The sequence below is a fragment of the Rossellomorea aquimaris genome (assembly GCF_008180865.1).
Taxonomy (GTDB): domain Bacteria; phylum Bacillota; class Bacilli; order Bacillales; family Bacillaceae_B; genus Rossellomorea; species Rossellomorea yichunensis.
This window is the reverse complement of sequence record NZ_VTEX01000002.1, coordinates 802,738-1,033,423: the sequence shown is the minus strand read 5'-3', so window position 1 is coordinate 1,033,423 and position 230,686 is coordinate 802,738. Positions and strand designations below refer to the sequence as shown.

The 230,686-nt window shown below is 43.2% G+C and carries 217 protein-coding genes, 1 pseudogene, 1 riboswitch and 2 other annotated features (1 of these 221 cut by a window edge); of the genes and pseudogenes, 157 read left to right on the top strand and 61 right to left on the bottom strand.

Features of this window, described 5'->3' with window-relative positions:
• The 5 genes from FZC88_RS12595 to FZC88_RS12575 form a co-directional block, all read left to right on the top strand.
• Positions 1-801, top strand: partial view of an acetylornithine transaminase gene (locus tag FZC88_RS12595; protein WP_148995100.1) — the 3' portion only. Its footprint begins 360 nt before the window's first position; 801 of the gene's 1,161 nt are visible here — the last part of the coding sequence; its start codon lies beyond the left edge, outside the window; the stop codon is at positions 799-801.
• A 75-nt stretch (positions 802-876) separates the two neighbouring features.
• Positions 877-1,941 (top strand): carbamoyl phosphate synthase small subunit, encoded by a 1,065-nt coding sequence (locus FZC88_RS12590; RefSeq protein ID WP_148995099.1) that lies wholly within the window; start codon positions 877-879, stop codon positions 1,939-1,941.
• Positions 1,934-5,011, top strand: coding sequence for a carbamoyl phosphate synthase large subunit (locus FZC88_RS12585; protein ID WP_148995098.1), 3,078 nt, complete (start codon positions 1,934-1,936; stop codon positions 5,009-5,011). The genes FZC88_RS12590 and FZC88_RS12585 overlap by 8 nt, the downstream gene beginning before the upstream one ends.
• Entirely contained in the window at positions 5,011-5,961 is a 951-nt protein-coding gene (gene argF, locus FZC88_RS12580) for an ornithine carbamoyltransferase (RefSeq protein ID WP_148995186.1), read from the top strand. Before FZC88_RS12585 ends, argF begins: the two co-directional genes overlap by 1 nt.
• Before the next feature lie 151 nt (positions 5,962-6,112).
• Positions 6,113-6,562 carry a YueI family protein gene (locus FZC88_RS12575; RefSeq protein WP_148967216.1) on the top strand — a complete coding sequence of 150 codons (450 nt, stop codon included), beginning with the start codon at positions 6,113-6,115 and terminating at the stop codon, positions 6,560-6,562.
• Here the strand turns inward: FZC88_RS12575 and FZC88_RS12570 are convergent.
• A complete protein-coding gene (locus FZC88_RS12570; protein WP_148995097.1) occupies positions 6,559-7,626 on the bottom strand; it encodes an AbrB family transcriptional regulator in 1,068 nt (355 codons plus the stop codon). The genes FZC88_RS12575 and FZC88_RS12570 overlap by 4 nt on opposite strands.
• 291 nt (positions 7,627-7,917) lie before the next feature.
• On the opposite strand from FZC88_RS12570, the gene gatC reads away from it, so the two are divergent.
• The 4 genes from gatC to FZC88_RS12550 all read left to right on the top strand — a co-directional run bounded on the left by gatC (position 7,918) and on the right by FZC88_RS12550 (position 13,067).
• Positions 7,918-8,208 (top strand): Asp-tRNA(Asn)/Glu-tRNA(Gln) amidotransferase subunit GatC, encoded by a 291-nt coding sequence (gene gatC / locus FZC88_RS12565; RefSeq protein WP_113968770.1) that lies wholly within the window; start codon positions 7,918-7,920, stop codon positions 8,206-8,208.
• A 12-nt stretch (positions 8,209-8,220) separates the two neighbouring features.
• Positions 8,221-9,681 (top strand): Asp-tRNA(Asn)/Glu-tRNA(Gln) amidotransferase subunit GatA, encoded by a 1,461-nt coding sequence (gene gatA, locus FZC88_RS12560; protein ID WP_148967218.1) that lies wholly within the window; start codon positions 8,221-8,223, stop codon positions 9,679-9,681.
• A gap of 12 nt (positions 9,682-9,693) precedes the next feature.
• Positions 9,694-11,124, top strand: a complete 1,431-nt coding sequence (gene gatB / locus FZC88_RS12555) for an Asp-tRNA(Asn)/Glu-tRNA(Gln) amidotransferase subunit GatB (RefSeq protein WP_148967219.1) — start codon at positions 9,694-9,696, stop codon at positions 11,122-11,124.
• A gap of 317 nt (positions 11,125-11,441) precedes the next feature.
• The gene (locus tag FZC88_RS12550; protein ID WP_148995185.1) at positions 11,442-13,067 is read left to right on the top strand and encodes a M4 family metallopeptidase; all 1,626 of its coding nucleotides are present in this window, start codon (positions 11,442-11,444) and stop codon (positions 13,065-13,067) included.
• Positions 13,068-13,200: 133 nt separating this feature from the next.
• On the opposite strand, the gene FZC88_RS24050 is transcribed toward FZC88_RS12550, so the two are convergent.
• Positions 13,201-13,356: a hypothetical protein gene (locus FZC88_RS24050; RefSeq protein ID WP_187443599.1), complete on the bottom strand. Its 156-nt coding sequence runs from the start codon at positions 13,354-13,356 to the stop codon at positions 13,201-13,203.
• 101 nt (positions 13,357-13,457) lie between these two features.
• Here FZC88_RS24050 and FZC88_RS12545 point away from each other — a divergent pair, with 101 nt between their 5' ends.
• The 6 genes from FZC88_RS12545 to FZC88_RS12525 all read left to right on the top strand — a co-directional run bounded on the left by FZC88_RS12545 (position 13,458) and on the right by FZC88_RS12525 (position 17,523).
• On the top strand, positions 13,458-13,886 hold the full coding sequence (locus FZC88_RS12545; RefSeq protein WP_148967220.1) for a DUF4257 domain-containing protein: 429 nt from the start codon (positions 13,458-13,460) through the stop codon (positions 13,884-13,886).
• Complete coding sequence (locus tag FZC88_RS24045; RefSeq protein WP_187443184.1) at positions 13,852-14,016, top strand: hypothetical protein; 165 nt, start codon at positions 13,852-13,854, stop codon at positions 14,014-14,016. Before FZC88_RS12545 ends, FZC88_RS24045 begins: the two co-directional genes overlap by 35 nt.
• A 430-nt stretch (positions 14,017-14,446) precedes the next feature.
• The gene (locus FZC88_RS12540; RefSeq protein WP_148995096.1) at positions 14,447-15,013 is read left to right on the top strand and encodes a thioredoxin family protein; all 567 of its coding nucleotides are present in this window, start codon (positions 14,447-14,449) and stop codon (positions 15,011-15,013) included.
• A gap of 182 nt (positions 15,014-15,195) precedes the next feature.
• Positions 15,196-15,576, top strand: a complete 381-nt coding sequence (locus FZC88_RS12535) for a helix-turn-helix domain-containing protein (RefSeq protein ID WP_148967222.1) — start codon at positions 15,196-15,198, stop codon at positions 15,574-15,576.
• Positions 15,577-15,931: 355 nt separating this feature from the next.
• Entirely contained in the window at positions 15,932-16,711 is a 780-nt protein-coding gene (locus FZC88_RS12530) for a class I SAM-dependent methyltransferase (protein WP_148967223.1), read from the top strand.
• 14 nt (positions 16,712-16,725) lie between these two features.
• Positions 16,726-17,523 carry an arylamine N-acetyltransferase gene (locus FZC88_RS12525; protein ID WP_262371845.1) on the top strand — a complete coding sequence of 266 codons (798 nt, stop codon included), beginning with the start codon at positions 16,726-16,728 and terminating at the stop codon, positions 17,521-17,523.
• A 78-nt stretch (positions 17,524-17,601) separates the two neighbouring features.
• Here FZC88_RS12525 and FZC88_RS12520 read toward each other — a convergent pair whose 3' ends face one another.
• Positions 17,602-18,057, bottom strand: a complete 456-nt coding sequence (locus FZC88_RS12520) for a DUF2269 family protein (protein ID WP_148995095.1) — start codon at positions 18,055-18,057, stop codon at positions 17,602-17,604.
• Between the two features lie 277 nt (positions 18,058-18,334).
• Here FZC88_RS12520 and FZC88_RS12515 point away from each other — a divergent pair, with 277 nt between their 5' ends.
• From FZC88_RS12515 to FZC88_RS12490, 6 genes are all read left to right on the top strand, one after another.
• Positions 18,335-19,249, top strand: a complete 915-nt coding sequence (locus tag FZC88_RS12515) for a diacylglycerol kinase (RefSeq protein ID WP_148967225.1) — start codon at positions 18,335-18,337, stop codon at positions 19,247-19,249.
• A 657-nt stretch (positions 19,250-19,906) separates the two neighbouring features.
• The gene (locus FZC88_RS12510) at positions 19,907-20,212 is read left to right on the top strand and encodes an antibiotic biosynthesis monooxygenase family protein (RefSeq protein ID WP_148995094.1); all 306 of its coding nucleotides are present in this window, start codon (positions 19,907-19,909) and stop codon (positions 20,210-20,212) included.
• A complete protein-coding gene (locus FZC88_RS12505; RefSeq protein WP_148995093.1) occupies positions 20,212-20,583 on the top strand; it encodes a hypothetical protein in 372 nt (123 codons plus the stop codon). The genes FZC88_RS12510 and FZC88_RS12505 overlap by 1 nt, the downstream gene beginning before the upstream one ends.
• 136 nt (positions 20,584-20,719) lie before the next feature.
• The gene (gene rlmD, locus FZC88_RS12500) at positions 20,720-22,096 is read left to right on the top strand and encodes a 23S rRNA (uracil(1939)-C(5))-methyltransferase RlmD (RefSeq protein ID WP_148995092.1); all 1,377 of its coding nucleotides are present in this window, start codon (positions 20,720-20,722) and stop codon (positions 22,094-22,096) included.
• A gap of 16 nt (positions 22,097-22,112) precedes the next feature.
• Entirely contained in the window at positions 22,113-22,343 is a 231-nt protein-coding gene (locus FZC88_RS12495; RefSeq protein WP_148967229.1) for a helix-turn-helix domain-containing protein, read from the top strand.
• Positions 22,344-22,379: 36 nt separating this feature from the next.
• On the top strand, positions 22,380-22,574 hold the full coding sequence (locus FZC88_RS12490) for a YwbE family protein (RefSeq protein WP_148995091.1): 195 nt from the start codon (positions 22,380-22,382) through the stop codon (positions 22,572-22,574).
• A gap of 133 nt (positions 22,575-22,707) precedes the next feature.
• Here the strand turns inward: FZC88_RS12490 and FZC88_RS12485 are convergent, their stop codons facing one another.
• Genes FZC88_RS12485 through pxpB form a run of 3 tightly spaced genes read right to left on the bottom strand, consistent with a single transcriptional unit; the run spans position 22,708 to position 25,651 of the window.
• On the bottom strand, positions 22,708-23,898 hold the full coding sequence (locus FZC88_RS12485; RefSeq protein ID WP_148995090.1) for an NRAMP family divalent metal transporter: 1,191 nt from the start codon (positions 23,896-23,898) through the stop codon (positions 22,708-22,710).
• 35 nt (positions 23,899-23,933) lie between these two features.
• A complete protein-coding gene (locus FZC88_RS12480) occupies positions 23,934-24,935 on the bottom strand; it encodes a 5-oxoprolinase subunit C family protein (protein ID WP_148995089.1) in 1,002 nt (333 codons plus the stop codon).
• Positions 24,932-25,651 (bottom strand): 5-oxoprolinase subunit PxpB, encoded by a 720-nt coding sequence (gene pxpB, locus FZC88_RS12475; RefSeq protein ID WP_148995088.1) that lies wholly within the window; start codon positions 25,649-25,651, stop codon positions 24,932-24,934. Before pxpB ends, FZC88_RS12480 begins: the two co-directional genes overlap by 4 nt.
• Positions 25,652-26,205: 554 nt before the next feature.
• On the opposite strand from pxpB, the gene FZC88_RS12470 reads away from it, so the two are divergent.
• Together FZC88_RS12470 and FZC88_RS12465 are read left to right on the top strand one after the other, a co-directional pair.
• Positions 26,206-27,399 (top strand): MFS transporter, encoded by a 1,194-nt coding sequence (locus FZC88_RS12470; protein ID WP_262371844.1) that lies wholly within the window; start codon positions 26,206-26,208, stop codon positions 27,397-27,399.
• A gap of 247 nt (positions 27,400-27,646) precedes the next feature.
• On the top strand, positions 27,647-30,391 hold the full coding sequence (locus FZC88_RS12465) for a GTP-binding protein (protein ID WP_148995087.1): 2,745 nt from the start codon (positions 27,647-27,649) through the stop codon (positions 30,389-30,391).
• Positions 30,392-30,976: 585 nt separating this feature from the next.
• Here the strand turns inward: FZC88_RS12465 and FZC88_RS24660 are convergent.
• A complete protein-coding gene (locus FZC88_RS24660) occupies positions 30,977-31,840 on the bottom strand; it encodes an STAS domain-containing protein (protein WP_148995086.1) in 864 nt (287 codons plus the stop codon).
• Positions 31,841-32,097: 257 nt separating this feature from the next.
• Between FZC88_RS24660 and FZC88_RS12455 the strand changes: the two genes are divergently transcribed.
• The 3 genes and pseudogenes from FZC88_RS12455 to FZC88_RS12445 all read left to right on the top strand — a co-directional run bounded on the left by FZC88_RS12455 (position 32,098) and on the right by FZC88_RS12445 (position 34,435).
• Positions 32,098-32,907 (top strand): basic amino acid ABC transporter substrate-binding protein, encoded by an 810-nt coding sequence (locus FZC88_RS12455; protein WP_148995085.1) that lies wholly within the window; start codon positions 32,098-32,100, stop codon positions 32,905-32,907.
• Positions 32,908-33,065: 158 nt separating this feature from the next.
• Positions 33,066-33,716 (top strand): annotated as a pseudogene (locus tag FZC88_RS12450) (amino acid ABC transporter permease).
• Entirely contained in the window at positions 33,713-34,435 is a 723-nt protein-coding gene (locus FZC88_RS12445) for an amino acid ABC transporter ATP-binding protein (protein WP_148995084.1), read from the top strand. The pseudogene FZC88_RS12450 and the gene FZC88_RS12445 overlap by 4 nt, the downstream one beginning before the upstream one ends.
• Before the next feature lie 43 nt (positions 34,436-34,478).
• Here FZC88_RS12445 and FZC88_RS12440 read toward each other — a convergent pair whose 3' ends face one another.
• The 4 genes from FZC88_RS12440 to FZC88_RS12425 are packed head-to-tail and all read right to left on the bottom strand — an operon-like array spanning position 34,479 to position 38,264.
• Positions 34,479-35,012 carry an RNA polymerase sigma factor gene (locus FZC88_RS12440; RefSeq protein ID WP_148995083.1) on the bottom strand — a complete coding sequence of 178 codons (534 nt, stop codon included), beginning with the start codon at positions 35,010-35,012 and terminating at the stop codon, positions 34,479-34,481.
• Positions 35,013-35,037: 25 nt separating this feature from the next.
• The gene (locus FZC88_RS12435) at positions 35,038-37,008 is read right to left on the bottom strand and encodes a DUF6449 domain-containing protein (protein WP_148995082.1); all 1,971 of its coding nucleotides are present in this window, start codon (positions 37,006-37,008) and stop codon (positions 35,038-35,040) included.
• Positions 36,980-37,882, bottom strand: coding sequence for an ABC transporter ATP-binding protein (locus FZC88_RS12430; RefSeq protein ID WP_148995081.1), 903 nt, complete (start codon positions 37,880-37,882; stop codon positions 36,980-36,982). The genes FZC88_RS12435 and FZC88_RS12430 overlap by 29 nt, the downstream gene beginning before the upstream one ends.
• Positions 37,869-38,264: a GntR family transcriptional regulator gene (locus FZC88_RS12425; RefSeq protein ID WP_148967241.1), complete on the bottom strand. Its 396-nt coding sequence runs from the start codon at positions 38,262-38,264 to the stop codon at positions 37,869-37,871. The genes FZC88_RS12430 and FZC88_RS12425 overlap by 14 nt, the downstream gene beginning before the upstream one ends.
• A gap of 646 nt (positions 38,265-38,910) precedes the next feature.
• Between FZC88_RS12425 and FZC88_RS12420 the strand changes: the two genes are divergently transcribed.
• Together FZC88_RS12420 and FZC88_RS12415 are read left to right on the top strand one after the other, a co-directional pair.
• Positions 38,911-39,726, top strand: coding sequence for a ZIP family metal transporter (locus FZC88_RS12420; RefSeq protein ID WP_148967242.1), 816 nt, complete (start codon positions 38,911-38,913; stop codon positions 39,724-39,726).
• A gap of 79 nt (positions 39,727-39,805) precedes the next feature.
• Positions 39,806-40,348, top strand: coding sequence for a histidine phosphatase family protein (locus FZC88_RS12415; RefSeq protein ID WP_148995080.1), 543 nt, complete (start codon positions 39,806-39,808; stop codon positions 40,346-40,348).
• A gap of 36 nt (positions 40,349-40,384) precedes the next feature.
• Here the strand turns inward: FZC88_RS12415 and FZC88_RS12410 are convergent, their stop codons facing one another.
• Complete coding sequence (locus FZC88_RS12410) at positions 40,385-40,708, bottom strand: YflT domain-containing protein (RefSeq protein WP_148967244.1); 324 nt, start codon at positions 40,706-40,708, stop codon at positions 40,385-40,387.
• Positions 40,709-40,836: 128 nt separating this feature from the next.
• Between FZC88_RS12410 and FZC88_RS12405 the strand changes: the two genes are divergently transcribed.
• The 9 genes from FZC88_RS12405 to FZC88_RS12365 all read left to right on the top strand — a co-directional run bounded on the left by FZC88_RS12405 (position 40,837) and on the right by FZC88_RS12365 (position 51,986).
• On the top strand, positions 40,837-41,163 hold the full coding sequence (locus tag FZC88_RS12405; protein ID WP_148967245.1) for a thioredoxin family protein: 327 nt from the start codon (positions 40,837-40,839) through the stop codon (positions 41,161-41,163).
• A 468-nt stretch (positions 41,164-41,631) separates the two neighbouring features.
• A complete protein-coding gene (locus FZC88_RS12400) occupies positions 41,632-41,931 on the top strand; it encodes a hypothetical protein (protein WP_148995079.1) in 300 nt (99 codons plus the stop codon).
• A gap of 271 nt (positions 41,932-42,202) precedes the next feature.
• On the top strand, positions 42,203-42,808 hold the full coding sequence (locus FZC88_RS12395; protein WP_187443598.1) for a DedA family protein: 606 nt from the start codon (positions 42,203-42,205) through the stop codon (positions 42,806-42,808).
• A 156-nt stretch (positions 42,809-42,964) separates the two neighbouring features.
• Entirely contained in the window at positions 42,965-43,726 is a 762-nt protein-coding gene (locus FZC88_RS12390; RefSeq protein WP_148967249.1) for a threonine/serine exporter family protein, read from the top strand.
• Between the two features lie 46 nt (positions 43,727-43,772).
• Positions 43,773-44,228, top strand: a complete 456-nt coding sequence (locus FZC88_RS12385; protein WP_044339076.1) for a threonine/serine exporter family protein — start codon at positions 43,773-43,775, stop codon at positions 44,226-44,228.
• A gap of 163 nt (positions 44,229-44,391) precedes the next feature.
• Positions 44,392-46,575: a beta-propeller domain-containing protein gene (locus FZC88_RS12380; protein WP_148995077.1), complete on the top strand. Its 2,184-nt coding sequence runs from the start codon at positions 44,392-44,394 to the stop codon at positions 46,573-46,575.
• A 159-nt stretch (positions 46,576-46,734) separates the two neighbouring features.
• A complete protein-coding gene (locus FZC88_RS12375) occupies positions 46,735-48,303 on the top strand; it encodes a mechanosensitive ion channel (RefSeq protein ID WP_148995076.1) in 1,569 nt (522 codons plus the stop codon).
• Between the two features lie 151 nt (positions 48,304-48,454).
• On the top strand, positions 48,455-50,212 hold the full coding sequence (locus FZC88_RS12370) for an ABC transporter ATP-binding protein (protein WP_148995075.1): 1,758 nt from the start codon (positions 48,455-48,457) through the stop codon (positions 50,210-50,212).
• Positions 50,205-51,986: an ABC transporter ATP-binding protein gene (locus tag FZC88_RS12365; RefSeq protein WP_262371842.1), complete on the top strand. Its 1,782-nt coding sequence runs from the start codon at positions 50,205-50,207 to the stop codon at positions 51,984-51,986. The genes FZC88_RS12370 and FZC88_RS12365 overlap by 8 nt, the downstream gene beginning before the upstream one ends.
• Positions 51,987-52,400: 414 nt before the next feature.
• Here the strand turns inward: FZC88_RS12365 and FZC88_RS12360 are convergent, their stop codons facing one another.
• Entirely contained in the window at positions 52,401-52,823 is a 423-nt protein-coding gene (locus FZC88_RS12360) for a pyridoxamine 5'-phosphate oxidase family protein (protein WP_148995074.1), read from the bottom strand.
• A gap of 127 nt (positions 52,824-52,950) precedes the next feature.
• Here FZC88_RS12360 and FZC88_RS12355 point away from each other — a divergent pair, with 127 nt between their 5' ends.
• Positions 52,951-53,598: a uracil-DNA glycosylase gene (locus FZC88_RS12355; protein WP_148995182.1), complete on the top strand. Its 648-nt coding sequence runs from the start codon at positions 52,951-52,953 to the stop codon at positions 53,596-53,598.
• 43 nt (positions 53,599-53,641) lie between these two features.
• Here FZC88_RS12355 and FZC88_RS12350 read toward each other — a convergent pair whose 3' ends face one another.
• On the bottom strand, positions 53,642-53,890 hold the full coding sequence (locus FZC88_RS12350) for an alpha/beta-type small acid-soluble spore protein (RefSeq protein ID WP_148967255.1): 249 nt from the start codon (positions 53,888-53,890) through the stop codon (positions 53,642-53,644).
• 226 nt (positions 53,891-54,116) lie between these two features.
• On the opposite strand from FZC88_RS12350, the gene FZC88_RS12345 reads away from it, so the two are divergent.
• Positions 54,117-55,526, top strand: a complete 1,410-nt coding sequence (locus FZC88_RS12345; protein ID WP_148995181.1) for an alanine/glycine:cation symporter family protein — start codon at positions 54,117-54,119, stop codon at positions 55,524-55,526.
• Between the two features lie 46 nt (positions 55,527-55,572).
• Here the strand turns inward: FZC88_RS12345 and FZC88_RS12340 are convergent, their stop codons facing one another.
• Positions 55,573-56,076 (bottom strand): hypothetical protein, encoded by a 504-nt coding sequence (locus tag FZC88_RS12340; RefSeq protein ID WP_187443597.1) that lies wholly within the window; start codon positions 56,074-56,076, stop codon positions 55,573-55,575.
• 192 nt (positions 56,077-56,268) lie between these two features.
• Between FZC88_RS12340 and FZC88_RS12335 the strand changes: the two genes are divergently transcribed.
• Positions 56,269-57,435 carry an acyl-CoA dehydrogenase family protein gene (locus tag FZC88_RS12335; protein ID WP_148995073.1) on the top strand — a complete coding sequence of 389 codons (1,167 nt, stop codon included), beginning with the start codon at positions 56,269-56,271 and terminating at the stop codon, positions 57,433-57,435.
• Between the two features lie 51 nt (positions 57,436-57,486).
• On the opposite strand, the gene FZC88_RS12330 is transcribed toward FZC88_RS12335, so the two are convergent.
• Both FZC88_RS12330 and FZC88_RS12325 read right to left on the bottom strand, forming a co-directional pair.
• A complete protein-coding gene (locus FZC88_RS12330; protein ID WP_148995072.1) occupies positions 57,487-58,557 on the bottom strand; it encodes an aromatic acid exporter family protein in 1,071 nt (356 codons plus the stop codon).
• A gap of 117 nt (positions 58,558-58,674) precedes the next feature.
• Complete coding sequence (locus FZC88_RS12325; protein WP_148995071.1) at positions 58,675-59,001, bottom strand: cyclic-phosphate processing receiver domain-containing protein; 327 nt, start codon at positions 58,999-59,001, stop codon at positions 58,675-58,677.
• A 298-nt stretch (positions 59,002-59,299) separates the two neighbouring features.
• On the opposite strand from FZC88_RS12325, the gene FZC88_RS12320 reads away from it, so the two are divergent.
• Positions 59,300-60,349, top strand: a complete 1,050-nt coding sequence (locus FZC88_RS12320) for an ATP synthase beta subunit C-terminal domain-containing protein (protein ID WP_148995070.1) — start codon at positions 59,300-59,302, stop codon at positions 60,347-60,349.
• 205 nt (positions 60,350-60,554) lie between these two features.
• Positions 60,555-61,811, top strand: a complete 1,257-nt coding sequence (locus FZC88_RS12315) for an ATP-binding protein (protein ID WP_397541191.1) — start codon at positions 60,555-60,557, stop codon at positions 61,809-61,811.
• A gap of 49 nt (positions 61,812-61,860) precedes the next feature.
• On the opposite strand, the gene FZC88_RS12310 is transcribed toward FZC88_RS12315, so the two are convergent.
• The gene (locus FZC88_RS12310) at positions 61,861-62,460 is read right to left on the bottom strand and encodes a YczE/YyaS/YitT family protein (protein WP_148995068.1); all 600 of its coding nucleotides are present in this window, start codon (positions 62,458-62,460) and stop codon (positions 61,861-61,863) included.
• 100 nt (positions 62,461-62,560) lie between these two features.
• Between FZC88_RS12310 and FZC88_RS12305 the strand changes: the two genes are divergently transcribed.
• Positions 62,561-64,822 carry an ATP-dependent DNA helicase gene (locus tag FZC88_RS12305; RefSeq protein ID WP_148995067.1) on the top strand — a complete coding sequence of 754 codons (2,262 nt, stop codon included), beginning with the start codon at positions 62,561-62,563 and terminating at the stop codon, positions 64,820-64,822.
• 36 nt (positions 64,823-64,858) lie between these two features.
• Here the strand turns inward: FZC88_RS12305 and FZC88_RS12300 are convergent, their stop codons facing one another.
• Positions 64,859-65,296: a ferritin-like domain-containing protein gene (locus tag FZC88_RS12300; RefSeq protein WP_148967263.1), complete on the bottom strand. Its 438-nt coding sequence runs from the start codon at positions 65,294-65,296 to the stop codon at positions 64,859-64,861.
• Positions 65,297-65,445: 149 nt separating this feature from the next.
• On the opposite strand from FZC88_RS12300, the gene FZC88_RS24040 reads away from it, so the two are divergent.
• The gene (locus FZC88_RS24040; protein ID WP_187443187.1) at positions 65,446-65,601 is read left to right on the top strand and encodes a hypothetical protein; all 156 of its coding nucleotides are present in this window, start codon (positions 65,446-65,448) and stop codon (positions 65,599-65,601) included.
• Between the two features lie 61 nt (positions 65,602-65,662).
• A complete protein-coding gene (locus tag FZC88_RS12295; protein WP_113968558.1) occupies positions 65,663-65,902 on the top strand; it encodes a YkuS family protein in 240 nt (79 codons plus the stop codon).
• 237 nt (positions 65,903-66,139) lie between these two features.
• Here the strand turns inward: FZC88_RS12295 and FZC88_RS12290 are convergent, their stop codons facing one another.
• Positions 66,140-67,102, bottom strand: coding sequence for a S8 family peptidase (locus FZC88_RS12290; RefSeq protein WP_148995066.1), 963 nt, complete (start codon positions 67,100-67,102; stop codon positions 66,140-66,142).
• 383 nt (positions 67,103-67,485) lie between these two features.
• Between FZC88_RS12290 and FZC88_RS12285 the strand changes: the two genes are divergently transcribed.
• Positions 67,486-68,007 (top strand): superoxide dismutase family protein, encoded by a 522-nt coding sequence (locus FZC88_RS12285; protein WP_397541186.1) that lies wholly within the window; start codon positions 67,486-67,488, stop codon positions 68,005-68,007.
• A gap of 49 nt (positions 68,008-68,056) precedes the next feature.
• Here FZC88_RS12285 and FZC88_RS12280 read toward each other — a convergent pair whose 3' ends face one another.
• On the bottom strand, positions 68,057-69,400 hold the full coding sequence (locus tag FZC88_RS12280) for a sodium-dependent transporter (RefSeq protein WP_148995065.1): 1,344 nt from the start codon (positions 69,398-69,400) through the stop codon (positions 68,057-68,059).
• Positions 69,401-69,481: 81 nt separating this feature from the next.
• Positions 69,482-69,693 (bottom strand) — a binding site (T-box leader).
• 249 nt (positions 69,694-69,942) lie between these two features.
• Between FZC88_RS12280 and FZC88_RS12275 the strand changes: the two genes are divergently transcribed.
• On the top strand, positions 69,943-71,058 hold the full coding sequence (locus tag FZC88_RS12275) for an NAD(P)/FAD-dependent oxidoreductase (protein WP_148967266.1): 1,116 nt from the start codon (positions 69,943-69,945) through the stop codon (positions 71,056-71,058).
• Positions 71,059-71,161: 103 nt separating this feature from the next.
• Positions 71,162-72,718 (top strand): ABC-F family ATP-binding cassette domain-containing protein, encoded by a 1,557-nt coding sequence (locus FZC88_RS12270; RefSeq protein WP_148995064.1) that lies wholly within the window; start codon positions 71,162-71,164, stop codon positions 72,716-72,718.
• Positions 72,719-72,773: 55 nt separating this feature from the next.
• Here the strand turns inward: FZC88_RS12270 and FZC88_RS12265 are convergent, their stop codons facing one another.
• On the bottom strand, positions 72,774-73,457 hold the full coding sequence (locus FZC88_RS12265) for a GntR family transcriptional regulator (protein ID WP_187443596.1): 684 nt from the start codon (positions 73,455-73,457) through the stop codon (positions 72,774-72,776).
• 334 nt (positions 73,458-73,791) lie between these two features.
• Here FZC88_RS12265 and FZC88_RS12260 point away from each other — a divergent pair, with 334 nt between their 5' ends.
• Entirely contained in the window at positions 73,792-74,250 is a 459-nt protein-coding gene (locus tag FZC88_RS12260) for a MarR family winged helix-turn-helix transcriptional regulator (protein WP_148995062.1), read from the top strand.
• Between the two features lie 15 nt (positions 74,251-74,265).
• Positions 74,266-75,864 (top strand): MDR family MFS transporter, encoded by a 1,599-nt coding sequence (locus FZC88_RS12255; protein ID WP_148995061.1) that lies wholly within the window; start codon positions 74,266-74,268, stop codon positions 75,862-75,864.
• A gap of 39 nt (positions 75,865-75,903) precedes the next feature.
• On the opposite strand, the gene FZC88_RS12250 is transcribed toward FZC88_RS12255, so the two are convergent.
• A complete protein-coding gene (locus FZC88_RS12250; RefSeq protein WP_148995060.1) occupies positions 75,904-76,812 on the bottom strand; it encodes a DUF899 family protein in 909 nt (302 codons plus the stop codon).
• Between the two features lie 564 nt (positions 76,813-77,376).
• Between FZC88_RS12250 and FZC88_RS12245 the strand changes: the two genes are divergently transcribed.
• From FZC88_RS12245 to paaX, 13 genes are all read left to right on the top strand, one after another.
• A complete protein-coding gene (locus FZC88_RS12245; RefSeq protein WP_148995059.1) occupies positions 77,377-78,702 on the top strand; it encodes a phenylacetate--CoA ligase family protein in 1,326 nt (441 codons plus the stop codon).
• Between the two features lie 118 nt (positions 78,703-78,820).
• A complete protein-coding gene (gene paaA, locus FZC88_RS12240) occupies positions 78,821-79,744 on the top strand; it encodes a 1,2-phenylacetyl-CoA epoxidase subunit PaaA (protein ID WP_397541190.1) in 924 nt (307 codons plus the stop codon).
• 15 nt (positions 79,745-79,759) lie between these two features.
• Complete coding sequence (gene paaB / locus FZC88_RS12235; RefSeq protein WP_148995057.1) at positions 79,760-80,116, top strand: 1,2-phenylacetyl-CoA epoxidase subunit PaaB; 357 nt, start codon at positions 79,760-79,762, stop codon at positions 80,114-80,116.
• Positions 80,113-80,931, top strand: coding sequence for a 1,2-phenylacetyl-CoA epoxidase subunit PaaC (paaC, locus tag FZC88_RS12230; protein WP_148967275.1), 819 nt, complete (start codon positions 80,113-80,115; stop codon positions 80,929-80,931). Before paaB ends, paaC begins: the two co-directional genes overlap by 4 nt.
• 13 nt (positions 80,932-80,944) lie before the next feature.
• Complete coding sequence (gene paaD, locus FZC88_RS12225) at positions 80,945-81,424, top strand: 1,2-phenylacetyl-CoA epoxidase subunit PaaD (protein ID WP_148995056.1); 480 nt, start codon at positions 80,945-80,947, stop codon at positions 81,422-81,424.
• Positions 81,425-81,665: 241 nt separating this feature from the next.
• A complete protein-coding gene (locus FZC88_RS12220; protein ID WP_113968569.1) occupies positions 81,666-81,974 on the top strand; it encodes an EthD family reductase in 309 nt (102 codons plus the stop codon).
• On the top strand, positions 81,967-82,746 hold the full coding sequence (locus FZC88_RS12215) for an enoyl-CoA hydratase/isomerase family protein (RefSeq protein WP_148995055.1): 780 nt from the start codon (positions 81,967-81,969) through the stop codon (positions 82,744-82,746). The genes FZC88_RS12220 and FZC88_RS12215 overlap by 8 nt, the downstream gene beginning before the upstream one ends.
• Before the next feature lie 12 nt (positions 82,747-82,758).
• Positions 82,759-83,532, top strand: a complete 774-nt coding sequence (locus tag FZC88_RS12210; protein ID WP_148995054.1) for an enoyl-CoA hydratase-related protein — start codon at positions 82,759-82,761, stop codon at positions 83,530-83,532.
• A gap of 24 nt (positions 83,533-83,556) precedes the next feature.
• On the top strand, positions 83,557-85,074 hold the full coding sequence (locus FZC88_RS12205) for an aldehyde dehydrogenase family protein (RefSeq protein ID WP_148995053.1): 1,518 nt from the start codon (positions 83,557-83,559) through the stop codon (positions 85,072-85,074).
• A gap of 70 nt (positions 85,075-85,144) precedes the next feature.
• Entirely contained in the window at positions 85,145-86,020 is an 876-nt protein-coding gene (locus FZC88_RS12200) for a 3-hydroxyacyl-CoA dehydrogenase (protein WP_148995052.1), read from the top strand.
• The gene (locus FZC88_RS12195; RefSeq protein ID WP_148995051.1) at positions 86,017-87,222 is read left to right on the top strand and encodes a thiolase family protein; all 1,206 of its coding nucleotides are present in this window, start codon (positions 86,017-86,019) and stop codon (positions 87,220-87,222) included. The genes FZC88_RS12200 and FZC88_RS12195 overlap by 4 nt, the downstream gene beginning before the upstream one ends.
• A gap of 82 nt (positions 87,223-87,304) precedes the next feature.
• Entirely contained in the window at positions 87,305-87,526 is a 222-nt protein-coding gene (locus FZC88_RS12190) for a hypothetical protein (RefSeq protein ID WP_148995050.1), read from the top strand.
• A 166-nt stretch (positions 87,527-87,692) separates the two neighbouring features.
• Positions 87,693-88,568, top strand: coding sequence for a phenylacetic acid degradation operon negative regulatory protein PaaX (paaX, locus tag FZC88_RS12185; RefSeq protein ID WP_148995049.1), 876 nt, complete (start codon positions 87,693-87,695; stop codon positions 88,566-88,568).
• A gap of 49 nt (positions 88,569-88,617) precedes the next feature.
• Here the strand turns inward: paaX and FZC88_RS12180 are convergent, their stop codons facing one another.
• Positions 88,618-89,283, bottom strand: coding sequence for a DUF1129 domain-containing protein (locus FZC88_RS12180; protein ID WP_262371841.1), 666 nt, complete (start codon positions 89,281-89,283; stop codon positions 88,618-88,620).
• On the bottom strand, positions 89,276-89,611 hold the full coding sequence (locus FZC88_RS12175; protein ID WP_148995048.1) for a PadR family transcriptional regulator: 336 nt from the start codon (positions 89,609-89,611) through the stop codon (positions 89,276-89,278). The genes FZC88_RS12180 and FZC88_RS12175 overlap by 8 nt, the downstream gene beginning before the upstream one ends.
• 200 nt (positions 89,612-89,811) lie before the next feature.
• Between FZC88_RS12175 and FZC88_RS12170 the strand changes: the two genes are divergently transcribed.
• The 31 genes from FZC88_RS12170 to FZC88_RS12020 all read left to right on the top strand — a co-directional run bounded on the left by FZC88_RS12170 (position 89,812) and on the right by FZC88_RS12020 (position 127,068).
• On the top strand, positions 89,812-90,768 hold the full coding sequence (locus tag FZC88_RS12170; protein ID WP_148995047.1) for an NAD(P)H-dependent flavin oxidoreductase: 957 nt from the start codon (positions 89,812-89,814) through the stop codon (positions 90,766-90,768).
• A gap of 561 nt (positions 90,769-91,329) precedes the next feature.
• Positions 91,330-92,301 (top strand): ABC transporter substrate-binding protein, encoded by a 972-nt coding sequence (locus tag FZC88_RS12165; protein ID WP_148995178.1) that lies wholly within the window; start codon positions 91,330-91,332, stop codon positions 92,299-92,301.
• Between the two features lie 16 nt (positions 92,302-92,317).
• Complete coding sequence (locus FZC88_RS12160) at positions 92,318-93,337, top strand: ABC transporter permease (protein WP_148967286.1); 1,020 nt, start codon at positions 92,318-92,320, stop codon at positions 93,335-93,337.
• On the top strand, positions 93,321-94,115 hold the full coding sequence (locus FZC88_RS12155) for an ABC transporter ATP-binding protein (RefSeq protein WP_148967287.1): 795 nt from the start codon (positions 93,321-93,323) through the stop codon (positions 94,113-94,115). The genes FZC88_RS12160 and FZC88_RS12155 overlap by 17 nt, the downstream gene beginning before the upstream one ends.
• Positions 94,116-94,641: 526 nt before the next feature.
• Entirely contained in the window at positions 94,642-95,037 is a 396-nt protein-coding gene (locus FZC88_RS12150) for a thioesterase family protein (protein ID WP_148995046.1), read from the top strand.
• 108 nt (positions 95,038-95,145) lie between these two features.
• Positions 95,146-96,252 carry a Leu/Phe/Val dehydrogenase gene (locus FZC88_RS12145; RefSeq protein ID WP_148968139.1) on the top strand — a complete coding sequence of 369 codons (1,107 nt, stop codon included), beginning with the start codon at positions 95,146-95,148 and terminating at the stop codon, positions 96,250-96,252.
• A 46-nt stretch (positions 96,253-96,298) separates the two neighbouring features.
• Positions 96,299-97,363, top strand: coding sequence for a pyruvate dehydrogenase (acetyl-transferring) E1 component subunit alpha (gene pdhA, locus FZC88_RS12140; RefSeq protein ID WP_148995045.1), 1,065 nt, complete (start codon positions 96,299-96,301; stop codon positions 97,361-97,363).
• Between the two features lies 1 nt (position 97,364).
• Entirely contained in the window at positions 97,365-98,360 is a 996-nt protein-coding gene (locus FZC88_RS12135; RefSeq protein WP_148995044.1) for an alpha-ketoacid dehydrogenase subunit beta, read from the top strand.
• Positions 98,361-98,375: 15 nt separating this feature from the next.
• Complete coding sequence (locus FZC88_RS12130) at positions 98,376-99,560, top strand: dihydrolipoamide acetyltransferase family protein (protein WP_148995043.1); 1,185 nt, start codon at positions 98,376-98,378, stop codon at positions 99,558-99,560.
• Positions 99,561-100,988, top strand: coding sequence for a dihydrolipoyl dehydrogenase (gene lpdA / locus FZC88_RS12125; RefSeq protein ID WP_148995042.1), 1,428 nt, complete (start codon positions 99,561-99,563; stop codon positions 100,986-100,988). It abuts the gene before it with no gap.
• Positions 100,989-101,108: 120 nt separating this feature from the next.
• Positions 101,109-102,224 carry a 4-hydroxyphenylpyruvate dioxygenase gene (hppD, locus tag FZC88_RS12120; protein WP_148967293.1) on the top strand — a complete coding sequence of 372 codons (1,116 nt, stop codon included), beginning with the start codon at positions 101,109-101,111 and terminating at the stop codon, positions 102,222-102,224.
• Positions 102,225-102,411: 187 nt separating this feature from the next.
• Positions 102,412-103,521 carry a histidinol-phosphate transaminase gene (hisC, locus tag FZC88_RS12115; RefSeq protein WP_148995041.1) on the top strand — a complete coding sequence of 370 codons (1,110 nt, stop codon included), beginning with the start codon at positions 102,412-102,414 and terminating at the stop codon, positions 103,519-103,521.
• Positions 103,522-104,133, top strand: coding sequence for a flavin reductase family protein (locus tag FZC88_RS12110; RefSeq protein ID WP_148967295.1), 612 nt, complete (start codon positions 103,522-103,524; stop codon positions 104,131-104,133).
• Positions 104,134-104,139: 6 nt separating this feature from the next.
• Positions 104,140-105,123, top strand: coding sequence for a fumarylacetoacetate hydrolase family protein (locus FZC88_RS12105; protein ID WP_148995040.1), 984 nt, complete (start codon positions 104,140-104,142; stop codon positions 105,121-105,123).
• A complete protein-coding gene (locus tag FZC88_RS12100; protein WP_148995039.1) occupies positions 105,071-106,216 on the top strand; it encodes a homogentisate 1,2-dioxygenase in 1,146 nt (381 codons plus the stop codon). The genes FZC88_RS12105 and FZC88_RS12100 overlap by 53 nt, the downstream gene beginning before the upstream one ends.
• 706 nt (positions 106,217-106,922) lie before the next feature.
• A complete protein-coding gene (gene ilvE, locus FZC88_RS12095; RefSeq protein WP_148967298.1) occupies positions 106,923-107,822 on the top strand; it encodes a branched-chain-amino-acid transaminase in 900 nt (299 codons plus the stop codon).
• Between the two features lie 15 nt (positions 107,823-107,837).
• Complete coding sequence (ilvD, locus tag FZC88_RS12090) at positions 107,838-109,505, top strand: dihydroxy-acid dehydratase (RefSeq protein ID WP_148967299.1); 1,668 nt, start codon at positions 107,838-107,840, stop codon at positions 109,503-109,505.
• Positions 109,506-109,765, top strand: a binding site (T-box leader).
• 368 nt (positions 109,766-110,133) lie between these two features.
• Positions 110,134-111,855, top strand: coding sequence for an acetolactate synthase large subunit (gene ilvB, locus FZC88_RS12085; RefSeq protein WP_148995038.1), 1,722 nt, complete (start codon positions 110,134-110,136; stop codon positions 111,853-111,855).
• Complete coding sequence (ilvN, locus tag FZC88_RS12080; RefSeq protein ID WP_034761039.1) at positions 111,852-112,376, top strand: acetolactate synthase small subunit; 525 nt, start codon at positions 111,852-111,854, stop codon at positions 112,374-112,376. The genes ilvB and ilvN overlap by 4 nt, the downstream gene beginning before the upstream one ends.
• Before the next feature lie 61 nt (positions 112,377-112,437).
• A complete protein-coding gene (gene ilvC / locus FZC88_RS12075) occupies positions 112,438-113,469 on the top strand; it encodes a ketol-acid reductoisomerase (RefSeq protein ID WP_148967301.1) in 1,032 nt (343 codons plus the stop codon).
• Positions 113,456-115,009: a 2-isopropylmalate synthase gene (locus tag FZC88_RS12070; RefSeq protein WP_148995037.1), complete on the top strand. Its 1,554-nt coding sequence runs from the start codon at positions 113,456-113,458 to the stop codon at positions 115,007-115,009. Before ilvC ends, FZC88_RS12070 begins: the two co-directional genes overlap by 14 nt.
• Positions 115,010-115,071: 62 nt before the next feature.
• Positions 115,072-116,184 carry a 3-isopropylmalate dehydrogenase gene (leuB, locus tag FZC88_RS12065; protein ID WP_148967303.1) on the top strand — a complete coding sequence of 371 codons (1,113 nt, stop codon included), beginning with the start codon at positions 115,072-115,074 and terminating at the stop codon, positions 116,182-116,184.
• 105 nt (positions 116,185-116,289) lie between these two features.
• Positions 116,290-117,705 carry a 3-isopropylmalate dehydratase large subunit gene (gene leuC, locus FZC88_RS12060; protein ID WP_148995036.1) on the top strand — a complete coding sequence of 472 codons (1,416 nt, stop codon included), beginning with the start codon at positions 116,290-116,292 and terminating at the stop codon, positions 117,703-117,705.
• 11 nt (positions 117,706-117,716) lie between these two features.
• Entirely contained in the window at positions 117,717-118,322 is a 606-nt protein-coding gene (gene leuD / locus FZC88_RS12055) for a 3-isopropylmalate dehydratase small subunit (protein WP_148967305.1), read from the top strand.
• Entirely contained in the window at positions 118,322-119,305 is a 984-nt protein-coding gene (gene ilvA / locus FZC88_RS12050) for a threonine ammonia-lyase (RefSeq protein ID WP_262371840.1), read from the top strand. The genes leuD and ilvA overlap by 1 nt, the downstream gene beginning before the upstream one ends.
• 219 nt (positions 119,306-119,524) lie before the next feature.
• Complete coding sequence (locus tag FZC88_RS12045; protein WP_148967306.1) at positions 119,525-120,823, top strand: homoserine dehydrogenase; 1,299 nt, start codon at positions 119,525-119,527, stop codon at positions 120,821-120,823.
• Complete coding sequence (gene thrC, locus FZC88_RS12040; protein ID WP_148967307.1) at positions 120,820-121,881, top strand: threonine synthase; 1,062 nt, start codon at positions 120,820-120,822, stop codon at positions 121,879-121,881. The genes FZC88_RS12045 and thrC overlap by 4 nt, the downstream gene beginning before the upstream one ends.
• Positions 121,878-122,813, top strand: a complete 936-nt coding sequence (gene thrB, locus FZC88_RS12035; protein WP_148967308.1) for a homoserine kinase — start codon at positions 121,878-121,880, stop codon at positions 122,811-122,813. The genes thrC and thrB overlap by 4 nt, the downstream gene beginning before the upstream one ends.
• 538 nt (positions 122,814-123,351) lie before the next feature.
• Positions 123,352-124,512, top strand: coding sequence for a cation:proton antiporter (locus FZC88_RS12030; RefSeq protein ID WP_316247233.1), 1,161 nt, complete (start codon positions 123,352-123,354; stop codon positions 124,510-124,512).
• Between the two features lie 84 nt (positions 124,513-124,596).
• The gene (locus FZC88_RS12025) at positions 124,597-125,919 is read left to right on the top strand and encodes an ATP-binding protein (protein WP_148995035.1); all 1,323 of its coding nucleotides are present in this window, start codon (positions 124,597-124,599) and stop codon (positions 125,917-125,919) included.
• 15 nt (positions 125,920-125,934) lie between these two features.
• A complete protein-coding gene (locus FZC88_RS12020; protein WP_148995034.1) occupies positions 125,935-127,068 on the top strand; it encodes a DEAD/DEAH box helicase in 1,134 nt (377 codons plus the stop codon).
• A gap of 94 nt (positions 127,069-127,162) precedes the next feature.
• On the opposite strand, the gene FZC88_RS12015 is transcribed toward FZC88_RS12020, so the two are convergent.
• Positions 127,163-128,773, bottom strand: a complete 1,611-nt coding sequence (locus FZC88_RS12015) for an amidohydrolase (RefSeq protein WP_148995033.1) — start codon at positions 128,771-128,773, stop codon at positions 127,163-127,165.
• 627 nt (positions 128,774-129,400) lie between these two features.
• Here FZC88_RS12015 and FZC88_RS12010 point away from each other — a divergent pair.
• Positions 129,401-129,946 (top strand): GNAT family N-acetyltransferase, encoded by a 546-nt coding sequence (locus FZC88_RS12010; protein WP_262371839.1) that lies wholly within the window; start codon positions 129,401-129,403, stop codon positions 129,944-129,946.
• An 834-nt stretch (positions 129,947-130,780) separates the two neighbouring features.
• On the opposite strand, the gene FZC88_RS12005 is transcribed toward FZC88_RS12010, so the two are convergent.
• Entirely contained in the window at positions 130,781-131,014 is a 234-nt protein-coding gene (locus FZC88_RS12005) for a hypothetical protein (protein ID WP_148967314.1), read from the bottom strand.
• A gap of 258 nt (positions 131,015-131,272) precedes the next feature.
• Here FZC88_RS12005 and FZC88_RS12000 point away from each other — a divergent pair, with 258 nt between their 5' ends.
• Positions 131,273-133,525, top strand: coding sequence for a UvrD-helicase domain-containing protein (locus FZC88_RS12000; RefSeq protein WP_148995032.1), 2,253 nt, complete (start codon positions 131,273-131,275; stop codon positions 133,523-133,525).
• A gap of 221 nt (positions 133,526-133,746) precedes the next feature.
• Here the strand turns inward: FZC88_RS12000 and FZC88_RS24035 are convergent, their stop codons facing one another.
• A complete protein-coding gene (locus FZC88_RS24035) occupies positions 133,747-133,887 on the bottom strand; it encodes a hypothetical protein (RefSeq protein WP_187443595.1) in 141 nt (46 codons plus the stop codon).
• A gap of 263 nt (positions 133,888-134,150) precedes the next feature.
• Between FZC88_RS24035 and FZC88_RS24250 the strand changes: the two genes are divergently transcribed.
• Positions 134,151-134,243: a putative holin-like toxin gene (locus tag FZC88_RS24250; protein WP_220154057.1), complete on the top strand. Its 93-nt coding sequence runs from the start codon at positions 134,151-134,153 to the stop codon at positions 134,241-134,243.
• Positions 134,244-134,416: 173 nt separating this feature from the next.
• Here the strand turns inward: FZC88_RS24250 and kynB are convergent, their stop codons facing one another.
• Together kynB and kynU are read right to left on the bottom strand one after the other, a co-directional pair.
• The gene (gene kynB, locus FZC88_RS11995) at positions 134,417-135,040 is read right to left on the bottom strand and encodes an arylformamidase (protein WP_148995031.1); all 624 of its coding nucleotides are present in this window, start codon (positions 135,038-135,040) and stop codon (positions 134,417-134,419) included.
• 25 nt (positions 135,041-135,065) lie between these two features.
• Positions 135,066-136,349: a kynureninase gene (gene kynU / locus FZC88_RS11990; RefSeq protein ID WP_148995030.1), complete on the bottom strand. Its 1,284-nt coding sequence runs from the start codon at positions 136,347-136,349 to the stop codon at positions 135,066-135,068.
• A 222-nt stretch (positions 136,350-136,571) separates the two neighbouring features.
• On the opposite strand from kynU, the gene FZC88_RS11985 reads away from it, so the two are divergent.
• From FZC88_RS11985 to FZC88_RS11975, 3 genes are all read left to right on the top strand, one after another.
• A complete protein-coding gene (locus FZC88_RS11985) occupies positions 136,572-137,951 on the top strand; it encodes a sigma-54 interaction domain-containing protein (RefSeq protein WP_148967318.1) in 1,380 nt (459 codons plus the stop codon).
• A 130-nt stretch (positions 137,952-138,081) separates the two neighbouring features.
• Complete coding sequence (locus tag FZC88_RS11980; protein ID WP_148995029.1) at positions 138,082-139,467, top strand: YjiH family protein; 1,386 nt, start codon at positions 138,082-138,084, stop codon at positions 139,465-139,467.
• 51 nt (positions 139,468-139,518) lie between these two features.
• Positions 139,519-140,841, top strand: coding sequence for an aspartate aminotransferase family protein (locus FZC88_RS11975; protein ID WP_148967320.1), 1,323 nt, complete (start codon positions 139,519-139,521; stop codon positions 140,839-140,841).
• Between the two features lie 62 nt (positions 140,842-140,903).
• Here FZC88_RS11975 and FZC88_RS11970 read toward each other — a convergent pair whose 3' ends face one another.
• Positions 140,904-142,313 (bottom strand): sodium:solute symporter family protein, encoded by a 1,410-nt coding sequence (locus FZC88_RS11970; RefSeq protein ID WP_148967321.1) that lies wholly within the window; start codon positions 142,311-142,313, stop codon positions 140,904-140,906.
• Positions 142,314-142,863: 550 nt separating this feature from the next.
• Complete coding sequence (locus FZC88_RS11965; protein WP_148967322.1) at positions 142,864-143,715, bottom strand: MurR/RpiR family transcriptional regulator; 852 nt, start codon at positions 143,713-143,715, stop codon at positions 142,864-142,866.
• A gap of 308 nt (positions 143,716-144,023) precedes the next feature.
• Here FZC88_RS11965 and FZC88_RS11960 point away from each other — a divergent pair, with 308 nt between their 5' ends.
• The 10 genes from FZC88_RS11960 to FZC88_RS11920 all read left to right on the top strand — a co-directional run bounded on the left by FZC88_RS11960 (position 144,024) and on the right by FZC88_RS11920 (position 153,203).
• Positions 144,024-145,367 carry a GntP family permease gene (locus tag FZC88_RS11960; protein ID WP_148967323.1) on the top strand — a complete coding sequence of 448 codons (1,344 nt, stop codon included), beginning with the start codon at positions 144,024-144,026 and terminating at the stop codon, positions 145,365-145,367.
• Between the two features lie 89 nt (positions 145,368-145,456).
• Complete coding sequence (gntK, locus tag FZC88_RS11955; protein WP_148968142.1) at positions 145,457-146,968, top strand: gluconokinase; 1,512 nt, start codon at positions 145,457-145,459, stop codon at positions 146,966-146,968.
• 142 nt (positions 146,969-147,110) lie between these two features.
• Entirely contained in the window at positions 147,111-147,830 is a 720-nt protein-coding gene (locus FZC88_RS11950) for a YebC/PmpR family DNA-binding transcriptional regulator (protein ID WP_044339151.1), read from the top strand.
• Between the two features lie 190 nt (positions 147,831-148,020).
• Entirely contained in the window at positions 148,021-149,292 is a 1,272-nt protein-coding gene (locus FZC88_RS11945; RefSeq protein ID WP_148967324.1) for an ATP-grasp domain-containing protein, read from the top strand.
• Positions 149,293-149,335: 43 nt separating this feature from the next.
• Entirely contained in the window at positions 149,336-151,300 is a 1,965-nt protein-coding gene (locus tag FZC88_RS11940) for a hypothetical protein (protein WP_148995028.1), read from the top strand.
• Positions 151,301-151,410: 110 nt separating this feature from the next.
• Complete coding sequence (locus tag FZC88_RS11935; protein ID WP_148995027.1) at positions 151,411-151,605, top strand: hypothetical protein; 195 nt, start codon at positions 151,411-151,413, stop codon at positions 151,603-151,605.
• 16 nt (positions 151,606-151,621) lie between these two features.
• Positions 151,622-151,771, top strand: coding sequence for a hypothetical protein (locus FZC88_RS24030; RefSeq protein WP_187443615.1), 150 nt, complete (start codon positions 151,622-151,624; stop codon positions 151,769-151,771).
• Positions 151,755-151,973, top strand: coding sequence for a hypothetical protein (locus tag FZC88_RS11930; protein WP_148967327.1), 219 nt, complete (start codon positions 151,755-151,757; stop codon positions 151,971-151,973). Before FZC88_RS24030 ends, FZC88_RS11930 begins: the two co-directional genes overlap by 17 nt.
• A gap of 136 nt (positions 151,974-152,109) precedes the next feature.
• Positions 152,110-152,763 (top strand): NAD-dependent epimerase/dehydratase family protein, encoded by a 654-nt coding sequence (locus tag FZC88_RS11925; RefSeq protein ID WP_148995026.1) that lies wholly within the window; start codon positions 152,110-152,112, stop codon positions 152,761-152,763.
• Between the two features lie 14 nt (positions 152,764-152,777).
• Positions 152,778-153,203, top strand: a complete 426-nt coding sequence (locus FZC88_RS11920; RefSeq protein WP_148995025.1) for a DUF1284 domain-containing protein — start codon at positions 152,778-152,780, stop codon at positions 153,201-153,203.
• Positions 153,204-153,249: 46 nt separating this feature from the next.
• Here the strand turns inward: FZC88_RS11920 and FZC88_RS11915 are convergent, their stop codons facing one another.
• Positions 153,250-154,104 carry a TetR/AcrR family transcriptional regulator gene (locus FZC88_RS11915; protein WP_148995024.1) on the bottom strand — a complete coding sequence of 285 codons (855 nt, stop codon included), beginning with the start codon at positions 154,102-154,104 and terminating at the stop codon, positions 153,250-153,252.
• A gap of 164 nt (positions 154,105-154,268) precedes the next feature.
• On the opposite strand from FZC88_RS11915, the gene FZC88_RS11910 reads away from it, so the two are divergent.
• The 9 genes from FZC88_RS11910 to FZC88_RS11870 all read left to right on the top strand — a co-directional run bounded on the left by FZC88_RS11910 (position 154,269) and on the right by FZC88_RS11870 (position 168,315).
• A complete protein-coding gene (locus FZC88_RS11910; protein ID WP_148995023.1) occupies positions 154,269-157,427 on the top strand; it encodes an efflux RND transporter permease subunit in 3,159 nt (1,052 codons plus the stop codon).
• A gap of 146 nt (positions 157,428-157,573) precedes the next feature.
• A complete protein-coding gene (locus FZC88_RS11905; protein ID WP_148995022.1) occupies positions 157,574-158,599 on the top strand; it encodes a LacI family DNA-binding transcriptional regulator in 1,026 nt (341 codons plus the stop codon).
• A gap of 104 nt (positions 158,600-158,703) precedes the next feature.
• On the top strand, positions 158,704-160,017 hold the full coding sequence (locus FZC88_RS11900) for an ABC transporter substrate-binding protein (RefSeq protein ID WP_148995021.1): 1,314 nt from the start codon (positions 158,704-158,706) through the stop codon (positions 160,015-160,017).
• Positions 160,018-160,093: 76 nt separating this feature from the next.
• Positions 160,094-160,993 (top strand): carbohydrate ABC transporter permease, encoded by a 900-nt coding sequence (locus FZC88_RS11895; protein WP_148995020.1) that lies wholly within the window; start codon positions 160,094-160,096, stop codon positions 160,991-160,993.
• A 144-nt stretch (positions 160,994-161,137) separates the two neighbouring features.
• Positions 161,138-161,914, top strand: a complete 777-nt coding sequence (locus FZC88_RS11890) for a carbohydrate ABC transporter permease (protein WP_262371858.1) — start codon at positions 161,138-161,140, stop codon at positions 161,912-161,914.
• 15 nt (positions 161,915-161,929) lie between these two features.
• Positions 161,930-163,297 carry a GH1 family beta-glucosidase gene (locus FZC88_RS11885; RefSeq protein WP_148995019.1) on the top strand — a complete coding sequence of 456 codons (1,368 nt, stop codon included), beginning with the start codon at positions 161,930-161,932 and terminating at the stop codon, positions 163,295-163,297.
• A complete protein-coding gene (locus tag FZC88_RS11880; RefSeq protein WP_148995018.1) occupies positions 163,294-164,637 on the top strand; it encodes a glycoside hydrolase family 30 protein in 1,344 nt (447 codons plus the stop codon). The genes FZC88_RS11885 and FZC88_RS11880 overlap by 4 nt, the downstream gene beginning before the upstream one ends.
• A gap of 340 nt (positions 164,638-164,977) precedes the next feature.
• Positions 164,978-166,294 carry an oligosaccharide flippase family protein gene (locus tag FZC88_RS11875; RefSeq protein ID WP_148995017.1) on the top strand — a complete coding sequence of 439 codons (1,317 nt, stop codon included), beginning with the start codon at positions 164,978-164,980 and terminating at the stop codon, positions 166,292-166,294.
• A 134-nt stretch (positions 166,295-166,428) separates the two neighbouring features.
• Entirely contained in the window at positions 166,429-168,315 is a 1,887-nt protein-coding gene (locus FZC88_RS11870) for a cation:proton antiporter (protein WP_187443594.1), read from the top strand.
• A 23-nt stretch (positions 168,316-168,338) separates the two neighbouring features.
• Here the strand turns inward: FZC88_RS11870 and FZC88_RS24480 are convergent, their stop codons facing one another.
• Together FZC88_RS24480 and FZC88_RS11865 are read right to left on the bottom strand one after the other, a co-directional pair.
• Positions 168,339-168,473, bottom strand: a complete 135-nt coding sequence (locus tag FZC88_RS24480; protein ID WP_262371838.1) for a hypothetical protein — start codon at positions 168,471-168,473, stop codon at positions 168,339-168,341.
• An 87-nt stretch (positions 168,474-168,560) separates the two neighbouring features.
• Entirely contained in the window at positions 168,561-169,283 is a 723-nt protein-coding gene (locus tag FZC88_RS11865; protein WP_148995016.1) for a TspO/MBR family protein, read from the bottom strand.
• A gap of 637 nt (positions 169,284-169,920) precedes the next feature.
• On the opposite strand from FZC88_RS11865, the gene FZC88_RS11860 reads away from it, so the two are divergent.
• The 11 genes from FZC88_RS11860 (at position 169,921) to FZC88_RS11810 (ending at position 180,978) form a co-directional block, all read left to right on the top strand.
• Entirely contained in the window at positions 169,921-171,708 is a 1,788-nt protein-coding gene (locus tag FZC88_RS11860) for a M3 family oligoendopeptidase (protein ID WP_148995015.1), read from the top strand.
• Between the two features lie 328 nt (positions 171,709-172,036).
• Positions 172,037-172,381, top strand: coding sequence for a lmo0954 family membrane protein (locus FZC88_RS11855; protein WP_148967341.1), 345 nt, complete (start codon positions 172,037-172,039; stop codon positions 172,379-172,381).
• A gap of 15 nt (positions 172,382-172,396) precedes the next feature.
• The gene (locus FZC88_RS11850; protein ID WP_148967342.1) at positions 172,397-173,050 is read left to right on the top strand and encodes a PspA/IM30 family protein; all 654 of its coding nucleotides are present in this window, start codon (positions 172,397-172,399) and stop codon (positions 173,048-173,050) included.
• Positions 173,051-173,277: 227 nt separating this feature from the next.
• A complete protein-coding gene (liaF, locus tag FZC88_RS11845; protein WP_148995014.1) occupies positions 173,278-174,009 on the top strand; it encodes a cell wall-active antibiotics response protein LiaF in 732 nt (243 codons plus the stop codon).
• Positions 174,006-175,055, top strand: coding sequence for a sensor histidine kinase (locus tag FZC88_RS11840; protein WP_148967344.1), 1,050 nt, complete (start codon positions 174,006-174,008; stop codon positions 175,053-175,055). The genes liaF and FZC88_RS11840 overlap by 4 nt, the downstream gene beginning before the upstream one ends.
• The gene (locus tag FZC88_RS11835; protein WP_148967345.1) at positions 175,048-175,680 is read left to right on the top strand and encodes a response regulator transcription factor; all 633 of its coding nucleotides are present in this window, start codon (positions 175,048-175,050) and stop codon (positions 175,678-175,680) included. The genes FZC88_RS11840 and FZC88_RS11835 overlap by 8 nt, the downstream gene beginning before the upstream one ends.
• Positions 175,681-175,934: 254 nt before the next feature.
• Positions 175,935-176,864, top strand: coding sequence for a hypothetical protein (locus tag FZC88_RS11830; protein WP_148967346.1), 930 nt, complete (start codon positions 175,935-175,937; stop codon positions 176,862-176,864).
• A gap of 83 nt (positions 176,865-176,947) precedes the next feature.
• Positions 176,948-177,592, top strand: coding sequence for a DUF4129 domain-containing protein (locus FZC88_RS11825; protein WP_148995013.1), 645 nt, complete (start codon positions 176,948-176,950; stop codon positions 177,590-177,592).
• Between the two features lie 23 nt (positions 177,593-177,615).
• Positions 177,616-178,746, top strand: a complete 1,131-nt coding sequence (locus FZC88_RS11820) for a DUF4350 domain-containing protein (protein WP_148995012.1) — start codon at positions 177,616-177,618, stop codon at positions 178,744-178,746.
• Entirely contained in the window at positions 178,743-179,669 is a 927-nt protein-coding gene (locus tag FZC88_RS11815; RefSeq protein WP_148967349.1) for an AAA family ATPase, read from the top strand. The genes FZC88_RS11820 and FZC88_RS11815 overlap by 4 nt, the downstream gene beginning before the upstream one ends.
• A complete protein-coding gene (locus FZC88_RS11810) occupies positions 179,620-180,978 on the top strand; it encodes a DUF58 domain-containing protein (protein WP_262371837.1) in 1,359 nt (452 codons plus the stop codon). Before FZC88_RS11815 ends, FZC88_RS11810 begins: the two co-directional genes overlap by 50 nt.
• Here the strand turns inward: FZC88_RS11810 and FZC88_RS11805 are convergent.
• Entirely contained in the window at positions 180,970-181,929 is a 960-nt protein-coding gene (locus FZC88_RS11805) for a stage II sporulation protein M (protein WP_148967350.1), read from the bottom strand. The two genes, FZC88_RS11810 and FZC88_RS11805, sit on opposite strands and share 9 nt — an antisense overlap.
• Before the next feature lie 104 nt (positions 181,930-182,033).
• Here FZC88_RS11805 and FZC88_RS11800 point away from each other — a divergent pair, with 104 nt between their 5' ends.
• A complete protein-coding gene (locus FZC88_RS11800; protein ID WP_148995011.1) occupies positions 182,034-182,837 on the top strand; it encodes an RDD family protein in 804 nt (267 codons plus the stop codon).
• Positions 182,838-183,019: 182 nt separating this feature from the next.
• On the opposite strand, the gene FZC88_RS11795 is transcribed toward FZC88_RS11800, so the two are convergent.
• Positions 183,020-183,307, bottom strand: coding sequence for a hypothetical protein (locus tag FZC88_RS11795; RefSeq protein WP_044339178.1), 288 nt, complete (start codon positions 183,305-183,307; stop codon positions 183,020-183,022).
• 180 nt (positions 183,308-183,487) lie between these two features.
• Positions 183,488-184,288 (bottom strand): VLRF1 family aeRF1-type release factor, encoded by an 801-nt coding sequence (locus FZC88_RS11790; protein WP_148967352.1) that lies wholly within the window; start codon positions 184,286-184,288, stop codon positions 183,488-183,490.
• Between the two features lie 132 nt (positions 184,289-184,420).
• Here FZC88_RS11790 and FZC88_RS11785 point away from each other — a divergent pair, with 132 nt between their 5' ends.
• The 3 genes from FZC88_RS11785 (at position 184,421) to FZC88_RS24475 (ending at position 185,350) form a co-directional block, all read left to right on the top strand.
• The gene (locus FZC88_RS11785; RefSeq protein ID WP_148967353.1) at positions 184,421-184,837 is read left to right on the top strand and encodes a GNAT family N-acetyltransferase; all 417 of its coding nucleotides are present in this window, start codon (positions 184,421-184,423) and stop codon (positions 184,835-184,837) included.
• Positions 184,838-185,000: 163 nt separating this feature from the next.
• On the top strand, positions 185,001-185,234 hold the full coding sequence (locus FZC88_RS11780; RefSeq protein ID WP_148995010.1) for a hypothetical protein: 234 nt from the start codon (positions 185,001-185,003) through the stop codon (positions 185,232-185,234).
• Positions 185,228-185,350 carry a hypothetical protein gene (locus FZC88_RS24475; protein WP_262371836.1) on the top strand — a complete coding sequence of 41 codons (123 nt, stop codon included), beginning with the start codon at positions 185,228-185,230 and terminating at the stop codon, positions 185,348-185,350. The genes FZC88_RS11780 and FZC88_RS24475 overlap by 7 nt, the downstream gene beginning before the upstream one ends.
• A gap of 125 nt (positions 185,351-185,475) precedes the next feature.
• On the opposite strand, the gene aldA is transcribed toward FZC88_RS24475, so the two are convergent.
• Both aldA and FZC88_RS11770 read right to left on the bottom strand, forming a co-directional pair.
• On the bottom strand, positions 185,476-186,924 hold the full coding sequence (aldA, locus tag FZC88_RS11775) for an aldehyde dehydrogenase (RefSeq protein ID WP_148995009.1): 1,449 nt from the start codon (positions 186,922-186,924) through the stop codon (positions 185,476-185,478).
• A 270-nt stretch (positions 186,925-187,194) separates the two neighbouring features.
• Positions 187,195-188,220, bottom strand: coding sequence for an NADP-dependent oxidoreductase (locus tag FZC88_RS11770; RefSeq protein WP_397541185.1), 1,026 nt, complete (start codon positions 188,218-188,220; stop codon positions 187,195-187,197).
• 107 nt (positions 188,221-188,327) lie between these two features.
• Between FZC88_RS11770 and FZC88_RS11765 the strand changes: the two genes are divergently transcribed.
• Positions 188,328-189,260 carry a phosphotransferase gene (locus tag FZC88_RS11765; protein WP_148995008.1) on the top strand — a complete coding sequence of 311 codons (933 nt, stop codon included), beginning with the start codon at positions 188,328-188,330 and terminating at the stop codon, positions 189,258-189,260.
• 25 nt (positions 189,261-189,285) lie between these two features.
• Here the strand turns inward: FZC88_RS11765 and FZC88_RS11760 are convergent, their stop codons facing one another.
• The gene (locus FZC88_RS11760) at positions 189,286-189,789 is read right to left on the bottom strand and encodes a peroxiredoxin family protein (protein ID WP_148995007.1); all 504 of its coding nucleotides are present in this window, start codon (positions 189,787-189,789) and stop codon (positions 189,286-189,288) included.
• A gap of 170 nt (positions 189,790-189,959) precedes the next feature.
• Between FZC88_RS11760 and FZC88_RS11755 the strand changes: the two genes are divergently transcribed.
• The 3 genes from FZC88_RS11755 (at position 189,960) to FZC88_RS11740 (ending at position 192,727) form a co-directional block, all read left to right on the top strand.
• Entirely contained in the window at positions 189,960-190,262 is a 303-nt protein-coding gene (locus FZC88_RS11755; RefSeq protein WP_262371835.1) for a phospholipase, read from the top strand.
• A gap of 356 nt (positions 190,263-190,618) precedes the next feature.
• Positions 190,619-191,725 carry an acyltransferase gene (locus tag FZC88_RS11750; RefSeq protein WP_148995005.1) on the top strand — a complete coding sequence of 369 codons (1,107 nt, stop codon included), beginning with the start codon at positions 190,619-190,621 and terminating at the stop codon, positions 191,723-191,725.
• A 279-nt stretch (positions 191,726-192,004) separates the two neighbouring features.
• On the top strand, positions 192,005-192,727 hold the full coding sequence (locus FZC88_RS11740; protein ID WP_148995004.1) for a 5-formyltetrahydrofolate cyclo-ligase: 723 nt from the start codon (positions 192,005-192,007) through the stop codon (positions 192,725-192,727).
• A 274-nt stretch (positions 192,728-193,001) separates the two neighbouring features.
• On the opposite strand, the gene FZC88_RS11735 is transcribed toward FZC88_RS11740, so the two are convergent.
• From FZC88_RS11735 to FZC88_RS11725, 3 genes are all read right to left on the bottom strand, one after another.
• Positions 193,002-193,559: a beta-class carbonic anhydrase gene (locus tag FZC88_RS11735; protein WP_148967360.1), complete on the bottom strand. Its 558-nt coding sequence runs from the start codon at positions 193,557-193,559 to the stop codon at positions 193,002-193,004.
• Between the two features lie 26 nt (positions 193,560-193,585).
• Positions 193,586-194,119 (bottom strand): hypothetical protein, encoded by a 534-nt coding sequence (locus tag FZC88_RS11730; protein WP_148995003.1) that lies wholly within the window; start codon positions 194,117-194,119, stop codon positions 193,586-193,588.
• A gap of 86 nt (positions 194,120-194,205) precedes the next feature.
• Entirely contained in the window at positions 194,206-194,856 is a 651-nt protein-coding gene (locus tag FZC88_RS11725; RefSeq protein ID WP_148995002.1) for a cobalamin B12-binding domain-containing protein, read from the bottom strand.
• 347 nt (positions 194,857-195,203) lie between these two features.
• Here FZC88_RS11725 and queF point away from each other — a divergent pair, with 347 nt between their 5' ends.
• The 6 genes from queF to FZC88_RS24655 all read left to right on the top strand — a co-directional run bounded on the left by queF (position 195,204) and on the right by FZC88_RS24655 (position 200,497).
• Entirely contained in the window at positions 195,204-195,701 is a 498-nt protein-coding gene (queF, locus tag FZC88_RS11720; protein WP_148995001.1) for a preQ(1) synthase, read from the top strand.
• Between the two features lie 127 nt (positions 195,702-195,828).
• A complete protein-coding gene (locus FZC88_RS11715) occupies positions 195,829-196,728 on the top strand; it encodes an EamA family transporter (protein WP_148995000.1) in 900 nt (299 codons plus the stop codon).
• The gene (locus FZC88_RS11710; protein WP_148994999.1) at positions 196,725-196,958 is read left to right on the top strand and encodes a hypothetical protein; all 234 of its coding nucleotides are present in this window, start codon (positions 196,725-196,727) and stop codon (positions 196,956-196,958) included. Before FZC88_RS11715 ends, FZC88_RS11710 begins: the two co-directional genes overlap by 4 nt.
• A 29-nt stretch (positions 196,959-196,987) precedes the next feature.
• A complete protein-coding gene (locus tag FZC88_RS11705) occupies positions 196,988-197,836 on the top strand; it encodes a YitT family protein (protein ID WP_148967364.1) in 849 nt (282 codons plus the stop codon).
• Between the two features lie 830 nt (positions 197,837-198,666).
• Positions 198,667-200,304 carry a DUF2339 domain-containing protein gene (locus FZC88_RS11700; RefSeq protein ID WP_148994998.1) on the top strand — a complete coding sequence of 546 codons (1,638 nt, stop codon included), beginning with the start codon at positions 198,667-198,669 and terminating at the stop codon, positions 200,302-200,304.
• A gap of 79 nt (positions 200,305-200,383) precedes the next feature.
• Positions 200,384-200,497: an RAxF-45 family protein gene (locus FZC88_RS24655; protein WP_282137584.1), complete on the top strand. Its 114-nt coding sequence runs from the start codon at positions 200,384-200,386 to the stop codon at positions 200,495-200,497.
• Positions 200,498-200,533: 36 nt separating this feature from the next.
• Here FZC88_RS24655 and FZC88_RS24025 read toward each other — a convergent pair whose 3' ends face one another.
• On the bottom strand, positions 200,534-200,674 hold the full coding sequence (locus FZC88_RS24025; RefSeq protein WP_187443192.1) for a hypothetical protein: 141 nt from the start codon (positions 200,672-200,674) through the stop codon (positions 200,534-200,536).
• A 46-nt stretch (positions 200,675-200,720) separates the two neighbouring features.
• Between FZC88_RS24025 and abc-f the strand changes: the two genes are divergently transcribed.
• From abc-f to FZC88_RS11680, 4 genes are all read left to right on the top strand, one after another.
• The gene (gene abc-f, locus FZC88_RS11695; RefSeq protein ID WP_148994997.1) at positions 200,721-202,598 is read left to right on the top strand and encodes a ribosomal protection-like ABC-F family protein; all 1,878 of its coding nucleotides are present in this window, start codon (positions 200,721-200,723) and stop codon (positions 202,596-202,598) included.
• An 88-nt stretch (positions 202,599-202,686) separates the two neighbouring features.
• Positions 202,687-203,667 (top strand): NAD(P)/FAD-dependent oxidoreductase, encoded by a 981-nt coding sequence (locus FZC88_RS11690; protein ID WP_148994996.1) that lies wholly within the window; start codon positions 202,687-202,689, stop codon positions 203,665-203,667.
• A gap of 97 nt (positions 203,668-203,764) precedes the next feature.
• The gene (locus FZC88_RS11685) at positions 203,765-204,280 is read left to right on the top strand and encodes a GNAT family N-acetyltransferase (protein ID WP_148994995.1); all 516 of its coding nucleotides are present in this window, start codon (positions 203,765-203,767) and stop codon (positions 204,278-204,280) included.
• A gap of 102 nt (positions 204,281-204,382) precedes the next feature.
• Positions 204,383-205,462 carry a nitric oxide synthase oxygenase gene (locus FZC88_RS11680; RefSeq protein WP_148994994.1) on the top strand — a complete coding sequence of 360 codons (1,080 nt, stop codon included), beginning with the start codon at positions 204,383-204,385 and terminating at the stop codon, positions 205,460-205,462.
• Positions 205,463-205,501: 39 nt separating this feature from the next.
• Here FZC88_RS11680 and FZC88_RS11675 read toward each other — a convergent pair whose 3' ends face one another.
• From FZC88_RS11675 to mreBH, 5 genes are all read right to left on the bottom strand, one after another.
• Positions 205,502-205,729 carry a hypothetical protein gene (locus FZC88_RS11675; RefSeq protein ID WP_148995174.1) on the bottom strand — a complete coding sequence of 76 codons (228 nt, stop codon included), beginning with the start codon at positions 205,727-205,729 and terminating at the stop codon, positions 205,502-205,504.
• 331 nt (positions 205,730-206,060) lie between these two features.
• A complete protein-coding gene (locus FZC88_RS11670; RefSeq protein WP_148994993.1) occupies positions 206,061-207,413 on the bottom strand; it encodes a copper amine oxidase in 1,353 nt (450 codons plus the stop codon).
• A gap of 351 nt (positions 207,414-207,764) precedes the next feature.
• A complete protein-coding gene (locus FZC88_RS11665; RefSeq protein ID WP_148995173.1) occupies positions 207,765-208,481 on the bottom strand; it encodes an anti-sigma factor in 717 nt (238 codons plus the stop codon).
• On the bottom strand, positions 208,478-209,041 hold the full coding sequence (locus FZC88_RS11660) for an RNA polymerase sigma factor (RefSeq protein ID WP_148994992.1): 564 nt from the start codon (positions 209,039-209,041) through the stop codon (positions 208,478-208,480). The genes FZC88_RS11665 and FZC88_RS11660 overlap by 4 nt, the downstream gene beginning before the upstream one ends.
• Positions 209,042-209,230: 189 nt before the next feature.
• A complete protein-coding gene (gene mreBH, locus FZC88_RS11655) occupies positions 209,231-210,235 on the bottom strand; it encodes a rod-share determining protein MreBH (protein ID WP_034761217.1) in 1,005 nt (334 codons plus the stop codon).
• Between the two features lie 293 nt (positions 210,236-210,528).
• Here mreBH and FZC88_RS11650 point away from each other — a divergent pair, with 293 nt between their 5' ends.
• Positions 210,529-210,717 carry a hypothetical protein gene (locus FZC88_RS11650; RefSeq protein WP_148994991.1) on the top strand — a complete coding sequence of 63 codons (189 nt, stop codon included), beginning with the start codon at positions 210,529-210,531 and terminating at the stop codon, positions 210,715-210,717.
• A gap of 284 nt (positions 210,718-211,001) precedes the next feature.
• Here FZC88_RS11650 and FZC88_RS11645 read toward each other — a convergent pair whose 3' ends face one another.
• Both FZC88_RS11645 and FZC88_RS11640 read right to left on the bottom strand, forming a co-directional pair.
• A complete protein-coding gene (locus FZC88_RS11645) occupies positions 211,002-212,660 on the bottom strand; it encodes a methyl-accepting chemotaxis protein (protein ID WP_148994990.1) in 1,659 nt (552 codons plus the stop codon).
• 22 nt (positions 212,661-212,682) lie between these two features.
• Positions 212,683-213,660 carry a BMP family ABC transporter substrate-binding protein gene (locus FZC88_RS11640; RefSeq protein WP_148994989.1) on the bottom strand — a complete coding sequence of 326 codons (978 nt, stop codon included), beginning with the start codon at positions 213,658-213,660 and terminating at the stop codon, positions 212,683-212,685.
• 279 nt (positions 213,661-213,939) lie between these two features.
• Between FZC88_RS11640 and FZC88_RS24020 the strand changes: the two genes are divergently transcribed.
• A complete protein-coding gene (locus FZC88_RS24020) occupies positions 213,940-214,086 on the top strand; it encodes a hypothetical protein (RefSeq protein ID WP_187443593.1) in 147 nt (48 codons plus the stop codon).
• An 88-nt stretch (positions 214,087-214,174) separates the two neighbouring features.
• Here FZC88_RS24020 and FZC88_RS11635 read toward each other — a convergent pair whose 3' ends face one another.
• Together FZC88_RS11635 and FZC88_RS11630 are read right to left on the bottom strand one after the other, a co-directional pair.
• Positions 214,175-214,678, bottom strand: coding sequence for an acyl-CoA thioesterase (locus tag FZC88_RS11635; RefSeq protein ID WP_113968670.1), 504 nt, complete (start codon positions 214,676-214,678; stop codon positions 214,175-214,177).
• Between the two features lie 92 nt (positions 214,679-214,770).
• Complete coding sequence (locus FZC88_RS11630) at positions 214,771-215,964, bottom strand: NupC/NupG family nucleoside CNT transporter (protein ID WP_148994988.1); 1,194 nt, start codon at positions 215,962-215,964, stop codon at positions 214,771-214,773.
• Between the two features lie 136 nt (positions 215,965-216,100).
• A riboswitch (purine riboswitch) is annotated at positions 216,101-216,202 on the bottom strand.
• A 191-nt stretch (positions 216,203-216,393) separates the two neighbouring features.
• Here FZC88_RS11630 and FZC88_RS11625 point away from each other — a divergent pair.
• Positions 216,394-218,220 carry a solute:sodium symporter family transporter gene (locus FZC88_RS11625; protein WP_148994987.1) on the top strand — a complete coding sequence of 609 codons (1,827 nt, stop codon included), beginning with the start codon at positions 216,394-216,396 and terminating at the stop codon, positions 218,218-218,220.
• Positions 218,221-218,291: 71 nt separating this feature from the next.
• Here the strand turns inward: FZC88_RS11625 and FZC88_RS11620 are convergent, their stop codons facing one another.
• The gene (locus tag FZC88_RS11620; RefSeq protein WP_079530789.1) at positions 218,292-218,420 is read right to left on the bottom strand and encodes a YflJ family protein; all 129 of its coding nucleotides are present in this window, start codon (positions 218,418-218,420) and stop codon (positions 218,292-218,294) included.
• A gap of 394 nt (positions 218,421-218,814) precedes the next feature.
• Between FZC88_RS11620 and FZC88_RS11615 the strand changes: the two genes are divergently transcribed.
• Complete coding sequence (locus FZC88_RS11615; protein WP_148994986.1) at positions 218,815-220,026, top strand: hypothetical protein; 1,212 nt, start codon at positions 218,815-218,817, stop codon at positions 220,024-220,026.
• 1 nt (position 220,027) lies between these two features.
• A complete protein-coding gene (locus FZC88_RS11610) occupies positions 220,028-221,611 on the top strand; it encodes a hypothetical protein (protein WP_148994985.1) in 1,584 nt (527 codons plus the stop codon).
• A gap of 39 nt (positions 221,612-221,650) precedes the next feature.
• Here FZC88_RS11610 and FZC88_RS11605 read toward each other — a convergent pair whose 3' ends face one another.
• Entirely contained in the window at positions 221,651-222,940 is a 1,290-nt protein-coding gene (locus FZC88_RS11605) for an MDR family MFS transporter (RefSeq protein ID WP_148994984.1), read from the bottom strand.
• Positions 222,941-223,128: 188 nt separating this feature from the next.
• Between FZC88_RS11605 and FZC88_RS11600 the strand changes: the two genes are divergently transcribed.
• Complete coding sequence (locus FZC88_RS11600; protein WP_148994983.1) at positions 223,129-223,710, top strand: DUF6944 family repetitive protein; 582 nt, start codon at positions 223,129-223,131, stop codon at positions 223,708-223,710.
• A 344-nt stretch (positions 223,711-224,054) separates the two neighbouring features.
• Here FZC88_RS11600 and FZC88_RS11595 read toward each other — a convergent pair whose 3' ends face one another.
• Entirely contained in the window at positions 224,055-225,287 is a 1,233-nt protein-coding gene (locus FZC88_RS11595) for an aminopeptidase (protein ID WP_148994982.1), read from the bottom strand.
• 234 nt (positions 225,288-225,521) lie between these two features.
• Here FZC88_RS11595 and FZC88_RS11590 point away from each other — a divergent pair, with 234 nt between their 5' ends.
• A complete protein-coding gene (locus tag FZC88_RS11590; RefSeq protein ID WP_397541184.1) occupies positions 225,522-225,914 on the top strand; it encodes a hypothetical protein in 393 nt (130 codons plus the stop codon).
• 149 nt (positions 225,915-226,063) lie between these two features.
• On the opposite strand, the gene FZC88_RS11585 is transcribed toward FZC88_RS11590, so the two are convergent.
• Entirely contained in the window at positions 226,064-226,522 is a 459-nt protein-coding gene (locus FZC88_RS11585; RefSeq protein ID WP_148967382.1) for an RrF2 family transcriptional regulator, read from the bottom strand.
• Positions 226,523-226,683: 161 nt separating this feature from the next.
• Here FZC88_RS11585 and hmpA point away from each other — a divergent pair, with 161 nt between their 5' ends.
• Positions 226,684-227,898, top strand: coding sequence for an NO-inducible flavohemoprotein (gene hmpA, locus FZC88_RS11580; protein WP_148994981.1), 1,215 nt, complete (start codon positions 226,684-226,686; stop codon positions 227,896-227,898).
• Between the two features lie 153 nt (positions 227,899-228,051).
• Here hmpA and FZC88_RS24015 read toward each other — a convergent pair whose 3' ends face one another.
• On the bottom strand, positions 228,052-228,222 hold the full coding sequence (locus FZC88_RS24015) for a hypothetical protein (RefSeq protein ID WP_187443193.1): 171 nt from the start codon (positions 228,220-228,222) through the stop codon (positions 228,052-228,054).
• Between the two features lie 201 nt (positions 228,223-228,423).
• Between FZC88_RS24015 and FZC88_RS11575 the strand changes: the two genes are divergently transcribed.
• A complete protein-coding gene (locus FZC88_RS11575) occupies positions 228,424-228,801 on the top strand; it encodes a DnaJ family domain-containing protein (protein ID WP_148994980.1) in 378 nt (125 codons plus the stop codon).
• Positions 228,802-228,838: 37 nt separating this feature from the next.
• Here FZC88_RS11575 and FZC88_RS11570 read toward each other — a convergent pair whose 3' ends face one another.
• Positions 228,839-229,024: a histidine kinase gene (locus tag FZC88_RS11570; protein ID WP_148994979.1), complete on the bottom strand. Its 186-nt coding sequence runs from the start codon at positions 229,022-229,024 to the stop codon at positions 228,839-228,841.
• A gap of 48 nt (positions 229,025-229,072) precedes the next feature.
• Positions 229,073-230,539 carry a methyl-accepting chemotaxis protein gene (locus FZC88_RS11565; RefSeq protein WP_148994978.1) on the bottom strand — a complete coding sequence of 489 codons (1,467 nt, stop codon included), beginning with the start codon at positions 230,537-230,539 and terminating at the stop codon, positions 229,073-229,075.
• Positions 230,540-230,686: the final 147 nt, after the last annotated feature.

Here is a 230,686-nt window from a genome sequence, read left to right as displayed (position 1 = left end):
TCATTTCATGGCCGGACCTTTGCGACCATGAGCGCAACGGGGCAGGAAAAGATTCATAGCGGCTTCGGTCCGTTGGTTCCAACCTTTGACTATCTTCCTTATAACGATGAACAGGCTCTATCGAACGTGGAAGGAAAAGACGTTGCGGCCATCATGGTGGAAGTGATTCAAGGGGAAGGAGGGGTGAACCCTGCTACTCTTTCCTTTTTACAGGCAGTAGAAACGTTGTGCAAGGAGATGGATGCTTTACTCATTGTCGATGAAGTCCAAACAGGGATCGGTCGTACGGGAGCTCCATTTGCTTATCAGCATTATTCCCTGCAACCGGATATCGTCACGACGGCTAAAGGACTGGGAAGTGGTTTCCCCGTAGGTGCGATGATTGGTAAAAAAAATCTTGTTTCCTCCTTTTCGCCAGGAACTCACGGGTCGACATTCGGAGGTAATCCATTAGCGATGGCAGCAGTGAAAGCGACTCTTGAAACGATTTTCGATAAAGTGTTCCTGCAAGAAGTGCAAAGTAAATCTGAGTACTTTATGCAGAAGCTGAAGAATCAACTACAGGAATGCCGGAGCGTAAAAGAGGTAAAAGGGATCGGATTTATGATAGGCATCCAATTGGATATGGAAGTAAAAGAAATCATCGATGAGCTGCGGAACAATGGATTATTGACTCTTCCGGCAGGTTCTCAAGTGATCCGTCTATTACCACCTTTAACGGTCACCTATGAAGAGCTGGATCAGGCACTTCACATACTGGGGGAAACGCTAAAACAACATCAATCAGCCCGTGTCTACTAATCTATTTTTCTTTTAGGAATGAATGTATAAAAATACCTTAATATAAATAAAAATTCAATTGTAGGAGGCGATCTCATGACAGGTTACTTATGTTTAGGAAACGGAAAGACCTTTATAGGTGAAATCACAATGGATGAAGAAGATCCCGTTCAGGGTGAGATTGTGTTTTTCACGGGAATGACGGGATACCAGGAAGTGCTGACCGATCCTTCCTACAAAGATCAAATCGTTGTTTTCACGTATCCGCTCATCGGTCAATATGGCGTGAACGAGGATGACTTCGAGAGCTCACAGCCGCAGGTGAAAGGAGTCATCATGCTCCAATCACCGGCGCTGTATTCCCATTATCATGCCTCTTCTTCCCTTAAAGACTATCTCCAAAAGTGGAAGATCCCATTCATGACAGGTGTGGATACGAGGCAGGTAGTGAAGGCGATCCGAGATGTTGGAACTCAAAATGCGTGTATCTCTTATACAGAAGTGCTTCCTTCGAAAGAAAAGCTTACAGGTCAAATCGAAAAGGTAGCCTTTTCTCAGATCCGCAAGATGGGTAGTGGAAACAAGCACATAGCCGTCGTCGATTTCGGTGTGAAGAAATCGATTGTATCCAGTCTGGTAAAGATGGATTGTCTTGTTACCGTCATTCCCTATCATCAGCTTGAGCTTCTGGATCAAATGAATGTTGACGGAATGGTGCTGTCGAACGGCCCGGGAGATCCAAAAGAATTGATGAGTCTTTTACCTAAACTGAAGGAGAAAATCATGGAGCTTCCGACCCTTGGAATTTGTTTAGGGCATCAATTAATCGCTCTGGCACTCGGAGGAAATACCGAACGATTATTATTCGGTCATAGAGGAGCGAATCATCCTGTCATAGACAACCAAACCGGAGAGGTGTTTATCACATCACAAAATCATAATTACGTCGTGAACGGGGCCAGTTTAACAGGAACCGGGTTGGAACCGCGTTTTATGAACGTCAATGACGGTTCCCTTGAAGGGCTTCAACATATAAGCAAGCCTATCCTTTCAGTTCAATTTCACCCTGAAGCGCGTCCGGGTCCGGAAGATGCTTCGTGGATATTCCAACAATTCTATCAAACGATTAAACAACCAGGGAGAGAGAAGATGTATGCCTAAAGATTTCAGTATTCAAAAAATCCTCATAATCGGATCAGGGCCCATCATCATCGGGCAAGCGGCAGAGTTTGATTACTCAGGTACACAAGGGTGCCTTGCCCTGAAAGATGAAGGGTATGAAGTGATTCTCGTGAACCATAACCCGGCGACGATCATGACAGATACGACCTACGCCGACAAAGTGTACTGCGAGCCCTTAACGGTCAAAACATTAACTGCGATTATCGCTAGTGAACGTCCTGATGGAATCGTCGCAAATCTTGGAGGTCAAACCGCTCTGAATCTTGCAGTGGAGCTGGATGAAAGAGGGGTTCTTGAGAAGTATGGAGTGACACTGCTTGGGACCTCTGTGGATTCGATTCAAAAAGGGGAAGACAGAGAGAAATTTCGAACCTTGATGAACACATTGGGACATCCAACGGCAGAAAGTGCTATCGTACACGATCTTCAAGGGGCTATCCTTTTTTCTGAAAAGATTTCCTTCCCGATCATTGTGCGCCCGGCTTATACATTGGGGGGAAGAGGCGGCGGCATAGCTTCTACCATGGAGGAATATAGTAAACTCGTTCAAACCGGATTAAACGCGAGCCCGATTCATCAAGTACTGGTGGAAAAAAGCATCGCCGGGTTCAAAGAGATTGAGTATGAAGTCATGAGAGATTCGAAAGGAAATTGTATATCCGTCTGTAATATGGAAAATTTCGACCCTGTTGGTGTCCATACGGGTGACTCCATCGTCGTCGCTCCGTCTCAAACTCTGACAGATCAAGAGTTTCATATGCTGCGTACAGCGGCGTTTAATATTATCAGTGCGCTGGAAGTGGTGGGAGGATGCAATATACAATTTGCTTTAGACCCTAACAGTAACCAATACTATGTGATTGAAGTGAACCCAAGGGTAAGCAGGTCTTCTGCTTTGGCATCGAAGGCAACAGGCTATCCCATCGCCAAAATAGCGGTTAAGCTTGCTGTTGGCTATACGTTGAACGAAATTATCAATCCGCTGACGAGAACTACTTTTGCAAGCTTTGAACCGGCTCTTGATTACGTTGTGGTCAAGTTTCCAAGATGGCCATTCGATAAATTTCCAGAGGCGAATCGGGTGCTCGGAACGAAGATGAAAGCAACGGGTGAAGTGATGGCGATTGAGCGTTCGTTAGAGGCTGCTTTTCATAAAGCTCTTCAGTCGTTGGATCTGTCCTTAGAAAACATATATAACGAACTGGCCGGCTTATCTCATGAAGAGCTGGAAAAAAGGATTGGAATACCAACGGATCTTCGCTTTTTTGAACTGCTGGAATTGTTGAAACGAGGCCATTCTATTTACACACTTCATGAAAAGACAGGAATCGATAAGCTGTTCTTGTCTATCATGAATAACTTAGTTTTTATGGAAAATAAGCTGAGAACATCCGACTTCACTTCTGATCTTTTGAAAGAAGCAAAGCAATTCCGGTTTGAGGATAAAACCATTGCCGGATTAATGGGGAAACCGGAAGCGTCAATAGAAAAAATGAGAATGGAGGAAGGGATTGTGCCCGCCTTTAAAATGGTGGATACATGTGCAGGTGAATTCGAAGCGATCACCAATTATGCCTACTCTACTTATTATGGAGACAATGAGATTCAACCGTTACAAGGAGAGAAGAAGGTCCTGATTGTTGGAGCGGGACCGATTCGAATCGGTCAGGGAGTCGAGTTCGACTACAGTTCCGTTAAGGCGATCCACCGATTGAAAGAGCATGGATACACGACCATCATGGTGAATAATAACCCCGAAACTGTGAGCACGGATTATGAGACGGCAGATCGATTGTACTTTGAACCTATTACGGAAGAATCGGTTCTTTCCATTATCCAGCACGAGAAAGTCGATACCGTACTCGTTCAATTCGGCGGACAAACGGCCTTAAACCTGGCTTCTTTTTTAGAGAAGAAGGGCATCCAATTATTTGGTACATCTTCAGATACCATTGACCGTGTAGAGGATCGCGAACGTTTTTATCAACTGCTGGATGAACTGGAGATACCACGTGTGAAGGGGGATATCTGCCACAGTAAGGAGGAAGCTTTACAAGTAGCACAGCATTTAACCTTTCCACTTCTTTGCCGTCCATCCTATGTAATTGGAGGGAAAGGGATGGTGAAAGTAACGACACAACCCGAAATGCAGAAGTTCATACAGGAAGCGGATGCAGAGTACTTTCCTATTTTAATGGATGAATTCAAAGAAGGTCAGGAAATCGAAGTTGACTTGGTGGGTGACGGGGATGGAGTGTACGTTCCCGGAGTCATGGAACATGTTGAACGGGCAGGTGTCCATTCAGGGGACAGCATGTCTATTTTCCCTTCTGAATCCCTGTCAGATGAAATCAAGAGAAAGATTGAAGGATACGCAGGGGAAATTGTGTCTTCCCTACATTACAAAGGGATCATAAATATTCAATTTTTGGTGCAGGATGAAGAAGTATTCATGTTGGAAGTGAACCCGAGAGCAAGCCGGACGGTTCCGGTGGTCAGCAAGGTTCTTGGATACTCATTAATCGATATGGCCACAGACATCATGTGCGATGAGACGTTGAAGATAGACGCCTTTAGCCCTCCTTCAGAAATAGACGTTGTAGGAGTGAAATATCCTGTATTTTCATCACATGCCCTGCCGGAGATCGATCAAACACTCGGGGCCAATATGAAATCAACGGGAGAAGGATTATGTCTTGGTAAGACGGTTGAAGAAGCCCTGTATAAAGTATTTGAAGGGCTGCATGAAGCTGTAGAAACTGGTGGGACGGTTTATATCGATAGTGACCAGAAAGAATTAAAACAGTATCAAACTTCTACGGAATCGTCGTTTAGTGACTGGATTAAAACAAGCGATGCTTCTGTATATTTCAGTCATGAAGAAACGGACGAAATGAAGAATAGAAGAATTGCTGCTTTAGAAGCAGGGATCACCGTTTTAACAGAAGCAGAGACCCTGTTGGCTTTTATTCGAAGTATGAAAGTGAATAAAGTGAACCCCATTCCATTGACACAATCAAAATCCGTACAGGGAGTGAGCAGAGTATGATGAATTCAATTGTTTCGACGTCGCCGGTAAAGGTTTCCTTGAAAGGGAGAGATCTTGTCACGTGGTTGGATTACTCAACGGAAGAAGTACATGAGCTTTTATCACTTGCTCAGTACTTGAAGAAAAATCCTTATTCAAAGGTGTTGGAAGGAAAGACACTTGGGATGATTTTTGAAAAGTCGTCCACAAGAACGCGGGTCTCATTTGAAGCGGGAATGCTCCAGATGGGAGGTCATGCCATCTACTTGAATGCACGTGATATACAACTGGGAAGAGGAGAGTCGATCGCAGATACGGCACGGGTCCTTTCTTCTTATGTGGATGGAATCATGATCCGTACGTTTGAAACTGAGAAGGTTACAGAACTTGCCAAGTACGCGAGTGTGCCAGTGATCAACGGGCTTTGCGATACGTACCATCCTTGTCAGGCATTGGCGGATGTTCTCACAATTTTGGAGCTTGCGGGAACGCTAAAAGGATTGAAGGTTGTGTATACAGGGGACGGGAATAATGTGGCACACTCCTTTATGATTCTATGTGCGAAGCTTGGTATGGATGTTGTCGTTTCTTGTCCTGAAGGATATGAACCCGATAAAGAAATTGTCGGGAAGACGGTGGAGCTTGCCGGAATGAACGGCGGAAGCTTTACTCTTTATTACGATCCGGTTGAAGCGGTTAAGAACGCGGATATCGTATATACCGATGTATGGGCAAGTATGGGGCAGGAGGAAGAAGCGGTTAAGCGTCTTAAAGACTTCAAACCATATCAAGTGAATGAACAGTTGCTTCACCATGCTGCACCACAAGTGAAATTTCTCCATTGTCTTCCGGCACATCGTGAAGAAGAGGTGACAGCGGCTGTCATTGACGGACCATGTTCTGCCGTTTTTCAGCAAGCGGAAAATCGACTACATGTACAGAAGGCTATATTGCAATCACTGTTTGTATAAAGTTAAAAAGGTCCGCTTCTGGATGGAGGCGGACCTTTTAGTTGCCTGAAAGCATTTCCATAAGAGAAAATAAGACTGAACCAAACAAACACATGTAAACATATAGTGTAGGAGAAACTGTAATTAGACCGTTTTGGAGGTGCTTGTGGTTTTGAGTAAACCAACGATTGATGATTACCTGGATAATGGAATATATGGCCAGAAGCAAACGAAGCCTGATGAAAGAAGAAAGTTTCTAGGGAGCCTGCGGGAACGAATCGTCATTGCCCTGACTCAGAGTCAGGTAAGGGAAAAGGGAGTATACAAGGAAGTTCAGGAATGTCTGAAGAAGCATCCTGAGGCGAAGCTTTTATTAAATGGTAATATGAGCTATTCCTTTTTATCTAAATACATCAAGCTCGCTGATACGTATCATGTCTCGTTTTCAATGGTGACAAATAAGGAGATCGAAACCGATATAGGCCTCGTCCTCGCTTATGATCATGCCATTGATAAAGAGGAAATCTATGTGAAGAAAAAAAATGAAAAGAACTCTGAAGCCAAAACGAAACAAAAGCCAAAGAAAAGCCTATTTTCATCAATTAAAAACAAGCTTTTTTAATACTGTGCGCCTTTTTTGAAAAATGAGAGTTTGAACAGCCCTTTCAAAATCGCTGGGATGATAAACAGAATAAATAATATCCGAAATAAGTGATATCCGGTAATGATGGAAAGGTCCGCGTTGACGGCTTGTCCCACTAAGGCCATTTCAGCCATTCCCCCGGGAGCCAAGCTAATAAAGGCAGTAAGAAATGTTATGTCATGCCAGCGACTTAATACAAAGCTCAGGCCTGCGCAGCATAATAGCAGGCAGACGGAAGTAAACAAAGACCAAAGGATGAACTTGGACAACTCTCTAGATGAAGAGAAATTCATCATGAAACTAAAGTAGATTCCGAGGGATAATTGAGCAAGAATTATTAACGGATCGGGCATTTGGGGTACAGAAAACCCAGCCACCATGAAGCCGCCAATGACTAAAATCGGTCCCAGCATTGCAGGGGTGGGTAAATGGATTCTTTTAGCCACAATCCCAGATAGAAGGGCAATGATGAGGAATAAAATAAAGACCCACTGGAATGGGGGTGTTTCGAATGGTAGTGAAGCATTCCCGGAACTGGATCCACCACCGCCTTTTAAAAGGGGACTGAACACAAGAAACGGTACAACGAAGATGACCGATAATAAGCGTATCACCTGCAGGACTGTCACAACCGTTAAGTCTATATTCTTCATTTCTTCTCCAAGAGCCACCATTTGCGAAAGTCCGCCCGGTATACTCCCTGTAATGGTTGAGGAAAGACCGATCCCCGTCATTTTCGATGTGATATAGGCGAGCACCATGCTAAAGATAATGATGGCTATTGTCATCGTCAGCATGGACGGGAGCTGATTGAAGATTTCAATCATAGTTTCCTGACTAAAGGTTTGGCCAATGGCATAGCCAACAATGATCAATCCAAGATCTCTGAAATAAGAGGGCCATGCTAAATCGAGCTTCGTCCATTTATTGATGAAGAAGACTGAAGTCATAGAACCGAGAAGCCAGGACAGGGGGAGGTGTAGAAGTGTAAATACTCCACCGCCGGCAACTCCAACGACAAAGGCTAATAAAATAGGGTGCATTCTAAAAATCCTCTCATTATAAGTACTCTACTTAAAGGTAATCAATTGGAGGAGAGGAAGCAAATGGAATGCGTTAACTATAATTTGACCACGTGATACCCCCACCCAAGGTCCGTCCCTCATAAAATGGCACATCCTAGCCCTAATTCGTGGTAGAATGAATGGAGGTATGGACAAGAATCAGCCATACTCCTAACAATCGTTATCTCTTATCATAGTTGCTTTAATGAAGCGAATTTTGGTATTATCAATAGTATTGTGAGTGTTCGAACATATACGGAGGTGAAGAAGATGACTAGAATTTCTGAAGAGCAAGTAAAGCATGTTGCCCACCTTGCACGACTAGCCATCACAGAGGATGAAGCGAAAAAGTTTACAACTCAATTAGATGCGATCATCGGGTTTGCCGAGCAGCTGAATGAATTGGATACTTCAAATGTGGAAGCGACGAGTCATGTGTTGGATATGAAGAACGTTATGCGTGAAGATAAGCCTGTTGAAGGACTGCCACGTGAAGAAGTATTAAAGAACGCACCAGACAAACAAGATGGACAAGTACGCGTTCCATCGATCTTGGACTAAGGAGGGGACCTCATGTCATTATTTGACCATAAATTATCAGAGCTTCATGAGCTTTTACATAAGAAAGAAGTATCTGTCACAGATCTAGTCGACGAATCATACAAACGTATTGATGCGGTTGAAGATAAAGTAAAGGCATTCTTAACATTAGATGAAGAAAATGCCCGCAATAAAGCTAAAGAAATGGATGCAAAGCTTGGTACAGACGAAAGCAAAGGTCTTCTTTTCGGAATGCCGATCGGGATTAAAGATAATATCGTCACAAAAGGACTCCGTACAACATGTGCCAGTAAAATCCTTGAAAACTTCAATCCGATTTATGATGCTACGGTTATCAATAAATTACATAGTGCCGATACGATTACGATCGGAAAACTGAATATGGATGAGTTCGCAATGGGTTCATCTACTGAGAACTCCGGTTTCCAAAAGACGAGCAATCCATGGAATCTGGAAACGGTTCCGGGTGGATCTTCAGGTGGTTCAGCAGCATCTGTTGCAGCTGGAGAAGTACCTTTCTCACTTGGTTCAGATACAGGCGGATCGATTCGCCAGCCAGCAGCATTCACCGGTACTGTCGGTTTAAAACCTACGTACGGACGGGTATCCCGTTTCGGTCTTGTAGCATTCGCTTCTTCACTGGATCAAATCGGACCGATCACTCGTAACGTAGAAGATAATGCATACTTACTGCAAGCGATCGCTGGTCTTGATCCGAATGATTCCACTTCAGCGAATGTTGAGGTTCCGAACTACGCGGCAGCTCTGACAGGTGATGTGAAAGGCTTAAAGATTGCTGTGCCAAAAGAATATTTAGGTGAAGGTGTCGGGGAGGAAGCTCGGCAAGCAGTGCTCGCTTCATTGAAAGTATTGGAAGGCATGGGAGCTACATGGGAAGAAGTTTCTCTCCCTCACTCTAAATTTGGTGTTTCAACGTACTACCTATTAGCATCGTCTGAAGCATCTGCCAACCTTGCACGTTTCGATGGTGTCCGTTACGGTTACCGCACTCCGAACGCAGAGAACCTTCTTGATCTTTACAAGAAAACCCGTGCAGAAGGATTCGGGGACGAAGTGAAGCGTCGTATTATGCTTGGAACATTTGCGTTAAGTTCTGGATACTATGATGCCTACTACAAAAAAGCACAACAGGCCCGAACACTGATCAAAAAAGACTTTGAAGATGTGTTTGCGAAGTATGATGTCATTATTGGGCCAACAACACCAACTCCGGCTTTCAAAATCGGAGAGAAAATTGATGATCCATTAACGATGTATGCAAACGATATTTTAACGATCCCAGTAAACCTTGCAGGTGTGCCGGGAATCTCTGTACCTTGTGGATTCTCTTCAACAGGATTGCCGCTTGGATTGCAAATCATCGGGAAGCATTTTGACGAAAGTACGATTTATCGCGTAGCGCATGCGTATGAGCAAGCTACAGACTTCCATACAAAAAGACCACAACTGTAAGGGGTGAAATCAATGAACTTTGAACCAGTAATCGGACTAGAAGTCCACGTAGAATTAAAAACGGACAGTAAGATGTTTTCTCCGGCACCGAACCATTTCGGAGCAGAGCCAAACACAAACACGAACGTAATCGACCTTGGGTATCCTGGTGTACTTCCAGTGGTGAACAAGCGTGCCATTGAATTCGGTATGAAAGCTGCGATCGCATTGAACTGTGAAATCGCAACGGATACGAAGTTTGACCGTAAAAACTATTTCTATCCGGATAACCCGAAAGCGTACCAGATTTCTCAATTTGACAAGCCGATCGGTGAAAACGGGTGGATCGAAATTGAAGTTAATGGTGAGAAGAAACGCATCGGAATCACTCGCCTTCACCTGGAAGAAGATGCTGGAAAGCTGACGCACTCAGGCGACGGTTATTCACTTGTCGACTATAACCGCCAAGGTACTCCTCTTATTGAGATTGTATCTGAGCCGGACATCCGCACACCGGAAGAAGCGTATGCGTATCTTGAGAAACTGAAATCCATCATTCAATATACGGGGGTTTCTGATTGTAAGATGGAAGAAGGGTCGCTTCGTTGTGACGCTAACATTTCCCTACGTCCAATCGGCCAGGAAAAGTTCGGAACGAAAGCTGAACTTAAAAACCTGAACTCCTTTAATTTTGTTAAAAAAGGATTGGAGTATGAAATCGTCCGTCAGGAGAAGGTTCTCTTATCCGGAGGAATGATCCAACAGGAAACGCTTCGTTTCGATGAATCAACAGGTAAAACGATTCTCATGCGTGTAAAAGAGGGATCAGATGATTACCGCTACTTCCCTGAACCTGATTTATTAAACCTTCACATCGATCAAGAGTGGATGGACCGCATCCGTGCAGAGATTCCTGAACTTCCGGATGAGCGAAAAAAGCGCTATGTAGAAGATCTAGGCTTACCTGCGTACGATGCCATGGTTCTGACATTAACGAAAGAAATGTCTGATTTCTTCCAGGAAACCGTTGAGGCTGGAGCGGATGCGAAGCTAGCATCAAACTGGCTGATGGGGGAAGTTTCAGCTTACTTAAATGCAGGGCAAAAAGAACTTGAAGATGTTAAATTGACTCCTCAAGGACTGGCAGGCATGATCGAGTTAATCGAAAAAGGAACGATTTCTTCCAAGATTGCGAAGAAAGTGTTCAAAGAACTAGTGGAAAACGGTGGAGATCCGGAACAAATCGTAAAAGATAAGGGTCTTGTTCAAATTTCTGACGAAGGTGCCTTACTCAAGATTGTGACGGAGACGCTGGATGCCAATCCACAATCCATCGAAGATTACAAAAACGGGAAAGACCGTGCCATCGGCTTCCTGGTTGGTCAAATCATGAAAGCAACAAAAGGACAGGCTAACCCGCCGCTTGTTAACAAGCTGCTGCTTCAAGAAATTCAAAAACGTTAATAAAAAAAGCATAGCCCCTGGGAACCTTATATTCCCAGGGGCTATTTTTATATGCAAGAGGGACGGACCTTATACTAAATTCAAGGTCCGTCCCTCTTTTTAGTTCAAGTTTTCCTGAAGAGTATGCTTTCCCTGTGTTTTGTGTAGGTATTTTAACCTGATGTTGAAAAAGAAAAGATGCAGGTCTATTAACTCATTCGTTGTGGATAGGGCTTGTACTATAGTGAATCTAATGTTTTTAATAGTTAGAAAATTCTTATAAAGAGGTGTTGTAATTGAAGAAAAAAGTCGTTGCATTAGGGTTAACAGCAGGATTAATGATGAGTCCGGTATTTTCTCCTGAAGCATTGGGTGCTCCGAATGTGAGTGAAAAGGTAAACTTCAGTGAGAAGACGGGGACTCCTCAGTTTATATCGGGGAAATTAACCAAAGCATCCACCAATGACCCGGAAACGATTGTGTACGATTACTTAATGGAAAAACAAAAAGCGTTCAAGTTCAAAGGAGACTCAAAGCTTTCCTTCAAAGTCACAGAAAAACGTAAAGATGATTTAGGATTTACATATCTCCGTATCCAGCAGGTGTATAAAGGAACGCCTGTATACGGAGCTGTTCTAACAGCGCATGTGAATAAGGAGGGTGTCCTGACTGCATTATCTGGAGCACCGGCTACGAACCTGGATCAAAAACGAAATCTGAAACAAACAAAAAAATTATCCAAAAAAGAAGCAGTTTCGGCAGGGGAAAAGGACTTAGTGGCACATGTAGGCAGCCAGCCCGACTATGAATATGCACCGAAATCCGATTCAGTGATCTATATGAAGGATGGGGAAGGACATTACGCTTATCTCGTAAACTATAATTTCCTTGCTCCGGAACCAGGAAACTGGAATTATTTCGTTGATGCTGTGACAGGTGACATACTGGGAAAAGTAAATGAGCTTCATGAAGCGAAAGGTGGAAAGCCTGGCGGCGGTGGAGGTCCGGGAAGTGGTGGAACCGATGCAGTCGGATCGGGAACAGGAGTACTGGGAGACACGAAATCGTTAAATACCTACCTCTCATCGTCTACGTATTATCTACAAGACCGTACAAGAGGCGGTGGAGTCTTCACCTATGACGCAGGGAATCGTACCCGTCTGCCAGGTTCACTGTGGGCAGACAGCGATAATCTATTCAATGCAAGCTATGATGCAGCTGCGGTAGATGCCCACTATTATGCAGGCCAAACTTATGATTATTACGCCGATACACATAATCGAAACAGTTATGATGGAAATGGCGCAGCTCTCAATTCAACGGTTCACTATGGACGAAACTACAATAATGCATTCTGGAATGGCCAGCAAATGGTATACGGTGATGGGGACGGCTCAACATTTGTTGCTCTTTCAGGAGGATTGGATGTTGTAGCACATGAGCTTACACATGCCGTAACTGATACAACAGCTGATCTGATTTACCAAAATGAGTCCGGGGCTATCAACGAATCCATGTCGGATATCTTTGGAACATTGGTAGAATACGATACAAATAATAATCCGGATTGGGAGATCGGGGAAGACATCTACACACCTAATCAAGGCGGAGACGCTCTTCGCTCCATGTCAGATCCTGCAAAATACGGGGATCCGGATCACTATTCTGTAAGATACACAGGGACGCAGGACAACGGTGGGGTTCATATCAATAGTGGAATAGGAAATAAAGCGGCCTATCTGCTAAGTCAGGGTGGTACTCACTATGGTGTGAAGGTGACGGGAATCGGTACAGATAAAACCGGGGCGATCTATTACCGTGCGTTAACTCAATACTTGACACCATCTTCAAACTTTAGCCAGCTTCGTTCAGCAGCGGTTCAATCGGCTACAGATCTATACGGTGCAGGAAGTGCCGAGGTGGCGAGTGTAAACGCGGCGTACAATGCAGTAGGAGTCAATTAAATAGACTGATTGAATAGAAGGGCTGTAATGGCTCTTCTTTTCGTTGTTATATAAAAGTTGTCTGATCCTTATTTTAGGTACAGTGGGACGTGCATGAACAGAAGGCATTTTTTCGGCACTCCCGCATTGAAAGCTACATTTGTTTCTTCTTTGCTCTCTCCAAAATCTGTTTGGCCAGGCGGTAATACGTATCCGCTTCTACTTTTGATTCAGCTCTCTTAAGCTGCATCATATAGTTTTGGAATCGAAGTTTGTCGACTGACGAGACTTTCATCACAATTTTCCTCATTTTGGCACTCCTTTAGTGGACAAAATTGCGTCCAATTATCTATTCTGAATTTTCTGTAAATAATGTATAATAATAGTAAATGATTCCAGAGGGTGGATAGAATGTCCTTATTCGAAGTGATCTTGTTGCCAATGTTAATGGGTGGTATTGGAGGCTTAGGACATATTCTGGTTTTCAAAAATGGTCATTTCACTTTTCCGCGAAAATTTATCGATGACCAAGGTGAGAAGCACTATCTTTTTGGCTCAACAAAGGATATTATCATAGGCATTCTAGCAGGGTATCTGTCAGTATTACCGGTTGTTGAAACGGTCCCGATCTGGTATGTCATCTATATTAGTTTATTATCAGGTATCGGGGGAAGTTCCGTCATCACACGAAAAATCGAACAAAATTTAGCAAGCACCAAAGCGTCTTATATCCAAGAGCTATCTCATTATCAGCTCGAACCGACCTCTAAGGGAGGATCTCCAAACCATAATGAGGTGAAACCTGTTGGCGAAGTGGAAGAAAAAAAGAATCAAGGTTGAACTGCCACCAGAAGACTATGAAAAAGCAAATCAGTATCTAAAAAGACTGAAGGAGGCAGATAGCCTAGTCGAGCTGAACTACTACTATAATAAAGTGGCAAAAATAATTGAGAAATCACAAGATGTTTAAGATGAGTCAATTGAAGAGTAGTCCTATACCTATCTAATTTAACCAAAAAGTGTAAGGATGAAACTGACAATTGAGTCAGCTTTTTTTCTGTAAAGGAAAGATGTATGAAAGATACTTCTCTTCGCATACTTATTTGTTTTCCATCCCCCTCTGGAAAAATAATAGTCCGGGAGTAGCAGTATGCTATTCCTTTTTTTAGATTAAAGGATAAAAACAAAAGGAAGTTCATAAGAACCTGTAAACCTGTCCATTACGGTGCTTTTCTTATATTATATTCCTACAGGCATAATCGTACAATTGAAATTTTGAATAGAATGAAAAGTATATTTTCCTTGTGGAATACGACAAACATGAATATGCTATAAAGAGAATTTAAGAGAAAAGTTGTTTGTGCTTCACTGGAATGTGTGGCGCTGGAGGAGGAAGAAATATGAACTTGGAACAATGGTTCACTAAAGGGATGACACCTGAAGATTACTTGGAATATATGAGTGTACATAAAGAAAATACGGAAGCAATCAAGAGAAACTTTACGATCCCACAGGATGACATAGAGGTATTGAATAAACTTGGAGACCACTCTTTACGGGTAATTGCCATCACGGAGGATTGGTGTGGAGACGCAATGCTGAATATCCCCATTCTGTTAAAAGTCGCAAAATCCGCTGGCATGGACGTTCGCATGATTTTACGGGATGAAAACCTTGATCTGATGGATCAATACTTAACGAATGGTATATCGAGAGCGATTCCCATTTTCATTTTCATCGATCGTGATGGGAATGAAAAGCTGGTATGGGGGCCAAGAGCTCCAATGGTAAAGAAGATCGTGGACGACGAACGGGCGAAGCTGCCACCGAAGGATCATGAGCTTTTCCCGGAAAAGCAGAAGGAAATGATACAACGCTTAACCTCTCAATATACGACAGATAAAGAAATATGGCAGGAAGTGTATGAAAGCTTGAAAACGAGTCTTGTCCAGAATGTACTGATGTAAAACGAAACGAATAGTAGAAGACATCCGGTCGGTTACTGGAGTCTTCTTTTCTTTAGGGCATGATGGCTTCTTACTCACTCAAAATTGAATGGTAAAAAGTACCCGTGGGCATGGGATTTTTTGCCGGTTCACGAATGACGGAATTCGCGTTAATATGGTATAGGATGAGGAGTTGAAGCATCATGATTCACCAAAAGACAAATACAATTGTTATAGAAGCGCTAAATAAATTTCCCCATAAAATTCACATTAAACTGGGAGAAATCCTGCGTGAACGAGGATTGACACAAGGCGATCTTCATCGCTTAACCGGGCTAAGAGTGGCTACGATCAATGAGCTAGTGAATTTCAAGAAGAAATCCTTAACGGTGGCTCATCTTGTTTCCATTATGATCGCCCTTAGAATTACAGACATTCGTGATCTCATCGAAATAGAATTTGATCAAGAAGTTCAAGACTATTTCAATGAAGAAAACCAACGAATGAAAAATGGATTTACTCCAGACCTGACAAAAACCGCTGAAACAAACGTAAAGCGAATCGCAGCTGGAGCAAACAACTAAACACCATTCCACCTCAAACGGTCATTCCTGATGACCGTTTTTTTTAGGTTAGGGACGGACCTCTATTTCTTATCCATATTCCCCTATCAAATGTTAGAAATATAATATAAACTCAAGGTTTACAACGAGGCAAAACAGGATAATTCCATAAAGTAAGAGTTTATTTAGAAGATTTTTAATTATTACGATATAAAAATCGTCAAGGTCCGTCCCTGCAGTGTCCCTGGCAGGAGTTTTGGCAGAGGGTACAGAATGTAGTAGGTATGGTGTTGTTGGCAGGGTTTTGTGATGGAGTTGACATGAAATCGTAATGCTCATTTGAGGGAAATTCAATTATGATAGGGGAAGAGAGTAAATGGAAGTTAATTTTGGTCATGTGACCTCTCGTTATGCTGCGTCTTGTGATGATATTCCGCATCAATTTTTTGATACGTTAAAGGTTAGGGGAATTGTGTGGGAGGGAAGAAAAGTAGCTGAAATTGGTTCGGGTACCGGTGCTTTGACACGAAAGCTGCACAAGCGTGGGGCAGAAGTGATCGGGGTCGAGCCGTCCATTGAGCTTAGGAAAGCTGCGAAGGCATTAGAGAGTAAGCAATACTTGGACATCCCATATCTTACAGGTACAGCTGAATCTACGAATCTGCCAGATCAGTACTATGATATCACGATGATTCACAGAAGCTGGCATTTATTCGACCGTCCAAAAGCGATCAGTGAAATGAAGCGGATATTGAAGGAAAAAGGGACGTTCATTGTGAGTGATTCAAGCTTCGTTCCTGATCATGAAGTGGCAAAGGATACGATGACGTTTATAAATGAATATATAGATATGACCCCACCGGGATTAAAAGCCGATTCAGAGAATCAATTGAATGGAATTCCTGTGGAATGGCTGTTAGAATGGCAGGAAGCTGACTTTAACTTGAAAGATTTTTACACATTTTATTATGCAGTCGACTTTACGTTACAGTCCTGGTGTGAGCGAGTAGGTTCCTTGTCCTGGCTCACTCATTTAGAAGATAGTGAGAAAGAGGGACTACTGCAATCATTACATACGTTCCTGTCCGGGCGTTACGATGCTCTTCATGAGTTTACTCTTCAGCACCAGTTTACAGTCTGCCTGATGAAAAAGTAGAAAGAGTGATCGGATTGGAAGCAGTAAAAAAATATGTAAACTATTTAAATATGGATATAGAGCCGCCTACATTAAACTATTTGCAACGACTTATCGGGCAGCACTTGATCAGGATCCCGTATGAGACCTTTAGTAAATTCTATTACTTTTCTCAAGGTGATTCCTTTGTGCCTTCCTTGTACACTTTCGCAGAAAACCTCCACTCTAAAGGGTGGGGAGGCACCTGTTTCACATTAAACATCAACTTTGGAAGACTGCTGAAACAGTTAGGCTTCCATTGTCAGTTTGTCAGAGTGCAACCGGGTCATCTTGGTTTAATGATTACCATTGATAATCGTAAGCTTTATGTGGATGTTGGATATGGATCCCCGATCATGAAGCCTGTTGAGCTTGAGGCGAGGCAGAAGCACCTTCTTCACGGTTTCGGGGAAGAAATCATTTTTACCCAGAAAGACATTCGTGAATTTGAAGTGGATCGACGTTCAAATGGCAAATCCTTTGTAAAAAAAACCATAGAGTGGATCCCGTTAGAGGAAGAAGAATTAGAGTCCGATATAGAAGCATCTTACTTGGATTCTGATGACAACATTACAATGAGAAGAATCACGGCAGTCCGCTTCCAGGGCAATCAATGCTACTTCCTCCGCAATCGGACCTTGAAAGTGATGACCTACCGAAACATCCGTGAATATCAAATGAAAGATTTTGATAAGTGGAAAGATATCGTCGGGGAAGTTTACCACTTTGATGCGACATCCCTGCAGGAGTCCATCCGGTTTTTACAACAACGGAATATCAAGCTGTTCCCATAGGCCGTCTGGAATATCGTGTTGATATTCTGGATGGGTTTTTTTGTATATACGTGAAATCATTCATTCGGACTACTTTATTTAAGGCTTCATGATCATAAAAATAAATAAGAGCACACCTAAAGAGGATGCAAGATAAAAGTAACGATCCATGGTCACCAGATGTCGTTGGATTTCTTCAGGGGGGGCTCCTGTGAGATGTTCATTTTCCGGTAAGGATATCCATTCGTTGATTTTTTTAGAGACAGGTGTGATGAAGCCGATGAAAATGATTTGAATGAAAATATAAAGTAGGACAGACCCCAGAATCCACAACTGTGAAAAGCTGCCATAGTCCCCTGTATAAAAAAGGATTAACCCCGTTAACACGGCAATGCTTCCGCCGATTTTAGGGAAGTATTCCAATCGTTTATTCAATTCCGTCGTAACCTTTAATTGTTCAATGCTTTTGTCAGGCCTGTTCAAAACATGAGCAAAGAAAGTAGGCCCAACCCCAATAATGGCAGACAGCACATGTAAAAGAATCAACCATTCCATCTGAGCACCTCCATGATGAGTAATCTATAAAGATTACGAAGGGGAGTGCCGATTTATGTATTATTTATAACAACAATACGAGGGATGTGCTTGACAATTTTCATTTTTCATTAGATTTTTCCAGCGAAAAGAGTTATGATATTGACCGGTAGACGCTTTATAATAAATAACCTGCAGAATAAAAATTGCATGAATAAAAATAATAAGTATATGATGTTAAAAGATGGAATATAAAAGGACGAGTCTTTGGAATTAATACAGATTAGGATGATGGGGTATGAAACGAGCAAGAATTATTTATAATCCTACTTCTGGTCGAGAGCTATTCAAAAAGCACCTTGCAGAAGTATTAATCAGATTAGAACAAGCGGGATATGAAACCTCCGTTCACGCAACCATTTGCGAAGGAGATGCAACAGAAGCGGCACGGATTGCTGTAGAACGTAAATACGATATCGTTGTCGCTGCTGGTGGAGATGGTACGTTAAATGAGGTAGTCAACGGATTAGCCGAACAGGATTACCGACCTAAGCTTGGAATCGTTCCAATGGGGACAACGAATGACTTCGCACGGGCGCTTCATATTCCAAAGGATATTGGATCAGCCATTGATGTCATCACAAAGGGTGAATCCATTCCTGTCGATATCGGGCGCATGAATGAACGATACTTCATTAACATTGCCGGTGGAGGAAGAATAACCGAATTAACCTATGAAGTGCCAAGCAAGCTAAAAACGATGATGGGGCAGCTTGCCTACTATTTAAAAGGAATTGAAATGCTTCCATCCATCAAGCCGACGGACGTTTCCATCGAGTATGATGGAAAGCTGTTTGAAGGGGAAGCAATGCTATTCCTGATCGGTTTAACCAACTCAGTTGGAGGATTTGAAAGGCTGGCTCCGGATGCCTCAATTAATGATGGCTTATTCTCGCTTTTAATTTTAAAGAAAACAAATTTGGCCGAGTTTATCCGCATTGCGACATTGGCCGTTCGAGGTGAGCATGTAAATGATCCCAACGTCATTTACACACAGGCCAATCGAATCAAAATCAAAGCAAAAGAAAAGGTACAACTGAATGTAGATGGTGAGCTGGGAGGAGTCCTTCCTGCAGAATTCGAAAACCTTTACCGTCATTTGCAGGTCTTTGTCCCTCTTGATAAGATTCGCCCTGAAGATAAAGCTGAATAATGATAAAAAGGAATGCCGTGGTGGCATTCCTTTTTGTATATTTGATTCTCTAGTTAACTAACAAATACACACTAAAAGTCAATGGGAAACCAATTAGAAAACCCCATCCGATCTGTTGTTTATGACGGAAAGGAACTTTTCTCACAATCCAGGACAGGATGTGGGCCACAATCACAAAAATAAAGACCCAGATGAGTTGTCCCACCACAAACACAAATAAATAAGCTAGGATGGATTCTTTATTTAGTAAGAGGGAAATCCCAAAACCAAAGGTCAAGGTTAAAAAAGTGACTGCAATAAAGATGTAGGGTAGCCACCACCTTCTTGACTTGAGAGCGAATAACACTCCAAGAAAAACATTTCCTACGAGGATAAGGTTTACTAAGAAGTCTGGGTTCATATTTATCTACCTTCTCTTTCTAGATTTGTTGCACATACCATTGTACCCTTTGTTCATCGTCTGAAACGAGGTAAGTTTTAACAACCCACCTATAAAATATATAATATTCATATAAATGGGTTGGGAGAGAATCGCTTAGAAAATAATGCAGGGAAGTATCCCCCTGTTAAATTTTGTATTCCCCACCATTCCACGACTATGATACAGTGGATAAAAAGCATGTCGGACAAACAGTGCCACTGGAAGGGTGAATTCAAGTGTATATCGTACATTCAACATTTGTAGTTCCTGATGAGAAGGCTGATGAAGTGATTTCAATCTACCATTCCCGTTCAGGAATAGTCGACAAGGCGGAAGGGTTTCAACGATTCCTCCTCTTGCAAAATGAGAAAAAGCCGGGAGAAATCACTGTTCATATGGAATGGGATTCGAAGGAGTACTTCATGACATGGGTGCAAGGTGACGACTATAAACGGATTCACGAACTTGAGAAGAAATATCCGGACCAGGAGCTCGCATCCATTATTCCATCAATTGATCGCTTTAAGGTGGTGGCTTACTGATGGAAAATAAGTATAAGAGTGTCATAGATGAAGCAGTTGAAAGATTGTACGAACGATACCCTGAATTAGATGTTAAGTACGGTGAGGCCGGACGAAAGAAATGCTATGAAGACAATGTTCACCACTTTAGCTATCTGGAATCGGCATCTGATGTCAGGGAATCAAACGTTTTTTCCGACTATGCCCTTTGGTTGAACAGCGTGTTGGTGAGCAGAGGCATGAAATCAGATCACCTCATTGATAATTTCAGATGTATCATCGAATCTCTTGAAATGAGCGGTGTTGAAAAGGGTGAAGACTTCAAACTTTACCTGAATGAAGCAATCGAGTCCATTCAAAAGGCAGATCGGGAAAACATGCCGTCAAACTAAACGTCAAAGCATCGATCCACAGGGGGCGATGCTTTTTTATATAGAGAGGGACGGACCTCCAGTCATTTCATTCTCCACCTCCATTTATGGTACAATCAGTAGAGTCTTAAAAAGGAATTCGTAAAGGAAGATATACGTGAGTAAAAAAGCACCAGTTCAAAAAAATGATTATATAGATGAAGCAGTATTTGAAGACTTAACCCATGATGGGAATGGCGTGATGAAGGTTGATGGTTATCCGTTATTCGTCCCCAATGCCCTACCTGGTGAGGAAGGGAAGGTTAAAGTCGTGAAACCGGGTAAAGGCTATGGATTTGGTCGTCTGACAGAGCGAACCAAGGAAAGCCCGTTTCGCCAGGAGCCTCCATGCCCGATCTACAAAGAATGCGGTGGCTGCCAAATTCAGCACATGACCTATGAAGGACAGCTGCAGGCAAAAGAAAAAAATGTCCATGATGTCTTGCAACGCATCGGAAAGCTCCATGACGTAAGCGTTCACCCGGTTCTCGGAATGGAAGAACCATGGCGCTACCGCAACAAAGCCCAAGTGCCTGTAGGGGAAAAGGACGGACGCTTTGTAGCTGGCTTCTATCAAAAACGAAGCCATGAAATCATCGATATGGATAAATGTATCATCCAGTATGAAAAAAATGATGAAGTGATTCAGCATGTGAAGGATATATGCGAGAAACTGGAGGTCCGTCCCTATGATGAGAAAAATCATAAGGGGACTCTTCGTCATATTATGACCCGGACGGCGTATACGACGGGAGAAGTGATGGTCGTATTGGTCACTCGTACGCCGGAACTTCCTCATAAGAATGCAATCACCGAAGCGCTTGTCGAGAATATTGAAGGATTAAAATCGATTGTTCATAACGTGAATCCTAAAAAAACAAATGTCATCATGGGAGATTCTACACGCGTCCTGTGGGGGGAAGAAGTGATCCATGACTATATCGGGGACGTGAAGTTTGCGATTTCGGCAAGATCCTTCTATCAGGTTAACCCTGAGCAGACGAAGGTACTTTATGAAAAAGCTTTGGAGTATGCCGATTTACAAGGAGAAGAAACGGTCATTGATGCGTATTGCGGGATTGGAACGATATCCTTATTCCTTGCCCAAAAGGCTAAGAAGGTATATGGAGTTGAAATCGTCCCACAGGCGATTGAAGATGCGAAGAAGAATGCCGAGTTAAATGACATGACCAATGTAGAGTTTGAAGCAGGACCTGCAGAAGTCGTCATTCCCACATGGTATAAAGATGGAATCAGAGCCGACGTCCTGGTAGTGGATCCTCCACGAAAGGGCTGCGATGAAGCGCTTCTGAATACCATACTGGCAATGAAACCAAAACGGGTGGTTTATGTATCCTGTAACCCTGCAACACTTGCCCGTGATCTTAGAATTTTAGAGGATGGCGGGTACAAGACAATCGAGGTCCAGCCTGTTGATATGTTTCCGCAAACGATGCACTGTGAAGCCGTTGCGAAGATTGAGTTAGTAGAATAAGCGAGGAAGAAAGCCGATGTATCTCACAATTAAAGAAACAGCCGAATATCTGTCACTGCCGGAATCGTATATTGAAAGCCTCATTCAGCAAAATAGAATACGGGCGGTCCACGACGGAGATCAATATTTAATATACCGGGACCAATTCAATCAGCATCTGGAGCAAATGGAAAAAATGAAGCGTCAGCTTGCTGAATACTTAAGTGAACCGATTCCGGAAGATATAGATGTGAAGGATGAAGACTAGCCTTCCGGAAAACACCTAATGAAACGGGGAAATACAATGAGCGGACAACAACGATCCAATATCAAACAGGGTCTTGAAGTGGATATCGTCCTGAAAAAAGACCAAAGAACAAACAAGCTTACACGTGGGATTGTTAAAGAGATTTTAACCAATTCACCGAATCATCCCCACGGCATCAAAGTCCGGTTAGAAGATGGACAAGTTGGGCGAGTGAAGAATATTATTCAGTAGTGTAAGGAGAGAGGCCTTTTGGGGTCTCTTTTTTTATTTAGTTTTCTATTGATGGAGGTACAAAGGGCGTATCCACAACATGGGTTAAGAAAGAGACCTCGACCCAAAACGGATCGAGGTCCTTCCTTTACACTTAACTAAACAATTGTGGAATGCCTTTAATTAATGAGTATACACCCATGTAAGACATGGCCATGACAATCAATCCACCGAAAATGGTCATCCAGATCGGGTGCTTGTAATCACCGACGATTTTGGTTTTATGAGCGGCGATAAGCATAACTCCTAGTGCTATTGGCAAAATCAATCCATTGAGTGCACCCACAAGGATTAAAATCGCAACAGGCTTACCTACAATGACGAATACTAGTGTTGAAACGGTAATGAACCCCACAATTAGCCACTTATGATATTTCTCCAATAGTGGGCTGAACGTTCGAATGAAGGATACCGATGTATATGCAGCGCCCACAACGGATGAAACAGCAGCTGACCACATGACAATCCCGAACATCTTGTACCCTATATCACCTGCAGCCAGTTGGAATACAGAGGCTGGCGGGTTGGAAGAGTCCAATTGCAGACCTTGTGACACAATTCCTAAAGCAGCAAGGAAAAGGAAGATACGCATGATGGATGCGATACCGATGGCGGATACTGAGCTTTTCGTGATCTCAGGAAGTGCCTGTTTCCCTGTTATTCCGGCTTCTAGTAACCGGTGACCACCGGCGAATGTGATATATCCACCAACGGTTCCGCCTACGAGCGTAATGATGGCTAGAAAATCAATGGTGTCTGGTGCAAATGTTTTCGTAACAGCTTCTCCTACAGGAGGATTTGCTGTAAACATCACGTACACTGTAAGGATAATCATGAGTAACCCGAGGATCTGGGCGAACTTGTCCATTAATCTACCGGCTTCTTTCACCAGGAAGATTCCTACTGCGACAATTCCACTGAATAATGCGCCCATTTCAGGTGAAATACCAAACAGGACATTCGTACCTAGTCCAGCTCCGGCAATATTTCCAATATTAAAGGCCAATCCGCCCAGCACAATTAGGATGGCAAGGAAGTAGCCTAATCCCGGCAAGACATCGTTGGCAATATCCTGAGCCCTTTTTTCAGAAATGGCAATGATGCGCCATATATTAAGCTGGGCACCAATGTCAATGAGGATTGAAACAAGAATGACGAAACCAAAGCTTGCCGCCAGGGTTTGGGTAAATACGGTTGTTTGAGTCAGGAAGCCTGGACCGATGGCGGATGTAGCCATTAAGAACGCAGCTCCCAACAATACGCTGAAATTTGATTTTTTCTTCAAGAAATTCGCTCCTTTGCTGTCATGTGAATTGCTGCTTAGTTGAATTTCAAGGCGATCCCTTGATTTAAATGCCTTAGTTGCCGTTCGCGATCTATGTAGAGTTCCTGGGCTTTTTCATGAGAAATCATCGTAAAGGTCAACTCTTCTCCAGGCTTTGCCTGAGCAATCAAAGGAAGATCCACTGACGCAATCTGACCGATTCTTGGGTAGCCTCCAGTCGTTTGCCGATCCGCTAACAGAACAATCGGCTTCCCATTCGAAGGAACCTGAATCGTCCCAAAGGCAACCGCCTCTGAAATCATATCAAAATCCTTCTCAAGATGGAGGGACGGACCTTCCAAACGGTAGCCCATGCGATCTGATTGAGCAGACACTTTAAAGGGTTCATTGAAAAAGTGTTCCCGGCTTTCTGCTGAAAATGAATCGTACTCGGACCCGGTCATCACTCGAATCGTTTTCTTCTGTTGATAAGCCGAGATGAATTCAGAAGAAATCGACCAATCAATTTCCGTGAAATCATTGTTCTCTAAATAGGGAAGTAAATAGTCGATCATATTTTCAGATTCCTTCGAAAGCCTTCCGGATTTCAGTTTGTCACCTTCTTTTAAAGAACGACCATTCAATCCTCCAATCCCTGCTCTTACGTAAGTTGACTTGCTGTTCATCACCGTTGCTACATTGAATCCACCTGCAATTGCAAGGTAACTGCGGCAGCCGCTCTTGCATGCCCCGAATTTAAGAATGCTTCCAGCTTTGATCAATAGTGATCTCCTTAAAGGAACCGGCTTCCCGTCTATGGTTGGGGATAAGTCCCCTCCACAAATCGATATAAGGCAGGTTTCCTGGAACTCAAGCATTGGACCCATAAGTGTCATTTCAAGAGTGGCATCGTTTTCATCATTCCCTACCAGCAGGTTAGAGATTTTATGGGCAAGTGGATCCATACTTCCACTCACGATGACGCCATATTTTTGATAGCCATACCTTCCAAGGTCCTGAATCGTTGAAAGGAGGCCCGGTTTCATTACATTAATCATTGTTCCTCCTCCAATGCTTTATATTCTTCAAATGAAATGGGAGTGAAACGAATTCGATCACCTGCTTTTAGTAAGCTTGGTGAGTCGTCATTATTTGGTTTGAATAATTTTAAGGGGGTTCGACCAATCAGCTGCCACCCTCCTGGTGTTTCAATCGGGTATACGCCTGTTTGTTCTCCGGCAATTCCAACTGAGCCAGCCGGGATCTTGAGGCGGGGTGATTCCCTTCTCGGTGTCGCAATATCCGGGGACATGCCTCCGATATAAGGGAACCCCGGGGCGAATCCAATCATGTATACGAGGTAGTCACCATTGGAATGTTTCGCGATGACTTCTTCGATAGACATGTGATTGTGGTTCGCGACATCTTCAAGGTCTGGTCCGAATTCTCCACCGTAGCAGACGGGAATGTCGACGATTCGGGAATCTGATTGTTCTAAGGTTGTAAGTTGGGAAAGTATATGTTCAATTTCTGAACAGACAATTTTGTACGGTAATGTACTCTGAAAAGGTTTGTAAGATTCTATGATTCTGATTGGGTCGTAATAAAGTGTGACGGTTGTAAATGCCGGTATGTATTCAACAAGCCAGTCGATTGTCCGGGTTTCAAAAAAGGTGGTGACTGCTTTAACCTTTTCGTGTGTTTCTTGCTGAATTGAATTTCCTAATTGTATAACGACGGCATGATCGCCCAATGGTCGTAACGTATAATTCAAAGAACTACCTCCATTCGTCTTGTATGATTATAAAAAATAAAAAATAATTATGTATGAGTAGGCGTGCAAATAAGATTATTCAGAAATTTAAGCCATGTTGTTATTATAGTATAATTCTTTGTCTTTTCAATAAAAGGTTGGGAATTAGATGGTTATTCCAAGAATTATGGTGTGTGGGGGACTGGTTATTCTGCATTTGTTTTTTTGGCTCGTTCGAGTGAAACGTTCGTTTCACTCGCCTTTCAGCGGACGCTGAAAGGCCGGATAGAGAAGGACAGGCGCTAGGAGCAAATGAATTTGCTCTATCGCCTGTCCTTCTCTACCCGGAATGAGCCAAAAAAACAGTCAGTATTACTTTCCCTATATTCACTTAAATTCAATCATAAGAAAATCACGCGTTACATTGTGCAATATTTGTAAAAAACTAGCATGTTTTCACGGGTTGTAAATCGTATCGCAATTGTGTTTTATGTGCTATTATTTAGTAATGCGAAATATTATCCTCCTTAATGTATTGGGAGGATTATTGATAGATGGTGAAAGGGGGTTTTCTTATGGATAAGGTAAAGGATCCTTTATGGACGAGGTCTTTTATTATGTTGATGGTAGGAAACTTGTTTGTGTTTATGTCGTTTCAAATGCTGATACCGACGCTTCCGCCTTATATAAAGTCGATCGGGGCTTCAGGTTTGGAAATTGGATTAGTGACGACGTTATTTTCGATAGGTGCAGTGTTAAGCAGGCCGTTCATTGGGTTTATGCTTGAATACAGGGACAGGAAACCTCTTGTATTAATAGGTGGAATCTCGTTATTATTGATCACGGTGATTTATCCATTGTCCAGTGTGGTATTCATCTTTCTTTTATTCAGGTTTGTACACGGGTTGGCATGGGGATGGTCTACAACGGTGAATGGGACGGCAGCCGTGGATGTGGTGCCGAAATCACGTTTAGGTGAAGGAATGGGATATTACGGATTGTCGATTACGATTGGAATGATTATAGCTCCAAGTCTCGGGATATATTTATTCCAGGTAACGACCTTCACAAACCTGATCATTACTTCCAGTGCACTGGGTGTTATCGCGGTTATCTTGTTAGGTGTCGTTCATTACCGTACACCTCAAGTCGTCAAAGAAACGAAAAAGGAAGACTTGAAGTTTTCCTATCTGGGTTCATTAGTTGAAAAATCCAGCTGGTTTCCAGCGTTCATTACGATCATGGTGACCTTTGGTTACGGGTCGATCGTTACCTTTATCGTCATCTTTGGGGAAGAACGTGGAATCCAGCATATCTTCTTATTCTATTTATGTAATGCAATCATGGCGTCCCTATCACGACCGATTGCCGGGAAATGGTTTGATGAACGCGGACCTAAGGGGCTTGTTCTCTTTTGTATCGTGATTACCTTTATCGGTATGTGGGTATTATCCTATGCTCATTCTGATTTCCTCATCATCGTATCAGGTATTTTGTTTGGAGTTGGATTTGGATCTCTTATTCCAACACTCCAATCCTGGACTTTGTCATTAACTCCTGACAATAGAAGGGGAGTGGCCAATGGGATGTTCTTCTCGTCCATTGATCTTGGAATCGGCTTAAGCGGCTTAGTATTCGGAGTGCTTGCACAATATGTTGAGACGGGTGTTTTATTCCAGATCTCAAGCTTATTCCTGCTCATTGCTTTAGTTGTAGCGATACTGGAAGGACGCAAACAAAAAAAGTTTGTTCACCAGACATCCGCCTAGTTTGATGGCTGAACAATGGTGGTAAGTAAAAAGGACTATCTGTTTTTGAGGGCGCATGCCGCCTTTAGTAACGGGTAGTCCTTTCTTCTGTAACGGAAGTGATCCCTAAGCATCACGGCAGAAAGTATCAATCGGAAATTGAAAAGGAAATGAAATTTTATCCCAAGGAAATTCTGTTAGAATGATAGAAATAGACTAGTCTGTGAGGTTCCTTGAACAGGGGGATCCACATATAACGGAGGACATTATGACAGAAGAAAAATTACTAATGGAAAAGTCATTCTATGGAACTTTTTTAGTAGACTATGACACGAACCGTCATCCAATTGAAGTGCTTGGTCAAGCTTTTGTAGAAGAGCAGCAAAATGAACCGTATGATTTAACGTTCATTCGCTATGCACAGGGTGAGGTCTATTTTCATAGCAAGGACTATGAAGCGGCTATTTTCAAATGGGAAAGCATCCAGAACGAATTAGAACCTTGGGCAAAGAAGAATATCGCGGATTCTTACTATGAGCTTGGGTTGTTATCGTCAGCTGAGGATGTCTATACAGCTATCCAAACGGAAAGCACGATTTTAACGCTGGAAGTATCCCTGCAGCTATTCTCTCTTTATATCGAACGAAATAAGATCCAGTCAGCATATCGTACCATCGACAAAGCATTGACGATCGATCCGGACTATCCCAACGTAACTGAACTCGCCCGGACTTTTTATGAAGAACAAGAGGACTGGAATAAAGCCGTGGAACTGGCGGTTCAGGAATCGATCCGGACCCAGGATCCCGCTTGGTTCAAGATTCTGAGGGAATACGGGGATCAAGGTTACACAACATCCTTTGCGCCTACCTATTTCTACGATTTATTGATTGCGGTTTATGAAAAGGATCGTAAACAATTCAAGGATCTCGTGTCTTCTCTATGGACAAGTTACAGAAGCAATCCGGTCGCCCATATTGAATGGATGCTGACGGTAAATACAATCTTTGAATATGTAGAAATACTCCCGAACGAATCATGGGAGGACATCCTATCCCAATTCCAGGAAGCATACGTAGGATTCCTTGAAGGCAACTACTTAGTGAAAGACCTGGAAGGCTTTATGCCAAGCATGCTGAGCAATTGGCTCAAAGTGAGCAGGGATCATCAACCACTTTTCCCGGCAGCTGCCGTTTTAGCCTGGAACGATGTCTTTTCGTACAGCATTGAACAGATGGTGACGGATGAAGCGGAAATGATCCTGCTTGAAGGAGATTCCTATCAAGCCCGCTTTGAAGACATTATCCTGTTCTTAAATAAAATTATTGATTGGTCAGAACGAAATGATGCTTCTGTAGGGTATAAAACAAAATGGATTGCGGAGCAGTTAATGGATCTGAGTGAACACCATTTATTAATCGCAGGGAGTGGCTCAAGCGGAAAGTCTTCCTTCGTTCAATCCGTTTTAGGTGAGAGCGTCGGTGAGGCTGAAGACTCCACCATCATTTATAGCTATCATGATCAGCAGGTAGAAGTGAAGGAGATTCACGATCATGGAGTTCACAAAGTAGAGAGCATCGCTGATTTTGAAGAACTGATGCAAAGAGAAGCATTCGTGGAATATAAACTCCCGTCTGAGTTCCTTAAGAAAAACAGAAGTGCCATCATTGACGTTCAAACCGGCCAAAGGCATCTGGATGATCTGACAGCCTTTTATCCTGTAGCTGATGGATTACTGTATGTATTGAATGCCGATGCCCCGTTTAATACAGAGGACAGACAAACCTTAAGAAAATTAACGGAGATCGGACAGCCTGTGAACGTACATTTCTTATTAAATAAGATGGACAAGGTATCTCACTCTGACCGTACAGAAGAGATTATTGAATCAGCACGAAACAAAGCCCGGGAATGGTTCCCGGACGCAGAGGTGCTACCATATTCATCCCTGGAAGCCGTTCATTTGCAGCGACAGGATGTTCAGTCCTTCCTGAAGAAACAGTATATGGTGAATGGAAACGTGCTCAAAGGGGAACGTGGGGCCAAGTTATTTTATCTGGTCAGAAAAACTTTAAGAGATCTTTACTCAAAACGTAAGAATCGTGAAAATGAACTGAAAGAGACTATAGAGAAGAATGAAGATATCCTGACACGTTTGAACGGCTTTGAAAACTACTTAAGTGACATGCAAAGCGATAAGGTATCAGTCATTAAGGATTCTTTCCATAAGAAGAAAGAAGCGATGAAGAAGGAAATCTCTGAGAAAATCCCCGGTATCCTTAGCGGCTGTTCTGATCTGATCAGTGAAGAAAGTGATTTCAAACAGATCCATACAGAGTTAAATGAAGCGATGAATACGCGGATTCAAGGGTATATCCAAGATGATCTCATGCCCCGTTATGTCAAATCCCTTGAGGAGTGGCTTGGCTTTTCAAAGCAGGAGCTTCAAGACAGTCAGAACTATTTAAATGAGATGAGTGAAACCTTCAACGAGTTATTCGGGAAGGATAAAGTCATTTTACAATGTGATTTCCAAGTAATGGACGACTGGCGCCGGGATGTAAACCGAATGGGAACGAGAGCCCAGATTGATAAAGAGAATATTCTCTTGCGCTTTAAACCGGCTCAGTTCCTATTAAAAAGTGCCGGAAAGCTCTTAGGTGTATTGCCTCAGAATAAGTCGTTACTCTACAATCAATACAAGCGCTACCTGGAGAACGAAGATTACCAGGATATCACGGCATCTGTCGTCAATAAATTTTTCCTTCAGTTTGATTTGTTCGAAAAATCACTGCAGCAGGATGTTCACTCTTTCTTCGCAGAGCCATTTAAACAATTGGGCGTCACGATTAAAGATACAGAAACAGATATTGCAAGCGACAAAGAAACGTTAAAGAAAATGAAAGCAAATCCGGAGCGATATTTCGACCCGATCACTTTATTCGAAGTGAAACTGCTTCAACATGAATATATGGTGAAAGCGAGTTATAAAGCTTCACATCATTATTCATAATAAAAAAAGACTGATTCTGAAGGGGGTGCCCTGCGAGAATCAGTCTTTTTATATTGCCCTTTTCGCAATGATTGTTGTTTTTTAACATAAGCTCTGCAAGGCTCTGTCTATTAGTGTGTGCTCGATGGTGAGGGGAACTGCTCCGCTTGCAGCTAGCGTTCGGCCGAGCCTCCTCAGCTTAGCCGAACGGGGTCTCGGCACGCCCAAAATCCGCCGGAGTCTGCGCAGTTCCCCTCACCATATTTAACCGAATTTCTTGACAGAGCTTCGAGGTGTGCAAGAAAACAAAGAAGCCAAAAAAATTCTTCTTTCTTAAAAGGTAAATCAATCTCTACTTACCTTAAATGAGATTGTTTGCTAAAATTCTTGTTTTTATTGTTTTCCATTAAGGATACATGCTCAGAAAGTTGATTGGAGCGGAAGGAGGCTCGACTCCTGCGGGAATAGCTGGACAGGTGAGACCCCGGAGGCTCACCGCCAGCCCCGCGGAAAGCGAGCATCCTGTAGCGGAAATCAACTATTACTTTCTCTTCTACAATAGCAACATACATTATGAAATGAGCCTTTTATTTTGCGTCCACCTTCCTACACATGCAAAAATTCGCTATTTTCCTGAATTACATCTGCAATGATTCGCTCGAGGGAATTTTCAGTATGGATATTGGAAAAATCCAATCCTAAATGGATGGCTGTCTGAGCTACTTCCGGATGAATCCCGGTGATGACGCTCTTCACTCCAAGTAGATTTAAGGCATCGATGAGATGGAAGATTTGCTGGGCGACCATGGTATCAACCAATACCACTCCGGATAAGTCGATGATCAACATGGATAAATGGGCATCGGCACTTTGTTGAAGGGTTGATTCTAATATCGTACGGGCACGTGTCGTATCAATATCTCCAATGATAGGCAGAAGTCCTACCTCTGAAGTTAAAGAAATGACCGGTGTACTTAATTCCTTAATCAGGGTAGACTGTGCCTGGAGTCGATTCATTAATATGTTCAAGAACGTGGAAGTGAACGTTTCTAACACATAATCCAATGCGAAATTGATCTTTCGTTCCCACTCAAATACTTCTTTCAACGGGATGTTTACGTTCGAGTCTTCCACAAACTTTTCGACATACGTCCAATACACTCTTCTGAACACACCAGAGTTACGAACAACCTCATCCAAGGACGTATTGGATTTACTGCGATGGGCAGCGGTTTCCCGGGTCCAGTTATAGATCACTTCCTTTGATTCTTCTTGAGAAAGTAACAGACACTTGGCGATGATCTTCACATAATTAGAGTTTTGTTCTTTTATTTTGTTGAGTACCTCTGTCGGAGAATCAGGAGAATAGTGAGATCCGGATTTTAAATTCTGGAACTTCAACCAGTCTTCAGTGAAATCTAAGGCATGATCAACTAAGTATTTATATAAATCAGACGAATGTGTATCCATAAACTCTCCCTTTAAACTTGGCTTATACTCTTATTTTGAAACCTATAGTGGAGACTGTCAATGTTAAAGATAGAAATGACAAAAAAACATATAAATTAAATACTTCTTTTGATATGCAAAAAATACACAAAAAAATCGTTACTAGTAGATAATGATTAGTCTGAATACTGTAAATCTTCTAAAATTCATTGGTTTTCTAGTAAAATATATGTATAATTATAATTATCAGAAAATAAAAACTATTTTAGGGGCCAAGGATGAAGAAGAAAGTAAGAGGATTATTTCTAGTATTAATGATTGGATTGGCAGCAATCATGACTGCCTGTGGAAGTGAAGAAGCAAGCGGAGATAAAAAAGAAAAGCTTGTAGTGGGCACCGATGCAGCCTTTGCTCCATTTGAATATATGGATAAAGGGGAAATCGTCGGTTTTGATATCGACTTTTTAGAGGCCGTCATGAAAGAAGCCGGCTTTGAGTACGAAGTAAAGAACATTGGATGGGATCCGTTATTTGCAGCAGTTCAAGGTGGAAAGGAAGTCGATATGGGGATTTCCGGGATCACCATCAATGATGACCGCAAAGAAACGTTTGATTTTTCCAATCCTTACTTTGAATCCACTCACATGATCATGTTTGGTGAAGGTGTGGATATCAAAAGTGCAGAGGACCTGAAAGGGCTGAAAATCGGGGTTCAAAATGGAACGACCGGTCAAGCGGCAGCAGAGAAAATAGTTGGGCAGAGCAGCCCTGATATCTCTAAATGCGAAAACAATGTAGTTGCCATTACAGCATTGAAGCAAGGTCAAGTCGATGCCGTTGTAACGGATAATACGGTTGTAAATGAATATGTGAAAAATAATCCGGATGACAATTTCAATACAGTTGAAGATCCTGAAAACTTCGAATCTGAATTTTATGGCTTAATGTTCCCTAAAGACAGTGAGCTGAAAGCTGATTTCGATAAAGCGGTTAAAGAAGTGATTGAAAATGGTACTTATGCTGGGATTTACAAAGAATGGTTTGGTACAGAACCGAACACTGACGCTTTATTAGAGCAAGCAGAATAAGGGAACAAGGGGCGTAGTGAAAGTTTGGATGATCTTCTTTATCGATTTTAAAGAGGATGGTTCATTCTTCTCCTGCCCCTTTTATATGAGTCTATTTACTACTATTGAGAAGGGAAGCGGCCTCACGCCGTTACCGGGACAAAAGGAGTCGTGATATGCTGAATTTCAGATGGGACATTATTGGGGAATACTTACCTTTTTTTCTGAAGGGAGCACTATTAACAATCGGTTTATCGGTGGGAGCCATCTTTTTAGGCTTAATCTTCGGACTGCTGATGGGGATATTCAGAATTTCCCCTTACCTTCTCGTTCGAACACCTTTCATTTGGACATAAACTTTTTTAGAGGTACGCCATTATTCGTACAGATCCTGCTCATTCACTTTGGTGTGATGCCAATGCTCATGTCGGAAATTAATCCGGCTGTGTCTGCATTAGTGGCTCTATCGTTGAATGCCACTGCGTATATCGCCGAAATCTTCCGTGGGGGCATTCAATCCATTGACCGGGGGCAGATGGAAGCAGCCAGATCTTTGGGGATGACCAATATCCAGGCTATGAGGTACATCATCATCCCTCAGGCATTTAAGCGAATGATCCCACGGAAATGAATTTATCGTGTTATTGAAAGACTCTTCCCTGGCAGCGGTCATTGCCGCTCCAGAGTTAATGTACTGGGGACGGGCCATGCAGGGGCAATATTATCGTGTATGGGAACCGTACCTGGCAGTCGCTATCATCTACTTAATCCTTACTCTATCTCTTACGTATCTACTAAACTATATTGAGCTGAGGATGGCAACCGAATGATTAAAGCAGTGAATCTTAAGAAGTCCTTTGGAGAATTAGAAGTATTGAAAGATATTAACGTCAATATCGAACCTCAAGAAGTAGTTGTAGTAATAGGGCCATCGGGTTCAGGGAAATCAACGTTTCTGCGTTGCTTGAACCTTTTAGAATCGATTACCGATGGTCATGTCTATATTAAAGACCGGGATATAACGGCCAAACAAACAGATATCAATAAAGTAAGAACGCATGTGGAAATGGTTTTTCAACAATTTAACCTTTTCCCTCATAAAACCGTGATCCAGAACATTATGCTATCACCGATGAAGGTAAGAAAGTGGCAAAAGGAAAAGGCGGAGATGAAGGCATTAGAGTTACTTGATAAGGTGGGACTCAAAGAAAAAGCGTACGTGTACCCTGACTCCTTATCAGGCGGGCAGAAGCAGCGCGTCGCCATTGCAAGGGCACTTGCCATGGAGCCTGAAATCATGCTCTTCGATGAGCCGACTTCAGCCCTGGATCCCGAAATGGTGGGAGAGGTGCTGGAAGTAATGAAACAACTGGCGAAGGAAGGCATGACCATGGTGGTCGTAACCCATGAAATGGGATTCGCCAGAGAAGTCGGGGACCGGGTCATCTTTATGGACGGCGGATATATCGTGGAGGAGAACAGACCGTCTGAGCTTTTTGGTAATCCAAAACATGAACGAACCCAGGCGTTTTTAAGTAAGGTACTATAATAGGTGAACAATTAAAGGAGCCTCTTAATCAAGGCTCCTTTTCCTATGCGGTATGTTTTGCATAAACGATCGAGTACAACTGCTTTCTTGCCCGGTGAAAACGGGTTTTGACGGTAGAAGGAGAGAGGTTCAGCTTTAAAGCAATCTCCCCATCACTAAGATCCTGTGCCACTTTCAATGACATGACTTCCTGCTGAGAAAGTGGTAGCCTCTTAATATTTTCCTGGATGCTGCTCTTAAGAAACTGTGCCTCAATTTCCATTTCCAGAGGGTTATCGCCCTGTATGGAATGAACCTGTTCATCATCTTCCATGCAGACTTCATTGCGTTTCGATTCTTTTCGGATAAAATCGATTGCTGTACATCTTGCGATTGAAGTTAGCCAGGGCTTCGTTTTCGTCACATCGAGTAAAGTATCCATCTTGATGTAGGCCTTAAGAAAGGTTTCTTGAACGATATCCTGTGATAGGTGAGCGTCCTTTGTAATCGTATAAGCGATATGATAGATCAGTGTATGAAATTGTTCATACATCTCCTCTAATGTGAGAGGAGATGATTGCATTTTTAATGTGTCCATATGGCTTCACCTCGACTTTCCATTGTCAATTTTTCGTTTTACTCTTCAGGAATGAAGGGGTATCTTCAGACTTTAACCCTCGCACTTCGACATTTCCGTGGGTTTTATACTTGATGAGCACCATATATTCATTGGTCATCTGGTTGTATACGAGTTGATCCATGATGGCTTCAACGTGTGTGGGATCCTCTATTTCAATTCCTTTGTTTTCTTTCTTTAACTCCAGGGCTTCGGTATCTGGATCCATGACGTTGAACAGACGGTTACGGTAACGCTCTTGATCGATCACGTACATCCACTCAACATCAGATGCAGCCATCCTTATATCTTCCAGGTAACCATTCTCCTGTAGCCAGGATTCGAATTTCTTATCGTTATTACGTACCCCGACATGGATCCATTGATTCTCTGAAAGAAGTAATTCAACGTTATAGAGGTTCACTCTGTCACGGTCATCAAACGTATCATTATAGGTTTCTTCTTTTAAAATCCCGATGGCTTCATTGATTTGTTCCGGATCGACAATGCTAATACTCTGTCTATTTCCCATATCAGAATATATCGATAGTTTGTCTACCTTGCTTGAATTAACTGAGAAGATCTGCTCCGTCGTTTCTTTATAATTTTTCATTTCATAAAGTGAAGCATACTGGGGTTTGAATTTGTCTATATTCACTTGATAGTTCCTCACCAGCTTACTGCCATCTTTCATTTTGTAATAGAAAAAGATTTGCTCGCTATCCTCAGGAGTTGCTTTGTTCTGATCTTGGTTGTTAACGATTTCTTCATGAAGATTCAGAACCGCTTCAATTGTTTTAGGTTTGCTTATAAATGGTTCTTCAATGAGTGATTCTGGATTGTCCGTCAAGGAATAATAGCTTGGGCTCACATGAACTTTTCCTATATCTTCCAATTCAGGAATCTTCTTTTCATATTGAAATAAATCGAACTGAATGAATAAACCGATAAGAGAGATGGCCACGGCAAACCCGGCAAAGCCCTTCCAATGGCGGAACACTCTCCAATGTTTTTGTAAAACCATTTCTGCAAGATAATAGCCAATGAATGATCCTATAAAATAGCCGAATATGGTCCATCCCGTCTCTTGATAGATTCCATTAAAGTACATGCCGCCGACCAGCATGAAACAGAAAGCGACTCCATATTTGAACAGGGGGCGGAGGACAGGAAATACAATGGCAAGTGACGCTGCTTCTACTTTTCTCGTTTTATACAATACATACGATAAAACATAGAGTAGGAGAGTGATAGCTATGAACAGTGTCACATCTAATCCGGCAAAGATTTTATTCTCAAGATATACGGCCTTGATGACAGGGGAATATTGTTCAATTTTGATATTGAAAAAATAATCCTCTGGAAAACCGTATAAAAGATTTTTCAGGCTAAAGCATACGAGCATAAACATTCCAGCTGGTAATAAGAGCAGGATGTAAGTCATAGCTCCCTGTACAGCTGTCAGTCCTGTTATCATGGCTACAAAGGTAGCGGCTGTGAACAGAAGGATGTTCATTAGGATCGTGATGCCGCACCAGATGAAAATATCTTGAACATCAATAAATTGCTGAAGATCCGTAAATGAATAAAGGGAAAGTAAAATCGCTGTATTCAGTACAATTGGCAGGATGAGAATGACGAATCCTGTAACGGTAAAATGAAAAAATAATTTGCTGCGTGTCAGTGGAAGGCTATGCATGAAGTCTGCAGCCTGCTTTACATGTAAATATCGGAAAAGGAAAAGAGATAGAATGACTGGAACGAACAGCATCAAACCCATTTGTATCGGGTATTGCATTTTAAACAGGTTTTCATAAATGGCAACCGGATAGGGCTGATTGTCGTTAGATAGTTTACCGATAACGTCAACTGGCAAAGAAAAGAGAAGTCCGATAAAGTAAACGATCCCTACCCACCCAACATTCCGAAGGCTTTGAATGATGACTTCCTTATTGATCCATGATGTTTTGGATGGCATATCCGACGTCCTCCATTTCATAAACAAATATTTCCTCAAGGGTCAATGGTAACATATCGAAAATCACCGGATGATAAGGCTGGATCATGCTTCTCACATGTTGTTCGTCACCTCTTACGATGCAGAGGGACACGCTTCCCCTGGTCTCTTCGTGCAGAAGGTCAAGCTCAGTAAAGATCTTTTGAGGCATCTCGCCTTTGAAGGCCAACTGAATCTTATGAATCCCGGATTTCAAATCATCAAGCTCTTTCTCCAGTAAAAATCTTCCTTGATGCAAAATTCCGATATGATCACAAATATCTTCCACTTCACGCAGGTTATGAGAGGAGATAAGTAAAGTCATCTCCCGGTTTGCAACTTCTGTGATCAGTACGCTTTTTACCTTCTTACGAACGACAGGGTCTAATCCGTCTAGGGGTTCGTCCATAATGAGCACATCCGGCTGAGTTGATAATGCAAGAATGAAAGCTGCTTGACGTTGGACGCCTTTCGAAAATTTATGCAGCTTTTTGTGAGGATCTACCCCAAATAGGCCGGTTAGTGATTTATATTGATGCTCATCCCAACGGCTATAGGAGTTTTGATAAAATTTTGCCATTTGATTTAAGGTATAGTGAGCAAAGAAAAATGGTTGATCAGGAATGAATACCAAGGTTTCTTTCGTTGGGACATTCTCAAAGACCGGTTGATCTTTTAAATAAATGTCACCGCTTTCGGGCTTGAGAACCCCGGAAATGGATTTGAGTAGTGTCGTTTTTCCTGCACCATTCGATCCGAGCAATCCATAGATTGATCCTTTTTGAACAGAGAAGGAAACGTCATGAATGATTTTAGTACCTTCAAAGGATTTACTTAATGATTTAATCTCTATCATCAGCTTGATTCCCTCCTACCGATGCCTCGATGTCAGCAATCATCTGCTTTAAATCTTCAGGCGTGATTCCTAAATACAGTGCTTCAGACAATAGTTTAGACAACTCTTCTTTTACTTTCATGATTTTCTCCGCGTTTCGAATGTGACTTGATGGATTAACAAAGCTCCCCCGTCCTTTCACAGAATAAATGTACCCTTGGGTTTCAAGTTCCCTATAAGCTTTTTGGATTGTGTTTGGATTTATGGTCAGCTGCTGAGCCAAGGCACGAACGGAAGGCAATTGTTCGTCAGGCTTCAACACCTCATTAATGATTAACTCTTTTAATTTCTCGACTAATTGTTCATAAATGGGCTTTCGACTTCTTAAATCAAGCTCAAACATATCCACCCTCCCAACTGTATACAGTGTACTATGTGTCTTAATACAGTTAAAGTATATAACAACTTCTGGCAATTTGGGAAGAGGGGAAATGAAAAATATTTGATATGGGATGCAGTGCAAAAATTAAGATAAATGGCCAAGAAGGCAAAGGGCGCCTTCCAGGCCCATCCATCTTATGCTTGTCGGGGCTGAACGAGCCGCCTCCGCTTTTGGGTTCATCCAGCTCCGGCGGCTAGCCCCTCGAGGTCATAAGATAAATGGACCAAGAAGGCAAAGGGCGCCTTCCAGGCCCATCCATCTTATGCTTGTCGGGGCTGAACGAGCCGCCTCCGCTTTTGGGTTCATCCAGCTCCGGCGGCTAGCCCCTCGAGGTCATAAGATAAATGGACCAAGAAGGCAAAGGCCGCCTTCCAGGCCCATTCACCTTATGCTTGTCGGGGCTGAACGAGCCGCCTCCGCTTTTGGGTATACCCTGTATGGAAGTTTGGAAGTATAAATGATGAATACACAATTTGATATGAATGACATATATATAGAAAAATGATGGGCTATGATAATAGGTAGTATGACATTTCCTTTGACAAAGAAAGTTTCCTTGATGCAAGATGGTAGTATTCAAAATTGTTGATCGGAGGAGAGGGTTTGCATGTTCATAGATTGGTTAAGTGGATTCAATCCAGCTGTGCAGGCACTGTTTGGAGGTACGCTAACCTGGGGGTTAACCGCGCTGGGGGCGGCATCGGTTTTTTTCTTTACCAAAATTGAAAAACATACATTGAATATGATGCTCGGGTTTGCCGCAGGTGTCATGATAGCGGCATCGTTTTGGTCACTTCTTGCTCCTTCTATAGAGTTCAGTGAGCAAAATGGTCAGATTCCTTGGCTCGCCCCTGCTATCGGCTTTTTACTTGGCGGCCTTTTTATTAGACTGCTGGATTTTGTAGTACCTCATTTGCATCTCGGGAACTCAGCGGAAAAAGCCGAGGGACCTCCTACTAAATTTAAAAAATCAACCCTACTATTTCTTGCAATCACCCTTCATAACATTCCTGAAGGTTTAGCCATCGGTGTGGCTTTTGGGGCTGCGTCTATGGGACTTGGTGACGCAACATTGGTAGGGGCGATCGGGCTTGCAATCGGAATTGGAATTCAGAACATGCCTGAAGGGGCAGCACTGTCCATTCCATTGCGCGGAGAAGGAATGTCACGTCTGAGGTCCTTCAACTATGGTCAGCTTTCTGCCATCGTTGAACCCATTGCTGCCGTAATTGGTGCAGCTGCTGTCCTATTAGTGCAGCCGTTGCTTCCTTACGCACTGGCATTTGCTGCAGGTGCCATGATTTTCGTGGTAGTAGAAGAGCTGATCCCGGAGTCTCAATCCTCTGGAAGTACAGACTTGGCCACACTGGGACTCATGCTTGGATTTGTAGTGATGATGATTCTGGACGTATCTTTAGGTTAATAAAAGTGAGCATGCGGCTTAGATCGCATGCTTTTTTTATTTCCAAAAATAGTATAATGGTAGTGAAGGGGGCGAAAGTGTGAAGATTGGGCTTGTGAGACACTTTAAAGTAACAAGAGGATATCCTGATAGATTTGTGACATCCGAAGAATTAATGAAGTGGGTAGAAGAGTACGATGAGTCTGATGTAGAAGAGAACGAGGTGGATCTTCATGATATTGAATGGAAGAAGTGCTATGCAAGTGACTTAGCCAGGGCAGAAGTAACCGCACGAGAAGTCTATGCAGGGGATATCGTATCGTTGAAGGAACTGCGTGAAATCAGGCTATCTCCCTTATTCAGTTCCAGGAGAAAGCTTCCACTGTTTTTACATTTATTTATGATCAGAGTAGCCTGTTGGTTTAATCATCGTTCTCAGCCTGAAAGTAAGAAAGAGATCCTTAAAAGAATCAACGCGATTGTCGATGCGATCATACAAGAGGGTGAGGACGTTCTCATTGTAGGCCATGGCGGGATTATGATATTTATGAGAAAAGAGCTTATAAAACGTGGGTTTAGAGGCCCTAAGTTTAGAAGACCTTCAAACGGGAAGCTATATGTATTTCAAGACAGAAAAGGATGATTCCTGGGAATCATCCTAAGTCATTTCTCTATCAGGTCAGTTTTTAACAATCAATAAAATCTTTCCTTCATCGAGCTTTTCTTCGTACTGATCCGCTTCTTCGTGAGAAAATCCAACTTCCATCAGCTTGTTTCGGAGTTCGTCACCTTTTTTCAGGATCATGTTCCCTACTGCAGTCCCTATCCCTGTTTCCTTTACACCAATTTCATTGGCGTCAGCGCGATCAGCTACTCTGTCCGTCCGGTCATCATCATGGGATAATACATAAAGATTATGTTTATCGATACCTTGAGAAGAAAGCTTTTCAACTTCTGTAATTAATTCCTTATCGTCATAAAATTCCTTAACAGTCGGTTTCAATTCAGGTCTCCTCCATCATTTAAATTGTACTGTCGTTTATCTTTTCCCATGGATTAGCAATGGTAAACCTGTGGAGATGTGGGTATACCTATTAGTAATGTGTAATCCAAGAAAGGAGATCTCAAGATATGGAAGAAGTTCATTCTTTAGAATCCATCAATGCTACACTTGCTGCAGAAAAGCTGAGTTTACTATACATTTCAAGACCCAATTGCTCTGTTTGTCACTCTCTTTTGCCACAAGTGAAAGGAGTATTGGAAGAGTTTCAAGATGTGAGGTCCATTCATGCGGATGCAGAAGAAATACCGGAAATAGCAGGTGAATTCTCCATCTTCACTGTCCCGGTCGTCATCGTTTTTGTAGATGGTAAAGAAATGTTCAGGAAGGCCAGGTTCGTTCCAATTGACGAGTTACATAGCCAGTTGTCCCGTCTGGTGAAGATGTTAGACAACTAAACAAACGTTTGATTAAGAGAGAAAGTTGTTGGTCTGACAAGGTAGAAAGGGTTAAACGGTTGTTTAAGACCGTAATATTACGTCATGTGGTGAAACACATAAAATTAAGGGCTGTTTTGAAACGGCACTTTTTTTAATAGTGAAATTGAAACCATTTGAGTTAGTGAAACGACTAATATTTACAGTTAAGGGGGGGGGACGGGGAAATCGGGCAATCAAGCTGTTATAAAGAGTAATTAGGACATTTCGTTGTAGGTGCGGTATTTTTTATGAATGTAGAAAATGGATTTGAATATTTCACTCATCCCTAATGGAATGCCTATTCAGTAGTCCAATTCACCTGAAAGAGAATAGCAATAAAAAGAGCTGCTAAAAAAAGTAGATCTTTTGTCATGGTTCAGGGAATAGGTATATAATAGAGAGTATACGAGTATAGTAGTGATGAAGAAATAAAAGGGGGCTTGATGAATGATCAGAGTGTCCAGGACAAAGAAAGTCATGTTACTTGGTTTAGCAATCATCCTCATAATAGTAGCCAACCGGATTTCCAGTGTACAACACCTGACCGCAAGAATCGCCGCCAACCTGTATGTTAGCCTTAAGTATCAGGATCTTGACCTCGAATACCAAAACGTCGAATTCTCACCTCAGTTTGGAGATTATTCTGTAGCGTATAAGGACAAGGATGGAAGAGTCTATGGTTTCATGGTTACCCCTAAGTCAATGCCCGTCATCATACTTCACGATCCTCTTAATGAGTCACCATAATCAAATCTGAAAGAGTAATCTTCTTATCTATCTAAATCTCTCTTCTATGTAAAATAAAACATTAAATGAATTAAAGTATGCACATAAAGGTCAGAATGGGCTGAATCAAATCTTGAGATTATTAGGACCCGTCTCCTATAAAGAGGCTGGTCTTTTTATCATGGGAAGAAAATACACCCCAGGTCTTAGAAGCATTTACTTCTACGGCTTCTGTTTGCATGATGGCGATTTTTTTATACTTAAGGTATTCGTTCATATAGGAGTGACCTTGATGGAAGAAATCATGGCAAATTATTCCGCTGAGTGGGGGATATGGGGTGTATTGCTTTCTTTATTTATTGAAGGAAGTGCTTTCCCTTTTGTGGGCACTTTTTTTATCGTAACAATGGGATTTATTCTAGAATTAACGTGGATGGAGATAGGAGTCATTTCTCTATTAGGAAGCTTTCTTTATACAGCTGGGAGCTATATTCCTTATTTTATCAGCTTTAAATTAGGTGAGAGGCTTGAGGCAAAGCTCAACCCCGAAAAACGGAAGAAGCTAAAAGAAGCTAAGGAAAAGTTCAGCCGCTACGGAATCTGGAGCGTAGCGATTGCAAGTCCCCTTCATTTAGGAAACGTCATTCCCTTCATGGCCGGCATGGCAAAAATGAATCTGAAAGTGTATTCTCTCCTTACTATGCTGGGGATTGCTCCGTCTACCTTTTTATTCTTAAGTATAGGCAAATTCTATGAGGGTGATAGAGAAGTAATCCTCGGGATGGTGGAAGAATACCAACTGCTGGTCCTGACGGGGTTTGTGCTGGTCACTGTTTTATATTTTCTTTTTAAAAGGAAGAGAGAAAAGGGAGTAGGAGGAAGAGCAGGAAAGATTTGAAGACTGGAAAGTTTACGGCAAGTTACTCAAAACTTCAACACTAAAACCCTCTACACAGATTAAATCTACGTAAAATCATCCGGTTCCTCATTGCTTACCCCCCTTTTTTTCTATAAACTAGACCTATTCAAAAAATAGCACGTGTGGAGAGATTGTATGGAAGCAAAAATGATAAGAAGATATGACATTATGGAGGTCAGCTTGCTGGCGGGTAAGATCATGCTGCAAAGTGGTGCAGAGACGTATCGCGTCGAGGATACGATGATGCGTATCGCAGCTTCTTATGGGATATCAGAATCTCACAGTTATGTGACGCCTACCGGGATCATCTTTTCGATTGAAACGTCTGAACCGACGAAAACGAAGCTGATTCGAATCAACGAGCGGTCTACTGATCTTGAAAAAGTAACACTCGTGAATAGTATTTCAAGGCAAATAAGCAAGGGGCATCTTACCCTTGAAGAAGCCTACAATGCCCTGGAGAAACTGGATCAATCAGATTTATCATACTCCTTTGTGATTCAGGTATTGGCAGCTTCGATTGCCAGTGGCTGCTTTCTCATCATGTTCCAGGGAATGTGGATGGACTTCATTCCGGCACTGATCACGGGCGGAGTCGGATTTACGAGCCTGATTTATTTTCATCGCCTCGTTCCGATCAAATTCTTTGCTGAGTTTCTTGCTTCCTTTATTATCGGAATGCTGTCGTATGGATTCGTCCAGCTTGGAGTCGGACAGGAACTGGATAAGATAATCATTGGATCTGTGATGCCCCTTGTTCCTGGTCTTCTCATTACGAATGCGGTTCGGGATTTGATGGCAGGTCATTTGGTGTCTGGTTTATCGAAGGGAGCAGAAGCCTTTTTAACGGCGTTTGCCATCGGGACGGGAATTGCCGTAGTTTTTACTCTGACATAGGGTGCATTTGATTAGTATCAAGAATAAAGATTGAGGTGAAAAGGGAATGCTCATCATCGAACAATTAGTGACAAGCTTCATATCCGCTGCTGCATTCGGGATTATCTTCAACGCTCCAAAGCAGTCCCTTTTCAAATGCGGAATTGTTGGAATGTTAGGCTGGATCATCTACATAGGAATGAGTTTAAATGACGCGGATGCGGTGCTTGCGACGTTACTTGCATCCTTTGTCGTTGCTGTGATCAGTCAGGTATTTGCGAAAATGTATAGAACCCCGGTCATCATCTTCTCTGTAGCCGGAATTATCCCTCTTGTACCTGGAGGGCTGGCGTACGATGCCATGAGAAACTTCGTGCAGAACGATTACAATGCTGCCATCAACCTTGCGGCAAAAGCCTTCATGATCTCAGGCTCCATCGCCATCGGACTCATCTTCTCGGAAGTCATCAACCAAGTCATCCGAAACGCACGGCTGAATGTAAGTGCAAGACGAATGAGATAGGGACGGACCTTACTTTTGTGGGGTCTTTTTTTATTGGCTTCAGCAGAGCATAGAAACGAAACAAAGTTGGACGAAATGATCAAACTGCAGACTCCGTGCACATGTAACATTTTCTCCCTCCCAACGTCTAATCAACAAATAGAACATAGAGGAGGGTCAAAGTATGAGTAAGAAATCTTATCTGCTCATTATTGCCGGTATTGTGTTGCTGGTGGCACTTGGAACGTTTGTGTATAGTCAAAGACCTGTTGTGAAGGCCGAGGGGAAGATGGAGGGCGACCTTCTCGTGATGGAGAATAACTCATGGAATCTGCAATTTTCAACAGCCCTGAATAAGGAAACGGTGACGCCCCAGAACATTTATGTAGAAGACTCCAATGGAGAGAGGATCAATGTCTCCATGAAGTTGGATGAAAATCGAAAGACCCTGCAGATTCAAGCACCGCCAGAAGGATATCCTTCTGATCCACACAAGTATACACTTCATATTTCTCCTAAAGTGAAAACCAAATGGGGTTTTTCTTATGATGGAGATACAGAAATACCCTTTTCTGTCACCTCTAAACTACCCAGTATTCAATCCAAGGAAGAACTAACGAACTATTTTAAACAAATTTTAAAGAAAAATAAGGAAGATACGGAGTTTTCTCTGTTCGGTAGAGAAGGGAATATGGAATCCAAATCATCTGAAGATAGTGCAGCTGGAGAATCGCCTCAATCGGAATCCAATTTTTCTGAAACGAATAATCAGGTTCAAGGAGTTGACGAGGGGGATATAGTGAAGACTGATGGAAGCTATATTTACCAATTAACAGACCGTAGACTGCTAATTACAAAGGCAAATCCTGTGAAAGAAATGAAAGTGGTATCCACTACCAGCTATAAAGAAAATATGCAGCCGCAACATCTGTTTTTACAGAAGGATAAGCTGCTCGTCATCGGGAATAGCTGGTCGCATGCAAATTTTCAAGAGAATAAACAAGAATCAATTGCTTCCACTATGCCTGTAGACGGGTCGACCGTTGCGCTTCTGTATGATATTTCGGACAAAGCAAAACCATCTCTTCTCAGGCATGTTGAGCTTGAAGGTCAATATGTAACGTCGAGGAAGGTTGATTCCACTGTATATTTGATTTCGAATCTGTATCCAAACTACTGGATGCTTGAACAAGGGGGAAATCCTGATCTGAGACCCCGGGTGAAAGATAGTTTAACAGGTAATGAAACGACACCACTTCCAATAGAAGATATTAAGTATTTTCCACAGTCCCATTCCCCCAACTATACCTTACTGACGGGAATGGATATGGAAGATCCCAAGGCTTCTCTAAGCGTTCAATCCTATCTTGGAAGCGGTGATAAAGTGTATATGTCTAAAAACAACCTTTATGTGGCTGTGGAAAAATACAATGAAGATGCTATGAAAAGTTGGACCTCTTCAAACACGGAGATTTATAAATTTTCCGTAAGTAATGGAAAGGTTGAATATGCTTCCTCAGGTCAGGTAGAAGGAAGGGCGTTAAATCAATTTTCCATGGATGAACATAAAGGTTACTTTCGGATTGGAACGACAAAAGGGGAGGTGTGGAACAGTGATTCCCCTTCAACCAATGCTCTCTATATATTGGATGAGAACATGAAGAATGTTGGGGAAGTAACGGATTTAGCCAGGGGAGAACAAATCTATTCTGTCAGGTTTATGGGGGATAAGGCATATATGGTGACCTTTAAACAAGTCGATCCCCTTTTTGTCATCGATACGGCAGATCCGAAAGCTCCAAAGGTTCTGGGGGAGCTGAAGATTCCAGGTTTCAGCACCTATCTTCACCCCATTGACGAACATCACCTCATCGGGTTTGGGTTTGATACAAAAGTGGTGAATGATAATAAAACAAACAATGAGGAACCCAGAATCATTCGACAAGGAATGAAGATTTCATTATTCGATATTACAGATTTTCAGCATCCAAAGGAAACGGACACTGAAATAATAGGTGGGCAGGGTACTCACTCTTATTTGTTGGACGATCACAAAGCACTGCTTCATGAACCTTCACGAAATCTATATGGCTTTCCCATTTCTGTTTATCATGAAAAAGAGGGAAGCCGGCATGAACTGGATTTTGACTATCAAGGCGCACTCCTGTATGAAATCACACCTGAAAAAGGAATCGTTTTAAAGTCTCAGCTCACAGAAGAAGAAAACAAAGAATATTACGAACAGTGGGAAGACCAGATTCAAAGACTCCTATATATTGATGATCAGCTTTATACAGTATCACATAATAGAGTGACTGCTTACTCATTAGATGATTTTAAAAAAGAAAACGCAATTGATCTCCCATGATGAAAACCCTTAAGGTGCTTTGCCTTAAGGGTTTTCTATTACTTAAGACTCCCCGATGAATCATTTAGACTATCTTTTTTTGTCAGGTTTTGAAAAAAAATCTGTGGGTAGATAAGTATTAGCATTATACAATTTCCATAATAGAAGGGAGAACATCGAATGAACAATGATATAACGCAAGAATGGTACGGGTACTTAGGGAAGCTTCCTGATCTGTTATTGGCTTTATTGGTGTTATTAATCGGCTGGATCATTGCAAAGGCTGTTGAAAAAGCCGTTTACGGAATTTTAAAACGGGTGAAGATCGATGACAATCTTTATTTTGGCAGCAGGAACGGAGAACGGAAATGGACATCGGAGAAAGTCATTAGTAAAATTGTGTACTTTATTCTGCTTGTGTTCGTGTTTATTGCCTTCTTCAATATGCTGGACTTGAACTTTATTGCTTCACCATTGGTCGGTATGTTGAGTACGATGGCAGCAGCGATTCCGAACGTATTAAAGGCGGCACTTATTCTATTATTTGCATGGATAGTTGCTTCTATACTGAAGGTATTGATAGAGAAACTGGGTACGAGACCAGCAGTTAAAAGCACGCTGGTAAGATCTAAATTAGCGAAAGATGAGAACGATGTACATCGCTATGTCTATACCGGTGCTAGAATTGTATTCTATCTAGTGCTTCTCATATTCTTACCGGGAGTGTTAGCAGCTCTTAATATCACAGGGGTTTCAGGGCCATTCACGGAAATGCTCCAAAACTTCCTAGGGTTTATTCCTAAATTGTTTGCTGCAGCTATCATTCTCCTCGTTGGCTGGTTTGTAGCAAAAATTGTCCGGGATATCGTCACGAACTTTTTACAGGCGATTGGAACAGAGAGAGTCGCTGAACGATTCGGCATTGGCAAGCTCTTTCAAGGAACAACGGTTTCATCGGTCATTGGTACGATTGTATTCGTGCTCATCATGATTCCGGTTACGATTTCTGCATTAGATCAGCTGGATATTCGGGGGATTTCAGAGCCGGCGATTAACATGCTCAATCAAGTCCTGATTATGCTTCCGAATATTGCGATTGCGATTCTGCTCATCCTTGCAGGAATCTGGGTCGGCAAATGGGTTGGAGCCATGGTTGCACGATTACTGAACCGGGTAGGATTCAATTCTCTATTACGTAATATGGGGATTGGACGGATGAATACTAATAAGAATCCGTATGAACCCACTGGCTCAACTTATATGAATCTATCGGGACTTGTAGGTAGAGTTGTTCAAATCATCATTGTTTTCCTCTTTGTAGTAGAAGCATTGGAAATTGTAAGATTGGAATTCCTGGTTGCTCTGGCAACAGGCATCCTTGCGTATTTACCACATGTATTGGCAGCCATCGTCATTCTTGGGGCAGGCTTATACTTAGGTAACTTAGTGAAGAGCATCATATCCAACGTACTGAGTGATCACTTCCAAGTACTTTCGACCATCACGAAATATGCAATCATTGCCTTAAGCTTCTTTATGGCCTTGGATCAATTAAAAGTGGCTGATTCCATCGTCAATATTGCCTTCATGCTGATTCTGGGTGGACTGGCACTAGCCTTCGGTTTGGCATTTGGCCTGGGTGGGAAGGACTTTGCGCAAAAATATCTTTCTAAACTGGATCGGAAAATTGAAGAAGAAAAGAGCAGGCCAAATAATGGCGGAACGGATACACCTCCTCTCGATCAATAAGAGTAAAAACCACACGGTCCTATTAGATCGTGTGGTTTTTTGTTAAGGAATATTCAATAATTCTTACAAGAATGACCTACAGCTTCTGCATGAACACTTCCAACTACCACCCGGCATAAAAAAACGTTATGATGATACATATATATACATAATGGAAGTTTTATGTAAGAGGGGTGTTCATTTGAAAGTCATACGTTTTTTAAAGCCTTACCGTATTGCCATGGCGGTTGCCTGGAGTTTAATGCTGGTAGAGCTTGCTGTAGAACTATTAAATCCGCTGTTTATGGCACGGATTATTGATGAAGGAATTATGAATGGAGACTTAAACGTGGTGTTGAAATGGGGCTTCATTATGGTGGGGATGTCTCTTCTTGCGTTTATTTCAGGCGTGACGAATTCATTTTTCGCCGCTCATACGAGTCAGGGATTTGGCTATGATGTGCGGGAAAGCTTATATAAAAAGGTTCAGTCGTTTTCCTTTGCAAGCTTTCACAAACTCCCGACCTCATCCTTGATCACCAGGATGACAAATGACGTAAGGCAGCTGCAGAATACGATTTTCATGAGCTTGCGCATTATGCTGAGAGCCCCCCTGCTTGTTGTCGGATCAACGATCATGGCACTTATCGTGAATGTCCGTCTGGCCCTTATTTTATTTATCGTGATTCCAGTATTATGGGTGTTCTTATTATGGGTCCTGAAGCGGGGATGGAGCTTTTTTGAAAGAGTTCAATCCCGTCTGGACAAAGTAAACGAGGTCATGAAGGAAAACCTCTCCGGGATGAGGTTAATCAAGGCTTATACTCGAAGCAAGTATGAAGAAGGCCGATTTCATGGAGCAAATGAAGATTTGAAGGATCGGACTGTCCGTGCTCTTCGTTTTATGGAAATCATCATGCCACTTCTGATGCTCGTGATGAATCTGGCCCTCCTATCCGTTTTGTGGTTCGGAAGTATAGATGTTGCCTCAGGTGGGGCGAGTGTTGGAGAAGTCGTAGCGATCGTCACATATGTTACGAGAATCTCTTCCGTTTTTTCAATTTTCTCATTTATCATTACGAGCTTCTCAAGAGCAAGAGCTTCCGCCGGGAGGGTAGAAGAAGTTCTCCAGACAGAGGTAGATCTAAAAGACGGAGAAGAAGCCCGGCAGGAAAACACAGTGGTGAACGGAGAGATTGCATTCAGAGATGTGTCGTTTCAATACCCTTCAACCCGTGGGAAGGTGCTGGAAGGTGTATCGTTTAAAGTGGAGGCAGGCGAAACGGTTTCGATCCTGGGAGCAACCGGATCCGGCAAAACATCACTATTCCAGCTCATTCCCCGCCTTTATGATGCGACGGAAGGATCTGTTGAACTGGACGGTCAATGCATACGGTCCATACCTTTGAATCATGTAAGGAAAAATATTGGGTACGTGCCCCAGGAAGCGGTCCTGTTTTCCGGGTCAGTATCAGAAAACCTACAATGGGGAAAAGAAGATGCCACCAGGGAAGAGATGATCCAGGCAGCAAAGGATGCCCAAATCCATGAAACCATTATGAATCTATCCAATGGGTATGATACAGTACTAGGTCAAAAAGGTGTCAATCTTTCAGGAGGACAGAAACAGCGTCTGTCGATTGCGAGAGCACTCATTCGAAAACCCAAGATTTTATTACTGGACGATAGCACGAGTGCTTTGGATTTAAAAACAGAATCGAAATTGCTCCAAGCTCTGAAGCAATACGAATGTACGACGATGATCATTACACAAAAAATAAGTACCGCAATGGAATCTGATACAATTCTGCTTCTTGAAGATGGAGTGTTAATCGGAGAAGGGACACATACATCCCTATTAGAAGATTCCACCCTCTATCAGCGGATTTTTCAATCTCAATTCGGAGAGGAGGAAATACATCGTGTCTAGGCATGTGGGAAAGAAACTGGGGAAAAACGATAAAGCGAAAGATGCAAGAGGGACGCTGCGTCGACTATGGAACTACCTTTCCGAAATGAAAGTGATCCTGTATCTCGTCATTCTAATGGTGTTCATCAGTTCGGCAGCTTCTTTACTGGGACCTTTCCTAGTGGGAAAAGCGATTGATGAATACATTGTAACGAAAGAGACTTCCGGATTGATTGGGCTTGTTTTAGGTTTAATTGCAGTGTACATCTTCCATTCCCTCTCCGTTTGGTTCCAAAATTATTGGATGATCGGTGTGGCTCAAGATACGGTCTATCGCTTGCGGAAGGACCTTTTTCATCAATTGCATCAGCTATCGATCCCTTTCTTTGATAAACGAAAGCATGGGGAGTTAATGAGCAGGGTCACAAATGATATTGATAATGTAAGTGCCACGTTGAATAGCTCGTTCATACAAATCATATCCAGTGTCCTGACGTTAGTAGGGACCGTCACGATCATGCTCTGGCTCAGTCCGTTGCTTACATTGATCACATTGACCATCGTACCACTCATGGCTCTCGGTATGAAGTGGATTACGAATCGGACAGGACGTTTGTTTAAACAATATCAACAAAATATAGGAGAGCTAAACGGCTATATTGAAGAGACGATTTCGGGGCATAGCATCATCAAAACCTTTTCCCGTGAGGATACTGCCATAAAGGATTTTGGAGAAAAAAATCAGAGATTGCGAACGGCTGCTTATTGGGCGGATACCTATTCCGGGTTTATCCCGAAGCTTATGAATGTGTTGAACAATTTAAGTTTTGCCGTCATTGCCGGAGTGGGAGGGATCTTTGCATTAAATGGCATGATAACCATCGGAGTCATTGTGATATTTGCTGAGTATGCCCGTCAGTTCACCCGTCCGTTGAATGAGCTCGCGAACCAATATAACACGTTGTTATCAGCCATTGCCGGTGCTGAGCGTGTCTTTCAAATTTTAGATGAAGAGGAAGAAGCGAAGGATGAGGCGGATGCCGTGGAAATCGATTCCGTTGAAGGGAAAGTGGAATTCCGTCATGTATCCTTTTCCTATGAAAAAGGGGATCAAACTCTTCAGGATGTATCCTTCACCATTACGCCGGGTGAGACCGTTGCATTGGTCGGACCGACAGGAGCAGGTAAAACTACGATTACCAATCTGCTCTCTCGTTTCTATGAACTGAATGAAGGAACCATTGAGATTGACGATCAGAATATACAAACCATTAAACGGAAGAGTCTTCGTCAGCAAATGGGATTTGTCCTGCAGGATAGCTTCCTGTTTCAAGGAACGATTGCAGACAATATCCGTTACGGCAGGCTCGATGCGGACGATGAAGAAGTAAGGGAAGCGGCTAAATTGGCCAATGCCCATTCCTTCATAAAGAAAATGCCTGAGGGCTACGAGACGTTATTAAGGCATGATGGCAGTGGGATCAGTCAGGGACAGAAACAACTACTATCCATTGCACGAGCGATCCTTTCAAATCCGTCCATCCTTATTCTTGATGAAGCCACGAGCAGCATCGATACGATTACAGAGCTGAAGATTCAGGAAGCCCTCAAACGATTGATGAAGGGGAGAACCAGTGTAGTGGTGGCCCACCGTCTTAACACCATCCGCCAGGCCGATCAAATACTGGTCCTTGATCAAGGAAAGATCATTGAACGGGGATCTCATGATGAGCTTTTGAAGCAGAAAGGGTTTTATCATGGGTTGTATCATAGTCAGTTGAGGGAGAGCGGTTGATGGGATGTATGAATTTTCAAAATACAAAAAAACACCTCAAAAGTCAGCACTTTTGAGGTGTTTTTGTCTTTAAGGGGCTAATCATCCCGTTAGCGATCCCTTTGGTGTTGCCTTAATCGGATAAAGACAACTCTGTAACTTGCAACATCACAAGTAATATATTTATATCTTGAACGTTGTTTGCAGATAATAAACAGCCGCGGGCAATTCCTTGAGTCGTTTGATATACCTAAACGACGTAAGCCCTACCTCTCTTACATCCTAACGGCTCCGAAGCCGATCCAGTGTGAATAAGTTGTTAAATCAAAACAGAATAGAATTACGAATTATCTTCTCTATCGTTTTAATGTATGTTACAAGATTACAATAACTAAATATAACATCAATATTAAAACATGTCAAGGTAATTATTGATTATAATTCAAGTGACTGCGGCGAATCCTCATCATCGTTCATTAATCGGATGCTGACGGGTTGAATTTTCAAGACGATGTATTCAGGATCCTCTGGACCTTCAAACCATTTTTTCATATGGTCATTCCATAGTTTTTCCTTATAATGAGAAGACTCTTCAATGGTGGCGCGACCTTCGATTTCGACGAAGGTATCTCCATACCCCTCTCCTTCGTAACCAAGAAGGATATGTACATTAGGATTGTCCTCAATTTCATCTGTCTTATGGGTTTCCTTGTTTGTTGGCGTATATAGAGTCAGCTCATCATGTGAGAACGTCATATAACGGGAATGGGGTTTATTATTTTTTACCGTTGCCAGTGTCCCTACTTTGCTTTCATCGAGCACTTTTAAGATTTGTTGTTTCAGTTCAGCTTGTGACACACAATCCATCTCCTTTAAAGGTTCATTTATATCCATACTATTCCTTTTATTAAGGTGAAATAAACATGGGAATGTGTATTTGGGGTGCTGGCCGGGAATAACGGAAATAATAAAGAAACAAAGGATGATGAGCGTGATACCGGAAGAATTAGTCGATATCTGTAAGAAAAGGATGGAGCCTTATCCCTGTGAGGGGTTTGTATACGGGCGCGGCCCGGAGCAACCGACGATCATGATTGTCGGGGAAGCTCCAGGTGAAACCGAGATTCATAATGGAATGCCGTTTAGTGGACGGGCAGGAAAAGTGCTGGATGAGTTCTTTCAGTATCTGGGGGTTTCAAGGGAAGACATATATTTTACCTCAACTGTCAGAAGCAGACCTTATAAAATTGTCCCTAAGAAAGTAGGGGACCATGAGATCGTGGAGAAGAAGTATAACAGGGCACCGAATCGTAAAGAACAGCTGGCACATGCCCCGATCCTGGATTATGAGCTGCAGCATATTAAGCCAAAACAGCTTGTAACCTTGGGGAATATCGGGTTACAAAGACTATTGGGGAATAAGTACACGATATCACAAATGCATGGACGGCTGATTCATGCTAAAGTCAGGCGGTTAAAAGATCTTGATTCAAATGAATGGATCATGAGCGATGATAGCTACTCCATTTTTCCGACCTTTCATCCTGCATCGATTTTCTACAATCGCTCTTTAGAAAAAGAAATATACAAAGACCTGGATAAGTTGAAAGAAATACTGGGGGAAATCTATTAAAAAGGAGGCTGACATTTCTGGTGTGTCAGCCTCAAACTTTACGCTAATTCTTGTTTAAATTCTCCTGAGCCATTCTCACAAGTTCCTTCACCATGTTACCGCCAATCCTTCCGCCAACTTTTCCCGCTTGCTCAGACGTTAACTTTCCATTATATCCTCGTTGAAGAGGAATACCTTGTTCCTTGGCGATCTCATATTTCGCTTCTTTGGGATCTTGTGTACCCGAAACTTTCGCTTTTAATTGATCCATCGCAGCCCGGGATTCAGGTACAAGAAGTTTTCTTCTCGACATATTATCACCCCTTTTTTAGATTGCCCAAATATTTTTTTATGAGTATAGAGTCTTGTCATATAAGGGTTTTCCCACGTTTAAGAAATTTTCGTCACAAAAAAAGATTGTCTAATTTGTGTCAAATAAAATATAATTCTTAATAGTAAGAACATTTTTACAAAGAAAAGGGGGAAATGCCGTGGAAGAATTAGTTGGCAAGTTGGTAGGAATACTTTGGTCTCCGGTCATGATTTACTTCTGTTTGGGTGTAGGGTTATTATTTTCTATTTTAACGAAGTTTTTACAAGTCCGGTTGATTAAAGATATGGTGGTTCAAATGTTTAAGGGTGGTAGCTCCAAAGCTGGTGTGTCTTCATTCCAGGCGTTGGCGCTGTCGTTATCAGGACGTGTCGGGACGGGTAACATCGCCGGTACTGCAACAGCCATAGCTTTTGGTGGTCCAGGGGCGGTATTCTGGATGTGGACGATTGCATTTATCGGTGCAAGCAGTGCCTTCATCGAATCCACACTTGCTCAAATTTACAAAGTGAAGCAAAATGGGGAATACCGTGGAGGACCAGCCTATTATATTGAAAAAGGGATTGGCTGGAAATGGTATGCCGTGCTATTCTCACTTGCTACATTGCTTGCAATGAGTATTTTAATGCCTGGAATTCAATCAAATTCCATTGCATTAGGGCTTGAAAATGCATTTGGTCTTAGTACAACAGTAACTGGTATTGGTCTTGTCGTGTTAATCGGAGTCATCATTTTTGGTGGGGTCAAACGTATCGCTGGAGTAGCTTCTTACGTAGTCCCATTTATGGCGATTGCCTATATTCTTCTATCTCTTATCATTGTAGGAATGAATATCACTGAAATCCCGGCAGTTTTTGCTCTTATCTTCAAGAGTGCATTCGGCTTTGATTCAGCATTCGGTGGAATCATCGGGATGGCCGTGTCTTGGGGAGTGAAACGTGGAATCTATTCCAACGAAGCAGGTCAAGGTACAGGACCACATGCTGCAGCGGCAGCTGAAGTGTCCCACCCTGCTAAACAAGGGCTGGTTCAAGCGTTCTCCGTTTACATCGATACTCTTCTGGTTTGTTCGGCTACAGCATTCATGATCTTGTTTACTGGATCCTTCAACACAGAAGCTCCTGATGGAACAATGCTTGCGAACAATTTAGAAGGAATCGAAGCGGGACCTGGTTATACACAGGCAGCGATTGAATCAGTCATCCCTGGATTCGGAGCATCATTTGTCGCGATCGCATTATTCTTCTTTGCTTTTACAACTATTATGGCTTACTACTACATGGCGGAAACGAATGTTGCCTACCTGATGAGAGGGAAGAATTCAAAAGTGGCGATGACCATCTTAAAGTTTGTTCTGCTTGCTGCTACATTCTACGGAGCAGTAAGAGAAGCCGCTTTAGCATGGGCGTTAGGTGATATCGGTCTTGGAATCATGGTATGGCTGAATTTAATCGCCATCCTTATCCTTGCCAAACCTGCTTTAAAAGCACTCAAGGATTACGAAGAGCAGAAGAAGCAAGGTCTTGATCCAGTCTTCAACTCTACAAAGCTCGGCATCAAAAATGCAGAATTCTGGGAGCAGGAATATAAAGTAGAAGACAAGGAAAATGCATCTTAACCCATAAAAAGAACCTGTTGCCTAACTGGGCAGCAGGTTTTTTCGGTTAATACAGACCTTGTTGTTTAGAAGCAGGTCTTTCATTTTTCGAATAAAGCCGGTCACCGATAAACTTCTGAAACGCATACATTAGTAATGATTTAACAAAGAACAGAAGTGATAGCTGATACTGCCTTAAGCGGATTAGCTTCCACACACCGAGTTTTTTGAAAAGGGAGTAGAAAGGGTATGTAAAGAACGTATCGACAAGGAAATTGACCAATACATAAAGATAAATGTTTTTATAGGTGAATTTAAGAATCCAAACAGAACCGCTCAAAAAAACCCCAATCACAAAAGGCATAATGCCATTCACATTCGGGAAAAGCCTGGTAGTGATGGTCCACCATTTCACTCTTTCTGCGAAAACATTTTCTGAATAAACGAGGAATGACATAAACATAGAGGCAGGTAAATACTTTTTTAAGCTCTCTTTTCCTGCTAGTAAGAGGAATACCCAAGAAACGAGCATCAGAATGAGTATATAAAGTTTGTTTTTTTTATGACTCACGGTGAATCCCTCCTAAAAGGATGACGAGATATCTTACTCTTAGATTGGTTTAATGAAAATAGATTTATACGGATAACAGAAAATATTTAATTCCTATCGGTTTAGTAAACAATATCTTTGAGTTAGACATGTGAATTGATTATGATGAATAGAAGAAGTAAAACGTGATATTTATCAGGAGGAGCTGTTTTAATGGACTTATATGAACCGTATATACAGAATGATCGCCAAAGGAATTTGGTTGATTTAGCTGGTGAGCTTGCTGATGTGTTTTCTGAACGAGGGGAAGCGTATGACAGGGAAGATGAATTTCCTTATGAGAATTTCAACGACCTGAAGAAAAAGGGATATGGAACATTATCTCTTCCTAAAGAGTACGGCGGGGAAGAAATCAGCCTATATGAGCTGGTGATGATTCAAGAAAGGCTTGCTACTGGGGACGCGGCAACGGCTTTGTCCATTGGCTGGCATCTCGGGGGATTGATGGAATTGACGGAAACCCGGACGTGGGATGAAGGAGTGTTCAAAGAACTTTGTGAAGAGGTTGTAGCAAACAATGCTCTAATTAACAGGGCAGCATCGGAACCGGCAACGGGAAGCCCCACTCGTGGAGGACTTCCCGAAACCAAAGCAGTGAAAACGGAAGAGGGATGGAAAGTAAGCGGCAGGAAATCCTTTACTTCTATGGCGAGAATCCTGAACTATTCTTTAGTATCAGCAACAATCGGAGACACGGAAGAGAAAGGATTCTTCTTGGTGAATCATGACCTGGAAGGAGTAAGCATCGAAGAAACGTGGGAAACGATTTCCATGAAAGGAACGGGCAGTGATGATCTCGTTCTCACGGATGTACATCTCCCGTCTTCTGCCTTGGTCGAACGTGATAGTGTAAATCCGAGAGGAAAGAATGATCTTCCTAAAGCATGGCTCCTGCACATACCCGCATGCTATATAGGTGTTGCGATCGCCGCACGCAACTATGCCATCCAATTTGCAAAGGACTATTCACCAAACAGTCTGCCGGGACCCATCAAGGATGTACCTGAAGTTCAACGGAAAATTGGTGAAATAGAATTGGAACTATTCAAGGCCAGGCAAATTCTCTATTCAGTAGCCGATAAGTGGGTGAGTGAGCCTGAAAAACGGATACACATGGGGTCAGAGCTTGCTTCTGTAAAACATATCGTGACGAACAGCGCCTTTCACATTGTAGACATCGCCATGAGAATTGTTGGAGCAAAAAGTCTTTTCCGCTCGAACCCGATGCAACGTTATTATCGTGATGTAAGGGCTGGTCTTCACAATCCGCCGATGGATGATATGGTGATAGCAATGCTAGCGAATAACGCTTTGAAATAAGATTTCACTAGTAAAGGTATAGACACGATTTGTCTATACCTTTACTAGTATCTATGGGTGTAACGTTTTCTCCAGGACGGTTTGATGCTGGGCTTCTAACACATGTATTTCACTGAGCTCCTCTAAAAGGTCGTGAATGGATAGTAATTCGTACAGCATGACCGTTTCACAGGAAAAGTGATGCTTCATGGACTGAAAGGGTTTTGTATGTAGTCCTTCATGATCGTCCCAGAATTCCTCGAGTAAATCTTTCATTAGAGTAAAATGTTGTTCAGGTATGTGAAACGATGGATGATGCATGATGCCTTTCAATGATTGGGTCGCATGTAAGATACGATCTTTCTCTTCCTCACTGAATGAATACTGAACAGGTAAGTAAATTAGGTTCCCAATATGAAAAAGGATCTGCCTTAAGAGGTTAAGTTTTTTGTACTCATAATGGAAATAACGCAATTCCTCACGACTGGAGCGGTGAAGCTTCCATTCTTCCTTTTGATATTCGCATAGGGTGTCCGTAGATTCTATGTCTCTCAAAATATCATTGAAGATCAATTTTGTATCCCGGTGAAGAGAGTGATTCTGAAGAACTTCAGAGCCTCTTTTTTCTAATAAATTGCCCGTTTTGAAATAGAGATTATGAATCTTGGCCGTAATCGTTTTCGAGTATTTTGGTGGAAGGATCCACAAGTTCACTAATGTAGACACAATCAGCCCGATGGTGGTCGTGCCCAGGCGAATGAAAAAGGTAGCTACATAGTGATCGTGTATGGTGGGGATCATGGCAATCCCAGTTAACGTAGCGACCAGGATGCCTGCCCCTAAATGAAGCTTGTGGCAGGTAATGATTGTGAGCAGCGCGACCAACGCATAAGTGATGGGGTGATCCCCGAACGTGGAAGCAATGATTACCGCAAATAGTGCTCCTATCGCTGAAGCGGGAAAACGAATGAATGCTTTCTTGATTGAATTTGCGGCTGTGGGCTCGATGGTGACTATGGCTGTAATGACGGCAAAGGTCGCTGGCCAATTTAAAAGCTCACACACAAGAGCCGTTAAAAAAACGGCAATACCGGTTTTGGCTATTCTGCCTCCGACAAATTGAAATTTTTTCAGAAAATCCATAATTTAACCCTCTTTTTTAAATTACTGTCGCCTTCATTATAAAGTAAGAAAAACCCAATTGAAATGAATGGACAAAAAAAGAACTGTTCGGGGAACAGTTCTTTTTTATATGATAACTCATCTGAGAGGTAAAGGACGTAACATAATCTTGATTGATTTAGGCATCTTGTGTTCACTCTGAGCCTCTTTTAAATACTTGAACATTTGTTTGCCTGCAACAGAGTTGGCGGAATGAATCGTGATGCGTTCTGCAAATAGCTGCTTTTCTACCATATAGTGTACGAGCATTAATCCATTACGGGTCTTGCTTTCTAAGTCATGATCCAATGAAAGATGAGCGATAGAAAAATTCAGAAGCAGGTCAATACATTCATCGATGTCTTTCGCGAGAATGTACCCTTGAGGACAGTGGCGGTAATCGTCTAAAAATACATTTACTGTCATATTAATTCTTCTTTCGTCATTTGACTTAATTTAAGCCTAACAGACATTGACAAATACTTATATAGGTCAATAGTATGATAATTACAAATATAATTGTATTTTTTTTGTTGGATTATGGAGGTTAATCTTTATGGAATTCTAAACGATAGAGGGAAATGACTATTTTTTGGAAAAGCTTTTATCCACCTTTCATCTTTAAATTACTTCTAAAGGTAAAGAAATTACGTTTAGATGATAAAAACAATTGCTTTTAGGAGTAAAATGTATTACTTTATAAAGTAAGGAGGGGATATTTACCATGAAAGAGAATTTAAGGTTGAATGTTTCATTGCTGCGGCGACGTGTACCCAATTTAACATCAGCTGCCAAAACAGTAGGGTTAAGACCTGCAACGGTATCCAATCTATGTACCGGCAAGATTTCTGTAGGACGTGCCGAAGTGAAAACGATAGTTACATTAGCAAATCTGGCTAACTGCACGCTGGATGAATTAATTATTCAAGGAGGGAAATTAACTATGATTGAAACGGGAATCAAACCACTCGATTTGTTTGCGCCGATTGTCCAAGGTGGAACGAATGGGTTCGTGGCGAGAGCACAGGTTGGTCAATTTGTTGTTTTAGCGGAAATGACAAAAGTGCTGAAAGAAAAAGGATATCAATCGATCTTATTGACGCCGGATAAAACCTATCCTGGTTTGAGTGATCTTGAAGGGTTTGTTGATGCGAAATGCAACTCGATTGATGAAGCCTTTGCAGAAGTCAGCCTTATTGAGGATAAAGACAGAATTCTCCTGTATGTTGACCGTTCCTATATTGTGTCAGGGGAATTATATGAATTGAGAGAGCGATTCGAAGGAGAGAGCTATCCGGAAATCACTACTGTTTTATTTGATCCCACCGGTGAAGCAGTGGATGAAGAGGACCCGTTCGGTCCACTCGATACTTTATGTTACTTCGATATTGATCTCTCTACCCGGGGGGTGTACCCGGCCATCCACCCAGTGCAGTCTACATCGATTTTACTTGAAGACGACGCCCTGGATTCAAGCCACACGACTATTCACAAGAAAGCCAAGAAGCTGCTAAGACGCTACAAAGAAATTCGTGTCCTCATGAATACAATCGGTAAAGATAAAATACCTGAAGCGGATCTCGATCTATTTCATATAGGAGAGCGACTGGAAGCCTACTTGAGCCAGCCATTCTACGTGGCAGAAGAATTCACCAAAATAAAAGGGCAAACCGTCGGAATCCAACAGACCATCCAAGACATTCAACAAATACTCCAAGGACAATACAACCACCTAGAACCAAAAGAACTCACCTACAAAGGTAAACTGATTTAGAATTTCACATAGGGACGGACCTCGACAGCAACGTTCGAGGTCCGTCCCTTTTCCGTTACTTTTTTCTTAATTTTGTGGGAGATGAAAGAGGAATTACGAGAATTTTGTCGTATGTGTAAAGTAATGACTATTTATAATGGGAGACAATTCGATGATTATCGAGAAATTATTATTACATGTATTGATTATATTGGCTCCTGTTCTCATTCAAACTTCACTCCTTGAAAACCATAGGCTCGGAAAATCACCTGTTTTCATAGGTGTATTACATGGGATTGCCGCGTTTATGTGTTTAATATTCGCTTATGAAAGTTTCGGGTTGTATTGGGATTTCCGCTATATACCATTGGTTCTATCAATGCTGTATGGAGGGAGAAAAGCCGGGGTCATTGTTCTTATATTCATTTTAACCGCAAGAATCATCAACGGCGGTGATGCCATCATTTTCGGATTTGTAAGTGCATTTCTTGCGGGAACCCTTCCGTTCCTGATTTCAAATCGGTTCTGGACATTCCCACCAAAGAAACGGGTAACATTTGCCGTGTTACTTGGATTTTGGCCAGCGTTAGTGATGCTTGGGATTCTTCTTTCATTTGCATTCATTGCAGGAGTTCCAGTTTCAGGTAATAAAGAAATGGGGGTCTACGTCCTGATATTCGGGGGCATCCAGGTGTTGGGGGTCGGTGTAGCTGCACAACTCAATGAGTGGATGATCGAGAAGCGTTTGCTCCGTGAAGAGATCCTGAAATCTGAGAAACTTAATACACTGGGAGAGCTTGCTGCTTCCATTGCTCATGAAGTACGTAATCCTCTAACAGTCGTCAAGGGATTTCTTCAATTAATGAAGAAGCAAGTTACGGGGACTCATGAGGAATATTTGAAAATCGTATTGAGCGAGTTAGGAAGGGCAGAGGAAATCATTAATGATTATTTGAATTTTGCCAAGCCAGAGTTCGAAAAAATTGAAAAAATCAATGTGAAAGAGGTCCTCTCGGATGTTACCGTGCTTCTGAATGCGTATGCCCTTAAAGAGGGGGTTTACCTTGAAGCGAACCTCAAAGAAGATGGATTTCTATTGACAGACCGAAATAAGTTGAAGCAAGCCTTCGTCAATATCATCAAGAATGCCATTGAAGCGACTCCTTCTCAAGGAAATGTAAGCGTGAATTTAGAAATCACCCATACCCAAGCCATCGTCACGGTAGAAGACACAGGCAAAGGGATGACTAAAGATCAAATCGCACGACTTGGGACATTGTTTTTTACAACAAAGGTCCAAGGTACTGGATTAGGTACTTCGGTGTCCTTGCGCATCATTGAAGCCATGGGTGGTCATATCCATTATTCAAGCATTGTTAATAAAGGAACAGTCGTCACAATCGATCTTCCGTTGAATAGTGAAAAGGTTGCGAAATTTGATTCCAATCTCCCCAATACATATATGAAAAACCAAAACGCTTAGGAATCACTAAGTGTTTTTTTATGGACAACAAGACAAAATAAAAACTCAATCAACTCCATTTCCCGTACATACGTTCCATGATAGGATAGAAGATATGAATAATAAATCCAAGCGAACAGGCGACAATCACCGTTCCGACACCAACCGCTCCATGAAACACCATGGCTAACGTAATGGCAATCGCCTCGTTCAATAAACGGGAATTTCGTAAATTTAAGCCGAACCGTCTATGAATCGCCACCATAAATGTATCCATGGGGCTTGAAGGCAGCTTGGCTTGAAGATAAATGGAGATTCCGATGCCGAGTAGCAATATACCTGTCAGCACAAGAGACAATTGTTGAATAAATCCGACCGGTTGAAGCGTTTCAAGACCGATCGTGATCCAATAATCAACCATCATCCCGATGACGAAGATGGAGAGAGCAGCTAACCATTGGATGGCCTCCTTTAATAAAAGAGCGTTTATACAGATGAGGATACATCCATTGATGAAGATGCATGTCCCGATTGAAAGGTTGAACAGAGTAGATTCACCAACGGCCAGTGCATCCCATGGAGCCGCCCCCAAATCCCCTTTAATAATAAGAGAAACACCTAATGACAATGCTAGTAATCCTATACAATAAAAAATGAATCGTGCCTTCATTCCCCGAATCCTCCGTTCGAAAAAGCTTGTCTAATATATATGTTCACTGAAAAAAAATAGAATGATAATTTATGTGGGAAAGAAAGGGGTGAGACGTCACATGAAGAAAACGGTCAAGATTTCGATAAGGGAATTAGTAGAGTTCGTTTATAAAGAAGGAAGCATAGATGTAAGGTTTCAAGCCCGCTCTTCCATGACCATCGGAACAAAGCTTCATCAAAAACTACAGAAAGAATACAAAGAAGGTGATGAGAAAGAAGTCTTCCTAAAAGGAGAAAGATTGGTGGAGGATATTGTGTATCAACTTGAAGGCCGCTGTGATGGGATCCATTATGAATACGGGGAAGTAATCGTAGAAGAAATTAAATCAACGGCAAGACCTGTAGCACAAATCGAAGAAGGTGCCCGGGTCCACTGGGCTCAAGGTGAATGCTACGCTTACTTATTGGCAAAAGAAAAGCAGCTGAAGAATATTGGCGTGCAGCTCACGTATATAGAGGTAGAATCTGAAAAAACGAAGTCTTTCACCCGTACTTATACGATGGAAGAGCTTCAACACATCGTTGATGAGACACTGCTTGCCTATACTCCATTTGCTACCCTTTTACTCACCAACCAGGAAAACCGGATAAAGAGTATTCCAGACCTTGGATTTCCTTATCCAACTTATCGAAAAGGGCAGAAAAAGCTTGCTGGTGCCGTTTATAAGACGGTCGCCGAATCCAGGTCTTTGTATGCGAATGCCCCGACGGGAACAGGGAAAACCATTTCAACCTTATTTCCTGCGATCAAAGCGATGGATGGGAAATGGTTTTATGTGACTGCCAAGACGATTACCCGGACTGTCGCAGAGGAGGCGCTGCTTCTTTTAGAACGTGAAGGATTGTCACACAGGACGATTACCATTACGGCAAAAGACAAAATCTGCTTTCAGGAAGAAACTATTTGTCAGAAAGAGTATTGTGAATTTGCGAATGGCTATTATGATCGAATTAACGGTGCGCTCATTGATATTTTAACGCACGAAACCATCATCACCCGCCCGATTGTTGAAACATACGCCAGGAAGCACCGGGTATGCCCGTTTGAATTTTCAATCGACCTCTCCTATTTAGTCGACGGTGTCATCTGTGATTATAACTACATTTTCGACCCAAAAGTTTCATTAAAAAGAATGAGCGATGAAGGAAAGAAGAATACGACTCTACTCATTGATGAAGCACATAACCTTGTTGGCAGGGGCAGGGAAATGTATTCAGCCACCCTGAGGAAGTCCGATTTTTTAGAAATCAAAAGAAAGTATCCGGAATATGAGGCCTTGAAGCAAAGCATTGGCGCGGTTAATAAGCAATTCCTCCGTTTGAAAAAAGAACAAGGGGACGATGTGCGTAATGAGATGGATGCAGAATTAGTTGATGAGGTGGAAAGCTTTGTTGAGATAGCAGAAAAACATTTGGGAGAAGCGGAAGGAGATTGGTCTGAGGAGTTTCTTCAATTGTACTTTGATGCATTAAATTTTGTGAGGATCACAAACCTCTTTTCCGCTGAACATCGCTTTGTGATCGATCAAACGCCTAAAGATGTAGAAGTGAAACTATTTTGCATTGATCCTTCAAAGCTTATCAAACAAATAACGAAGTCGTTTCGATCATCAGTATTTTTCTCAGCTACGCTTCACCCCTTTACGTACTATTTTCAGCAACTGGGTGGGTGTGAAGAGGATTATCGGTTTCTGATTCCTTCGCCATTTGAAAAAGAACAATGGCAGGTTGGGATCCATCCGATTTCAACCCGGTTTAAGGACAGAAAAAGAACACTTTCCTCGATTACACGTTCCATTACAGAAGCGTTCAATGAGTATAAAGGAAATTATCTGGTCTTTTTTTCATCTTACGCTTATATGGGGGAAGCCTTTGAGGAAATGAATAAGGATGCAATGGATGCAGAATTCATCATCCAGGAGCCTAATATGAAAGAAGTAGACAGAGAGAAATTTTTAAAGGAGTATCAAAGCGACAGAGATCGTCCGGTTATTGGATTTGCCGTATTGGGAGGCATCTTTTCAGAGGGTATCGATCTGAAAGGAGATCGATTAAAGGGTGTAATTGTTGTTGGAGTAGGGCTTCCTCAGCCAAGCAGGGATCATGAAATCATTAAGGACTATTTTAATGAACGGGGGTTAAATGGATTCAATCATGCCTATGTCTACCCGGGGTTAAATAAAGTATTTCAATCAGGGGGGAGGCTCATCCGTTCTGAGGAGGATACGGGAGTCCTCAGACTGATCGACGATCGTTATCTGTCACCGAAATATCAGTCATTACTGCTTGAAGAATGGAAGGATTATCAAATCATCACATGAAAAAAGACCGCTGATATAGCGGTCTTCTTTCGTATATTAGTTAAAAGAAGGATCCTTTAGTAAGCGATCGAATTCTTCAAGGTGATGGGTTTCATCTGCAATCATGTCATCTAGCTTGATGCTAAGCTCGACGAGACCCAATTCCTCAGCCTGCTCTTTACGAATTTTATAACGTTCGATTGTATCAGCTTCAGCTTTACGGCCTTCCTCTAACATTTCCTTCACATTATCTGTTTGTTTCACGGCAGCCGGAGTAGTCGTTGGATCTCCGCCCAATGTTTTAATTTTTTCGGCTAAATATAAAGCATGCCCCTGTTCATCAGGGATTTCCTCTTCGAAGAAAGGCTTTAAGATTTGACGGTATAAGCCGCTCACGACAGCAGCGTAGTTTGTGTAAAGTATAACTGCAGCATATTCATTCGCTAAATCTTCATTTAATCCATCGATTAATTCTTTTAATTTTGCGTCATCCATTTGAATACCACCCTTTTATTTATTGTTATATATAGGGTATTTACCCGGCATAGTGAAAAATAAACATGCTGAAAGTAATCGAATGCCCTTCAAATATTTTGCCTTGAAATGGGGATTCTAATTCTATAAAAGTCAGAGGAGGGATGAGAATGTCTAAACAGGGAAAGAAGAGTATGGACCAAACATCAGAACAGTTGGCAAAGCAAAAGGCTAAGAATGATGTAGAATTCGGATCTGATATTCAGGTGGGGAATTCAAAAGGCCAAAGCCAGAAAAAAAGTGGCAAACAAGTAAATAAAAAATAAATGACGAATATCTTTTTCCCCGAAAGAAAAACCTATATGTAGAAACAGGAGGTGTAAAGGCATGAGAATTGGTGTTGAACAATCCTTACAAAACGTCGTGCAAGCCTTACGTGAAAAGGGGCATGACGTCGTTGAATTAAAACAGGAAACAGATGCAAACGGCTGTGACTGCTGCGTAGTGACAGGGATGGATTCCAATGTAATGGGGATTCAAAACGTAGCTACTCAAGGATCCGTGATTGAAGCAAGTGGTCTAAGTGCTGATGAAGTATGTCAGCAAGTTGAGAGCAGATTACAATAGTAGAAAAAAAGTGTAGCTCAAAAAGAACAGTCATTGATGGCTGTTCTTTTTCAGTAGCATAGTAATAAGAAGGGTGAATGCACGATTTTTGGCTCATTCGAGTGAAACGGACGTTTCACTCGCCTTTCAGCAAAGCTGAAAGGTCGCCTGAATGAAAAGACCCCCCGGCATAAATGCATTTAAGCAGGGGGGTTCTTTTCATTCAGGCGGAAATGAGCCAAAAATCAACTAGTTCCGTCATCCAATCTGTGCAAGCGGCTGGTTTCTCAAGTGCTCCTTCAATAGGTCAGGTGCTGTGATAAACAACAGACCATTTCCTTCCAAAGTTTTTGGGAATCCGAGTGGAACGGTTCGTTTAATGAGTTGTGCATACACTTCGGTTTCTGAAAGCTTACGGTCAAAAGATACTTGCTCGAATTCTTTAATGAGGGCTAATGCTCCTGACACGTGTGGAGCCGACATGGAGGTTCCGCTGAGCTTAGCGTATTTTTCACCAGGAATGGTAGATAAAATTTGTTCACCCGGTGCCACCAAGTCGACTTCATTATTGGAATTCGTAAAGTAAGAAGATTTTCTTTGAAGGTCGATGGCTCCTACAGAAATCACTTCATTGTAACAAGCGGGAAAAGAAAACTCATCGGTGCTGCTGTTGGAGTCACCTTCGTTACCTGCTGCACAAACAACTGATATATTTGCATCCACCGCTTTTTGAATCGCTTCGTGCAGAGGCTTGTGGTCAGTGGGACCTCCCAATGACATGGAGATGATGTCCACTTTTTGTTCGATGGCATACAGAATGCCGTTTACAATCCAATCGTATTTGCCACTCCCACGGCTACCTGCCAGTACTTTAATGACCAATAAATCGGCCAGTGGCGCAACCCCGATAACCCCGTCACCATTTTCACTTGCAGCAATCGTACCAGCCACATGGGTGCCGTGTCCGCTATAATCAGTAACGTTATCTTTATCACCGTTATCATCGTCGGTGAAATTGCGGAATCCCTTCACTCTCCCTGCCAGATCAGGATGGTTCATATCGCAGCCTGTATCCAGGACAGCGATTGTCGTTCCTTTTCCTTTGTACCCATTCTTCCACATACTAGGAGATTGGATTAAATCAACGCCTTTAGGAATTTCATTTGCATCAACAATCATTTCGTCCATGAAATATGGAATTAACCTAATTTCACCTTGCATATCAATCCCTCCTAAAATGGTACTTCGTAATAAAAATCTGAAGTTTCTGAAAATATAACATTTTTGGGACAAAATGAAAAGGGATAATAGTAATAGGAAAATAAAACCAATCATATTTTCACCTTTTTAAGCATAGGGGAGGGGATTTTTAAAATTCCACGGGTAGTATTCAATGGAAGAATGAGTGAGAACCTCAGGGGTAGAGATCGATGTGTCAATCTGAATATCGAAAATTTAAACAAACGTTTGACTGAGAGGATGAACTATTGAGTAGACAAGGTTATCAGAGGTTAAACAAACGTTTGGATAAAAAGTGAAGTTCTGTTTTTTTCATCATGTCACCCAGACTTTCAACATAAAATGTCTTGAAGGAAGGTGAACCAATGATGAATTATTATCAATATGGCCATCCTGGTTATTCATATTATCGAAACGCTCCTAACATGGCCTTCGCTCAAATACAGGGAGGTCCATTAGCACCAGGATTGCAGGGGTATGTTTTTTTTCGGGAAGTGCAAAATGGGGTGGAAGTATATGCAGAGATAACAGGATTACCATTATATAAGGAAGGAAAAGGTGACCAAAACCCGATCGGGCCCCATGGATTTCACTTACATGAAAAAGGAGTCTGTGAAATAGGAGATCCAAAGGAACCTTTCTCTTCTGCCGGCGGACATTGGAATCCGACGAATCAGCCTCATGGTAATCATGCGGGTGATTTTCCTGTATTGTTCTCAAATGACGGATACGCTAAAATGTCCTTTTTTACGAATAAATTCAAAGTGAAAGACGTCATAGGCAAAGGGGTCATCATCCATCAAAGCCCGGATGACTACAGGTCCCAGCCCTCAGGAGATGCGGGGAAACGGCTCGCATGCGGAGTCGTTATGGGATATGGGGTCTAATGAAAAAGGGTCGACCTTATTAGACAGGTCAACCCTTTTTTATCATCTATTAGAACAGGCCCAATACATCAAGCATGACAATAATGATTAGCAACGGAGCCAAATAACGGATCAGGAAGAACCAGGTTTCGAATAGTCCCCTCTTCAATCCGCTTCCATGCTTCAATTCTTCGTACAGTGCTGTTTTCTTCATTTTCATAGGTACGAACAATGCGATAAGCAGTGCTCCAATCGGAAGCAGCACATTGCTGACAGCGAAATCAGCCAAGTCAAAAATGGTCTTACCGAATAGCGTGATATCCCCAAGTATCCCAAATGATAATGCAGATGGAATACCGAAAACAAAGATGGCAAGTCCGATGATCCAAGACCATTTTTTACGCTTTTCAGGTTCTCCTTTTGAAATGACCGAAACAATGATTTCGAGCATGGAGAACGCGGAAGTTAATGCAGCGAACAAGAACAGGACAAGGAAAGCAATGAAGAAGAACATTCCAAAAGGAAGTTGACTGAACACGGTCGGTAAAACATTAAACAGTAATACCGGGCCCGCCCCAGGTTCTAAATCAAAGGCAAAGACTGCCGGGAAAATGGCCAAGCCTGCTAACAGAACGATGAAGATATTCATAGCCACTATGGATATGGCTGATCTTGGCAGGCTCTGTGTTTTCGGCAGGTAAGAGCTATATGTCACCATCACCGATACACCCACACTTAGCGTGAAGAACGATTGTCCCATCGCTTCTAATATCGTTTGTGATGTTACCTTTGAAAAATCAGGTTGCAACAAGAATGTGATACCATCCATGGCGTTATCAAGGGTTACAGCACGAATGACCAAAAGAATAAATAAAATAAATAATGCCGGCATCATGATTTTACTTGCCAGTTCAATACCTTTTTGTACCCCTTTAGCAACCACGATGATGGTCATCAAGATGAAAAGGAATTGAACAAACACACTTGTTACAGGATTTGAGATCGTTGCACCAAATACTTCTGCGTATTGATCCGAGGAAAGATCATTCAATTGACCCGTAATGGCTTTAAATAAATAAACGACAATCCATCCCCCGATCACACTGTAGAAGGAAAGTAAGATAAAGGATGTAATCATCCCAAGAATCCCGACCCAGTGCCAGCGTGTACCAGGGGCGATTTTTCGATACGAATCAACGGCATTGCTTCCGGATGTCCGTCCGATTGAGAATTCAGCAAGCAGTAGTGGAAGTCCGAGTAATAAAGTAAATAGAATGAAGATCAGGAAGAATGCTCCACCTCCATTTTGACCGGCGATATAAGGGAATTTCCAAATTGCCCCCAATCCAATCGCAGACCCTGCTGCCGCTAATATAAAGCCGATCTTTGATGACCATTGTTCGCGTTGACTCATTCTTATTCTCCTCTCAGTTTTCTGTTCATTATTGACGTGTGGGGGACGGTGCAAAACAACAAAAAAATCGCCCCTACATATCGTAGGGACGATTTGGATATCGCGGTACCACCCTAGTTATGAGAAAACATTTCTCATCACTCTTCACACATAACGGCCTTAACCGTCTTTTGATCTCGTCAAAAGAAGCTCAGGAATCGAAATTCACCAATCATCTTTGTACCGGTTCACACCAACCACCGGCTCTCTTTAACAGGGAAATGTTCGCTACTTGTTTCCATCAAAGCTTATTCAATATTAGGTTATACAATTTTTATCATGAATCAAAACAACTTGTCAATCTATTTCGAAAAAAGTAGTGAGAATTGTCTGGAATTGTTGGTGGTATTTGGGGGGTGTAGTGATGTTAGTAGTACCAGGTACAGATGTTCTGAAATGTACCTGGTACAACAAGATCACATTCCTTGAAAACCGCACCTTCATTGAGTTCCCCTTTCTTCTCAAGTAAAATAAAGAAAAAACGTAATGAAAAGGTGTTTTAAATGAAATCATATATTGTTGTCGGAGCTGGAATTCTTGGAGCTTCTACGGCTTACCATCTTGCTAAGGCCGGAGCGCACGTAACAGTAGTTGACCGTCAAGACCCTGGACAAGCAACCGATGCCGCAGCGGGAATTGTCTGTCCTTGGCTTTCCCAACGTCGGAATAAAGTGTGGTATCGACTGGCCAAAGGTGGGGCGAAGTATTATCCGGGAATCATTCAGCAGCTGGAAGCGGATGGAGAAACTGAGACAGGGTATAAGCGTGTAGGGGCGATCAGCCTTCATACCGATGAAAATAAACTTCGGAAAATGGTGGAGAGAGCGGAAAAACGCAGGGAGGATGCACCTGAAATCGGTGAACTCACTCTTCTTACAGCTGAGGAAACACGTCAACATTTCCCGCTTTTATCTGAGGAATATCAAGCTGTTCATGTAAGTGGGGCTGCACGAGTTGACGGAAGAGCAATGCGGCAGGCGCTTATAAACGGAGCCAAAAAGAATGGGGCGATATTCCGACAAGGGGATGCCAAGCTTCTGAAAGATCATAACAGGATCACAGGCGTTACAATGGATGAAGAAAAGCTGGAAGCAGATGAAGTGATCGTCACTGCAGGTGTTTGGGCGAAGGCACTTTTTGAACCGATGGGAATAAACTTTTTAGTATCTTCGCAAAAAGCGCAAATTCTTCATTTAGAGGTAAAGGGGGAAGAAACGAGTGGGTGGCCTGTTGTCATGCCGCCAAATGACCAATATCTTCTTGCTTTTCCTGAGGGAAGAGTCGTAGCAGGAGCCACACATGAAAATGAGATGGGGTTCGACCGTCGGGTAACAGCAGGTGGTTTACATGAAGTTCTTCACAAAGCGATGGAAGTGGCACCCGGCATCCATAACAGTACAGTGATTGAAACAAGGGTGGGGTTTCGACCATTCACTCCCGGTTTTCTCCCCGTTTTCGGAGCGATGCCGGGACTTCCTGGGGTGTTGGTAGCGAATGGGCTTGGAGCATCTGGATTGACGGTCGGCCCGTATCTTGGTTCGGAGCTTGCGAAGCTTGCACTTGGTGAACCTACGGAACTGGATCCTTCTGACTATGATGTAGCAGGGGCCATCGGGTAAAGAAAGAAAAAAACACCAGCTTATTTCCCTCTATCTTCTAAGCGTAATGACCCTTATAATAAAGGGAGCGAATTTTAGTATATAAAGAAAAGGTGTTTACAATATGAGTTTATTATCAGTTCAAAATTTGACTCACGGTTTCGGTGACCGTGCGATTTTTAATGACGTTTCTTTCCGTTTGTTAAAGGGTGAGCATATCGGCTTGATCGGTGCCAATGGAGAAGGAAAGTCTACATTTATGAATATCATTACAGGAAAGCTTGAGCCTGATGAAGGAAAAGTGGAATGGGCGAAGCGAATCCGTATCGGTTACTTAGATCAGCATGCTCAGCTGAAGCAGGGAATGACGATCCGGGATGTATTGAAAACAGCCTTTCAATATCTGTTTGACATGGAAACGGAAATGAATGAGTTATTTGCCAAAATGGGAGAAGCCACTCCAGAAGAGCTGGAAGGATTGCTGGAAGAAACCGGGACACTTCAAGATGCCCTTACGAATAATGATTTTTATATCATTGACGCAAAGGTGGAAGAAATCGGGCGAGGCCTGGGATTAGATGATATCGGCTTGGATAAGGATGTTCACGATTTAAGTGGAGGACAAAGAACGAAAGTCTTACTGGCGAAGCTTTTACTGGAAAAACCGGAAATTCTATTACTCGATGAGCCTACCAACTATCTTGATGAACAACATATCAATTGGTTGAGACGCTACCTGCAGGAATATGAAAATGCGTTTATCCTGATCTCACATGATATTCCATTCTTAAATAGTGTCATTAACCTTATTTATCATATGGAAAATCAAGAGCTGAATCGTTATGCTGGAGACTACCATGAATTCAAACGCGTCCATGAAATGAAGAAGCAACAGCTTGAGTCTGCCTTTAAGAGACAACAGCAGGAAATTTCAGAACTGAAGGATTTCGTAGCCCGCAATAAAGCACGTGTGTCTACTCGTAACATGGCGATGTCCCGTCAGAAGAAGCTGGATAAGATGGATATGATTGAACTGGCTGCCGAAAAGCCCAAGCCAGAGTTCCATTTCAAACAAGCGAGAACCGCTGGCAGGGTCATCTTTGAAACAAAAGACCTTGTAATTGGTTATGATGAACCATTGTCGAAGCCACTGAACCTCAAGATGGAACGCGGTCAGAAGATTGCTCTATCTGGAGCCAATGGTATCGGAAAGACGACTCTACTACGAAGTATCTTGGGAGAAATCAAACCCATTTCAGGTTCAGTGGAGCTTGGAGACTATCTTCATATCGGTTATTTTGAACAGGAAATCAAGACTAAGAATAATAACACTTGTATTGAAGAGGTGTGGAATGAGTTCCCTTCCTTCAATCAAGCGGAAGTGCGTGCTGCCCTGGCGAAATGCGGCCTGACGACAAAGCATATCGAAAGCAAGGTAGAAGTGCTCAGCGGTGGAGAAAAAGCGAAGGTCCGCCTGTGTAAATTGATGAACAAAGAATCGAACGTCCTTGTATTCGACGAACCGACCAATCACTTGGACGTTGAGGCAAAAGAAGAATTGAAAAGGGCCCTTAAAGAATACAAAGGCACCGTTCTCTTAATCAGTCACGAACCTGAATTCTATCAGGATGTGGCGACAGAAGTATGGAACTGTGAAAACTGGACAACGAAATTATTCTAATTGTAAAAGCCGATTCCCACGCAAAGACAAGGTGGGAACCGGCTTTTTTCGTACATTAATCTACTAAAACAGACTCAAGTGAAGAATACCCATTATCATCCAGTCTCAAATCATCAAAACTATGCTTCATATGAAGATCGATCAGTTCCAAAAGTGTTTGCTGATCTTTGTTTTCAATCGCCTTCACCATTTCTTCATGTTCGCGGAAACGCACGTTCTCACCCGGTTCCACATGATAAAACACATCAAATAAAAACAGATAGACGTTAGACTGAGTAAGCATTTCATCCATATATCGTATCAGGAATTTATTCCCGCTCACATCTGCAAGGAATAAATGAAACTGTTTATTGAGCTCGACATATTTTAACAGATCCTTTTGTTTATAGGTTTCCTGTTCATCTTCAAGAAATGCATAAAGCTTTGACATATGTGCTTTTTTCACCTTTGGGAGGCCATATTTGACCGTAAGGAATTCTAGTTCTTTCCTTAATTCAAAGAAAGATATAATCTCTTCTTTTGTAGGATGGACGACAAATGCGCCTCGATTCGGAATGATCTGAACCAGTCCTTCGGCTTCCAGTCGTTTCAACGCATGCCGGATGGGGGTTCTGCTCACATCCATCTTCAGAGAGATGATTTGTTCCACAAGCTGGGTACCGGGAGCAATCTTTCTGGCAAGTAAGGCATCCTTCAGTTGCCCATACACTCTAAACTCTGCGGTTTGTCTCTTTTTCACGTTCATCATCCATTCAGGTCTATTATTTCATAATGTCTATCATATACGAAAAAGAGGCCGATCCAAAATCAGTTGTCTCCGAATGTCTAAAATGACACCTGACCGGATCATCCTTTTAAGCGAATGATTTAAAATTCTGTCCCCAGACTTCGTTCATAAGAAAAAATGTAAATTCACATGTAAGCATTTACTTGAAAAAGTTTTTAATATGGATTTTTTTCTGACTTTTATTCAACAGATGTCAGGGAGAAAAAATCGTTGACTTTTTTACATAACCTAATTAATATTTAAATAGGTTAAATATTAATGGATTGAATAGAAGTGGAGGCGCAAGATGGACCCGAAGCATATCCAGCATTCTTATATAGATCGTTTGTTCAATGCATTTCAAACCTCGAACAGACATATTCAACAAGATCTGACTTCTTCATTGAAAGAAATGAATTTAACAGGTCCTCAGTTTTATATTCTTTATCTCTTATCTGCATCAGAAGGTACAAAATCGACGGAACTTGCAGATAGGCTGGACGTAAAGCCCAGTGCGATTACGGTCATGATCGACCGATTACTCAAAAATGACTTTGTCACCCGGGAAAGGGATGAAAAGGACCGACGCATCGTGAAACTGGATCTAACAGCGGCGGGACATGAGGTTTTTGAGAAGGCAAAAGCCAAAAGAAGAGAAATTTTTTCACGCTATCTGGCTTTTCTTGATGAAGAAGATGTCAATCAACTTGTCATGATATATGAAAAGCTCGCTTCAGCCGTGGAAAATCAAACAACAGAAGAATAAGGAGAGAAACATATTATGTCCATACAACCAGGGATTAATAAACGCTTAGTTCTGACTGGCCTGATCATCGGGATGTTCTTTAGTGCCCTCGAACAAACCGTAGTAGGGACAGCAATGCCAACGATCATTGCTGAATTGAACGGCTTTTCCATTTTTGCGTGGGTGACCACGGCTTATCTGATTACTTCTACTACCGTTACTCCGATTGTCGGGAAATTATCGGATTTATATGGCAGGAGATTATTGTATTTAATCGGAGTCATCATTTTTATCATTGGATCGGGACTGTGTGCAACGGCCACTTCCATGGAACAGCTTGTGTTATATCGCGGTCTTCAAGGGATTGGTGGAGGAATGATCATGCCTCTATCCCAAACGATCATTGGAGATATCTTCACGGCTGAGCAGCGCGCCAAGTGGCAGGGGGTGTTTGGAGCGCTATTCGGTTTAAGCTCCGTTATCGGTCCATTTATTGGGGGCTTTATCGTTGATACAATCAGCTGGCACTGGATTTTCTTGATTAACGTACCATTTGGTTTATTATCTGCGCTTCTATTGTTCATCGGTTTGAAGTATGAAAACGTTGGACGCCCGACAGATAAGGTGAGCATAGATTATTTAGGGATCATTACCCTGATTCCGGCGTTAGTGCTTTTATTGATAGGCTTGAATTTCGGAGGAGACAAATTCGAGTGGACGTCAGGAACAAGCTTTCTGATTTTTGGTGGTTCCATCGTGTTACTGCTTCTGTTTGGTTTCATCGAAAACAAAGCAAAAGAACCAATCCTGGATCTAAGCCTGTTTAAGAATAGAGTGTTTGCGACGACGAATGCGTTAGGTTTCCTGCTGGGTCTAGGAATGTTCGGAGCGATTATGTTTGTACCGATGTTCATGCAGGGGATTCTCGGAGTTACACCAACCCAGGCAGGTTCCACCATGACTCCAATGATGATCGCGATGATTATGGCAAGTATCATCGGAGGAAGATTATTACTGAAACTGAAATACCGCACCGTCCTTACGGCAGGTATGCTCACTACTGTAGTCGGCTTTTTCTTGATGAGTACGATGGGTCCGGATTCTAAAGAATATACAGCATACTTTTTTATGGTGGTCATGGGATTTGGAATGGGACTGGTGATGCCAACACTTATGATTGCTGTTCAAAATGAATTCCCTAAGTCCCGATTGGGGGCTGTCACTTCATCGGCCACCTTCTTCCGCTCGATCGGTGGAACGATTGGGATTACAGTATTGAACGCCGTTATGAATCAATCACTTCAAGAGAATATGAAGGAAGTGACGGCACAGCAGGATAATCCAGCTGCAAGTCAAATCCTTGCAGGGTTAAGTGAGAAAACAGATGCATTGTTCGGCCTGCTTGTAACACCAGGTTTACTTGATGTTCCGAAAGAGGTAGGCAGCATCGTGATTGCTTCCATTGAAACAGCATGGTCTGATGCCTTCACAACTGTATTCTTAACTGGTTTAATCTTTATCGCGATTGGCGTGGGAGTAGCCCTGTCAGTCGGAAATGGAAGAATCAAACGAGATAAAGAGTTGCAGGAAGAAGCGATCAAAGAGGAGACAACGCTTAAACCGGCTACTGAATAATAAGAAAAGCTTGCTTTGAATTTCAAAGCAAGCTTTTTATTAGTTGGTTTTACGGACTTCATACAAATGAAACTTTAATCCAAACGGATCAGATATCATTTCACTTTTTCCATGATAGACATGGTCTACCTTACAGCCGCTGTCCAGAAGCTTTTGCTTACTTCTTTCAAAATCATCCACAGCAAATTCGAAATGCACGGTGTTATGATCACTATCTTCAATGAAGAAATTCCGACCATTCATCGAGAACTTTGTTTCATTTGCTCCCCGCTCTTCAACCTTCATTCCGATGATCTTCGTGTAAAATTGAATCGCCTCATGATAATGGTTCACTCCAACGGCAATATTGTTAGTAAGCTGAAAGGATGAACGATGGTTATGCTTCAGCTGAGGGACAAAATCTTCTGATGGAGCCTGTAATAAATCCAGTAAGGAATAAATGACGCAATATTCATCTCCTGGACCGAAGTATGCGGAGCTGCAATGATAAATCATTCCTTCTTCACTTTTCTTGAAAGTGGATACCCCCGGCATGGAGGTATTCTCGTTTTTAAACCCGAGATCTTCTGAGAAAGTGTTCTCTTTCGATGATACAAGCGGAAAGGACCACCCTTTTGAAGCCGCAAAGTCTTCTTGAACGGCCGGGTCGTCTGGAGAGGATAGAACAAATTCACAACGACTTAACAAATGATGATACACTCCATTAAAGCCATCCCCCCACATGGAACAATATCGGCAATTCCTCCCCATATTATGAATGATAATAAGTTCATCCTTGTCTTTGAAAAGCTCCTCTAGTGTAACGGTTTTCTGGTCAGTTGTTAAAAAGAGGTAGTTTTCAACCTTTTGCGGCGTTTGTTCTTTGCGCAGCTGTGCAAGCTGCTTTTTCTTTTCCATGATTTCCAACTCTAAAGCCTGGATCATTCTTGTTCCTTCGTATGTGGTCATTTTATAGCCTCCTTGTTATAGGTAAGATTTCTCTATTGGGATGGGATGTCCTTCTTTTGGGGTGAGCCTTTGATGTATAGGGAAGGAGAATGGTTGGTGATCACGATTTGAAGCTACAAATCAATCACCTTAAGACATGAAGAAAGGGACATTTACTTAGAAAATGCAATATTTTTTAGAAAATAGAACTTATAAAGGGTGGTTTGCATTTTTCTGTGCCTCAATGGAAGCAACTAAAGGTAAATTTTACCCATGCTTTGGTTGGTTTATATCACTAGGGTACAAATAACGGCGTATTTTTGATTTTATCAGCGAAATTCCAAATTTAACGGCGAAACGGATTCTCATACCCCTTTATGCCGATTCCAATAAAGATACCTTTCCACTAGCTCGCTTCTCACCTATCCGTCACCGAATTTTCTTTGAAGGAATTTTCTGAAAATATATTGACAATATTCAGCAGAAACGTTATCTTTTGAGTAGATAAATATAACACATAATTACATAAACGAATTAATAACGTTATATAAATATATTTTTATATAGTGACAGGAGGCCGATACGTTGATTTTGCATGAGATTGAAACTGCCAGTCGATCGCAAATGGAACGCCTTCAACTGGAGAGATTACAACATATTGCTGCTTATGTGTATGAAAGAGTCCCTTTTTATCGTGAGCAATTTGACAGGAGAGGTCTGAAGCCACAGGATATAACGTCTTTGTCAAACCTAAAAATGTTACCGCTTACAAAAAAGAATGATTTACGGGAGCATTACCCTTTTGGCCTGTTCGCGGTCAAGCGTGAAGAAATGGTAAGGGTCCACGCATCTTCCGGAACAAGTGGAAAGCCAACGGTTGTAGGGTATACCCAGAGCGATATTAACATGTGGGGAGAAATTGTGGCCCGGGCCATTGCCATGTCAGGTGGAAAACCTGGAGATGTCCTGCATAATGCATACGGATACGGACTGTTTACAGGAGGTTTGGGTCTTCATTATGGAAGTGAGAAGCTTGGAATGATCACGGTACCGGTATCAGGTGGAAACATGTCCAGACAAATCACTTTGCTGGAAGACTTTCAGCCGACGGTCATATGCGGCACGCCGTCCTATGTACTCAATTTAGCAGAAACAATGGAAGTACAAGGGAAGGATCCAGCTTCACTATCCTTACAATATGGAATATTCGGGGCAGAGCCCTGGTCGAATGCGATGAGAGAAACGTTGGAGAAAAAGCTCGATATTAAAGCGTGTGACATTTATGGCTTAAGTGAAGTGATCGGCCCGGGAGTTGCCATGGAATGCCACGAAGCTCAGGATGGCCTTCATATTGCAGAGGATCATTTCCTGGTGGAGGTCATAAACCCTGAGACATTAGAGCCTTTACCAGAGGGGGAAGTCGGTGAGCTTGTGTTTACAAGTTTAACGAAGGAAGCCTTTCCGATCATCCGTTATAGAACCGGTGATATTGCGTCGATTAAGCACGGGAGATGCTCGTGTGGAAGAACGACGGTGAAGATGTCACGTGTCAAGGGAAGAGTGGATGACATGCTCATCATCAGGGGAGTGAATGTATTTCCATCAGAAATGGAACATTTCCTGCTTCAGATAAGTGAGCTTGCACCACATTATCAGGTTCACTTAAAGAAAAAAGGGGCACTCGATTTGGTGGAGTTGCAGGTTGAGGTCACGGATGAATGCTACCAAGGAATGTCTCAAGACATAAAGCATGAAGGAATCAATCAATTGGAAGCAAAAGTGAAAAGCCTCATGAAAGATCGTTGCTATGTTTCCATGGATGTGAAAATCAGGGGACCGAGAGAAATCCCCCGTTCAGAAGGGAAAGCCATCCGGATTGTGGATCTTAGAGGAGAAGCAATGTTTCAATAAATTTTTTTGAGAAAAATAGTTATCACACAATATAGCGACAGCGTTTCAACTGTGTGATAAAGGAGGAACTACAGTGAGTGACGTATTATCAAACCAACACCTGACGGAAGAAGAGCGTATGACTCATTTTATGAAAAAGATTGAAAATGATGAAAAGATTGAAGCGGATGATTGGATGCCTGATGAGTATAGGAATGCACTGATCAAGCTGATATCCATGCATGGGATCAGTGAAATCATGGGGGCACTTCCAGAGAAGGAATGGGTACCGAAAGCACCTACACTAAGAAGGAAGCTTGGAATCATGGCGAAGGTTCAGGACGAGATGGGCCATGGACAGCTTTTGCTTCGTGTAGCGGAAGATTTAATGAAGCCTTACGGGAAATCACGTGAGCACATTATGAGAGATTTGTTTTCAGGAGATTTAAAGTTTCATAACGTCTTTCACATGGAGGCACCTACCTGGGGAGACGCTGGATTGATCGGCTGGCTTGTGGACGGGGCAGCGATCATCACACAGACGAATATGCTCCATGCCTCATACGGTCCATATGCCCGGGCGCTTAAACGAATTTGTGCGGAAGAAGTGTTCCACGCACAGCATGGTGAAGCCATCATCATGGCCCTGGCAGAAGGAACTCCCGATCAAAGGGCATTAGTTCAGGATGCAGTTGACCGCTGGTGGGAATCGCTTCTTATGTTCTTTGGACCGGGTGATGCGAAAACGACAGGTTCCTCTAAACAGGACATCACCATTAAATACAACATCCGGACGAAAACAAATGAACAGCTGAGACAGGACTTTTTCACCAAATATGTCCCAAGGATGCTGTCGTTAGGACTGACTCTTCCCGATGAGACGATGTACTTCGATGAAGAACAGGATTTATGGATCTATAAGCAGCCCGACTGGAACCGCTTCAAGGAAATCATTCGGAACAAAGGTCCGAAATCAAAGGATCGCCTTCGTTTAAGAGAATTATCCTACGACAATAATGCGTGGGTTCGCGAAGCATTAAGCCCTAGTGACCAAGTAAGCTAGAAAGGAATGAGTTGGATGTCTGACAAGGGGCAGAACTTTTATCAGGAATTTGAAGTGTTTAGTAAGAGGACGGACGGGGCGCAGATGCAGCATCAATTCAGTCTATTAGCACCCAACCATGAGCTTGCCATGGTGATGGCTCAAGAGAATTTCATGAGAAGAGAGCCGGTCTCGGATATATGGGTTGTGAAGCGGTCGGACGTCCGGATGATGTCACCCGAGGAAAGAGAGAGTGTCGGTCGTCTTGATAATAAAGATTATCGGAACGCCAAAGGCTACGGTTATCTTAAGAAGAAGTGGAGACAGTACGAACAGGAAATGCTCGATGAGAAAGAAATCATGTCATGGGGAGAGTTGGTGAAGAAGAAATGAAAGTGAATAGTCCAAATGACATCCCGAGTGCAGATTATAAAGAAGCGCTTCTGAGCCTTCTCTATCAACTGGCCGACGATGATTTCATCCTTGCTTACCGTGGGTCTGAATGGTTGGGACTCGCTCCTCATATTGAAGAGGATGTCGCGTTTTCATCGATTAATCAAGACACGATGGGGCATGCCACAATGTTCTATCAGCTCCTGGAAGAGTTAGGGGAAGGGGATCAGGACCACCTGGCACATGGGAGGAAGGCGTCAGAACGAAGGAATGCCATTTTGCTGGAAGAAGTGAATGGACCCGGTCACTACTTGCAAGAACCCCGCTACGACTGGGCCTTTGCTGTTGTAAGACATTATTTTTACAGCGTCAGCAAAAAGGTACGAATTGACTCATTAAAGAACTCCTCCTATGAACCACTTGCCGAGATGGCGATCAAAATCAACACAGAATTATATTATCACCTGCTGCACTGGAAAACCTGGTTCATTCAATTAATGAATGCCGGCGGTGAAGCAAGGGAGCGAATGAATAAGGCGATTGAACGAGTATTGGATGAATTTCAGGGAGTGCTCACCCTTGGGCCAAATGGAAAAGAGATGTCTATTATGGCGCTGATCGAAGGAGAAGAGAATTTATCGAAACGATGGGAGGTTGCCCTTCAACCGGTCTTCCAATCGACTCAACTATCCTTTCCTCCGAAGGTAAGCATGAAAAAGGGGAATGGACGCTTAGGTGAACACACTCCTGAACTGGATACGGCACTTTCTACATTAAGCGAAGTTTATAACACAAATCCCGCAGCAAGCTGGTAAAGGATGAAGGAATATGACTGCAACCGTTTTAGAAGTTCTTCAAACAGTGAAAGACCCTGAAATTGATTCCATCAGCATTGTAGATCTTGGAATGGTCAATCGCATACACCACCAGGAAGATGCCCTGATGATTGAACTCCTGCCAACCTTTGTAGGCTGCCCTGCATTGGACATTATTAAAGGGAATGTGGAGAAGGCGTGTCGGGATCAGCTTGGAATTCAATCCGTACAGGTTCAGTTCGTTTATTCTCCTCCCTGGACATCAGACAGGTTAACCGAAAATGGCCGGGAGAGACTGAAGGAATTCGGCATCGCACCCCCGCCTGAACAATTCAGCGGGGAAGAAGATTGGGAGATTCATTGTCCATATTGCGATTCTCCCTATACTTCAATGGAGAATTTGTTCGGTCCCACCGCCTGCAGAAGCATTCTATACTGCAAGCAATGCCGCAACCCGTTCGAAGCCATGAAACCAATATCGACAATGATGTGAAGTTTAGTAAGTTTTAGCTTTTAGCACCGTTTATCTAAATCTATCTACTTACAAAGCTATTTTCTAAAAGATTGTTGTTTTGTAAGGTTTTGTTAAAGTAAACCAGATTCTCAGAAAGTTGATTGGAGTGGAAGGCGCCCGCCCCGCGGAAAGCGAGCGCCTGTAGCGGAAATCAACTACTACTGTCTTTTTAAAAATAGCACCAAAATAAACTATTGAAAATCAAAGGAGAGATTCCACTATGGTAAAACTAATCGCATTGTATAAGCATCCTGAAAACAAAGAGAAATTTGATGAGCATTACTTCAATACCCACGCTCCGATCACGGCAAAAATTCCGGGCCTTAAAAAGATGGATGTAACAAAAATCGTCGGTTCACCCATGGGTGGAGAAGGCAAATACTACTTAATGTGCGAAATGTATTATGACAATCATGAAGCGATGAAAGCTGCCATGAAATCCGATGAAGGCAAAGCCTCCGGGAAGGACCTTATGGGCTTCGCCGCAGAGTTAGTCACTCTTATGATCGGTGAAGAAGTGAATGAGTAAAGAGTACGAATATATCGTAGTGAGCGAGAGGGACGGACTTGGTTTTATTGAATTGAATAGACCTAAAGTTCTGAACGCCATCAATCGTCCTATGGTATCGGAGTTAGTCAATGCTTTCGAGGCATTCGACCGGAACGAAAGTGTGAAAGCAATTGTTTTATCTGGTAGGGGAAGAGCCTTTGCTGCAGGGGCAGACATTGATGAAATGGCGGAAGACGGTGCCATAGATTTAGAGCTCTTGAACCAATTCACGGAATGGGACCGCCTTGCCTGGATCAAGAAACCGATCATCGGATCGGTCCAAGGGTTTGCGTTAGGAGGCGGGTTTGAGTTAGCTCTTTGCTGCGACATTCTATTCGCTTCAGAGGATGCAAGCTTCGGATTCCCTGAAGTGAATCTTGGGGTCATGCCTGGAGCGGGTGGAACCCAGAGGCTCACCAAGCTGATAGGAAAATCAAGAGCGATGGAATGGTTGTTGTCGGGAGACATGTTTACAGCCACGCAGGCTCTTGAATGGGGAGTCATCAACCGAACGATCGAGAAAGAGTTATTAATAGAAGAAACCGAGAAGTTTGCGAAGAAATTAGCTGCCAAGCCACCGCTTTCCCTGCGTCTGATCAAGGAATCTGTTCATAAAGCCGTTGATTCTTCGATTTATGAAGGGATGCAATATGAGCGTAAGAACTTCTATCTTCTCTTTGCCTCTGAAGATCAGAAAGAAGGCATGAAAGCTTTTGTGGAAAAACGCAGACCGGATTTCAAAGGAAAATAAGGGGGCTGCATCATGTTCGAAACCATTAAATATGAAGTGAAAAATAACGTAGCCTGGATTACCTTAAATCGCCCGGATAAACTGAATGCTTTCATCCGTCAACTCAATCTGGAAATCCAAAAGGCAGTGAAGGACTCTTCTCGAAATGAAGAAGTGAGGGCCATCGTGATCACGGGTGAAGGCAGGGCTTTTTGCTCGGGGCAGGATTTGAGTGAAGTAGATGAATCAATGGATCATGGTGAAGTGTTGCGCCATAACTACGGACCGATGGTGAAAGAAATCGAGCAGTGTGAAAAGCCGGTTATCGCAGCTGTGAATGGAGTGGCGGCAGGAGCGGGATTCAGCCTGGCCCTTGCCTGTGACTTCAGGCTGGTGTCCGAGAAAGCGAGTTTTGTGCAAGCATTTGTGCATGTCGGTTTAGTCCCGGATTCAGGGAATCTTTATTATTTATCAAAGATTGTTGGCTATGCAAAAGCGTTGGAACTGGCTGTTTTTGGCGAAAAAATAAAAGCAGAAGAGGCTGAAAAGCTTGGCTTGGCCACGAAAATCATCCCTCTCGACCAGTGGCAGGAAGAAACAGCTGAGTTTGCCGAAAGAATCGCCGCCATGCCGACGAAAGCAATCGGCTTGATGAAGCGCTTATTAAAGGGAAGCTCGGACCTATCATTCCACGAATACTTAGAAAAAGAAGCCTATGCCCAGCGGATCGCAGGCCAGACAGAAGATCATCGAGAAGGTGTAATAGCTTTTATGGAAAAAAGAAGACCAGCCTTTCACGGAAAATAATTCAATCAAAAAGGAGATGGAGTTATGTCTACAGTAAAAGAGCAAAGCTTTGAAGTCCTTGAAATGAAAAGAGAACATTATTCATTGGTGATCAACGGTCAACGTATGGAAAGTGGTTCAGGTGAAACCTTTACGACGTACAATCCAGCGACAGGTGAGGCAATTGCCGCCGTTTCACTGGCATCTGTGGAAGATGCTGAAAAAGCGGTTGAAGCAGCGAGAAACGCGTTTGATTACGGTAAGTGGAAGAAGTTCCCGATCAATAAGCGTTCCCGTGTGCTCAATAAAATTGCAGGCATTATGAGATCACGTTTTAATGAACTTGTCTCTCTTGAGATCATGGATAGCGGGAAATCACTATCCGCCGCACAAGGTCAAGTGATGCAAGCGATCGAAGACTTTGAATTCTATGCAGGAGCGATTGTGGGCCATCGTGGCACGGTTAATAATGTACCAGGCCAATTCATGAATGTTGCGGAGAAAGAGCCGGTCGGTGTATGTGCCCAAATCATCCCATGGAATTATCCATTGATGATGGCAGCGTGGAAAATTGCGCCGGCGATTGCGGTAGGCTGCTCGGTTGTCGTAAAACCTGCAACTCTTACACCGCTGACAGCCATCGTACTAGGTGAAATCTGTATTGAAGCAGGAGTTCCTGAAGGTGTTGTGAACGTCATTCCTGGTGCAGGTTCTTCTGTCGGCAACTACTTGGTTGAGCATGAGAAGGTTGATAAAGTAGCCTTCACAGGTTCCACTCCTATCGGTAAAAACATCATGGAAAAGGCGTCTCAAACCCTAAAGAGAGTCACTCTTGAATTAGGTGGGAAGTCACCAAACATCGTATTTGAAGATGCAGATATAGATGCAGCAGTGGATGGTTCCCTGTTCGGGATCTTCTATAATACAGGTCAGTCCTGTGAGGCACGCTCCAGATTATATGTTCACGAAGACATTTATGATGAGTTCATGGAAAAATTCGTTGAGAAGACGAAGAAGCTGAAACTGGCTGACCCTCACGATAAAGGAACTCATATCGGGGCGATCATCAATCAGGATCAGTTGGACACGATTGACGGATATGTTCAATCTGCCAAAGAAGAGGGTGCAACGGTCTTAGTAGGGGGAGGCCCTGCGAAAGTAGAAGGATTCGAAAAAGGCTATTGGTATGAGCCGACCATCATTACAGATGTGAATCACGACATGAAGGTTGTAAAAGAAGAAATCTTTGGACCAGTTGTGGTGGTAATGAAATTCAAAGATGAAAAAGAAGTGATCAAAATGGCCAACGATAGCGAATATGGCCTCGGTTCAGCGGTATGGACTCAGAACCATGGCCGTGCGACAAGAGTATCGAAAGCGATCCAAGCCGGAATCGTGATGGTGAACTGCCCGTTCTCCGCATTCCCTGGTACTCCATTCGGTGGCTACAAGCAGTCAGGATTCGGCCGTGAGCTTTGCATTGAAACGCTCGATCTTTACACAGAAACAAAGAGTATCATTTCTTACTTCGGAAACCGTCCGTTAAACCCATTTGGTTTGTAAGAAGAAATAAATAAGCAAGGGGTTGTCCTATCAAGGTCAACCCCTTATTGCAAGAAAGGGGAAAGCAAACATGACACAGCATATCGTTGTAGTTGGTTCCGGAGTAATGGGTAGAGGGATTGCTTATGTAAGTGCAGTTGGAGGCTTCCGGACCACACTGGTTGATATTAAACAAGAGCAGTTGGATCATGCCAGGAATGAGATTCAGCTCATTTTTCAAAAAGGATTGGAAAGGAATAAGCTCACTCAGCAGCAGTACGTAGAAGCAAAAGAGCTTATGAGTTATTCAACGAATCTTTCGATTGCCGTACGGGATGCAGATGTGGTCATTGAAGCCGTTCCGGAAAAGAAAGACATCAAGCGTGGCGTATTTGAAGTGCTGGACGCGCATGCCCCGGAGTATTGCTACCTGGCAACGAATACTTCCACCATGAGCCCGACTGAAATCGGCTCCTTTACCAAACGGCCTGACAAAGTCATTGCCATGCACTTTTTCAACCCTGTACATAAAATGCCACTCGTTGAAATCGTGAAGGGATTGGAAACAAGTGATGAAACGGCGGAGGTCATCCAGCAAGTAGCCCGCCTGATGGGGAAAGAAACGGTGGTCATCAATGAGTTCCCTGGTTTTGTCACAAGCAGAATCTCTGCCCTCGTTGGGAATGAAGCCTTTTACATGCTCCAGGAAGGACTCGGTTCTCCTGAAGAAATCGATAAAGCAATCAAGCTCGGTCTCAATTATCCGATGGGTCCGTTTGAGCTTGGAGATTTAGTCGGACTGGATACACGATTGAATAATCTTAAGTACCTTCATGAAAAGCTTGGAGAAAAGTATCGCCCGGCCCCTCTTTTAGAGAAATATGTGAAGGCAGGACGTCTTGGCCGAAAAACGGGTAAAGGTGTTTATGATTACTCGGAAACAAAGGAAAAGGAGCATCAGTCATGAGAGAGGTTGTCATTGTCGATGCGGTCCGGACCCCGATTGGAAAATACAAAGGCTCTTTAAAAGAGGTGCGTCCTGATGATTTAGGTGCGCATGTTATTAAAGCACTCGTCGAACGAAATCCCCTCGTCCCTGTAGATACGATTGAAGAGGTGGTCCTTGGAAATGCAAACGGTGCCGGGGAAGACAACCGGAATGTAGCCCGGATGTCGACACTCCTGGCAGGTCTCCCTGTTGAAGTCGGTGCCACCACTATCAACCGTTTATGCGGTTCTGGACTGGACGCTGTGAACTATGCGGCTAGAGCCATTTTGGCTAATGAAGGGGATGTCTTCATTGCAGGCGGGACTGAAAGTATGACCCGTGCCCCTTACGTCATGGCAAAGCCTTCAAAGGATTTCCCAAGAGGCAATATGGAAATGTTCGATACGACGATAGGATGGCGCTTCGTCAATTCCCGTCTGAAAGAAAAATTCGGGACCGATTCCATGCCGGAAACCGCGGAAAACGTGGCGAAACAGTTCGGTATTTCGAGGGAAGAACAAGATCACTTTGCTTACTGGAGCCAAATGAAAGCGAAACGTGCCATGGATGAAGAACGGTTTAAAACGGAAATCGTGCCCGTTGAGTTACGGGACAGAAAAGGGAATCTTTCAATTTTCCAGTTCGATGAACACCCAAGACCCGATACCAATAGTGACAAACTGCAGAAGCTTAATCCTTTATTCCAAGGCGGAACGGTGACGGCAGGGAATGCATCAGGAGTCAATGATGGTGCCTCTGCTCTGTTATTAATGAGCAGGGAGAAGGCAGAAGAATTAGGTGTTACTCCGCTGGCCCGCTACATGACATCGGCCACTTCAGGGCTTGACCCTTCTGTGATGGGACTGGGACCTATCTATGCCACACAGAAGGTACTGAAACGGTCGGGCCTTGCCCTTGACCAAATCGGCTTAGTGGAGCTCAATGAAGCATTCGCTGCACAATCCATTGCCTGCATCCGTGAACTGGGGTTGAATGAAGAGATCGTCAATGTAAATGGAGGAGCCATCGCCTTCGGTCATCCACTTGGAGCAAGTGGAGCACGTATCCTTACCACCCTTCTGTATGAAATGAAAAAGAGAAAGGTACGGTACGGCTTGTCTACCATGTGTATTGGTGTCGGACAGGGGATTGCGACTTTAGTAGAGAATATTGAAACTTAATAGCTTGAGTCCTGTATGTGCAGGGCTCTTTTTGTGATTAGGATTAATTCTTTTTAGAAAGGATAGAAGTGAGGTGAGTGAGATGGAATTTGAAATCATGACTAAAGATAGCGAGATTCCTTGTCTCGTAGTCGCGGATGAGGATAACGGAAGGTATTTAATAAGGAAAGCCGATACGAGCGGGGAAGTGTTTAACAGCCAGGAAGAGCTTGTAACATGGATCGAGTCGAATTGGTCGAAGGAACAGGTTATCAATTCATATGAATTTGTGAAGATGCTGGAGATGTTGAGGGTGTATCATTGAGGGTCAGGCTCTGTAAGTGAGCCTGATTTTTTTTGCGCCTGAAATTCATACAAACTTAAAAATCGTGAATATTCATTTATTTTCATAGAAAGTTTATGATAATATATAAAGCAAACGTAAATTAAACGTCATAAACAAACGGAATATACTTAAAGGAGAGGCACCGATGAATACACGATCAATGATCTTTACACTATATGGGGATTATATACGTCACTATGGCAATAAGATATGGATCGGCAGTTTGATACGTCTTCTGAATGAATTCGGTCACAACGATCAAGCAGTCCGGGCAGCCATTTCAAGAATGAATAAGCAAGGCTGGGTCCAGGCAGAGAAACAAGGGAACAAAAGCTACTACTCCCTCACAGAACGCGGCGTGATCCGAATGGAAGAAGCGGCAAACAGGATCTTCAAGCTGAAGCCTGAACAATGGGACGGTAAATGGAGAATCCTTATGTACTCAATCCCTGAAGAAATAAGGAGCATCCGGGATGAACTGAGGAAGGAACTGGTCTGGAGCGGCTTTGGAACCCTTTCCACTAGCACTTGGATCTCTCCTAACAATTTGGAGAAACAAGTGCAATCCCTGATTGGAAAATACGATATCAAAGAGTACGTCGATTTCTTCATTGCCGAATACGAAGGTCCCAATGAAAATCAGCGCTTGATCGAAAAAAGCTGGGACCTGAATGAAATCAATGATCGCTATCAGGAATTCATATCCCATTACAGTCAACAATACATGATTGATAAGAGTAAAATCGGGAAAGGGAAAATGACCGATGCTGAATGCTTCGTGGAAAGAACGAAGCTCGTCCACGAATACCGTAAATTCCTATTTGTGGATCCTGGTCTGCCTGAAGAACTCCTGCCTGAAAAATGGCTCGGGGCACACGCAGCCTCCCTCTTCGGAGAATATTACAAAGAACTTGCAGAACCAGCTTCCCGATTCTTCGAAAGTGTATTCGAAGACGGCAATGAACTCAAAAACAAAGACCTGAGCTACAACGTCATGACCCATCCATTACTATTAGACTGATAAAAACCACTTGCCGGTTGGGCGAGTGGTTTTTTTGAGGGACGGACCTCTATTTTTTCAGAAGATAAGAAATACCAAATAAGGATACCCCGGTAATGAAAGATGCATACCACGGAAAAAGGAATGATGGACCAAGGTCAGGCAGGAAGTAAGTAGCGCAAATAATGATGCCCATCGATACCATACCCATTGTACCTGCCTTGATGGAATCTTTCACAGGGGTTTGTTTCTCCTTGAATAAAGAATGTTTAATGATCGAGAAAATGATTTTTACCCCAATCAAACTGGAAATGAAGATGATAAGTACCAATATGCCGGAAGTGACTGGATATACTTCACTGCTTATATCTTTAAACATCGGCCCAATCAATAATAAGAGTCCTCGAAACAACAAGAAATATCCCAATAAATTAAGAGCTAAAGATGAAATGAATGTAACGACATTCCTCTTCTTCTCTGTAGGAAGCTGTTCAATGATATCATCAGCGTAAGCCTTAGGATCATCCCCTAAAATCATTCTGGCTGTTTTCCCTTCACGCTGCCCGTCAATAATATGATCCAGGATTTCCATTAATATTTCCTCGGTCTGCTGCTCAGATAATGAAAGTTGTAGCCGCATATATATCAGAAAATCCGAATAATACTTTTCGTTCTCTTCCGACAACCCTGTTCGTTTCTGATTGTTCAATTCAATCAACTGCTTTGCTTCAATCATCATGATTCCCCCTTTTTAATAGTGAAGTGACGGGTGATACGATTTGTTCCCATTCCCTTGATATATCCGAGAGTGCTGAATGTCCTTTTTCTGTTAAATAATAGTATTTTCGGTTAGGTCCGGAATCAGATGGCTGCATTTCCCCACGGATCAGATTATTTTTCTGAAGTCGTAACAACACTGGATAAATGGTCCCTTCGCTCACATCCTGTAAACCAGAAGACTGCAATTTTTTAGAAAGTTCATATCCGTAGACCGGCTCCTTTTCAATCACAGATAGGACGCAACCATCTAATATACCCTTTAATAGCTGACTGCGGATAGACATATAGTGCCTCCTTTTTTAATACATTGCTATACAAGGTACTGATGTAAAACACAACTACCTTGCTTTACAAAGTAGTTGATTTTAGAATATGTGTTTTGGAATGAAATGTCAATAAATAATTCAAATTGATGGAAATTCTTTTCGGTACTTGTCGTACAATTCCAAAAAGTATAACATTAATTTAACGAAGGGGGATTATAATGAATAACCTAACGAACCTATTACATATAAAATATCCAATCATTCAAGGAGGCATGGGGAACATCAGCAACGCTCCTTTGACGGCGGCAATCTCGGAGGCCGGTGCGCTCGGTACAATCGGAGTCGGCACCATGGGCGTGGATGAAGTGGAAGGGATCATCGTGGAAACGAAAAAGAGAACCATAGAGCCTTTCGCTCTAAACATCCCAATCTCCATCACTCCTCACTTGAAAGAGATGATCCGCTTAGTGGTGACACATGGAATACCGGTCGTTTCCTTATCAGCAGGAAATCCTGTCCCGTTCATTCCCTATTTTCATGAACATAACGTGAAGGTGATCTGTGTCGTCGCTTCGAAAAAGCAGGGAAAGAAAGCGGAAGACGCCGGTGCAGATGTGATCGTGGCGGAAGGATATGAGGCTGCAGGGATCAACTCCAATCTTGAAACGACAACGCTTGCCCTTATTCCACAACTCGTCGATACCGTGGACATTCCTGTGGTCGCAGCAGGAGGAATCGGTGATGGGCGGGGACTCGCTTCCATGCTTGCCCTTGGTGCCAGTGGTGTGCAAATGGGTACACGGTTCATCGCTACAAAGGAAGCTCCTTTTCATGAAAACTATAAAACGACTCTAGTGGAAGCAAAAGATGATAGCACCGTCATCGTCGGTCGTTCTATTGGAAAAGTTAGAAGGGTCATGAAAACGCCTTATGCTGCACAATTGATTCAAAAAGAACAAGAGGGGGTCGCTTTTGAGGAGTTCAGTCAAATGACCTCAGAAGATTATCATCGTGTTGGAGCACTTGAAGGGAAGCTGGATCAAGGGTTTATCAACGGTGGCCAGGTGTCCGGTCTAGTATCGGATGTCCCGACGGTGAAGGAATTGGTTGAGAGAATGATGAACGATGCCCAGGGAATTTTCAGTAAGCTATCAGGTAGTGGTGTGGAATCTTAATAGATTATTGTAAAGAGGCGCTTTTCCTTGATTGGGGAAGTGTCTTTTTTATGGTGGTGGTCACAATTTGGCACAAGTTTTGGTGAAAGTGGAACAAGTTTCCTAGATTCAGGCACAACAAATTAAAAAAGAGAGATTCAAAGGGGGGGAAACTATAGTACGATACCATTAATTATGCTGGATTTTCATAGATACCGTTATTAAAGTGACCATTTAACGATTTGTTTCAGCATTCCACACCAATCGCCAAGTCCCAATATCCATCTTATATCTTAAAAACAGTACTCCTCATCACGTTCACCAGACCCATAATAAAAATATTTTCCCGCAATCCCTCTAGAAATCATCACCAATACCGTCTATACTAGTATTAATTTTTAAATTTTCGGAATATTATTGACTATTTTGTGACAGGAGTGATAATATAACGTTGTATTTACGTTGGTAATCATTTTTATCATACTTGGATTTGCTAGTCTACCAGACTACTGATCATATATTAGGAAGAGAAAAAGGGGGATTTCTGTGAAGAAGAAGAGTTTATTACTTGTTGTCATCTCTATGATGCTGGGAATGCTGTTTTTAGCGGGCTGTGGTAGTGATACAAGCTCAGGTGGAGAAGATGGTGAAAAGCAATATGTGATCGGGGTAACCCAGATTGTGGAACATCCGTCTTTGGACGCAGCATTTGAAGGTTTTAAGAAGGCATTGTCTGAAAACGGTTTCAAGGAAGGCGAAAATGTAAAATATGATGTTCAAATCGCCCAAGGAGATCAAAGTAATTCACAAAGTGCTGCCAAGAACTTTGTTGGAGACGGTGTCGACCTTATCTTTGCAAACTCAACCCCAAGTGCACAACACGCATTGAATGCAACGAAAGAGATTCCGATCGTTTTTACTTCTGTTACTGACCCTGTCGGTGCTGAATTGGTTAAGTCTTTTGAAGAGCCTGGTGAAAATATCACCGGAACGACTGATACTCATCCGGAAGCGATCTCAAAGACCATTCAATTTATTACGGATGAAATGAAAGCGAAGAAGATTGGGATTGTTTATAATTCCGGTGAACAAAATGCTGTCGTGCAGGCAGCTGAAGTGAATAAGCTTGCTGAAGAAAAAGGCGTGGAGGTTGTAGAGGCTACCGTTTCAACGTCGGCTGATGTTAAACAGGCGACTGAATCCCTGGTGGGAAGAGTCGATGCCATTTACATTCCAAAAGATAATACAGTCGTTTCCGCGTTGGAATCAGTCATCACTGTAGCGAATGAAAAGGATATTCCTCTTTTTGTGGGAGAACTGGATTCATTGGAAAAAGGTGCAATTGCAGCGAGTGGATTTAACTATGAGGATCTTGGTTATGAAACAGGATTGATGGCTGTGAAGATTTTAAAAGGAGAGAAGAAACCTTCTGAAATTCCTGTACAGGCACCGCAAAATTTCGAGTTGATGTTCAATAAGGCAGCAGCTGAAGAACAAGGAGTGGAAGTACAGGAAGCCTGGTCTGAGCTTGGGAAATTTTTAGAAGAAAAATAGGAAGGGTTGATGATTCGTGCCAACAGCAATATTCGCATCCTTTGAATCTGGAATCATTTACGCTATCATGGCCCTCGGAGTCTACTTGTCCTTTCGGATATTGGATTTTCCTGATTTAACAGTCGACGGCAGCTTCGTTACGGGTGCCGCTGTCGCTGCCACCATGATCGTCAGTGGCGTAAATCCAGTCATCGCAACCATTACAGCGATTGTCATCGGATTTGTTGCAGGATGTATAACGGGACTACTTCATACGTTTGGAAAGATCAATGCCCTATTATCAGGGATTCTCATGATGATCGCCCTGTATTCTATCAATCTCCGGATAATGGGACGGTCGAATGTACCCTTACTAAGTCAGGATACTGCTTTTACAGGGGTGGAAGGATTTTGGTCTCCTCTCGGGATCGATGCCGCACTCAATAAATTGTGGATGGCAGTGGGACTTGGGGAGCCTGTACCGGGAACGTGGAGCATTTTATTTATTATGGTCATCATCACGCTTGTCATCAAGTTTTTAACAGACGGATTCTTAAAAACGGAAATCGGATTGGCATTACGGGCAACGGGAGATAATCAGCGAATGATTCGCAGTTTCTCCGCTAATACGAACCTGATGATTATTCTGGGTCTGGGAATATCGAATGGGATGGTAGCATTGTCCGGGGCATTGATTGCCCAGTATAGCCGATTTGCTGATGTAGGAATGGGAATCGGGATGATTATCATCGGACTTGCTTCGGTCATCATCGGTGAAGCATTGTTTGGAACCAAGACGATCGCCCGTACGACGCTCGCGGTCATTGGTGGGGCGATAATCTATCGATTAGTCGTATCCATGGCTCTTCGCGTCGATTTCCTGGAAACAGGGGATATGAAGCTTATCACAGCGACAATCGTGATTCTTGCCCTTGTCATGCCTAAGGTGATGGACCGTTACAAGGATAGGAAACGAAAGGCGCAGCGAATGGCAGAACGATTAGACAGATCTTCAATCACAGATGGAAAGGGTGAGAGCGGTGTTACAATTAAATAGAATCCACAAAGTATTTAATGAAGGGACACCCGATGAAAAAATCGCCCTTGATGACATCCAGCTCTCTTTAAAACCCGGTGATTTCGTCACTGTGATCGGAAGCAATGGAGCCGGGAAATCGACATTGATGAATATCGTTTCAGGTGTACTGCTGCCGGATGTAGGAAATGTTCTGATTGACGATCATGATGTTTCTAAGGTGTCCGAGTATAAAAGATCCAAGCTTATCGGTCGCGTGTTCCAGGATCCAATGGCAGGCACTGCACCTACTATGACCATCGAAGAAAATCTGGCCATGGCGTATTCCAGAAATCGTACCCGCACCTTTAAAATGGGTGTGACCAAAAAACGGAAAGTGTTTTTTAAGGAAGTACTGGAAACACTTCATCTCGGGCTTGAGAATCGATTGAATGCGAAGGTCGGGTTACTATCAGGAGGGGAAAGACAGGCGCTTTCCTTATTGATGGCCACATTCACCGAACCGTCGATATTATTGCTGGATGAACATACGGCAGCATTGGATCCTGCCAGAGCTGATCTGATTACGAATCTGACGAAAGAGATTGTAGAAAAGTATAACCTTACCACGTTGATGGTCACCCATAATATGCAGCAGGCGCTGGACCTTGGAAACCGCTTGATCATGATGGATAAAGGCCAGATTATACTAGAGGTTAATGAAGAAGAGAAAAAACACCTCACAGTCGAAGGACTTCTCCACGAATTTCAGCGAATCCGTGGAAGCAAACTCGCCAGCGACCGGGCACTTCTTTCATAAGCTAATAAAAACAATAAACAACCTTCTACAAAAAGCAACGAACCTTGGTTCGTTGCTTTTTTATTTATGAGATTCTTTTAATAGCCTATCTGGAAAAGGGAATCGTCTAGCTCCGGCGGCTAGAGGCTCGAGGTCATAAGCTAAATGGTCCAAGAAGGCAAAGGACGCCTTCTAGGCCCATTCATCTTATGCTTGTCACCTCTGAGCAAGCCGCCTCCGCTTTTGATGTCGTCTAGCTCCGGCGGCTAGCCCCTCGAGGTCATAAGTCAAGACCACCAAAAAGGCAAAGGGCGCCTTTCCGGTGGTCTCGCCTTATGCTTGTCGGGCCTGCCCAAGCCGCCTCCGCTTTTGAGTGAGGGACGGACCTTCGGCGCAGCCGATAGGTCCGTCCCTCTGCATAACTTATATTAATATAATATTTTAAATTTTAACAATTTATTGACTATTTATAAAACAAAATGTTATTATATCGTTGAATTAACGTTATATAAAAATATATTATTTGTTGGTTTAAAGGGGGAAAGCGATGAAGTCTGGATTAGCAGAAGGACATATGGCCGTCGTCACAACAGAAGTAATCCCCAGCATGTATGCCCAGTTTGAAGGAGACGTGGTACACCCTGTATATTCAACCGTCTCAATGGTTTACCACATGGAATGGGCATCAAGAAAGATCATTCTACCCTATTTGGAAGACCATGAAGAGGGAATGGGAGCCAAGGTGAACGTCGAGCATATGGCTCCGGCGAAAAACGGTTCCTCTCTTGAAATTAAAGCGAGAGTAATTAAATATGAACGAAACATCATCGTGACTGAAGTGACTGTCAGAGATAAAGAGAATGACAGACTCATTGGGAAAGGTGAGGTCAAACAAGTCGTACTTCCTAAAGAGAAAATTAATGAAAGAATAAAAGAGAACTAAGTTTAGATCCAATTCATCAATAGCAGTGTAAAAGGAGGAGATTTAGTGAGTAACGTATTCACCAAAATGGAAGCGGTTACAAACAGAGAGCTTGCAGGGGGCGGAGAAATGGATATGTTCGAAAAAATACAAAATCATGAACAGGTTGTATTCTGCAATGATGAAGAAACAGGACTGAAAGCCATCATCGCCATACATAATACCACTCTTGGACCTGCACTGGGCGGCTGTCGGATGAGACCCTACACCTCAGTAGATGAAGCACTTGAGGATGTTTTACGCTTATCAAAAGGGATGACCTACAAATGTGCAGCGGCCGACGTGGACTTCGGTGGAGGAAAAGCCGTCATCATCGGTGATCCTGAAAAAGACAAACACCCTGAGTTGTTCCGTGCTTTCGGCCAATTTGTTGAATCCCTGAACGGAAGATTCTATACGGGGACAGACATGGGAACGACTCCTGATGACTTTGTTTATGCCCTAAAAGAAACGAATTGCATTGTAGGTGTCAATGAAGAATACGGTGGAAGTGGAGACTCTTCCATCCCGACTGCCATGGGCGTCATCTATGGCTTACAGGCAACCAACCAAAACGTATGGGGCTCAAAAGACCTTCATGGAAAAAGCTATGCCATTCAAGGGTTAGGAAAAGTAGGCTTTAAAGTAGCCGAGCGACTACTTGAAGAGGGAGCAGACCTCTATGTAACAGATATCAGTCAGAAATCCATCGATCAGTTAGTAGCTAAGGCAAACAGGATGGGAGCAGCGATTAAAGTCGTATCCGGAGATGAGATCTATTCGGTTGATGCAGATGTCTTCATTCCTTGTGCGATCGGTGGGATCATTAATGATCACACGGTAGATCAGTTGAAGGTAAAGGCTGTCGTCGGTTCTGCCAACAACCAGTTATTAGATCTTTCACATGGAATGAAGCTGCACGAAAAAGGGATTTTATACGCACCTGATTACATCGTCAATGCAGGCGGATTGATCCAGGTAGCTGACGAATTATACGAACCAAATAAAGAACGTGTCCTGCAAAAGACAAGCGCCATCTATAACAGCCTTCAGAATATTTACCTGCAATCAGAGAACCAGCACTTGACTACAGTCGAAGCAGCCAACCGGTTCTGCGAGGACAGGATCCACGCACGCACAAGAAGAAACAGCTTCTTCTCCCATGCGAAACGCCCGAAATGGTCGGTTAGGACATAAAATGTAAATCGGAATAACAAAATAGCACCAATATGAGGTGATGAAAATGATCGAGGAATTTCAATTGGTCCAGGTTATGGATCAACAAGGGGAACTGGTTCAAGGTGAGTATGAAAAGGACATCTCAGAAGATTTAACCCGTACTTTTTATCGGCATTTAATCAGGATCCGTACATTTGATAAGAAAGCGGTGAGCCTCCAGCGTCAGGGGCGGATTGGAACGTATGCACCATTTGAAGGCCAGGAGGCATCCCAGGTGGGGAGCGCACTTGCCCTCCAGGACAAAGACTGGTTATTCCCGTCCTATCGGGATCATGGGGCTACCATGACATTCGGCCATTCCCTGCTTCATATCCTCCTATTCTGGAAGGGGAGAAATGAAGGATGCGTGCCTCCGGAAGGAAAGAATATTTTCACTCCCGGCATTCCGATCGCGACACAGCTTCCACATGCGGTAGGGGCTGCTTTCGCCGAGAAAAGAAAAGGGACCCGGAATGCAGCCATTGTCTATTTTGGTGATGGCGCCACTTCTGAAGGCGACTTTCATGAAGGATTGAACCTGGCAAGCGTCTGGGAGGCACCGGTTGTCTTTTTTAATCAAAACAATCATTACGCCATCTCCGTTCCCATGCACAAGCAAATGAATACAAAGACCATTGCCCAGAAAGCTCTTGCCTATGACATTCCAAGCGTACGCATTGACGGCAATGATATTTTTGCTGTGTATTTTGAAACGTTGAAGGCGTTGGAGAGAGCACGAAACGGGGACGGACCTACCTTGATCGAGTCTGTTACCTGGAGATACGGTGCCCATACAACCGCAGATGATCCGACGAAGTATCGTGATCAACAGGAAAGTGAGTCCCGACGTAAGGATAATGACCCTGTTGACCGGTTAACGAAATTCATGAAGCATCGAGGCTGGGGTGACGAAGAGTGGATGACCTCAGTTCAAAAGGAATGTGCGAAGGAAGTTGACCTTGCAGTCGAGGAACTGGAAGCATATCCGGCAGCTGATCCAAGTGTGATCTTTGATTATGTGTTTGCGACACCGACCTGGACGATCCAGGAACAAAAAGAAAAGCTCCTTGAGCAATTGAGAGGTGAGTAGAATGAGCACCTTAACGAAAATGAAAACGCTGACGATGGTTCAAGCCATAACGGATGCGATGAGAGTGATGCTTCAGGAAAGCGAAGATGTTCTGTTGATGGGTGAAGATATCGGGACGAACGGCGGGGTATTCAGGGCGACGGACGGTCTTCAACAGGAATTCGGTGAAGACCGGGTTCTTGATACACCCTTAAGTGAAGCGGGCTTTATTGGAGCGGCCATCGGGATGGGGCTGAACGGATTTCGTCCGGTAGCGGAGGTCCAATTTTTAGGATTCATCTACCCGGCATACGAGCAGATCATGACGCATGCATCCAGAATACGCACCCGTACCCTTGGCCATTTCACTTGTCCTTTGGTCATCAGGGCTCCGTATGGGGCTGGTGTACGTGCCCCAGAGATTCATTCCGATAGTACCGAAGCACTTTTCACACATATGCCTGGAATCAAGGTTGTCTGCCCTGCAACTCCATATGATGCGAAGGGACTTCTGATTGCAGCCATCGAGGATCCTGATCCCGTTCTATTCCTGGAGCCTATGCGATGTTATCGTTCTTCAAGGGAAGAAGTTCCTGAAGAAAAGTACACCGTGGAAATCGGGAAAGGTAAAGTAGTCACAGAGGGTGAGGATGTCACCATCATTGCATGGGGAGCGATGGTTAAGGTAGCTGAGGATGCAGCCAAGGAAGCCGCTGATAAAGGTATTTCCTGTGAGGTACTAGACCTTAGAACACTCTATCCCCTAGATAAGGATCTCATTTCAAGCTCCGTTCAGAAAACGGGGAGAACCGTGGTTGTCCATGAAGCACATGCCACTGGTGGGGTTGGAAATGATGTACTGGCGATCATCAATGACAATTCTTTTTTATATCAGAAAGCGCCGACTGAAAGGGTAACAGGATTCGATACACCTGTCCCGTATTTCGGATTTGAAGATTTCTATTTGCCTGACAGTAAACGTGTGCTGGCTGCAGTGGAGAAGGTAGCCCGCTATTAGACAAGGAGGGAGTTCATGGAAGTTAAGCTTCATGATATTGGGGAAGGCATGACCGAAGCCAATATCAATCACTTTCTTGTAAAAGTGGGGGATGTCGTGCGAGCGGATCAACCACTGGTAGAGGTACAGACAGATAAAATGACGGCAGAGATCCCGGCACCATTTTCAGGTGTCATCAAGGAGTTTACGGTTAGTGAAGGGGAGACGATTCCAGTCGGATCCACGGTTTTGTTGATGGAAAAAGAACAAGGAAATCACTCCGTGAGCCGGCGAGTTGTGCCGGAAACGACCCATGTATTGAAGAAGAGAAGGATCCTCGCGTCACCTTATACAAGGAAAATCGCAAGAGAGAATGGTATCAACATAGAAGAAGTGACTGGTTCCGGAGTGGGCGGTAGAATCCTTGATGAAGATATTTTCCTTTATATGAATGGAGAAAGTAAGTCAGCGCAAGTATCGGTGGAAAACCCTGAACCATTTGCCACTGAGGCACTGACAGAACCTGATGCTAAAACGATTCCTTTCCGGGGCAGACGAAAACAGATCGCGTCCAAAATGTCACAGTCGCTGAGAACCATCCCGCACTGTACCCATTTTGAAGAAATCGACGTTACGAATCTACTATCCTGGAAAGATACTATGAAAGCGGGCGGCGGGTCCATTTCCATGGGCGCGTATTTTATCAAAGCCATTTCTGTCTGTTTAAAAGAGTTTCCGATTTTCAATGCCCGTCTCAATGAAGAAGAAGAGTGTGTCGAGCTTCAGTCTCAACACAATATCGGAATTGCAGTCGACACAGAGGAAGGTCTGATCGTTCCTGTCATCAAGCACGTGGAAGAAAAAACGATGAAAGACATTCACGGTGAGATGAAGGAATTGACCGTCAAAGCACTGGATGGCAAGCTAGCGATGAAAGAGATCAAAGGGGGAACCTTCACGGTCAGTAACGTAGGACCTCTGAACGGATCGATCGGAGCCACTCCGATCATTAACGAACCGGAAGTAGCCCTCCTCGCCTTCCATAAAACGAAGAAGCGTCCGATGGTGAACGAAAAGGATGAAATTGTCGTCCGTTCCATGATGAATGTTTCGATGTCTTTTGATCATAGAGTGGCAGATGGCGGGACAGCCGTGAAATTTACGAACCGATTACGGGATCTGATTGAAGAACCTCAATCCATGCTATTGGAGTTGATGTAAATGGTAGTGGGAGAGATTACGGAAGATAAAGACATTGTCGTCATCGGAGGAGGTCCTGGGGGCTATCACGCGGCTATCAGAGCCACGGGCCTCGGTAGACAAGTGACGTTGATCGAACGGAAGGATGTAGGCGGGACCTGTTTAAATAAAGGCTGCATCCCGTCGAAGGTATTCACCCATTTTGCCCAGGAATATAAAAAGACGAAGCACCTGAAGGAAATGGGGATGGAGTTTGGGGAGGTGGAAGCAAACCTTGCTACTCTACAAAACTATAAAGAGAAAAAAATCACCCAGCTCCGATCAGGGGTAGAATCACTGTGCAAAGCAAATAAGGTTGAAATCGTTAGAGGATATGCTACCTTTCTATCAGAATCCCGAATCGGGGTTGAAAACGGACATGAATTTTCTCTCTTCAATTTCAAAGATGCGATAGTGGCAACAGGTGGAGATCTACACTATCCGGATGGTATCGATTTTAATTCTGACCGAGTGCTGAAGGAAAGACAGATTTTTGAGCTGGAGGAAATCCCTGAAGAACTGATTGTGTATGGTGCCGATTATATTTCACTGGAGATTGCGTCTGTTTTCTCCACATTGGGAAGCTTTGTCACCCTAATCTTGAATGAAGACCTTCCATTTGACTCTTCGATTTCAAAAGAGTTGTTCAGGCAGTTTAAAAAGCAGAAAATCAATGTTATCAAGAGCTCTACCATAAAAACGGTGAGTGACACAGAAGGAAAGGTTATAGTAGGGCTGAACAAAGCAAACGGTGAAATGGTCTCCATCGAAGGCTCCCACTTTGTCATGAGTGGAAAAGTGAAGCCGAACCTATCAGACATCGGCCTCGACCGTCTCCGTGTTGAATTAACCGAGGATGATTATATCCAAACAGATCGGGAGGGACGGACCTCCATTCCTCATATATGGGCGATCGGGGATGTCACGGAAGGTCCGTCCCTCGCAGTTAAAGCGATCAAACAGGGGAAGGCGGCGGCCGAGGCGATGGCTGGGCTACAGGTGGAAGTAGATCTGCAGTTTGTGCCGATGGTGGTGCAGATGAGCCCGCCGATTGCGTGTGCGGGCCTTACAGAAGAGGAAGCACGAGAGGAAGGTTATTCGGTTACAGTGAGTGAGAACCCTGTCAGAGGAAACGGGTACGCTCAGCTGATGGATGAAAAGGATGGATTCGTGAAAGTCGTGTCAGACAGTGAAACGGATTTGATCCTTGGTATTCATATGATGGGAATGGGAGCAGCCGAGCTGATCACATCAGGTGTGCTGGGACTTGAAATGGCAGCGAGAGATGAGGACTTTCGCTTTCCACTTTATCCCCACCCGAGTACGAATGAAAGTTTACTCGAAGCAGTCGAAGGGTTAAAGGGAGAAGCGGTGCACATGCCTCCCCGAAAAAAAGAGATGGCCAGGTAAAGTGAGGAACACGCTTTTATACAGAGAAGCGTTTAAGCTTTACTAGCCGCTCTTGAGAAGTTCTTTAAAACTATTTAATATAATATTCAGAATATACTTATGTTTAATGGAGGGATTAGGATGCAAGAAAATGTAGCCAAAAAGCAGGTTAAAGTAGAAGATGTCTTCCCAGTCAGAGATGTTGATTTTTTAGAGTACTATACGGGTAATGCAAAGCAGGCTGCGCACTTCTTCTGTACAGCATTCGGTTTTAAGACCGTTGCCTATTCAGGGTTGGAGACAGGAAATCGTGACACAGTATCCTATGTACTGCAACAAAACAAAGTCCGATTGGTTATAACGGGAAGCCTGCATGAAGGCAGCCGGGTGGCCCAATTCGTGAAGCTTCACGGAGACGGCATTAAAGATATCGCCCTTGTGGTGGATGATGTTGAAAAGGCTTACACTGGAGCGGTGTCCCGCGGTGCAATTGAAATCATGCCACCATCGACGCTAGAAGATGATAATGGACAATTGAAAAAAGCCATCATTGGTACATACGGGGATACGATCCATACCCTTGTGGAGCGTAAAGACTATAAAGGGATCTTCATGCCGGGCTTTGAAAAATATGATTCTGCGCTTAAACATGAAGATGCCGGTATCATCGCTGTGGACCATGTAGTAGGAAATGTGGAGCGTATGGAAGAGTGGGTGGAGTACTATGAAAAAGTCATGGGCTTCAAGGAAATGCGTCACTTTACAAATGAAGACATTACAACCGAATACTCAGCCCTTATGTCCAAGGTGATGCATAACGGCGGCCGCATTAAATTCCCGATCAATGAGCCTGCTGAAGGAAAACGCAAATCACAAATTCAGGAATATCTTGAGTTCTACGGTGGTCCAGGGGTGCAGCATATTGCCATCCTGACCGAGGATATCGTGAAGACAGTCGGCATCCTGAAAGAGAATGGTGTGGAATTCCTAAATACTCCTGATTCCTATTACGACATGCTTTCAGAGCGTGTAGGGGAAATCGATGAAGAGATCTCCAAAATCAAAGAGTTGAATATTCTTGTCGACCGTGATGACGAAGGCTACCTGCTTCAAATATTCACAAAGCCAATCGTAGATCGTCCAACTCTTTTCATTGAAGTGATTCAACGTAAGGGGGCAAGAGGGTTCGGAGAAGGAAACTTCAAAGCACTATTCGAATCCATCGAGCGTGAGCAAGAACGCAGAGGAAACCTATAAAATAAAAAATAGATAGAGATTAGCATATATAACGGGGGTCAAAGGACCGGTCAGGGGGTTAACTCATGAAGAGATTAGCTGCTTCTACTTATAATATCGTACAGTTTGCAGGTACCATATTTGAACAGAAGATAAGCTAACACGTGAGTCGACCCCCTTCATCCATGAGGAAGGCGAGGATTCATGTATGACATTAAAGTTCAAAACAAGAGAAGCAGTCACACATATTGCTCCATACGTGCTGGGGAAGACGCTTGGCGACTTACAGAAGGAGCATGGTCTCTCCTCAATCAGAAAGCTGTCAGAAAATGAAAATATATATGGCTGCTCCCCGAAAGTGAAGCAGTGGTTTAAAGAAAATGGGAGCGACCTGTTTTTGTATCCGGACGGAGCTGCTGTCGATCTTAGTCATAAGGTTTCAGCGTTTTTAGGGGTACCGAAAGAACAGATTGTATTCGGGAATGGCTCGGATGAAGTGATCCGGCTGTTGACGAGGGCCTATTTGAGCAGTGGCGACGAAGCTATCATGGCCGATGTTACGTTTCCCAGGTATAGAACCAATGTGTTCCTAGAGGGAGGCTCTCCGGTCATTGTCGCACTCGTAAACGGTACCCATGACTTGCAGGGGATGCATGACCAGATCACTCCAAAAACGAAGCTGATCTTTGTGTGTAATCCCAATAACCCGACTGGAACCATTGTCGGAAAAAGAGAACTCCTGCAATTTATCGAGAGCGTCCCTTCGCATATCCTGATAGTGGTGGATGAAGCCTATATGGAATACGTTACAACTGATGACTACTTAGAAACCCTGCCTCTCCTGTCAGCATTCGAAAACCTGATCGTTCTTAGAACCTTTTCGAAAATATATGGCCTGGCCGGACTAAGAGTCGGGTTCGGGGTCATGAATGAGGAGATTGCAGAACAGCTCCGTAAAGTGAAAGATGTCTTCAATGTGAATACCGTTGCCCAGAAGTCAGCGATCATTGCCCTGGAGGATCAAGCGTTTATTAGGGAATGTACCCATAAGAACGAGCAGGGTCGTCTTTATTTGGAAAGTGAATTTGATCGTCTGGGGATAGCTTATTTTCCTTCTCAATCGAACTTTATCATGGTGGACACAGGTATGAATGGTGACACGGTCTCATATGAGCTTGTGAAAAGGGGGCTCGTCGTTCGTTCAGGAACTCTTCTCGGATACCCTACAACGGTTCGTGTCACGATCGGAACACGGGACGATAACAAGAGATTCGTTGGAGCACTGGAAGACATTTTGCAAAACGGAGGGGTGAACTAAATGGATATCAAACCCCAGACGCTTGAGTGGCAGTCTGCTTATAAACTGATGATAGGCTCGATTTTGCCCCGGCCGATTGCCTTTGTTTCATCCCTTGATGAAGATGGGATTGCGAACCTGGCACCTTACAGCTTCTTTACGGCGATTTGTGCAGAGCCTATGCTCGTCTGCTTCTCCCCCATGAGAAGAGGGAAGGATGGAAGCAAGAAGGATACCCTCCGAAATATCGAGAAATCGAGGGAATTCGTCATCAATATCGTAAGTGAAGAATTTGTGGAGAAAATGAATAACTGTGCCATTGAATTTGAACCTGGCGTTGATGAATTTGAGCAGGTCGGGCTGGCGAAGAAGGAGTCCATTACGGTAAAGCCTCCAGGAGTATCTGAAAGCAAAGTGCAATTGGAATGCGTCCTTCATGAAGTTCTTCACTTTGGCGATCATCCAGGTGCAGGGAGCCTGGTCATCGGGAAAGTTGAGTGTGTAAGGATTAATGATGAACTCTATTACGATGGAAAGATAGATTCAGAGAAACTCAAACCGGTGGGAAGGCTTGCCGGTCAAATGTACACCAAACCATTATCCGATTCATTTGAATTGATTCGAAAAAGGTGATGACACGTGAAGCTGGTTAGTTTTTTAAAAGAAGGAGAAGTAAGGGCGGGGATCGTTCAGGGTGAACTTGTCGTGGACATCCATGCTGTGAGCGGAGGTTTGCTCCCTAAAGATATGTTATCCATCATCGATCTTGGAGACGAAGGCCTAAAACGGATGAAAGAGCTCGGCACTATTTCGGAGAAAGACACGGGAGTGCATTCATTAGGTGATGTCACCCTGAAGTCGCCGATTCCAAGGCCTGTAAGCATCCGGGATTTCTATGCGTTTGAAGAGCACGTGAAAACGGCCCGTAAACGGAGGGGACTCGATGTGGTGCCGGAATGGTATGACATCCCCGTCTTTTATTTTACCAATCACTTAGCTGTAAAAGGTCCTCTCGACCACATCGCGAAACCTGCTGGATGTGAGTGGCTCGATTATGAATTGGAAATCGCCTGCGTGATCGGGAAAGAAGGAACAAACATTTCAAAAGAAAACGCAGAAGACCATATTTACGGCTATTTCATCATGAACGATTGGAGTGCTAGAGACATCCAGAAGCACGAGATGAAAGTAGGACTTGGTCCAGCGAAAGGAAAGGACTTTGCCACTTCTTTCGGTCCTTATTTAGTGACGAAGGATGAACTGGAAACCTATCGCAGGGGAGACCGCTTTGATCTTCCTATGACGGCAAAAGTGAATGGGAAACTCTTATCCGAGGGGAATTATCAGGACATTCATTATACATTTGCAGACATGATCGAGCGCGCCTCGAAAGACGTCACCCTGTATCCCGGCGAAGTGATTGGATCTGGAACTGTTGGAACAGGATGTATTTTAGAGCTGGGAACTGAAACGCATCCGTGGTTGAAGCCTGGGGACGTAGTGGAATTAGAGATCGCGGGCATAGGTGTTTTGCGTAATAGGATTGCAGAGAAAAGAGAGGAGGAAAACCATGTACTATCGTCAACTGGGGAAAATACCTCACAAACGTCACACCATGTTTAAAAAGGATGATGGCACGCTCTACAGGGAGCAGGTCATGGGGACGAAGGGGTTCTCAGGGACACAGTCGATTCTGTATCATCATCACTTGCCGACGGCTGTGGCGAAAACAGAGTATTTAGGGAGTTATATGCCGGAGTTTGAGGAAGAGGGTGCTCTTCGTCATCGACATTTCTTTACAGACAGAGTCGAGAAAAAAGGCTGTGCCTTAAAGAGCCGTGAATATTTACTTGGTAATTCCGATTTATTGATTGGAACCGCCTATGTAACAGAAGAGATGAAAAGCTTTTATCGGAATGGTGACGGGGACGAAATGCTTTATATCCATTTTGGTAAAGGAAAGGTAGAGACGATGTTCGGAACGCTCACCTATGGAAAAGGGGATTATGTGGTGATTCCGATCGGGACCATCTACCGTGTTGTTCCTGAAGAAGAGACGAAGATGCTGATCGTCGAGTCCTTCAGTCAGATTACCACACCTCGACGTTATCGAAATGAGTACGGTCAGTTGCTGGAGCACAGTCCGTTTTGTGAGCGGGATCTGCGGGGACCTGAGAAGCTTGCAACCATGGATGAAGAGGGCGAATTCGAAGTGATCACTAAATCACGGGGAGCGCTTCATTCCCATGTGTTAAATCACCATCCACTGGACGTCGTCGGCTGGGATGGTTATCTTTATCCTTGGGTGTTCAACATCGAGGATTTTGAGCCTATTACAGGACGCGTACATCAGCCGCCTCCAGTTCATCAAACGTTTGAAGGACATAACTTCGTTGTCTGCTCATTTGTTCCAAGACTATACGACTACCATCCGGAATCAATTCCGGCTCCTTATAATCATAGCAATGTGAACAGTGATGAGCTGCTGTACTATGTGGAAGGAAACTTCATGAGCAGAAAGGGAATCAAAGAAGGATCGATTACCCTCCACCCGAGCGGGATTCCACACGGCCCTCATCCAGGAACGACAGAAGCCAGTATCGGGAAAAAAGAAACCCTCGAGCTCGCTGTGATGATCGATACTTTTAAACCGTTGAAGATCGTCAAAAAAGCAAAGGATGTCGAAGATCCGAATTATATGTTTACATGGGTGTAAAGGAAGAATCAATCCAAAGGCCGTCCGGTTCCTTGGGTTGATTCTTTTTTATTTATATAGAGTTTAAAAAAGTGGCGACTACTTTTTGGGAGAATATATTTTTTTATGAAAGCTTATTCATCATTGTAGAAAGAATGAAATTAAATTCTAGTTTGAAAGGCATTACGGATTATGGGGATGAAAGGTTTTGTATTGAATGCATTACTTATTGATCACGTCTTACCAGATTAATAAAAATTCATTCCTACTATATTAATAGAAAACTGAATTCTCAATTATAAAAAAACAGTGAGAATAAATCAGTCAGATGCACACAGGTCTAAACTCCCCAAACCCCCATTCCCATAGGATTTTGTCGAAAAATATTTAAAAGGGCTCCTCATGGGATCTGAAGCGTCATTCACCCTAATAATTAAAAAAATCTAAAATATTTTTTTCTCCCGACAAACTCTATAAGGACAAAGATGTAAGCGTTTACTTATAATCAGATTAATCTAAATAGTCAAATAATTTACAAAAAGCCTGTTGACCTTACCGGGAAACGGGAGTAATATTGTCCTCAATAAAAAAATCTGAGCCAGCAGTAAACAGCAGGAATACCGAATCAAGCAGGCTGTTCGAATGTGCTCCAAGTCAACGGACTTTCGTTGCAACGATAAATTTCTGAATAATCAAATAAATTTCAACCGGGAAAGGAATGATTAACATGAACGAACAGTGGATCTACTTAGACGGACAATTTGTAAAAAAGGAAGACGCAGTTGTATCTGTGTACGACCATGGTTTTCTATATGGAGATGGAGTGTTCGAAGGGATTCGAATGTATGATGGGAACGTGTTCCGTCTGGAAGAGCATGTTGATCGCCTTTATGATTCTGCAAAATCCATCATGTTGCATATCGAAGTCACTAAAGAAGAGATGAGCGACATTATCGTAGATACATTGAAAAAGAATCAACTCGAGAATGCCTACATACGAGTGGTCATTTCTAGAGGTGTTGGAAACCTCGGATTGGATCCATTTACTTGTAGGAAGCCACAAATCATTGTCATTGCAGAACAATTAGCCCTATTCCCTAAAAGCTTATACGAAACGGGCATTGATATCGTTACGGTGGCCAGCCGCCGAAATCGTGCAGATGTTCTTTCGCCAAAGGTTAAATCCTTAAACTACTTAAATAACATTCTAGTAAAAATCGAAGCGAACCTTGCAGGTGTAAGTGAAGCATTGATGTTAAACGATCAAGGATATGTAGCAGAGGGATCCGCAGACAATATCTTCATTGTCAAAAAAGGAAAGATCCTTACGCCTCCCGGATATGTAGGGGCCCTTGAAGGGATCACCCGTAATGCCATCATCGAGATCGCCGGTAAATTAGGATTCGAGATGAAGGAAGAAGTCTTCACCCGTCATGATGTGTATACAGCGGATGAAGTGTTCTTAACAGGGACAGCCGCAGAAGTAATTGCCGTTGTAAAGGTTGATGGCCGTGTAATCGGTGAAGGAAAACCTGGAAAGTATACAACCCAATTATTGCAGGAGTTCAGAAACACTGTCACGCAGGATGGAAGAAAAGTTTACAAACAGAATGCTCAAGTTGGCTAAGTTGGAGGTGATGACGTGCGAAGTGACATGATCAAGAAAGGAATCGACCGGGCTCCCCACCGCAGCCTACTATATGCTACGGGAGTCAAGCTCGAAGACATGGAAAAACCATTTATCGGGGTGTGCAATTCTTATATCGACATCATTCCCGGTCATATGCATTTAAACGGATTTGCCCAGGTAGTGAAAGAAGCGATCCGGGAAGCCGGCGGAATTCCATTCGAATTCAACACAATCGGTGTGGATGATGGAATCGCCATGGGACATATCGGGATGAGGTACTCATTGCCGAGCCGGGAACTGATTGCCGACTCAGCAGAAACCGTCATCAACGCTCACTGGTTCGACGGAGTGTTCTACATTCCGAACTGTGACAAGATCACACCGGGAATGCTCATGTCAGCTGTCCGAACAAACGTCCCTTCCGTCTTTGTATCAGGAGGCCCGATGGAAGCGGGGGTTTCCAGCGACGGGAAGCCATTATCACTCGTATCCGTTTTCGAAGGAGTAGGCGCCCATCAGTCAGGAAGGATGACGGCAGAACAGCTTCTCGACATTGAAGCCAATGCATGTCCCACATGCGGATCATGCTCAGGAATGTTCACAGCGAACTCCATGAATTCCCTGATGGAAATGCTTGGAATGGCTCCTCCGGGAAATGGCACCATTGTTGCTACATCGGAAGAACGGCATCAGTTAATCAAGGATGCAGCCAAATATCTGGTGGAAATGGTAAAGAAGGATATTAAACCAAGAGACATCATAACAAAAGACACCATCGATGATGCATTCGCTTTAGACATGGCCATGGGAGGTTCAACCAATACCGTCCTCCACACACTGGCGATTGCCAATGAAGCGGAAATCGATTATGACATCAACCGAATCAATAAAGTGGCAGAACGAGTACCGTATTTATCTAAGATAAGCCCGGCATCTGATTACTCCATGCAGGATGTTCACAATGCAGGCGGGGTCAGCGCCATCATTAAAGAGCTATGTGAAATGGAAGCTGTACACAAAGATCGCATTACGGTTACAGGAAAGTCACTATATGAAAATGTGAAGGATGCTCATATTCAAAATGACGACGTCATTCGTCGCAGGGAAAATGCCCACAGTCCAGTCGGAGGATTATCCGTCCTCTTTGGAAATATCGCTCCAAACGGGGGAGTCATTAAAGTCGGTGCAGTCGACCCATCCATTAAAACATTCATGGGGGAAGCGATTGTATACGAATCTCAGGATGATGCCCTTGCCGGAATCGAAAGTGGAGAAGTAAAAGAAGGTCATGTCGTGGTCATTCGATATGAAGGGCCAAAAGGTGGTCCGGGAATGCCGGAGATGCTGGCACCGACTGCAGCCATTGCAGGCCGTGGACTTGAAAAAAAAGTAGCACTCATGACAGATGGACGATTTTCAGGAGCATCCCGGGGCATTTCAATCGGTCATGTCTCACCGGAAGCGGCTGAAGGAGGACCGATCGGTGTGGTTGAAAATGGAGATCCCATCTTCATTGATCTCACGAATCGAACGATCTCCCTCATGGTTTCAGAATCAGAACTTCAGTTCAGGCAAAAGGAGTGGGTACAGCCACCTCCAAAGATCAGAAAAGGTTATTTAGCACGATATGCCAAACTTGTCACGTCAGCCAGTACAGGTGGAATTTTGAAAACGGAATAGAGAAAAGCGTTGAAGAGGTAAAAGGATTGGAAATCGTATTTTCAGAGAGCTGGTGGTGCTGCAAACCAGTAATACATCCAATACCGACATCCCCTCTGAGTATCGTTCTGAACCTCTAAAAGTAGGAACGATCGAGTAGATGATACTCGTTACAAAAACAAAGGCTGGTGAAACCGATCAGCCTGCAAAGGGAGATGATATCCGTTGTCTCTGAATTAGGGTGGTACCGTGGAAAGGATGAAGACCTTTTCGCCCCTGCGAAAGATGAACTCTGTCGTAGTGGGTGGAAAGGTCTTTTTTGTTTGGGAAAGTGGATGAATAAAGCAAAGGCTCAGGTGGTTCACCGCCTGTGCTTTGAATATATCCAGCTCCGGCGGCTAGAGGCTCGAGGTCATAAATCAAACATACCAGAAAGGCAAAGAGCGCCTTTCCGGCATGTTCGCTTTATGCTTGTCGCCTCTGACCAAGCCGCCTGCGCATTTAATATATCCAGCTCCGGCGGCTAGTCCCTCGAGGTCATAAGTCAATCTCGCCAAAAAGGCAAAGAGCGCCTTTTCAGCGATCTTGCCTTATGCTTGTCGGGCCTGACCAAGCCGCCTGCGCTTTTAATAAAAGGAGGAGATAGGCAATGAGAGCGAAGGTAGAGGCAGAACCGGCTTCACAGACACTAACAGAAAACGTCAACGGTGCTGATATGCTCATGAAAGCTTTGAAGGAGGAAAAGGTTGAGATTCTGTTTGGGTACCCTGGAGGAGCGGTCTTGCCGATTTACGATGCTCTATACAAAGCCCCGATCAAGCACGTTCTCGCTCGTCATGAGCAAGGCGCCATCCATGCGGCAGAAGGGTATGCCCGTGTATCGGGGAGACCGGGTGTGGTCATTGCCACGTCAGGACCGGGAGCGACGAATTTAGTGACAGGGATTGCCGATGCCATGATGGACTCACTGCCTCTTGTTATTTTTACCGGGCAGGTGGCTTCAGGGGTCATCGGAACCGATGCTTTCCAGGAAGCGGACGTAGTAGGGATTACGATGCCGATCACCAAGCATAATTATCAGGTGCGTGATATTAAAGATTTACCGAGGATCGTGAAGGAAGCCTTTCATATCGCATCAACTGGCAGGCCAGGGCCGGTACTTGTCGACATTCCGAAAGATTTGACCTTACAGCAAGCTTATCCGGTACACGATGTGGAAATGGACTTACCGGGGTATCAGCCTAACTTCTATCCCAATCCGCTTCAAATCAAGAAACTGGTGGAAGCCATAAAGGTATCCAGGCAGCCGGTCATCTTAGCCGGGGCAGGAGTTCTTCACGGAAAAGCAACGGAGGAACTGAAGGTTTTCGCAGAACAATATGACATCCCGGTGATTCACACCCTCTTAGGTTTAGGTGGATTTCCGGCAGATCACCCGTTATTTCTCGGAATGGCGGGGATGCATGGATGTTATGCAAGCAATATGGCGCTCCACGAATGTGACTTGCTCATCAATATCGGTGCCCGATTTGACGACAGGTTGACCGGGAATCTCGCTACCTTTGCACCAAGGGCCAAGGTGGTCCATATCGACATCGATCCGGCGGAGATCGGAAAGAACGTCAAAACGCAGATCCCGATCGTAGCCGATGCCAAACAGGCACTGGAAAAACTTCTTCAACATGAAGAAGAGAAACCTGATTTCGATGCCTGGCATCATCATCTTAAGTCATATAAAAGGGAATATCCTTTCTGGTATAACCAGGCCCACGATGTTCTGTCACCTCAACGCCTCATCGAACAGGTGTATGAAATGACCAACGGGGAAGCGGTTGTTACAACAGACGTGGGACAGCATCAAATGTGGGCGGCACAGTATTACTCCTTTAAAAAGCCGAATAATTGGGTAACTTCCGGAGGACTTGGCACGATGGGATTCGGATTTCCTGCAGCGATAGGGGCTCAGTTAGCGAATTCAGACAGTACAGTGGTTGCCTTTGTAGGCGATGGCGGATTCCAGATGACTCTTCAAGAGCTGGTTCTGCTAAAAGAGTTGAACCTTCCTGTTAAGGTGGTGCTTCTAAATAACGGTACTCTCGGAATGGTAAGGCAGTGGCAGGAGACATTCTTTGAAGAAAGGTACTCCCAATCGGTTTTCTCCACCCAGCCTGATTTTGTGAAGCTGGCTGAATCATACGGAATCAAAGGATATCGGGTGAAAACCCAGGAAGAAGTGGACTCTGTTTTAAAAGAAGCCTTAACGAGTGATGAACCAGTGCTCATCGATTGCTGGGTGAATCCAAAGGAAAATGTCTACCCGATGGTGGCTCCAGGAAAAGGATTACATGAAATGTTAGGAGTGAAACCATGAGGAAAAGGATTGTAACGGCTCTCGTTCATAACCGGAGCGGTGTCTTGAATCGGGTGACCGGATTGTTTACTAAACGTCAGTTCAACATTGAAAGCATTTCTGTTGGATACACAGAAACCGAGGGGATTTCGAGGATGACCTTCGTTGTCAATGTAGAAGACGATCGCAAAATCGAGCAACTGTTAAAACAGCTCCATAAACAAATCGATGTCCTCAAGGTATCCGATATCACTGATCAAGGAGTCGTTGCAAGGGAACTGGCGCTCATCAAGGTGTTGAGTACAGGACAGACACGATCCGAAATCAATGGGATCGTAGAACCATTCAGAGCCGCCATCATTGATGTGGCAAGGGACAGCGTAACCGTCCAGGTAACCGGGGAAACCTCCAAGATAGAAGCCATCATCGATTTGTTAAGACCTTACGGAATCAAAGAAATCGCCCGAACAGGCATCACGGCATTCGCAAGGGGTAATGGTAAGTCGGTGACGGATTTAAAACAATATTCAATCGTGAATTAAAAGCTGTTGGATTCACACTTTGAAAAAACTTATTATTCAAAAAATGGAAAGGATGAGGGAAATGGTAAAGGTATATTATAACGGAGACGTGAATGAAGAGGTTTTAAAAGGGAAGAAGGTAGCGGTTGTCGGTTATGGTTCACAGGGTCACGCACATGCTCAAAACCTGAAGGAAAGCGGATTTGATGTTGTAGTGGGATTACGAAAAGGGAAGTCGTGGGACCAGGCTGAAAAAGACGGATTCGATGTCTACTCAGTCCGTGAAGCAAGTGAACAGGCGGACGTCATCATGGTTCTCCTGCCTGATGAGCATCAGCCGAAAGTATATGAGGCAGAAATCAAACCGGCATTGTCTGCAGGGAAAGCACTGGCATTTGCACACGGATTCAATATCCATTTCCATCAAGTCGTTCCTCCGGAAGATGTAGATGTTTTCCTGGTAGCACCGAAAGGACCGGGACATCTGGTAAGAAGAACCTTTGAAGAAGGAGCCGGAGTGCCCGCACTCTTTGGGGTTTATCAAGATGCTACAGGTCAAGCCGGTGAACTGGCGCTAGCGTATGCAAAAGGTGTAGGGGCAGGACGCGCAGGAATCCTGGAAACATCCTTCCAGGAAGAAACGGAAACCGATCTGTTCGGGGAACAAGCAGTCCTGTGTGGAGGAGTGACATCCCTTGTGAAAGCAGGATTCGAAACGCTGGTTGAGGCAGGTTATCAGAAAGAAGTCGCCTATTTCGAATGTTTACACGAATTGAAACTGATTGTCGACCTGATGTATGAACAAGGATTGGAAGGAATGCGCTTCTCGATCTCAGACACCGCTCAATGGGGAGACTTCGTTTCAGGACCACGGGTGGTGAACGAAGAAACGAAAGCCCGCATGAAGGAAGTATTAACGGATATCCAAACAGGAAAATTTGCGAAGGGATGGATTCTGGAGAACCAGGCGAACCGTCCGGAATTCAACGCCATCAATCAGCGTGAAAGTCAGCACCCGATTGAAGTCGTTGGAAGAGAGCTTCGTAAAATGATGCCATTTGTTCAGAAACCTTCTACTAAAGAAAAGGAAGTGGTTGCGAGTGCGAACCATTGAGATCTTTGACACAACTCTACGGGACGGTGAACAGTCAGCGGGTGTAAATCTTAATACGATTGAAAAGATTGAAGTGGCGAGACAGCTGGAAAGGCTTGGGGTGGACGTCATTGAAGCAGGGTTTCCTGCAGCTTCAAAAGGAGACTTCGATGCCGTGCAGCGGATCGGTTCCACAATCAAGAACAGCTCTGTTACAGGGCTGGCTCGTGCTCAACAGCGGGACATTGATGCGGTATGGGAATCGCTTAAAGGGACGGCCGAACCAAGGTTGCATGTGTTCCTGGCCACCTCTCCCATTCACATGACTCATAAGCTGAAGATGACACCGGATCAGGTCATCGATACAGCGGTCCAGGCCGTTCAGTATGCGAAGAAATTTTTCCCGGTGGTTCAGTGGTCGGCAGAAGATGCGTGCCGATCTGATCTCAATTTTTTAGTGAAAATCATGGAGAAAGTCATTGCAGCAGGGGCTTCAGTCATTAACCTTCCTGACACGGTAGGATATATCACCCCTCATAAATACGGTGAATTGTTTCGGTACGTAAGAGAAAATGTTCCAAATATCGATGGAGTAAAGCTATCGGCTCATTGTCATGATGATCTGGGAATGGCGACAGCCAATTCACTGGCTGCCATTGAAAACGGAGCCGATCAAATTGAAGGAACGATCAATGGAATCGGCGAACGTGCCGGGAATGCAGCTCTGGAAGAGATCGCAGTGGCACTTAGAATCCGTGAAGATTTTTACGGAGCCACTACCCGTCTGAAGCTCGATGAAATCAAGAAAACAAGCTCTCTTGTCAGTAAGCTGACGGGGATGAGAGTACCGGCTAACAAAGCGGTTGTAGGTGATAATGCTTTCGCTCATGAATCAGGTATCCACCAAGACGGAATGCTGAAGGAAAAAACAACCTACGAAATCATCACCCCTGAACTGATCGGAGTGAATGCCACCCGCCTGGTACTGGGAAAACACTCAGGACGTCACGCCTTTAAAAATAAAGTGGTTGAATTAGGATTTGAACTTTCAGAAGAGAAGCTTAATGAAGCATTTCATGCATTCAAGGATCTGGCGGATAAGAAGAAGGAAATCGTCGATGAAGATCTCTTCAGCATCCTGACGAATAAACAAACGGAAATGGCCGATGCTGTCGGCTTTACATTAGAAAGAATGCAGGTCCAATATGGCATGGACAATATCCCGACGGCCACGATCGAATTGAAGTTCGAGGACGGAAGTGTAACCCGGCTCGCTTCAACGGGTTCAGGAAGTGTAGAAGCCATCTACAATACAATCGAAAAAATCCTGCCAAGTCCTTCTAGATTATTAGATTACAAGATCAACTCAGTAGGAGGGGGCCGTGATGCCCTTGCAGAAGTTTATGTCCGACTCGAATATAACGGAGAAAAGACAAGCGGACGCGGAACTGCCCAGGATGTATTAGAAGCATCAGCTCGAGCTTACCTTAATGCAGTGAATCGATCAGCACAACGGAAGTCACATTCCATGGAGAAGGAAGCAGTGGAAGCCAGCTTGTAAGACAGGGGGCCTTGTTAATCAAGGCTCTCCCATAAAACCAACCAAAACAGGAGGTAATTCTAATGAAGAAAAAAATCGCTGTACTACCAGGAGACGGTATCGGTCAAGAGATCATGGACGGGGCATTAGAAGTACTGAAGGCAGTGGGTGATTGGTTCGGTCATGAATTCGAAGTCGAGAAAGGTCACATCGGCGGGGCTGCCGTCGATCGCTTCGGTACACCATTACCTCCTGAAACGATCAAGCTTTGTAAAGATAGTGACGCTGTATTATTAGGAGCTGTAGGAGGTCCAAAGTGGGAGCATCTTCCGAAAGAGCTTCGTCCTGAAAAAGGTCTCCTGGCGATCCGCAAAGAGTTCGGGCTATTCGCGAATCTGAGACCGGTGAAAGCATTTGAAAGTTTACTTGGTGCATCCCCGCTTAAACGGGAGATTGTAGAAGAAGTAGATTTGGTGATTGTCAGGGAACTGACTGGAGGATTGTACTTCGGTCAGCCATCCGGTCGTCAAGGGAAGAGAGACGAAGTAGCAGTTGATACCCTTGTATATGAAAAAAGTGAAATCGAACGGATCGTTCATAAAGCCTTCAAACTGGCTCAAAAACGCAAGAAAAAATTAACGTCCGTTGACAAGGCAAATGTTTTGGAAACAAGTCGAATGTGGCGCGAAGTCGTGAATGAAGTGGCGGCTGATTACCCGGATGTGGAAGTGGAACATATGCTGGTCGATGTCGCTGCCATGAAGCTGATGTATCAGCCGAAGCAATTCGATGTACTGGTGACTGAGAATATGTTCGGGGATATCCTGAGTGACGAAGCCTCCATGATCACAGGCTCACTGGGAATGCTGCCTTCCGCTAGTTTAAGAGGAGACTCCTTCGGTCTTTACGAACCGGTACACGGCTCTGCACCCGATATCGCCGGAAAAGGAAAAGCCAATCCACTGGCTATGATTCTATCGGTTGCCATGATGCTCAGACATTCCTTCGGCTTAAAAGAAGAGGCTGAAATGATCGAAATGGCCGTTCAGGAAGTCCTGAACGCAGGCTACCGTACAGGAGATCTTTGGACGATGGGGCGCGGAACCGTAGTTGGGACAGGTGCCATGAGCCAGCTGGTTGTAGAACGCTTAGAAGCGGATCATGCGCTGTCTTCGATTCTGGCGGCTTATTTATAAGATAGATTTGATTGGAAAGTGCCAGTGGAAATCAACCACTACTCAATCAATTTTAACAATAGAGTCTTAACTGGATAAAAATCTTACCAAACCAGGAGGGAGTTCATGGCAGGGAAAAATATCATCGAAAAGATATGGGAAAAACATATCGTGCACAGAGAAAAGGGAAAGCCGGATTTACTGTATATAGATTTGCACCTTGTACATGAAGTTACGTCTCCCCAGGCATTTGAAGGGCTGCGCTTAAAGAATCGAGAGGTGCGGAGACCGGATTTAACCTATGCGACGATGGATCATAATGTACCGACAAGAGAGCGTCACATCATCAGAGATGAAATCGCTCGACTGCAAATGGATACGTTGAAGAAAAATTGTGAGGAATTCGGTGTCACTCTTGCCGATATCCATCATCCTGATCAAGGGATTGTCCATGTCATCGGTCCAGAGCTCGGATTGACACAGCCGGGGAAAACCATTGTATGTGGAGACAGTCACACCTCTACCCACGGAGCTTTCGGAGCTCTGGCTTTCGGGATAGGTACTAGTGAAGTGGAGCATGTTTTAGCCACTCAAACCCTCTGGCAATCGAAGCCGAAAACCCTTCAAGTCGAAGTATCGGGAGAGCTGGGATTCGGTGTTACGGCAAAAGATGTGATCCTGAATATCATTTCTACCTATGGAGTGGGATTTGGAACCGGATATGTCATCGAATTCACCGGTGACGTGATCCGCAATCTATCCATGGAAGAAAGAATGACGGTCTGTAATATGAGCATTGAGGCAGGAGCCAAAGCGGGATTAATCAGTCCCGATGAGACGACCTTCGCTTATTTAGAAGGTCGGGAGTATCTGCCGAAGCATAAATCATATGAACAATGTAAAGAAGAGTGGAGATCATTGACGAGTGATGAGGACGCCGCTTACGATCACAAAATCGAGGTGAAAGGTGAAGGAATTGAGCCTCATGTAACATGGGGAACCAATCCAGGGATGGGCGCATCGATTTCAAGGTCCGTCCCTCATCCGGAACAGTACGCAGATCCATCTGAAAGAGAAGGGGTTGAAAGGGCGATCCATTATATGGGGCTCGAGGCGGGAATGAGAATTGAGGACATAGCGGTTGATTATGTGTTTATTGGCTCTTGTACGAATTCGCGCTTGAGTGACTTGAGGGCAGCTGCTGAGGTGGTGAAAGGTCATACTGTAAAGCAGGGCGTAATCGCTTTGGTTGTTCCGGGCTCGTTTAAAGTGAAGAAAGAGGCTGAGGAACAAGGCCTGGATACCATTTTTAAAGAAGCCGGATTCCAGTGGAGGGAAGCAGGCTGCAGCATGTGCCTTGCCATGAATGATGATATCGTGCCCCCAGGCAAACGCTGTGCATCCACTTCCAACAGAAACTTTGAAGGCCGGCAAGGAAACGGATCAAGAACCCATCTCCTCAGCCCATCTATGGCCGCTGCGGCTGCCGTGACCGGAAAACTGACAGATGTACGAAAACTTGAAAAAATGCCGGCTTCATAGGAGGTGAAAAGGTGGCAATCAATCATGTTGAAGGAAAAGTATTTCCTCTAAGAAGAGACAATGTGGACACGGATCAAATCATACCAAAACAGTTTTTAAAGCGAATTGAGCGTAAAGGCTTTGGTCAATACTTGTTTTATCATTGGCGGTTTGAAGACGATGGGAAGTCCCTAAGAGACGATTTCTTATTAGACACACCACAATATCAAGACGCCGAGGTTCTCCTCGGTGGAAAGAATTTTGGGTGCGGATCTTCTAGGGAGCACGCTCCGTGGGCCCTTCAGGACTATGGGTTTAAAGTAATCATCGCCAAAAGCTTTGCAGATATTTTTTATAACAACTGTTTGAAGAATGGGATCCTGCCCATTCAGCTGGATGAAAAAACAGTGGATGCTCTGTTAAGAAATGAGAGTCATGTAGATTTATATAAAATGGAAGTGTCCCTTGAGCATCAGACGATTTGTGACTCGGAAGGACTTCGTGTCTCCTTTGAAATTGATCCCTACTGGAAAACGATGCTTTTGAAAGGGCTGGATGAGATCGATTTAACTTTGCATTACGGAAAAGATATTGAAGAATATGAAAAAAATTATGAGGTGAGTGGCTTGGGAATTTAATGGATAACACTGAAGTTGTAGAGGCAATGGAAAGAATCAGTCATCAGGTGCATCGAACACCGTTAAAGCAATCATCGACGCTGAATACGTTCACGGGTGGAGAGATCTATTTGAAAATGGAGAACCTGCAGCGAACAGGTTCCTTCAAAGTAAGAGGCGCAATGAATAAAATCATGTCATTGTCTGAAGAAGAAGCGGGTAGAGGCATCATTGCCGCATCTGCAGGGAATCATGCCCAAGGTGTGGCACTGGCTTCATCCCTGCGCGGAGTTCCGTCGAAAATCTTCATGCCGAAACGAACACCTTCCACAAAAATTGCGGCAACGAAACATTACGGAGCTGAAATTGTCCTGACTGGAGACACCTATCAGGAAGCCTACGGTGCAGCACTTGAAGAGAAAATCAGAAATGGCTCGACGTATGTTCATGCATTTGATGATCATAAAGTGATGGCTGGGCAAGGGACAGTCGCACTGGAAATGCTTCAGCAACTCAGTGATTTAGACATGATCCTGGTACCTGTTGGCGGAGGAGGTCTGTTGGCCGGGATGGCACTGGCAGTAAAAGCCTTTAACCCCCGAGTGAAAATCGTCGGCGTACAGGCACTGGGAGCACCGGCTACCTATAACTTTTTTACAGGAAGAAACAAAGGATCCCTGGAGCATGTACACACGATTGCTGACGGGATCCTCGTCAAGAAGCCTGGAGAGCTCACGTTTCCGATCATCCGGGAGTATGTAGACGATATGGTCACTGTCACGGATGAAGAAATCTCCTATAGCATCATGTTCATGCTTCAACGGGAAAAAACGCTGGTTGAAGGAGCTGGAGCAGCATCCTTAGCGGCAGCCATGTGCCAAAAGGTCAAGGTACAAGGAAAGAAAGTCGGCTGTGTCATCAGTGGAGGAAATGCCGATCCAAGCAAGATCCCTGTGTATAGGGATCTATCCAAAATGGCCAGACAGCTGCACCATATTGTGTAAAAGAAGGGCGGCTCTTAACTACATTGTTAGTTAGGAGCGGTCCTCTATTTATAAGTGGTGGAGTTTTATAAAATAATTCTTCCAATCTATGAGTGATGAAAGCTCTTACATTCTAAAAATACGTAAATACCTATTGTAATAGGTAATTTTTTCTACTATAATGTCCACTATACAAGAACAAATGTACACGAGAAATATACAAATGGAGGTTTTCGGCTTATGGAATCAATTTCAATCGGACTTTTAGGACTCGGAACGGTGGGAGCCGGAGTGGTGAAGATTGTAGAGAATCATCAGGATAAACTGTCCCATCAAATCGGCTGCCCTGTGAAGGTAAAGAAAGCCCTTGTTCAGGATTTAGAGAAAGATAGAGGACTGGAAATGGAAAACAGCATACTGACCTTAAATCCTGAGGAAGTCCTGTTTGATCCTGAAATTGATATTGTGGTCGAGGTAATGGGAGGAATCGAAGCGACGAAGGAACATCTCCTCCATGCACTGCACCAGAAGAAGCATGTCGTAACGGCAAATAAGGATCTCATGGCCCTTCACGGACCGGAGTTACTAAGGGCAGCATCAGAAAACGGCTGTGACCTATTCTACGAAGCAAGCGTCGCAGGAGGAATCCCTATTTTAAGAAGTTTAGTAGATGGCCTCGCCTCCGATCGCATCACGAAAATGATGGGAATCGTCAACGGAACAACGAACTTTATCTTGACGAAGATGACGAAAGAGGGACGGACCTTTGATGATGTTCTCAAGGAAGCCCAGGACTTAGGCTATGCAGAAGCGGATCCGACGGCAGATGTAGGCGGATTGGATGCAGCGAGAAAGATGGCGATTCTTTCAACGTTAGGGTTTTCCATGAACGTCGATTTAGCCGATGTGAAGGTGAAAGGTATTACGGAAGTGACGGGTGATGATATCCAATATGCCGAGCAATTTGGCTACACAATGAAGCTTATCGGCTACGCTCATCGTGAAGGAGAGAGTGTAGAAGTGAGCGTGGAGCCCACTCTGCTGCAAAATGAACATCCACTCGCATCCGTTCATGATGAATATAACGCTGTGTACGTATATGGGGAAGCGGTCGGTGAAACGATGTTTTACGGTCCGGGGGCAGGAAGTCTTCCTACTGCCACAGCCGTCGTATCAGATATGGTAGGAATCATGAAGAATATGAGATTGGGAGTCACGGGTAAGAGTGCGGTGAACCCGCAATTCCCTAAAAAGTTAAAAGAACGGAATGAAATTCATTCAAAATATTTCTTGCGCCTTCACGTTCAGGATGAAGTAGGTGTCTTAGCAAAACTCACCTCCATCTTCTCGCATCACGGTGTCAGTTTCGAGAAGATCCTGCAGAATCCGTTAGACAGTGATGAGTTTGCTGAAATTGTCCTTGTGACTCATAAAGCATCTCTTGATCATTACGAAGACATTTTGATGGAGCTGAAGGATTATGAAGGAGTTCATTCGATTGAAAGTTCATACCGTGTAGAAGGAGGAGACAAAGGATGAGATGGAAAGGGTTACTGGAGCAATATCGGGAGCATCTTCCATTAAATGATGACACTCCTCTCTTAACGTTAAATGAAGGGAATACTCCCTTGGTTGAATTAAAAACGCTGTCCAGGGAATGGGGCATCGAGTTGAATGTAAAGGTTGAGGGAGCAAACCCTACCGGATCCTTTAAAGATCGCGGAATGGTTCTCGCCGTTGCCAAAGCAGTGGAATCAGGAAGTTCGACGGTCATTTGCGCCTCTACGGGAAATACCTCTGCTTCAGCAGCAGCCTATGCAGCGAGGGCAGGAATCAAATGTATCGTGGTCATCCCAGAGGGGAAAATTGCTCAAGGGAAATTAGCTCAAGCTGTCATGTATGGTGCCGAAATCATTTCCATCGAAGGAAATTTTGATGAAGCCCTCGAAATCGTCCGTGAGTTGAGTAAAACCGAATCTGTCACTCTTGTGAATTCAGTGAATCCATATCGATTGGAAGGGCAGAAAACAGCAGCTTTTGAAGTCATCGAAGGGTTGGGTGAGGCTCCTGATGTGCTTGCAATCCCTGTCGGTAATGCAGGGAATATTTCGGCATACTGGAAAGGATTCAAAGAATACCACAATCTCAAAGCATCAACTTTACCACGAATGTTTGGCTTTGAAGCATCGGGAGCAGCAGCCCTGGTCCATGACAGGGTGTTTCCTCAGCCTGAAACGATTGCCACTGCAATCCGAATCGGGAACCCGGCAAGCTGGACATTAGCAATCGACGCGTTGAAGGAATCAAACGGACATATTGATGAAGTAACAGATGAAGAAATTCTTGAGGCCTATCAGCTGCTTGCAAGTAAAGAAGGGATATTTGCCGAGCCCGCTTCATGTGCATCAATTGCGGGAATAAAGAAATCATTAGATAAAGGCTTGATCGAAAAAGGTTCGAAGGTAGTGGCGGTGCTGACAGGTAATGGCTTAAAGGATCCGGTTACGGCCATGGAATGCAGTCCGGTCACTCCAGTGAAGTTGCCAAACGATCGTGAAATGGTGAAGGACTATATTAAAGGGACCATTGGCGTATGAAAAGACGTGCCCCCCGCTCCTGGAAAATCATTGTCCCAGGAAGCACAGCCAATTTAGGAGCTGGATTCGATTCTCTGGGCTTGGCGTTAAATGTATTTTTAACCGTTGAGGTACACGAAGCAGAAGATTGGCAAGTGATTCCCCTTTCTTCTGCCCTGGAGGTCTTTCCGACTGATGAGACACATTTTATAGTTGAGGTCGTGAAAGAGGTGGCGGATGACTACGGTAAGAAGCCTTCTCCTTGTCACCTCTACGTATCCAGTGACATTCCGTTAACGAGAGGGTTAGGCTCAAGCGCAGCAGCGGTTGTGGCGGGCATTGAGCTTGCCAATGCCCTATGTGAGTTGAATCTGTCACAAGAAAAGAAACTGGCACTTGCAAATCGATTTGAAGGTCATCCCGATAACGTGGGTGCTTCATTATATGGTGGGTTTGTAGTCAGCTGTCAGCATGATAAGGGTGTAAGTCTTATATCGGTTCCTGATCTTCCTATTGATGTGGTATGCGTGATTCCAAAAGCTGAACTGAAAACATCGGATTCCAGAAATGTACTCCCTGACAGTCTTTCCTTTGAAGAATCCGTGGAAGCCGGAGCAATTTCAAACGTACTTGTGGCTGCATTTCTAACGGGGGATTGGGAAACGGTTGGGAAAATGATGAAGCGAGACAGGTATCATCAGCCCCACCGAAGAAAGCTGCTTCCTCACTACGATGCAGTAGAAGAGGTAGCGGGCCGTTTCGGGGCATTCGGTGTCGCCTTAAGTGGTGCCGGGCCGACGATTGCCTGCTTTGTGGAACGGGAAGCAAGTGAATGGCTCGCACGGCAGCTGGAACAGTCCTTCCCGAGCATGAACGTCCGCAAATTATCCATCTCCCCGTCGGGAAGCAGCATCACCATCGAACAACCAAAGGTCCGTCCCTCGTCGCTTTGAAACATGCGAGGGACGGACCTTGTTTGGTGGGGGGAATCCAGGTTCTTATGGTTATTTTTCTCTTGAAATCATAAAACAATTTTCTGTTTCATTTACGATCAGGTAGTAGGGTGATTGATGGGTCATGCCCATTTCTTCCCGGAGTTCTTTTGGGATATGGACGGTTCCTTTTTCTGAGACGTAGCGCTTGTTATGAGTAGAGTCCTTGACCGCAGCTTAATATATATACAGTTGTTTTGGTAGATGAGTTCTGCAAGTCTTCCTGGGATTAGTCCAAACTGTTCTCGCCATTTGTGGGGGAGGGTAATCGTACCACTTTTACTGAATGTTTTGCTACCATACATCGTGCTTAACATGTAGCATCACCTGCTTTCACTATCATTGCTTCTCTTTTTTCCTCTTACATGAAAAATAAACGCAATTTTGAAAAAATAGGAAGAAGGTAGGGTGTGTTTAAAGAAAGGATGTTCAGTGGAATAAAAAAGGTATGAACCCTAGTATGGAGGTGTGAATCATCGATCCAATCCAAATTCTGTTTTTGCTTATAATTGGCTATAGTGTTTTTACCATTGATAAAAAGAAAAAGAATGTACCTGTTCCTGTAGTTTTACTTCTGTTTGGAATAGGGTTGTCGTACGTACCTGCTTTTTCTGACGTCAACTTAACGAAAGATATTATCTTTGAATGGTTTCTGCCATCCTTATTATTTATTTCTGCCTATCAATTTTCAACAAAAGCCTTAAAAAAGCATGTTGGAATCATTTCTATCCTTAGTACAGTGGGAATTATCATTACGACCCTTCTGATGAGCCTGCTTTTTTATTACGGTTTGCATCCATGGCTTTCCATTTCATTTATAGAGGCGTTATTAATCGCAACGATTCTGACGCCTACGGATCCTGTTTCTGTTGTATCTATCTTAAAGGAATCTTCCAGTCATCAGGACATAGCAGATGTTGTAGAAGGGGAGTCAATGATCAATGATGGCACAAGCATCGTGCTCTTTACGGTTGTCGCAGGAGTCTACTTTGGCGAAGAGTCCATTTCAGTGCCTTCATTTCTTTTGGAATTTCTATTGGTTTCCTTAGGAGGGATTGCCATTGGTGTGTCGCTCGGTTGGCTGGCGAGTAAAGCCATCCACTTCACAACTGATTCCAGATACCAGATCATGCTTAGCATCATTCTTGCTTATGGAAGCTTTTATATAGGGGAAGAGCTTGGTGTCTCAGGCGTACTGGCTACTGTATTCTCAGGGATCATGCTTTCGTATGAATACGGAAGAACTATTAAGGAACATCATTTTAGAAGGGATCTGAATGGTTTCTGGACCGTCATGGAACCGACCATTCTAACCTTTTTATTCCTATTAATAGGGATCCAGGCCACACAGTATTTGTCTTTCTCATTAATCGGGTGGATCTTCTTCCTATTTATTCTCTCCTTGGTGGTTCGCTATGTTATTATTATTGGTGTTGTCAAAGTGAGAAAAACTTGGAGAAAAAAGTACGGATGGAAGGAAGTATTCATATTAACTTGGTCCGGTATTAAAGGAACCATGTCTGTTGCCTTATTATTAAGTATAGATGGACAAGGTCCTCAGCTGCTCCACTCCTTGACATTTGGAGTCATACTGTTTTCTCTCATCATACAAAGCATTGGAATTTACCCTTTGACGACTTTCTTCTTGAAAGGAAAATAAGTCTTCAAAGAATTTATGATAAATTGGTAAGAACTGAGAAACCATAGGAGAAAGACTATTTTGAATTTAGGTGAACCCTCAACGATGAAACAAGCAAAAGACATTGCCTTGAAAATTTCCGTCACCTACGTATTATTAGGCATCCTGTGGATTATTTTATCCGACTATTTTTCCATGATCATCGCTCATGAAAAGCTCAGCATGTATATTTATTTTCAGCGCTATAAAGGCTGGCTATTTACACTTGTAACAGGTATGATCATTTTTTTCTTGGTGTATCGGAGAACCAGTGAATTAATAATCTCGAATGAAAAGTTGAAGAAGAAAGAGAGGCAGCTTCAAATAAGGAATCAGCATTACCACTCTCTTTTCGAACAAAATACGGATGCAGTCTTAGAGCTTAGCCTGGATGGCAATGTGGTATTTGTGAACTCTGAAGCTGAAGGGTTGCTGGAATCAACTCATGAAGAGTTGAAAGAAGTGAAATTCAGTGAATTTTTGGATGAAGCTGAGATGAAAAGAGTAAGGGATTACTTTTACCAAACCTTTAAAGGCTGGGCGTCAACCTTTGAAACGACCATACATTTAGCCAATAACAACCGGAAAATACTGCGTTGTTCACTTGTACCGATTATTGTGAATCGAAAAGTGACGGGGATGTTTGCCATTGCAAGGGATATCACCCTTCTCCGGGAAAATGAAGAAATGGTGATAGCATCCGAAAAGCTTTCTGTCATTGGACAGCTGGCTGCGGCTGTTGCACATGAAATCCGCAATCCCCTTACATCTCTTAAAGGGTTCATCCAGCTTATGCAAATCAGCAATCGAATCAACCATGATCATTTGGATATCATGCTCTCTGAAGTCGATCGGATAGACTTGATCTCAGGGGAGATGCTGATACTGGGTAAACAGCAGGAGTTCGACCTGCGTCGCGAAAAACTGGATGATATTCTGAAACAAGTTTTGGTACTGATGGAAGCACAGGCTCATCTTGATAATGTATCCATTCAATATAAAAATCTGGCGGAAAAGCCTTTGTACGTATTTGGTGAAGGGAATCAGCTCAAACAGGTGTTCATTAACATTATTAAAAATGCAGTTGAATCCATACCTGAAAACAAGGATGGAAATGTTTCAATTACATTGGTCACCCGAGGCGATGACGCCCATGTTATCGTTGCGGATAACGGAGTAGGCATGGAACCGGAGAGAATCGACCACCTTGGGGAACCATTCTATTCAACGAAAGAAAAAGGAACGGGTCTGGGACTGGCCGTCTGTCAAAAGATCATTGAACGACATAAAGGACATATACACTTTCAAAGTGAAAAAGAAAAAGGAACCGCAGTGGAAATCAGCTTGCCAATCGTGGATGAAGAGATTCCTGCTGCCTCTGCCGATTAAGAAAGGACAAATAGCATGAACTCAATTTCAACGATTATCAATACCCCTACAATTCAAAAAAACTGGGAAGAATCAGGATTCACTTCATTAACTCCTGTCCAGGAGCGTGTAGTACCTCTCATTATGGAAGGGAAAGATGTTGTTTGTGAATCGCCGACTGGAACAGGGAAGACGCTTGCGTATCTACTTCCAATCATCCAAGCCATTGATCCATCAAGAAAACAGGCTCAAGCTGTGATTCTTGCTCCATCAAGAGAGCTTGTCATGCAAATCCACCAGGAAATCCAGAAATGGGCGAAGGGAACAGACGTTACGAGTGCTGCCTTCATTGGAGGAGCAAACATTAAAAAGCAAGTCGAGAAGCTGAAGAAAAAGCCACATATTGTAGTGGGAACAACGGGTCGCCTGATCGAACTGATGAAAATGAAAAAACTGAAGATGCATGAAGTGAAAACCATCGTCGTCGATGAGTTCGATTTAATGATCTCATCAGAACATATCCGTGAAGTGAAGGATATCATCAAAGCCACCTTAAAAGAACGTCAGGTTCTATTCTTCTCGGCCACGTTATCAGACGAAACCGAGAACGTAGCGGAATCATTATTGCAAAACCATGAAATCGTCAAAATGGAAGCCAATCTCGATAACCCGAAAGTAGATCATGTGTATGTATACAGTGAGCTGAGAGACAAAATAGAAGCTCTAAGAAGCATTTCATATTTCAAAGGAATCAAAGCACTTGTGTTTTTCAATCAACTGGAGAAGCTCTCTGAAATAGAAGAAAAACTGAAATATAAGGGAGTCGAGCTGGAAGTCTTGGCAGGGGAATCAAACAAGATGGAGCGTAAGCAATCACTGGACCGCTTCCGTTCAGGCAAAGTGTCCATGCTTCTGACAACAGATGTTGCAGCACGTGGCCTTGATATCACAGACGTCACACACGTTGTCCATTACGACTTCCCAAGCGATACAAAACAATACATTCACCGCTCAGGAAGAACCGGTCGCATGGGAGCGGAAGGAACCGTCATCTGTCTCGTATCCAAACGCGAGCTGAGCTTCCTCGAGAAACTGAGCAAAGAACTCAACCTCCCATTCCAAGAAAAAACCATTCGAGGCGGGGGACTTCAAGCACCGGAACAAAAATAAGATGAAAAAATAGAGGTTCGTCCCCAGGTTTTGAGGGACGGACCTCTGTTTTTTGACTGGAGGGGGTGATGTCTACCCCTCCAAAATTATAACCTTATCCATACACGACATTTCCATCCATCATTGTCATCCAAACACTAGTCTCCAGCATTTCCTCTGCTTCCACATCAAACAAATTCCGATCCAAGACGACTAAATCCGCTTTTTTTCCAACTTCGATCGTTCCTAGATCATGCTCTCTGAAGTTTCCGTAGGCAGGGGATTTCGTATAATGTATCAATGCATTTGCTAATGAAATTTTTTCATGAGGATTCCAGCCGCCTTGAGGAGTCCCGTCCTCATGCTTTCTGGTAACCGCCCGGAAAAGACCGAGCATGGGATTCAGATCCACAATCGGAAAGTCCGTTCCGAAAGCGATACTGGCACTATGATTCTGCAAAGATCCAATCGGCCAGGTGAATCGAGCCCTTTCCGGACCAAGCCTGTCTAAGTAGGCATGTGTATCCATAGACCCTGATGTCAGGTGTTCAGGCTGAATGGATGCAATGACTCCTAATTTCTCAAACCGCTCGAAGTCACTTGGATCACAAACTTCAATATGCTCGATTGTATGGCGGGAATCCCGTGGTCCGTTTACACTCCGGGCATGCTCATACAAATCGAGGCCCAACCGGACCGCAGCGTCTCCACATGCGTGCAGGCGGATCCTGAAACCTTCCCGGTCTGCGTCTTCAATCCATTTTTGGTAAACGTGCGAATCATAAATCGTGCCGCCGGTTTCAGAAGGACGGTCAGAGTAAGGCTGAAGCAAAAAGCCCGTATAGGTAAGGGGGACACCATCCAGGAACTGCTTCAAGCCGGAAAATTGAAGTTTATCGGATTGATACTTTTCCCTGAATTGAATACCACGCTCAAGGTTTCCGTCCAAAACATCCAAAAAATGAATTCTAGTCGTCAGTGTTCCTTTTTCCTCAAAGGTCCTATAAAAAGCTGGATCCCCCAAAGTATATCCGGGAAGAGGGAGCATATCAGAAACAGAGGTTATGCCGTAGGATGAAGTCTTTGCCAACATCCCGTTCATCAGCCTGGTTTTCACTTTTTCATCAAACTTAAAAGCTTCAATTACATACTGAACAGCCGTCTCATACAAAAAGCCGGTCGGCTCCCCATGCTCGTCTTTTTCAATCTTTCCAAAGGGAGGCTCGGGTGTATCACGGTGAATTCCTAATTTCTGAAGAGCAGCTGTATTCAGCCAAGCGCTATGAGCTTCTTCATTCAGAAGCACAACGGGGCGGTGGGGAATGTACTGATCCAGAGAGTGACGGGAGGGAAGAGCCTGACCAGGCCAGCGTACGTGATGCCAGCCGAATCCAAGGATCCATTCTTCATCTGGATGGTTCTTTGCATACTCAGCAACCATTTTTGCCGTCGCTTCTTCTGAATGGCCGAATGTCAGCTTACAGAATCCCTCGAACATTGCCCCTAAAAACAAATGAAGATGGAAGTCATGAAACCCTGCCGTCACCAGGCGGTTTCCGACATCCCATGTTTCTGTAGACGGTCCTATGAAGCTCACCATCTCTGAGCGGGGACCGACTCCAATAATACTGTCATCCCGAACAGCCACGAACCCATCAAAAGGGGATAAAGCTTTTCCCGTAAATATGGCTTTACTTACAATGACTTTATGAGCTTTATGATCCATCCTCGCCTCTCCAATCCAATTCAGCTTATTATATGGCTCTTTTCGCTAAGTTTGTTGCTATCTAAAGGAAGAAAGTAGTAGTTGATTTCCGCTGCAGGATGCTCGCTTTCCGCGGGGCTGGCGGTGAGCCTCCTCGGCACGCCTCCGGGGTCTCACCTGTCCAGCTATTCCCGCAGGAGTCGAGCATCCTTCCGCTCCAATCAACTTTCTAAGCGTGTTTTTCATAAGAATAACTTAGCAAACCACCTCTTTTTAGGTGAGTAGAAGTAATATCCTATTGAAGAATTCTATCTTCTAAGTAGGTTGTAATTAAGACCTTTTAGCTCTGTCACGAAAAAAACTTTTAAAGATGGTGAGGAGGCTCGGCCGAACGCTAGCTGCAAGCGGAGTAGTTCCCCTCACCATCCAGTCTATACTGATTGACAGAGCCCAAGCAGACCTTGTTTTAAAAAAACAATCTTTGCGAAAAGAGCCTATTAAATCGATTGTAACCAGAATAAGGAAAGAATACAAACCAACGCTTCTTATCACGAGTATTAGATTTTATGAGAAATTCAATTTTCAAGAAGGCATTAAAAAATACAATGTTGAATAGTAAAAGAGAACAAGAAGAAAAGGAGAATGATTATGCTGACAAGAACCTTTCCGGTGCTTGAAACAGAAAGATTCCGCTTAAGACAGATGGAAGAAGGGGATGCTCCCCAAGTATTTGACTATTTTTCAAAAGATGAAGTCACTCGATATTATGATTTAGAGTCGTTTCAAGAGGAAAAACAGGCCGTTGAGATCATCAACAGATGGAACGGGAGATTTCAGGGAAATGAAGGGATCAGATGGGGGATTGCTTTAAAAGAAACAGACGAAATCATTGGCAGCTGTGGTTTTCATCAGTGGGAAAAAGAGCACTTTAAAGCCGAGGTGGGATTTGAGGTTCATCCAACCTATTGGAGACAAGGGGTCATGTCCGAAGTGCTAAGACCTACCTTGAAGTACGGGTTTGAAGAAATGTCCCTTAATCGAATAGAAGCTTTTTATGATCCGGAGAACACGGCTTCAAAGAAATGTCTTGAAAAAGCAGGGTTTATCTTCGAAGGAGTATTGAGAAAAGCGGCATTTGAAAAGGGTATCTTTTGTGATGCTGCTGTTTGTTCCCTGTTAAAAGAAGAGTTTTAAGCAAAACTTAAGACGCTGCTTATGCCTATACCACATAAACAGCGCCTTAACTTAAGTAAACCTTATTCAATTAACTTTACTATCCTTTCTTACTAATACACATACTTAACATTCTTTTGAATTAATGGTATTGCATGTATTATTTAGTTTATTTTCTCTTGCCGCTGATTTTCCCACACGCCCACATGTTACGAAGATAGTTTTCACGGGCTATCTTCTTGCGTACCATGATGTTAGCATGCTTCGCTTACACTCTTCATTGGAATCATCTCCTGAAATAAGATTGCGCATTCCCGCATATCCACACATCTTGAAATCAGTTTTCACGGGCCGATCTCAAAAGCGAGATGTGATGCTGACATGCTTTGCTAACTTACTTCATTGGAATCACGCCTTCCTTTAAAGTTTGTGTTTGTAAATCTTTTATTAATTATATATTAACAAATTCTAAAATTAATGCAAATGTTCAGAATAATCAATATAATGCGATTTAGGCTGTTTTTAACGATGAAATAGTCGGTTATCTTACTTTATCTCAATCTTTCTTGTTTTTTGAAAATTCTTTTCGAAAAAGTAAGCAGCTTCTGAAAAAGTGGATTCAATTATACATGGACCGTTCCTTTTCGCTCCAGGCACTTTCTTTCCGCGGGGAGGAAGTCGAGCCTCCTCGGGCTTTGCCCTGTGGGGTCTCGACTTTTCCTCTATTTCCCGCAGGAGTAAAGTGCCTTCCGCTCCAATCCACTCTGTGCAACTACATTTTTTTTTGCCTATAAATTTGGACAAACAAAAACCTTAAAGCTCATTTTGAAAATATGAAATGAGCAAAAAACAGAGTTAATCTAATCTTCTATTAAGATAATATTTTTCCAAATCCAGCTCCCGGTTCACAAGCAGTTCCATTTCTTCGAGATGATGTGTCTCCACCACGGGATCAAGGTGGGACCAGTGAACTTTATTTACGAAGTAATAGTTTCTGATTTTCCTGAGGATGACAAGGGAGTGGGGGAAGTGATCGAATTCTGCCTTTATGCTGTTGAAGCGGGTAAAGCCCCATTTTGTTAGATTCATCTTTTATCACCTAATGTTCTATTACCTTTTCTTTCAATATGTTAATCCCCGGGGAGCATATCCGATTTAAACAAACGTTTGATTAGTTCTTCAAAACATTTATTCTACTAGGGTTCAAGGGATTAAACAATCGTTTAACCGTATTTACATATCCAGTAGTCTATCCCTATCATCCTGAGATTGTCATTGCTATTTTTGAAGGGCTCTTGTTATGATGAGAAGGTTATGAATCGTAAAGAAAAGCTAGGAGAATGAGCTTTGAATAAAGTATTAACCAACTATTCTATTTATCCATATGAAGCGGAAAAGAAGGAAATTCCGGTAGCACCACTCCATAAGGGAGACACGACGAAACAGCTGATATCCTCCCATGAAGAGGATGCTTTTTTCTTTCGGACGATGGAGGAAGCAGGCATTCATTTGAATGCTTCTCAGATAGAGGCTGTTCGTCATGTGGAGGGACCATGCTTAACCCTGGCTGGTGCAGGTACTGGAAAGACGACGGTCCTCGTTTGCCGGGCAGGCTACTTGATGACTGTGAAAAATATTCAACCGAGGAATATTTTACTCGTGACCTTTACAAAGAAAGCGGCGGAAGAAATGAAGCAGCGGATTTCAAGTCTGCCGGGGACGGAAGCTGGCGGACAGGTTCATGCGAGTACGTTTCATGCCCTGTTCCTTTACTTATTGAGGTCCCGTCATTACACACAAGAAGTGGTCGGGAACGAGCGCTATAAACAAATTATCTTGAAGCAGATTCAGAGAGAAATGAAGATATATGATCCTTATGATGCAGAGACGCTCCTCGCAAAACTCTCTCATTATAAGTTGAACCAAAAAGATATCAGGGATCTTCCACAGAAATCAAAATCAGAAAAAGAAGTGCGTGACATTCTCTTAAAATATGAAGAGTGGAAGCGGATGAATCATAAAATGGATTTCGATGATATTTTGACAGAGGCATATCAATTATTACTTTCGAATCCTAACCTCTTGACCTCTCTTCAGCATCGTTTCCAGTACGTGATGGTCGATGAATTCCAGGATACGAATCTTGTACAATATGAGCTTATGAAGTTGATTGCGGCTCATCAAAACTTGTTCGTAGTAGGGGATGATGATCAAACGATCTACACCTTTAACGGCGCCAGAAACGAATTTATTTTGGATTTTGATGAAGAGTTCCCGGATGCAAAGGTTGTAACATTGAAAGAGAACTATCGATCTGATGCCTATATCATCGGGTTGGGTAATAAAGTGATCGGACAGAATGAACACCGTCGTGTTAAAGAGCTTATCGCCACTAAGGTGGAAGGACAAAAGCCGCTTTATTCAAGACCGGCTACTGCAGATGAAGAGGCCGTGTGGATCACAGAAGAAATTCATCGGTTGATGGGAGAAGGCTTTACATATGGGGATATGACGATTCTTCACCGCACCATGAGCAGCGGGCGGGCAGTCTTTGAGCAACTGCTATTAAAAGAGATTCCGTTCACGCCTTACAATCAAAAGGATTCCCTCTTCTATGAAAACTGGACGGTGAAACCGGTGGTCGATTACTTGCGGTTATCGATTGTTCCAAGGAACTTTTCAGCCATGGAATCCCTGCTGCCGACTTTATTTATAAGAAGGGACCGGGGGATGGCTCATATTCTCGAGGAAGATCGTAAAGAGAGGAAGAAATATCCTCTCATCCATTTAACGACATTATCAGGATTGAAGCCGTTTCAGATAAAGAATATAAAAGAACGGATGAAATTTCTAAAATCGATCGGAGACCAGTCACCTGAAGCTGCGATCAAACGGATCAGGAAAGAGTTCTATCATCAATACATCGATGCCCAGGAATCACATGTGGTAACAGAACAGAAGGAACTTATTAAAGAAATGCTGGACGAGCTTGAAGGATCGGCGAAACGCTTTGATACGATTTCGAGTTTTATTACCTTCATTGATGAAATGAAAGCAAAGTATGAAGAAATCTATTCAAATCAAAGTCAAAAAAAGAATACAAACAGCGTTTCATTAATGACGATTCACCGTTCTAAAGGCCTGGAGTTCCCTGTCGTGTTTTTGATCGGTGCGATTGAAGGAAACCTTCCCCACAGCTCAGCGCTGAATGCCAATAAGCTTGAAGATAAGGTATACAAAGATCCGAATCAAAAAGAAAAGGCATTGAGTGCAGTAGAGGAAGAAAGACGGCTCGCGTATGTAGCCATCACGAGGGCAAAAGAAAAATTGTTTATTTCTTCTCCTGCCTATTATCAAGGTGAACAGCGGAAATGCTCCCGATTTATTGCGGATTTATTTACGAATACTCCCCACACGGATCAGCCGAAGACAACTAAAAAGGCGAGGAGTGGGAAGGTGAGTAAGATCTTGGCCTGGATTTGCACAAATACCAAGTGCATTGCCTGGCAGAGACCGGAAACCCATGAGGATACGGAATCCAGGGTTTGTCCCCTTTGCTCAAGTCCAATGAAGCTTGGCGAAAAGGAAATCACTGAATAAAAAGAGCCCGGGCGTCCTGGAAGACAGGACGTGCGGGCTTTTTGCTTTGCTGACCGTAAAGATATCAACCGTTATACGGATTTATCGACCTTTATAGATAGATATCAACCTTTATTAGGATTTATCAACTGTTCTTTCAATTTATCAACCGTATTTTCAAGATATCGACCGTTCTACAAAAAATGACAAATTTCGCTAGCGGTCATTAAAGGACCAAATCATCATTGAGAAAAATGATCATGGTCATGAGAGTCGATCTTTTTCGAATCATTTGAATCCAGAGCTTGTCTTAAGAAATAAATTAGAATACCCAAAATCATTCCAAGTATCACGATTAAACCCAAAGTGATTGTGATTCCCATTGTGCCGCCTCCTTTTTAAACTTAGCTATGGTCCAATTTTTATGATTTTAAACATCTATATCGTTAGTCTATGAATAGGAGGAGGCAATATATGCGATGTAATATAATTTATAGACAGAATCAATTCAGTAAAAAGGAACTATTTTCTAAATATGCTCATAATTATAGAACATATGTTCGTTTTTGTGTTAAAATAAATGTACGGTGTACATAGCTGGGTGGGCAAGAGGCAGCTCCCTTAAGATGGGAGGTGATGAGCAGGAATGATCGAAACGGCAGACGTACTACAATTGATGATTGCCTTTGGTACATTAACAGTAGCAATAATCGCAGTCACGCAACAAAAAAAGAAGTAACCCACCCACTATGACAACTGCAAGGGAAAGGTTACTTCTATCTTATTAAGGATAAATTGCTCACGGCAATGTATACTGTCAGAGTTCTGGTGGCAGCCAGGACTCTGTATTTAATCAATGAACTTTTCTATTATATTATACAAAATGAAGGGAAAACCTGTAAAGGAATCTTATCAAGTTCGATCCATTAAAATGGCTCGGACGGGAGATCCATCTCCTTCTTTAAGAGGGAGGGGCAGGGCCACCAGTTCATACCGTCCAGGCTCTACGTGGTCAAGGACAATCCCTTCCAATATTCCGATGTCATGTTGTCGTAATGAATGGTGAGCCGTAAGCTCCTTACTATCCAATGGATCCACTGAAGGAAGATCCACTCCAATCAAATCAATTCCTTTTTCCTTCAAAAAAGGTGCTAGCCCTTTCGCAATGTGAGGAATGCGTTCAGGAAACCGCTCGGGATTCTTCCATGCATTCGTCTTGAAAAGCACCTTCTTAACTCCTGAAAAGTCGACCTTATCCATTAGTTCACTATTTATTTCTGCAGCATTCTCCACCGATACAACGATGGCCGGCCCCATAAACCTCTCTAATGGCAGATCCAATATCCTCTTCCCATCTTGGTCGAAGTGGAAGGGGGCATCGACGTGTGTTCCAGTATGAGAACTCATGGTAAGCTGACCGACATTCACGGATCCCGATTCCTCCTTCGTCCAATTCAATGAGAAAGAAAAGGGAGTGTCCCCCGGCCAAACAGGAGTATCATTATGCAATGGGCAGGAAATATCAATGATCTTCAAACGATCTCATCCTTTCTAAAAGAAGTTACGCTACAACATTCCGCGTATTTTCAAACTTCTTATATTCTTCTTTTTCCATGATGGTTTTCAATATTTGGATGGTCTCCCACACATCTTCATACGAAGAATAGAGAGCTACCGGAGCCAGTCGGATCACATTTGGTGAACGGAAGTCAGGTGTTACTTTGTTCACCTTCAATGCTTTACAAATTCTTGCCGCCTCTTCATGCTTTAAACTAATGTGACCGCCTCTCTGCTCATCTTCAAGTGGGTTACAGATTGTAAACCCATACTGAGAAAGTTCTTGTTGAAATAGATCCATCATAAATCGTGTAAGAGAAAGGGATTTTCTCCTTAGATTTTCAATGCCTGCTTCATCAAATAACTCCAGCGAACCGAGTAAAGGAGCACTGCTTAAGATATGAGGGGTCCCAATTTGGAAGGCACCTGCAGAATCTGCATGGGTCAGCGTATGATCCATATCAAACTGTTTATCCTTACGGGAGCTGAACCATCCGGAAAGACCAGGTTTCTTCCCTTTATGCCTGTTATGAACAAATAACCCGCCTACACCACCCGGGCCGCTATTTAAATATTTGTAATTGCACCACACGGCAAAGTCTACTCCGTCATCATGCAATTGATGAGGAAGAGCTCCAATCGAATGTGCCAAATCGAATCCAATCACAATGCCACGTTTATGGGCTTCACTCGTCAATCGCTTCATATCCAGTAGCTGTCCGCTTCGATAGAGAACGGATGGTAACAGAATCAGAGCTACATCATCTGTCATATCCCTGATGATGTCCTCTTCTCTTAATGTGTATCCGTCTCTGCTTGTTACCTGAATCAGATGTTCATCAGGGTTGTAGCCTTTTAACTCCAGCTGACTTTGGATCGCGTAAATATCCGAAGGGAAAGTCAATTCATCTGCTAAGATTTTGGTGCGTTTTCCATCAGGTTGATAGAATGTGGCGAGTAATTGATGAAGGTTCGTCGTAATGGAACCTGTCACAATCACTTCTTCCTTTTCTGCCCCAACTAAAGGAGCCGTCATTTCACCAAGTTTCTCAGAATAATAGAACCACGGCTCCTGGCCATCCATCCAGCCATCGATTCCATGTTCCTTCCAATCTTCCAATGACGTAAGTAACGACTTCTCTGCCCGTTTTGATAATAAGCCTAAGGAGTTCCCATCCATATAATAGTGATTTTTCTTTATGTAAAATTCATTCCGGAAATGGGCCAATGAATCCTGCCTGTCCATTTCCTTAGCATGTTCCAACGTCAACTTCTCTCCATCTGTCATCCCAATCCCACCTTAAACAGTCTTACCAAAATGATAATCGAAATGGTTTGAATAGTAAAATAATTTATTAACCTAGTAGAGTAAAAGGTATCTATTTTTGAATAATTTATTCAAAAATGTATAAAAAGTCAAAAAACTTTGGTATAAATGAATTAATATAAAAATTATCAGGATAATTATTCATTTTTGAATAATTTCAATACGTGCAAAGGGGTGCTGTCTGTGACTGTAAAGAAAAAAAGTTGGAATGAAAATGAGGCGATCCTTCATTCGCTGCAAGATGATATTTTAGTAACCAATACAGATGGGATTATCTTGAAAGTGAGTGACGCAACCGGGGATATTTATAACGTGAATTCGGCAGATATGGTGGGGAAATCTGTATATGATCTGGAAAAAGAAGGGGTTTTTTCTCCGATATTAACTCCGATCGTTCTAAAAGAAAAGAAAAAAATAACGTTGGTCCAGACGAGTAAAGAGGGCAAGAAACTGCTCGTTACAGGGATTCCGGTATTCGATGAAAACGGAGAACTAGTGAGAATCGTTAGCTATTCCCATGATGTAACGGAATTATTGAATATGAAAAAGTATTTAACTGAAATGGAAGATGAGATGGAGAGGGTGAAAAGCGAGCTTGAAATCCTTAGAAGCCGTCATTACTATTCGGAAGGGATCATTGCCTCGAGCAATGAGATGAAAAAGGTGTTACAGGTTGCCCTGCAAGTAGCAGAAGTCGATGTGAACGTCCTCCTGCTGGGGGAATCCGGTGTCGGTAAGTCCCATATCGCGAAATTCATACATAACAAAAGTCAACGAAAAGGCGGCCCGTTCATTGAGGTCAATTGTGGAGCGATACCAGACTCGTTATTTGAAGCAGAATTCTTTGGGTATGAATCCGGGTCTTTCACGGGGGCTGACCGCAAAGGGAAAGTTGGATTAGCAGAACTCGCTGAAGGCGGCACCCTGTTTTTAGATGAAATAGGGGAACTATCTCTATCGAACCAGGTCAAAATTCTAAAGTTCATTCAGGAGAAACAATTTTATCGCGTAGGCGGTACGAAACAAAGAAAGGTTGACTTCCGGGTTCTGGCAGCTACGAACAAAGATTTAGAGGTAGCTGTAGAAGAGAAAGAATTCAGGAGGGATTTATTCTTCCGTTTGAATGTGGTTCCTATTACGATTCCTCCATTGAGAGAGAGAACATCAGATATTATTACGTTGATCGATTACTTTGTAAATCATTTTTGTGAAAAATATCAGCGCCAAAGAGAGCTGGATGAAGGAGTTGTTCACCAGTTGTTGATTCAAGATTGGAAAGGGAATGTCAGAGAGCTAATGAATATAATTGAAAGGCTGATTGTGACATCTTCCAAGCCATTAATTGAAATGGAAAACCTCCCGGGTCCATACATAAAGCATAGTGCTGATCTTTCAGGATTTGAGTACAATGGTCAATCATTAAAAGACATTCTTGAGGCAGTCGAAGAACAGGTATTAAAGAATGCGAGGGAGAAGCATAAGACTACTACGCAAATAGCCCAAAACCTGGGAATCAGTCAACCGTCAGTAGTCAGAAAACTTAAAAAATACAAAATAAAATAAAATATTGGCATGAAACTTGCAAGTAATAAGGTGAAAAGAACTGAAAGGTAGAAGGGGGATATTACTACGACGCATAAGTGGTTCTCGAATGGTTAGGGGTTATGGATAAATTTTAAAGGGGTGTTTGACAATGGAAGTTGGAAAACAAAATGTTAGTCAATTAGAAACCCGGTCAGGCAGAACGGCAAGAGAAGCAATGAAGTTTATCATACCGTCCTTGTTAGGGGTACTATTGTTCCTTTTGCCTGTTACGTATGAAGGGAATATGACAATCGGGGTCGGGATATTTGCTTCTTATTTTCAAGGGGTGCTGGAAGGTGTACTGCCATTATTCATGACTGTGGTTTTTGGTGTATCGGCTCTTGTGGCTATTTATACGAAAATGTTTAAACCTCAGTGGATTGTCAATCAATCATTCTTAAAAGGACTATTCGACGTAGGATACTTTTGGATTGCTGTTCGTGTCCTCGGTTCGATATTTGCCGTGATGACGGTAAATGGGAGTGGTCCCGAGTGGATTATTTCTGACTTTACGGGTGGAACCGTATTGTATTCGTTAGTTCCTGTCTTAGCCACTTGGTTTTTATTTGCAGGCTTATTGATGCCACTTCTTTTAGATTTTGGATTGATGGATTTCTTCGGCACTTTGCTGCAGAAAATCATGAAGCCGCTTTTCCAACTGCCGGGGAGATCATCTATCGATGCTCTTGCATCCTGGATGGGAAGTGGTACCGTCGGCGTATTGATTACAACGAAACAATTTGAAGAGGGTTACTACACAAAACGGGAGGCAGCAGTCATTGCAACAAACTTTTCCGTTGCTTCGATCGCTTTCAGTCTTGTGATTGTCAGCTTCATCGGATTGGAATCAATGTTTGTTCAACTGTATGGGACAGTGGTGATTGCAGGGATAGCAGCTGCGGTCATTTGTCCGCGTATTCCGCCTCTTTCACGGAAGAAAGACACCTATTATGAGCCGGTTGGCATGCAAATCTCCGAAACCGTTCCTGAAAATGTTTCCCGCTTTCAATGGGGCTTTGAAAAAGCAGTGGAAAAAGCATCAGAAGTGAAAAGTGTAGGAGAGGTAACGAAAAAAGGACTCCAGAACGTCCTGGATATCTGGTTCGGTCTTATTCCTTTGGTAATGGCCCTTGGAACTATCGCTTTAGTGGTAGCGGAATATACTCCAGTGTTTGACATATTGGCTTATCCGATTGTTCCACTATTAGAGTTATTACAAATTCCACAGGCGGCAGCTGCGGCTCCTGCCATGATCGTTGGTTTCGCAGACATGTTTTTACCTGCTGTTGTAGGGAGCGGAATTGAGAGTGAGTTAACAAGATTCGTCATTGCAGCCATGTCTTTGACTCAATTAATTTACATGTCTGAGATTGGTATTCTATTAATCAAATCCAAGATTCCGATCAGCTTTTTAGATTTATTCATCATTTTTATCCAACGTACGATTATTACCTTACCTATCGTCGCTCTATTGGCTCATTTCTTCTTTATGTAAGAGAATTAATACAAAACAAATTTGTCAGTCACATATATGGAGGTTACTAGAATGGAACGAACGTTTGAACAGCTTATTCAAAATATGCCTAATCGTCTGGCACCCAGTATGGCAAAGGATCACCCGAACTTACCGGTAGTAAAAGAAGAGGGGTGCTATTACTACGGATTGGACGGAAAGAAATATCTTGATTTCACCTCTGGAATTGCCGTAACGAATGTTGGTCATCGTCATCCAAAGATTGTACAAGCGATTAAAGATGCAGCAGATGGGCTGATGCACGGTCCTTCAGGAGTCATCATGTATGAATCGATCCTTCGATTGGCTGATGAGCTTGCGGAGATTCTTCCGGGAGACTTAGATAGTTTCTTCTTTGCCAATAGTGGGACGGAAGCGATCGAGGGAGGAATCAAACTTGCTAAATATGTAACGCAGCGACCTTATGTCGTTTCCTTTACCGGCTGTTTTCACGGCCGTTCACTCGGTGCGTTAAGTGTCACGACTTCTAAAAGTAAGTATCGAAAGTTTATGCAGCCATCAGGCCTGACTTATCAGGTTCCATATGCGAACGAAAGAGAGTGTCCTGAGGGAGTGGACTCAGTCCAATATGTTGTTGAGAAGCTTGAAAAGGATTTCGAAACTCTCTTTAATCATCAGGTCACACCTGAAGAGGTAGCGTGTATCATATTAGAACCCGTCCTTGGTGAAGGCGGGTACATCGTTCCTCCGAAAGCATGGCTCAAAAAGGTAAGGGAGATTTGTGATCGTCACGATATTTTACTGATTTTCGATGAAGTCCAAACAGGCTTTGGACGTACGGGGAATTGGTTTGCGGCTCAAACCTTCGATGTAACACCGGATATTATGGCGATTGCAAAAGGGATTGCCTCGGGGCTCCCCTTGAGCGCGACGGTCGCATCGAATAAGCTCATGAAACAATGGCCTCTTGGGAGCCATGGGACGACGTTTGGTGGAAATCCGATTGCGTGTTCCGTTGGACTTGCTACATTAGAAGTCATGAAGGAAGAAAATCTTCTCGATAATACGAAAACAATGGGTGCTTATGCGGTTTCCAGGCTCGAGCTTTTGAAAGAGAAGCATAGCGTGATCGGGAGCATTCGATCAGTCGGACTGATGATCGGCATTGAAATCGTTCATCCTCAAACAGGAAAACCAAATCAGGAAGGCTTAATGGATATTCTGGATCGTGCTTTGGAAAAAGGCGTATTATTCTATCTATGCGGAAATCATAGTGAAGTGATCAGGATGATTCCACCGCTTACTGTAACAAAGGAACAAATAGATACTGGACTTAGCATGCTGGATGAAGCATTGAGTGAGTATGAGGCTACATTGATGAGTCATTTCGATTAAACGTTAAAGGCCGGATTCGAGGTACATGACTGTACCTTGAATCCGGCCTTTTTACCATGACATTATGCAGTTTGTTGTAATTGAGCATCATTCTTGTTGGATGTCATAAGAGTCACGACGATCAACACAATAATGGCTAACGGAACAGCAATGACGACACTGTTCAGGTCAAATGGTTTCTGAAGGACAATCTCCCAAACCAATGTGGAAACGACCCCTGCAAGCATGGAAGAAACGCCTCCGGCAGCATTCACCCGTTTCCAGAAGAATACGGCTAAAACAGCAGGAGTGATGCCTGCACCATAAACAGTGTAAGCGTACATTTGAACATCCAGTACGCTTGGGAAGTAATTAATGATAATGAATGCTGAAGCACCAAGGACAACAATGAACATCTTGGTGATTTTCAACTGTTTATCATCAGAAGCATTTTGATTGATATATTTACCGTAAATATCATAAGTCAGATTCGTTGCAGCAGACAATAGATACGAATTTCCTGTTGTAATGATAAAGGAAGCCGCTGCTGCCAAAAGGATTCCCCCGATTCCAATCGGCATCGCAATTGTCGTGGCCATTAACGCCATTCCTGGATCGATATCCGGGAATAGAGAACGGGATGCGAAGGCGATTAAGGAGATGGCGGGAGAAATGATGATCATGGCAATAAGCCATCCAATTTGTCCCTTTCTTGATGAAGAATCCCCTTTAGATGAAGCCAGACGCTGATACATGTTTTGGTCACCCAACAATAAGAATAGAGATGGCAATAGATAACCAATCAATTGAATGATGGATAAGTTGCCCGTAGCTGACATATGGGATGCAGGTACATTTTTAACAATTTCGTCCCATCCCCCAGCAATGAAGAAAATGGTTGGAACGGTAATGATTAAACCACCGACCATAAGAAAACCGCTGAGTGCATCTGTTTGAGATACAGAACGCAAGCCGCCGATCATTGCTAGAAAAACGATCAAGACAGCTCCAATGGTCGTACCAAGACCAACAGACATGCCTGTTGTTAAATTTAGAATAAAACCGAAACCTTTCATTTGATAAGAAACAATTCCTACATACGCTAAGATAATGATGACACTTGAAAGATTTCGTGCAGTGGAACCATACTTTTCTTCCAGGATTGCTGAAACCGTATATTTACTGAATGCACGGATTTTAGGTGCAACGAGGTAAAGGATCCCTATCCCCACAAGAGTCGGAATCATAAGCATTAACGAAGGGATGATTCCGAAGCTATATGCGACAGATGTTTCTCCCCCTGAAATACTTCCGCTTCCAGTCCAAGTTGCAAGCAATGTACCCATCAATACAAATGGACCAAGACTTTTTCCAGCTAATATAAAATCATTACTGCTGGATACTTTCTTAGACATATACGTACCAATCCCAATCATAAGTACCGCATATATCCCTATAAACCATAGTAAATGTGGATTTTGTTGTAATTCCATAAAACGATCATCTCCTGAACAGTATTTGTTCACGCGAGAGAACGTTGATTCATTTCTTAATCACAATTTAATCACCGGTGAGAAGATAAACACATTTTAGCCTGGATGAGGTAGAAAGGTTCTACCTGCCAATTAAAATACTAAAACTACCCGAAAAAAGTTTAGAGGTTGTTAGAGGCTTTGAAAATGTCTTTCGTTGTGATGTTTTTCATGAATGCTTGTCTCACGTAAAAACATTTCTCAATAACCTTAGCATATATTCATTTCGATAAAAAATCGTTGGAAAGCTTGATTTGACAAGATTTTCAGCTTGTAATCCCGTTATGGGAAAAAGTGGGATAGTGACTAAGCCTATACGGGTCAATAGGTACAGGAATAGAAGGAATTATTTGAAATTTAAAATAAATCACCGCTTAAAAAAACAATAAAATGAATCTTTATGCCTATTATTCACTTCGGGTGAGTGAGTATAAGTACCTGTATTGGCAGTTGGGTTATAGTTAATGATGGCATTAAAAAGGTCGATCAGTTTTCACTGATCGACCTTTTTTTATAGCCTTTTAACCGAAATGGCCTTGCGCATTTTCCTAAGTGCATCCTGACCTTCCATTTCTCTTTGCATCATCAAATTGACGTAGAGGGCATCGATTAATGTTAATTGAGCAATACGGGAGGATAGTGCTTCTGATCGATAGTCGGTTTCCTCTGACACGGTGAAAAGCGATGTATCGACTCTTTGGCTCAAAGGCGATTTTGCAAAATTGGTGATGCAGATCGTCTTGGCCCCGGTTTCCTTGACAATATCAAGAACCTGGAGAATATCTTTTGTTGAACCGGAATGGGAGATAAATACGGCACAATCTTCACTCGTCATTTGGGAAGCGGTCATCAGCTGGATATGACTGTCGCTTGCGGCATGAACACGTAGACCTGTTCGAATGAACTTATGATACGCGTCAAGGGCAATGACGCCTGATCCGCCACTGCCGAAAAATTCGATTGATCGGGCATTCGACATTATGTCCACGGCTTTCGTAAGCTTTCTCTCATCGACTACCATCAATGTATCCTCAATGGTTTTGATATTGGATCGGAATACTTTTGTGGCAATGGTTTGAGCAGAGTCCCCTTCATCAACCCGCTCGTGTATGTCCTTAAGCCCCGTCACGATTTCTGAGGCAAGTGCAATTTTCATCGCTTGATAACCTTTAAAGCCGATTCGCTTACAAAAACGAAAGACAGTGGAGTCCGCGACTCCTAAATCTTCTGCCAAACCATTAATCGTCGAATGGATGATCTCGGTTGGATTTTCAAGTATATAGTCGGCAATTTTCTTCTCGGTCACGCTAAATTGAGGATAGTGTGAACGTATACTCGCTAGACAATGCTGATGTTGACTCATAGACTTCACTCCTGTAAGGGTTTTCATGATTTTATTATACAAGAATACTAGAAAAATAAAAATAATTTCTGTAAACGGTTGCAAAAAGAAAAATATTTTTTATAATAGAGATATACAGAAAATAATTTTCCTGATTATCTTAAACTACGAAATGCACTTTCTTTAAGCCATCTCTGTTTAGCAGGTCAGAGAGTAGAAGTTACATAGAGGAAATTGTAAACGTTTTACTTTCACGGGTAGTCAGGATCAATCGTTATAAAAAAATCTGGCAGCCAAGCTGTCGTCATGAAAGAAAGGTAGGGATAGAGATGTCTGATCAAATGCTCATTTTAGTTGCATTAGCCGGAATTTTTCTTCTATTATTTTTAGTTATCAAAACGAAGCTTCATGCTTTCGTTGCCCTATTATTAGTAAGTTTAATTGTAGGGATCGCCGCAGGGATGCCTCTCCAGGAAGTTGTCGCTTCGATACAAAGCGGAATGGGCGGGACCCTCGGGTTTGTCGCTGTCGTTGTTGGTTTAGGCGCAATGTTCGGTCGTATGCTTGAAGTTTCAGGGGGAGCGGAACGATTGGCTCAAACCCTGATTAATAAATTTGGTGAAGATAAAGCGCAGTGGTCGTTGGGTATTACAGGTTTCTTAGTAGCCATTCCGGTATTCTTCGATGTAGGATTCATCATTCTTGTACCGATCGTATACGGATTGGCAAAGAAAACTGGGAAGTCGCTATTATACTATGGGATTCCTTTACTTGCGGGACTTGCTGTAACACACAGCTTCATTCCGCCAACTCCAGGACCGATTGCTGTAGCTGATTTAATCGGTGCTGATCTTGGCTGGGTTATCTTATTCGGTACTCTTGCCGGTATTCCATCCATGATTATCGCTGGTCCACTTTTTGCAAAATTCATTTCGAAACGAATTCATGCAGTGGTTCCGGATTATATGCAAGTGGAAGAGATCGAGTACGATAAAGAGCTTCCGAGCTTTGCAATGATTGCGTCACTTATCTCGATTCCTTTAGTGTTGATCTTATTGAATACGCTTTCGGGTGTTCTATTAGATGAAGGAAATACCATTCGTTCAATCTTGACTTTCTTGGGTCATCCGTTCGTAGCGTTAACGATTGCGACTCTATTGACGTTTACATTATTAGGAACGAGACGTGGATATTCCCGTCAGGACGTTCAGGATATTGCGACGAAAGCACTTGAACCGGCTGGGATCATCATCCTTGTTACAGGTGCCGGTGGAGTGTTCAAGCAAGTTCTGATCGACTCAGGTGTCGGTGAAGTACTTGGTGAAATGATGGCAGGATCAAGCTTGCCTCCGATTGCCCTTGCTTTCTTAATTGCCATGGTCGTTCGTGTGGCACAAGGTTCAGCGACAGTATCCATGGTCACGGCAGCGGGACTGATGAGTCCATTAATTTCCACTCTTGGTTTAGAAGGTCCGGTCCTTGGTTTAATGGTCATTTCCATTGCAGCAGGAGCAACTGTCTTCTCTCATGTGAATGACAGCGGATTCTGGCTAGTGAACCGTTATTTTGGATTAGATGTGAAAGATACGTTAAAATCATGGACGATGATGGAAACGCTCATCGGGTTTGTAGGGTTTACTGTAGTATTCATTATAGGGATATTCATTGGTTAAAATAGGATAGAATATAGTGGAAGAGGGAAGAGCCGTGTCGCTTCTTCCTTTTCTCTATTTATTTAGGAGGAACGAAGATGTCAAAATTCATGATTGGTGTCGATATCGGGACAACCAGTACAAAAGCAGTACTTTTTAATGAAAAGGGAGAAGCGATCGATCGTCATGGGGTCGAATATCCATTACATACACCAGCACCGGGAACCGCCGAACAAGATCCCGAAGAAATCTTCCGTGCCGTCATCAGTTGTATAAAGGAAGTGACTTCGAAAACAAGTGAGAAAATTTCGTTTGTGTCGTTCAGCTCTGCTATGCACAGCTTGATCCTGGTGGATGAGAAGGACCAGCCTCTGACTCCTTCCATTACTTGGGCTGATAACCGAAGTGCCGAATGGGCGAATAAGATAAAAAAAGAAATGAATGGTTTGGAGATTTATCGTAGAACAGGGACTCCTATTCACCCGATGTCCCCGCTTGTAAAGCTTGCATGGCTGCAGCATGAAGAACCCGAATTAGTTTCCAAGGCAGCTAAGTTCATTTCCATAAAAGAATTTGTGTTCCATCGCTTTTTCGGAAAATATGTTGTGGATTATTCAATCGCATCTGCAACAGGTATGTTCCATCTGGAAAACCTGGCTTGGGATGAAGAAGCGTTGAAGGTGGCAGGTGTCACCAAGGATCAACTTTCGGTTCCTGTCTCAACGACTGAAAGCTTAGTTGGATTGAAATCCGAGTACACGGAAATGATGGGCTTATCAGCCGACACACCGTTTGTCGTCGGAGCAAGTGATGGAGTCCTATCGAATCTTGGCGTCAATGCCATTGAACCGGGTGTCGTAGCCGTTACGATCGGAACGAGTGGTGCGATACGTGCTGTAACGGATCGTCCTGTAACGGATCCTAAAGGCCGCATTTTCTGTTATGCCTTGACGGATAATCATTGGGTGATTGGCGGACCTGTCAATAACGGTGGCATGATCTTTCGTTGGGTGAGGGACGAACTGGCTTCTGCAGAGGTTGAAGTGGCGAGCCGGTTAGGAAAAGATCCTTACGAAGTACTTACGGATATTGCATCTAAAGTAGAACCGGGCTCGGAAGGATTGCTCTTCCATCCATATATGGCAGGCGAACGGGCCCCTCTTTGGAACGCAAAAGCCCGTGGTTCATTCTTTGGACTCGGTATGCATCACAAAAAAGAGCATATGATCCGTGCAGTGTTAGAAGGAATTGTCATGAATTTATACAGCGTTCTTCTGGCGCTGGAAGAATTAATCGGAACACCGAAAAGGGTCCAGGCAACGGGTGGATTTGCCCGCTCGGAAATTTGGCGTCAAATGCTCGCTGATGTATTTGATCAGGAAGTGGAAGTACCGGAAAGCTTCGAAAGCTCATGTCTTGGAGCGGTTGTCCTTGGGATGTATGGCAAAGGGATGATTGACTCACTGGAAGAAGTGAGTGAAATGGTCGGCTCTGTACATTCCCATCAACCAGATCCGAAAGCAACGGAAGCTTATACGAAGCTGATGCCTATCTTTATTCGCGTTCCACGTTTGTTGGAAGAAGAATATGCAGCGATAAGTGCATACCAGGAAGGAAGCTGACTCATCTGAGTCGGCTTTCTTTAGGTAAGAGTGGCAAGGAATCTACTTAGCCAAGAATGGTTGTTTTCATGTATAATAGAAACGAAAATACCTTTTAAGAGTGAAAGTATCTATAGATAAATGTGAAAGAGAGTGAAACAATATGGGACGTAAATGGAATAACATTAAAGAAAAGAAAGCGTCTAAGGATGCGAATACCAGTCGTATTTATGCGAAGTTCGGTCGTGAAATCTATGTTGCGGCCAAGCAAGGTGAGCCGGATCCTGAACTGAACCAAACGCTGAAATTTGTTCTAGAGCGTGCGAAAACATACAGCGTACCGAAACACATCGTGGACCGTGCCATCGAAAAAGCAAAGGGTGGTTCAGAAGAGAACTATGACGAACTACGCTATGAAGGCTTCGGACCGAATGGTTCCATGGTCATTGTTGATGCCCTGACGAACAATGTAAACCGAACTGCATCCGAAGTGCGTGCTGCTTTCGGCAAAAATGGCGGTAATATGGGTGTGAGTGGATCTGTAGCGTATATGTTCGATGCAACAGCCGTAATCGGTATTGAAGGGAAATCAGAAGAAGAAGTAATGGAGATCCTGATGGAAGCGGATGTAGACGCACGTGATATTATCGAGGAAGATGATGCTGTGATTGTTTACGCTGAACCAGATCAATTCCATGCGGTTCAAGAAGCGTTTAAAGGTGCAGGTGTCACTGAGTTTACAGTAGCGGAACTGACAATGCTTGCGCAGAATGATGTCGAACTTCCAGAAGACGGTCAAGCTCAATTCGAAAAAATGATTGATGCGATCGAAGATTTGGAAGATGTTCAGCAGGTTTATCATAATGTTGATTTAGGTGAATGATAGGAGAAAGGACCCCTGATGCTGAGCGCATTTGGGGTTTTTTATTGGAGAACATCCCCGCTGATTATGTCACTTTACCACTTTATTTGTCGAATAGATTGAAAATTCAGCAAAATACTTCATTCTCCCAATCTGCTTTGTTATGCTAAAGAGGAATCTGAATAAATACGTGACAAGGGGAGAGGAAAATATGGGACTAGATCAACTTGAATTACAGCAAGCAGAACAGAACGTGGATCGAAAGGAAAAAACCAAACCCTATCTAACGGCATTGATCGGTTGGAGTCTGCCGGCAATCGAAGCGTGTACGAAGCTTAATAGGCCTTTCGTCGTTGTTGGCCCCGCTGATTTTGAGGCATATGCAGAAAAACATGATATTGCCTTTATCGGTTGGGACTTCGATCGATTAAATGAAGGTTCAGATCATCTTTATAAACAGCTGAAAGCAATGGGTGCAGAAGTAGCCGTTCCTTTATATGAAGAGTGTGTGGAGTGGTCCGGGGCATTAAACTCCCGTTTCCGTAACGAACCACGCGTCTTCAATCGTTCTCTTCTATTAAGAGATAAAGGGATGATGAAGCGTAAAGCGCAAATTGCCGGAATCAAAGTAGGTGTATTTGAAGAAGCACGGGATAAGGAAGATGTAAGGAGGTTCCTGAAACGTGTGAATGAAGCCCTTCTGAAAGTCGAAGGAGATAAGAACGACCCCATTCACGTAAAACCTCTTGATAAAGCAGGGTCTGTCGGACACCGTGCCATTGAGAATCCGGAAGATATCGATGCTCTCACCGATTCGGAGTTTCCGCTTCTGATGGAAAGTCATTTAGACGGACAGGAATTCTCGTGTGAAGCTTTTATTCATAATGGAAAGATCCAATTTTTAAATATAACGGAGTATGTGCGGTTAGGCTACTCTAATTTCGTACCGGCATCTCCAAGCCTTGAGGAAAAGCGTCCGATCATCCGAGAGGCGATTCAACAGCTCATTGATGCGTTTGAGATTGAATACGGTGTTATTCATCCGGAATATTTCATTACGTCCGATGGTACTCTTCATTTTGGTGAAGTCGCAGCCAGAGTCCCCGGCGGACATATCTTTGATCTGATTGAGAGGGCTTATGGGTTTAATGCATATCAAGCTCAAATCCTTTGCAGTGACCCCAATACAACAGAAGAAGAGCTTAGAGAGTTTTTCCCTACTACAGGTGAAAAGGCAAAAGCTCATGCAGGTTGTTTAATGGTCCACCCTCATGTTAATTATGTGGAGAAACTGGAGGTACCGGATGAACTGGAGAACCATCCCTATTTTGAAAAACATGATATGTTCAGTCCTGCTCAAGGGAAGGTAGCTCAGCGAATCGGCTTCGGTAATCATTACGGAACGATCTTCTTCTACGGGGAAGACAGTGAAATCATGAGGGATCTATTAAAGGAATACGAACAGTTTAACTTCTATATTTAATTCTCTCATCCACTGGTATTTTGATCGATAAAGGAGTTTTGAAATGGCATTTGAATTAACGTCTAAGCTGGAAGATCGATTTCTGCAAGCGCTTAATGAACTGGAGAGCGCAGCTTCATTTGCGAAATCAATGTATCAAACTGACGTCTATCAGGAAGCCCAAAGATTGTTGGATATGGATGAAGGATTGGAGATTCTATATCGGAGCGCAAGTCGCTTTGAAAAAGCCGGGGTCTTCCAGGACGGCCCCTGGGAAAAGGCGTCCAAGCTCCAACCACCACTTGTGGCCGGTTCTCTTCAAGCGAAGGGGCTTCCTTCGATCATTGAAATTCTCAGTGAGTTAAGAATGCTCTCCATTGCAGAAGGACAGTATGAACATTCCGATGTTTCGACGGAAATGGCAGAGGATTTCCTCAATGAAGTAATGGTTCTGAATCTGAACCTGCTTTTCCCTGAAGCAACAGAAGCAGCACGGATTGAAGGTGGAGAGCAGAGTGAAAGGGCAACGGAATTATTTCGATTTCTATCTGATAAGCTTTCCTATCAAGCACTTACAACTACACTGATTAAAGAAATCGAACGTTTGACAGCACAGCGTCCGATCATGGTAAAAAGGACCGTGTCAATGATCCAAACGGCCAAAAAAATGCTTCATTCAGATTTAAGCGTAGCGGAACGCCTTGTGTTGGAGAAGTATGTTTCGGCCATTGAAGGTCCATCACCAATCAGCAAAAGCATTGTTCAGCCAGGTGAGTACCGAAAAAAGTTGATGAACCTGTCCAAGGAAGAGCTCGAGAAAGAAGCGGTGGCCTTTGCGGGTTCAATGCGTGAAACAGGATTGGTCGCCCCTCAGCATGCCATCCTGTTAAGGTTCCTGAGCAGAAAAGTTCAAGACCTTGTTCCGGCTGCCCTGCACTTAAATGACAAAGGAAAAGCAAACTTGGATGAACATAAGGAACTTGTATTCCAGCTCATAAAAGTGGCAATCTATCCAGCCACAAAGCAATCGGTTTATGGACTCGCTCTTATGCTTGAGCGGGGTGTATTATCGTCATCTCCAGTATCACCGGGATTGAAAAGGCTGATTGAGCTCGATATTCGACCGGAAGTTCGGAAGACACTCCTTAATTCGTGTAAAGCTGGAGACGGAATTACAGCAAATTCTGTCCTTCTGGCCGGTGTCATCAATGTCCTCGGTCAACCGATCGGGATTGGCCAAGGCCTAAATCCGACTTGTCAAACAGCGCGGGGAATCAGCCTTTGGGCACAGCATGCTCCAGGATACTTACTCGAACTGATTCCACGGGCGGCCAGAGATGGAGATATCGATATAATGTTTGAAGGAACACCGGTCCATTCCAAAGAATTAAGTGGAGGGCTGGCACCTGAGCTTCATCAAGAGCTTGATCCTGTGTCACTTGTTCTCGTTCCTCATCTTGATCGTATATATAGTGAGATGATGAGACGTGTATCGCTCAGAGGGGAAGATGGACACCGCTGGGTGAATCCGGAGTTCTATGGAGATTGGGTTCAAAAAGGATTCAGCACGGTCATTGATTCACTAACAGGCCTCATCTCAGACTATGGCGGGTTCGTTCGTTTGTTTTATGCCACTCATCATCCGGAATACAATGATGACTACGGATTGATCTATCCGAATCCTGTCGGGATCTTCATTACAAATGTTCATGGAAAGCTCCTTGGGTTCCATGCCGTTTCGATTCTGAGAATCACCCAGGATCCCAATGGCGAATACCGGATCTACTTCTATAATCCGAATAACGATGGCTCTCAGAACTGGGGGCAGGGCATAGAACCTTCCGTCATGGAAAACGGGGAACTGGAAGGAGAATGCTCTCTTCCGTTTCACGAGTTTGTTTCCCGCCTATACGCTTTCCACTACAACCCTTATGAACAGGGAGATGCCTTTGCTGTGGAAAATGAAATTGTCGATGAAATCAAAGATCTTGCCCGGGATAGCTGGGGCAGGGATTATACGTGGGTTTGAAGATGAATGTGGCGTTAAGCAGCTTAAGTTGCTTAACGCTTTTTTTGAGCTGTATGAAGTTTGGATGATTCTTTTATCAGTAGCCATACTAAATAATGGAGGTGGAATAAATGAGAGATCATAAGAAACCTGAAGAGTTCCGGATGGACACGCCGTTAAATCCGGAATTCACAATGAATAACCAGCTTCGTAACCCCAGTCAAGTGTATGTTCCGGGAGAGTCAGTAGAGGAACATCATGCAATTGAGGAAGGGAACGGGTTCATTGCAGAAAAAGAACTCGGACAAGCAAACGAAAATAGTTAAGAGGTGAAGAAAGATGATGAATAAAGAGTTTCCGGTGGCAAACCTATCAGAAGATACGTTGAATCAAGTGCAGAATATGGAAAGTGAACTTCGTCAGCAAACGAACGAGGATATTATTCTAATCGCTTATAAGAATGGTGGTGGAATGATTGAAGAGGGAAGATGAAGTGAATAAAGGAAATAAAGACATGCCGGATTTCAAACAGTTAAACGACCGTGTCATCGCAGAGGAACCGAAAGGACCGTTTTTCGCAATTAAAACAAATATGGATACGGCAGGTGTCAAGGACAATCCGTATGCGTCTGAAAATACAGATCCCGAACAAGATGAGAAATTACAGCAATTTTTCGAAGATGAAGAGTTATAGGTGATATGAGAATAAATAACTGGAAAAAGTGTCAGTCACATGATTGGCACCTTTTTTGATTTACTATCGTTCAAATACATAAAAAAGCCCTATACTAGAGGTATAAGACATATTTACTTGGAAGAGAGGAATAAAAATGTCGAAAGTAGCGTTGGTAGTAGGGTCCACTGGATTAGTCGGTTCCCATTTGATTGAAATACTGATCAAGAGTCCCGTGTATAAAAAAGTGATTTCGTTCGTGAGAAGGAGCAGTGGAGTGGAACATGAAAAGTTGGATGAACGAATCATCCCATTCGATCAGATGAAGCTCCTTCCCCACGAGGAAATCGACGATGTTTTCTGTTGTCTAGGAACGACCATTAAGAAAGCGCAGACAAAGGAAGCGTTTAGAAAGGTAGATTATGAGTACCCCGTTCAACTGGGGAGGCTCGGTAAAGACCATGGAGCCAAACAATATATGGTCATATCGGCTATTGGAGCGAGCTCGGGTTCACCGTTCTTTTATAGTAAGGTGAAAGGAGAGTTGGAGGAAGACTTAATAGCGTTGTATTATCCCGTACTGCACATTTTCAGGCCATCCCTTCTTTTAGGAGAGACAGATGAATTCCGCTTGGGGGAAAAAGCGGGAGAAATCTTCTCCAGAGCCATCCGTCCGGTGATGGTAGGCAAGTTGAAAAAATACAGAAGCATTTCAGGTCGTCAGGTGGCCTATGGAATGTACCGTGCCGCCAATGGCTCTGGCAGTGATAAAGTAACCATCCATGAATCGGATCAAATTCAAAACCTTTAAAAAAGGGGGATTCCATGAAGAGGATACTAAGAGGTCATCATCTACTTTGTACTCACGGGTTTCAAGGTATGGGGTACAGTACTGAATTCGTTAAGGTGATGGCAGACATAGTGGGAGAGATGCGAAACGAGGAATTGGACTTTCCCATCCAGGTTGTTCAGTCCTTCGATGACGCCTGCCAGGCCTGCCCTCATAAGGGGAGATCAGCATGTGAAAAAAGTGCGGACTCCAATGACCATGTTCTATCGTTAGACAGCAAGGTTCTTCACCATTTTGGATTGAAACACGGAGACATCTATATGAAATCAGCATTGATCAGCATTACGGCCCGAAAGGTAAAGCCTGAAGACCTTGATCATTTATGTGAAGGCTGCTCCTGGCTGGAGTATGGGGTTTGTAAGGAAGGGATCGGAAAGTTAAGGGAGAATGTTTTAGTGTAAATTAAAATGAAAGACCCACATCTGATCAGGTGCGGGTCTTTAGTCATTAGATTTTATAATAATGTCTCAATGCATTCATCAGATGCTTAAGCGTTGGGTCTTCCTCAAGGTTCATCATCATCCCTTTAATGACGACGATACGCGTCTCATCCTTTTGAATTTCTTCTTTGATGACTTCCAATGAAATTTGGCTGTTTTCATCTTCCGCTATTTCTATGGAGTCCTCAATCATATGAACAAGGGTGGATTCGTTGATTCTGTTTGAAGAAGTGAAATCCTTCACCAGATCATCCAATTTTTCAAAGGAAAGAACAGGCTGATCCCCGCTTTTTAGTAAGCCTTCCACTAAATCATCTGTACGTTTCAATATGAATCGGGACAAATAGGAAAAATCCAATTCGATTTTATCAAGCATCACCAATTCTAAATAAGAATGGAAAAAACCTTGAATCATCATGGTGATATCCCAGAAATAGGGTTCGATTTTTTTTCCGTAAATCCCATATAATCTTTTTTTATAATAACGATGGGTGTCCATTTTCATCTCGCTGAGGAGATCATGGATTTCATCGTTAAACGGCATGGCATTCTCTCTGATCTGCATAATGATAAACTCTTTATGTTTGCAGATTTCAATAAACTGACATTCTAATTGTTTTTGGAATTTTTCATAAGGAGGCAGATCCTCGTTTTCAATCTCATTCACTTTAGCTGTGATCATTTTAAAATAGTAGTTCATGATAGCTAACAGAAGGGCTTCCTTTGACTTGAAATACAAATAGAATGCACCTTTAGATATTTCACACTCATTCACGATTTCTTGAACCGAGGTAGCGTTAAACCCTTTCGTGGCAAACAGCTTAATCGATGTTTCAATAATTAATTTCTCTTTTTCCTTCATGCTTTCCTCTCCTTGATAAACTCCTTGACTCCATTATGACCGATTGGTCACAAAAAATAAACCTTTTATTTTATAAGTATATTGACTTATGACTGTTCGGTCAGTTATATTAGATTGTGTTATGACTAGTCGGTCAGAAAATGAGAGAAGGGACGATTAAAAGAGTGAATAGTATTATTAATTTCGTACTCAAGAATAAGTTTGCCGTATGGTTAATGACCATCATCGTCATTATTGCAGGCTTATATTCTGGATTTAATATGAAACTCGAAACCTTGCCAAACATTAATACACCGATTGTGAGTGTTACGACGGTGTATCCGGGAGCTACACCTGAAGACGTAGCGGAAAAGGTTTCAGAACCAATTGAAAAACGTTTGAAGAATTTAAATGGAGTAAATGTTGTCAGCTCCACGTCTTATCAAAATGCTTCAGCCGTTCAGATAGAATACAAGTTTTCGAAAGATATGGACGAAGCAAAGACTGAAGTGGAAGATGCTCTTTCAGATCTCTCTTTTCCAGAAGGGGTGAATGAGCCGGAAGTATCAAGACTAAGCTTTAACGCTTTCCCGATCATCGCACTTAGTGTAGCAAATGATGATCAATCTCTTGCTCAATTAACTTCGACTGTAGAAGAAACGATCGTACCACAACTTGAAGGAGTGGACGGGGTAGCATCTGTTCAAGTTTCAGGTCAACAAGTTCAAGAAGCACAAGTCGTTTTTGATCAAGAAAAGCTTGTTCAATACGGCTTAACCGAAGAAACGGTCCAAAATATGATCAAAGGTTCTGATGTGACAGCACCATTAGGACTTTACACGTTTAAAGACAGTCAGAAATCTGTGATGGTTGATGGAAATATCACAACGATCGAAGATTTGAAAGAGATGAAGATTCCTGTGACGCCTTCAGCCGGCGGGAATATGGAAGCGCCGCAAGGACAACAGCCTGGTGGTCAATCTTCTCAAGGTCAACCTGTAGAAACGCCTCAGGCTCAGGAAGCACCTGCGGGGATGAAAGTCCCGACCGTACAATTATCAGATATTGCTGATATTGAACTGAAAGGGAAAGCTGAATCCATTTCCAGAACCAATGGGAAGGAATCCATCGGACTTCAAGTGGTGAAAACAGCTGACGCCAATACGGTAGACGTTGTAAACGCCGTAAAAGAAGAAGTGAAAGATTTTGAAAAAAGCTTGGATGGGGTTGAAATCATCTCTACCTTTGACCAGGGCGAACCGATTGAGGAATCAGTCAGTACCATGCTGAACAAAGCATTATTTGGTGCTATATTTGCGGTCATCATCATCCTGCTATTCTTACGGGATATTAAATCGACGCTAATCTCCGTCGTATCGATCCCATTATCGTTGTTAATCGCGATTTTACTTTTAAAACAGATGGATATCACATTAAATATTATGACTCTTGGAGCCATGACCGTAGCGATTGGACGTGTCATTGATGACTCCATCGTAGTAGTGGAGAACATTTACCGACGGATGTCCCTTAAAGGTGAGCTGTTGAAAGGAAAAGAGTTGATCCGGGAAGCAACGAAGGAAATGTTCGTTCCGATCGCGTCTTCCACGATTGTAACAATCGCTGTGTTCCTTCCATTAGGATTGGTTCAGGGAATGATCGGGGAACTATTCCTGCCATTCGCATTGACCATCGTGTTTGCCCTATTGGCTTCACTTCTAGTGGCAGTAACGATTGTACCGATGCTTGCTCACTCGATGTTTAAAAAAGGTGTCGGGAAGAAGCATGTGGAAAAACAAAGCCGTTTAGCGATTTGGTACAAAGGCGTATTGAACTGGTCGCTGAACCATAAAATCATCACGTCACTCCTGGCTGTCGCGATGCTTGTCGGAAGCTTGTTCCTGGTTCCGCTCATCGGGGTGAGTTTCCTGCCATCAGACGAAGAAAAGATGATCATGGCAACGTATAAACCGGAACCAGGTCAAACAGAAGAAGATGTAAATCAAATCGCTCAAGATGCAGAAGAGTATTTCCAAGGGCGTAAAGGGGCTGAAACGATTCAGTACTCGGTTGGTGGAGAGAACCCAATGAGTCCGGGGAGCTCAAACAACGCAATATTCTATGTTCAATACAGTGATGAAACAGAGAATTTCTCTGAAGAAAAAGAACAAGTCATTAAAAAACTTCAAGAAACAACAGATAAAGGGGAATGGGCTTCACAAGACTTCTCCGCCAGTGCCGGCAGCAATGAAATTGTCGTGTATGTGTACGGTGAAACCCTGAAAGAAATCGAACCTGTTGTAAACGACATTCAAGCTATGATGAAAGATAAAGAAGATTTCAAAAAAGTAGGGTCGAGTATCTCTGAATCGTACGATGAGTATTCGTTCATCGCAGACCAGGAAAAGCTGAGTGAGCTTGGCCTGACAGCGGGTCAAATCGCAATGGAACTTGGTCAGACACGTCAGCGTCCGGTCCTTACCACCATTGAAAAAGATGGAGAAGAGGTAAATGTCTATTTAGACGTTGAAAAAGAAGAGTACGAAAGCATCAACGACTTGACGGATAAAACCATTCAATCACCACTGGGCATTGAAGTTCCGATTAAAGACGTCGTTGAAGTGCAGGAAGGTAAGACATCCGATACTGTTTCACGACGCGACGGAAAAGTATTTGCTCAAGTGAGCGGAGAATTAAAATCGGATGATGTGTCAAAAGCATCACAAGCCATTCAAAAAGAAATCGAAGAACTCGATTTGCCAGAAGGTATCAATGTAGACATGGGTGGAGTAACGGAAGACATCCAGGAATCCTTCACACAACTGGGATTAGCGATGCTCGCAGCCATTGCCATTGTGTACTTGATCCTCGTGATCACATTCGGCGGAGGGCTTGCACCGTTTGCCATTTTGTTCTCGCTGCCATTTACGATCATCGGGGCATTGGTTGGACTATTAATCGCAGGAGAAACAATCAGTATCTCCTCCATGATTGGTGCACTCATGCTGATTGGTATCGTTGTAACCAACGCAATCGTCCTGATTGACCGGGTGATTCATAAAGAAAACGAAGGTCTATCAACAAGGGAAGCGTTACTAGAAGCCGGTGCCACCCGACTTCGCCCGATCCTTATGACAGCCATTGCGACAATCGGGGCACTGTTCCCATTGGCGTTAGGTCTTGAAGGAAGTGGATTGATCTCTAAAGGACTTGGTGTAACAGTGATTGGCGGTCTGACAAGTTCGACACTATTAACACTTGTCGTTGTGCCGATCGTGTATGAAATCCTGATGAAAATTAAAGGAAAGATTGGTCGACGGAAGCGAAAGGCAGTAAAAGAGTAAGTTGAGGAAAGCAGTCCTGTTGCGGGGCTGCTTTTTTTCTTTAGGTTGCCTCTTGTATAAATTTTCTGAAAAATAGTATTGATTCCATCAAAAGTCTGGACTATAATAACATTAACGAAAGCGCTTTCGATGAAGAGGAGATAACAATGGTTACAATCTATGACTTAGCAAAACGGACTGGTTTTTCCAGTACGACAGTTTCTAAAGCTCTTAACAATTACACAGATGTGAGTCAGAAAACGAAACAAAAAATCCTGGAGGCCGCAGCTGAAATGGGGTATTTACCAAATGCCCACGCCCAGTCTTTATCGACAAAAAAATCCTGGACGATCGGTGTAATGTTCGCTGAGGACAACGAGGTCGGGATGAAACATCCTTTCTTTAGCGCCCTCATTGAAAGTTTTAGAAAGCATGTAGAACGGGAAGGCTATGATTTAATCTTTGCCTCTCGCAATCTGCGAAATCGGGATACTAGTTATTTGGAGCATTTTATGTACCGTGCTGTGGATGGGATCGTCGTAATATGTTCAGATCCTAACGACCCGCAGGTTCAAGACATGATTAATAATCATGTGCCGATTGTCGTGATTGATATGAGCAATCAGAACTGCAGCGTCGTCTATTCCGATAATATTGAGGGAGGGAGGCTTGCAGTGAACTATCTTCATTCATTGGGCCATACAAGAATCGCTCATATTTCAGGAGATCCAAAGATCGATGCAGGAGCACAAAGGATTAAAGGGTTTTCTAAGGCCATGAATGATTTAAACCTTCCGATTCATCAAGAATACCTTGTGAATGGTGGATTGTTTTCCATTCAAGAAGGTAGAGCAGCAATGGAGTCCCTTCTAGAACTGGAAACGATACCTACTGCTGTTTTTGTAGCAGGTGACCATATGGCCATCGGAGCAATGGAAGCCATTAAAGAAAAGGGATTAAAAATACCGGAAGATATCTCTATCATCGGGTATGATGACATTGAAATGTCGGCCTATGTCACTCCGAAACTAACCACAGTCAGACAAGACACGGATAGAATCGGTGCTCGGGCAGGACAGTTACTAATTAAACAAATGATTCAAAAAAAGAAACTCATAACAACGGAAATCATTCCAGTAGAACTAATCATCAGGGAATCATGCACATCACTAAAAAAAGAAAAAAATAATTAATTTTTATTTTTTAGTAATTCCGAAACCGGTTTCGGAATTTTTAAAAGAAGTGAAACGAAACCGCTTTCGCAACTATATTGGGAAAAGAACAAAGGGGGATAATGATGAAGAAGTTTTTAGGAATATTTATGACGCTTGTACTGCTGGCAGGGGTATTGTCAGCTTGCTCCGGAGATTCTAAATCATCGGGAAGTTCGAAAGATAAAGACGTGGATTTGAAGGTGTGGTCATTTACGGATGAACTGAAGAAACCAATCACGAAGTTTGAAGAGAAAAACGGCGTAAAAGTAGAATTGACGATTGTTCCAATCGCTGATTACCCGACGAAATTAAAACCTGTTTTAGAGAGTGGCGTGGGAGCACCGGATGTATTTACGGGAGAAATTGCATTCCTTAAGCAGTGGGTGGATGCGGGATATTGGGAGAATTTATCGGAAGACCCCTACAATGTAGATGAAATCAAAGATAAATATGTTCCTTACGTATTTGATTTAGGTAAAGACAAAGAAGGTAACGTAAGAGCCCTATCATGGCAAACAACTCCGGGGGGGATCTTCTACAGAAGAAGCATTGCAAAAGAAGTACTTGGCACAGATGATCCAACTGAGGTAGGTAACATGATGAACTCAATGGACAATGTATTTAAAGTTGCGGAGAAGATGAAGGAAAAAGGCTACAGCATGTTTCCGGATGAGGGTGCGATCCGCTGGTTCTCTCAAGGAAATAATCCACAACCTTGGGTGAATGATAAAAATGAGTTGCAACTGACAGATGAAAAGATCGAGTATATGGAATCTGCAAAGAAACTTCGTGAAAACAACTATACAGCTCTTGCTGCTGAGTGGTCTCCATCGTGGTTCGAAGCGATGGATAAGCCGATAAAAATGAAAGAAAATGGAAAAGAGAAAGAAACACAAGTGTTCTCATATGTTCTTCCGACGTGGGGCCTTCACAGCGTCCTGAAGACAAATGTAAAAGAAACAGCAGGGGACTGGGCCGTGACGAATGGACCAAGCCCGTACTTCTGGGGTGGAACATGGTTAGGGGTCTACGAAAAATCAGAGAACAAAGAACTTGCGTATGACTTTGTGAAGATGATGACCCAGGAAGATGAATTCCTGACAGACTGGGCAAAAGAAACTGGGGATGTTCTGTCCTACCTACCTGTTACAAACGAAATCAAAGGTGATTTCAGTGACGAATTCCTTGGCGGTCAAAATAACTATCAATTCTTCCTTGAACAAGCGAAAGAAATCGAGCCTGGAATTGTAACGAAATATGATCAACAGCTAGATACGTTCTATGGAAACGCTGTTCAGCAATACGTGGACGGGAAGAAATCAAAAGAAGAAGCCATTAAAGAGTTTTATAAAAAAGCACAAAACGCATATCCGGACATAAAAGTACCAAAAAATTAACATGTAAAAAATCAAGGGCAAGTGGCATGGTCCATGCCACTTGCCAAATCTACTAACAACTAAGGGGGGCTGGGGAATGAAGAAATTAGACCGATATGGTTATGTTTTTATTGCCCCGTTTTGGATCATCTTTTTAATATTTAGTATTTATCCTGTTGCGCTTACATTCTACTATAGCTTTACGAATTATTCAGGAAGCGGGACAGCAGAAGTTGTCGGTCTTGCAAACTATGCCCGTTTACTCTCGGACAGTTATTTTGTGGAAGCATTTTTTAACACATGGAAAATATGGGGGATCAATTTTGCCCTGCAAATAGGACTGGCCCTTGTACTCGCATTAATCTTCTCTGATATGAGAATGAAGTTAAAAGGTTTGGCATTTTTCAGATCGATCTTTTATTTACCTAATTTAATCACGATTAGTTCGGTCGCTCTGCTATTTGGTATCTTACTGGACTGGCAGCACGGATCATTAAATATGATTCTATTAAATATAGGTCTTATATCAGAACCGATTAATTGGCTGAACGAGCCGACGACTGCACAGCTGTCTGTATCCCTGATCCTTACCTGGATGTGGTTCGGTCATTCGTTCATTGTGGTCATGGCGGGTGTTTCCGGAATTTCGAAAGACTACTACGAGGCTGCCTTGATCGATGGAGCAAACCGATGGCAGACCTTTACAAAAATCACCATTCCCTTATTAAAACCAATCTTACTTTATATCATGATCACATCCCTGATCGGCGGCCTTCAGCTGTTTGATCTGCCGATGCTTCTGACAGACGGAATCGGTTCCCCGGATGGATCACTGAATACCATGGTACTGTACCTGTACAATCAAGCATTCAAGTTTAACAATTACGGGTATGCATCAGCTGTAGCATACGGATTGTTTGTCATTACCTTGATTTTCTCTGCGATTGTCTTCAAAGGGATGTATGGTAATGAACGCAAACAAGCAAGGAAGGTGTAATGCATGTTGGGAAAAACAGCGGTTGAAAAAAATGTGTCCACTCAGAAGATAGAAAAACCAAAACCCGAACTTCTGCCACATGAGTCCAAACTAAAGACCAGAAACAACATTGTGAAGAGCATTATCTATATCCTGCTTGTGTTGATGGCGATTATTTGCTTCATCCCATTTCTTATGATGCTTGTGAACGCAACAAGATCGAATGAAGCGATCCTGTCAGGATTCACCTTGATCCCGGGCAGTTCCTTAGTTGAAAACTATACCAATATGATGGAATACGTAAACATTTGGTCGGGTTTCAAGAATAGTCTGATCATCTCTGTCCTCACGACCGTATTATCAGGATATTTTTCAGCTTTGACTGCCTATGGATTTGCTTTTTACACATTCAGGGGGAAGAATTTCTTATTCGTCTTCATGCTTGTGATGATGATGGTTCCGGGACAATTGGGGCTTATCGGCTTTTATGAACTAAGTAAGAACCTGGGGATACTGGATTCCTTCATCCCATTGATCGTACCTGCGATCGCAAGTCCATTTGTCGTGTTCTTTCTCAGACAATACATCAAGACGACTTTGCATCCAAGTCTAATAGAAGCGGCCCGAATCGATGGTGCGAGTGAGTTCAAGATTTTCCATACGGTGGCGATTCCGATCATGATGCCGGCTGTTGCAACGATGTCGATCTTCACGTTCATCGGATCATGGAATAACTACATCATGCCACTCGTGATCTTGTTCTCGCCTGAAAAATATACGTTGCCAGTATTGATGGGATTCTTGAAGGGATCTCAAGTAGCACAAAATTTAGGATCGATGTATTTAGGGATTGCGATTTCAGTCGTACCAATCATGATTGCGTTCCTATTCTTATCTAAATATATCGTCAACAGCATTTCAGCAGGATCAATCAAAGAATAGAGGAGAGAATGACATATGCATTTTGAGAAAACATTTACCTTTGGAACTGCCACATCATCGTATCAAATTGAAGGAGCTCACCAGGAAGGGGGAAGAACTCCATCCATTTGGGATATGTTCTGTGACATTCCGGGAAGAGTGTATAAGCAGCATAACGGTGATGTCGCATGTGATCACTATCACCGATTTGAAGAAGACATCCAGCATATTAAACGCCTTGGAGTGGATACGTACCGTTTCTCCATTGCATGGCCACGCATCTTTCCTGAAAAGGGTAAGTACAATCAGGAAGGGATGGACTTTTATAAAAAGCTTGCAAGAAGACTTCAAGAAGAAGGAATCAAGCCGGCCGTTACGCTATATCATTGGGATCTGCCAATGTGGGCGCATGAAGAGGGCGGATGGGTCAATCGTGAATCCGTTCAATGGTTCCTGGAATATGCCAGAGCATGTTTCACGGAGCTTGATTCGGTAGTCGATTCTTGGATCACTCATAATGAACCATGGTGTGCGGGCTTCCTTGGCTACCATCAAGGGGTGCATGCTCCGGGTCATACCAATATGGATGAAGCGGTCAAAGCTGTACATCACATGCTGTTATCTCACGGGAAAGCGGTAGAAATGCTGAAGAAAGAATTCCAATCCCAAACCGACATCGGCATCACGTTGAATCTATCACCGGTTTATCCAAATACGGATTCAGTGAACGATGCGTTAGCTGCAAATAATGCGGATGGTTATTCGAATCGCTGGTTCCTTGATCCTGTATTCAAGGGAGAATATCCGAAAGACATGATGAACTTATTCTCGAAATATGTCCATTCCTATGACTTTATTAAAGAAGGGGATATGAAGCTGATCTCAATTGAATGTGACTTCTTCGGCATCAATTATTACAGTCGTGGAATCGTCGAGTTCAGTGCAGCCCATGACTTTATGCATAAAGGAGCTTACTCTGATTATAAGAAAACAGGGATGGGCTGGGATATCGCGCCGAATGAATTTAAAGACCTCATCCGCCGCCTGAGACAAGTTTATACTGATCTGCCAATCTATATAACGGAAAACGGTGCGGCTTATGACGATGTGTTGGAGAATGGACGAGTGCATGATAAGGAACGTGTCGACTACTTGAATCTGCATCTTCAAGCCGTTTCTGACCTTAATGATGAAGGCATGAACATTCAAGGATATTATCTATGGTCACTGATGGATAACTTCGAGTGGAGCTTCGGATATGATAAGCGATTCGGAATTCTTTACGTGGATTTTGATACACAAGAGCGAATTTGGAAAGACAGCGCCTTCCGATACGCTGAAATCATCCGGGATCATAAAGAGAAGCATGGTCTTCACACAAATGCAGAGGAAGTTGCACAATGAATGCAAAGCAAGTAAAGGTAATTTTGACAGCCAAAGATACTGGAGAGCGGTTCTCTGAAAAAGAACCGGTTTCCTTTTCTTCTGATCAAGCTCCATCTGCTACTCATATCAAGCTTGATCCAGAGCGGAAATATCAAGAAATGATAGGGTTTGGAGGCGCGTTCACCGAAGCGGCTGCTCACAGCCTCTCCCTCATCAGCCCAGAAAAACGGGAAGAAATCATTCACCGGTATTTCGATCCTGAAGAAGGTTTGGGCTATCGTTTAGGCAGAACACATATCAATAGCTGTGATTTTTCGTTAGGGAACTATACGTATGTGGAGGATGGCGATACGTCGTTAGAAAGCTTTTCCATCGAACGTGAGAAGAAGCTCGTGATTCCTCTTATTCAAGAAGCGATGAATGTGGCGGATGAAGAACTTTCCATCGTAGCTTCACCCTGGAGTCCGCCTTCATGGATGAAGACGAACGGAGAAATGAACAATGGCGGGAAACTATTATCAGAGTATGAATCTGTTTGGGCTGATTATTATTCAAAGTATATAGAGGCGATGGAAGAAGAGGGGATCCGAATCTGGGGCATCACGATTCAAAATGAACCGGAAGCAAAGCAGGTGTGGGATTCTTGTCTATATACGGGAGAAGAAGAGCGTGACTTCATTAAAAATCATCTAGGTCCGTCCCTGGCGAAAAATGGGCATGATGATGTGAAGGTCATCATATGGGACCATAATCGTGATGTGATATATGAGCGTGCCCATGCCGTATTATCTGATCCTGAAGCAGCTAAGTACGTATGGGGAACAGGTTTGCACTGGTACGTGTCGGAGGAGTTTGAAAATCTCTCTAAAGTACATCATGCTTTTCCTGATAAGCATCTTATTTTTACGGAAGGGTGCATTGAAGGCGGGGTACAGGTAGGTTCATGGGATACAGGTGAGCGTTACGGCAGGAATATCATCGGTGACTTGAACAATTATCTTGAAGCCTGGATCGATTGGAATTTGGTATTGAATGAAGAAGGCGGGCCTAATCATGTAGGGAATTATTGTGACGCGCCGGTGATCGTAGATACTCAAACGGACGAGGTTCACTATAACAGTTCTTATTATTATATTGGCCATTTTAGTAAATATATCAAGCCTGGTGCAAGACGTATTGGAAGTCAAGTTTCCAATGACTCCATATTGGCTACGTCCTTTGAAAATCCAGATGGGGAAATCGTGTTGGTTGCTATGAATGCGAATAGCGGGAATGAGGAAATTTCAATATCCTGTGCTGATGGATCGATGACTACTACGCTACCTTCTCATTCTATAGCTACATTCATTATTAGATAATAGATTGAAAGCAGTCCTCGGGAGGGCTGCTTTTTGTTTTGAAAATAGATAGGCCGGTGGGTATTCTGTAGCGGTATGTTCACAATTTGGCACAAGTTTGTCTGAAAGTGACACAACAAAGTGGAAAAGTGGCACGAGTTTGCTTGAAACTGGCACGAGTTTGGTTGGAAGTGCCGCTACAACCTCTCCCTCATACTCAACAATACCCCGCAGCATCAATCTAAAGCGAAACAAACCCATAATAAAGCACTAACTCCATTTCCATCACGTGCCCCTTCACATATTCCCAGGACAACCATCATAGAATAGACCATCTAAAACAAAGGCAGGGTACAAACATATGAGTTTGTTTTTAAGAGGTACATTGGTGCTGGTGGTGACGGCTTTTTTAGGTGAGTGTTTGGAGTTTGTGATCAATATGATTTTGGCTCGGGAGCTTGGGGAGGCTGGTCTTGGCTCATATATGTCGATTCTGCCGACTGTGTTTCTGATTGTCATTTTATCAAGTATGGAGCTGCCGATCAGTCTTTCCAAGTTCTTTGCCGAACGGGAAGAAAAGTATCATCGGGGCATGCTTCACTATGCATTTCGATTTGCGGTCATCACGACGTGCATTCTCTTAGTTCTCATGGTCCTCATATATGCCTGGACTCCTTTATTTGAAGGATACCACCCAGGGATTCGCTGGCTCATTTTGATTGTCATTCCCATTGTGGCGTTTACTTCGATCACCAGGGGCTATTTTATGGGGATCCAGCGGATGGGCAAAATTGCAGTCGCAAATTTTCTGCGTAAAGGAATTCAGCTATTTTTACTGGTTTCGATCTATAATTTTCTATCTTTTGGTATCAATACGTCCATCTTCATAGCACTTGGGACGCTGATTGCCAGTGAAGTGGTCGTCTTTGTTTATTTAATTCATGCTTACGTACTCGAGATTAGGGGTAATAGAAAGAAAAGCCATTCTACATTATCAATAATTGAAATGAGAAAGTCAGTATTATCTGTATCGCTTCCAACGACCGTGCTGCGGATATTCCACGCTCTCACCCATGCCGTTCAGCCATTTTTGATCAAATGGGCGTTAGTTCTTTCAGGTATGGGAGCGCTGGAAGCGAATGAGCATTTCGGAATGTTGGCTGGAATTGCCCTCACCATCGGCTTTTTTCCATCATTTATTGCCTTCTCGATGTTGATCGTGTTAATTCCGACTGTATCGGAAAAAGTGTCATCAAAGGACTTTGATGGAATACTGACACACCTTAAGCAGGTCATGTGGATTACATTAGGATATGGAATTCCTGTAGTATTCATATACTATTTGCTTGGGGACTATATTACAGAAATGTTCTTTCATTCTGTGGAATCGGCCTATTATTTGAAGCTGCTCTGGCCGTATTTTCTTTTTCATTTCCTGGTGTTTCCACTCCAAGCTTTTTTGATCGGACTGGGATTGGTGAAGGATGCTCTCCTTCATACCATATGGTCGAGTGTATTTTCTTTTACACTGATATACTTGCTCGGATCCCGTTTTGGAATGGAAGGAGTCATTCTTGGCATGAACGCGGGAGCCGTTCTGATCACCATGCTTCATTATTTTACGATCTGCAGAGAATTGGAAACGACTCTCTGGTTAAAATCGGCAATTAAAATGTAAACTATAAAAAAACAGATGTGCCCTTTTGAACCTCTTTGTTTTGCACAAAGAGGGACAAATCTTTTATCCTGGAAACATGTACATAATATCTACTGTTATGATGGCTCATTTCATAACCTTCAAAGGAGAAAGCTATGATCGATTCTATTTTATTCAACATCATGTTAGTCGGAGTACTCGGGATCGCTTCCCAGTGGATTGCCTGGAGGTTCAGGCTTCCTGCCATCGTCGTCATGTCGATTGTTGGATTGCTGGTGGGACCTATATTTGGTCTCATTAATCCAAAGGACGATTTCGGGGAAGTGTTCAAACCCATTATATCCATGGCGGTTGCCATCATCCTTTTTGAAGGAAGCTTAAATCTTAATTTTCGAGAGGTAAAGGGATTAGGTAAGCCTTTATTTAGAATAGTCACCATAGGAGCCATCCTTGCTTGGATATTAGGTTCTCTAGGGGCTCATTATGTGGCCGGGTTATCCTGGGCTGTTTCCTTTGTCATTGGTGGATTATTTATCGTAACCGGTCCAACCGTCATTCTACCCCTGCTAAGACAGGCGAAGTTGAAACCAAGACCTGCAGCGATCCTGAAATGGGAAGGGATAGTCGTTGATCCATTCGGTGCCCTGCTTGCCGTTTTTGCTTTTGAAATCATTAATTTCTTTATAAGCGATGAAGTCACGGGGTTAGCTTTATTACTCTTCTTTGCAGCTTCCTTATTTGCCGTGGTATTTGGATGGGCACTGGGGAAATTCACAGGCTTCATTTTTGAAAATGGACATGTACCGGAGTTCTTGAAGTCACCTGTTGTTTTTGCGCTGGTTCTTGCCTGCTTCACAGTTTCAGATCAGATCACACATGAAACAGGACTGTTAGCCGTCACGGCAATGGGGATGACGCTTGCGAATATGCATATTTCATCCATTGATGATATGCGTCACTTCAAAGAAAACATTTCGGTACTTCTCATTTCAACCATTTTCGTGATGCTGACGGCTTCGTTAACCGTAGATACGCTATTACGAATCTTTAACTGGAACATCGTCGCGTTTGTGCTTCTTATGTTATTCATTGTCCGACCATTATCGATTTGGTTATCTACGATAGGGACGGACCTCTCTAATAAGGAGAAATTGCTTGTCGGCTGGATTGCCCCTAGGGGAATTGTCGCGCTGACCGTCTCAAGTTATTTTGCTTCAGTACTATTAGAGAAAGGCTTTGAGGATGCGGCTATACTGACGTCCCTGACTTTTGCACTCGTTTTCTCTACAGTATGTGCACATGGCTTCTCCATTAAATGGCTGGCGAAAAAATTGGACCTTGCCATTGATGAAAGACCGGGAGTTATGATTGTGGGAGGGAGTAAATTCAGTACTGAATTTGCCAAAACCCTTCAAGACCTGAAGATTCCGGTCTTAATTTCGGATTCATCATGGCAGAGATTGTTTTCAGTCAGAAAAGCAGGGATCCCATTCTACCGTGGTGAAATCTTATCCGAACAAACGGAATACTATCTAGATATGACGCCGTATGAATACATGATTGCGGCTACGGAGCTTGATTCTTACAACGCTCTTGTCTGTACGACATTTGTTCCTGAGATCGGCCGTAATAACCTATTCCAACTGAGTTTGCGCAGCCAGCGGGACGATGATCTTGAAGATATGGTTCATACGATTGGCGGAAGGATCCTCTTCCAAAACCACGTGACATGGGAAGAGCTGAATAAACGTGTCGAACGGGGAGACGTATTCAGAAAAACGAATATTACTGAAAAGTACACCTTTGAATCTTATCTGGAGGAGCGGGATGAAAACACATTATTGTTGTTTGCCCTTAAAGCGGCAGGAAGGATTGAATTCTTCACTGAAGGTGCTTCACCTAAGATTGAGCAGGGAGATGTGATTGTCAGTCTCACTCAGCCCTGTAAGGAAAAGAATAAGATTCAGGAGAAACTTACGGTTCAACGTGAAAAAGAGATCATCAAAGCTCAAAATGAAACGAATCAAGAAAGCGCCGACTAAGTCGACGCTTTCTTTATTTGCAGTTATTTCTTTCCGCTATATTGTTCTCCCAGTAACTGTTTCACTTGATTATACGTCAGCCCTGAATGCTGATTGAGTCGTTTAACCTCATCAATATCCGTTCCGGAACGAGTGACGTTTTTCTTCTGCTGGTTCATCCTACACACCCCCTATCACTTAATGTAAGTCATCGGAAGGCTTCCTATACAAAAAAAGAAGGCCCGGGGGACGGACCTTCGTGCACATTATGATTGTCGTGTTCTCTTATAGACCAGATCAAAGATGAGGATGATAAAGGCGAGTGCGTAGGCTGTATAGGAATAGGTTGATTGTTCTGCCATGTTCTTTACTCCGATACCGACAAATGCCCAAACAAACACAAGCGGATAGAGCATGTCATGCTGCCTGATGCGGAACCAGAAAGCAAGAACCGTAGCGACAATCAGCCCGAGATAAGCCCACACCAATTCAGAAATGCCGAATCCGTTCCAGCCGATGTCCGTCAAGTAGTACGTAATGTTCACAATCGTGGCAACCGAAATCCATCCTAAATATATCGAAAAAGGGGCTATATCCAGGAGGGACGGACCTGTACTCTTCATCCGGCTATAAAGGGCAATAAGAGTTAAAAGAAGTCCAATCATGATAAATACCGAAACGAGAAAGTAATTGTAGTGCCAAACGAATATCCATGCTGAATTCAATAAGCAGCTCAGGATGAATAGTCCGCTTGTTTCCTGATAAAGGGGAAGATCCCTTCTGTCTTTAGGGAACTGGCGGATGATCCAAATCGCAAGCAGCAGATAAATCAGACTCCAGATGGAAAAGACATAACCCGCCGGAGTAATCATTATATCGAGCCTGTCACTGATTTCCCCCGTGGATTGATTATTCAAAGGCAAAGTAACAGCCAGCGTATTCATCACAATCACTAAAGTGAAGGCTAACATATTCAAGATCAGTTTCATTGAGTGTACCCCCTGTAAGTAGTGGTGTTATATACTATTCCACTCTTATCAGATTAAAAACCAAATGAAGAGAGTTAGGCAAAAAGGATTAATGAACGCTCTTTTCTCAAATGTTGTTGTCTTTTTAAATAAGCTCTGCAAGGCTCTGTCAATTAGTGTGTGCTGGATGGTGAGGGGAACTGCTTCGCTTTCCGCGGACGTTCGGCCGAGCCTCCTCAACTTCGCTTCCGGGGTCTCGGCACGTCCGTACTTCCGCAGGAGTCTACGCAGTTCCCCTCACCATCTTCGCAAGAATTTTCGTGACAGTGCTACAAGTTGTCCAAAAACAATTAACTAGAAAACAAAATTCTTATTGTTTTTATTGATTTCTATTAAGGATACATGCTTAGAAAGTTGATTGGAGTGGAAGGATGATCGACTCCTGCGGGAATAGCTGGACAGGTGAGACCCCGGAGGCTCACCGCCAGCCCCGCGGAAAGCGAGCATCCTGTAGCGGAAATCAACTATTACTTTCTTCTGTATAATAGCACCAAACGTCACCAAAAGAACCTTAGTGAAAGATCAGGAAGGAATTATGGGATTTATCGAGAATTAGAAATAGGATAGGGACAATGAGAAAATCTAATAGGGGGACATTATGGACCGTACAAATCATACATATTCGGATGTTTGGGATTTAGATGTTTTTTTCCAAGGAGGAAGTGAATCTTCGGAATTCAGAAAGCACCTCGATGCGTTAGAAAAAAAGAAAAATGACTTTGCAGAAAATGCACTCGCTTTCCATCCGCCCCAATCGGCTAGTGATGCTGACCTGGTGTGGAAGCTTATAGAAGAAGCAAAAGAAGTGATGCTATATTTGCGACAGGCAGGTGCCTTCGTGAGCTGTCTTGAAGCTCAAAATATGCATGACCGAAAAGCAGATTCTCTCCGCGCGGAAGTCACAAGCCTGAGTGCGGACTTTTCTTCTACTTTTACAAAGTTTCAGCAGCAGCTTTCAGATTGCAGAGAAGAGGTCTGGAATGAACTGCTTCAACATGATCAACTGAGTGAAATTACCTTCGTCCTCAATGAGTGGAGACAAAAAGCGAAAGATAAGCTATCCAGCACAGAAGAGTCACTTATCCAGGCGTTAGCTGTCGATGGCTATCACGGCTGGGGACAGATGTATGACACGATCGTAGGGGCAATGGAGATTGAACATGATGGAAAAAAACTATCGGTTGGTCAGGCTAATAATCTGCTCTCCAGTCCAGACGCCAATACGCGCAAAGAGGTTTTTGAAAAATTAGAGAATGCCTGGGAACAAAATGAGGAACTCTTTGCAAGGACACTTAATCACCTTGGAGGCTTTCGCTTGAATGTCTACAAGAAGCGTGGCTGGGACGAATTGATGAAGGAGCCCCTTGAATATAATCGTATGAAGCAAGAAACGCTGGATGCCATGTGGGGAGCTATTTCAAAGAACAAGCAGCCATTCGTTCAGTACCTGGAAAGAAAAGCGAAACTAATCGGGAAAGACCGACTCGATTGGTATGACCTTGACGCACCCGTGGCAGAGTCGACGAGTACCATGTCATATGACGATGGGGCAAAATTCATTCTGAAGCAGTTCTCCCGATTCGGAGAAGAGATGGCCCAGTTTGCTGAAAAAGCATTTGAGAACCAATGGATAGAAGCGGAGGACCGATCGGGAAAACGTCCGGGTGGATTCTGCACATCCTTCCCGTTAAGTGATCAATCCCGTATCTTCATGACGTATTCAGGCTCAATGTCGAATGTCTCCACCCTTGCACACGAGTTAGGGCATGCGTTTCATTCCTATGCATTAAAACCGATGCACACATTGAATCGTAACTACGCCATGAACGTGGCAGAGACCGCATCCACTTTTGCTGAAATGATCGTCGCGGATGCTGCCGTAAAGGAAGCGGAGACGAAGGCTGAAAAGATTGCCCTGGTGGAAGATAAACTGCAGAGGAGTGTCGCGTTCTTCATGAACATCCATGCCCGTTTCTTATTCGAGACACGTTTCTATGAAGAACGTAAGAAGGGGATTGTATCTGCTGATAAACTCAACGAACTGATGGTGGACGCTCAGAAGGAAGCATTCTCAGACTCCATTGGAGAGGTTCATCCGCGCTTCTGGGCATCGAAGCTCCATTTCTATATTACAGGAGTGCCGTTCTATAACTTCCCATACACCTTTGGATACTTGTTCTCACTGAGCATTTACGCCAAAGCCCTGGAGTCGGATGAAAGCTATGAAGATAAATACATGGCATTACTCCGTGACACAGCGGTCATGAATGTCGAAGAACTGGCCATGAAGCACCTCGGTGAAGACATCACCAAAGAAGCCTTCTGGGAAAAAGGGATCAAGCTATGCATAGCGGATATCGAAGAATTTCTTGAGTTAACAGAATAATGCTGTCAGGGTCCGTTCCGTTTTGGGGACGGACCTTATTTTTGTAGTGGAACGACTGTTGTAGTGGTTTATCGACCATTATTCGAATTTATCGACCTTAAAAAAATTTATCAACCGTTCTTTCATTTTATCAACCTTATTTTCACTATATCGACCGTTCTACAAAAAAGGACAAACTTCGCGACCCCTCCGCCAAAACATCAAAAAAACGACAAGTCCTACCACCCCTAAGCCTCAAGTCTGATACGAAAATAAAGCTCAGGCTCGTTATGGGAAACCCTGAAAATAGATAGGATAGAGACATGAAGAAGAAAGGAGGCAACAACATATGAAGAAATTTGGATTGCTTTTAGCAGGAGGGATTGCAGCCATTGTCCTGCTTGCCAATTTGGGACCGATCGTAGGGCTCGCCATCTCGTTAGTGATCATGTATTACAGCTTTAAAGGATTTGTGAAAACAGATTCCACAATGAAGAAGATCTTATGGGCACTGATCGGTCTTGCGGCATTCAGTGCTTCGATATCCAACTTCCCGGCGATCATCGGATTGGTTGCTCTATACGTTCTGTATGTGATCTACAAGAACTGGAAAAAAGAAGAAGTCATTATAGAAGAAAAATCATCGGATCCATTCACTAATTTTGAACGAGAATGGTCACAATTAAAAAACTAAAGGAGAGAATACACTATGGCAAACTTATTTCAACGAATTAAAAATACAGTCATGTCCGACCTGCACGAAGCATTAGATAAAAAGGAAAAGAAAAATCCAATAGCCGTGTTGAATCATTATTTAAGACAGTGTGAGCAGGAAGTAGAAAAAGTAAGTAAGCTTGTTGAAAGACAATATCTATTAAAAGAAGAATTCCAAAAAGAGTATCAGCAGGCTTCTGCTTTAGCCGACAAACGAAAATACCAGGCTGAGGTTGCATCGAAGGCAAATGAAGAAGGTCTGTATGAATTTGCCCTGCAGGAACAAAAATACTATGAAGAGCGCGCCGTGCGCATCCAGGATTCAAAGGTGAAAGCAACGAAAGAGCTTGAAGAGCTTGAAAGAAAATATGAGGAGATGAAGCACAAGCTGAAGGATATGTACATCAAGCGGATGGAGCTGATGGGAAGAGAGAATATCGCCCGTGCCCATAACAAGGTGAATTCTGTGCTTGAATCTTCTTCCGGTTATAACAACCAGGCGTTCTCTAAATTCGATGAAATTGAAACATACTTAGATCATTTAGAGCATGGTGTGAACTCGTCTTATTATCGAAATACGATCGACGCAAAGATCGCTAAATTAGAAAAAGAAGTGAAAAAAGAGGAAACGGAAGCCATTCCTTCATAAAACATGGTATTCTAATCTATGAAAACGAATAGTAACGATAAAAAAGGGGGAGCCCAAATGGGTTCACCCCGTTTTATCATCATATATAATCCGGATACGGGTTTTATGCACCTGAATCAGAAAATATGATCCGCATTAAGAACTTTTTGATCCTGAATCCCGGTATATGAACTTCTTGTCGAAAATCTTCATTTATATAAATACATAACCAGAAAGGAGGAACCCCCTTGTTCAATCGTTTACGCTCAGATGGGATCAGCTGGATCATTTTAATAGGAACCCTTTTAATACTGCTGGAAGTATCATTCTACGATGGGGGGGTTCTCGTCTTTCTCTCGATTGCGGCCTTCTGTATCTATATTGGAAGAAAGAAGCTTCCGAGTACTCTTGGAAAGATCCTGCTGTGGTTTGGGATCATCAGCTTAGCAGTCAATATCTTTAATACCGTAGCATTTAAATTTTTATTGTTTGCCATCCTTCTATTTATCATTGTCCGTTTTGCTGATTCAAAGAAACATCCTAAATACATCAATCCGACGATTAAGGAAACGTTCACCCACACAAGTGAACCACTGGTCATGAAAAAGTCCGCTCTTCAAAACGAATGGTTCGGGCCGAAACGGACTCCTGAAGACGTATATGAATGGAATGATATCAACATCCAGGGTGTGATCGGAGACTCGGTCATCGATATTGGAAATACCGTGCTTCCTAAAGGGACGTCCGTCGTTTCGATTCGAAATATTTTAGGCAATATTGAAGTATTGATCCCGTATGATGTGGAAGTGAGTGTTCATCACTCGGTACTTGCCGGTTCGATTGAGGTTTTTGAAGAAGTGGAGCCGAAAGCGATCAATCAGTCCCTTTATTATCAAACTCCAGGGTATGATACGGCTGTCCAGCGTGTGAAGATTGTCACCTCGATGTGGATCGGGGATTTAGAGGTGAAGAGAATATGAGCACAGTCAGTAAGCAGATTGTTGCAGGCATTCTTTTTTCCCTTGGGATGGTGATCTTTTTATCGCTGTCATATTTTTATTTGTATCCCTTGGAGGATTGGTCCCTTTTATGGGAAGTAGAGATTATGGATATACCGGGAGCAGGGTTTATCCTCGTTGTAAGCATCCTTATCGGAATCGTGTTCGGCATCCGGACAGGGTTGAAGGATAAACGGCAGTTAAGGGAGATTGAAGATGCCCTGATGAATGTGGAACAGGGCCGCACGATCACATTCCCTGAAACGGCAACCTCAGAAGTGCAGCAGGTTTGGAAAAAGGTCGATGCGTTAGGGAGGCATCTAACGGATCAAGCGCGATATTCCCAAAAGCTTGCCAATGAAAAGGCAGAGGAGCAGGAAAAGAGAATCCAGGAAATCGTTTCCCAGGAGCGGAACCGTTTGGCGAGGGAATTACATGATTCGGTCAGTCAGCAACTATTTGCAGCATCCATGCTGATGTCAGCCATCACGGAAACACCATCACCTGGACGAACGCCTCATGAAGAAAAGCAGCTTGGTATGGTGGAGCAGATGATTCATCAGTCTCAGCTTGAAATGAGGGCTCTCCTCCTTCATCTTCGCCCCGTTGCGTTAAAAGGAAAGAATCTTCAAGAAGGAATGAAGGAGCTGCTGGTCGAATTAGCTCAGAAGGTACCCCTGGATATCGAGTGGAAAATAGAAGACATGAGTCTTGATAAAGGAATCGAAGATCATCTCTTCAGAATTCTGCAGGAGTCGGTATCAAACACCTTGCGACATGCGAAGGCGAGTTCCTTGGATATTCGATTGATCAAAAGAGAATCCATCATTATTTTACGGGTAGTGGATGATGGTCAGGGCTTTGATGTGAACGAATCGAAGGTCACAAGCTCCTATGGGCTACAGAATATGAGGGAGCGGGCCATTGAAATCGGTGGTACGTTTAAAATCATCAGTGTACCGAATAAGGGGACACGCTTGGAAGTGAAGGTTCCCGTTGTGGAGAATGAAGGTGAAAAAAATGATTAAAGTGGTATTTGTAGATGATCATGAAATGGTAAGGATCGGGGTTTCTTCTTATCTATCGGCTCAGGCGGATATTGATGTCGTCGGGGAAGCGTCGGATGGGAAAGAAGGCGTCCAGCTTGCCCTCGAGCTGAGGCCTGATATTATTCTCATGGATCTTGTGATGAAAGAAATGGATGGCATCCAGGCGACTAAGGAGATCATTAAAGAGTGGCCGGACGCAAAGATCATCATCGTCACAAGTTTCCTGGATGATGATAAGGTGTATCCAGCCCTGGAAGCCGGTGCGGTCAGTTATATGCTGAAAACGTCGAAAGCAAGTGAAATTGCCGAAGCGGTACGTAAGACGTACAACGGCCAATCGATTCTTGAACCTGAAGTCACTGGGAAAATGATGACGCGCATGAGACAAAAGACCGTTTCTCATCCTCATGAAGAGCTCACCAATCGCGAACTGGAAATCCTTCTCCTGATGACACAAGGGAAAACGAACCAGGAAATTGCCGATGAATTATTCATCGCCCTGAAAACTGTGAAAACACACGTGAGCAATATCCTCTCCAAGCTCGGGGTCCAGGACCGGACCCAGGCTGTGATTTATGCTTTTAAACATGATTTAGCTAAATAAAAAGATAAAAAGTGACCCAAAAAGAAAACTTTTTGGGTCACTTTTTCGTATAGAAAGATGAAAGTAAACGAATCTTCCTACCCAAAAATGACAAGCATGAGAATCCCAACGTGAAATATATATCTAATAAGGATTGGTGCATTTTGGTAACAAGAGTGAAAAAATACAAATCTTTCATCAACGGAAGGAGGAATAATGGTAGAATAAGCGATATATTGTCAAATATTGAAAAATAACCTGTAGGGGGATATTACGTGAACGCAAAATTTAGTAAGCCTAAAGGGTTCGGTGAAATACTGGACCACACATTTCGATTAAGCAAGAACCGATTTAAAGACTTTTTTCTTATTTTCCTTATTTTATTAGGGCCAGTTTATTTACTGCAGGCACTCATTGAACTGGCAGCAGGGGTTAGCTTCTTTAGGACTGTCGGTACCGGGGAAACCTGGTTCGATGGGATTGTCAACAGCTTTTCAGGTGAATTTACGGACGAAGGGGGTCCAGAAGTAAATCTGGCAGCGGAGCTTGGTACAGGTCTTATTGGACTTATCAGTATAATCCTGGCTCCAATCGCTCAAGCGGCGATTTTATTTGCCCTTAATCATATGAGAAAAAATGAAGAATTTACGGTGAAGCTTGTGATAAAGGAAGCATTCTCCCGTTTTTGGCCGATTATCGGAAGTAGTCTCCTATTTGGAGTGATTGTATTCGGTATCGTATTTGTTCCGATTATTACAATTGGTTTTGCCGGAGTATTCGGTGCTGCACTTCTGGAGCCGGGCGTCGGGATTGTGGTCGCCGGGGTTGTCCTGTTGCTTGCATTCGCGGTTGCTGTAGCTTACTTCTTAACACGTTGGAGCTTTTATTTTGGAGCGGCAGCCATAGAAAATGACGCACCTGGTCTCGGCAGGAGCTGGAGGCTGACGAAGAAGCGTGGATGGATCCTTCTGTTATTATTCATTGTATTCGGCTTGATCGTTGGAATCGTAAGCTCAGCCTTCGAACTAACGTTTGGGTTGGTATTAGGGAATAGTGTCCTGTACGGCATGATAGTAAACGTTGTGTCTTTATTCACGTCGATGCTGTTCGCCGTTGGTTTCGGGGTTATGTTCCTTGATCTTAGAACGAGACATGACGCTGATGATTTAAATGAAATGATCGATGATTATAACACAATCCAATAGTTTCCTTGAACAATTGAAGTATCCAGTCAGGTTCCGGAAGTCTCATGCTTCCGGGCTTTTGATCTGAAAGCTAGGTGAAGAAAGTGTTGATAGAAAACAGAGCAAGGGATCAATTAGAAGAAATCTTGGACGGGGAGGAATATAAGGCCTATCATGATGAGACTCAGGGACTGCTTGCCAAATGGTGGGGGAAGGCAAAGGAATGGCTTTCAGAACAGCTTGAAAAACTATTCCCTTCTCTTGAACCGACTGGCGGGGTAGCATCGGGCATCCTTATCACGTTGATTGTCATTGTAGTGGCCATTCTCCTCGTTGCTGCATTCTTCGCCATTAGAAACGGAGTCCGAAAACGGAAATTTCGTTCGAATAAACCACTTCAATCCATGAATGAGATGGAGTGGTCCTATGCTAGACATTTAGAAGAAGCTTATAAACAAGAGGGGCTTGAAGACTATTCGAAAGCAACCCGCCATATGTTCCTGGCCCTCCTTTTATACTTTCATGAAAGAGACTATCTCGAAGCAAAGGTCTGGAAAACAAATTGGGAGTATTATGATGAACTGCGTAAAGTGAATCAGGATTGGGCAGAGCGATTCTACAGGCTGGCCCTTCTGTTTGATGAAGTGGCCTATGGTGAGCGGGAAGTGGAGAAAGAAGAGTATCTCCCCTATAAACAGGAAGCTCTAAGCTGGTTGGAACATGAAACGGATTCACAGCCTTACGCATAAGAGAAAGGAGGTAGAATCGAGAATTGAAAACAAATATAAAGGCGTGGGTCTGGCTCGCCACACTTCTAAGCTTATTTATCATCATCGGTGTATTTCTTTCTCCTGAAAAGCCAAAGGAGTATCCAGCCTATGTTTCCGAGTCTCCCTCTCCTTCTGGAATAAAAGCCCTTTATACCTATTTGGAAAACGAAGGTGCTTCTATACAACGCTGGTCTTTTTCACCTGACAAGCTGCCGGCGACTGAATCGGATCGATTACTGATTATGATAGAACCGTTCTCAATCCCTGAACAAGAAGAAATGGAAGCTTACGAGAATTTCATGAAAGCAGGGAATACGATTCTTCTTTTAAAGGATAATCCAAAAGGGATGTTTGACACGAAGACGGTCTTATTAGGGGAAGGGCTCGATAATCCTCTTATACGTGATCAAAAAGGGAATACATATCAAACAGATCTATTATCAGGCGTAAGGTTAGAAACGTCGGATGAAGATACCGTTCTATTGGATGATCGGGAGGGAACGATTGCCTATAGCTCTCCTATAGGTAAAGGTCAATTGATTGTCTCTACTTCACCGGGATGGATGATGAACGGGAATATTCTTGATAGTGATCATCTTCAGCTGGTTCTAACTCTATTAGAAAGCGGTCTTGCTGCTCGGAAAACGATCCTGGTAGATGAATACCTTCACGGGGGAGAGAGTGAGGCAAGCCTTACCAGTCTTTATCCCCAGTGGCTGTTGCTTTTAATCCTTCAATTGCTGATCCTCACCATCCTTTGGCTCTGGATGCGGGGGAAACGTTTTGGTGGTACTCTCACACCGAGGGAAGAGACGGTCCGATTCAGTGATGAACGAATCAAGGCGCTTTCAGCCTGGTACTTAAAAGGGCGCCAATACAAAGAATCTTTAGTGATTCAAGCCGATTACGTCAGAGTTCTGTTCCAGGAACGTTGGGGGATTCCGACGAGTAAGGAATGGTCGGAATTGAACGAACCTTTAGAACGGAGGTTAACTACCGTTTCTAAAAAAGAAATCGATTCGGTTTTATCTGGAATAAGGGCTGTATTAGAGAAAGAACGCATCAGTAAACAGGAATTCGTACAATGGTCGAAAAAAATAGAACTATTCAGGAAAGAGGTGGAGGATCGTTGAAACCAGAAATCACATCCTTAATGGAGAAATATGAAGAGCGAATTGTAGGTCAAAGTACGAATCTTAAACTCTTGTTGTCTTCCATTCTGGCAGGAGGGCATGTATTGATAGAGGGAGTCCCGGGAACAGGGAAGACACAGATGGTCAAGACCCTTTCCCAGTTACTCGGGGGAAGTTTCAACCGGATTCAATTCACACCGGATCTGTTACCGAGTGATATCACGGGTAGTACGATTTACAATATGAAGGATAGCAGCTTCCAAACGATCAAAGGGCCGATTTTCACCAATGTACTATTGGCCGATGAGATCAACCGGACTCCGGCGAAAACCCAGGCGGCCCTGCTCGAAGCCATGGAGGAAAAGCAGGTGACGATCCAAGGGGCAACGTATCCTCTTGAAGAGGTGTTTTTCGTGGTAGCTACACAGAATCCGATTGAATTCGAGGGAACCTATCCCTTGCCTGAGGCCCAGCAGGACCGCTTCCTGTTTAAGCTGGACATCGATTTTCCTTCCTTTGAAGAAGAGAAAAACGTATTGAAACAAGTGATCGAGAATCATTATGCGGAGAGTGTCGGGGCCGTTCTCGACATGGAAACCTTCCTTTCTATCAGAAGAGAAATCGGTGATGTCACACTTAGTGACGCGGTACTCGACTATATTATGCAGATTGTGAGAAAAACCCGTGAAACGGAATCGATCCGCTTCGGGGCAAGTACAAGGGCGGCGATTTCGATCGGAAAAGCGGGACGGGCATGGGCTTATCTGTCAGGGCGTGACTATGTCACACCAGATGATATCAAGATTGTGGCAAGACCTGCCCTAAGACACCGCATCCAGCTATCCCCGCACGTAGAATTGGAGGGAGTGGCCATTGACCAAGTCATCCAAGAGCTTGTTGGGTCGATTCCTGTTCCAAGATAAGGGGATATTGCCGACGCGAAAGTTGTTGATCTCGAATCTATTATTTTCCGTCATCCTTCTTGCAGGAACGTTTATTGGTCTGTCATGGACGCTCATTTTCGTATTGAACGGATTATTTATCGTCGTGAGTCTCATTGACCTGACTCTGTCACCATCCAAAAAGGAAATAGACGTCAAGCGCCATATTCCGGATCAAATGGAAAGGGGTCTGGATTATGTCGTCGATCTGAAAATTATAAACAGATCATCCCGTGGCATGGAGTTTCGGATCCTGGATGGTACCCCTCAAAGTTTTCAAACATCCCTTCCCTTAGAAGGGAAGCTTGAACAGGATTCAGCAGGGACCCTTACTTATGATGTTGTAACACCCGTAAGAGGAGACTATGAACTTACCAGGCTGTATCTTCGTTATCGAAGCTCCCTCGGTTTATGGGAAAAACAAAAAACAATGGAGCTCCATGATGTGGTGAAAGTCATTCCGGATCTCACCGAAACGAAAAAAGTATTGGAAAGTGCTCAGCAGTTCCTACTATATGAAGGGGTGAAAATCCGTAAGCAGCAAAGCGGTGCCGGGGAATTCTCCAAGATTAGAAATTATGTACTCGGGGACGATCCGAGAAAGATCAACTGGCGTCAAACCGCAAAGCTCAGGGAAGTGATGACCAATGAATATGAACCTGAGCATGGTAAGTACATTACGATCCTCATTGATTGCGGAAGGATGATGGGAGCGGAACTGAAAAAAGGAAACCGGTTGGAGAAATCCCTGGAGGCGGCCCTGACCGTGGCGGCAGCGGCCCTTCAAAACGGAGACTATGTGACAGTCCTTGCTTTCAGTAAAGATGTAAAGGTATATATCCCTCCGGCAAAAGGGATGGCACATCTGCAAACGATTCTTCATCGTATCTATCATTTGGAAGTGGACGCAGCCGAATCAAATTATGCCGGCGTCCTACACTATGTTCAAACGGTTCAGAAAAAGCGGAGTCTGCTTTTATTATTTAGTGACGTACACACCTTTCTTCATGAAGAAAGCGCCCTGTTTTACTTACAGCGCCTGCGGAAACAACATCTCTTTTTAACGATTGGGATAGAAGATGAAACGTTGGTCAAACGGATCAAGACAGAGCCTGTCGATTCTCAGCAGGCGATGATGAAGAGCATGGCTCAGAAACAGATGCTCGTGAAGAAAAAGGAGAAAGCCAAGTGGGAAAAACAGGGCCTCATGATGGTGGAGGCCCGTGAAGAGAAACTGGCGGCAACGGCTGTTTCTTACTATATCGATATGATGAACCGGGGGTTACTGTAAGCTCGCCTTTAGCCGAAGCTTTCCGATCGTCATATAGAGAATCAGACCGATAACCGTTATAAAGGCAACCATATATTTTGCGAGTAGAGGTATGGCAGCAGGCGTAATGAAGCCTTCGATGATCCCGGCGATCACAAACAGGGGCACCGTCCCGAGGAGCAGCTGGACGGATCGTTTCGCTTGCTGCTTTAATTGGTAGCCTCGTGTGAAACGTCCAGGTACAAAGAGCTTATAGCCCATCAAGAGTCCTGCACCGCCTGCAATAAAGATGGCTGTAAGCTCGATCATGCCGTGGGGGACGATGTAAGCCCAGAATTCATAGCTCATTCCCTGGTGCCAGAAGACAGCGGCCAGGGCACCTACAATGATACCGTTGTACACAAGCATATAGACCGTCAAAAGGCCAAATGTCACACCGCCGGCAAAGGCCAGGAAGGCGACTTTGATGTTATTGGTCATGATGGCAGCCGACATAAGGGAAGAATCCACTTGTCCGTCACTTTTGCCGAGATTAGAAGGGTCCACCCCTTGAGACATCTCAGCTGGAAGAATGGAATAAAGGTGAAGAGGGTCATTCACGACAGAAATGAAGGCTCCGAGTGCACCGATTGTAAATAATATCATCGCTGTGACAACGAACTTCCACTGTTCAAGCAGTAATCCGATAAACGTCGTGGAGAAAAAATGTCTAATTTGTTTTCCACTGGAGATTTGGTCTTTATATAATAGATTGTGAGACTTTGATACGAGACCGTTCAAATAATCGGTCACTTCTTCACCGGGAAAATAAGTCTGGCTGTAGGAAAGATTCTGAGCAGCCTTTTGATAAAGACGATTGAATCGATCAATGGCAGGGCCCGTTGTGTTCTTCCTTTTGCGAAGAGTTCCGAGGAGATCTTCTAACTGCTTCCAGTCGTCCCGGTGCTGTTTGACAAATTGCTTCACGTTCATTGTGACACCTACTTGTTCTTTTGATTTCTTATCTCTTATTATAGTAAGTTTAGAAAAAAATAGAAACCATTAAAGGTAAATTCATCCATAAGGAGGGGATTGTATTGCATGAAGAACAAGTCGATATTAAAACCCCCGAATATGTTTCCCTGCAATTCCAACCTGCAGGCTTAGGCAGCCGGGCAGCAGCCCTTATGATCGACCAGCTATTGTTAACAATCGTAAACATCCTGATCGTTGTGTTCCTGTTTTTTGCGACATCGGGGAATGATGGCCTATTTAGTATGATGGAAATCAACTCGACACTATGGGGGATCGCCATCATCGCCATCTTTTTTCTCAACTGGGGATATTTCTTTGCTTTAGAATACTTCTGGGGTGGAAAGACGATCGGAAAGCGATTGCTGGGGATCCGGGTGATGCAGGAAAACGGACACAGCGTCACTCTCCTATCCTGCTTCATTCGCAATCTATTAAGAATCATCGACATGCTTCCCGTCTCCTATTTCATTGGTATGGTCATGATCTTCCTTCATTCTAAGCATAAGAGGGTGGGGGATCTCGTTGCCGGAACCATCGTTGTTCATGAGCGACGCGTCAAAGGAAAACGAAAAGAAAAAGCCATAGAGAAGGAAATCCGCCGCCGTGGCTTGAGGAAAGAGGATATAACGGTGGAAGCGTGGGAATTAAAGCAGCTCGGTGCGAAAGAATGGCAGCTGGTCAAAACGTACAGCAACCGATTCGTTCAGCTCCCCCTTTCAGAACGAAACCAATTAACCAAGAAGCTTGCCTTTATCCTCTGTCCTAAACTGGGATTAGATGTGCAGGATAAAACGTATGAGGAGCTTGAGGATACCCTTCTCCTTTTATACCTGGCATTAAGGGAAGAATGGGAATTTGAATTGTAGGAAGCAGCAAAGTCTGGAGAGGGCTTTGCTGTTTTATATGTGATCATAATCCAAGAAGGGAGAGTGGCTTGTCCCGGGGGTTCCATGCAGAAGGTTTTGAAGGAAGTGCGTGTGAAAAAATGTAACGGTCAAACTGAAAAGGATGATTCTCTTTGCTGAGAATCATCCTTTGTTTTGGCAACTTACTCCATCCCGGGAGCCTTCTGGATTTCAAAAATAAGTACAATTGCAGTGATTGCATGGGCAATCAATCGGATGACCGGGAAAAAGTTTAAGAAGGAAGCAAGGATACCGAGGGCACTTCCAAGGATCGGTTGATCTTCTGACCTTGAAATATACAATACGCTCGCATGCCACAGGGCCACTAAACACAGGAGAAAAGGAATCGCATCACCTGCAATATTGCCAAAGATCGGAACCGCCAAAAACAATTCGATAGAAAAGGATAACCATTTAATTCGTGATAGCACGGACACACACCTCCTTATCTCAGTGTATGACTATGTGAGGAGCGTGTGCTTGTTTTTAGGGAATTGTTTTTTGTGGGGTGAGCGGTGGTTGTCGTGTGCGGGTATTGCGATATAAGTAGACTGGCAGATAACCAACATAAAAAGCCACCGTCTCCTCCAAGACGGTGGCTTATAAAACATTCAAGCCAATAACTTCTCAACAACCTTATGCTCATTTTCATTCAGCAGGTTTTTGCCGATCGTTTCATGAATCTCTTTATTCATGCTGTCTTCCAGCACAGCGGCCTCCTCTTTGTCGCCAACGAGGACGATCCGTTCCCACGCCTCATCAGCGGCCTTTTTGTCCAGGATGCTGCCGAGGCTTTTCCACCAGCGTTGTTGATTGGCTTTAAGACGGTTTTCGAATTCTTCCTGCTGATTGGCTTTTCCGCCGCCGCTTCCCATGCTGGCGTCTGAGTGGTGGGGGCCTTCATGCTTTCGCCAGTCATCTGTTTCCAAATCGAATTCCATAAATTCGCTGGACTGAATCTCTCCAAAGGCGGAGGTGAGGATTTTGATTTGATTTTGCTGAAGCAGCACCAATCCCGTGTATGGATATTCTTTATGCAAGGATTTCAATTGATCCAGGTGAGGGTTCTCCTCCCAATAAAAATTGGTTTCAACCGGTATTTGAAGCTCGAAGGTCTCCCAAATGCCACTATCGGCAGAAGCGAAGATAATAAAGCTTCTTGGCAGTTCACGTTCTAAACTATATACATAGTTTTCTACTTTCGGACGGATCGATTGAAGCCTTTCTTTTTCCTCAGGAGCACTTTCCAGGTATTCTTCCAGGCGGTTGAATCCGTTTTTGAGGGCAATCTTCCATTCACCACCCTGCTGATCGTGGTCGCTGCGGTCCGTATTCAAGTATACAGTCAATAATTTATCAGGTTTTTGTAAGTACAAGTTTTCCAATACGCTCAGTGTTTTTTTGAAAGACATGTAACTCCTCCTTATAGAATGCTTACTTTTCATATAAACGGTAGAGACCCCTCTTAAACATTATTTTGTAAAAAAAGGGAATTGACGAAAGGACTTTAATAGGAAAAAATAGGTGGGAAGGGAGGAGAACCAATGAATATAGAGAAGCAGTGGGTCCAGGAAGATAGTGATTACATACGTAAGAAATTAATCGAATACAATATGTCACAAGTAGATGAGCAGACTAAGACGCCCCTGGAGCAAATCAGTTTTGTTATGAGAAACGATGAAGATGAAATTGTTGGCGGAGTGGTCGGAGAAATGTTCTGGCATCATCTCCATATTGATTTTCTGTGGGTGGCAGATGACTATCGGCATGGGGGGTACGGCTCCAAACTGATTCACCTGATAGAAGAGTACGCCAGGGAGAAGGGATGCCATCTCGTTATATTAGATACATTCAGCTTTCAGGCCCCTCATTTTTATAAAAAATTAGGGTATAAGGAATTTGGGGTCCTTAAAGATTTTCCTAAGGGACAGAGTCAGTATTTTATGGAGAAACGATTGTAGCAAACAGCGAGGGCTGTTTGCTTTTTTCGATTGGAGGTTTCTTTTATAAAAACTCCAATATGCTTTTGAAGCCCATTTTCTTAAAGAAATCAGATAAATCATGTTTTATGTTCTTTCCATCGGGTAAATATGTACTAAATAACACACGACGGGAGAGAATAATGTGAGCTATATTAACCAGGGTAGAGAGCGCATTCAATTTGATCGCAAGGGTAAGAAAAGGGATTTACATATACTGGAGTGCACACATTGTGAGAATGAATTCCGTTCACCGATGAATGTCAATCAAATCGAGTGCTCTCATTGTTCAACATCTACAGATCCTAAATTGGACGTTTCAATTTTTAAAGTCATCGGATTTATTGAAAATCTTCAAGGGAGTGAAGTACGTTGCTAAACAAGGATAAATTAGCCGATTTGAAAATGGATTTTAACGATATTCTTTGGATGAGTTCCGGAGTTGCTATTATTCTATTATTACTCGCTTTAGCAAATTTCTTTATCCTGGCCTAATCTAATCATGTGCTCGTTTAGAAAAGTCCTGACTGTTTAGCAGGACTTTTTTTGTTGGGCGAAACTCTCCACTGAAAAAGCCTGCCCGCTTTTAGGATGAAAGCGGGCAGGCTTTTCTTTAGGTATTATCCTTTATAGTTTTCATCGTACTCAAGGTAAACAACATGAGTTTCCAGGTATTCGTTAAGTCCGTGTTTTCCATCTGCTCCACCGATTCCGGATTGACCGCGGCCGGCGTGGAAACCATTGATGGCTTCGAAGTTTTCACGATTGACGAAGGTTTCGCCGTATCGAAGTTCATTAGCGGCTCTCATGATCTCATGAAGATTTTCACTGAAGATCGATGAAGAAAGACCATATTCGGTATCGTTGGCAAGCTCGATGACTTCATCAAAATCCTTGTAGGTCATAATTGGGAGGACCGGTCCAAAGATCTCTTCCTGGATAATCTCCATATCCTGTTTTACATCTACGAGAATGGTAGGCTCGTAGTAGAACCCTTTATCCATATTGAGCGGTTTCCCGCCGGTAAGGATTTTTGCTCCGTTTTCAACGGCTGTATTGACCATTTCAGTTACGGTTTCAAGTCGATCTTTATTCACAAGAGGTCCGATGTCGTTATCCCGGTTTGTCGGATCTCCGACTGTCGTGTTTTTCATCGCTTCGGTCATTTTGCTGATGAATTCCTCTGCTACATCCTCGTGGACATATACTCGTTCGGCGTTCGTACATGCCTGCCCGGAGTTGGTGATTCGGGATGTTTTGATCTTTTCAACGGCAAGATCAATATTTGCATGCTTGGTGATGATGGCAGGAGCCTTACCGCCCAGCTCCAGGTTTACTTTTGTAATGGACTTCGATGCTGCCTCCATCACTTTTGAACCAGCCGGGTAGCTTCCCGTCATGGATACCATTCGTACTTTAGGGTGACTGGACATCGGGTTTCCGATATCGGAGCCTTTCCCCGTTACAAGGTTGAAGACTCCTTTTGGCAGCCCGACCTCGTCTATGATCTTAGCAAACTCACATGCGGTATTTGGCGTGTATTGACTTGGTTTCATCACGATCGTACAGCCTGTCACAATCGCCGGGGCAACTTTCCTGGCGAGGATGAACATAGGGAAGTTCCACGGAACGATCCCTGCTACGACACCAATCGGCTTTTTGTAAACAAGGATGTTTTCATTCGAGCGCTCACTTTCAAGGATTTCACCTTCATATCTTAACGCCCAACCAGCCATGTAGCGGAAATACTCGATGGCAAAATCGAGCTCACCCTCAGAGGCATCCAACGTTTTCCCGTTTTCTTCTGTCAGCATCTGAACAAATCGGTCTTTCCGTTCCTCCAGCTTATCGGCTATTTTATATAAATAGGAAGCACGTTCCTTGGAAGGAACCTTCCCCCATGAAAGAAAAGCAGAATGGGCAGCATCAATCGCGTGATTCACATCCTCTTCCGTCCCCATCTGAATGGATGAAATCGTCTCCTCATTCGCAGGATTGATCACGTCCAACGTATCCTTCGACGTACTATCCACAAACTCACCATTAATATACATCTGATACTTCTTCACGATTACTCCTCCTTGTAGAACTCTTTCTTATCATATCTTCTACTTTTCCCGTTCAATGGGGAGGGATAAACATGGGGATGTGCGAGGGACGGACCTCGTTCCACTCATATATTAATCCGAGACCTTAATACAAAGGGGGTTAAGTAAGTTTGTGGGTTCGCTTCTGGGAATAAAATGATTAGAGGGACGGACCTCATCCACTCAATCCTTCATTCAAAACGCTGATTTAATAGGATTTGAGTGAAAATGGAGGTCCGTCCCTCAGAGTGGTTACTTGCTTGGCTCTGCGATTTTGACGAGTTGTTTGCCGATGTTTTTGCCTTGGAAGAGTCCGAGGAAGGCGTCGGTTACGTTTTCTAAGCCTTCTGTGATGGTTTCTTCGTATTGGAGTTTTTCTTGGGAAAGCCATTGGCCAAGTTCGGTTGCTCCTTCTTTGAAGCGGTCATTGTAGTCGTTGACGACAAAGCCTTTCATAAGTGCGCTTGATTTGATTAATCTGGTTTGTACGCGAGGTCCCAGATCACGATCTGTTTTGTTATAAGAAGAAATCGCTCCGCAAACTGGTACGCGGGCATGTTTATTTAGTAAACTAAGGGCAGCGTCACCAATTTCGCCACCAACGTTTTCGAAATACACATCGATGCCGTTTGGACACGCTTCTTTTAACGAAGCATAGATGTTGTCCGTTGTTTTGTAGTTGATTCCTTCGTCGAATCCAAGCGTATCTGTCAGGTAGCTTACTTTTTCATCCGAACCTGCAATCCCGACGACACGGGCTCCTTTGATTTTGGCAATTTGTCCGACAACAGAGCCGACTGCACCTGCAGCACCGGATACAACCACGGTTTCGCCTTCTTTCGGCTGACCGATGTCAAGGAGTCCGAAGTAAGCGGTCAATCCAGTCATTCCCAGTATGCTAAGGTGAGTAGAGATAGGGGCGACATTCGGATCGATGGAGCGTACCTGCTTCTCATCGGCAAGGGAATACTCCTGCCAAGGCAGCATTCCTACAACGAATTCGCCTTTTTGGAAATGTCCTGATTCTGACTCGACGATTTCACCAACCGCTCCGCCGGCCAACGCTTCGTTCAATTGGAATGGTTCTACATACGACTTGGCATCAGACATTCTGCCTCGCATATAGGGATCCACGGAAAGATAGAGAGTTTTGACTAATACCTGCCCTTTGGATGGTTTAGGAACTTCAATCTCTTTGAAGTGGAAATCCTCTTTTACAGGCATTCCTTCAGGACGGGCGACTAATTGAATTTGTTGCTGCATTTCGGGTAACATCATGATTCCTCCTCGTAATTTAAGCTGGAATATATTTTCCGATTACTTGAAACTTATCACATGGAGTTTAGGTTCTACAAAGAATAACACTTGAGAAAGGCGGGGTGAATGTGTCGAATAGTTGGGAAGCGGAGGTCGAGGTCACGATTGACCAGGCAAGATTATTAATCGGAAATCAGTTTCCGGAACTTCATCCATCAAGATTAGACATCATTGACTATGGATTCGATAATACGGTAATGAAAGTGAACAACGATTGGGTCTTTCGGTTTCCAAGACGGGATATAGCCGTGAAGCTTTTAGAAACGGAAGGAAAGCTCTTGCCACTGCTCGATGAAAAGAGTCTCGGGCTCCGAATTCCGGTTCCGACCTTTTTTGGAGATTCATCTCCTCCATACAAATGGCCTTTTCTAGGCTACCGGTTTGTTGAAGGAACGATTCCATCCCGGGCACATGAGGTGGTTAGAGAAGGGAAGTCAGCCCTTAAAATGGCGTCGTTTCTAAAGAAGCTTCATCTGACGGATGTTTCAGAGGCCGTAAAACGGGGAGTACCTCATGATGAATTGAATCGTTTAGATGTAAAAAAACGAATATCGACCTTGGAAAAAAACATTCATGAAATCGAAGAACTAAATCTTTTTCACCAGGTTGATAAGTTAAAAGATTACCTTCAGCACGTACCAAAAGAGCCATTGCCATCAGAAACCACTCTGGTTCATGGCGACCTTCATTTTAAGAATATTGTTGTGAATGAGAATGGAATCTTATCAGGGATTCTGGATTGGGGTGACGTTCATATTGGTCATCGCGCCATTGATCTTAACCTCGTGTACAGTTATCTCAATCCTGCGGGACGGAAGTTGTTTTTTGAAGAATATGGAGAGGTAGAGGAAGTCGAGTTGGAATATGCCCGGTTCAAAGCCATCTACACCAACGTCGTCCTGCTTCTTTACGGTTATCATGAAAAGCAGCCTCATACGGTTGCAGAAGCTCAGAAAAGTTTAGAGTTTGCATTAATAAGAGGGACGGACCTTGGTGAGTAACACAAGGTCCGTCCCTCTTCTAATATTATTTAACGTTTTTTTGGATATACTTCACGATTTTTCTCAGTTCATTGGCATGTGGACGACCGAATGGGCTCGTTTGTCTTTGCTGGTACATGGTTTGTCCTTTTTCATTGACGAGGAAGTAAGCCGGTTCACCATGTTGTCCGTGATCCTCATAAGGGGCATCTTCACCGTGATAGAACACATCATAGGCTTTGATTGCCTCTAAATTTTCATCGGCTAAAACCGGGAATGTTAAATCTTCTTTGTTCGCAAACTCCTGCAAGTTCTCGAGTTTATCGCTGGAAATCGTCAGCAAGTGAACATTATGTTTTTCAAAGTACTCTTTATTTGCTTGTAACTCTCTAAGTTCTTCCTGACATACCGGGCACCATGAGCCTCTGAAGAAAACGATGAGATGCCAGCTTTGATGTTCTTTTTGATGGTCCTCAAATGAGAAAGTTTCACCTGAAACTGCCGGGAGCGTGAAATTTGGTACCGTATCATTTAATTGAAAAGTTGCCATTATTCATTCCTCCTATTGTTTTCTTTCCAGTCAGATAGGCATTAGGACAATCCTAACCAGATTGAAATACATACAGTATAGTAATTTATTTTGCTTACATGGAGTGTATTTCCCTTTATGTGAGAAACAAAACGTACTATTGTGCAGAGTGAGTAGAAAGGAGGATGAATATGAGAAGAAATAAGACAGGTCCAAATCTGTGTATTTTCCCGGAATACAAGTGGTGCGGACCAGGATGCAGCGGACCCGGTGCTCCCATCAATTCAGTCGACGCAGCATGTAAGGCACATGACCTTTGCTATGAGCGATACGGTCCAAGCTGCCAGTGTGATCGGATGTTCATGAACAAGCTGAAAAATGAAATCAACCACCATAGTCAAAAAGGGAGGCATGCTTTTTTTATGTATCAATATATGAAATTGCAGACGAGGGTCACGTGTCAGAGGCATCGGTGCCGGGGGTCATGGATTTAGTTATTAACCGCTTGGGTTGTTCAAGCGGTCTTATTTTATTCGGAGTTAGGAATGTCTATAATCCAGTTATTACCTCTTCTTCAAGTAAGTTGATGTTGAAATTTGTCACTATTTGTTGAAAAATGGCTAGTATACCTTATAAGACATTGTTCTTATTTTAGTAAATGATAAAGCACAACTATATTAATTTAAATAGATTTCATCCTGATTACAAAGGATTCCTTAGAGGTATTGTGGTATGAAAGTATTCCAAAAGAAAATAGAACCAAAGTTCCTTTTTAAATTTGTTTAGGGATTTTCATGTCTGATTCTATTACAATTACCTATGATATTGTCAGCAAGAAAGGGGAGAGACCATGTCATCCATTTCAACAAAAAAGGAAAAATATCTTTTTGAAATACATTTTTTAAGAGCATTTGCTTGTTTAGCGGTATTGGGAGTTCACGTATCAGCTACTTATTACTCAATGAATGATAATACGTTTAATTGGTTTTCATACTTTTTAAATCAAGTAGGACGTTTTGGAACGCCTATATTTGTTGTGATTGCCGGATTTCTATTATTCTATCAAGTAAAAAGAAACACCTATACTTTTAATAAATTTGTTACTTCCAGGATATCAAAAATCATTATGCCATTGATATTATGGAGCTTAGCATATCGCTTCTTACTCTATTATTTTGATAATCAACAGATTGGAGCAATAAAGACAGAACTTGTGAAGATCTTTACAGGCGGTCACTTCTATCATCTCTATTTTATTGCTATTATCGTTCAATTTTATTTTATTTTCCCTATCTTACAAAAAGTATTCAGAACGAAAATGGGATTAATTATTTTAACCGTCATCTCATTTTTTATTAGTTATAATATGATCGGTTTTGATCCCGGAGTAGAAGGGTTTATCGGAAACTTTATGGCAAGTAAATCGTTCATGCCGCTATGGATTTTCTATTTTTCATTCGGTGGACTATTGGCCTTCTTCTGGGAGGATATTAGAGATTTTGTAACTGACTTTCCTTGGATGATGTTAACCTTATCAATTCTCATAACAGTAGGAGCAATTATAGAGTATACAATCAATGGAGATCTTACTAACAGAAGACCAAGTAATCTAATTAATATTCCACTATTAAGCATTGCTACTATTGGAATGTATCCTTTACTTTCTCAGTGGAGTGTCTTGAAAAAGCCCCTGACGTTATTAGGAAAGTATTCAATGGGGATTTACCTGATTCATCCCTTTGTTCTGCACCTGATGAAAATATATTTGCCTGCTTCTACATGGAATATGATTTTTCTGCCGATAATATTTGTCGCCGTATTATTAATTTGTGTAGGATTGATTCGACTTATTCAGCAAGTTCCATTTAGCAGTTATTTCATTCCTGTACCAAAAATTAAAAAAACACCAAGCAAAGAAAGTGTTGGGAATGTTTCATCAAAAGAAGCTACAGCATAGACGAAAAAACCGAGTTGATTATTAAATCGCTCGGTTTTTTTAACATAAAAAGGGAAAGACAACCTCCCAAATTCCTGCACCCCACCATAAAAACCAGCCCACATCAAGCAGGCTGGCGACTCAGATTAAAATGGTTTGATAGACATTAGGATGATAAGAATAATAGCAGCACTATGTATAATGATGGTGAATGGTTTTAATTCTGAGTTGATTTTCCCGTAAGAATCGGGAAATTAGTACCTGTTACCAGTTTTTCTTGAAAAAGGGGGAGAAATAAGTATGAATGAGAAAGATGAAATCAGGCATAAGGTATGGAATCGTCTGACAGAAAATAAATTAGGGCGGTTTCCATTTCCGTTAGTAGGACGGATTCCCAATTTCAAAGGGGCAGAAAAGGCGGCCTCTTATGTTCAAAGTATGGATATTTACAAGGATGCTGAGGTCGTAAAGGTGAATCCGGATGCACCTCAGCTTCCACTTCGCGCATCTGTGTTGAAGGACGGGAAAACCTTGCTCATTCCAACACCGCGCTTAAAGGACGGGTTTGTCATGATCAAGCCTGAATGGGTACCCGGGGGGGAAGAGAGAAAGGCAGCGAGTATCAAGCATATGAATACATATGGTAAAGTTGTACCGCTCACAGATATACCTGCCATCGACTTAATCGTAGTTGGTTCCGTTGCGATTCATCGTGATGGGAGAAGGCTCGGAAAAGGAGAGGGGTATGCCGATCGCGAATATGCCATCCTTCGTGAAATCGGGAACAACCCGGTGCCTGTCATCACGACTATAAACAGTGAGCAGCTTGTAAGAGACGACATCCCAAGAGATTCCTATGACCTGGCAGTCGACTGGATCATCACCGAAGAAGGCATCACGGAAACCCACACCCCCTACCCAAAACCACATGGCATCGAATGGGAACACGTAACCCAAGACGAAATGGAAAAAATGCCGATCCTGAAGGAATTAAAGGGGTTCTCTAGAGGGACGGACCTATAATCTACAATCAATTGGCAGGAATGCTATAAGGACAGGCTTTATGAGAAAACTGGAGGTCCGTCCCTCTAAATACGCAAAAATCCCTGAAGGCGAGTTCGCCTTCAGGGATTTTTAGGTTATGCTTGTCGCCTCTGAACGAGCCGCCTCCGCTTTTCTGCTTGTCCAGCTCCGGCGGCTAGAGGTCATAAGCCCCCCCTACCAAAAAGGCAAAGAACGCCTTTCCGGTAGGGGGGGCTTATGCTTGTCGCCTCTGAACAAGCCTCCTCCGCTTTTCTTAGTACCCCTCTACAACCAAATCAAGCTTCCCTGTTTCCGGACTGATGACAAGCCCGTGGACAGGAATCTTTTTATCCATCAATGGATGGTTTTTGATCATGTCGACGCTGTGGGCAACGCTTTCCTGTACTGAGCTGAAGCCTTTCAGCCAGTCGTGGAGGTCGATTCCGGAGTAGTTGACGGTGTCGAGTGTTTCATCCGCCACCCCGCGTTCTTTCATTTTGTCCAGGATATTATCACTGTTGATGGCGCTCATTCCGCAGTCGTGGTGACCGATTACGAGTACTTCATCTGCCTGGAGTTCATATACCGCAACGAGCAGGCTGCGCATAATGCTGCCAAACGGATGGCTCACGACCGCACCGGCATTCTTGACGATTTTTACGTCACCATTTTTCATGTTCATGGATTTAGGCAGAAGCTCTACTAAACGGGTATCCATACAAGTAAGAATAACTAATCGTTTGTCTGGAAACTTGGTTGTTCTGTACTCTTCGTACGATTGTTCTTGCACAAACTGCTGGTTGTAATCAAGTATGTTCGTTAATAAAGTCATATTGTCTTCTCCTATAAAATTTATTATCACTTCACATTTTGCTGAAGGTGATTTTCTATCTCTTTTATTTTATCCATAATTTCTTGTCGATTCCAATCAGAAGTATTAGAAAGCTTCAAATAAAGAGAAGACACTTTAGCCAGTACTTCTGTCAAATTCGGTTCTTTTCGTGGATACGTGGACTTACCCATGAGATCAAATAAGCCATTCATTTGATCTGATACTTTCTTGTATTGAACGTCTTTAGAAATGACGGCAACATGGAAATATTGCTGCATATCTGAAAACTGATAGAAAATATCAAACAGCTCGAATGAATCATTTCTCTTCAGATTCAATTCCATTTTACCGGAGGAATTCTTATGAATAATCCGTGCGAACTTTGGCGAGCTTTCCTCTTCTACTATAGACATGAAGTTTTCTCCAGGCTTTAAGAAGTCATACCCTGAATTTGACGCATCTATTAAATTAAACTGCCTGTCCAATAGTAGATAAGGAATCGGGCATAAATGCAGATTTTCCACATGATCACTCCCTTGGGAAAGGTTAATGGACGTCATTGCCCCATTCCTCACTTATAGAGGAGGTTCATGTGGGATAACATTCAGTTGAACCTTATTAAGTTTGGCTAAATATGATGAAGGAGCTAGCCTTTCTGGGAAACAGGCTGTTCAGACATATCTGTCAGGTAATCATTGAGCTCTAACAAGTCATTAAAGCTTTTTACCTGTGATTTTTCCAGAAAATCCAGGGTATAGTTTGAAATCAATCGACCGCCAACCAGAATTTCAATCTCTTGATTATGCTCTCTGATCTTTTCAATGCACGCTTTCAATCGAGTCAGTTCTGTTGTCATCCCGATTGAAATCCCAACGACATGGGGTTCCCACGCTTCAATAAATGTTAGGGCATCCTTAACAGGGACATTTGCTCCCAAGTAACGGGTATTCCATTGTTTTTCTTTGAACACTTCGTTCGCAAGCTCAAGTCCTAAACTATGATGTTCACCCTCTATACAAAATAAAAGAGCTTTAGGATGGTTTTCCAAAGCTTCTTGATGGGTAAATATTGTTGCAAGTAAATATTTAAGGGTTGCAGTAGCTAAATGCTCATCTGCAACGGTAATTTGATTTTTCTCCCAAAGATCACCGATTCTATACATAGATGGTTTAATAATTTTCTCATAAAAAGTAAAATTATCTATTTTTGAGTGAATAGAAGACGAATGTAATTCCATTAATGAATGCACGTCTCCCGCGAGAATAGACTTGGTGAAAGCCTGGACCAGCTGATTCATTTATGATCACTCCCAGCAAAAATACCAATTACTATATTCAATAGATAGAATTGAAATTCCTGCTGCAAATTTCAATCTATAATTGGATTGACTTTCCCTATATTCTTATTTAATATAACCTCTGTAACACAATTTGTCGCTCAAGTACCTGAGAGAGGTTCATAGCATTAACCCTCTATAAAAAACTATGGTTCTATGAATCTAACATGGGATTTTCTTAAACATGTTATCCTTTAAGCGTAACAGGATAGTGCATTATTTGCAATTTACCTGCCTGTTATGTCGATTCTTAGGCTAATGCTATGTCCTCCTTCATTCGAGGCACTCTGAAGGGGAGGATTTTTTACATGTCAGGAAGAAAAGACGAAGATTTAACAGATCTATCATTATTAGGTAATCAAGGAACGAATTACCTTTTCGAATATGCTCCACACATTTTGGAAGCATTCGATAATAAGCACCCAAACCGGGATTATTTTGTGAAGTTCAACTGTCCTGAATTCACAAGTCTATGCCCGAAAACAGGTCAGCCAGACTTCGCTGCCATCTATATCAGCTATATACCAGGTGAAAAGATGGTGGAAAGCAAATCACTCAAACTCTACCTGTTCAGCTTCAGAAATCATGGTGATTTCCACGAAGACTGCATGAACATCATCATGAACGACCTGATCGAATTAATGGATCCACGCTACATCGAAGTATGGGGTAAGTTCACTCCACGCGGAGGAATCAGCATTGATCCATACTGTAACTACGGAAAGCCAGGTACGAAATACGAAACGATGGCAGACCACCGCTTGATGAACCATGATTTGTATCCGGAGAAGGTTGATAACCGATAAGATGGGAAGGACGATTCTGCTTTAGGAATCGTTCTTTTTTTTGTTTAACGATAGGCGAATATTTCTATTGCCGAAATAAATTTCCGGGATTATACTTGCGGGAAGAGATAGAAAAGGAGGGAGCGGGATGAAGCCGTTAAACGCATCTCTTTGTGTATTAATTGGAGCAAGTTCTTACGGGATACATGCTTCTGTCGTGAAGCTTGGATTTGCTGAAGGCTACTCTGTTTCAGATGTAACGGGTATACAGTATTTATTTGGAGTGGCTATGTTATTCCTGGCCTTTCTTTTTACTAAAAAAATAAAGATGACTAAGACGCATTGGATCTCGCTCTTCGGGGTCGGAATCCTTCTTAGCTTGACGGGGGTCTTTTATGGTCTCAGCCTTCATGAGGTTCCTGCTTCCATTGCAGTTGTCATGCTATTCCAATTCACATGGATCGGTGTTTTGATTGAATCGATCTATTTAAAAAAATTCCCTTCCAATAAGAAGCTGCTTTCGGTTGTATTTCTATGGATGGGAACCTTGCTTGCAGGAGGGGTGATTTCTTCTGAACGTTTCAGATGGTCTGAAAATGGTATGGGAATTCTTTTTGGTTTCTTTGCAGCCATTACATTTGCCCTGTTTATCTTCTTCAGCGGCAAGGTGGCAAGAGAAGTGCCCACGATTCAAAAAAGCATGATGATCACCCTTGGCGGTTTACTTGTAGTCCTCATCGCGTTTCGCCCTTCTTTCCTTCAAGAACCTGTTCAAATTGTTGAAATGGCTGACTTTGGACTACTCGTCGGCATCTTCGGAAGTATCTTTCCCGTCGTCTTTTTCGCGATCGGTACTCCACACCTCGATTCGGGTCTCTCGACGATTATGGGGGCAGCGGAACTTCCGGCTGCGATACTCGCGGCCATGTGGATTCTCCATGAACAAGTGGTGCTATTGCAGCTCATAGGCATCCTGCTGATCTTGATAGGGATAGCCATTCCTCAATTTCATATAGGACCTGTCCGGAATAGGAAACAATTTGGGTGAACGAAAAGCTCTCTTCTTTGGTGAAGGGAGCTTTTTTTGCGGTGAGAGCTAAAATTCCCACCTTACCCCAATTGTTACCCCCTAAAACCCGAACCCTACCATCATCGCATCTGGAAACCCTTCCAATTTTCACAATTATTAAACCTTATTTATTTGACCGGATTCCCTTTACAAAGGGTCTTGATGGGCTTTATAATCCCGTTGTTCAACTATTTACGGAAAATCAATAAAAATTTTAAAGAAAAAGGAGGTTGCGGTGATGCGACAAAGAATATTTTCCTTCTTAATGATGAATCTTGGTGCATTTCTTGTTTCGGTGAATGTCCATTTTTTCTTATCGCCAAATAATTTAGCGACAGGGGGAGTAAGTGGATTGTCAATCATCATGAACGATCTGTTTCCGGGTCTTTCCCTTGGACTGTTCATGATCATAATCAATATCGTATTATTTATCGTCGGTGTGATCTTTCTCGGCTTTAATTTCGGTGCGAAAACCATTTACGCAAGTTTCGCCCTTTCATTCTACGTTTGGTTATTGGAGCGATTTGCTCCCATGAGTGCTCCATTAAGTGATGATATTTTGATTCAATTGATTATCGGGCAATGCATTGCCGCAACCGGGATGGCCATAGTATTCAACCAACAGGCATCAACGGGTGGAACGGATATCGTGGCCCTGATCTTTAATAAATATTTCAATATAGATGTAGGCAGAGGCGTATTGCTGGCAGATTTATCAATCGCCATGTCCTCAGCCGTATTATTCGGACCGCAAGTCGGAATGTATGCATTCTTCGGTGTCATCCTGAACGGATTGGTAATCGATTATGCATTGCAACAATTCAATTCAAATAAAGAGATTGTGATCATAAGCAGATACAGCGATGAGATCAAGTCTTATATCGTTCATGAACTGGGAAAAGGAGCGACGATCCATACGGCAACAGGAGCCTTCACTTCCGACGAAAAGGAAGTCATCACGACCATCCTTGGTCGCAAGGACTTCTCCAAGCTGAAAGGCTTCATCACCCAGGTTGATAACCGTGCCTTCATCACGGTCCATACAATGAATGAAATACTCGGTCAAAACTTCAAACGATTGGCATAGAAACAAAGCTTCACCTTTCAATAAGGTGGAGCTTTTTCTTTGTCAAAAGCTCTTTTTGCAAAGATTGTTTTTTAGTTACATAGGAACTGCATTGGCTCTGTCAATCAATGTATGCTTAGAGGGTGAGGGGAACTGCTTCGCTTTCCGCGGACGTTCGGCCGAGCCTCCTCAGCTTCGCTTCCGGTGTCTCGGCACGACCGTACTTCCGCAGGAGTCTACGCAGTTCTCCTCACCATCTATATGGAAATTTCGTGACAGAGCTTAAAAGTGACAAAAACTCTCTATAGTAAACGGACTACTGCTCTCTTTAAGAGAGGTCCTTTTCCACGGTAGCATTGTTTGTTTCATTTGATAGATAGTTAGATGATCCACCGATCTATGAGTTAACAATAAATTTTCTTTTACTCCTTTGTAGATGGTCCGTTTTGGGAATAAAAGCTCAACTTATCTACACTAGGAGTGTTTTTTCGTTTTTATATCCATATAAATAGCAGTCAGAATTTAGTAGCACAGAGTGGATTGTAGCGGAAGGCACTTGACTCCTGCGGGAGATAGAGGCTCGACTTCCTCCCCGCGGAAAGCAAGTGCCTGGAGCGAAAAGGAACGTTCCATGTTTTCACACTACCACTCATTCAAAAGATGAATTTCCTTTTTTAGAATCTACGAATAATAAGTGGGGGAAACGAGGATGCGCACCGCCGTACTTTCTCTGTTTAAATAGCAACAATGTTTACGAAAAGAGCCTTGTCATAAAATACTGTTCTACTTTCCAAAAAATAAAGGAAAATATTGGCCTATTCCTGTATAAATAATAGGTAGGGGGTGGAACTATGGAGAAAGAAGAGTTTGAACGCCTGGAACGGAAAATCAGCACTCTGGAAAGAGAGCTATACCTTGTGAAAAGGCAGTTGATACAAGCGAAGAGCGAAAGTGAAGCGCCTGTCATCCAAAAAGCAGAAGTGTATGCAGAACCTGAAGAGCATTTCCCTGATGAGGAAAATGAGCCATTCATTGAAAAAGAGCCCTTCGACTTTTCAGTGGAACGCTGGCTTCCGAAAGTGTTTCTATTTGTTCTATTGATAGGAAGTATCTGGGGCTTTATGGCTGCTTCTCAAAATGGCTGGGTTACGCCCGGTTTAAGGGTGTTAACGGGGGCTGTCATCAGTATGGTGATGTATTACTTAGGAGAGCGGTATATCAGGGATCAGAGGAAATTAGCCCTCACGCTGCTGTCGGGGAGCATCGTCCTTGCGATCATTACGTTATTCTCGGCAAACATCTTATATGGATATATAGGCGGACTCATCACGAATCTACTATTACTCGTCATTATTTCTGTCGGACTGTTGACTTCTCATAAGCATGGTTCTGAAGTGATCCTCTGCTTGATAGGGGCAGGAGCGTATCTGTTTCCGTTCATTTTTGCAGGGGACGAACGGAATGAGTGGTTGTTTTACGGATATGAGTTAGTATTGTTCTTTGTGTTAATGACGTTCAGTACGGTGAAACGATACCGGATTGCCTGGAATATACATTATTACTTACTATATTTCTCATTGTTTTTCTTTGCGGTCTTTGGGGTAGGGGCGATGACGCTGACCGTTCTGATTCCATTTGCCATTCAGCACGCCTATGTTTTACTGTTGATCGTGCTGGGCCGCGATGAACGGGTGAGTGCCGAAATGATTCCTGCTCTAGTGTCAGGCTCCTTCATCCTTCTCGGATTATTGAATGATATTTACGCAGCGATCCCACTCTTTTATTATGTGACTTTCGCAGCGGTGTATATCGGCGTATCGTTCATTGAACCGAAGGAAAAGAAACAAACAAAGGATGTCCTGCTGGTCTTAGGTTTCCTACATGTGCTCCTCTTCTTATTTGAACTATTAGAATACGATTGGCGCTTTGTCTTAGTCGGCCTTCAGGCTACTGCCCTTTTATGGCTTGCTGGAAGAAGGGAAAGCTATCTTGGTTTGGTTGCTTCCATTCTTTTGATGATGTGTTCATTCCTCGGGGTACTGGTCGGTGCATCCGATGATTTCTTTACGATTGAGCTGTCGATTTTTGTGATTGCTTTTGGGTATGTGTATCTGTTTTCCCATTACAATAAAAAGGAGTCCTCTTTCTTAAACGTGTCGACAACGGCGATTAAAGTGGTGTTGACAGTGATTGTGATGTTCTTCGTGTTACGTTTGACGGATTTCATTGTAATCGGCTGGGATTATACCCAGCGAACCACCGCCTTCACCGTGGCAATTGCCGCCCTGTCCATTGCTTATCTCATCTTCGGTGAAAGCAGGAAGGATGCCTTTTACCGCTGGGTGGGGATCAGTTTTTTAGCTCTGGCACTGGTGAAATTCTTCCTGGCAGATCTCGTGTTCCTGGATTTCACGATCCGTGCCATGATCCTGATTCCAATCGGAGTGATCGGTCTTGTGCTTTCAAGATTTTTATATAAAAAGGAATAAACACATTGCAAAAGCTTTCAGAATAATTATATAATGGTGATATTAACTATCGTTTAATGGAAAAGGAGGTGGAATTGAGATGAATCGTTCTGTAGGATTGCGTGGGAAGTATTTAGACTATATTTACATTTGCCGTGCAATTTTTCATGTATTTGCCTTCAAGGGGACACGTATGCCCTTTTTCAGCAAATAAATATGAATACTGAACGGTAAGAGGTCTCAATTCCAATCACTTTTCTATAAAGAATCGGAAAAAGGGGGCGTTTTCGCTCTCTTTTTTTATGCCTTCTTTTATAAAAGGGGGAAGTGCCATCGCACTTCGATCAGCCATGGGAGAGCCTTCTGCTTCCCATGGCTTTTTTGTGATCATAACGGAACCTCTTACCTTAAAATAGATGAACGAAAGGAAGAGGAAAATGATACTATGCAGTGCACAGGAATTAAGTAAGATGTTTGGAGGACATTTAATATTTGAGGACTTATCCTTTGAAATACCAGAAAGAGCAAGAATCGGTCTCGTTGGCAGAAATGGGACGGGGAAGACGACGATATTTAAATTATTATCAGGAGTCGAATCCCCTGATAAAGGTCTTGTTCATTTAAAGAAGGGAGCCAGGGTAGGCTACCTTGCGCAAATCCCTCATTATCCGGAAGGTACGAAAGGACTTGACGTATTACGCTCTGCGTTTTCCGAATTAATCAAGACCGGTGAGCGATTAAAAGAATTGGAATTTCAAATGGGGACGGAGCAAGATGCCGATACTCTCAACCGATTATTAGAGGAATACGGCAAAAACCAGGACCGATTCACTCTTGCCGGGGGATATGAAATTGAATCCAATATTTCAAAGATCGTCAATGGATTGGACATCAGTGAATTGGTGGATAAGGACTTCAATGACTGCAGTGGTGGGGAACAAACGAAGCTTTGTTTAGGCTTGATACTTTTGCAAAAACCTGATCTTCTGCTCCTTGATGAACCAACGAACCACCTGGATATCGGAGCCGTGGAATGGCTGGAGGATTTTTTGAGAGAGTATGAGGGCACCGTCGTGTGTATTTCCCATGATCGCTATTTTCTCGATAACGTGATTACGAAGGTGTATGACTTAGAGGACGGGGAATTGACGATTTATCATACGAATTACTCCGGTTTTGTGAAGGAAAAGGAAGAACGTTTGATGATCGAATTTCAAGCCTATCAGGAGCAACAGAAGAAAATCAAGAAAATGAAGGAAGCGATCAAACGGTTAAGGGAATGGGCAAATCAGGCAAATCCTCCTAACGAAGCTTTGCATAAACGGGCACGTAACATGGAGAGGGCGTTAGAACGGATGGAGAAGATCAAGCGCCCGGTTCTGGACCGTAAGAAGATGGGATTGGAATTTGAGGAAACGGATCGAAGCGGGAAAATCGTGTTTTCCATGGAGGGTGCTTCAAAGGCTTATGGAGACAAAAGCTTGTTCAGTGGCGCCGATCTCCTCGTCCACTTCAAGGATCGTACTGCGATTGTCGGACAGAATGGAACCGGTAAATCAACGATTATCAGAATGCTTCTCGGGGAAGAAACCGCCGATGCAGGTGTTGTGAAAATCGGAAGCAATGTGAAATTAGGCTATCTTTCCCAGCACTTTACGGTAGCGGATCCAAGTGTTCGTTTGATTGATGCGTTTCGGGAAGAGGTTCCCGTGACAGAGGGAGATGCACGGCATATTCTAGCTAAATTTTTATTTTATGGACCGAATGTGTTTCGACGAGTAGGGCAGCTGAGCGGTGGGGAAAAGATGAGACTCCGCCTTGCCCAATTGATGTATCAGGACATTAACTTCCTTGTCCTTGATGAGCCGACGAACCATCTGGATATTGATTCAAGAGAAGTGTTGGAGGATGCCTTGGAGGACTTTAAAGGCACGATCCTGGCTGTATCTCATGATCGGTACTTTTTAAATAAGTTATTTAAGAAAACGTACTGGATTCATAAGGGCGAACTTTATTTCTTTGATGGTCCATATAGCTGGGCAAAGGAAAAGCTGCCTGAACTTGTTCCGCAGGAAGTGCCTGCAGTTGTTGTGAAAAAAGAAGCACCCCCTAAAGCGGCACCTGAAAAACCGTCGCGGAAGATGGAAGAGGTGGAAGCTGAGCTGGAACGGGTTGAAGAAGAGATTTTTTCCATTGAAGAGATGCTTCTTTCACAAGAAGACTTGGACATCCTTCAGGAACTGTATAAGGAAAAAGAACAGAAAGAGCAGGATCGAGACAAAATGTATCAGGAGTTAGAAGAATTAATGGGTTAGTGTAGAAGGGAGATGACGTTGAAGTCATCTCCCTTCCATAATTTCCAATGACCTTTGTATAATGAAAAAGAAGAGAGGATGAGATTGAATGTTTAAAAAAGAAGTGATCATCATCGGTGGAGGCCTGTCAGGGATCATGGCTGCCAAAACGTTAAAAGATAATGGAATAACGGATATCATCGTCATTGAAAAGAGTACAAGTGTCGGAGGGAGACTCGCCACAAGGCGTATCCAAGACGGAAAAGCGGATCACGGCGCACAGTTCTTCACTGTTCGCTCTCCAGAACTTCAAACAGACGTTGAGAATTGGCTCCAGTCAGGCTGGATCAAAAGGTGGTTTGGCGACCCCTACCCGCGCTACACCTCAGTCAATGGAATGAACGCCCTGGCCAAAAACTTGGCCGAAGCACTTCCAATTGAGCTTAATACGAAAGTCTCCTCCATCCTTGATGGGAGGGACGGACCTCTGGAAGTGGAACTGGATAATGGTGAAAAGATCCTTTGCGAACATATCATCGTAACGGCACCAGTACCTCAAGCCCTTACTTTGCTACCTAAGATCGAAAGCAAGGAGCTAAAGCATATCACGTTCGCTCCTTGTTTCGTTGGAATGTTCACCTTTAATCAGGTAAGCATCGTACCTGCACCGGGACATAAGGACGAACAATTGCCCCCGGGAGTTGAACGGGTGGTGGATCATCATAAGAAAGGAATTTCTTCAACAGTAACGGTGAGTGTGTATATGACGGGAGCCTGGTCGAAGAAGCGCTTTGATCTTGAGGACGACACCATTTTGGGTGAAATTCAGAAGGTTGCAGAACTTCATCTCGGAGAGGGAAATCAACTGGTCGATGCTCAATTGAAACGCTGGAAATATGCAGAGGCAGAAAAAGTCGTTCGCTCCCCTTATGTGGAACTTGGAAGTAATCAGCGGGTTATTGTTTGTGGAGACGCCTTTTTAAGAGAAAATGATGAAGCAGGACGTACTCGGTTTGAAAGTGCTTATTTATCCGGGATTTCAGCAGGAGAGAGAGTGGCAGAAAAGCTGAAGGGATCACCACTCTCATGATTCGTGAAAGGTTGATTGCGGGGTTCAGTATAACCGCCATATCATCAAGAAACACTAGAAGAGTACATAAATCCAATGATAAGAAGAGGAAAAAAAAATGAACATTCAACTAAAGCAAGCGAATCCTGACCATCTCGACACAATTATGGACGTGTACTTGAGATGTAAAAAGGATCTGGATGAAAAGGGATTACTTCAATGGAATGAAGTCTACCCAAGCCGTGAATATTTTGAGGAAGAAATGACAAATGGAAATCTGTACGTACTTATGATAGATGAAAAAATAGCAGGATCCGCGACCCTGAATGAATGGCAGTCCCCGGAATGGTCCGAGATTCCTTGGAAACTTGAGAATGAGTGGGTGATTCATGCCTTGTTTCTCGATCCCCTTCAGCAGGGTAATGGATTGGGGAAAATCTTCATGGAGAAATGTGAAGAGTTCGCTCGTGAAAAAGGCTTCGATAGTATCCGGTTAGATGCGTATTCGAGGAACACGGGAGCAAATTACCTTTATGAAAAAATGGGCTATGATTACCGGGGATCGGTCTATTTCACCTCTAAACCAGAGGGGCATCAGGAATATCGCTGCTATGAAAAAGCGCTGACGCATTAAGATTCAATGGTTGTTCAAATGTACCAAGGAAAAGAGTATAGGATAAATGGTATACTTGAAGGTACAGTATGCGCTGAATAAGAAAGTTGGGAAGCGATTATATTGACACAGATTTTGGATGAGGCGAGGGCGTTCATTGAGCAATGTTATCAGGAATTAAATAAAAGCGTGCAAGACATGATGCTGCGCTTACAACAAATAGAAGATGAACTAAGAACAGAAGGAACCTATACTCATACAAGAGAAGAGCTTGTACACGGAGCCAAGATGGCGTGGAGAAATAGCAATCGCTGCATCGGCCGCTTGTTCTGGAATTCGTTGAACGTGTTTGACGAAAGGGAAGCGTCGACGGAGGACGAGGTTTTCGGTGCGTTAAAGCGCCACCTCGACTATGCTTCCAATAATGGTAGAATCCGTCCGACGATTACCATCTTCAGACCGTCTCAGCCACAGCAGCCTGACATCAGACTATGGAATCATCAATTGATCAGATATGCCGGCTATGTGGAGGATGGGCAGTATGCAGGAGACCCGCATTCCATCGGTTTTACGAAGAAATGCGAGGAGCTTGGCTGGAAAGGGCAGGGGACTGACTTTGATGTCCTGCCTTTCGTCGTGCAAATCGGGGACGGACCTCCACAGTGGAAAGAGATTGAATCCCGACTTAAGTTGGAGGTTCCTCTACGCCACCCTGAGTTTGACTGGTTCCAGGATTTGGGGTTGAAGTGGTATGGAGTTCCGATCATTTCTGATATGGAATTGAAAATCGGGGGCATCTCATATAAAGCAGCTCCGTTTAACGGCTGGTATATGGAGACGGAAATCGGCGCACGGAATCTTGCGGATGAGAACCGCTATAATCTTCTGCCGAAAGTAGCGAGCTGCATGGGGTTGGATATGTCGAGGGCGGCAACGTTGTGGAAAGATAAAGCGCTGATCGAGTTGAATATCGCCGTGCTCCATTCCTTTAAAGAAGATGGGGTAAGCATCGTGGATCATCATACGGCTGCCCAGCAGTTCCGCTTGTTTGAAGAGAACGAGAAGAGCGCCGACCGTGATGTGACCGGGGATTGGACATGGTTGATACCACCTGTGTCCCCGGCAGCGACTCATATATTTCATAAAGAGTACGACAATACGTGGAATTCGACGAATTATTTCTATCAGGATGCGCCTTATTAAGGGGAGCTGTTTTCTGTTTTGTACAGAAAGCAGCTTTTTTTATAACGTGAATGGCGGTTGTTTGGACACTTCATAATATTGAAACCAAAACCTGAACTCATCAAATAAAACAGGTCCATCGAATGTGAAATTCTCAAAGAAATCTTCAACTAATTCTGCATCTGCATCATCCATAATGCCAGTCACATAAAGAGGGGTCTTGAATCGCTTGTATAGATTCTCATAGCCATAAAAGCTGAACAGATCTTCAAGTTGTTGTTCGTTCATCATCTTCACCTTCCTTACTAGTAGGTTTTCCCTATCTTGTAAAAATATCCATAAAAAAACAGCAGCGGAAAGAGTCCGTGCTGTTTTTTATTTATGGGAAAGGGGAAGCGGTGGTGCTTTCCGTTTGATCTTACGGCTTTTCGTCTTGTTTATCGGTTGTGCGCCTTGTCTTCTTGAGAACTTGAACTTAATCCTGCAGAACAAGCAGAAATGGGCAATAGTACAAGCACAAGTAGTACAACCCTCATAGTATACATTATGTGAAGCCACTCCTTTCATCTTCACACTGGGGGACGGACCTTAATAGGTCCGTCCCTCTCATCTTTTCCTATTATTTTTTGTGTGTAGCGTATTTTTTCATTCCTAGTGTGGTTCCACCAGCGATGATCAGCAGAGCTGCAAGAAGGAATTCGAATGGGAATTCATTTCCGGCTGTTCCACCCATACCGGTGTTTGGCATTTCAGAAGGCATATTGGCTTTGAATTTGTCAGGGAACTGATCAGCAAATGCTCCTGATAATCCTTTTGCAGGATTCAGCATATGCTCATATGCCATACGGATTTGATCCCAGGATTTTTCATAATCACCGGCAGCATAGCTGTCGAATGCTCCAATCAGTTGATCCACGTGCATTTGAAGTCCTTCTGCTAAGGCGTCAGATTTTAAACGACCGTCCGTTGCCGTTTCAAGGAATTTGGAGAATTCTGCACGATATCCATCAAGGTTCTTAAGGGCTTCTTCTTTTGCTGCTTCATCTTCAGTACCTGTTGCTTTCACATAATCAACGAAAAACCCGATATGCTTGGACCACATGTCTTTGAACTGGTTACCTGCTTCTTCACCGTATACAGAAGCGATTGCTGCAGACAGGTCGTCGGTATTTGCATTCAGGGCACCAACAGAAGCATCGAAATCTTCTGATCCGTCAATCCCGTTTTGCATGGCCATCGTTGCAAGGGCAGCATGCTCTGTTAATAAGTGGTTAAGAGTTGAACGTAAATCCGTTGCCGGAGTAACAGCCATGGTATTTTCGAATTTGTCAGGATATTGATCCGTGATGGCGCTTGATAATCCTTTTGATACCATTCCCATATGTCCGATAGCCTCACGCTCGTATTCGTAAGCCTTTTCATAGTTACCGGCTACATAACTATCAAAAGCACCGATCAGTTGGTTGATATGCATTTGAAGTCCTTCTGCCAAACTATCAGATTTTAATCGTTCACCAGTTGCCGTTTCAAGGAAGTTAGAGAACTCTTCTTTGTAGCCTGCAAGATTTGCAAGTGCTTCGTCTTTCGCCGCTTGATCATCAGCACCTGTAGCTTTTACATAATCAACGAAGAATCCGATGTGATTCGTCCAGATTGTGTTGAATTGATTACCGGCTTCTTCACCGTATACAGAAGCGATCGCTCCTTTTAAATCGGCTGCGTTATCATTCAGGGCACCGGCTGCTGCGTCAAAATCTTCAGCTCCTTCAGCTCCGCGTCTCATCGCTTCCACCGCTAAGTATGCATGCTCAGTAAGTAAATGGTCCAATGTTGTTCTTAATTCTCCTGCTGGAGTATCCACTTTCACCTCGTGTGAATGATCTTCGCCGTTGTGGGCTGAAACTGTACCTACAGTCGGTACTAGTAATGTCATACTTAAAGGGACGGCTAAATAACTTTTTTTCATTTTCATAATTGAATCGCTCCTTTTTTTTTTTTATATTTTCATAAAGCTAACGACAGAAGTTCAAACATGGATCACATTTTTTGAATTTTTTCTATTATTTTTTAATAGGGGTGAAAAGTAGGGTGTAAAAGATAACAAGGATAGGGGGTATTCTACTATGTAGCCATATAAAAAGTAGAAATGAATAACGAATAGATATTGTTTAACATTTGTATATCCTCTGTTACATAGGACTTAATTCCCTGGTGCGAATTTCTCGAACATTTCGATAGACAAAAAAACGAAATAATCATCAATAGAAATAAAAAAGCCCGGCAGTACTGGACTGCCGGGCGAAAAACATTTATTGAACTTTTTTTATATTTCCGAGGCTAAAACAATCTCCCCTTGAGGTAGCTGGCTGTTCGCATCGGGCTCGAGGGTGATGGCCACCGTATCCCAATCTTTCTTCGTGAACTCTTCGTTAAACTTGAATACAACCGATCCTTTGCCATCCTTACTCGTGACAAATGTTCCGGCACGCTCAGGTTTATCATCTTTAATGAGCCAGACCTGATACACTTCTTCGTCAGAAAGACCCTGAAGCTCAGAAGCCTGGACCACCATGCTTGTTTGTTCCCCCTGCTTGATGATACTTGCTGTACCCTTTGCATTTCCACTGACGGCAGCGAGGTCGACATATTGTACTACCTGATCGATGGTTGCTTGTTCAACCACTTCGTTCTGGTCCTCGAGCTGTGTAAACAGATACGCATTCCCGATTAAGGAAAGGGCCAGGGCAGCTGCGACAGAAGGGAGGAACCATGATCTCTTTTTCTTAGTGGAGAAAGGTTGGACGTTAGCCTTTGGCTTCTCTTCACTCAGAATGTTAGCCAAAACACGGTCTTCCAGGTCTTTAGGAGGCTCGACAACATCAGATGCGAAAGGCATATATTCTGCTAACTGCTCCAGTTCATGAAGTTCTTCCTGACACTGTGGGCAGCTTTCCAGATGTTTTTCAAATTGGGCTCTCTCAAGTTCAGATAAATGACCGTTGTAGTAATCCAGTAAGTAATCGCATTGGTGTGTAGTCATTCGAATTGACCTCCTTTCCCTTTAAGACACGTGTGTAAATGCTTTAGCGCCAAACGAATTCTTCCTTTGACAGTCCCTAGTGGAATGTCAGTGGAATCGGCAATGGATTGTTGAGTCAACCCTTTGAAATAGAATAATTGTACAATGTTTTGCTGTTCATCTTTCAACGACTGGATACACTCCCGAATCGCTGCTCCTTTTTCTTTCCATTCCAACTGATCGGCAGGAGTCTCATGGGTCACCTGCAGGGAGTCTTTCTCTATATATTCAACAGACTCATGTTTCTTTCGCCTGCGGAGCGCATCAAGGCACGTATTTCTCGTCATCGTTAACAGCCATGATGAAAATTTTCCTTTATTGTGGTCATAGGGAGAGTGCTTTTTCCAGAGTTTCATAAATACCTCTTGAATCACTTCCTCTGCAATTTCCCGATCACCTGTCATTTTATAAGAGAAAGAATAAATCAGTTTTTCGTATTGTTGATAAAGTTGTCGTAATGCTGTTGAATCTTTGGCTAAAACTTGCTGATACAGTTCTAAATCGTGTCGATCATTGGGCATATTACGCTCCTTATCTTTGACATATAAAATAAGGATACTAAACAACGGTTAGGAACTCAATTTTAATAAGCTAACGAATGGAATTAGATTTTGGATCATAAATGTTTGAAAAAAATGTTAGTGGGGTAAATAGGGGAGTTTCGGATTGATAATAAAATATCCCCCAATGAAATGGGGGATACCTCGTGTTTATTTTACTTTTTGTAACTTGTGAATCACGGATAGGGAACGTCCTGTGCCGATGGCCACTGATTCCAGCGGGTTTGGAGCTAAGTGAACCGGTACGACGATTTCCTGGCTCAACCAATCTTGAAGTCCGTTCAGAAGTGCTCCGCCTCCAGTCAGAATCACACCGCGGTCGACAATGTCCCCACTTAGTTCAGGAGGACAATTTTCCAATGTCGCACGGATCGTTTCCAGGATGTGAAGAAGAGATTCTTTCAACGCATCCTGAATTTCATTGGATGATAGTTCGATCGTTTTTGGAAGGCCCGTCACAAGGTCACGTCCACGAATATCCATCGTTCTTTCTTCATGGTCGATCAGTGCTTGACCCACTTCGATTTTCACTAATTCAGCGGTTCTTTCACCAATCAACAGATTGTAACGTTTGCGAACGTACTGAACAATATCTTCATCCATTTGATCTCCACCGATACGGATCGTGTTACAGGAAACAACGCCACCGTAAGAGATGATCGCTACTTCCGTCGTTCCACCACCGATATCAACGATTACGTTGGCAACAGGCTCACCTACAGGCAAATCAGCACCGATGGCAGCAGCTACAGGTTCTTCAATAAGAGTCACGGATTTCGCACCGCTTCCTCTTACGGCATCCTGAATCGCTCTTCTCTCGACACTTGTTGCACCAGAAGGCGTACAAACGACAACCGTTGGCTTGCGGATAGAGAATCCAAGTTTTTTACTCGCTTTTTTCATCACTTGTTTTAACATTTCAGTTGTCACATCAAAGTCGGCAATCACACCATCTTTAAGCGGGCGCACAGCCACGATTTTCCCTGGCGTTTTCCCGATCATGCTCTTGGCTTCAGTTCCAACCGCCAAGACCGTTTTATTCTCTGTGTCGATCGCGACAACAGAAGGTTCATTAAGTATAATTCCTTTATTTTTACTATAAACAAGTATATTTGCAGTTCCTAAATCGATACCAATTTCAGAGTTTGATAACATCAATATTCCTCCAACTATAAGAATTCTAGACAGTATAACCTTCTATACAGTATAGGAGATTTTTGAGGGTTATGTAGGTGGAGATATTTACCACCGACAAATTATTACAAAGTATGACAGAAGTGAAAGCGTTTTTAAAAAAATGAAAGTGTGTGATGGAGGGGTTTTGTATACCTGTATGGGTACGTAGGAACGGACCTTGATTTTTTGTTCGTTAAAAAAATTTAAACGTTCTGTAATATAGATAGGGATGTTTGGAGTAGTCGGAAGGTGGTGAAGGGGGAGTTCGGGACATGGGAGTGGTTATATGGGATGGTGCTTGGGTGAAAATGGAGGGGACGGGGACTCTTGTAGTAGGTAGTGTATTTCTTTTGACTTCGATAATATTTATATTATCTTCCGGGTATAATCGCCATTACTCTGATAGGTTGAAAGAAGATGGGATGGATTTAGTAGGTAAAGAAGGAGAGTTTAGGCATTGAAAACAAGATATCTGCGAAATTTGCATTTTATCAGCGGAATATTCGATATATCAGCGAAATTCCACATATATCAGCGAACGGCTGAAACGGTGACTATGAAACTACCTCACCTGGATGAATTCTCAAACTATGAATAAGCAACAGGTGAGCGGAATCCAAAATAACGGCGAAAATCCCGTTTTAACGGCGATACTTTCAATATAACGGCGAACGGCCGAAACCCCTTCAATTTCAATCGATCTATCAAACAAAAAAATGCCCCACCAGGAGGCATTTTCCCATTATCAAAGCGTAAACCGCTCCAATTCTTTTTTCATTTCTGCTGTCATTACGTTCAATTTTCCTACTTGTTCATTCATTTGTTCGAAGTACCTCAGCTGCTCTTCGGTAGAAGAAGAAATTTCTTCCGTTCCGGCAGCGGTTTCCTCTGTGATCGCCGAGATGTTTTCAATGGCTGCAATCACCTGATGGGTACGCTCATTCGAAGCTTGCATACCATTTTCAAGTTGTACTAAATTTTCATAAATGGTTGAAACGTTTCCGGATATGTCTTTAAACGCATTCTCTGTCACACTCATGGAGTCCACTTGCTGAGTAGAAAGGGATTTCCCCTTTTGAGAAGCTTCCATAATAGAGTGAATGCCATTTTTGATATTTCCGACCATGTTACCGATTCGCTCGGTTGCAACGGATGAATCTTCTGCCAGTTTTCGGACTTCCTGGGCAACGACGGCGAATCCTTTTCCTGCGTCCCCGGCTCTGGCTGCTTCGATTGCTGCGTTTAGTGCTAAGAGATTTGTTTGATCGGCAATTTCCCTTACCGCATGGGAAGCATGTTCAATTTCACCGGTATATTGGGCAAAGTGTTCGATGGAATCCATGATGGATGAAGAAGATTCGGCGATCATTTCAGCAAATTCCTGCTGCTTATTTAAGGATGCCCGGCCATGCTCAACCGAATCCAATGCCACTTTACTGCTAGCGGATGATTCTCCGCTTTGTCTCACATTCTGGGCAAAATCATCACCCATCAGAGACATTAAAGCAGCCGTTGACTGGATATCTTCAGAGATGGATTGACTTCCTTTTGCCAGTTCTTCAGTCGAAATCGCCACCTGGTTGCTGCTTTCTGCCAAACTCGTCATTTGTGAGCGTACATCCTGGGTGAACTTCTCTACATTTGATCCGATATCATGGACGGATTGAACCGTACTCCGCAGGTTCAGAACCATATGGTGAAAAGCGGTTTGGAGTTTGTCCACTTCAAATTTACTGTTTTTCTCTTTAACCGACTCAACTGAAATCGTTAAATCACCATTGGCCATCTTTTCAGCGTTATCCACCATAATGTTTAAAGGCTTAACTATTCGCTGTGTCAATAAGGTAGATGCTGCCATGGATAGGATGATGGTTAAGATAAACCCGATCACCGACACCCATACAATAAATTCAATTTGCCTCTTGTTTTCTTTTAAAAGGCTTTGATACCAATCATTTGTTTGTTTCGTTAATAGATACATATCGTTCAGGACGCCGGAGATGCGGATCGACTGTCGTTTGATCTCCGCTTTGTTCATTTCAGTGAGAGCTGCATCTGATGCAGTCTTCAAATCTGTGAATTTCGCCTCGATGGAGGAAAGGGTTTCTTGCTGATCTTTAATTGTCAAAAGCTTTTTTAAATCTGAGATCTGCGTAGATGTTTCTTCCAGAATGCCCTCTACGATTTGTTTATTTTCTGCTGTTGAATTGACGGAGTAATTGGATAGTGCCTGCTTTGCCACATTCAAATCTCCCCGCAATGTCTCTGTTTCAAGAAGTACTTGTACATCTTCATTTGCAGAATTTTGAAGAGAAATCAGTTGAGAGACGATGTACCCAATGATAATCGTCGAAAGGATAAGGGGGATAAGTCCCAAAATCAGTAAACGTCTTTTTAATGCCATGAGAATACTCCTTAGTTGAGATTTATTGCAATTTAATGTTAATGTCCCCAGAGATGATTTTGTTTTTAGCGTCTTCTAGTTGTTTTGTTTCTTCAGGAGACAAGCTGGTCACACGAATGGGGGCTAATCCCACGCCATCTTCCTTGAGCCCCAGCTCATAGGCTTGTTGAGTTATTTTTTGATTTGAAATAAGTTCTTTTGTTATGTTGAATACCGCGTTATCAACTTTTTTGACCATGGACGTGACAACCGACTTTTCGGCAATGAAGTATTGATCCGAGTCGACCCCTCCAGATAAAATGCCTGCTTTTTGCGCAGCCTGAATCGCTCCCACTCCTGTAAAACCAGCGGCAGGATAAATAAAGTCTGCGCCTTGTTTCATTTGGTTCTCAGCTATTTTCCCACCAAGCTCAGCGTCACCAAAATTGTCGGCGTTGTCTTTCAATACCTTTATGGAAGGATTGATATACTGAGCACCTTGTTCAAACCCTTTTTCAAATCGTTGAATAACAGGAACATCGGCTCCACTAATGAATCCAATCGTGTTGCTTTTTGATTTCATAGCTGCCACCATACCGAGAAGGAAGCTGCCTTCATGTTCTTTAAACGTAATCGATGTGATGTTATCCACATCTGAGGATCCGTCTATCAATAGAAATTTCTGATCAGGATTTTCTTTTGCAATCTTTTCAATAGCATCTTGAATCGAAAATCCAAGGCCGATCACAAGCTCATGGTTCTGATCGACAAGCTCCTGGAGTGCTTCTTCAAAGTTTCCGTCCGGTGCTTCTCTATAATCAAATAAAATACCTAATTCATCCCTGGCCCGTTCTAATCCTCTAAATGCCGAATCGTTAAACGATCCATCCCCAAGCCCTGTGTCAGAGAGAAGGATTCCAATACTCTGCTGCTTTTCTACACTCGCTTCTTCCGTCATAGGTGTGGAACATCCCGCCACAACAAGCATGACAAGAAGAAACACGCTGATTAACTTCTTCAAACCGTTACCTCCAAAAATAAATATTGAGACATTCACATGTCCGTACCTCTGTATTATCGGAGGGACGGACCTATTTTGAAGGGGAGGAGGGAAAAAAATGTTGTGGGGATGATTGGAGTTTTCAGAGTGAGTATGTGGTGTGGAAGGTGGTTGTGTACATTGGTTTGGTAATGTTAATTGGATATTCACCATTATTTGGGGGGATTCGGCAACTAAAATGGATAATTACAATTATCTGGTGTGGAACTACAATTGATATGATCGGAAAAGGGGGAGGGGATGGATTTTGGACGGGAAATGAGAAGCGTTTTAGACATCGGACGCAAGATATCAGCGGAATTTACGTTTTATCAGCGGAATTCCACATATATCAGCGAAGTGCTGATTCGTCGTATTAATTTAGGCTATGAAATTTCGTACGATTAATATTCGGCAGGAGACCGGATTCCAAGATAACGGCGAACGGACTCTTCCACAAAAAAAAGAGATGCTCTCTACAAGCATCTCCCCTTCATCAATACGCTTTACGGAAAAACTCCGCAAGCTCCTGACTATGTTTTTTGCGTGCTTTGCGGTGCTCGGCACGGTTCTTGGCGGTTTCGTTCAGCCATTTTTCTTCTTCTGTTTCCGGTACGACTTCCGCAATGACGGCTGGTTTATTGCCTTCTAAAGCAACAAAGGTCAAGAAGGAGATGGCTGCCACATTGGTTTCTCCTGTTAGAAGCACCTCTGAAGTGACCTTCACACAAACCTCCATGGAGCTGCGACCCGTGTAGGTAACCATAGCTTCCAACGTGACGGCATCCCCGACTTTTATGGGTTGCAGGAAGTCGACGGAATCTGTTGAAGCCGTTACGACGGGCTTACGGGCGTGACGGGTAGCGGCAATGGAGGCCACGTCGTCTATATAGGCCATCAGTTTTCCACCAAACAATGTACCATGATGGTTGGTGTCGGGTGGAAGAACGTGGGTCGTTTTACTTGTTTTCGTTTCTTTCATAAACTTTTTTTCTCTCAATGAATTCACCTTCCGTTATCAATGTGCAAAAAGATTGCTACCTTATACTATTCACTAAAGGCGGTCGGAAGAAACATAATCGCGAGAAAAAGTTATAGAAATATACTAATGATAATGGCCGTTATGAAGCTTGCCAGTGTACCGGCAATGATGGCTTTCAAGCTTAACTTAGAAACCATCGGACGCTGTGTCGGCTCTAAAGAACCCAATCCGACAATCAATTGTCCGATCGAAGACAGGTTCGCAAAGTTACAAAGGGCAACGGAAAGAATCGCAACGGTCTTTGGTGAAAGCTCGCTCATCAATCCTGATAGCTCTTTGTATGCGACGAATTCATTCACAGAAAGCTTCGTCCCGATGATGGAGGCAGCATGGAACGCTTCATCCATCGGAATACCGACGAGTAGTGCAAGTGGATAGAACAGGTAGCCGAAGACCGTGGAAAGACTCATGTCGACAGCACCCAGTAATCCGTTGACGAGAGCAAGGATCCCGATAAACGCGATGAGCAGTCCACCAATATTGATGGCCAGCTGTGTACCACTAAGGGCACCTTCGGAAATAGCTTCGAATACGTTCGTATGAGTGGTTTTTCCTAATGAAATATCACCATTCGTTTTGGATTCTTCCGTTTCAGGTTCGATGATTTTGGCGATCACAAGAGAGACGATCGGCACACTGAAGACGGATAGTAGAAGGAATTTCATGTCGATTCCCATCAATGAATATCCAATTAATATCGCTCCACTTGCTGAAGCAGTTCCCCCAACCATAACGGCAAAAAGTTCAGAACGCGTCAGTTTTATTAAATAAGGTTTAATCAAAAGGGGGGCTTCAGCTAATCCAAGAAAAGAATTTCCGATCGCATTAAACGATTCAACCTTCGTCGTCCCAAGGATCTTACCCAACCCGATTCCGATATATTTTACAAAGAACGGGATGATTCGCAAGTAATAAAGTGCTGAAATAAGTGCAGAAATAAAGATGATCGCACCCAGAACATTGATGGCGAACACAAATGAAATATTCGTTCCCTTCTCAAAAAATCCTCCGAACACGAACATGATTCCTTCATTGCTGTAGTCGATGACTTTTTGTACACCCAAGGCAGCTTTTTTCAAAATGGTTTGTCCGAATGGGACTTTTAATACAAACAAGACAAGCAGGAATTCCAGGCAGATCCCGATGACGATCGTGCGCCATTGAATGGCTGAGCGGTTGCTGCTCAACAGCCACGCTAAGAATAGAACTCCAAGTAATGATAAGATGCCATATATTAAACTCACAATACCAATCCCCCAACATGTAATCTTCAACGAATCCTCAGGTTTACGTCGTATGATGTCTGACCTCTCAGAAAAATAAAAAAGTGCATGAAGACATTCTCTAAAAAATAGGGAAAGTCTCCATACACAAACAGCATATAGAAAAGACTTTCCTTATAGTCCGGCACTTTACGGCTGCCAGGTAGAGACTTATGGTCCATATCACCATAGATATATAAGGAATTCGTATGAAGTTGATTTGAAATATGTTTTCTACTCTATCATATGACTGAAGACTATCACAATAGTTTTTTTGTAAAGAAAAGCATGGAAAAACGTGGTGAATCTAAATTACTATTTTTAACAAAATTACAAAAATAATAGTTTACCAGTATAACATTTGGGGAACTTTCACAAACACATGTAATAAATATGAAGGGAAGAGGATGCATGTTTGAAAGTGGTTTGCTGTTTACACTATTGACTTGTGTGTTTTTTATGGGGTTGGTTGCTTGGATTTCATACATTAAGACTAAAGGATCATTGAACGATTCGACAGGATATTTTTTGGCGGGGAGAGGGCTGACGGGTACGTTCATCGCCGGGTCTCTTCTATTAACGAACTTATCGGCTGAGCAGCTGGTCGGTTTAAACGGACAAGCCTTCCGTGCAAACCTTTCAAATATGGCGTGGGAAGTGACCGCCGCCATCGCGATTATCATCATGGCCCTGTATTTACTTCCAAAGTATTTAGGAAGAAGCTTCACGACATTACCAGAGTTTCTGAATCAACGTTATGACAAGGGAGTTCGACAGTATACAACCATTCTCTTTATGCTCGGGTATGTATTTGTTACGATTCCATCCATGCTCTATTCAGGGGCACTTGCCGTGTTGAAATTATTTGATGTACCCGGGCTTATGGGTATTTCCTATACTCAATCGATCTGGGTGATTGTGTGGGTGATCGGGATCATCGGCAGCATTTACGCCATCTTTGGCGGACTGAAAGCCGTTGCCATTTCCGATGCGTTAAACGGGGTCGGCCTCTTGATCATCGGGATTCTTGTTCCGATTTTAGGATTTTATGCTTTAGGTGAAGGAAGTTTCTTATCAGGAGTAAAGGAGATTGCCACGAACAACCCGGAAAAGCTGAACTCAATAGGTTCTTCTTCTGATTCTGTTCCGTTTTCCACGATCTTCACAGGAATGATTTTTGCGAATTTATTTTATTGGGCATCTAACCAGTACGTGATTCAACGAACGTTAGGAGCGAAGAATCTGGCAGAGGGACAGAAGGGTGTCATCATTTCAGGATTCTATAAGCTTCTCGTTCCGTTTATGATGATGCTGCCGGGAGTCATTGCTTTTCATCTTTATGGAGATTCATTGAAAAGTGTGGATTTGGCTTATCCGGCACTGATTAACGCGGTGCTGCCCTGGTATCTGACAGGTTTCTTCTTAGCCGTGTTACTGGGAGCGGTGCTTAGCTCGTTTAATTCCCTGTTAAATAGTGCAGCGACGTTATTTGCACTTGATATCTATAAGCCTCAGTTCAACCCGGATGTCAGTGATCAGAAATTAATTTCGATCAGTAAGTGGTTTGGAGCGGCACTCGCGGTCGTTTCCATGTGTGTGTCACCAATGTTGATTCATGCGACGGACGGCTTATGGGATCTGATCCGAAAGTTCACAGGGTTCTTTAACATCCCGATTATCGTCGTTTTATTGGTTGGGGTGTTCTCAAAACGCATTCCTGCTTTAGCCGCCAAAACAGTGATCATTCTTCACGTGTTCACGTATTATATGCTTGTATGGGGAACAGGCCATTTATTCGGATTCTCTATCAATATTAACTTTATTCATATATATGGAATCCTGTTTGTTTCAGAGATTGTGTTGATGGTAGCAATCGGCTGGTGGAAGCCATTGAAGAAGCCATACGAATATCGTTATAATCCGAAAGTGGATATGATGCCGTGGAAATACAGCATCCCATTGTCCATTGTGCTCATGGCGTCCGTAGTGCAAACGTATTTCATCTTTTCACCCATCGGACTGGCCTATGAATCAGGTGTCATTTCAACCTATTTCTGGCCAGCAACTGGAGGATTGGTTGTCACAACCACCGGCCTGATCTTCTGGTCACTAAAAAGCTGGAACAAGAAATACCAAGCCTACCTGCTCAAAAACAAACCATACAAACTAAACCGTACCAAAAAATACTCCCTGCAACAAAACCTGAATCCGATCTACTCTTCGAAACTACTGAAATAAAAAAGAGGGACGGACCTTCATTCCTATGACCAGGTCATAGGAATCGAGGTCCGTCCCTCTCTTGTGTCTTCTTATTTTGTACGTTCTAACAGGTTTGCAAGAACGTGTTTTTTGTAGGATTCTACTTTGCGTTCTTCGTAGCGGCGTACTCCCGCTTTTTTTAGTTCTTCTACGTACCAGCCTTTGCTTCCGATATGCATTGAAATATACATCCTTTCTTTGCGTAGTATTGATTGGAATCTCCGACTAGCTCTTCGAATGAGCTACGTTAAGATTGCTTACGGTTGTACATTGTAACATCTCATTTTTGATGAAAAAAGGGGGTAAAGGAAATTTTTCGGATTCATCCTTTTCTAAAAATTTTCTGCAAAACTTTTTGAAAAAAAGTGATCCAATCGTGAACCACCTTCGTTAGCTTTATGAAAATTGGATGCAGGGCGCGTGTCGGGCATGATTCATGAAGGGTGTACCGGGTACGATTTTTGGATTTTGTACCAGGCACCATTCATGATGTTTGTACCTGGTACATAAGTTTCGGCATCCCTTTAAAATCAGCATCCGATCAATTGAATCGGAAGGAGGTGACAAGACGCAGTGCAAAAACACCTAATTCAGGCTTTGCTCTTTTTGGGAGTCATCAGTATTCCTACTTTTGCTTCGGCAGAAGGGGGACTTCTCTCCACTGTGACGAATGAAGTCAACGCGGTCACTGACAAAGCAACGACTACCGTGAATGAAGCCGTTTCCGCTCCTGACGAGGAGAAGGACAAACCATCCGCTGAAACAACTTCAGAGGATGAGAATCACTCAAAGGGAAATATGCTTTCCGAGACGGTTGATTCGGCGACAGATACGGTTGATCGTACAACAGGGACAGTTACTGGCACTGTGAATGCCGCAACTAAGACCGCCGGAAACACGGTGAAGAAAACCGTGGAGCACACGACGGAACCGGTTACGGATATCGCAGGGGACTCAGCGGCTCCTGTAACGGAAACGGTGAACAATACGACCAAGGCTGTTACAAATACTGTTGAAAAAACAACGAAATCAGTAACCGGTACGGTGGATTCAACGACAAAGACGGTCACTGACACCGTGGAAGAAACAACCAAACCTGTTTCAGATTCATTGTCAGATGATAAGCCTCTATTGGAAGTCGACCTGTCAGATGACCCTGAAGTGAAAGTGAATACAGGGATTGTCGATGTCGAGGTTTCCGAGGATCCACAGGTAAAAGTGGACACTGGGATTGTTGAAACAGAAGTGAAGGATGAGCCCTCGGTCGACACAAAGATAGAGAATGATGATGCCGAAGTGGAGAAAGTGGATGTCCGGAAAGAACCGTTTCAACAAGAGGTTCCAGCCGAAACATCTGCTGAGAAAGCAGATCAAAGCTCCATCAGAATGAGCAAAGCGAAACAATTAAATGAAACGATACTTACAAAACCGGCTGAAGTTGAGCAAAAAGAACGTGCCAAGGCGGAAGAGTCAGAAAAACAGAATGAACTTCCTTTCACGCCGGTCAAAAAGATGGAACCGCTACTAACGACCACAACTTTTCATTCTACAAGTCAGTCTTCAAGCACAAGTGGAGTAAGTGGGCAGGTAACCGGGTCAACATCTTTATGGTATGTGTCGGATCAGCAGGCAATGGCCGTCAACTTCCAAAAAGCCAATTTATATGAGAAAAAGAATCTTTATTATGATCAATGGTTAAACGCACCACCGTCACAACCACCTCAGGCAATCTCTTCTTTTCAAAAGTATATAAACCAAAAAACTTTTAAAAGGAGAGAAAAATAAAATGAGAAAAAGCGTATTTAGAACATTAGTAATGACAGGTGGATTAGCAGCAAGTCTAGCAATCGGAGGTCAAACAAGCTTAGCGGCAGGGAATGATTCACTGCTTAACAGCAATGATGGGTTACTAGAAGACGCCAACATCCTGGATTCTGAAGATGGTCTATTAAATGGGTTGAATATTGGCGGATCAGATGAAGAATTAAATACGGATGCAAGTGCTGATGCAGATGCAAATGTCGTAAACGAAACCGTCGTTGATGAAGAAAATGATTCTGTTACTAGGAATAATGGTGCAGAAGCGACTTCAGATGTAAACGCAGCGGTTGAGGGAGAAGAAAAATCACCAGAAGTGAATGCAGAAACTGATGCTGGAGTCATGAACGAAACAACAGTAGAAGAGGATTCAGCGACTTCAACAACAGAGGCGGGAGCGTCACAGGATGTAAACGCAGCGGTTGAAGGGGAAGAAGAATCAGCAGAAGTGAATGCGGAACCTGAAGCTGGAGTCATGAACGAAACAACAGTAGAAGAGGATGCAGCGACTTCAACAACAGAAGCGGGAGCATCACAGGATGTAGATGCAGTGGTTGAGGGAGAAGACGAATCAGCGGAAGTGAATGCAGAAACTAACGCTGGAGTCATGAATGAAACAACAGTAGAAGAGGATTCAGCTACTTCAACAACAGAAGCGGGAGCATCACAGGGTGTAAACGCAGCCGTTGAAGGGGAAGACGAATCAGCAGAAGTGAATGCAGAAACTGATGCTGGAGTCATGAACGAAACAACAGTAGAAGAGGATTCAGCTACTTCAACAACAGAAGCGGGAGCATCACAGGATGTAAACGCAGCGGTTGAAGGAGAAGACGAATCAGCAGAAGTGAATGCGGAAACTAACGCTGGAGTCATGAACGAAACAATGTACAATGAAGAAGATGATTCTTATGTCACTACTACTTCTGGAAACGTTACTTCCGGTCTGAATGCTTCTGCATCTGACGAAGAGAACAAATTAATGGCTGATGCCATGACCGATTCAAATGTTTGGGTAAGTGCTGAAAGCGAAGACGATTCTTCTAAAGCGTCATTTGGTACTGAATCTGCAAATGGTCTTGTATTGGGAACAGAAGATAAAGAAGATGCTGATTCTGCTAAAGTAGAAACTATGAACGATACTTCTGTCATGACGACTGTTGAAAACAGCGACGACTATTCTAAGTTTGAAACAAACGCAGCGAATAACCTGATGCTGGGTGCTATGTCGAACGATGAAGACGAACAAACTGCTGCTACTGTCATGAACGCAGTGGAAGCGGGACTATGGGCTGAATCAATGGATTCTGATGAAGAAGAGTATACGAGTGCCGGATTAAATGCTGGTACAGATACAACTCTTGGATTCTTGTCTTCTGATGAAGAAGATGAATCTTCTCTAATGTCTAACCTTGGTGTAAATGCAGATGCAAGCTACACTCAATGGGAGAATGAAGATTCTTCAGACTCTGAGTTCAACCTTGGTCTTTCGACAGATCTAGGTCTAAATACAATGCTACAGTCTGATGATGAAGGTTTTGATTTAGGACAGTAAAAAAGTAAAGGAATGATCCATTGCGGATCATTCCTTTTTTTATTGAACAGCTTTCTTCAATTCCAATTCTTCTTTTTCAAAACGTTCGAACATGATGAAGAAGAGTCCGGCACTCACAAGAGCAAGAATCGAAAGGATGATAAACGTCCAATCATACCCTACATAAAGTGAGAGGGTGATGGATAGAGGTGCGATCGTTCTCGCGACTGTGAAGCGCAGGCTGGCTGCGGCAAAGTACTGCCCCCGCATATGATCCGGTGCAAGCTTTGAAACAAAGCTTTGCTGGATGCCCGCTGTCATGAGCTCTGCGAATGTGAACACCGCCATGGCAATCACAAACATCCAAACCGAGCTTGTTTGTCCAAACATAAAAATTGAAACGGCGTAGATGACTGAGGATAGGATGAACACATTGCGCTCACGGAATTTCGTGATCCATCTCGTGATGACCACCGTAAGAAGGGCAACCAGGAATCCATTCTCAGATAGTATCAAACCGAATACCTGCTCACTCACAAGGGTCAATGACCAGTCCCCGAAGCTGAACAGAGTGGCCTGATCCATCACATCTTTAATATATACTGGAATCAGCAGGTCCAGTTGCATAAACGTTTGACCTACGAGAATCCCTGCTAATATGAATAATAAAAACGTTTTGTCTTTAAAAATAACACTGTAATCCTTTATCTGATCTGATATCACATTATGCCAGGCTTTCTTTTTTCCTTCTGTCACCAGTAGCTTACTAGTGTCTAGAGGTGCTGTTTCCCTCGTCATTTTATATAAAAGAAGAGCTAGGAACATGCAGATAAGCGCAGCGGCAATTAACAGCTCGAAACGGTAATGAACATAGAAAATCCCTCCAAGGATCGGTCCTACGACCACTGCGATATTTATGGACGTATAAAAGACTGCAAACACATGACTGCGGTCCTTTTCATCCACTACATCGGCCACCATCGCCTGACTTGCAGGCCAATAAAACGAGCCAAATACTCCTACCAAACTAAAACAGATAAAACCGATCATGGCTGAATCGAGCCACGGTGAACTGGCAAGGCCAAAGATTAGAAAGGCAAAGCCTTGTCCGAAGGCCGAAATGACCATCATACGCTTTCGCCCAAAGCGATCTGCGCAATAGCCTCCCATCAGATTCGCGAGTACGGCGAATACCTGTGAAAGGACCAATAATAATCCTGCTGTCTGCTTTCCGAATGACTCTGTAAAATAAATCGTCAAAAACGGAAAGAACATCCAGAACGTAATGTTAATCGCTGCTTCCCCAAACAGCCGGACCTTTAAATTACGGTCCCAATCTCGAATTCTCATCTATATTCCTCCCCTCATGAACCGCTAGATGAACTAGAATATCATAGCTCGATAGGACAAAATAAACAAGACTGATTTAACTGGTATTTACAAAATATTTACTCATGATGAAGCAGCGACTAAAGATACCATTTTCTCCTTTCTGAATACATTAAAAGTATTGAATGGGAAAGGAACGGTGGGTGGAGGTGATCGATAGGCTTATCCTTATTACTGGTGCTTGGACGCAGGTGATCGGAACGGTGATTGCAGCAATTGGCGAAACCATGGTCATACAAGAAGAACGATCCGGTCAAGAGCCTCTCGGGTTTCGGTTGGTCTCCATCGGAAACGGATTTGAAGCGGCAGGAAATGCACTTCAGGGGGTGGGAGCGGAAAAAGTCTCGGACGGTTCATTTGGAGAAACGTTAAGAGTGATCGGTGATTGGATTCAGGCTTCAGGAAACGTAACAAACGTTGCAGCAGCTGAACTCCAATTCGCAGGAAGAGAATTGGAAGGATTGAACCTTGATATTTTTGGAGACACCATCCAATCCTTAGGGGCAGGACTGGAAGCCTATGGGGCCACGTTGGGTACTCGGGAGTTTTCAAATCTTCTTGCAGCCGGAAATTCACTTCAATCCCTTGGAGCAGCAATTGAAGCGATAGGAGAAGTTTATATTTTAAACGAAATGAAGGAAATCGGACTGCAGGTCACCGCATTCGGAAGCTATGCCCAGGCAGCGGGTGCGACGATTGCAGCCATTGCGTTGACGAAGCAGTATGGGTGAGCTTTTTAAACGAAAGAGGAGTATTTGTTTCGAAAATGTGCTAATAACATTGTGAATGGAAGGTTTATAGGATGATGGGAGAAGGATACACCGATCGAAAGGAGAGAATTCCGTCTTTTTTCAGGCTTTTTGCGTCAAAGTATAATTTTATGCGTCTATATTTTGCTTTATGCGTCATGTTTTAAATTTATTGCGTCAAAATTTCAATATATGCCTCTTTTTCCAGTTACACCCAACGGATTGAGCGCTCAGTCAAGCGATTTTCTTCCAATCCCCACCTCACCCCCATAAAAAAATCCCAAAAGGCAGCCAAGCCACCTTCCGGGATCCTCCACAGTCATATCTTAAAACGCCCAACCGCCATCGCGGAATACTGCTTCAGTCGAGCCGTCTTCTTTCACTCCATCGATATTCATTTTGTCAGAACCGATCATGAAATCAACGTGTGTGATACTGTTGTTCAAACCGTTTTTCTCAAGCTCTTCTTCACTCATTTTCTTTCCGCCTTCGATACAGAATGCATAGGCATTTCCGATCGCAAGGTGGTTTGATGCGTTCTCATCGAATAATGTGTTGTAGAATAACACATTCGATTGAGAGATTGGGGATTGATGAGGGACAAGGGCGATTTCCCCAAGGTAATGAGACCCTTCATCTGTGTCCACAAGGCGCTTCAAGATTTCTTCGCCTTCCTCAGCCTTAACATCCACAATACGGCCGTTTTCGAATGTAATCGTAAAGTTATCGATCACGTTACCACCGTAGCTAAGTGGTTTCGTGCTTGATACAGTTCCGTTCACACCAGTTTTTAATGGAACCGTGAATACTTCTTCCGTTGGCATGTTCGCCATGAAAGTGGTTCCTTGTTCGTTCACACTTCCAGCTCCCACCCACAGGTGACCTTGAGGAAGCTCGATTGTAAGGTCCGTCCCCGGTGCCGTGTAGTGAAGCCTTTTGTAGTTCTTTTCGTTCAGGTATTCCACTTTTTCGTGAAGATTTGCGTCGTGATCCTTCCATGCCTGGACAGGATCAGCCTGGTCGGCACGGACTGCTTTGAAGATTGCATCCCAAAGTAAATCCACCTGTTCTTCTTCAGAAGCTTCCGGGAATACTTTTGCAGCCCAGTCTTTCGAAGGGGCAGCCAGTACGCACCAGCTCACTTTGTCCGATTGAATGAATTGACGGTATTTGGACATTGCTTTTCCAGCTACCTTTTGGAAGTTTGAGATGCGGTCTGGATCTACCCCTTTAAGCAAATCAGGGCTTGAAGATACGATGCTCATGAATGCAGCTCCGCCTTCAGCAAGCTCTTCGACTTCTCTTGCTTTCCACTGTGGGAACTCCTGGAATGCTTCGTCGGGAGCAAGATCATATTTCGTACGGTTCACTACATCATCATTCCAGTTAACGTAGACATGCTTAGCCCCAACTTCATAGGCTTTCTTTACCACTAAGCGGACAAATTCTGCCGAATCGATGGACGTGTTGATGACAAGTGTCTGTCCCTTTTGAACATTGACGCCGACTTCAACAGCCAGACTAGCATATTTCTCAAGATTTTGTTGGTAATTAGACATATGTAATCTCCTTTTTTCAGAATGTTCTATTACATTCTTATTGTATCAGTGCGGGCACCGTTTGCAAGTGTTTACACCCATCTTTCTATCGTATGCGAAAGAAGGGATAAGTATTTGTTTCGTGCATTGAAAATGAACGTTCTGTGGCATCCAAACAAGAAACATAGCGAACCACGGGGAAACTATACTATAATGATTGAAGCAATACTTCAGATAAAAAAGGGGGAAGAAATAGTGCCGTGGAATGTCCTTTTATTACGAATGTCCGCCATCTATGGGTTTATTGGAGCATTTCTCGGGTCTCATATGGCAGGAGCGGGATCCTATGCATTTAAACCCATTCACGCTCATATTTTAGTAGTGGGCTGGTTAAGCTTATTTGCGTATTCTTCTTATTATCGTTCCTATCAAGTGCCGAAATCTTCGAAACTGGCATTTGCCCACGTATGGACTGCGATTATCGGTTCAATCGGATTAACCCTTGGGATGTGGATGTACAACTTAAATCCATTTAACCTGCCGGGAAGCTTCACGATGGTCTTCTATATAGTAGGAGGAAGCACGTTATTACTCAGCTTTTTCCTATTCGTGTTCATGACATTTAAATATAGTGAGAGTAAGAAGTAGGAGAGGGGCCTGTTTTCAGTTGGAAAACAGGCTTTTTTGAATGGGTGTGAGTTAATTGTGGATAAGTTATACCTGGATAAAACGCGCCTGACTCTACTCCGTCCCAAACAAGAAACTCCTCCCATTGAAATGGAAAGGAGTTTTCATAACTAGGTGGAAGCTTCATCCTGCTTCTGTTCTTGAAATAGGAACCGATAGTCCATCGGGTTTTGGATCAAATCGGCCAGGGTGTATTCGTCAAGGACAGAGAGGTAGGCGTTTAACGCTTTCCCGAGTACATGCTTAAGTCCGCAGACTGGAGTGATGACGCAGCTGTTGTTCTTGGCGTCAAAGCATTCGACAAGGTGGAAGTCTTCTTCTGTGGTCCGGACAAGTTTTCCGATATTTATATCTTCCGGGGATTGTGCTAGTTTGATACCGCCGTTTCTGCCGCGGATCGTTTCAATCAGACCGTTTTTCCCCAGTTCATACGTCACTTTCATCAGGTGATTCTTTGAGATGCTGTACGCATCAGCGATTTCTTTTATATTAGAGAGTTCTTCTTTTGGTTTTGATGCCAGGAAGATTAGGACTCTCAGTGAGTAGTCAGTGTATAAAGTTAGTCTCATTTATCTCACCTTTCCGATCCGATACATTTATTATACAGAAGGAAGCATGTTTGTGTCTAAATGTGGCTGTTTTGTTAAAGATGTATTTTGTATATTGCTTTGTGGTGAAAAGGGGAGTACGCTAAAGATGTATTTAAAATATATCTTTAGAGGTGACCAATATGCTATCTCAAAAAACCATTGAAATCGTGAAATCGACTGCGCCAGTGTTAGAAGTCAAAGGAACGGAAATTACGTCCACTTTTTATAAAAATTTATTTACTAATCATCCGGAATTACTAAATATTTTCAATCATGCCAATCAGAAAAAGGGCAGACAGCAAACCGCATTAGCCAATACGGTGTATGCAGCTGCACAGAATATCGATAAGCTCGAGATGATCCTGCCGGTTGTAAAGCAAATCGCGCACAAGCATAGAAGTTTAGGCGTTAAGCCTGAGCATTATCCGATCGTTGGCGAGCATTTACTTCAAGCCATCAAGCAAGTTCTTGGAGACGCGGCGACAGATGAAATCATTGAAGCGTGGGGAGAAGCATACGGTGTCATCGCGGGGGTATTTATTGATGTAGAAGAAGAGATGTACAAGGAAACGGAGAACAAAGATGCCGGATACAGAGACTTTAAACCGTTTATCGTCGCGAAAAAAGTAGTGGAAAGCGATAGTATAACCTCTTTCTATCTTCAACCAAAAGAAGGGGGCAATGTCCCAACCTACATGCCGGGTCAATATATTTCTGTACGGCTATCCATTCCTGGTGAAGAGTTCACCCATATTCGTCAGTACAGTTTATCAAGTGCGCCAATGGAGAACGTCTTCAGAATTTCTGTTAAAAGAGAAGCGGAATTCGACCCTCAAGGGAAAGTGTCTAATTTCTTACATGACAAATTAGCTGTAGGAAGTGAAATTGAAGTCAGTGCACCGGCAGGCGATTTCTATTTAGCGGATGCCGAATCACCGGTTGCATTTATAAGCGGAGGTGTCGGAATCACGCCTATGATGAGTATGCTTGAAACGGTGGCGAGAACGAAACCGGAACGCCCGACTGCCTTTATTCATGCGAGCAAACATGAAGGGGTCCATGCTTTTAGAATTGAAGTAGACGGTGTAATGGAAGAATTAATGAACGGAGAAGCGTGCTATGTGTACGAAAATCCCCGTGACGAATCTCAAGGTCATTTTAAAGGGTATGTGAACAAAGAAATCCTTACACAATATGTGGATGGAGAAACGGAATGCTATGTGTGCGGGCCGGCGCCATTTATGAAAGCTGTCATTTCAACGCTGAAGGAAATGGGAGTTCCTGAATCTAACATACACTTCGAGTTCTTTGGACCGGCGATGGACTTATCGAAGAAGGAAAGTGTGAGTGTGTAAAAAGCGGTTCAGGTACTGGATTTGAAAATATAATGGGAAAGTTGAAAATAAAAGTGATGTAATTGAAAATATAACTAATTTTTCGTACCTTTCACATTTTGATTTTTCAGCCAATCAAACAGAAAACGCCAGGATTTCCTGGCGTTTTCGTATTTACAGACGATGTTCGTCTTCATCCACCCGGTTTTTAAAAGCTTCCTGGGTCACAATCAGTTCTTCATCCCCGGCTGCGTCTTCTGAGTGTTTTCCCTCTGGTGCGCTATTTTGAGGGAAGTTTCCTGGATGTCCCTTTTTCTTAGATTCGAACGATTTTCCACGTGCCATGTCAGCCACTCCTTTTCATCCGTGATACAGGTAGTTTTTCCAGCTCATACGAAAATATGTGAAGGGGATTTGTCAGAAAATAGACGTATCTTATGCATACAATCCTGGAGTACTTTGGATATACTAATGGTAACAAGTGGGTAGTAATCGATACGTCAAAGACCAGCCGCGTCCACTGAGTATGGAGTAGGAGGGGTAGGATTGGATTTTTCGATGATCATGTCCGAGCAACGGATTAAGAAGGCTTATGAGGATGGCGAGTTTAAAGAACTGCCGGGTTTTGGTAAACCGCTTAATTTAGATGATGATTTAGGAGTGCCCCAGGAGTTGAAGATGGCCCATCGGATGATGAAGAATGCAGGGTATACAACGGATGAAATGAATGTAAAAAAAGAAATGATGCGCATTGAAGATTTGTTACGGGTATGTGATGATGACCTGGAGAAGCAGGAGCTGAAAAAAAGCCTGAGTGAAAACATGCTCAAATACAACGCGATGCTTTCAAAGAAAAGAATCAAAACGAATGGTTCACTATTCAAAAATTATGAACATAAAATTGAAAATAAGCTCCTGAAATAATGAAAACACCACTTTCGACAAAGAAAGTGGTGTTTCTTTATTTCTTCTCGGGCTCATCTTTAAATAAGAAAAATGAGATCACACCGGATAAGAGTGCCGCTCCAATGATGATCATGGTTTTGGCTTCGGAAGGGATTTCAGCGTATCCTTTGCCGAGCATCCAATTTGCTACCACGGCTACGATAAACATGATGGGAATCATCATGATGATTCTTCGTTTCAAGGTGCCACATCCTTTAGTACTCTAATGATGCTTTTAGTTTATCATATTTTACACGTCGACACTGCGTTGAATCCGTTCGGCACTTGTGGCGGTTTCTTGAACATATTGAGCAATCATACGGTTATCGCCATGAAGGGTTTCAATGGTAGCGCTGATTTCCTCTAGCCCTGCAGAGGTCTGTTGAATGACAGCTGCAAGCTCTTTCGTCGATAGCTCAGCTTCTTCTGTTTGGCCACTTACTTCAGATGCCGTAGAAGTTAAGGTCTTGAACTCGTTTGACAGGGAAGCAAGCTTTTCACGCAGTGTCGTGAAATACTCTGTTACCTCACCGGTTGCCCCGACATTTTCATCCAGCTTTTCTGAGCTGAGATTCATGATTTCGACAGCAGAAGAGTTCACTGAGTTAACGGAGGCAAGATTGTCGTTAATACGCGTGGCAGTATTTCGTGTAATCTCTGCCAGTTTCCGGATTTCATCTGCTACAATACTGAATCCCCGCCCGGCTTCTCCTGCTCTCGCAGCCTCGATGGATGCATTTAAAGCGAGCAAATTGGTTTGATCCGTAATATCTTGAATGCTTCCAATGAACGTATTTGTTTCTTCAATTTTACTTGTTAGTTCGCTGAACGTTTGACGAAGGCCTTCAATAATATTCTTCAACTCAATCATGTTCTCCTGCAAGTAAGTGACACGCTCACTGCCTGACACAGCAATGGAATTCGCTTGAGTGGAATGGACAGTGAGATTGTTTGAAAGCTTCGAAACTTCCTCCATTTTACTCATCGTCGTTTCGGAAAAAGCAGCGATGTTGTTAATCTGATCGCTTTGTGTGACGCTTCCTGCTGATATTTCATTTACAGCCGTTCTCATTTCATCATGTGAGACCAGGTGAGTTTGTATCTGTTCGTTGATTTGATGAATGCTTGTAGAGATGTTCGCTAATTCTTTTTGTAGAAAGTTTCGTTGTTCTTCTTTTTTCATGCCTTCGCTTTCTGTCATTCTGATAAATTCCTGAAGCTGCTTGAATTGATTGCGGTTCAAGTGGATCACCACTCCAAGGACCGTCCCCAATAGTACATATACAAGCAAAGCCGGAATGAATAATTCTTTGAAAATCGGGTCGTTTGCAGGTGCAAGGGCACCATTTAAGATGAATAAGGCGAGTCCTGACCCGTACCCGATCCCAAAGATCACTGGATTAAAATGAATCGCACTGATGACAGCCAAAAATAATAAGATGACTAATTCGTTTGGATTGGCCCCTTCTAAAAAAAGCCAGATTCCGATGATGGCATAAACAGTAGGAATGCTGAAATACACAAAGGAATGTGGCTTTTTCAACATTAATTGCAACACAATGAAATATGAGGCCAGAATGATGATCTGTGAAGCGAATACGGTTACGGTAATGATCCCTGACTCATTAATGATGGAATACGTGAGGGCTGCGATCAGACTTATGGAATATGTGATCAGGAGCAGCAGGTTTTTCCTTTTACTATCGACTTCTTTCAATTACTTTGGGGTCATGATGGTTCTCTCCTTTAATATAAATACCTATATATTACATATATCGACTAAAATAAGTTGCGCTTTCATAACGGTTTACGGTAATTTAAGAGAAAATTTTGAACTCTTTTACCTCTCAATAATTAGAAGTTC

Bases quoted from the DNA above. Each gene is read 5' to 3' on its own strand.
- FZC88_RS12190 (WP_148995050.1), top strand. From the start codon at position 87,305: ATGGAATTTGAAATCATGACTAAAGATAGCGAGATTCCTTGTCTCGTA.
- FZC88_RS11980 (WP_148995029.1), top strand. From the start codon at position 138,082: ATGGAAGTTGGAAAACAAAATGTTAGTCAATTAGAAACCCGGTCAGGC.
- FZC88_RS11725 (WP_148995002.1), bottom strand. From the start codon at position 194,856: ATGAATCAGCTGGTCCAGGCTTTCACCAAGTCTATTCTCGCGGGAGAC.
- FZC88_RS12435 (WP_148995082.1), bottom strand. From the start codon at position 37,008: ATGCCATCCAAAACATCATGGATCAATAAGGAAGTCATCATTCAAAGC.
- FZC88_RS24250 (WP_220154057.1), top strand. From the start codon at position 134,151: ATGATCGAAACGGCAGACGTACTACAATTGATGATTGCCTTTGGTACA.
- gatC (WP_113968770.1), top strand. From the start codon at position 7,918: ATGACTAGAATTTCTGAAGAGCAAGTAAAGCATGTTGCCCACCTTGCA.
- queF (WP_148995001.1), top strand. From the start codon at position 195,204: ATGTCAGGAAGAAAAGACGAAGATTTAACAGATCTATCATTATTAGGT.
- gntK (WP_148968142.1), top strand. From the start codon at position 145,457: ATGATTGGTGTCGATATCGGGACAACCAGTACAAAAGCAGTACTTTTT.
- FZC88_RS11675 (WP_148995174.1), bottom strand. From the start codon at position 205,729: ATGAACGAACAACAACTTGAAGATCTGTTCAGCTTTTATGGCTATGAG.
- FZC88_RS12275 (WP_148967266.1), top strand. From the start codon at position 69,943: ATGAAATCATATATTGTTGTCGGAGCTGGAATTCTTGGAGCTTCTACG.
- FZC88_RS12430 (WP_148995081.1), bottom strand. From the start codon at position 37,882: ATGATAGAGATTAAATCATTAAGTAAATCCTTTGAAGGTACTAAAATC.
- FZC88_RS12130 (WP_148995043.1), top strand. From the start codon at position 98,376: ATGGAAGTTAAGCTTCATGATATTGGGGAAGGCATGACCGAAGCCAAT.
- FZC88_RS24015 (WP_187443193.1), bottom strand. From the start codon at position 228,222: ATGGCACGTGGAAAATCGTTCGAATCTAAGAAAAAGGGACATCCAGGA.
- kynU (WP_148995030.1), bottom strand. From the start codon at position 136,349: ATGACAGATGGAGAGAAGTTGACGTTGGAACATGCTAAGGAAATGGAC.
- FZC88_RS12320 (WP_148995070.1), top strand. From the start codon at position 59,300: ATGAAAGAGAATTTAAGGTTGAATGTTTCATTGCTGCGGCGACGTGTA.
- FZC88_RS12570 (WP_148995097.1), bottom strand. From the start codon at position 7,626: ATGCACCCTATTTTATTAGCCTTTGTCGTTGGAGTTGCCGGCGGTGGA.
- FZC88_RS11975 (WP_148967320.1), top strand. From the start codon at position 139,519: ATGGAACGAACGTTTGAACAGCTTATTCAAAATATGCCTAATCGTCTG.
- FZC88_RS12165 (WP_148995178.1), top strand. From the start codon at position 91,330: ATGATGCTGGGAATGCTGTTTTTAGCGGGCTGTGGTAGTGATACAAGC.
- FZC88_RS11835 (WP_148967345.1), top strand. From the start codon at position 175,048: ATGATTAAAGTGGTATTTGTAGATGATCATGAAATGGTAAGGATCGGG.
- FZC88_RS11935 (WP_148995027.1), top strand. From the start codon at position 151,411: ATGAGAGATCATAAGAAACCTGAAGAGTTCCGGATGGACACGCCGTTA.
- FZC88_RS11740 (WP_148995004.1), top strand. From the start codon at position 192,005: ATGAATGAGAAAGATGAAATCAGGCATAAGGTATGGAATCGTCTGACA.
- FZC88_RS12350 (WP_148967255.1), bottom strand. From the start codon at position 53,890: ATGTCGAGAAGAAAACTTCTTGTACCTGAATCCCGGGCTGCGATGGAT.
- FZC88_RS24035 (WP_187443595.1), bottom strand. From the start codon at position 133,887: ATGGGAATCACAATCACTTTGGGTTTAATCGTGATACTTGGAATGATT.
- thrC (WP_148967307.1), top strand. From the start codon at position 120,820: ATGAGATGGAAAGGGTTACTGGAGCAATATCGGGAGCATCTTCCATTA.
- FZC88_RS11750 (WP_148995005.1), top strand. From the start codon at position 190,619: ATGTCATCCATTTCAACAAAAAAGGAAAAATATCTTTTTGAAATACAT.
- FZC88_RS12585 (WP_148995098.1), top strand. From the start codon at position 1,934: ATGCCTAAAGATTTCAGTATTCAAAAAATCCTCATAATCGGATCAGGG.
- FZC88_RS11730 (WP_148995003.1), bottom strand. From the start codon at position 194,119: ATGACGTCCATTAACCTTTCCCAAGGGAGTGATCATGTGGAAAATCTG.
- FZC88_RS12310 (WP_148995068.1), bottom strand. From the start codon at position 62,460: ATGAAGGCACGATTCATTTTTTATTGTATAGGATTACTAGCATTGTCA.
- FZC88_RS11605 (WP_148994984.1), bottom strand. From the start codon at position 222,940: ATGAGAATTCGAGATTGGGACCGTAATTTAAAGGTCCGGCTGTTTGGG.
- FZC88_RS12210 (WP_148995054.1), top strand. From the start codon at position 82,759: ATGTTCGAAACCATTAAATATGAAGTGAAAAATAACGTAGCCTGGATT.
- FZC88_RS11900 (WP_148995021.1), top strand. From the start codon at position 158,704: ATGAAGAAGTTTTTAGGAATATTTATGACGCTTGTACTGCTGGCAGGG.
- paaA (WP_397541190.1), top strand. From the start codon at position 78,821: ATGACTCATTTTATGAAAAAGATTGAAAATGATGAAAAGATTGAAGCG.
- FZC88_RS11965 (WP_148967322.1), bottom strand. From the start codon at position 143,715: ATGAGTCAACATCAGCATTGTCTAGCGAGTATACGTTCACACTATCCT.
- FZC88_RS11915 (WP_148995024.1), bottom strand. From the start codon at position 154,104: ATGAAGGAAAAAGAGAAATTAATTATTGAAACATCGATTAAGCTGTTT.
- FZC88_RS12405 (WP_148967245.1), top strand. From the start codon at position 40,837: ATGGAAGAAGTTCATTCTTTAGAATCCATCAATGCTACACTTGCTGCA.
- ilvA (WP_262371840.1), top strand. From the start codon at position 118,322: ATGGATAACACTGAAGTTGTAGAGGCAATGGAAAGAATCAGTCATCAG.
- FZC88_RS11595 (WP_148994982.1), bottom strand. From the start codon at position 225,287: ATGTCTAATTACCAACAAAATCTTGAGAAATATGCTAGTCTGGCTGTT.
- FZC88_RS12345 (WP_148995181.1), top strand. From the start codon at position 54,117: ATGATTTACTTCTGTTTGGGTGTAGGGTTATTATTTTCTATTTTAACG.
- FZC88_RS11850 (WP_148967342.1), top strand. From the start codon at position 172,397: ATGGCAAACTTATTTCAACGAATTAAAAATACAGTCATGTCCGACCTG.
- FZC88_RS12490 (WP_148995091.1), top strand. From the start codon at position 22,380: ATGAGCGGACAACAACGATCCAATATCAAACAGGGTCTTGAAGTGGAT.
- FZC88_RS11620 (WP_079530789.1), bottom strand. From the start codon at position 218,420: ATGCATATCGGAAGCAAAGGCTGGTACGTAGAAGAACTAAAAAAAGCG.
- FZC88_RS11895 (WP_148995020.1), top strand. From the start codon at position 160,094: ATGAAGAAATTAGACCGATATGGTTATGTTTTTATTGCCCCGTTTTGG.
- FZC88_RS11785 (WP_148967353.1), top strand. From the start codon at position 184,421: ATGAATATAGAGAAGCAGTGGGTCCAGGAAGATAGTGATTACATACGT.
- FZC88_RS12370 (WP_148995075.1), top strand. From the start codon at position 48,455: ATGGAAGTTTTATGTAAGAGGGGTGTTCATTTGAAAGTCATACGTTTT.
- FZC88_RS12010 (WP_262371839.1), top strand. From the start codon at position 129,401: ATGCTGACAAGAACCTTTCCGGTGCTTGAAACAGAAAGATTCCGCTTA.
- FZC88_RS11950 (WP_044339151.1), top strand. From the start codon at position 147,111: ATGGGACGTAAATGGAATAACATTAAAGAAAAGAAAGCGTCTAAGGAT.
- mreBH (WP_034761217.1), bottom strand. From the start codon at position 210,235: ATGTTATCAAACTCTGAAATTGGTATCGATTTAGGAACTGCAAATATA.
- lpdA (WP_148995042.1), top strand. From the start codon at position 99,561: ATGGTAGTGGGAGAGATTACGGAAGATAAAGACATTGTCGTCATCGGA.
- argF (WP_148995186.1), top strand. From the start codon at position 5,011: ATGAATTCAATTGTTTCGACGTCGCCGGTAAAGGTTTCCTTGAAAGGG.
- FZC88_RS12440 (WP_148995083.1), bottom strand. From the start codon at position 35,012: ATGGACACATTAAAAATGCAATCATCTCCTCTCACATTAGAGGAGATG.
- pdhA (WP_148995045.1), top strand. From the start codon at position 96,299: ATGATCGAGGAATTTCAATTGGTCCAGGTTATGGATCAACAAGGGGAA.
- ilvE (WP_148967298.1), top strand. From the start codon at position 106,923: ATGAACGAACAGTGGATCTACTTAGACGGACAATTTGTAAAAAAGGAA.
- FZC88_RS11685 (WP_148994995.1), top strand. From the start codon at position 203,765: ATGAACATTCAACTAAAGCAAGCGAATCCTGACCATCTCGACACAATT.
- FZC88_RS11875 (WP_148995017.1), top strand. From the start codon at position 164,978: ATGAGTTTGTTTTTAAGAGGTACATTGGTGCTGGTGGTGACGGCTTTT.
- FZC88_RS11960 (WP_148967323.1), top strand. From the start codon at position 144,024: ATGTCTGATCAAATGCTCATTTTAGTTGCATTAGCCGGAATTTTTCTT.
- FZC88_RS11645 (WP_148994990.1), bottom strand. From the start codon at position 212,660: ATGGCATTAAAAAGACGTTTACTGATTTTGGGACTTATCCCCCTTATC.
- FZC88_RS24040 (WP_187443187.1), top strand. From the start codon at position 65,446: ATGTCTAAACAGGGAAAGAAGAGTATGGACCAAACATCAGAACAGTTG.
- ilvC (WP_148967301.1), top strand. From the start codon at position 112,438: ATGGTAAAGGTATATTATAACGGAGACGTGAATGAAGAGGTTTTAAAA.
- FZC88_RS12215 (WP_148995055.1), top strand. From the start codon at position 81,967: ATGAGTAAAGAGTACGAATATATCGTAGTGAGCGAGAGGGACGGACTT.
- FZC88_RS12100 (WP_148995039.1), top strand. From the start codon at position 105,071: ATGTACTATCGTCAACTGGGGAAAATACCTCACAAACGTCACACCATG.
- FZC88_RS11840 (WP_148967344.1), top strand. From the start codon at position 174,006: ATGAGCACAGTCAGTAAGCAGATTGTTGCAGGCATTCTTTTTTCCCTT.
- FZC88_RS12425 (WP_148967241.1), bottom strand. From the start codon at position 38,264: ATGTTTGAGCTTGATTTAAGAAGTCGAAAGCCCATTTATGAACAATTA.
- hmpA (WP_148994981.1), top strand. From the start codon at position 226,684: ATGCTATCTCAAAAAACCATTGAAATCGTGAAATCGACTGCGCCAGTG.
- FZC88_RS12015 (WP_148995033.1), bottom strand. From the start codon at position 128,773: ATGGATCATAAAGCTCATAAAGTCATTGTAAGTAAAGCCATATTTACG.
- FZC88_RS11665 (WP_148995173.1), bottom strand. From the start codon at position 208,481: ATGACTACACACCAATGCGATTACTTACTGGATTACTACAACGGTCAT.
- FZC88_RS11735 (WP_148967360.1), bottom strand. From the start codon at position 193,559: ATGACTTTATTAACGAACATACTTGATTACAACCAGCAGTTTGTGCAA.
- FZC88_RS12515 (WP_148967225.1), top strand. From the start codon at position 18,335: ATGAAACGAGCAAGAATTATTTATAATCCTACTTCTGGTCGAGAGCTA.
- FZC88_RS12400 (WP_148995079.1), top strand. From the start codon at position 41,632: ATGATCAGAGTGTCCAGGACAAAGAAAGTCATGTTACTTGGTTTAGCA.
- FZC88_RS24480 (WP_262371838.1), bottom strand. From the start codon at position 168,473: ATGAACCAGCAGAAGAAAAACGTCACTCGTTCCGGAACGGATATTGAT.
- FZC88_RS12205 (WP_148995053.1), top strand. From the start codon at position 83,557: ATGTCTACAGTAAAAGAGCAAAGCTTTGAAGTCCTTGAAATGAAAAGA.
- FZC88_RS12535 (WP_148967222.1), top strand. From the start codon at position 15,196: ATGATTCACCAAAAGACAAATACAATTGTTATAGAAGCGCTAAATAAA.
- gatB (WP_148967219.1), top strand. From the start codon at position 9,694: ATGAACTTTGAACCAGTAATCGGACTAGAAGTCCACGTAGAATTAAAA.
- FZC88_RS11880 (WP_148995018.1), top strand. From the start codon at position 163,294: ATGAATGCAAAGCAAGTAAAGGTAATTTTGACAGCCAAAGATACTGGA.
- FZC88_RS11585 (WP_148967382.1), bottom strand. From the start codon at position 226,522: ATGAGACTAACTTTATACACTGACTACTCACTGAGAGTCCTAATCTTC.
- abc-f (WP_148994997.1), top strand. From the start codon at position 200,721: ATGATACTATGCAGTGCACAGGAATTAAGTAAGATGTTTGGAGGACAT.
- FZC88_RS12305 (WP_148995067.1), top strand. From the start codon at position 62,561: ATGAAGAAAACGGTCAAGATTTCGATAAGGGAATTAGTAGAGTTCGTT.
- FZC88_RS12495 (WP_148967229.1), top strand. From the start codon at position 22,113: ATGTATCTCACAATTAAAGAAACAGCCGAATATCTGTCACTGCCGGAA.
- FZC88_RS12110 (WP_148967295.1), top strand. From the start codon at position 103,522: ATGGATATCAAACCCCAGACGCTTGAGTGGCAGTCTGCTTATAAACTG.
- paaC (WP_148967275.1), top strand. From the start codon at position 80,113: ATGAAAGTGAATAGTCCAAATGACATCCCGAGTGCAGATTATAAAGAA.
- ilvB (WP_148995038.1), top strand. From the start codon at position 110,134: ATGAGAGCGAAGGTAGAGGCAGAACCGGCTTCACAGACACTAACAGAA.
- FZC88_RS12445 (WP_148995084.1), top strand. From the start codon at position 33,713: ATGATTAAAGCAGTGAATCTTAAGAAGTCCTTTGGAGAATTAGAAGTA.
- hppD (WP_148967293.1), top strand. From the start codon at position 101,109: ATGCAAGAAAATGTAGCCAAAAAGCAGGTTAAAGTAGAAGATGTCTTC.
- FZC88_RS11890 (WP_262371858.1), top strand. From the start codon at position 161,138: ATGGCGATTATTTGCTTCATCCCATTTCTTATGATGCTTGTGAACGCA.
- FZC88_RS12385 (WP_044339076.1), top strand. From the start codon at position 43,773: ATGCTCATCATCGAACAATTAGTGACAAGCTTCATATCCGCTGCTGCA.
- FZC88_RS11660 (WP_148994992.1), bottom strand. From the start codon at position 209,041: ATGCCCAATGATCGACACGATTTAGAACTGTATCAGCAAGTTTTAGCC.
- FZC88_RS12300 (WP_148967263.1), bottom strand. From the start codon at position 65,296: ATGGATGACGCAAAATTAAAAGAATTAATCGATGGATTAAATGAAGAT.
- FZC88_RS12295 (WP_113968558.1), top strand. From the start codon at position 65,663: ATGAGAATTGGTGTTGAACAATCCTTACAAAACGTCGTGCAAGCCTTA.
- thrB (WP_148967308.1), top strand. From the start codon at position 121,878: ATGAAAAGACGTGCCCCCCGCTCCTGGAAAATCATTGTCCCAGGAAGC.
- FZC88_RS24025 (WP_187443192.1), bottom strand. From the start codon at position 200,674: ATGATCACAAAAAAGCCATGGGAAGCAGAAGGCTCTCCCATGGCTGAT.
- FZC88_RS12530 (WP_148967223.1), top strand. From the start codon at position 15,932: ATGGAAGTTAATTTTGGTCATGTGACCTCTCGTTATGCTGCGTCTTGT.
- gatA (WP_148967218.1), top strand. From the start codon at position 8,221: ATGTCATTATTTGACCATAAATTATCAGAGCTTCATGAGCTTTTACAT.
- FZC88_RS12325 (WP_148995071.1), bottom strand. From the start codon at position 59,001: ATGACAGTAAATGTATTTTTAGACGATTACCGCCACTGTCCTCAAGGG.
- FZC88_RS12285 (WP_397541186.1), top strand. From the start codon at position 67,486: ATGATGAATTATTATCAATATGGCCATCCTGGTTATTCATATTATCGA.
- hisC (WP_148995041.1), top strand. From the start codon at position 102,412: ATGACATTAAAGTTCAAAACAAGAGAAGCAGTCACACATATTGCTCCA.
- paaB (WP_148995057.1), top strand. From the start codon at position 79,760: ATGTCTGACAAGGGGCAGAACTTTTATCAGGAATTTGAAGTGTTTAGT.
- FZC88_RS11970 (WP_148967321.1), bottom strand. From the start codon at position 142,313: ATGGAATTACAACAAAATCCACATTTACTATGGTTTATAGGGATATAT.
- paaD (WP_148995056.1), top strand. From the start codon at position 80,945: ATGACTGCAACCGTTTTAGAAGTTCTTCAAACAGTGAAAGACCCTGAA.
- FZC88_RS12250 (WP_148995060.1), bottom strand. From the start codon at position 76,812: ATGACCACATACGAAGGAACAAGAATGATCCAGGCTTTAGAGTTGGAA.
- FZC88_RS11625 (WP_148994987.1), top strand. From the start codon at position 216,394: ATGTTTGAAAGTGGTTTGCTGTTTACACTATTGACTTGTGTGTTTTTT.
- FZC88_RS11705 (WP_148967364.1), top strand. From the start codon at position 196,988: ATGCGACAAAGAATATTTTCCTTCTTAATGATGAATCTTGGTGCATTT.
- FZC88_RS12545 (WP_148967220.1), top strand. From the start codon at position 13,458: ATGTCCTTATTCGAAGTGATCTTGTTGCCAATGTTAATGGGTGGTATT.
- FZC88_RS12290 (WP_148995066.1), bottom strand. From the start codon at position 67,102: ATGCAAGGTGAAATTAGGTTAATTCCATATTTCATGGACGAAATGATT.
- FZC88_RS12005 (WP_148967314.1), bottom strand. From the start codon at position 131,014: ATGAATCTAACAAAATGGGGCTTTACCCGCTTCAACAGCATAAAGGCA.
- FZC88_RS12135 (WP_148995044.1), top strand. From the start codon at position 97,365: ATGAGCACCTTAACGAAAATGAAAACGCTGACGATGGTTCAAGCCATA.
- FZC88_RS11690 (WP_148994996.1), top strand. From the start codon at position 202,687: ATGTTTAAAAAAGAAGTGATCATCATCGGTGGAGGCCTGTCAGGGATC.
- leuB (WP_148967303.1), top strand. From the start codon at position 115,072: ATGAAGAAAAAAATCGCTGTACTACCAGGAGACGGTATCGGTCAAGAG.
- FZC88_RS12045 (WP_148967306.1), top strand. From the start codon at position 119,525: ATGGAATCAATTTCAATCGGACTTTTAGGACTCGGAACGGTGGGAGCC.
- FZC88_RS11650 (WP_148994991.1), top strand. From the start codon at position 210,529: ATGGGAGTGGTTATATGGGATGGTGCTTGGGTGAAAATGGAGGGGACG.
- FZC88_RS12355 (WP_148995182.1), top strand. From the start codon at position 52,951: ATGAGCGTGATACCGGAAGAATTAGTCGATATCTGTAAGAAAAGGATG.
- FZC88_RS12200 (WP_148995052.1), top strand. From the start codon at position 85,145: ATGACACAGCATATCGTTGTAGTTGGTTCCGGAGTAATGGGTAGAGGG.
- FZC88_RS12220 (WP_113968569.1), top strand. From the start codon at position 81,666: ATGGTAAAACTAATCGCATTGTATAAGCATCCTGAAAACAAAGAGAAA.
- FZC88_RS12145 (WP_148968139.1), top strand. From the start codon at position 95,146: ATGGATATGTTCGAAAAAATACAAAATCATGAACAGGTTGTATTCTGC.
- FZC88_RS12025 (WP_148995035.1), top strand. From the start codon at position 124,597: ATGAAACAAGCAAAAGACATTGCCTTGAAAATTTCCGTCACCTACGTA.
- FZC88_RS11920 (WP_148995025.1), top strand. From the start codon at position 152,778: ATGAAGAGGATACTAAGAGGTCATCATCTACTTTGTACTCACGGGTTT.
- ilvN (WP_034761039.1), top strand. From the start codon at position 111,852: ATGAGGAAAAGGATTGTAACGGCTCTCGTTCATAACCGGAGCGGTGTC.
- FZC88_RS12590 (WP_148995099.1), top strand. From the start codon at position 877: ATGACAGGTTACTTATGTTTAGGAAACGGAAAGACCTTTATAGGTGAA.
- FZC88_RS12455 (WP_148995085.1), top strand. From the start codon at position 32,098: ATGAAGAAGAAAGTAAGAGGATTATTTCTAGTATTAATGATTGGATTG.
- FZC88_RS12505 (WP_148995093.1), top strand. From the start codon at position 20,212: ATGGAAAATAAGTATAAGAGTGTCATAGATGAAGCAGTTGAAAGATTG.
- FZC88_RS11770 (WP_397541185.1), bottom strand. From the start codon at position 188,220: ATGATGTTACCCGAAATGCAGCAACAAATTCAATTAGTCGCCCGTCCT.
- FZC88_RS12170 (WP_148995047.1), top strand. From the start codon at position 89,812: ATGAATAACCTAACGAACCTATTACATATAAAATATCCAATCATTCAA.
- FZC88_RS11865 (WP_148995016.1), bottom strand. From the start codon at position 169,283: ATGAAACTGATCTTGAATATGTTAGCCTTCACTTTAGTGATTGTGATG.
- FZC88_RS12465 (WP_148995087.1), top strand. From the start codon at position 27,647: ATGACAGAAGAAAAATTACTAATGGAAAAGTCATTCTATGGAACTTTT.
- FZC88_RS12195 (WP_148995051.1), top strand. From the start codon at position 86,017: ATGAGAGAGGTTGTCATTGTCGATGCGGTCCGGACCCCGATTGGAAAA.
- FZC88_RS12020 (WP_148995034.1), top strand. From the start codon at position 125,935: ATGAACTCAATTTCAACGATTATCAATACCCCTACAATTCAAAAAAAC.
- FZC88_RS12395 (WP_187443598.1), top strand. From the start codon at position 42,203: ATGGAAGAAATCATGGCAAATTATTCCGCTGAGTGGGGGATATGGGGT.
- FZC88_RS12175 (WP_148995048.1), bottom strand. From the start codon at position 89,611: ATGTCTATCCGCAGTCAGCTATTAAAGGGTATATTAGATGGTTGCGTC.
- FZC88_RS12270 (WP_148995064.1), top strand. From the start codon at position 71,162: ATGAGTTTATTATCAGTTCAAAATTTGACTCACGGTTTCGGTGACCGT.
- FZC88_RS11610 (WP_148994985.1), top strand. From the start codon at position 220,028: ATGAGAAAAAGCGTATTTAGAACATTAGTAATGACAGGTGGATTAGCA.
- FZC88_RS12480 (WP_148995089.1), bottom strand. From the start codon at position 24,935: ATGATTAATGTAATGAAACCGGGCCTCCTTTCAACGATTCAGGACCTT.
- FZC88_RS24050 (WP_187443599.1), bottom strand. From the start codon at position 13,356: ATGAGGAAAATTGTGATGAAAGTCTCGTCAGTCGACAAACTTCGATTC.
- FZC88_RS11805 (WP_148967350.1), bottom strand. From the start codon at position 181,929: ATGAACGTGAAGCAATTTGTCAAACAGCACCGGGACGACTGGAAGCAG.
- FZC88_RS12335 (WP_148995073.1), top strand. From the start codon at position 56,269: ATGGACTTATATGAACCGTATATACAGAATGATCGCCAAAGGAATTTG.
- FZC88_RS11925 (WP_148995026.1), top strand. From the start codon at position 152,110: ATGTCGAAAGTAGCGTTGGTAGTAGGGTCCACTGGATTAGTCGGTTCC.
- FZC88_RS24660 (WP_148995086.1), bottom strand. From the start codon at position 31,840: ATGGATACACATTCGTCTGATTTATATAAATACTTAGTTGATCATGCC.
- FZC88_RS12380 (WP_148995077.1), top strand. From the start codon at position 44,392: ATGAGTAAGAAATCTTATCTGCTCATTATTGCCGGTATTGTGTTGCTG.
- FZC88_RS12280 (WP_148995065.1), bottom strand. From the start codon at position 69,400: ATGAGTCAACGCGAACAATGGTCATCAAAGATCGGCTTTATATTAGCG.
- FZC88_RS12520 (WP_148995095.1), bottom strand. From the start codon at position 18,057: ATGGAATGGTTGATTCTTTTACATGTGCTGTCTGCCATTATTGGGGTT.
- FZC88_RS11700 (WP_148994998.1), top strand. From the start codon at position 198,667: ATGGAGAAAGAAGAGTTTGAACGCCTGGAACGGAAAATCAGCACTCTG.
- FZC88_RS12550 (WP_148995185.1), top strand. From the start codon at position 11,442: ATGATGAGTCCGGTATTTTCTCCTGAAGCATTGGGTGCTCCGAATGTG.
- leuC (WP_148995036.1), top strand. From the start codon at position 116,290: ATGGCAGGGAAAAATATCATCGAAAAGATATGGGAAAAACATATCGTG.
- FZC88_RS12255 (WP_148995061.1), top strand. From the start codon at position 74,266: ATGTCCATACAACCAGGGATTAATAAACGCTTAGTTCTGACTGGCCTG.
- FZC88_RS12330 (WP_148995072.1), bottom strand. From the start codon at position 58,557: ATGGATTTTCTGAAAAAATTTCAATTTGTCGGAGGCAGAATAGCCAAA.
- FZC88_RS11670 (WP_148994993.1), bottom strand. From the start codon at position 207,413: ATGAAAATGAAAAAAAGTTATTTAGCCGTCCCTTTAAGTATGACATTA.
- FZC88_RS24020 (WP_187443593.1), top strand. From the start codon at position 213,940: ATGGATTTTGGACGGGAAATGAGAAGCGTTTTAGACATCGGACGCAAG.
- FZC88_RS24655 (WP_282137584.1), top strand. From the start codon at position 200,384: ATGAATCGTTCTGTAGGATTGCGTGGGAAGTATTTAGACTATATTTAC.
- FZC88_RS24030 (WP_187443615.1), top strand. From the start codon at position 151,622: ATGAATAAAGAGTTTCCGGTGGCAAACCTATCAGAAGATACGTTGAAT.
- FZC88_RS11905 (WP_148995022.1), top strand. From the start codon at position 157,574: ATGGTTACAATCTATGACTTAGCAAAACGGACTGGTTTTTCCAGTACG.
- FZC88_RS12540 (WP_148995096.1), top strand. From the start codon at position 14,447: ATGAACTTGGAACAATGGTTCACTAAAGGGATGACACCTGAAGATTAC.
- FZC88_RS12375 (WP_148995076.1), top strand. From the start codon at position 46,735: ATGAACAATGATATAACGCAAGAATGGTACGGGTACTTAGGGAAGCTT.
- FZC88_RS11855 (WP_148967341.1), top strand. From the start codon at position 172,037: ATGAAGAAATTTGGATTGCTTTTAGCAGGAGGGATTGCAGCCATTGTC.
- FZC88_RS12390 (WP_148967249.1), top strand. From the start codon at position 42,965: ATGGAAGCAAAAATGATAAGAAGATATGACATTATGGAGGTCAGCTTG.
- FZC88_RS12470 (WP_262371844.1), top strand. From the start codon at position 26,206: ATGGATAAGGTAAAGGATCCTTTATGGACGAGGTCTTTTATTATGTTG.
- FZC88_RS12420 (WP_148967242.1), top strand. From the start codon at position 38,911: ATGTTCATAGATTGGTTAAGTGGATTCAATCCAGCTGTGCAGGCACTG.
- FZC88_RS11885 (WP_148995019.1), top strand. From the start codon at position 161,930: ATGCATTTTGAGAAAACATTTACCTTTGGAACTGCCACATCATCGTAT.
- FZC88_RS11945 (WP_148967324.1), top strand. From the start codon at position 148,021: ATGGGACTAGATCAACTTGAATTACAGCAAGCAGAACAGAACGTGGAT.
- FZC88_RS12180 (WP_262371841.1), bottom strand. From the start codon at position 89,283: ATGATTGAAGCAAAGCAGTTGATTGAATTGAACAATCAGAAACGAACA.
- paaX (WP_148995049.1), top strand. From the start codon at position 87,693: ATGAATACACGATCAATGATCTTTACACTATATGGGGATTATATACGT.
- FZC88_RS11760 (WP_148995007.1), bottom strand. From the start codon at position 189,789: ATGGCAACTTTTCAATTAAATGATACGGTACCAAATTTCACGCTCCCG.
- FZC88_RS11870 (WP_187443594.1), top strand. From the start codon at position 166,429: ATGATCGATTCTATTTTATTCAACATCATGTTAGTCGGAGTACTCGGG.
- FZC88_RS11755 (WP_262371835.1), top strand. From the start codon at position 189,960: ATGAGAAGAAATAAGACAGGTCCAAATCTGTGTATTTTCCCGGAATAC.
- FZC88_RS11940 (WP_148995028.1), top strand. From the start codon at position 149,336: ATGGCATTTGAATTAACGTCTAAGCTGGAAGATCGATTTCTGCAAGCG.
- FZC88_RS11860 (WP_148995015.1), top strand. From the start codon at position 169,921: ATGGACCGTACAAATCATACATATTCGGATGTTTGGGATTTAGATGTT.
- FZC88_RS11715 (WP_148995000.1), top strand. From the start codon at position 195,829: ATGAAGCCGTTAAACGCATCTCTTTGTGTATTAATTGGAGCAAGTTCT.
- FZC88_RS12150 (WP_148995046.1), top strand. From the start codon at position 94,642: ATGAAGTCTGGATTAGCAGAAGGACATATGGCCGTCGTCACAACAGAA.
- FZC88_RS11790 (WP_148967352.1), bottom strand. From the start codon at position 184,288: ATGTCTTTCAAAAAAACACTGAGCGTATTGGAAAACTTGTACTTACAA.
- FZC88_RS12260 (WP_148995062.1), top strand. From the start codon at position 73,792: ATGGACCCGAAGCATATCCAGCATTCTTATATAGATCGTTTGTTCAAT.